The sequence below is a fragment of the Variovorax defluvii genome (assembly GCF_039541515.1).
Lineage (GTDB): Bacteria > Pseudomonadota > Gammaproteobacteria > Burkholderiales > Burkholderiaceae_C > Variovorax > Variovorax defluvii.
The window spans coordinates 54,312-280,599 of sequence record NZ_BAABGJ010000001.1; the positions used below are offsets into that span (position 1 = coordinate 54,312).

Annotated in this window: 213 protein-coding genes, 1 tRNA gene and 1 pseudogene (2 of these 215 only partly in view); 89 read left to right on the forward strand and 126 right to left on the reverse strand. The window is 67.1% G+C overall.

The window, feature by feature from the left end:
* Positions 1-252, reverse strand: the beginning of a protein-coding gene (locus ABEA07_RS00275; protein ID WP_345535116.1) for a malate dehydrogenase. 735 nt of this gene lie to the left of the window's left edge; only the first 252 of its 987 coding nucleotides appear in the window; it begins with the start codon at positions 250-252; the stop codon falls past the left edge of the window.
* Between the two features lie 184 nt (positions 253-436).
* Between ABEA07_RS00275 and ABEA07_RS00280 the strand changes: the two genes are divergently transcribed.
* From ABEA07_RS00280 to accD, 19 genes are all read left to right on the forward strand, one after another.
* Positions 437-1,222 carry a GntR family transcriptional regulator gene (locus ABEA07_RS00280; RefSeq protein ID WP_425584045.1) on the forward strand — a complete coding sequence of 262 codons (786 nt, stop codon included), beginning with the start codon at positions 437-439 and terminating at the stop codon, positions 1,220-1,222.
* A 163-nt stretch (positions 1,223-1,385) separates the two neighbouring features.
* Entirely contained in the window at positions 1,386-1,832 is a 447-nt protein-coding gene (sdhC, locus tag ABEA07_RS00285; protein WP_345535117.1) for a succinate dehydrogenase, cytochrome b556 subunit, read from the forward strand.
* Between the two features lie 13 nt (positions 1,833-1,845).
* Positions 1,846-2,211, forward strand: a complete 366-nt coding sequence (gene sdhD / locus ABEA07_RS00290) for a succinate dehydrogenase, hydrophobic membrane anchor protein (RefSeq protein WP_345535118.1) — start codon at positions 1,846-1,848, stop codon at positions 2,209-2,211.
* A 5-nt stretch (positions 2,212-2,216) separates the two neighbouring features.
* Positions 2,217-4,025: a succinate dehydrogenase flavoprotein subunit gene (sdhA, locus tag ABEA07_RS00295; RefSeq protein WP_345535119.1), complete on the forward strand. Its 1,809-nt coding sequence runs from the start codon at positions 2,217-2,219 to the stop codon at positions 4,023-4,025.
* 23 nt (positions 4,026-4,048) lie between these two features.
* Entirely contained in the window at positions 4,049-4,750 is a 702-nt protein-coding gene (locus ABEA07_RS00300) for a succinate dehydrogenase iron-sulfur subunit (RefSeq protein WP_345535120.1), read from the forward strand.
* 25 nt (positions 4,751-4,775) lie between these two features.
* Positions 4,776-5,078, forward strand: a complete 303-nt coding sequence (locus ABEA07_RS00305) for an FAD assembly factor SdhE (RefSeq protein ID WP_345535121.1) — start codon at positions 4,776-4,778, stop codon at positions 5,076-5,078.
* A 24-nt stretch (positions 5,079-5,102) separates the two neighbouring features.
* Positions 5,103-6,413 (forward strand): citrate synthase, encoded by a 1,311-nt coding sequence (gltA, locus tag ABEA07_RS00310; protein ID WP_345535122.1) that lies wholly within the window; start codon positions 5,103-5,105, stop codon positions 6,411-6,413.
* Positions 6,414-6,543: 130 nt separating this feature from the next.
* Complete coding sequence (locus tag ABEA07_RS00315) at positions 6,544-6,684, forward strand: entericidin A/B family lipoprotein (RefSeq protein ID WP_345535124.1); 141 nt, start codon at positions 6,544-6,546, stop codon at positions 6,682-6,684.
* A 128-nt stretch (positions 6,685-6,812) separates the two neighbouring features.
* On the forward strand, positions 6,813-7,757 hold the full coding sequence (locus ABEA07_RS00320) for a LysR family transcriptional regulator (RefSeq protein WP_345535126.1): 945 nt from the start codon (positions 6,813-6,815) through the stop codon (positions 7,755-7,757).
* 48 nt (positions 7,758-7,805) lie between these two features.
* Positions 7,806-9,227, forward strand: coding sequence for a 3-isopropylmalate dehydratase large subunit (leuC, locus tag ABEA07_RS00325; RefSeq protein WP_345535128.1), 1,422 nt, complete (start codon positions 7,806-7,808; stop codon positions 9,225-9,227).
* 18 nt (positions 9,228-9,245) lie between these two features.
* A complete protein-coding gene (leuD, locus tag ABEA07_RS00330; RefSeq protein WP_345535129.1) occupies positions 9,246-9,896 on the forward strand; it encodes a 3-isopropylmalate dehydratase small subunit in 651 nt (216 codons plus the stop codon).
* 36 nt (positions 9,897-9,932) lie between these two features.
* Complete coding sequence (leuB, locus tag ABEA07_RS00335; protein WP_345535130.1) at positions 9,933-11,021, forward strand: 3-isopropylmalate dehydrogenase; 1,089 nt, start codon at positions 9,933-9,935, stop codon at positions 11,019-11,021.
* A 93-nt stretch (positions 11,022-11,114) separates the two neighbouring features.
* On the forward strand, positions 11,115-12,257 hold the full coding sequence (asd, locus tag ABEA07_RS00340; protein WP_345535131.1) for an aspartate-semialdehyde dehydrogenase: 1,143 nt from the start codon (positions 11,115-11,117) through the stop codon (positions 12,255-12,257).
* A 108-nt stretch (positions 12,258-12,365) separates the two neighbouring features.
* Positions 12,366-15,092: a motility hub landmark protein FimV gene (locus ABEA07_RS00345; RefSeq protein WP_345535389.1), complete on the forward strand. Its 2,727-nt coding sequence runs from the start codon at positions 12,366-12,368 to the stop codon at positions 15,090-15,092.
* Between the two features lie 24 nt (positions 15,093-15,116).
* Entirely contained in the window at positions 15,117-15,929 is an 813-nt protein-coding gene (gene truA / locus ABEA07_RS00350; RefSeq protein ID WP_345535133.1) for a tRNA pseudouridine(38-40) synthase TruA, read from the forward strand.
* Entirely contained in the window at positions 15,926-16,603 is a 678-nt protein-coding gene (locus ABEA07_RS00355) for a phosphoribosylanthranilate isomerase (protein ID WP_345535135.1), read from the forward strand. The genes truA and ABEA07_RS00355 overlap by 4 nt, the downstream gene beginning before the upstream one ends.
* Before the next feature lie 63 nt (positions 16,604-16,666).
* Positions 16,667-17,944: a tryptophan synthase subunit beta gene (gene trpB, locus ABEA07_RS00360; RefSeq protein ID WP_345535137.1), complete on the forward strand. Its 1,278-nt coding sequence runs from the start codon at positions 16,667-16,669 to the stop codon at positions 17,942-17,944.
* Entirely contained in the window at positions 17,941-18,786 is an 846-nt protein-coding gene (trpA, locus tag ABEA07_RS00365) for a tryptophan synthase subunit alpha (RefSeq protein WP_345535139.1), read from the forward strand. The genes trpB and trpA overlap by 4 nt, the downstream gene beginning before the upstream one ends.
* A 32-nt stretch (positions 18,787-18,818) precedes the next feature.
* A complete protein-coding gene (gene accD / locus ABEA07_RS00370; protein WP_345535141.1) occupies positions 18,819-19,691 on the forward strand; it encodes an acetyl-CoA carboxylase, carboxyltransferase subunit beta in 873 nt (290 codons plus the stop codon).
* 27 nt (positions 19,692-19,718) lie between these two features.
* Here the strand turns inward: accD and ABEA07_RS00375 are convergent, their stop codons facing one another.
* Positions 19,719-20,279: a YggT family protein gene (locus ABEA07_RS00375; protein ID WP_345535143.1), complete on the reverse strand. Its 561-nt coding sequence runs from the start codon at positions 20,277-20,279 to the stop codon at positions 19,719-19,721.
* 25 nt (positions 20,280-20,304) lie between these two features.
* On the opposite strand from ABEA07_RS00375, the gene ABEA07_RS00380 reads away from it, so the two are divergent.
* From ABEA07_RS00380 to ABEA07_RS00390, 3 genes are all read left to right on the forward strand, one after another.
* A complete protein-coding gene (locus ABEA07_RS00380; RefSeq protein WP_345535390.1) occupies positions 20,305-20,973 on the forward strand; it encodes an LON peptidase substrate-binding domain-containing protein in 669 nt (222 codons plus the stop codon).
* Positions 20,974-21,054: 81 nt separating this feature from the next.
* A complete protein-coding gene (gene lysS / locus ABEA07_RS00385) occupies positions 21,055-22,587 on the forward strand; it encodes a lysine--tRNA ligase (RefSeq protein WP_345535144.1) in 1,533 nt (510 codons plus the stop codon).
* Positions 22,584-23,861 carry an Hsp70 family protein gene (locus ABEA07_RS00390; RefSeq protein ID WP_345535145.1) on the forward strand — a complete coding sequence of 426 codons (1,278 nt, stop codon included), beginning with the start codon at positions 22,584-22,586 and terminating at the stop codon, positions 23,859-23,861. The genes lysS and ABEA07_RS00390 overlap by 4 nt, the downstream gene beginning before the upstream one ends.
* A gap of 27 nt (positions 23,862-23,888) precedes the next feature.
* On the opposite strand, the gene nagZ is transcribed toward ABEA07_RS00390, so the two are convergent.
* The 21 genes from nagZ to ABEA07_RS00495 form a co-directional block, all read right to left on the reverse strand.
* Positions 23,889-24,965, reverse strand: a complete 1,077-nt coding sequence (gene nagZ / locus ABEA07_RS00395) for a beta-N-acetylhexosaminidase (RefSeq protein ID WP_345535147.1) — start codon at positions 24,963-24,965, stop codon at positions 23,889-23,891.
* Positions 24,962-25,357, reverse strand: a complete 396-nt coding sequence (acpS, locus tag ABEA07_RS00400; protein ID WP_345535148.1) for a holo-ACP synthase — start codon at positions 25,355-25,357, stop codon at positions 24,962-24,964. The genes nagZ and acpS overlap by 4 nt, the downstream gene beginning before the upstream one ends.
* Entirely contained in the window at positions 25,354-26,103 is a 750-nt protein-coding gene (locus ABEA07_RS00405) for a pyridoxine 5'-phosphate synthase (protein WP_345535149.1), read from the reverse strand. The genes acpS and ABEA07_RS00405 overlap by 4 nt, the downstream gene beginning before the upstream one ends.
* Positions 26,100-26,870, reverse strand: a complete 771-nt coding sequence (recO, locus tag ABEA07_RS00410; RefSeq protein ID WP_345535150.1) for a DNA repair protein RecO — start codon at positions 26,868-26,870, stop codon at positions 26,100-26,102. Before recO ends, ABEA07_RS00405 begins: the two co-directional genes overlap by 4 nt.
* Before the next feature lie 16 nt (positions 26,871-26,886).
* Complete coding sequence (gene era, locus ABEA07_RS00415; RefSeq protein WP_345535152.1) at positions 26,887-27,852, reverse strand: GTPase Era; 966 nt, start codon at positions 27,850-27,852, stop codon at positions 26,887-26,889.
* Complete coding sequence (gene rnc, locus ABEA07_RS00420) at positions 27,849-28,553, reverse strand: ribonuclease III (RefSeq protein WP_425584054.1); 705 nt, start codon at positions 28,551-28,553, stop codon at positions 27,849-27,851. The genes era and rnc overlap by 4 nt, the downstream gene beginning before the upstream one ends.
* A gap of 33 nt (positions 28,554-28,586) precedes the next feature.
* On the reverse strand, positions 28,587-28,943 hold the full coding sequence (locus ABEA07_RS00425) for a DUF4845 domain-containing protein (protein WP_345535154.1): 357 nt from the start codon (positions 28,941-28,943) through the stop codon (positions 28,587-28,589).
* 24 nt (positions 28,944-28,967) lie between these two features.
* Complete coding sequence (gene lepB / locus ABEA07_RS00430; protein ID WP_345535155.1) at positions 28,968-29,939, reverse strand: signal peptidase I; 972 nt, start codon at positions 29,937-29,939, stop codon at positions 28,968-28,970.
* Between the two features lie 14 nt (positions 29,940-29,953).
* Positions 29,954-31,765: a translation elongation factor 4 gene (gene lepA / locus ABEA07_RS00435; RefSeq protein WP_345535156.1), complete on the reverse strand. Its 1,812-nt coding sequence runs from the start codon at positions 31,763-31,765 to the stop codon at positions 29,954-29,956.
* Between the two features lie 523 nt (positions 31,766-32,288).
* Entirely contained in the window at positions 32,289-33,719 is a 1,431-nt protein-coding gene (locus ABEA07_RS00440; protein ID WP_425584046.1) for a DegQ family serine endoprotease, read from the reverse strand.
* Between the two features lie 95 nt (positions 33,720-33,814).
* Positions 33,815-34,882: a MucB/RseB C-terminal domain-containing protein gene (locus ABEA07_RS00445; RefSeq protein WP_425584047.1), complete on the reverse strand. Its 1,068-nt coding sequence runs from the start codon at positions 34,880-34,882 to the stop codon at positions 33,815-33,817.
* Positions 34,883-34,910: 28 nt separating this feature from the next.
* On the reverse strand, positions 34,911-35,558 hold the full coding sequence (locus ABEA07_RS00450; protein ID WP_345535159.1) for a sigma-E factor negative regulatory protein: 648 nt from the start codon (positions 35,556-35,558) through the stop codon (positions 34,911-34,913).
* A 13-nt stretch (positions 35,559-35,571) separates the two neighbouring features.
* A complete protein-coding gene (rpoE, locus tag ABEA07_RS00455) occupies positions 35,572-36,246 on the reverse strand; it encodes an RNA polymerase sigma factor RpoE (protein ID WP_345535160.1) in 675 nt (224 codons plus the stop codon).
* A gap of 498 nt (positions 36,247-36,744) precedes the next feature.
* Positions 36,745-37,989 carry a beta-ketoacyl-ACP synthase II gene (fabF, locus tag ABEA07_RS00460; protein ID WP_345535161.1) on the reverse strand — a complete coding sequence of 415 codons (1,245 nt, stop codon included), beginning with the start codon at positions 37,987-37,989 and terminating at the stop codon, positions 36,745-36,747.
* Between the two features lie 93 nt (positions 37,990-38,082).
* Positions 38,083-38,322 carry an acyl carrier protein gene (gene acpP / locus ABEA07_RS00465; RefSeq protein ID WP_007830471.1) on the reverse strand — a complete coding sequence of 80 codons (240 nt, stop codon included), beginning with the start codon at positions 38,320-38,322 and terminating at the stop codon, positions 38,083-38,085.
* Between the two features lie 99 nt (positions 38,323-38,421).
* Entirely contained in the window at positions 38,422-39,165 is a 744-nt protein-coding gene (fabG, locus tag ABEA07_RS00470) for a 3-oxoacyl-ACP reductase FabG (protein ID WP_345535162.1), read from the reverse strand.
* Between the two features lie 24 nt (positions 39,166-39,189).
* Complete coding sequence (gene fabD, locus ABEA07_RS00475) at positions 39,190-40,143, reverse strand: ACP S-malonyltransferase (RefSeq protein WP_345535163.1); 954 nt, start codon at positions 40,141-40,143, stop codon at positions 39,190-39,192.
* A gap of 58 nt (positions 40,144-40,201) precedes the next feature.
* Complete coding sequence (locus ABEA07_RS00480; RefSeq protein WP_345535164.1) at positions 40,202-41,179, reverse strand: beta-ketoacyl-ACP synthase III; 978 nt, start codon at positions 41,177-41,179, stop codon at positions 40,202-40,204.
* Positions 41,179-42,264 carry a phosphate acyltransferase PlsX gene (gene plsX / locus ABEA07_RS00485; protein ID WP_425584048.1) on the reverse strand — a complete coding sequence of 362 codons (1,086 nt, stop codon included), beginning with the start codon at positions 42,262-42,264 and terminating at the stop codon, positions 41,179-41,181. Before plsX ends, ABEA07_RS00480 begins: the two co-directional genes overlap by 1 nt.
* Before the next feature lie 61 nt (positions 42,265-42,325).
* Positions 42,326-42,508, reverse strand: coding sequence for a 50S ribosomal protein L32 (gene rpmF / locus ABEA07_RS00490; protein WP_068678319.1), 183 nt, complete (start codon positions 42,506-42,508; stop codon positions 42,326-42,328).
* A gap of 158 nt (positions 42,509-42,666) precedes the next feature.
* Complete coding sequence (locus ABEA07_RS00495; RefSeq protein WP_345535391.1) at positions 42,667-43,215, reverse strand: YceD family protein; 549 nt, start codon at positions 43,213-43,215, stop codon at positions 42,667-42,669.
* 38 nt (positions 43,216-43,253) lie between these two features.
* Here ABEA07_RS00495 and ABEA07_RS00500 point away from each other — a divergent pair, with 38 nt between their 5' ends.
* Genes ABEA07_RS00500 through ABEA07_RS00510 form a run of 3 tightly spaced genes read left to right on the forward strand, consistent with a single transcriptional unit; the run spans position 43,254 to position 45,747 of the window.
* Entirely contained in the window at positions 43,254-43,835 is a 582-nt protein-coding gene (locus ABEA07_RS00500; protein ID WP_345535166.1) for a Maf family nucleotide pyrophosphatase, read from the forward strand.
* Positions 43,832-44,593 carry an SAM-dependent methyltransferase gene (locus ABEA07_RS00505; RefSeq protein WP_345535168.1) on the forward strand — a complete coding sequence of 254 codons (762 nt, stop codon included), beginning with the start codon at positions 43,832-43,834 and terminating at the stop codon, positions 44,591-44,593. The genes ABEA07_RS00500 and ABEA07_RS00505 overlap by 4 nt, the downstream gene beginning before the upstream one ends.
* Positions 44,594-44,595: 2 nt before the next feature.
* On the forward strand, positions 44,596-45,747 hold the full coding sequence (locus ABEA07_RS00510; protein ID WP_345535169.1) for an MFS transporter: 1,152 nt from the start codon (positions 44,596-44,598) through the stop codon (positions 45,745-45,747).
* Between the two features lie 13 nt (positions 45,748-45,760).
* Here the strand turns inward: ABEA07_RS00510 and ABEA07_RS00515 are convergent, their stop codons facing one another.
* Genes ABEA07_RS00515 through ABEA07_RS00530 form a run of 4 tightly spaced genes read right to left on the reverse strand, consistent with a single transcriptional unit; the run spans position 45,761 to position 48,874 of the window.
* A complete protein-coding gene (locus ABEA07_RS00515; RefSeq protein ID WP_345535170.1) occupies positions 45,761-46,783 on the reverse strand; it encodes a S49 family peptidase in 1,023 nt (340 codons plus the stop codon).
* Position 46,784: 1 nt separating this feature from the next.
* A complete protein-coding gene (locus ABEA07_RS00520) occupies positions 46,785-47,150 on the reverse strand; it encodes a Rieske (2Fe-2S) protein (RefSeq protein WP_345535171.1) in 366 nt (121 codons plus the stop codon).
* Between the two features lie 10 nt (positions 47,151-47,160).
* On the reverse strand, positions 47,161-47,829 hold the full coding sequence (locus ABEA07_RS00525) for an HAD family hydrolase (protein ID WP_345535172.1): 669 nt from the start codon (positions 47,827-47,829) through the stop codon (positions 47,161-47,163).
* A complete protein-coding gene (locus tag ABEA07_RS00530) occupies positions 47,822-48,874 on the reverse strand; it encodes an RluA family pseudouridine synthase (protein ID WP_345535174.1) in 1,053 nt (350 codons plus the stop codon). Before ABEA07_RS00530 ends, ABEA07_RS00525 begins: the two co-directional genes overlap by 8 nt.
* Before the next feature lie 537 nt (positions 48,875-49,411).
* Here ABEA07_RS00530 and ABEA07_RS00535 point away from each other — a divergent pair.
* The 8 genes from ABEA07_RS00535 to ABEA07_RS00570 all read left to right on the forward strand — a co-directional run bounded on the left by ABEA07_RS00535 (position 49,412) and on the right by ABEA07_RS00570 (position 60,930).
* Entirely contained in the window at positions 49,412-52,363 is a 2,952-nt protein-coding gene (locus tag ABEA07_RS00535; RefSeq protein WP_345535175.1) for an Rne/Rng family ribonuclease, read from the forward strand.
* Positions 52,364-52,915: 552 nt separating this feature from the next.
* A complete protein-coding gene (locus ABEA07_RS00540) occupies positions 52,916-53,638 on the forward strand; it encodes a sugar transferase (RefSeq protein WP_345535176.1) in 723 nt (240 codons plus the stop codon).
* A complete protein-coding gene (locus tag ABEA07_RS00545) occupies positions 53,635-55,074 on the forward strand; it encodes a mannose-1-phosphate guanylyltransferase/mannose-6-phosphate isomerase (RefSeq protein ID WP_345535177.1) in 1,440 nt (479 codons plus the stop codon). Before ABEA07_RS00540 ends, ABEA07_RS00545 begins: the two co-directional genes overlap by 4 nt.
* Before the next feature lie 59 nt (positions 55,075-55,133).
* Positions 55,134-56,102, forward strand: coding sequence for a GDP-L-fucose synthase (fcl, locus tag ABEA07_RS00550; protein WP_345535179.1), 969 nt, complete (start codon positions 55,134-55,136; stop codon positions 56,100-56,102).
* Between the two features lie 17 nt (positions 56,103-56,119).
* Complete coding sequence (locus ABEA07_RS00555) at positions 56,120-57,094, forward strand: hypothetical protein (protein ID WP_345535180.1); 975 nt, start codon at positions 56,120-56,122, stop codon at positions 57,092-57,094.
* A gap of 55 nt (positions 57,095-57,149) precedes the next feature.
* A complete protein-coding gene (locus ABEA07_RS00560) occupies positions 57,150-58,499 on the forward strand; it encodes a hypothetical protein (protein ID WP_345535181.1) in 1,350 nt (449 codons plus the stop codon).
* The gene (locus ABEA07_RS00565) at positions 58,496-59,686 is read left to right on the forward strand and encodes a glycosyltransferase (protein ID WP_345535183.1); all 1,191 of its coding nucleotides are present in this window, start codon (positions 58,496-58,498) and stop codon (positions 59,684-59,686) included. The genes ABEA07_RS00560 and ABEA07_RS00565 overlap by 4 nt, the downstream gene beginning before the upstream one ends.
* Positions 59,683-60,930 carry a glycosyltransferase WbuB gene (locus ABEA07_RS00570; protein WP_345535184.1) on the forward strand — a complete coding sequence of 416 codons (1,248 nt, stop codon included), beginning with the start codon at positions 59,683-59,685 and terminating at the stop codon, positions 60,928-60,930. The genes ABEA07_RS00565 and ABEA07_RS00570 overlap by 4 nt, the downstream gene beginning before the upstream one ends.
* 315 nt (positions 60,931-61,245) lie before the next feature.
* Here the strand turns inward: ABEA07_RS00570 and ABEA07_RS00575 are convergent, their stop codons facing one another.
* From ABEA07_RS00575 to hemC, 7 genes are all read right to left on the reverse strand, one after another.
* Positions 61,246-63,492, reverse strand: coding sequence for a polysaccharide biosynthesis tyrosine autokinase (locus ABEA07_RS00575; RefSeq protein ID WP_345535185.1), 2,247 nt, complete (start codon positions 63,490-63,492; stop codon positions 61,246-61,248).
* Entirely contained in the window at positions 63,492-63,929 is a 438-nt protein-coding gene (locus ABEA07_RS00580; RefSeq protein ID WP_345535392.1) for a low molecular weight protein-tyrosine-phosphatase, read from the reverse strand. Before ABEA07_RS00580 ends, ABEA07_RS00575 begins: the two co-directional genes overlap by 1 nt.
* 5 nt (positions 63,930-63,934) lie before the next feature.
* Positions 63,935-64,984 carry a polysaccharide biosynthesis/export family protein gene (locus ABEA07_RS00585; protein ID WP_345535187.1) on the reverse strand — a complete coding sequence of 350 codons (1,050 nt, stop codon included), beginning with the start codon at positions 64,982-64,984 and terminating at the stop codon, positions 63,935-63,937.
* 337 nt (positions 64,985-65,321) lie between these two features.
* Positions 65,322-66,605, reverse strand: coding sequence for a heme biosynthesis HemY N-terminal domain-containing protein (locus tag ABEA07_RS00590; protein WP_345535189.1), 1,284 nt, complete (start codon positions 66,603-66,605; stop codon positions 65,322-65,324).
* Positions 66,606-66,610: 5 nt separating this feature from the next.
* A complete protein-coding gene (locus ABEA07_RS00595) occupies positions 66,611-67,687 on the reverse strand; it encodes a uroporphyrinogen-III C-methyltransferase (RefSeq protein ID WP_345535190.1) in 1,077 nt (358 codons plus the stop codon).
* Positions 67,684-68,457, reverse strand: coding sequence for a uroporphyrinogen-III synthase (locus ABEA07_RS00600; RefSeq protein WP_345535191.1), 774 nt, complete (start codon positions 68,455-68,457; stop codon positions 67,684-67,686). Before ABEA07_RS00600 ends, ABEA07_RS00595 begins: the two co-directional genes overlap by 4 nt.
* A 1-nt stretch (position 68,458) precedes the next feature.
* On the reverse strand, positions 68,459-69,364 hold the full coding sequence (gene hemC / locus ABEA07_RS00605; protein ID WP_345535192.1) for a hydroxymethylbilane synthase: 906 nt from the start codon (positions 69,362-69,364) through the stop codon (positions 68,459-68,461).
* Positions 69,365-69,483: 119 nt separating this feature from the next.
* Between hemC and ppc the strand changes: the two genes are divergently transcribed.
* Positions 69,484-72,318 (forward strand): phosphoenolpyruvate carboxylase, encoded by a 2,835-nt coding sequence (gene ppc / locus ABEA07_RS00610; protein WP_345535194.1) that lies wholly within the window; start codon positions 69,484-69,486, stop codon positions 72,316-72,318.
* A gap of 21 nt (positions 72,319-72,339) precedes the next feature.
* Positions 72,340-73,245, forward strand: coding sequence for a LysR family transcriptional regulator (locus ABEA07_RS00615; RefSeq protein ID WP_345535195.1), 906 nt, complete (start codon positions 72,340-72,342; stop codon positions 73,243-73,245).
* A gap of 3 nt (positions 73,246-73,248) precedes the next feature.
* Here the strand turns inward: ABEA07_RS00615 and ABEA07_RS00620 are convergent, their stop codons facing one another.
* The 3 genes from ABEA07_RS00620 to ABEA07_RS00630 form a co-directional block, all read right to left on the reverse strand.
* Positions 73,249-74,481, reverse strand: coding sequence for an AI-2E family transporter (locus ABEA07_RS00620; protein WP_345535197.1), 1,233 nt, complete (start codon positions 74,479-74,481; stop codon positions 73,249-73,251).
* A gap of 29 nt (positions 74,482-74,510) precedes the next feature.
* A complete protein-coding gene (locus ABEA07_RS00625) occupies positions 74,511-75,260 on the reverse strand; it encodes a LytR/AlgR family response regulator transcription factor (protein ID WP_345535199.1) in 750 nt (249 codons plus the stop codon).
* Positions 75,261-75,380: 120 nt separating this feature from the next.
* Positions 75,381-76,439, reverse strand: a complete 1,059-nt coding sequence (locus tag ABEA07_RS00630; RefSeq protein ID WP_345535201.1) for a sensor histidine kinase — start codon at positions 76,437-76,439, stop codon at positions 75,381-75,383.
* Positions 76,440-76,495: 56 nt separating this feature from the next.
* Between ABEA07_RS00630 and argH the strand changes: the two genes are divergently transcribed.
* The 5 genes from argH (at position 76,496) to ABEA07_RS00655 (ending at position 82,818) form a co-directional block, all read left to right on the forward strand.
* The gene (gene argH, locus ABEA07_RS00635; protein ID WP_345535203.1) at positions 76,496-77,893 is read left to right on the forward strand and encodes an argininosuccinate lyase; all 1,398 of its coding nucleotides are present in this window, start codon (positions 76,496-76,498) and stop codon (positions 77,891-77,893) included.
* Positions 77,894-78,104: 211 nt separating this feature from the next.
* Positions 78,105-78,977 (forward strand): glycosyltransferase family 2 protein, encoded by an 873-nt coding sequence (locus ABEA07_RS00640; RefSeq protein ID WP_345535204.1) that lies wholly within the window; start codon positions 78,105-78,107, stop codon positions 78,975-78,977.
* 9 nt (positions 78,978-78,986) lie between these two features.
* A complete protein-coding gene (locus tag ABEA07_RS00645) occupies positions 78,987-79,958 on the forward strand; it encodes a UDP-glucuronic acid decarboxylase family protein (RefSeq protein WP_345535205.1) in 972 nt (323 codons plus the stop codon).
* A 4-nt stretch (positions 79,959-79,962) separates the two neighbouring features.
* A complete protein-coding gene (locus tag ABEA07_RS00650) occupies positions 79,963-81,336 on the forward strand; it encodes a UDP-glucose dehydrogenase family protein (RefSeq protein ID WP_345535206.1) in 1,374 nt (457 codons plus the stop codon).
* A 90-nt stretch (positions 81,337-81,426) separates the two neighbouring features.
* Positions 81,427-82,818 (forward strand): chloride channel protein, encoded by a 1,392-nt coding sequence (locus ABEA07_RS00655; protein ID WP_345535207.1) that lies wholly within the window; start codon positions 81,427-81,429, stop codon positions 82,816-82,818.
* A 119-nt stretch (positions 82,819-82,937) separates the two neighbouring features.
* Here the strand turns inward: ABEA07_RS00655 and ABEA07_RS00660 are convergent, their stop codons facing one another.
* The gene (locus tag ABEA07_RS00660; protein WP_345535208.1) at positions 82,938-83,345 is read right to left on the reverse strand and encodes a hypothetical protein; all 408 of its coding nucleotides are present in this window, start codon (positions 83,343-83,345) and stop codon (positions 82,938-82,940) included.
* Positions 83,346-83,636: 291 nt separating this feature from the next.
* On the opposite strand from ABEA07_RS00660, the gene ABEA07_RS00665 reads away from it, so the two are divergent.
* Complete coding sequence (locus ABEA07_RS00665; protein ID WP_345535210.1) at positions 83,637-84,899, forward strand: putative Na+/H+ antiporter; 1,263 nt, start codon at positions 83,637-83,639, stop codon at positions 84,897-84,899.
* Positions 84,900-84,978: 79 nt separating this feature from the next.
* Here ABEA07_RS00665 and ABEA07_RS00670 read toward each other — a convergent pair whose 3' ends face one another.
* A complete protein-coding gene (locus tag ABEA07_RS00670; protein ID WP_345535211.1) occupies positions 84,979-85,527 on the reverse strand; it encodes a DUF3455 domain-containing protein in 549 nt (182 codons plus the stop codon).
* Between the two features lie 190 nt (positions 85,528-85,717).
* Here ABEA07_RS00670 and ABEA07_RS00675 point away from each other — a divergent pair, with 190 nt between their 5' ends.
* The 3 genes from ABEA07_RS00675 to ABEA07_RS00685 all read left to right on the forward strand — a co-directional run bounded on the left by ABEA07_RS00675 (position 85,718) and on the right by ABEA07_RS00685 (position 87,917).
* Entirely contained in the window at positions 85,718-86,293 is a 576-nt protein-coding gene (locus ABEA07_RS00675) for an RNA polymerase sigma factor (RefSeq protein WP_425584049.1), read from the forward strand.
* Positions 86,294-86,306: 13 nt separating this feature from the next.
* The gene (locus tag ABEA07_RS00680; protein ID WP_345535214.1) at positions 86,307-87,059 is read left to right on the forward strand and encodes an anti-sigma factor; all 753 of its coding nucleotides are present in this window, start codon (positions 86,307-86,309) and stop codon (positions 87,057-87,059) included.
* Positions 87,060-87,149: 90 nt separating this feature from the next.
* The gene (locus ABEA07_RS00685; protein WP_345535215.1) at positions 87,150-87,917 is read left to right on the forward strand and encodes an SGNH/GDSL hydrolase family protein; all 768 of its coding nucleotides are present in this window, start codon (positions 87,150-87,152) and stop codon (positions 87,915-87,917) included.
* Here ABEA07_RS00685 and opgC read toward each other — a convergent pair.
* Positions 87,881-89,032 carry an OpgC domain-containing protein gene (gene opgC / locus ABEA07_RS00690; RefSeq protein ID WP_345535216.1) on the reverse strand — a complete coding sequence of 384 codons (1,152 nt, stop codon included), beginning with the start codon at positions 89,030-89,032 and terminating at the stop codon, positions 87,881-87,883. The two genes, ABEA07_RS00685 and opgC, sit on opposite strands and share 37 nt — an antisense overlap.
* Positions 89,033-89,105: 73 nt before the next feature.
* A complete protein-coding gene (locus ABEA07_RS00695) occupies positions 89,106-90,347 on the reverse strand; it encodes a glycosyltransferase family 4 protein (protein WP_345535217.1) in 1,242 nt (413 codons plus the stop codon).
* A gap of 104 nt (positions 90,348-90,451) precedes the next feature.
* Between ABEA07_RS00695 and ABEA07_RS00700 the strand changes: the two genes are divergently transcribed.
* From ABEA07_RS00700 to ABEA07_RS00740, 9 genes are all read left to right on the forward strand, one after another.
* The gene (locus tag ABEA07_RS00700; RefSeq protein WP_345535218.1) at positions 90,452-96,424 is read left to right on the forward strand and encodes an alpha-2-macroglobulin family protein; all 5,973 of its coding nucleotides are present in this window, start codon (positions 90,452-90,454) and stop codon (positions 96,422-96,424) included.
* 358 nt (positions 96,425-96,782) lie between these two features.
* Positions 96,783-98,516, forward strand: coding sequence for a type IV-A pilus assembly ATPase PilB (pilB, locus tag ABEA07_RS00705; RefSeq protein WP_345535219.1), 1,734 nt, complete (start codon positions 96,783-96,785; stop codon positions 98,514-98,516).
* 19 nt (positions 98,517-98,535) lie between these two features.
* Positions 98,536-99,762 (forward strand): type II secretion system F family protein, encoded by a 1,227-nt coding sequence (locus tag ABEA07_RS00710; protein WP_345535220.1) that lies wholly within the window; start codon positions 98,536-98,538, stop codon positions 99,760-99,762.
* The gene (locus tag ABEA07_RS00715) at positions 99,762-100,631 is read left to right on the forward strand and encodes a prepilin peptidase (RefSeq protein ID WP_345535221.1); all 870 of its coding nucleotides are present in this window, start codon (positions 99,762-99,764) and stop codon (positions 100,629-100,631) included. The genes ABEA07_RS00710 and ABEA07_RS00715 overlap by 1 nt, the downstream gene beginning before the upstream one ends.
* A 19-nt stretch (positions 100,632-100,650) precedes the next feature.
* Positions 100,651-101,229 carry a dephospho-CoA kinase gene (coaE, locus tag ABEA07_RS00720; RefSeq protein WP_345535222.1) on the forward strand — a complete coding sequence of 193 codons (579 nt, stop codon included), beginning with the start codon at positions 100,651-100,653 and terminating at the stop codon, positions 101,227-101,229.
* A gap of 104 nt (positions 101,230-101,333) precedes the next feature.
* Positions 101,334-102,827: an MBOAT family O-acyltransferase gene (locus ABEA07_RS00725; RefSeq protein ID WP_345535223.1), complete on the forward strand. Its 1,494-nt coding sequence runs from the start codon at positions 101,334-101,336 to the stop codon at positions 102,825-102,827.
* Positions 102,828-102,838: 11 nt separating this feature from the next.
* The gene (locus tag ABEA07_RS00730; RefSeq protein ID WP_345535224.1) at positions 102,839-103,855 is read left to right on the forward strand and encodes an HAD family hydrolase; all 1,017 of its coding nucleotides are present in this window, start codon (positions 102,839-102,841) and stop codon (positions 103,853-103,855) included.
* 38 nt (positions 103,856-103,893) lie between these two features.
* Positions 103,894-104,649: a cell division protein ZapD gene (zapD, locus tag ABEA07_RS00735; RefSeq protein WP_345535225.1), complete on the forward strand. Its 756-nt coding sequence runs from the start codon at positions 103,894-103,896 to the stop codon at positions 104,647-104,649.
* Between the two features lie 153 nt (positions 104,650-104,802).
* A complete protein-coding gene (locus tag ABEA07_RS00740; protein ID WP_345535226.1) occupies positions 104,803-105,018 on the forward strand; it encodes a DNA gyrase inhibitor YacG in 216 nt (71 codons plus the stop codon).
* On the opposite strand, the gene ABEA07_RS00745 is transcribed toward ABEA07_RS00740, so the two are convergent.
* The 4 genes from ABEA07_RS00745 to secA form a co-directional block, all read right to left on the reverse strand.
* Positions 105,012-105,437, reverse strand: a complete 426-nt coding sequence (locus ABEA07_RS00745; protein ID WP_345535227.1) for an NUDIX domain-containing protein — start codon at positions 105,435-105,437, stop codon at positions 105,012-105,014. The genes ABEA07_RS00740 and ABEA07_RS00745 overlap by 7 nt on opposite strands.
* 8 nt (positions 105,438-105,445) lie before the next feature.
* Positions 105,446-106,315, reverse strand: a complete 870-nt coding sequence (locus ABEA07_RS00750; protein WP_345535228.1) for an ATP-binding protein — start codon at positions 106,313-106,315, stop codon at positions 105,446-105,448.
* Between the two features lie 132 nt (positions 106,316-106,447).
* A complete protein-coding gene (argJ, locus tag ABEA07_RS00755; protein ID WP_345535230.1) occupies positions 106,448-107,677 on the reverse strand; it encodes a bifunctional glutamate N-acetyltransferase/amino-acid acetyltransferase ArgJ in 1,230 nt (409 codons plus the stop codon).
* 8 nt (positions 107,678-107,685) lie between these two features.
* The gene (secA, locus tag ABEA07_RS00760; protein ID WP_345535231.1) at positions 107,686-110,469 is read right to left on the reverse strand and encodes a preprotein translocase subunit SecA; all 2,784 of its coding nucleotides are present in this window, start codon (positions 110,467-110,469) and stop codon (positions 107,686-107,688) included.
* 173 nt (positions 110,470-110,642) lie between these two features.
* On the opposite strand from secA, the gene ABEA07_RS00765 reads away from it, so the two are divergent.
* A complete protein-coding gene (locus tag ABEA07_RS00765) occupies positions 110,643-110,948 on the forward strand; it encodes a DciA family protein (protein ID WP_345535233.1) in 306 nt (101 codons plus the stop codon).
* 51 nt (positions 110,949-110,999) lie between these two features.
* Here the strand turns inward: ABEA07_RS00765 and ABEA07_RS00770 are convergent, their stop codons facing one another.
* Positions 111,000-111,569: a GNAT family N-acetyltransferase gene (locus ABEA07_RS00770; RefSeq protein WP_345535234.1), complete on the reverse strand. Its 570-nt coding sequence runs from the start codon at positions 111,567-111,569 to the stop codon at positions 111,000-111,002.
* A 44-nt stretch (positions 111,570-111,613) separates the two neighbouring features.
* Positions 111,614-111,964, reverse strand: coding sequence for a hypothetical protein (locus ABEA07_RS00775; protein WP_345535235.1), 351 nt, complete (start codon positions 111,962-111,964; stop codon positions 111,614-111,616).
* Positions 111,965-112,095: 131 nt separating this feature from the next.
* On the opposite strand from ABEA07_RS00775, the gene ABEA07_RS00780 reads away from it, so the two are divergent.
* The gene (locus ABEA07_RS00780; protein ID WP_345535237.1) at positions 112,096-112,506 is read left to right on the forward strand and encodes a hypothetical protein; all 411 of its coding nucleotides are present in this window, start codon (positions 112,096-112,098) and stop codon (positions 112,504-112,506) included.
* A 42-nt stretch (positions 112,507-112,548) separates the two neighbouring features.
* On the opposite strand, the gene ABEA07_RS00785 is transcribed toward ABEA07_RS00780, so the two are convergent.
* From ABEA07_RS00785 to petA, 6 genes are all read right to left on the reverse strand, one after another.
* A tRNA-Thr gene (locus ABEA07_RS00785) sits at positions 112,549-112,624 on the reverse strand.
* A gap of 58 nt (positions 112,625-112,682) precedes the next feature.
* A complete protein-coding gene (locus ABEA07_RS00790) occupies positions 112,683-113,234 on the reverse strand; it encodes a ClpXP protease specificity-enhancing factor (protein ID WP_345535239.1) in 552 nt (183 codons plus the stop codon).
* Positions 113,235-113,264: 30 nt separating this feature from the next.
* Entirely contained in the window at positions 113,265-113,876 is a 612-nt protein-coding gene (locus ABEA07_RS00795) for a glutathione S-transferase N-terminal domain-containing protein (protein ID WP_345535240.1), read from the reverse strand.
* 104 nt (positions 113,877-113,980) lie between these two features.
* The gene (locus ABEA07_RS00800) at positions 113,981-114,736 is read right to left on the reverse strand and encodes a cytochrome c1 (RefSeq protein ID WP_345535241.1); all 756 of its coding nucleotides are present in this window, start codon (positions 114,734-114,736) and stop codon (positions 113,981-113,983) included.
* A gap of 20 nt (positions 114,737-114,756) precedes the next feature.
* On the reverse strand, positions 114,757-116,157 hold the full coding sequence (locus tag ABEA07_RS00805) for a cytochrome b (protein WP_345535242.1): 1,401 nt from the start codon (positions 116,155-116,157) through the stop codon (positions 114,757-114,759).
* Positions 116,158-116,173: 16 nt separating this feature from the next.
* Positions 116,174-116,788: a ubiquinol-cytochrome c reductase iron-sulfur subunit gene (petA, locus tag ABEA07_RS00810; RefSeq protein ID WP_345535243.1), complete on the reverse strand. Its 615-nt coding sequence runs from the start codon at positions 116,786-116,788 to the stop codon at positions 116,174-116,176.
* 145 nt (positions 116,789-116,933) lie between these two features.
* Here petA and mscL point away from each other — a divergent pair, with 145 nt between their 5' ends.
* Positions 116,934-117,362, forward strand: a complete 429-nt coding sequence (gene mscL / locus ABEA07_RS00815) for a large conductance mechanosensitive channel protein MscL (protein ID WP_345535244.1) — start codon at positions 116,934-116,936, stop codon at positions 117,360-117,362.
* Here the strand turns inward: mscL and pdxA are convergent.
* Both pdxA and ABEA07_RS00825 read right to left on the reverse strand, forming a co-directional pair.
* The gene (pdxA, locus tag ABEA07_RS00820) at positions 117,349-118,395 is read right to left on the reverse strand and encodes a 4-hydroxythreonine-4-phosphate dehydrogenase PdxA (RefSeq protein WP_345535245.1); all 1,047 of its coding nucleotides are present in this window, start codon (positions 118,393-118,395) and stop codon (positions 117,349-117,351) included. The two genes, mscL and pdxA, sit on opposite strands and share 14 nt — an antisense overlap.
* Positions 118,396-118,445: 50 nt before the next feature.
* Positions 118,446-119,222 (reverse strand): Nif3-like dinuclear metal center hexameric protein, encoded by a 777-nt coding sequence (locus tag ABEA07_RS00825; protein WP_345535246.1) that lies wholly within the window; start codon positions 119,220-119,222, stop codon positions 118,446-118,448.
* A gap of 154 nt (positions 119,223-119,376) precedes the next feature.
* Between ABEA07_RS00825 and ABEA07_RS00830 the strand changes: the two genes are divergently transcribed.
* On the forward strand, positions 119,377-120,537 hold the full coding sequence (locus ABEA07_RS00830) for a S1C family serine protease (RefSeq protein ID WP_345535247.1): 1,161 nt from the start codon (positions 119,377-119,379) through the stop codon (positions 120,535-120,537).
* A gap of 23 nt (positions 120,538-120,560) precedes the next feature.
* Here the strand turns inward: ABEA07_RS00830 and tatC are convergent, their stop codons facing one another.
* The 40 genes from tatC to ABEA07_RS01030 all read right to left on the reverse strand — a co-directional run bounded on the left by tatC (position 120,561) and on the right by ABEA07_RS01030 (position 156,552).
* Positions 120,561-121,358: a twin-arginine translocase subunit TatC gene (gene tatC, locus ABEA07_RS00835; RefSeq protein WP_345535248.1), complete on the reverse strand. Its 798-nt coding sequence runs from the start codon at positions 121,356-121,358 to the stop codon at positions 120,561-120,563.
* 53 nt (positions 121,359-121,411) lie between these two features.
* The gene (tatB, locus tag ABEA07_RS00840; RefSeq protein ID WP_345535250.1) at positions 121,412-121,873 is read right to left on the reverse strand and encodes a Sec-independent protein translocase protein TatB; all 462 of its coding nucleotides are present in this window, start codon (positions 121,871-121,873) and stop codon (positions 121,412-121,414) included.
* A gap of 16 nt (positions 121,874-121,889) precedes the next feature.
* On the reverse strand, positions 121,890-122,126 hold the full coding sequence (gene tatA, locus ABEA07_RS00845) for a Sec-independent protein translocase subunit TatA (protein WP_345535252.1): 237 nt from the start codon (positions 122,124-122,126) through the stop codon (positions 121,890-121,892).
* A 76-nt stretch (positions 122,127-122,202) separates the two neighbouring features.
* Positions 122,203-122,571 (reverse strand): histidine triad nucleotide-binding protein, encoded by a 369-nt coding sequence (locus tag ABEA07_RS00850; RefSeq protein ID WP_345535253.1) that lies wholly within the window; start codon positions 122,569-122,571, stop codon positions 122,203-122,205.
* On the reverse strand, positions 122,561-122,950 hold the full coding sequence (locus ABEA07_RS00855) for a DUF4870 family protein (protein ID WP_345535254.1): 390 nt from the start codon (positions 122,948-122,950) through the stop codon (positions 122,561-122,563). The genes ABEA07_RS00850 and ABEA07_RS00855 overlap by 11 nt, the downstream gene beginning before the upstream one ends.
* 20 nt (positions 122,951-122,970) lie before the next feature.
* Complete coding sequence (locus tag ABEA07_RS00860; RefSeq protein ID WP_425584050.1) at positions 122,971-123,363, reverse strand: phosphoribosyl-ATP diphosphatase; 393 nt, start codon at positions 123,361-123,363, stop codon at positions 122,971-122,973.
* A complete protein-coding gene (gene hisI, locus ABEA07_RS00865) occupies positions 123,360-123,761 on the reverse strand; it encodes a phosphoribosyl-AMP cyclohydrolase (protein WP_486391903.1) in 402 nt (133 codons plus the stop codon). Before hisI ends, ABEA07_RS00860 begins: the two co-directional genes overlap by 4 nt.
* Before the next feature lie 35 nt (positions 123,762-123,796).
* A complete protein-coding gene (gene hisF / locus ABEA07_RS00870; protein WP_345535256.1) occupies positions 123,797-124,576 on the reverse strand; it encodes an imidazole glycerol phosphate synthase subunit HisF in 780 nt (259 codons plus the stop codon).
* A 20-nt stretch (positions 124,577-124,596) separates the two neighbouring features.
* A complete protein-coding gene (locus ABEA07_RS00875; RefSeq protein WP_345535257.1) occupies positions 124,597-125,439 on the reverse strand; it encodes a D-hexose-6-phosphate mutarotase in 843 nt (280 codons plus the stop codon).
* 27 nt (positions 125,440-125,466) lie between these two features.
* A complete protein-coding gene (gene hisA, locus ABEA07_RS00880) occupies positions 125,467-126,210 on the reverse strand; it encodes a 1-(5-phosphoribosyl)-5-[(5-phosphoribosylamino)methylideneamino]imidazole-4-carboxamide isomerase (RefSeq protein ID WP_345535259.1) in 744 nt (247 codons plus the stop codon).
* A gap of 48 nt (positions 126,211-126,258) precedes the next feature.
* Entirely contained in the window at positions 126,259-126,909 is a 651-nt protein-coding gene (hisH, locus tag ABEA07_RS00885; RefSeq protein ID WP_345535261.1) for an imidazole glycerol phosphate synthase subunit HisH, read from the reverse strand.
* A 59-nt stretch (positions 126,910-126,968) separates the two neighbouring features.
* On the reverse strand, positions 126,969-127,598 hold the full coding sequence (hisB, locus tag ABEA07_RS00890) for an imidazoleglycerol-phosphate dehydratase HisB (protein ID WP_345535263.1): 630 nt from the start codon (positions 127,596-127,598) through the stop codon (positions 126,969-126,971).
* A complete protein-coding gene (gene hisC / locus ABEA07_RS00895; RefSeq protein WP_345535264.1) occupies positions 127,595-128,689 on the reverse strand; it encodes a histidinol-phosphate transaminase in 1,095 nt (364 codons plus the stop codon). Before hisC ends, hisB begins: the two co-directional genes overlap by 4 nt.
* Positions 128,690-128,697: 8 nt before the next feature.
* The gene (locus tag ABEA07_RS00900) at positions 128,698-129,063 is read right to left on the reverse strand and encodes a hypothetical protein (RefSeq protein WP_345535265.1); all 366 of its coding nucleotides are present in this window, start codon (positions 129,061-129,063) and stop codon (positions 128,698-128,700) included.
* Positions 129,063-130,388, reverse strand: coding sequence for a histidinol dehydrogenase (hisD, locus tag ABEA07_RS00905; protein ID WP_345535267.1), 1,326 nt, complete (start codon positions 130,386-130,388; stop codon positions 129,063-129,065). The genes ABEA07_RS00900 and hisD overlap by 1 nt, the downstream gene beginning before the upstream one ends.
* A 173-nt stretch (positions 130,389-130,561) precedes the next feature.
* Entirely contained in the window at positions 130,562-131,203 is a 642-nt protein-coding gene (gene hisG, locus ABEA07_RS00910; protein ID WP_345535268.1) for an ATP phosphoribosyltransferase, read from the reverse strand.
* Positions 131,200-132,486 carry a UDP-N-acetylglucosamine 1-carboxyvinyltransferase gene (murA, locus tag ABEA07_RS00915; protein WP_345535269.1) on the reverse strand — a complete coding sequence of 429 codons (1,287 nt, stop codon included), beginning with the start codon at positions 132,484-132,486 and terminating at the stop codon, positions 131,200-131,202. The genes hisG and murA overlap by 4 nt, the downstream gene beginning before the upstream one ends.
* Positions 132,487-132,501: 15 nt before the next feature.
* A complete protein-coding gene (locus ABEA07_RS00920) occupies positions 132,502-132,744 on the reverse strand; it encodes a BolA family protein (RefSeq protein ID WP_345535270.1) in 243 nt (80 codons plus the stop codon).
* Positions 132,745-132,846: 102 nt separating this feature from the next.
* Entirely contained in the window at positions 132,847-133,611 is a 765-nt protein-coding gene (locus ABEA07_RS00925; protein WP_345535394.1) for an ABC transporter permease, read from the reverse strand.
* A complete protein-coding gene (locus tag ABEA07_RS00930) occupies positions 133,611-134,558 on the reverse strand; it encodes an ABC transporter ATP-binding protein (RefSeq protein ID WP_345535271.1) in 948 nt (315 codons plus the stop codon). The genes ABEA07_RS00925 and ABEA07_RS00930 overlap by 1 nt, the downstream gene beginning before the upstream one ends.
* Before the next feature lie 61 nt (positions 134,559-134,619).
* The gene (locus ABEA07_RS00935) at positions 134,620-134,892 is read right to left on the reverse strand and encodes an STAS domain-containing protein (protein WP_345535272.1); all 273 of its coding nucleotides are present in this window, start codon (positions 134,890-134,892) and stop codon (positions 134,620-134,622) included.
* A gap of 14 nt (positions 134,893-134,906) precedes the next feature.
* The gene (locus ABEA07_RS00940) at positions 134,907-135,563 is read right to left on the reverse strand and encodes an MlaC/ttg2D family ABC transporter substrate-binding protein (RefSeq protein WP_345535274.1); all 657 of its coding nucleotides are present in this window, start codon (positions 135,561-135,563) and stop codon (positions 134,907-134,909) included.
* Positions 135,564-135,699: 136 nt separating this feature from the next.
* The gene (locus ABEA07_RS00945) at positions 135,700-136,446 is read right to left on the reverse strand and encodes an MlaA family lipoprotein (protein ID WP_345535275.1); all 747 of its coding nucleotides are present in this window, start codon (positions 136,444-136,446) and stop codon (positions 135,700-135,702) included.
* A complete protein-coding gene (gene mlaD, locus ABEA07_RS00950; RefSeq protein ID WP_345535277.1) occupies positions 136,443-136,931 on the reverse strand; it encodes an outer membrane lipid asymmetry maintenance protein MlaD in 489 nt (162 codons plus the stop codon). Before mlaD ends, ABEA07_RS00945 begins: the two co-directional genes overlap by 4 nt.
* 139 nt (positions 136,932-137,070) lie before the next feature.
* Complete coding sequence (gene mlaE, locus ABEA07_RS00955) at positions 137,071-137,853, reverse strand: lipid asymmetry maintenance ABC transporter permease subunit MlaE (RefSeq protein WP_345535278.1); 783 nt, start codon at positions 137,851-137,853, stop codon at positions 137,071-137,073.
* Positions 137,850-138,707 carry an ABC transporter ATP-binding protein gene (locus ABEA07_RS00960; protein WP_345535279.1) on the reverse strand — a complete coding sequence of 286 codons (858 nt, stop codon included), beginning with the start codon at positions 138,705-138,707 and terminating at the stop codon, positions 137,850-137,852. The genes mlaE and ABEA07_RS00960 overlap by 4 nt, the downstream gene beginning before the upstream one ends.
* A 102-nt stretch (positions 138,708-138,809) precedes the next feature.
* Entirely contained in the window at positions 138,810-140,288 is a 1,479-nt protein-coding gene (locus ABEA07_RS00965) for a glutamate synthase subunit beta (protein ID WP_345535281.1), read from the reverse strand.
* Between the two features lie 38 nt (positions 140,289-140,326).
* Complete coding sequence (locus tag ABEA07_RS00970; protein WP_345535282.1) at positions 140,327-145,069, reverse strand: glutamate synthase-related protein; 4,743 nt, start codon at positions 145,067-145,069, stop codon at positions 140,327-140,329.
* A gap of 171 nt (positions 145,070-145,240) precedes the next feature.
* The gene (locus ABEA07_RS00975) at positions 145,241-145,933 is read right to left on the reverse strand and encodes a transposase (RefSeq protein WP_345535284.1); all 693 of its coding nucleotides are present in this window, start codon (positions 145,931-145,933) and stop codon (positions 145,241-145,243) included.
* A 1-nt stretch (position 145,934) separates the two neighbouring features.
* Positions 145,935-146,801, reverse strand: a complete 867-nt coding sequence (locus ABEA07_RS00980; protein ID WP_345535285.1) for a class I SAM-dependent methyltransferase — start codon at positions 146,799-146,801, stop codon at positions 145,935-145,937.
* Positions 146,798-147,373 carry a DUF1415 domain-containing protein gene (locus ABEA07_RS00985; protein WP_345535287.1) on the reverse strand — a complete coding sequence of 192 codons (576 nt, stop codon included), beginning with the start codon at positions 147,371-147,373 and terminating at the stop codon, positions 146,798-146,800. Before ABEA07_RS00985 ends, ABEA07_RS00980 begins: the two co-directional genes overlap by 4 nt.
* On the reverse strand, positions 147,370-148,644 hold the full coding sequence (locus ABEA07_RS00990) for an MFS transporter (RefSeq protein ID WP_345535288.1): 1,275 nt from the start codon (positions 148,642-148,644) through the stop codon (positions 147,370-147,372). Before ABEA07_RS00990 ends, ABEA07_RS00985 begins: the two co-directional genes overlap by 4 nt.
* The gene (locus tag ABEA07_RS00995; RefSeq protein WP_345535290.1) at positions 148,641-149,771 is read right to left on the reverse strand and encodes a deoxyguanosinetriphosphate triphosphohydrolase; all 1,131 of its coding nucleotides are present in this window, start codon (positions 149,769-149,771) and stop codon (positions 148,641-148,643) included. The genes ABEA07_RS00990 and ABEA07_RS00995 overlap by 4 nt, the downstream gene beginning before the upstream one ends.
* Positions 149,772-149,785: 14 nt before the next feature.
* Entirely contained in the window at positions 149,786-150,886 is a 1,101-nt protein-coding gene (gene aroB, locus ABEA07_RS01000) for a 3-dehydroquinate synthase (protein WP_345535291.1), read from the reverse strand.
* Positions 150,887-150,923: 37 nt separating this feature from the next.
* A complete protein-coding gene (locus ABEA07_RS01005; protein WP_345535292.1) occupies positions 150,924-151,469 on the reverse strand; it encodes a shikimate kinase in 546 nt (181 codons plus the stop codon).
* 23 nt (positions 151,470-151,492) lie between these two features.
* Positions 151,493-153,637 carry a type IV pilus secretin PilQ gene (locus tag ABEA07_RS01010; RefSeq protein WP_345535294.1) on the reverse strand — a complete coding sequence of 715 codons (2,145 nt, stop codon included), beginning with the start codon at positions 153,635-153,637 and terminating at the stop codon, positions 151,493-151,495.
* Complete coding sequence (locus ABEA07_RS01015) at positions 153,634-154,176, reverse strand: pilus assembly protein PilP (RefSeq protein WP_345535296.1); 543 nt, start codon at positions 154,174-154,176, stop codon at positions 153,634-153,636. The genes ABEA07_RS01010 and ABEA07_RS01015 overlap by 4 nt, the downstream gene beginning before the upstream one ends.
* Entirely contained in the window at positions 154,173-154,847 is a 675-nt protein-coding gene (locus ABEA07_RS01020; protein WP_345535297.1) for a type IV pilus inner membrane component PilO, read from the reverse strand. Before ABEA07_RS01020 ends, ABEA07_RS01015 begins: the two co-directional genes overlap by 4 nt.
* Before the next feature lie 8 nt (positions 154,848-154,855).
* Positions 154,856-155,476: a PilN domain-containing protein gene (locus ABEA07_RS01025; protein WP_345535298.1), complete on the reverse strand. Its 621-nt coding sequence runs from the start codon at positions 155,474-155,476 to the stop codon at positions 154,856-154,858.
* Positions 155,473-156,552, reverse strand: coding sequence for a pilus assembly protein PilM (locus ABEA07_RS01030; protein WP_345535299.1), 1,080 nt, complete (start codon positions 156,550-156,552; stop codon positions 155,473-155,475). Before ABEA07_RS01030 ends, ABEA07_RS01025 begins: the two co-directional genes overlap by 4 nt.
* Positions 156,553-156,796: 244 nt before the next feature.
* Between ABEA07_RS01030 and ABEA07_RS01035 the strand changes: the two genes are divergently transcribed.
* A complete protein-coding gene (locus tag ABEA07_RS01035) occupies positions 156,797-159,208 on the forward strand; it encodes a penicillin-binding protein 1A (RefSeq protein WP_345535301.1) in 2,412 nt (803 codons plus the stop codon).
* Positions 159,209-159,219: 11 nt separating this feature from the next.
* Here the strand turns inward: ABEA07_RS01035 and cyaY are convergent, their stop codons facing one another.
* A complete protein-coding gene (gene cyaY / locus ABEA07_RS01040; RefSeq protein ID WP_345535302.1) occupies positions 159,220-159,552 on the reverse strand; it encodes an iron donor protein CyaY in 333 nt (110 codons plus the stop codon).
* A 12-nt stretch (positions 159,553-159,564) separates the two neighbouring features.
* On the opposite strand from cyaY, the gene lptM reads away from it, so the two are divergent.
* Positions 159,565-159,828: an LPS translocon maturation chaperone LptM gene (lptM, locus tag ABEA07_RS01045; protein ID WP_345535304.1), complete on the forward strand. Its 264-nt coding sequence runs from the start codon at positions 159,565-159,567 to the stop codon at positions 159,826-159,828.
* Positions 159,825-161,111, forward strand: a complete 1,287-nt coding sequence (lysA, locus tag ABEA07_RS01050) for a diaminopimelate decarboxylase (RefSeq protein ID WP_345535305.1) — start codon at positions 159,825-159,827, stop codon at positions 161,109-161,111. Before lptM ends, lysA begins: the two co-directional genes overlap by 4 nt.
* Before the next feature lie 9 nt (positions 161,112-161,120).
* Here lysA and ABEA07_RS01055 read toward each other — a convergent pair whose 3' ends face one another.
* From ABEA07_RS01055 to ABEA07_RS01075, 5 genes are all read right to left on the reverse strand, one after another.
* Entirely contained in the window at positions 161,121-161,777 is a 657-nt protein-coding gene (locus ABEA07_RS01055) for a protein-methionine-sulfoxide reductase heme-binding subunit MsrQ (protein ID WP_345535306.1), read from the reverse strand.
* An 11-nt stretch (positions 161,778-161,788) separates the two neighbouring features.
* Positions 161,789-162,787: a protein-methionine-sulfoxide reductase catalytic subunit MsrP gene (gene msrP, locus ABEA07_RS01060; protein ID WP_345535308.1), complete on the reverse strand. Its 999-nt coding sequence runs from the start codon at positions 162,785-162,787 to the stop codon at positions 161,789-161,791.
* Between the two features lie 100 nt (positions 162,788-162,887).
* Entirely contained in the window at positions 162,888-164,204 is a 1,317-nt protein-coding gene (gene ccsB, locus ABEA07_RS01065) for a c-type cytochrome biogenesis protein CcsB (protein ID WP_345535309.1), read from the reverse strand.
* Complete coding sequence (locus ABEA07_RS01070) at positions 164,201-166,333, reverse strand: cytochrome c biogenesis protein ResB (RefSeq protein WP_345535310.1); 2,133 nt, start codon at positions 166,331-166,333, stop codon at positions 164,201-164,203. The genes ccsB and ABEA07_RS01070 overlap by 4 nt, the downstream gene beginning before the upstream one ends.
* Before the next feature lie 103 nt (positions 166,334-166,436).
* The gene (locus ABEA07_RS01075; RefSeq protein WP_345535311.1) at positions 166,437-167,114 is read right to left on the reverse strand and encodes a c-type cytochrome; all 678 of its coding nucleotides are present in this window, start codon (positions 167,112-167,114) and stop codon (positions 166,437-166,439) included.
* 74 nt (positions 167,115-167,188) lie between these two features.
* On the opposite strand from ABEA07_RS01075, the gene yihA reads away from it, so the two are divergent.
* Together yihA and ABEA07_RS01085 are read left to right on the forward strand one after the other, a co-directional pair.
* Positions 167,189-167,929, forward strand: a complete 741-nt coding sequence (gene yihA / locus ABEA07_RS01080; RefSeq protein ID WP_345535312.1) for a ribosome biogenesis GTP-binding protein YihA/YsxC — start codon at positions 167,189-167,191, stop codon at positions 167,927-167,929.
* Positions 167,926-168,840 carry an alpha/beta fold hydrolase gene (locus tag ABEA07_RS01085; RefSeq protein ID WP_345535313.1) on the forward strand — a complete coding sequence of 305 codons (915 nt, stop codon included), beginning with the start codon at positions 167,926-167,928 and terminating at the stop codon, positions 168,838-168,840. Before yihA ends, ABEA07_RS01085 begins: the two co-directional genes overlap by 4 nt.
* Before the next feature lie 27 nt (positions 168,841-168,867).
* Here ABEA07_RS01085 and ABEA07_RS01090 read toward each other — a convergent pair whose 3' ends face one another.
* Positions 168,868-169,752 (reverse strand): lysophospholipid acyltransferase family protein, encoded by an 885-nt coding sequence (locus tag ABEA07_RS01090; RefSeq protein WP_345535314.1) that lies wholly within the window; start codon positions 169,750-169,752, stop codon positions 168,868-168,870.
* Positions 169,749-170,702: a lysophospholipid acyltransferase family protein gene (locus ABEA07_RS01095; protein ID WP_345535395.1), complete on the reverse strand. Its 954-nt coding sequence runs from the start codon at positions 170,700-170,702 to the stop codon at positions 169,749-169,751. Before ABEA07_RS01095 ends, ABEA07_RS01090 begins: the two co-directional genes overlap by 4 nt.
* 114 nt (positions 170,703-170,816) lie before the next feature.
* Here ABEA07_RS01095 and metK point away from each other — a divergent pair, with 114 nt between their 5' ends.
* Positions 170,817-171,998 carry a methionine adenosyltransferase gene (gene metK, locus ABEA07_RS01100; protein ID WP_345535316.1) on the forward strand — a complete coding sequence of 394 codons (1,182 nt, stop codon included), beginning with the start codon at positions 170,817-170,819 and terminating at the stop codon, positions 171,996-171,998.
* Here metK and ABEA07_RS01105 read toward each other — a convergent pair.
* The 5 genes and pseudogenes from ABEA07_RS01105 to ABEA07_RS01125 all read right to left on the reverse strand — a co-directional run bounded on the left by ABEA07_RS01105 (position 171,995) and on the right by ABEA07_RS01125 (position 178,302).
* Entirely contained in the window at positions 171,995-172,624 is a 630-nt protein-coding gene (locus ABEA07_RS01105; protein ID WP_345535317.1) for a phosphoribosyltransferase, read from the reverse strand. The genes metK and ABEA07_RS01105 overlap by 4 nt on opposite strands.
* Before the next feature lie 23 nt (positions 172,625-172,647).
* Positions 172,648-174,741: a TonB-dependent receptor family protein gene (locus tag ABEA07_RS01110; RefSeq protein ID WP_425584055.1), complete on the reverse strand. Its 2,094-nt coding sequence runs from the start codon at positions 174,739-174,741 to the stop codon at positions 172,648-172,650.
* Positions 174,742-174,843: 102 nt separating this feature from the next.
* Entirely contained in the window at positions 174,844-175,053 is a 210-nt protein-coding gene (locus ABEA07_RS01115; protein WP_425584051.1) for a hypothetical protein, read from the reverse strand.
* Positions 175,050-176,237: a PepSY-associated TM helix domain-containing protein gene (locus tag ABEA07_RS01120; protein WP_345535397.1), complete on the reverse strand. Its 1,188-nt coding sequence runs from the start codon at positions 176,235-176,237 to the stop codon at positions 175,050-175,052. The genes ABEA07_RS01115 and ABEA07_RS01120 overlap by 4 nt, the downstream gene beginning before the upstream one ends.
* Before the next feature lie 21 nt (positions 176,238-176,258).
* Positions 176,259-178,302: pseudogene (locus tag ABEA07_RS01125) on the reverse strand (TonB-dependent siderophore receptor).
* A gap of 407 nt (positions 178,303-178,709) precedes the next feature.
* Between ABEA07_RS01125 and ABEA07_RS01130 the strand changes: the two are divergent.
* The 8 genes from ABEA07_RS01130 to groL all read left to right on the forward strand — a co-directional run bounded on the left by ABEA07_RS01130 (position 178,710) and on the right by groL (position 187,710).
* Positions 178,710-180,434: a glycosyltransferase family 39 protein gene (locus ABEA07_RS01130; protein WP_345535320.1), complete on the forward strand. Its 1,725-nt coding sequence runs from the start codon at positions 178,710-178,712 to the stop codon at positions 180,432-180,434.
* Entirely contained in the window at positions 180,431-181,561 is a 1,131-nt protein-coding gene (locus ABEA07_RS01135) for a DegT/DnrJ/EryC1/StrS family aminotransferase (protein WP_345535321.1), read from the forward strand. Before ABEA07_RS01130 ends, ABEA07_RS01135 begins: the two co-directional genes overlap by 4 nt.
* Positions 181,562-181,573: 12 nt before the next feature.
* The gene (locus tag ABEA07_RS01140; RefSeq protein ID WP_345535322.1) at positions 181,574-182,563 is read left to right on the forward strand and encodes a glycosyltransferase; all 990 of its coding nucleotides are present in this window, start codon (positions 181,574-181,576) and stop codon (positions 182,561-182,563) included.
* Positions 182,560-183,522 carry a formyltransferase gene (locus ABEA07_RS01145; protein WP_345535323.1) on the forward strand — a complete coding sequence of 321 codons (963 nt, stop codon included), beginning with the start codon at positions 182,560-182,562 and terminating at the stop codon, positions 183,520-183,522. Before ABEA07_RS01140 ends, ABEA07_RS01145 begins: the two co-directional genes overlap by 4 nt.
* Positions 183,523-183,552: 30 nt before the next feature.
* Positions 183,553-184,596 (forward strand): bifunctional UDP-4-keto-pentose/UDP-xylose synthase, encoded by a 1,044-nt coding sequence (locus tag ABEA07_RS01150; protein WP_345535324.1) that lies wholly within the window; start codon positions 183,553-183,555, stop codon positions 184,594-184,596.
* Between the two features lie 4 nt (positions 184,597-184,600).
* Positions 184,601-185,548: a polysaccharide deacetylase family protein gene (locus ABEA07_RS01155; RefSeq protein ID WP_345535325.1), complete on the forward strand. Its 948-nt coding sequence runs from the start codon at positions 184,601-184,603 to the stop codon at positions 185,546-185,548.
* A gap of 129 nt (positions 185,549-185,677) precedes the next feature.
* Positions 185,678-185,971, forward strand: a complete 294-nt coding sequence (groES, locus tag ABEA07_RS01160; protein ID WP_345535326.1) for a co-chaperone GroES — start codon at positions 185,678-185,680, stop codon at positions 185,969-185,971.
* Positions 185,972-186,057: 86 nt separating this feature from the next.
* Positions 186,058-187,710 carry a chaperonin GroEL gene (gene groL / locus ABEA07_RS01165; RefSeq protein ID WP_345535328.1) on the forward strand — a complete coding sequence of 551 codons (1,653 nt, stop codon included), beginning with the start codon at positions 186,058-186,060 and terminating at the stop codon, positions 187,708-187,710.
* A 73-nt stretch (positions 187,711-187,783) separates the two neighbouring features.
* On the opposite strand, the gene ABEA07_RS01170 is transcribed toward groL, so the two are convergent.
* The 3 genes from ABEA07_RS01170 to tal form a co-directional block, all read right to left on the reverse strand.
* Positions 187,784-188,125, reverse strand: coding sequence for a DUF805 domain-containing protein (locus ABEA07_RS01170; RefSeq protein ID WP_345535329.1), 342 nt, complete (start codon positions 188,123-188,125; stop codon positions 187,784-187,786).
* Positions 188,126-188,201: 76 nt separating this feature from the next.
* Positions 188,202-189,758, reverse strand: a complete 1,557-nt coding sequence (pgi, locus tag ABEA07_RS01175) for a glucose-6-phosphate isomerase (RefSeq protein WP_345535330.1) — start codon at positions 189,756-189,758, stop codon at positions 188,202-188,204.
* Positions 189,755-190,708 carry a transaldolase gene (gene tal / locus ABEA07_RS01180; RefSeq protein WP_345535332.1) on the reverse strand — a complete coding sequence of 318 codons (954 nt, stop codon included), beginning with the start codon at positions 190,706-190,708 and terminating at the stop codon, positions 189,755-189,757. The genes pgi and tal overlap by 4 nt, the downstream gene beginning before the upstream one ends.
* 101 nt (positions 190,709-190,809) lie before the next feature.
* Between tal and ABEA07_RS01185 the strand changes: the two genes are divergently transcribed.
* Positions 190,810-191,478 (forward strand): lipocalin family protein, encoded by a 669-nt coding sequence (locus tag ABEA07_RS01185; protein ID WP_425584052.1) that lies wholly within the window; start codon positions 190,810-190,812, stop codon positions 191,476-191,478.
* Here the strand turns inward: ABEA07_RS01185 and ABEA07_RS01190 are convergent.
* Positions 191,454-192,110 (reverse strand): HAD family hydrolase, encoded by a 657-nt coding sequence (locus tag ABEA07_RS01190; RefSeq protein WP_345535335.1) that lies wholly within the window; start codon positions 192,108-192,110, stop codon positions 191,454-191,456. The two genes, ABEA07_RS01185 and ABEA07_RS01190, sit on opposite strands and share 25 nt — an antisense overlap.
* 90 nt (positions 192,111-192,200) lie before the next feature.
* On the opposite strand from ABEA07_RS01190, the gene zwf reads away from it, so the two are divergent.
* The gene (gene zwf / locus ABEA07_RS01195) at positions 192,201-193,670 is read left to right on the forward strand and encodes a glucose-6-phosphate dehydrogenase (RefSeq protein WP_345535337.1); all 1,470 of its coding nucleotides are present in this window, start codon (positions 192,201-192,203) and stop codon (positions 193,668-193,670) included.
* A 32-nt stretch (positions 193,671-193,702) separates the two neighbouring features.
* Here zwf and ABEA07_RS01200 read toward each other — a convergent pair whose 3' ends face one another.
* The 8 genes from ABEA07_RS01200 to ABEA07_RS01235 form a co-directional block, all read right to left on the reverse strand.
* Positions 193,703-194,701 carry an ABC transporter ATP-binding protein gene (locus ABEA07_RS01200; RefSeq protein WP_345535338.1) on the reverse strand — a complete coding sequence of 333 codons (999 nt, stop codon included), beginning with the start codon at positions 194,699-194,701 and terminating at the stop codon, positions 193,703-193,705.
* The gene (locus ABEA07_RS01205; protein WP_345535339.1) at positions 194,698-195,690 is read right to left on the reverse strand and encodes an ABC transporter ATP-binding protein; all 993 of its coding nucleotides are present in this window, start codon (positions 195,688-195,690) and stop codon (positions 194,698-194,700) included. The genes ABEA07_RS01200 and ABEA07_RS01205 overlap by 4 nt, the downstream gene beginning before the upstream one ends.
* 15 nt (positions 195,691-195,705) lie before the next feature.
* Positions 195,706-196,617 carry an ABC transporter permease gene (locus ABEA07_RS01210; RefSeq protein ID WP_345535340.1) on the reverse strand — a complete coding sequence of 304 codons (912 nt, stop codon included), beginning with the start codon at positions 196,615-196,617 and terminating at the stop codon, positions 195,706-195,708.
* Positions 196,618-196,678: 61 nt separating this feature from the next.
* Entirely contained in the window at positions 196,679-198,268 is a 1,590-nt protein-coding gene (locus ABEA07_RS01215; RefSeq protein WP_345535341.1) for an ABC transporter substrate-binding protein, read from the reverse strand.
* Positions 198,269-198,306: 38 nt separating this feature from the next.
* A complete protein-coding gene (locus ABEA07_RS01220; RefSeq protein ID WP_345535343.1) occupies positions 198,307-199,560 on the reverse strand; it encodes a M20 aminoacylase family protein in 1,254 nt (417 codons plus the stop codon).
* Positions 199,560-200,540, reverse strand: a complete 981-nt coding sequence (locus ABEA07_RS01225; RefSeq protein WP_345535344.1) for an ABC transporter permease — start codon at positions 200,538-200,540, stop codon at positions 199,560-199,562. The genes ABEA07_RS01220 and ABEA07_RS01225 overlap by 1 nt, the downstream gene beginning before the upstream one ends.
* 104 nt (positions 200,541-200,644) lie before the next feature.
* Positions 200,645-202,225: an ABC transporter substrate-binding protein gene (locus ABEA07_RS01230; RefSeq protein WP_345535345.1), complete on the reverse strand. Its 1,581-nt coding sequence runs from the start codon at positions 202,223-202,225 to the stop codon at positions 200,645-200,647.
* Between the two features lie 184 nt (positions 202,226-202,409).
* Positions 202,410-203,663, reverse strand: coding sequence for a porin (locus ABEA07_RS01235; protein ID WP_345535346.1), 1,254 nt, complete (start codon positions 203,661-203,663; stop codon positions 202,410-202,412).
* A 282-nt stretch (positions 203,664-203,945) separates the two neighbouring features.
* Here ABEA07_RS01235 and coq7 point away from each other — a divergent pair, with 282 nt between their 5' ends.
* Positions 203,946-204,569 (forward strand): 2-polyprenyl-3-methyl-6-methoxy-1,4-benzoquinone monooxygenase, encoded by a 624-nt coding sequence (gene coq7 / locus ABEA07_RS01240; protein ID WP_345535398.1) that lies wholly within the window; start codon positions 203,946-203,948, stop codon positions 204,567-204,569.
* Between the two features lie 22 nt (positions 204,570-204,591).
* Here the strand turns inward: coq7 and ABEA07_RS01245 are convergent, their stop codons facing one another.
* Positions 204,592-205,041, reverse strand: a complete 450-nt coding sequence (locus ABEA07_RS01245) for an OsmC family protein (RefSeq protein ID WP_345535399.1) — start codon at positions 205,039-205,041, stop codon at positions 204,592-204,594.
* 256 nt (positions 205,042-205,297) lie between these two features.
* On the opposite strand from ABEA07_RS01245, the gene ilvA reads away from it, so the two are divergent.
* Entirely contained in the window at positions 205,298-206,851 is a 1,554-nt protein-coding gene (ilvA, locus tag ABEA07_RS01250; RefSeq protein WP_345535347.1) for a threonine ammonia-lyase, biosynthetic, read from the forward strand.
* 1 nt (position 206,852) lies between these two features.
* On the opposite strand, the gene ABEA07_RS01255 is transcribed toward ilvA, so the two are convergent.
* Entirely contained in the window at positions 206,853-207,374 is a 522-nt protein-coding gene (locus tag ABEA07_RS01255; protein WP_345535348.1) for a type II secretion system protein N, read from the reverse strand.
* Positions 207,375-207,437: 63 nt separating this feature from the next.
* Here ABEA07_RS01255 and gspG point away from each other — a divergent pair, with 63 nt between their 5' ends.
* The 10 genes from gspG to gspE all read left to right on the forward strand — a co-directional run bounded on the left by gspG (position 207,438) and on the right by gspE (position 216,963).
* Positions 207,438-207,878, forward strand: a complete 441-nt coding sequence (gene gspG, locus ABEA07_RS01260) for a type II secretion system major pseudopilin GspG (RefSeq protein ID WP_345535349.1) — start codon at positions 207,438-207,440, stop codon at positions 207,876-207,878.
* Positions 207,853-208,353 (forward strand): prepilin-type N-terminal cleavage/methylation domain-containing protein, encoded by a 501-nt coding sequence (locus ABEA07_RS01265; protein ID WP_345535350.1) that lies wholly within the window; start codon positions 207,853-207,855, stop codon positions 208,351-208,353. Before gspG ends, ABEA07_RS01265 begins: the two co-directional genes overlap by 26 nt.
* Positions 208,350-208,733 (forward strand): type II secretion system minor pseudopilin GspI, encoded by a 384-nt coding sequence (gene gspI, locus ABEA07_RS01270; RefSeq protein WP_345535351.1) that lies wholly within the window; start codon positions 208,350-208,352, stop codon positions 208,731-208,733. Before ABEA07_RS01265 ends, gspI begins: the two co-directional genes overlap by 4 nt.
* Entirely contained in the window at positions 208,733-209,404 is a 672-nt protein-coding gene (locus ABEA07_RS01275) for a prepilin-type N-terminal cleavage/methylation domain-containing protein (protein WP_345535352.1), read from the forward strand. The genes gspI and ABEA07_RS01275 overlap by 1 nt, the downstream gene beginning before the upstream one ends.
* Entirely contained in the window at positions 209,401-210,531 is a 1,131-nt protein-coding gene (gene gspK / locus ABEA07_RS01280) for a type II secretion system minor pseudopilin GspK (protein WP_345535354.1), read from the forward strand. The genes ABEA07_RS01275 and gspK overlap by 4 nt, the downstream gene beginning before the upstream one ends.
* A gap of 131 nt (positions 210,532-210,662) precedes the next feature.
* Positions 210,663-211,871 carry a type II secretion system protein GspL gene (gene gspL, locus ABEA07_RS01285; protein WP_345535355.1) on the forward strand — a complete coding sequence of 403 codons (1,209 nt, stop codon included), beginning with the start codon at positions 210,663-210,665 and terminating at the stop codon, positions 211,869-211,871.
* Entirely contained in the window at positions 211,868-212,425 is a 558-nt protein-coding gene (gspM, locus tag ABEA07_RS01290; protein ID WP_345535356.1) for a type II secretion system protein GspM, read from the forward strand. The genes gspL and gspM overlap by 4 nt, the downstream gene beginning before the upstream one ends.
* A gap of 10 nt (positions 212,426-212,435) precedes the next feature.
* Positions 212,436-213,233 carry a type II secretion system protein N gene (gspN, locus tag ABEA07_RS01295; RefSeq protein WP_345535357.1) on the forward strand — a complete coding sequence of 266 codons (798 nt, stop codon included), beginning with the start codon at positions 212,436-212,438 and terminating at the stop codon, positions 213,231-213,233.
* Between the two features lie 2 nt (positions 213,234-213,235).
* Positions 213,236-215,530 carry a type II secretion system secretin GspD gene (gene gspD / locus ABEA07_RS01300; RefSeq protein WP_345535359.1) on the forward strand — a complete coding sequence of 765 codons (2,295 nt, stop codon included), beginning with the start codon at positions 213,236-213,238 and terminating at the stop codon, positions 215,528-215,530.
* 11 nt (positions 215,531-215,541) lie between these two features.
* Positions 215,542-216,963 carry a type II secretion system ATPase GspE gene (gene gspE / locus ABEA07_RS01305; RefSeq protein WP_345535360.1) on the forward strand — a complete coding sequence of 474 codons (1,422 nt, stop codon included), beginning with the start codon at positions 215,542-215,544 and terminating at the stop codon, positions 216,961-216,963.
* A gap of 127 nt (positions 216,964-217,090) precedes the next feature.
* Here the strand turns inward: gspE and ABEA07_RS01310 are convergent, their stop codons facing one another.
* Complete coding sequence (locus tag ABEA07_RS01310; RefSeq protein WP_345535362.1) at positions 217,091-217,669, reverse strand: hypothetical protein; 579 nt, start codon at positions 217,667-217,669, stop codon at positions 217,091-217,093.
* A 104-nt stretch (positions 217,670-217,773) separates the two neighbouring features.
* On the opposite strand from ABEA07_RS01310, the gene gspF reads away from it, so the two are divergent.
* From gspF to ABEA07_RS01325, 3 genes are all read left to right on the forward strand, one after another.
* A complete protein-coding gene (gene gspF, locus ABEA07_RS01315) occupies positions 217,774-219,006 on the forward strand; it encodes a type II secretion system inner membrane protein GspF (RefSeq protein WP_345535363.1) in 1,233 nt (410 codons plus the stop codon).
* Positions 219,007-219,010: 4 nt separating this feature from the next.
* Entirely contained in the window at positions 219,011-219,928 is a 918-nt protein-coding gene (locus tag ABEA07_RS01320) for a 5'-nucleotidase (protein ID WP_345535364.1), read from the forward strand.
* Positions 219,929-220,053: 125 nt separating this feature from the next.
* A complete protein-coding gene (locus ABEA07_RS01325) occupies positions 220,054-221,853 on the forward strand; it encodes an ABC transporter ATP-binding protein/permease (RefSeq protein ID WP_345535366.1) in 1,800 nt (599 codons plus the stop codon).
* Between the two features lie 35 nt (positions 221,854-221,888).
* On the opposite strand, the gene queC is transcribed toward ABEA07_RS01325, so the two are convergent.
* The 3 genes from queC to ABEA07_RS01340 all read right to left on the reverse strand — a co-directional run bounded on the left by queC (position 221,889) and on the right by ABEA07_RS01340 (position 225,539).
* On the reverse strand, positions 221,889-222,596 hold the full coding sequence (gene queC, locus ABEA07_RS01330; protein ID WP_345535367.1) for a 7-cyano-7-deazaguanine synthase QueC: 708 nt from the start codon (positions 222,594-222,596) through the stop codon (positions 221,889-221,891).
* A 211-nt stretch (positions 222,597-222,807) separates the two neighbouring features.
* Positions 222,808-223,275: a cyanophycin metabolism-associated DUF1854 family protein gene (locus tag ABEA07_RS01335; protein ID WP_345535368.1), complete on the reverse strand. Its 468-nt coding sequence runs from the start codon at positions 223,273-223,275 to the stop codon at positions 222,808-222,810.
* A complete protein-coding gene (locus ABEA07_RS01340) occupies positions 223,272-225,539 on the reverse strand; it encodes a cyanophycin metabolism-associated ABC transporter (protein WP_345535369.1) in 2,268 nt (755 codons plus the stop codon). The genes ABEA07_RS01335 and ABEA07_RS01340 overlap by 4 nt, the downstream gene beginning before the upstream one ends.
* Positions 225,540-225,666: 127 nt before the next feature.
* Here ABEA07_RS01340 and ABEA07_RS01345 point away from each other — a divergent pair, with 127 nt between their 5' ends.
* A protein-coding gene (locus ABEA07_RS01345; protein WP_345535370.1) for a cyanophycin synthetase crosses the window boundary here: on the forward strand, positions 225,667-226,288 show its beginning. The gene runs 1,619 nt beyond the window's last position; only the first 622 of its 2,241 coding nucleotides appear in the window; the start codon lies at positions 225,667-225,669; its stop codon lies off the right edge, out of view.

The following is a 226,288-nucleotide window of genomic DNA, read 5'->3' on the forward strand; positions in this document are numbered from 1 at the left end:
CGCGTCCTTGAAGGCCACCAGCGGATCGCCGGTGGGGATCACGCCGGCCAGCAACGGGAAGGCGCAGTCCTCGAGCTCCATGATCACGCCCTTCAGGGCCTTCTGTGCCTTCTCGTCCGGAATCTCGAGGAGCTGAAGGATGACCGGCTGGTCCTTGCCGAGCATCTCGCCGGAGGCGATACGGAACAGCAGGGCGTAACCGATTTGACCGGCGGCGCCAGTGACGGCAACGCGAACGGGCTTTTTGCTCATGGGAAAACTCCAGGAAAGGTGAATACGGTGCGCGGCCGCGGATTCGGCCGCGGAGGTCGGGGGCCGGGCGGTATCCGTCTCGAACTTCGCCCGGTCGCAAAGGCCATCGCGGATTTTATGACGATTTGCGCTTCGGATGGCGCCGGTCTTGTGTCTTATATAAGATGTCGCCCGACACGCGCCGATGCGGCGCGTGCGCACCCCTGCCATGGCCACCTCCTCCACCGCTCTCGCAGATCCGGCGACGCCCTCGTTCAGCCCGCTGTACCAGCAGATCAAGTCCCTGATCCTGCAGAGCCTGCACGCCGGCGAATGGAAGCCCGGCGAGCCGATCCCCAGCGAGATCGACCTGGCCACGCGCTTTCGCGTCAGCCAGGGCACGGTGCGCAAGGCGATCGACGAACTCGCGGCAGAGAACCTGGTCGTGCGCCGGCAGGGCAAGGGGACCTTCGTGGCCACGCACGCGGAACAGCACGTGCAGTACCGCTTCCTGAAACTGGTGCCCGACAGCGGCGACGTCGACAGCGAAGGCCCGGCCGAGCGGGAGATCGTCGATTGCAAGCGGCTGCGCGCCAGTGCCGACATCGCGCGCCTGCTGGCGCTGCGCACCGGTGACGCCGTGCTGCAGGTGCGCCGCGTGCTGGCCTACCGCGGCACGCCCACCATCCTGGAAGACCTCTGGCTGCCCGGCGCCCCCTTCAGAGGCCTCACGGCCGAGCGCCTGCGCGAATGGCACGGGCCGATGTACGCGATGTTCGAGACCGAGTTCGGCGTGCGCATGGTGCGCGCCGAGGAGAAGATCCGCGCCGTCCTGCCGGACGAAGCGCAGGCCGCACTCCTGGCGGTGACGACGGCCACGCCATTGCTCAGCGTCGAGCGCATCGCCCACACGTACCACGACACGCCGATGGAACTGCGCCGCGGGCTCTATCGCACCGATACGCATCACTACCGCAACGAGTTGGGCTGATGGAAGCAGGATCCTGCCGCGCCGCCGAAGGGCGAGCATCCGACCATCCCAGTGCGGCGCCAGGCACGCCCCGACGCCGGGATGGTGCGTTGCAATAGAATTTTGCGTTGTTTGCATTTCTGCCAACGAGCAAGCCGCCATCCAAATAATTCTGAAAGCCCCCATGACAGAGCTGGCCAAACCATCCCGATCTCAGCGTCGCGAGTTCCGCAACATCAACGTCTTCTCGGACCTGACCGGCTACCGGTTGCCCCCCGCGGGCCTCGTGTCGATCCTGCATCGCGTGAGCGGCGTGCTGATGTTCCTGCTGCTGCCTTTCGTGATCTGGATGTTCGACACCTCCGTATCTTCCGAATACTCGTATGCCCGCTTCAAGGCCGCCTTCAACAGCGGCCTTGGTTTCGTTCCCGGATGGTTTTTGAAACTGGTGGCGCTGGCGCTGATCTGGGCCTACCTGCACCACTTCATCGCCGGCCTGCGGCACCTCTGGATGGACGTCAGCCACGCCGCGGTGAGCAAGGAATTCGGCCACAGCTCCGCGATCGCCACGCTGGCCATCAGCATCCTGCTGACGGTCGTGCTGGGCGCCAAGCTCTTCGGCCTCTATTGAAAAGGAGCACGACATGTCAGTGAACTACGGCTCCAAGCGCGTTGTCGTCGGCGCGCACTACGGACTTCGCGACTGGCTCAGCCAGCGCATCACCGGCGCTCTGATGGCGCTTTTCACGATCGCCCTGCTCGCGCAGGTGCTGTTTACACGCGGCCCCATCGGCTATGACACCTGGGCGGGCATCTTCGCGTCGCAATGGATGAAGGTGCTGACCTTCACGACGATCGCATCGCTGCTCTATCACGTGTGGGTCGGCATGCGTGACGTCTGGATGGACTACGTCCCGCCGGTCGGAATTCGCCTCGTCCTGCAGGTTTTCACCATCGTCTGGCTTGTGGCATGCGCGGGTTGGGCCATTCAAGTGCTCTGGAGAATCTAAGCGCCATGTCATACACCAACAATCAGATCACCAAGCGCAAGTTCGACGTCGTCATCGTCGGCGCCGGCGGCTCCGGCATGCGCGCCTCGCTCCAGCTCGCACGGGCCGGGCTCAACGTGGCCGTGCTGTCCAAGGTCTTCCCGACCCGCTCGCACACCGTCGCTGCCCAGGGTGGCGTCGGCGCCTCGCTCGGCAACATGAGCGAGGACAACTGGCACTACCACTTCTACGACACCGTCAAGGGCTCCGACTGGCTCGGTGACCAGGACGCGATCGAGTTCATGTGCCGCGAAGCACCGAAGGTCGTCTACGAGCTCGAGCACTTCGGCATGCCATTCGACCGCAACCCGGACGGCACCATCTACCAGCGCCCCTTCGGCGGCCACACGGCCAACTACGGCGAGAAGCCGGTGCAGCGCGCCTGCGCCGCGGCCGACCGCACCGGCCACGCGATGCTTCATACGCTCTACCAGAAGAACGTGGAAGCCCGCACCCAGTTCTTCGTCGAGTGGATGGCGCTCGACCTGATCCGCGACGCCGAAGGCGACGTGGTGGGCGTCACCGCGCTCGAAATGGAAACCGGCGACCTGCACATCCTGCAGGCCAAGACCGTGCTGCTGGCCACCGGCGGCGCCGGCCGCATCTTCGGCGCTTCGACCAACGCGTTCATCAACACCGGCGACGGCCTCGGCATGGCCGCGCGCGCCGGTATCCCGCTGCAGGACATGGAGTTCTGGCAGTTCCATCCGACCGGCGTGGCCGGCGCCGGCGTGCTGCTGACCGAGGGCTGCCGCGGCGAGGGCGCGATCCTGATCAACAGCAATGGTGAGCGCTTCATGGAGCGCTATGCGCCGACGCTGAAGGATCTGGCCCCGCGCGACTTCGTCTCGCGCTCGATGGACCAGGAAATCAAGGAAGGCCGAGGCTGCGGACCGAACAAGGACTACGTGCTGCTCAAGATGGACCACCTGGGCGCCGAGACCATCCACAAGCGCCTGCCCTCGGTGTACGAGATCGGCGTCAACTTCGCCAACGTCGACATCACCAAGGAGCCGATCCCGGTGGTGCCGACCATCCATTACCAGATGGGCGGCATTCCCACCAACATCCATGGCCAGGTCGTTGTGCCCAAGGGCGAGGACTACAACACCGTGGTCAACGGTCTCTACGCGGTGGGCGAATGCTCCTGTGTGAGCGTGCACGGCGCCAACCGCCTGGGCACGAATTCGCTGCTGGACCTGCTGGTGTTCGGCCGCGCGGCCGGCAACCACATCGTCGAGTTCAACCAGAAGAACCGCGAGCACAAGCCGCTGCCGGCCGACGCCGCCGACCGCACGCTGGAGCGCCTGAACTTCCTGGAGTCCTCCACCTCGGGCGAGTACGCGCAGGACGTGGCCAACCAGATCCGCGCGACCATGCAGGAGCACGCCGCGGTGTTCCGCACCCAGGCCTCGATGGACGAAGGCGTCAGGAAGATCGCCGCCGTGCGCGAACGCGCCAAGGCCGTCACGCTCAAGGACAAGTCGCGCGTCTTCAACACGGCGCGCATCGAGGCGCTGGAAGTCGACAACCTGATCGAAGTCGCGCAGGCCACCATGGTCTCGGCCGCCGCGCGCAAGGAATGCCGCGGCGCCCACACGGTGGAAGACTACGAGCGCCCGGCCGACGATCCGGTCGCGCCGCTGGGCCGCGACGATGCCAACTGGATGAAGCACACCCTTTGGCACAGCGAGAGCAACAGCCTCTCCTACAAGCCTGTCCGCCTCAAGCCGCTGACGGTCGACACCGTGCCGCCGAAGGTCCGCACGTTCTGAGTCCCCTCCACAAGGTTTACACGATGAAGCGCACATTCCAGATCTACCGCTACGACCCGGACAAGGACGCCAAGCCCTACATGCAGACGGTGGAGGTCGAACTCGACGGCCACGAGCGCATGCTCCTGGACGCCCTGATCAAGCTCAAGGCGCAGGATCCCACGCTGTCCTTCCGCCGCTCCTGCCGCGAAGGCGTCTGCGGCTCGGACGCGATGAACATCAACGGCAAGAACGGCCTGGCCTGCCTCACCAACATGCGTGCGCTCAAGGGCACGATCGTGCTCAAGCCGCTGCCGGGCCTGCCGGTGATCCGCGACCTGATCGTGGACATGACGCAGTTCTTCAAGCAGTACGACTCCATCAAGCCCTACCTGCAGAACAACACGGTGCCGCCCGAGAAGGAGCGCCTGCAGTCCCCCGAGGAGCGCGAAGAGCTCAATGGCCTGTACGAGTGCATTCTGTGCGCGAGCTGCTCGACGAGCTGCCCCAGCTTCTGGTGGAACCCCGACAAGTTCGTCGGCCCCGCCGGTCTGCTGCAGGCCTACCGCTTCATCGCTGACAGCCGCGATCAGGCCACGGCGGAGCGCCTGGACAACCTGGAAGACCCATACCGCCTGTTCCGTTGCCACACGATCATGAACTGCGTGGACGTGTGCCCCAAGAGCCTGAACCCCACCAAGGCCATCGGCAAGATCAAGGAACTGATGGTGCGTCGCGCCATCTAGCTCTACGCATACTGGCGACCCCCCCATGCAATCCGCCGCCGACCTCGACCAGCCGATCAGCGAACGCGCGCTGAGCAAGCTCAAATGGCGTTGCCGGCGCGGCTTGCTCGAAAACGACCTGTTCATCGCGCGCTTCTTTGCGCGGCACGAGCAAGGTCTGACCTGCGGGCAGGCGCAGGCACTGGAGACATTGATGGACCTGTCGGACAACGATCTGCTCGACCTCCTGCTTCGACGAAAGGAGCCCGAGCCCGGATGGGCCGGTGCCGATGTGGTCGAACTGTTGCAGCTGATGCGTACCGAGGGCGCGCACCCCCTCCATTCCTGATCTATTTTTTGAAAGAAAGTCGCAATGAAAGCTTCCGACACCAAAGCCACCCTGTCGTTCAGCAACGGCGGACAAAGCGTCGAGATGCCGATCTACAAGGGCACCATGGGCCCCGATGTGATCGACATCCGCAAGCTCTACGCCCAGACCGGCATGTTCACCTATGACCCGGGCTTCATGTCGACGGCGTCGTGCGAGTCGGCCATCACGTACATCGACGGTGACAAGGGCGAACTGCTCTATCGCGGCTACCCGATCGAGCAGTTGGCCACCAACTGCGATTTCCTCGAGACCTGCCACCTGCTGCTGTACGGCGAGTTGCCCAACCAGGAGCAGAAAAACTCCTTCACCAAGCTCGTGACCAACCACACCATGGTCAATGAGCAGATGCAGTTCTTTCTGCGCGGCTTCCGCCGCGACGCGCATCCGATGGCCATCATGACGGGCCTGGTGGGCGCGCTCTCGGCCTTCTATCACGACAGCACGGACATCAACAATCCGAAGCACCGCGAAATCGCCGCGATCCGCCTGATCGCGAAGATGCCGACGCTGGTGGCCATGGCCTACAAGTACACGATCGGCCAGCCGTACATGTACCCGAAGAACGAGCTCAGCTATGCGGGCAACTTCCTGCACATGATGTTCGCAACGCCGTGCGAGCCGTACAAGGTAAGCCCCGTGCTCGAGCGTGCGCTCGACCGCATCTTCATCCTGCACGCCGACCACGAGCAGAACGCTTCCACCTCCACCGTGCGGCTGTGCGGCTCGTCGGGCACCAACCCCTTCGCGGCCATTGCGGCTGGCGTGGCCTGCCTCTGGGGCCCGGCACACGGCGGTGCCAACGAGGCGGCGCTGAACATGCTCTACGACATCCAGAAGGCTGGCGGCGTGGACAAGATCGGCGAGTTCATCAAGCAGGTCAAGGACAAGAATTCCAACGTCAAGCTGATGGGCTTCGGGCACCGCGTCTACAAGAACTACGACCCGCGCGCCAAGCTGATGCAGGAAACCTGCCGCGAAGTGCTGGGCGAGTTGGGCCTGGAGAACGATCCGCTGTTCAAGCTGGCCATGGCGCTGGAGAAGATCGCACTGGAAGACGAATACTTCGTCTCGCGCAAGCTCTACCCGAACGTCGACTTCTACTCCGGCATCGTGCAGCGCGCGATCGGCATCCCGGTGCCGCTGTTCACTGCCATCTTCGCGCTGGCACGCACGGTGGGCTGGATCGCCCAGCTCAACGAGATGATCGGCGACCCCGAGTACAAGATCGGCCGTCCGCGCCAGCTCTTCGAAGGTTCACCCAAGCGCGACGTGCAGCCCATCGCCAAGCGCTAACTCAGCGCGGATCGCCACTGGCGTTCATTGCGGAAAGCTGCCCTCGGGCAGCTTTTTTGCGTATTGGCTGACATGCATCGCCTTCGCGCCGGTGCATCCTTTGCAGCACTTTCAACGAAGGAGTTAGGTCATGAAGAAGCTCGCCGCACTGATCGCCGTCGCTTTTACCCTTGCCGTGCCGCTGCATGGCTGCAATACCTGGCGCGGAGCCGGCCAGGATGTGCAGAAAGCCGGGGAAAAGATGGAAGACGCGGCCAAGAAGCGCCAGTAACCCTTTCTCCGGGTCCGCGGACTGACATCGTCCGCGGGCACCTTGGTCATCGCGCATCGCGATGGCCAGCTCCCGAAAACGGGGGAAAATAGCGGCTTCCATCTCCATACGAGATGTCGCCGCCCCCCATGACTCTCTCCGAACGCAGCTTTGCCCGCCGCATCGACCTCACGTCGTTGCAGCTTTTCGTGGCTGTGTGCGAGCTCGGCAGCATCGGCCGTGCGGCGGACCGCGAGTTCATCGCCGCCTCGGCGATCAGCAAACGTCTCTCGGACCTCGAAACCACGCTGGGCACCCCTCTGCTCTATCGCCACGCGCGCGGCGTCGACCTGACGCCAGCGGGTGAAAGCCTGCTGCACCATGCCCGCTCCGTGCTTTACAGCCTGGAGAAGATGCAGGGTGAATTGAGCGAGTATGCCGAGGGCGTGCGCGGGCACGTGCGCGTGCACGCGAATATCTCGGCGATCGTGCAGTTCCTGCCGGAGGATCTGGGCGCCTTCACGCGCCAGCACGATGCCATCAAGATCGACCTCGAGGAGCATCTCAGCAGCGAAGTGGCGCGAGCCGTGCACGAGGGCGCGGCCGACCTGGGCATTTGCCACGTGCCCGAGGGCGCCCACGAGTTGCAGACTCTGCCCTACCGGCGCGACGCGCTGGTCCTGATCGTTCCCCAGGGCCACCCCCTGTCGGGGGAACGCAGCCTCGGATTCGCCGACTCGCTGGCCTTCGACCACGTCGGCCTCCACACCAACAGCTCGATCTACGTGGCCATGCACCAGGCTGCACTGGCTGCGGGCCGCAGCATCAAGCTGCGGATTCACGTCACGGGCCTGGACGCCATGTGCCGCATGATCGAAAACGGCCTGGGCGTCGGCGTGATGCCTCAGCGCGCCTTCCAGCTGATGCAGGGCGGCATCGGCCGCGGCCTGCGCAGCGTCGCGCTCCAGGACAGCTGGGCCGCCCGGGAGATCCGGCTGGTGGCACGCGACTTTTCCACGCTGCCCGTCGCGGCGCGCATGCTGGTCAAGCACCTGCAGGCGCCGGACGCGGCAGCCGATCCGCTGGCCGCCTGAGCGGCGGATCGGCACACAATTCCCATCCCCACGAAAGAGACCATCACCATGGCACGCACGCTCTACGACAAGCTCTGGGACGAACATGTCGTCCATACCGAGGAAGACGGCACATCGATCCTGTACATCGACCGCCACCTCGTTCACGAAGTGACCAGCCCACAGGCTTTCGAGGGACTGCGCGAGGCGGGCCGCAAGCTGTGGCGAATCAGCTCCGTGGTCGCCACCGCGGACCACAACACACCGACCACGCACTGGGAGCGCGGCTACGACGGCATCGAGGACCCGATCAGCAAGGAGCAGATCACCACGCTGGACAGCAACATCAAGGAATTCGGCGCAGCCGCCTTCTTTCCCTTCCTGAGCAAGCGCCAGGGCATTGTCCATGTCATCGGCCCCGAGTCCGGCGCCACGCTGCCGGGCATGACCGTGGTCTGCGGCGACTCGCACACCTCCACGCACGGCGCCTTCGGCGCATTGGCGCACGGCATCGGCACCAGCGAGGTCGAGCACGTCATGGCCACGCAGACACTGTTGGCCAAGAAGGCCAAGAACATGCTCATCAAGGTCGAAGGCAAGCTCGCACCAGGCTGCACGGCCAAGGACATCGTGCTGGCCATCATCGGCAGGATCGGCACTGCAGGCGGCACCGGCTACACCATCGAGTTCGGCGGTTCGGCGATCCGGGACCTCACCATGGAAGGCCGCATGACCGTGTGCAACATGGCGATCGAGGCTGGCGCGCGCGCCGGGCTGGTGGCGGTGGACGAGAAGACCCTTGCCTACGTCAAGGGCCGGCCGCTGGCGCCGAGCGGCGTCGAATGGGACCAGGCCGTCGAGTACTGGAGGACCCTGCATTCCGACCCGGGTGCGCATTTCGACACGGTGGTCGAGCTCGATGCCGCCCAGATCAAGCCGCAGGTCACCTGGGGCACCTCGCCCGAGATGGTGATCCCGGTCGACGGCCGGGTGCCCGATCCGGACAAGGAGAAGGACGCCAACAAGCGCGGTGCCATCGAGCGGGCGCTGAACTACATGGGCCTGGAGCCCAACAAGCCGATGAACGACATCTTCATCGACAAGGTCTTCATCGGCTCGTGCACCAACAGCCGCATCGAGGACATGCGCGAGGCCGCGGCGATGGTCAAGAAGCTGGGCCAGAAGGTGGCCAAGAACGTCAAGCTGGCCATGGTGGTGCCGGGCTCGGGCCAGGTGAAGGAGCAGGCCGAGCGCGAAGGCCTGGACCAGATCTTCAAGGCCGCCGGCTTCGAGTGGCGCGAGCCCGGATGCTCGATGTGCCTGGCGATGAACGCCGATCGCCTGGAGCCCGGCGAGCGCTGCGCCTCCACCAGCAACCGCAACTTCGAAGGCCGGCAAGGCGCCGGCGGCCGCACCCACCTCGTGAGCCCGGCCATGGCCGCGGCCGCCGCGGTGCATGGGCACTTCGTCGACGTCCGCCAATTCGCCTGAACGCCAAGGAGACTCATCATGCAGAAATTCACCGTGCACAAGGGCCTCGTGGCACCGCTGGACCGCGAGAACGTCGACACCGACGCCATCATTCCCAAGCAGTTCCTGAAGTCGATCCGGAAGACCGGCTTCGGCCCGAACCTGTTCGACGCCTGGCGCTATCTCGATCCGGGTGAGCCGGGCCAGGATCCGGCCTCGCGCAAGCCCAATCCCGATTTCGTGCTCAACCAGCCGCGCTATGCGGGCGCCTCCATCCTGCTGGCGCGCCAGAACTTCGGCTGCGGCTCCTCGCGCGAGCACGCCCCGTGGGCGCTGGACCAGTATGGCTTCCGCGCCATCATCGCGCCGAGCTATGCGGACATCTTCTTCAACAACAGCTTCAAGAACGGCCTGCTGCCGATCGTGCTGCCCGAGTCGCAAGTGGCCCAGCTCTTCGACGAAACTTTCGCCTTCCCGGGCTACAGCCTGACCATCGACCTGGAAGGCCAGGTCATCGTCAAGCCCGACGGCAGCGAGTTGGCCTTCGACGTGCAGCCCTTCCGCAAGTACTGCCTGCTGAACGGCCTGGACGACATCGGCCTGACGCTGCGGCACAAGGACAAGATCCAGGCATTCGAGGCGGAACGGCTGACCAAAAAGCCCTGGCTGGCGCACCAGATGATCAGCTGAACTCTTATTCCTCTATCTTTTCCTCGGAATGACCTCATGAAAATCGCAGTTCTCCCCGGCGACGGCATCGGCCCGGAAATCGTGGCCGAAGCGATCCGCGTGCTCGACGCGCTGGAATTGCCCTACGAAATGGAATCGGCGCCGGTGGGCGGCGCGGCCTACGAAGCGCATGGCCATCCCCTCCCCGAAACCACGCTGAAACTGGCCAAGGACGCCGACGCCGTGCTTTTCGGCGCCGTGGGCGACTGGAAGTACGACCGGCTGGAGCGCTCGCTGCGTCCGGAGCAGGCCATCCTGGGGCTGCGCAAGAGCCTTGGCCTGTTTGCCAATTTCCGACCGGCGATCTGCTACGAGCAGTTGGTCGGCGCTTCCAGCCTCAAGCCGGAACTGGTTTCCGGGCTGGACATCCTGATCATCCGCGAACTCACCGGCGACATCTATTTCGGCCAACCGCGCGGGCGCCGCAGTGCGCCCGACGGGCATTTCCCCGGCGCGGAGGAGGCCTTCGACACCATGCGCTATACACGGCCCGAGATCGAACGCATCGCCCATGTCGCCTTCCAGGCGGCGCGCAAGCGCAGCAAGCGGGTCACCAGCGTGGACAAGGCCAACGTGCTCGAAACCTTTCAGCTCTGGAAGGACGTGGTGACGGATGTCGCCAAGGAGTACCCTGACGTCGCACTCGACCATATGTATGTCGACAACGCGGCGATGCAGCTCGTCAAGGACCCGAAGAAGTTCGACGTGGTGGTCACCGGCAACATGTTTGGCGACATCCTTTCGGACGAGGCGGCGATGCTCACCGGCTCGATCGGCATGCTGCCCTCGGCCTCGCTCAATGCCAGCAGCCAGGGCCTGTACGAGCCCAGCCACGGCAGCGCGCCCGACATTGCCGGCAAAGGGGTCGCCAATCCTTTGGCTACAATTCTGTCCGCTGCCATGATGCTCCGCTTCTCCCTGAACCAAGCCGAAGCTGCCGACCGGATCGAGTCGGCGGTCAAGCATGTGCTGGCGCAGGGTCTGCGGACGGCGGACATCTGGTCGGAAGGAACGACCAAGGTCGGCACGCGCGAAATGGGCGACGCCGTGGTGGCAGCCATCACCAAAAAGACGATTACCGGCTAACCGCAGCCCGCTTCGTCACGCCCTTCCCTGGCTCTGACGAGCCGGGCGCAAAGAGAAAACAACTTTCTTCTTTCTTCAAAAGGGCAAACTGAAATGGCGAACGCATCTCAACCTCTGGTCGGTCTCGTCGGCTGGCGCGGCATGGTCGGCTCGGTCCTGATGGACCGCATGCAGGCCGAAGGCGACTTCCACCTGATCGAGCCGCTGTTCTTCTCCACCTCCAACGTGGGCGGCAAGGCCCCGGCGATGGCGAAGAACGAAACCTCCCTGAAGGACGCGCACGACATCGAGGCGCTGCGCAGGTGCGACATCGTCATCACCGCCCAGGGCGGCGACTACACCAGCGCTGTCTTTCCCAAACTGCGCGCCGCGGGCTGGAACGGCCATTGGATCGACGCCGCCTCGACCCTGCGCATGAACGATGACGCGATCATCGTGCTCGATCCGGTCAACCTGCCCGTCATCCAGAACGCGCTGGCCAAAGGCGGCAGGAACTGGATCGGCGGCAATTGCACCGTGAGCTGCATGCTGATGGGCGTGGGCGCCCTCTACAAGGCCGGGCTGGTCGAATGGATGACCAGCATGACCTACCAGGCTGCCTCGGGCGGCGGCGCGCAGCACATGCGCGAACTCCTGACCCAGTTCGGAAGCCTGCACGCCGACGTGCGCGCGCTGCTGGACGACCCGAAGTCCGCCATCCTCGAAATCGACCGCAAGGTGCTGGCGCGCCAGCAATCGTTGAGCGCCGCCGAGACCGCCAACTTCGGCGTTCCGCTGGGCGGCAGCCTGATTCCCTGGATCGACAAGGACCTGGGCGACGGCACCAGCAAAGAAGAATGGAAGGGCGGCGCCGAGACCAACAAGATCCTCGGGCAGGGCGCCGGCTTCGGCACCGCCGCCACGCCAGTCGACGGCTTCTGCGTGCGCATCGGCGCCATGCGCTGCCACAGCCAGGCGTTGACCTTCAAACTCAAGAAGGATGTGCCGCTGGCCGATATCGAGGCACTCATCGCGGCCGACAACGCCTGGGTCAAGGTGGTGCCCAACAACCGCGAAGCCACGATGCGCGATCTGACGCCGGTGGCGGTAACCGGCACGATGAACATTCCGGTCGGACGCCTGCGCAAGCTCGCCATGGGCCCGGAGTATCTCGGCGCCTTCACGATCGGCGACCAGTTGCTTTGGGGTGCGGCGGAGCCGCTGCGGCGCATGCTACGAATTTTGCTCGAGGTGTGAAGCACGGCACGGGGTGACTTGCCAGGCAGGCCCCAGTTGCGGTACTGCAACACGGAATCGGCTCCGAAGTTGGTGCGCACTGGGTAGATAAGGCCTGTCGCCTTGTCAGTGCGGGATGTTGATGTTAACGTCCTCTTACACTTTCGGGCCCGAATTGCCCCTATCAGCATGACACGACATCCGTTGCCTGAGGCCCGACTGCCGGCCGCGAGCCCCACTGTCCGGGGCCAGCTTTCCGTTCTGAGCGCGGCGGTGGCGCTGGCCCTGGGGCTGGTAAGTCTTGACGCCGATGCGCTGACGCTAGGGCGTCTCAACGTGCAGTCGGCCTTGGGCGAGCCCCTGCGGGCAGAGATCGAGGTCTCCGAAATGTTGCCGGGCGAAGCGGACGGGTTGAAGGTCAACCTCGCTCCCGCTTCGGCCTTCAACGCGGCCGGTGTGCCCTTCAACGCCATGCTCAGCGACGTGCGCACCACCCTGCAGCGTCGCGCGGATGGCCGCTACGTGGTGAGGCTCAGCAGCAACCGATCGCTCAGCGAACCATTCATCGACCTGCTGATCGAGGCGAGCTGGAATTCCGGCCGAGTCGTGCGCGACTACACCGTCCTGCTCGACCCGCCGAAGAGCCGGCCGACCCAGGCCGCAGCGCCAGTTGCTCCGATCGCGCCGCAAATCAGTGCAGCGCCTGCAGTGCGTGGCGCGGAAGCGTCCCAGGCGCCATCGCGCCGCCAGCAGTCCGTCGCAGTTGCGCCCAGCGCAGCGGCGGCCGCCCCTGCGGCCAGCGAGCGCAGCGTTCGCACCAGTCCGAGCGACCAGCAGGTGACCGTCCAACCCGGCGACACCGCTGGCCGCATCGCGAGTGCCAACAAGCCTGCCGACGTCTCGCTCGACCAGATGCTGGTGGCTCTGTTACGTTCCAATCCCGGCGCTTTCATCGGCGGGAACATCAATCGCCTCAAGGCCGGTGCCGTGCTCGACATGCCGAACGCATCTCAGGCGGCCGCAGTTCCGGCCGACGAGGCCCGGCGTACGGTGGTCGCACAGAGCCGCGACTTCGGTGAATATCGCAGACGCTTGGCGGACAACGCCCCCGCTTCCCGCGTGGCCGATGCCGACCGGCAGGTAAAGGGCTCGCTGCAGGCCAACGTCGAAGACCGCAACGCCGCCAGTGCCGCCTCCGACAAGCTGCGTGTCACTCAGGGTGGGACGGCACGCCAGAGCGAAGAACAACTGGTCCGCAGCCGGCAAGCGCAGGACAACAGCGCGCGCGTTGCCGAACTGTCCAAGAACATCGAGGAGTTGAACAAGCTCCAGAATGCCAGCAGCGCTCCGCCTGCTGCAGCTGCGGCGCCTGTTGCTCCCGCGCCGACGGCTGCGGCACCCGCCGCGTCGGCCGCCCCTCCGGCGGAATTACCTGCGGCCCCGGCGACGACTTCCGCTGCGGCCGCCCTCCCCGCTGCCCAGACTCCCTCTGCCTCGACATCAGCCCCTCAGCCGGCTGCCGCAGCTTCTTCGCCCGGACCTGAAGCAGCGGCCCCGGCAGCAGCCACGCCATCCGCTGCAACGGCCAAGCCGACGGCGCCTTCCGCGCCCACCGTTCCCGAGCGCAGCATGCTGGACGAACTGGCCGACAACCCCTTGGTCCTCGGCGTCGCTGCGCTCATCGCCTTGCTGATCGGCTTTTTGCTCTATCGCGTGCTCGGCCGCAAACGGAACGAAGCGGGCGACAGCGTCTTCCTCGAGAGCCGCATTCCGAAGGACTCCTTCTTCGGCGCCAGCGGCGGCGAATCGGTGGACACCAAGAATCGCGGCAATTCGGTGGCCTCTTCGCTGTCCTATTCACCCAGCCAACTCGATGCAGGCGATGTGGACCCCGTCGCCGAGGCCGATGTCTATCTCGCTTACGGCCGAGATCTCCAAGCCGAGGAGATTCTGCGCGAGGCGTTGCGCGTCAATCCGGAGCGCGTGGCCATCCACCTCAAGCTGCTCGAGATCCATGCCAAGCGGCGCGACCTGCGCGCCTACGAGGCGCTGGCCTCCGACGTCCGCAAGCTGACCGGCGGAACCGGTGCCGACTGGGTCCGCGTGGTGGAAATGGGCAAGGAGCTGGACCCCGGCAATCCGCTGTACGAAGCGGGTAACGCGGCCGGCGTCACGCCGGCGGAAGCCGCCGCCTTCGCCGGTACCCTGGCCGCGGCCACGGTTGCACCAATCGCCACGACTCAGCCGGCGCCTCTTGCCCCCGAGGTGACCGCGCCGCCGCCCGCCTTCGTACCCTCGGTGGCGCCGCTCGATTTCGACCTGGATCTCAGCAAACCACCCGCTCCGGCCAGCGCCAGCGCCAGCGCGACTCTGCCGCCTACACAGATTCAATTGCCTTCCTCGCCGACCGTCCCGCAGATCCCGAAAGCAGCGGGTCTCTCGAACGGCAGTCATGCAGGCCCGACGCAAGCGGCCCGGATCGAGTTGCACAACGACTTCGACACGGCCCCTGGCGCGCTCGATGCCACTACCGTGCGCGCCCCGCTGGCAATGAACGACGACATGACGCAGCCGGTCACTGTGCGCGCCGGCCTGCCGGGCGATTCGGGCTTCATCGAGTTCGACATGAGCTCAATGGCCGGTCTTCGCGCCCCTGCCGACACTGAGCGCGGCCGGCTGGAGCCGCTGCCGGAGGAAAGCGGCGAAAACCCGCACGCGATCAAGCTGTCGTTGGCGCGCGAACTGCAGGCACTCGGTGACGTCGAGGGTGCCCGCTCTCTGGTCGAGGAAGTGGCCGCCGAAGGCTCGGGCGATGTGAAGGCGGAAGCCAGGCAACTGCTCGGCGAGCTGCGCTGAGCGTCGTATGGCGCCGATGTCCCGGTGAGGCTGGCCCTCGGCATTCGCTACAACGGCCAGGCCTATGACGGCTGGCAGAGTCAGCCCTCGGGCCGCACTGTCCAGGACAAGCTGGAACGTGCGCTCAGCCAGTTTGCCGCCCAGCCCATTTCCACCCTCTGCGCCGGCCGCACCGACGCCGGTGTGCACGCGCTGATGCAGGTGGTGCACTTCGACACTTCGGTCGATCGCGCGCCCTTCTCCTGGGTCCGTGGCACCAACCGTTTCCTGCCGGACGACATCGGGGTCCAGTGGGCACAGCCGGTGCCCGACGCATTCCACTGCCGGGCCAGCGCGCTCACGCGGCGCTACCTCTACGTGTTGTCGCAGTCGCCGGTCAGGCCCAGCCTCGATACGGGCCGGGTGGGATGGTCCATGCACGCGCTGGACGGCGACGCGATGCGCGCCGCTGCATCCCTGTTGATCGGCCGGCACGATTTCAGCTCTTTCAGGGCTTCGGCCTGCCAGGCCTTGTCGCCGGTAAAGGAAGTGCGGCGCATCGAAATTACCCGGCGCGGCGAAGCCGACCGTTGCCGCTGGCACTTCGAATTCGAGGCGGACGCCTTTCTGCACCACATGATCCGCAACATCATGGGCTGCCTGGTGCGCATCGGCCATGGCAAGGCGCCGCCGGAGTGGATGCGCGAGGTGCTGGAAGCACGCAGCCGCCTGGTCGCCGCTCCCACCTTCTCGCCGAACGGGCTCTATTTCCTGGGGCCTCTCTACGATGCCGGATGGGGTCTTCCAGCCGAAGCGACGAGGCAAGCCGGCGGCGCTGCGTATGATGGCCCGCCATGAGCCTCGCCACACGTACCCGCATCAAGATTTGCGGGCTCACGCGCGAGCAGGACGTGGACGCCGCCGTCGAGGCCGGTGCCGATGCGGTGGGCTTCGTGCTGTATCCTGCCAGCCCCAGGGCCGTGAGCGCTGAACGGGCGCGCGCCCTGGCCGAGCGGTTGCCTCCTTTCGTCACACCCGTACTGCTGTTCGTCAACGAGCCCGCCGCCACGGTGCAGGCGTCGATGGCCAACGTGCCGGGTGCCATGGCCCAGTTCCACGGCGACGAATCGCCCGAGCGGTGCTGGGAATCCAGCGGACAAGGCGCCCACCGCTACATGCGAGCCGCCCGCATTCCGATGGACGCGACCGCACGCCGCTTCGACCTCGTAAAATACGCCTCCGATTACTGCCGCGCCCAGGCCATCCTGCTCGACGCCCATGTCGAGGGCTATGGCGGCGGCGGCAAGGCATTCAATTGGTCACTTCTTCCAACCGCCGTCGACGCTCACCTCGTCTTGAGTGGTGGGCTCGCACCTGCAAACGTGGGCGATGGCATTCGCCGTTTGCGCACGGCCGGGAAGTCTCTGGCCGTTGACGTGAGCTCCGGCGTCGAGGCCTCCAAGGGCATCAAGGACGCCGTGAAGATCCGCGAATTCGTGGCCGCCGTGCGGGCGGCCGATGCATTGTCCTAGCGCCTTGCCCGGCTCGATCGTCCGGTTCGATCGTCCGGCGTAAACCGCCCACCGATCGAGACCATGACCATCTACGACCAACCCGACGCCAGCGGCCATTTCGGCATCTACGGCGGCACCTTCGCGAGCGAGACACTCACGCATGCGATCAACGAATTGCGCGAGGCCTACGCGAAATACAAGGACGACCCCGCGTTCCAGGCCGAATTCCGGTACGAACTCGCGCATTTCGTCGGCCGCCCCTCCCCGATCTACCATGCGGCCCGCATGAGCCGCGAGATGGGGGGCGCCCAGATCTACCTGAAGCGCGAAGACCTCAATCACACCGGCGCCCACAAGATCAACAACACCATTGGACAGGCCATGCTCGCCAAGCGCATGGGCAAGCCACGCGTGATCGCCGAGACCGGAGCCGGACAGCATGGCGTGGCCACGGCCACCATCTGCGCGCGCTACGGGCTCGAATGCGTGGTCTATATGGGGAGCCAGGACGTCAAGCGCCAGAGCCCCAACGTCTATCGCATGAACCTGCTCGGTGCGACCGTGGTCCCCGTGGAATCGGGCAGCAAGACGCTGAAGGACGCGCTCAACGAAGCCATGCGCGACTGGGTGACCAACGTCGAGAACACCTTCTACATCATCGGCACCGTGGCCGGCCCGCATCCCTACCCGGCGATGGTGCGGGATTTCCAGTGCGTGATCGGCAACGAATGCATCGCCCAGATGCCCGCCATGCTGGCCGCGCAGGGCATCACCGGCGAGGCAGAAGGCCGGCAGCCGGATGTGGTGGTGGCTTGCGTGGGCGGCGGTAGCAACGCGATCGGCATCTTCCACCCCTACATTCCGTTCGCGGGCACGCGGCTGGTGGGTGTGGAGGCGGCCGGCGAGGGCCTGGACAGCGGCAAGCACGCAGCCTCGATCCTCCGGGGCAGCCCGGGCGTGCTGCATGGCAATCGCACGTACCTGCTGCAGAACGAGGACGGCCAGGTCACCGAGACGCACAGCATCAGCGCCGGCCTCGACTACCCCGGCGTCGGACCGGAGCACGCCTACCTGGCGGACATCGGCCGCGCCGAGTACGTGGGCATCACCGACGCCGAGGCGCTCGAAGCCTTCCACTATCTGTGCCGCAGCGAAGGCATCATCCCCGCCCTCGAATCGAGCCACGCGGTGGCGTATGCCATGAAGCTCGCCAAGACCATGCGCCCCGACCAGTCGATCCTGGTCAATCTCTCGGGCCGCGGCGACAAGGACATCGGCACCGTGGCCGATCTGTCTGGGGTGGACTTCTATGACCGGCCCTCGATGCGCGGCCTCAGCGTGAAGGGAGGCCGCGCATGAGCCGCATCGCAGCCGCCTTCGAGCGCCTTCGCGACAATGGCCGCAGGGCGCTGATTCCCTACGTCACGGCCGGTTTTCCATATGCCGACATCACACCCGAGTTGATGCACGGCATGGTCGAGGCCGGGGCCGACGTGATCGAACTCGGCGTGCCCTTCTCCGACCCGATGGCCGACGGGCCGGCTATCCAGGCCGCCGGAGAGGCCGCGCTGGCCATGGGCGTCGGCATGAAGCACGTGCTCGCCATGGTGACCACTTTCCGCGAGAAGGACGCCAGTACGCCCGTGGTCCTGATGGGCTATGCCAATCCTGTCGAACGCTACGACGGCGTGCATGGCAAGGGCAGCTTCGTCCGCGATGCGGCCGCGGCCGGCGTGGACGGCGTGCTGGTGGTCGACTACCCGCCCGAGGAATGCGAGGACTTCGCCGCCGCCCTGCAGGCGCACGGCATCGACCTGATCTTCGTGCTGGCGCCGACCAGCACCCCGGAGCGGATGGCGCAGGTGGGCCGCATCGCCGCGGGCTACGTCTACTACGTCTCGCTCAAGGGCGTGACCGGCGCCGGCCACCTCGATACTGAAGCGGTGGGCCGGATGATTCCCCGCATCCGCGAGCATGTGAAGCTGCCGGTGGGCGTGGGCTTCGGCATCCGCGACGCCCGCAGCGCGCAGGCCGTCGGCTCGGCGGCCGACGCGGTGGTGATCGGCACCCGCATCATCCAGCTGATCGATGGCCAGGCGCGTGAACAGGTCGTGCCGCTGGTGCGCGAATTCCTTTCCGAGATCCGGCAGGCACTCGACGCGCTGCCCGCCGCCACGGCCAAGAATGCGGCGGGTCGGTAGAATGGACCGGTTTTGCCTCGGATGGAGAACCCATGAGCTGGCTTGAAAAACTACTCCCGCCCAAGATCGCGCCCACCGACCCCAGCGAACGCCGCCAGATGCCCGAGGGCCTCTGGATCAAGTGCCCGAGCTGCGACACCGTGCTCTACAAGACCGACCTCGAGCACAACCAGAACGTGTGCCCCAGTTGCGGCCATCACCACCGCATCGCCGCGCGCGCACGGCTCGACGCCTTTCTCGATGCCGAAGGCCGCTACGAAATCGGCCAGGAAGTGCTCCCGGTCGATGCCCTCAAGTTCAAGGACAGCCGCAAGTATCCCGAGCGACTCAAGGAAGCGCTGGAGAACACCGGCGAGACCGACGCGCTGGTGGTGATGGGCGGCTCCGTCCACAGCATCAACGTGGTGGTGGCCTGCTTCGAGTTCGACTTCATGGGCGGCAGCATGGGCAGCGTGGTGGGCGAGCGCTTCGTGCGGGGCGTCGAAACCGCGATAGAGCAGAAGGTGCCCTTCATCTGCTTTACCGCCACCGGCGGCGCGCGCATGCAGGAAGGCCTGCTCTCGCTGATGCAGATGGCCAAGACGAACGCCGCGCTCACGCGCCTGGCCAAAAAGGGGCTGCCCTACATCAGCGTGTTGACTGACCCGACCATGGGTGGCGTCAGCGCCGGCTTCGCCTTCGTGGGCGACGTGGTGATCGCCGAGCCCAAGGCCCTGATCGGTTTCGCCGGCCCGCGCGTGATCGAATCCACCGTCCGCGTGACGCTGCCGGAAGGCTTCCAGCGCGCCGAGTTCCTGCAGACCAAGGGCGCCATCGACTTCATCTGCGACCGCCGCGAGCTGCGCAAGACGGTCGCCAGCACCTTGGCGATGCTGCTGCGCCAACCCGCCGACGCGGTGGTCTGAAAAGAGGCTTCCGCCCTCTCTGGCGACCTATCGGCCCATGCCAAAGGCCGTCGTCATCAGGCTGCCGAGCACGATGGCCCCGACCTGCAGCAGCACGATGGCCGCGAGTGGCGAGAGATCCACGCCGCCCACGAGCGGGATGAAGCGCCGCAGCGGCCGCACCAGCGGCTCGGCCAGGCGCGCAATCAGGTCCTGCAGCATTGACGACGCGCTCGGCACCCACGACAGGATGGCGTAGACGATCAGCAAGGCAGTCAGGCCCGAGACCGCCAGCTGCATCAGCCCGATCAAGGACACCAGCGGCAGGATTGCCCAGCGCTCGATCGCGCCCAGCAGCGACCACAGCAGCAGGAACTTCAGCATCACCAGCAACCAGGCGGCCACGGCGCTGGCCAGGTCCCAACGCTTGACGGATGGCACGACGCGCCGGATCGGCAGCACGATCCAGTCGGTGATCGCGAACACGAAGCGCCCGAGCGGGTTGCCGAAAGGCACGCGGTGATACTGCATGTACAGCCGCAAGAGGCAGGCGCCGCCGAGAAGGCCGACGATCACATCGAGAAGAAACGAGGGGATCTGGTAGAGCATGGCGCGCTGTCGTGAACGGAATGCGATGATAGCCACGCCAGGTTCCGCAATGACCACACAACCCCTCACACAGCCGATCCCCTTGTTTCCCCTGGGGACGGTGCTTTTTCCGGGCGGATTCCTGCCTCTGCGCATTTTCGAGGTGCGCTACCTGGACCTGATCGGCAGGTGCCACAAGCTGGGCGCGCCGTTCGGCGTGGTCAGTCTTACCCAGGGCGAAGAGGTCCGGCGCGCCGGCGCGGAAGCAGAACGCTTCGCCGGTATCGGCACGATGGCTGTCATCCGCGCGTTCGAGGTTCCGCAAGCCGGCCTGATGCAGATCGAATGCGAAGGCACCCAGCGCTTTCGCGTGCATGCCAGCGAGCAGCAGAAGCACGGCCTGTGGATCGCACAGGTCGAAGCCCTCCCCGGCGACATCGAGGTGGCCGTGCCCGACGACCTGCTCTCCACCGCCGACGCGCTGCGCCGCCTTGTGGACACGCTGGAAGAGCGCCGCCTGCTGCCGGGCAACGAGCAGCTTCGCCTGCCGGTCCAGGCGCCTTTTCGGTTCGACGATTGCGGCTGGGTGGCCAACCGCTGGTGTGAACTGCTGCCGGTGCCGGCACCGCTCAAGCAGCGGCTCATGGAGCTCGACAGCCCGTTGATGCGCCTGGAGCTGGTCAGCGATCTGCTGGCACGCACCGGCATCACCTGACCGGCCGTGCGTGCGGCCCGCGAAGCGTGGCCGGCTAAAATGGCGGGTTGCGCGCGAGCGCGCGTGCTTCTCTATCGCTCCATGTCCGACGCTCAGTCCTCCCCCGCCCCCACCACAGACGACAACCAGCTCATCGCCGAACGGCGTGACAAGCTGAAGGCGCTGCGCGCCGCGCAAGCCGAGGGCAAGGGCGTTGCCTTCCCGAACGATTTCAAGCCGGCCGACCGCGCCGCAGCGCTGCTCGCCGTCCACGGCGAGACGCCCCCCGAGGCGCTCGAAGCCGAGGCCATCGCCGTCAGCGTTGGCGGCCGCATGATGCTCAAGCGGGTGATGGGCAAGGCCAGCTTTGCCACCTTGCAGGACGCCACCGGCCGCATCCAGCTCTACGTCACACGCGACGCCATCGGCGAGGAGGCCTACGCCGCATTCAAGCATTGGGACCTTGGCGACATCCTTGGCGCCGAGGGCACCGTCTTCAAGACCAAGACCGGCGAGCTCTCGGTCAAGGTCACCAGGCTGCGCCTGCTCACCAAGAGCCTGCGCCCCCTGCCCGACAAGTTCCATGGCATGGCCGACCAGGAGCAGAAGTACCGTCAGCGCTACGTCGACCTGATCACCGACGAATCTGCGCGGGCGCGCTTCACGGCGCGCAGCCGCGCCGTCAGCGCCCTGCGCGAGTTCATGGTGGACAACGGCTTCCTCGAGGTCGAGACGCCGATGCTGCACCCGATCCCGGGCGGCGCCAACGCCAAGCCCTTCAAGACGCACCACAACGCGCTGGACCAGGAGATGTTCCTGCGCATCGCGCCTGAGCTCTACCTCAAGCGGCTGATCGTCGGCGGCTTCGAACGCGTGTTCGAGATCAACCGGAGCTACCGCAACGAAGGCATCTCGGTGCGGCACAACCCCGAGTTCACGATGATGGAGTTCTACGCGGCCTACTGGAACTACCGCGACCTGATGGACTTCACCGAGACGCTGATCCGCGCCATCGCGCAGAAAAGCGTGGGCAGCCTCCAGCTCGAGTACCAGGGCAAGCCGGTGGACCTGCGCCCGCCTTTCGAGCGGCTCACCATCCGCGAGGCGATCGCCAAGCACACCGAGGCGGGCGCCGATGCCGACGATGCCGCGTGGCTGCGCGACGCCTTGCGCAAGCTCGGCCTGAACGACGAGAAGGACAAGCTGTCCCAACGCAGCCTGGCCAGCTTGCAGGTGATGTATTTCGAGGAGACGGTGGAAGAAAAGCTCTGGCAGCCCACCTTCATCATGGAGCATCCGACCGAGATCTCGCCGCTGGCCCGCGCCAACGACGAGCGCCCGGAGGTTACCGAGCGCTTCGAGCTTTACATCACCGGCCGGGAGTTCGGCAACGGCTTCAGCGAGCTCAACGATGCGGAGGACCAGGCCGCGCGCTTCAACGCGCAGGTCTCGGCCAAGGACAGCGGCGACGACGAGGCCATGTTCTTCGACCACGACTTCGTGCGCGCCCTCGAGTACGGCATGCCGCCCACCGGCGGCTGCGGCATCGGCATCGACCGGCTGATGATGCTGCTGACAGATTCGCCCAGCATTCGTGACGTAATCCTCTTCCCGGCCCTGCGGCGGGAATCTTGAGCGCGCCCGCATCCGCCATCGGAATCGGCATCGACTTCGGCACCTCCAATTCCGCAGTCGGCAGCGTCGCAGGGAACGGTTTGGCCCGCACGCTGGCGCTGGAAGGCGCCGCCACGACGATTCCGACGGCGGTCTTCTTCAATACGGAGGACCACAGCACGCACTTCGGGCGCGAGGCGATCGCGCTGTACCTGGCCGGCACCGAGGGGCGGCTGATGCGCTCGCTCAAGAGCCTGCTCGGCAGCGCCCTCATGCAGGACCAGACAGAGATCGGGCACCAGCGGGTCAGCTTCGAGGACATCATCTCCCTCTTTCTCGCGGAGCTCGCGACGCGCGTCGAACGGCAACTCGATTCGCGGCCTTCGCGGGTGGTCCTGGGAAGGCCGGTGCATTTCGTCGACGACGATCCGACGCGCGACCGGGAAGCCGAAGCCGCGCTGCGCCGGGCCGCGCGGAAGGCGGGCCTCGGCGAGGTCGGCTTTCAGTACGAGCCGATCGCCGCCGCCTTCGACTACGAAAGGCGCATCGCCCGCGAATCACTGGTGCTGATCGTCGACATCGGCGGCGGCACCTCGGACTTCACGGTCGTTCGCCTGGGCCCCGAGCGCATGACCAAGGCCGACCGGGCCGGTGACGTGCTGGCCACCACGGGCGTGCACATCGGCGGCACCGACTTCGACCAGCGTCTGAGCATCGAGGGCGTGATGCCGCAATTTGGCTTCCGTCACATCGGACCGCAGGGGCGGGAAGTGCCGAGCAGGACCTTTTTCGACCTGTCCTCCTGGCACCTGATCAACTGGCTCTACGCGCCCAAGGCGCTGCGGCAGGTGCAGGAGCTTCGCGTCAACTATCTGGACACGCGCTTGCACGACCGGCTGATGCGTGTGCTCGAAGACAGGCAGGGCCATCGCATCGCCAGCGAGGTGGAGGACGCCAAGATCCGCGCCTCGATGACGAACAAGGTTGCGGAGATCGACCTGTCCTTCGCGGAGTCGTACCTGAACGCCATGCTCACGGCCAGCGACCTGGACAAGCACCTCGCGGCACCACTCGACAGCGTGCTGGCCTGTGCCCGCGACTGCGTGGCAAGCGCCGGCCTGCGCGGCGACCGGCTGGACGCGATCTACCTGACCGGTGGCTCCTCGGCGCTGCGACCCTTCCAGGGCGCGCTGCGGCACGCCTTTCCGGGCAAGGAGCTCATCGAAGGCGATCTCTTCGGCGGTGTGGCGTCCGGCCTGGCCTATGCGGCGGCCGGCCTGTCGCCCGCCGGATGAAGCGAGCGTCACTCGCCAGGCGCAGCGTCAAAGATCCTTCACCAGCGCGGCGGCCTGGCGATAGGCAGGCGAACGCCCAAGATCGTTCCAGGCGAGCGCTGCCGAGCGCGGCAGCAGGCTGCGGCGGCGTGCTTCGCTGAAGGCGTGCGGTGTCCAGCGGCCGTCGCGGCGCGCAGCGGCAAAGCCCTCGAGCACTTCGTCCAGCACCGTGCTGCGTCCGATGCTCTGGTTGCAGAGCAAAGCCAGATCGCAGCCGGCGCCGAGGGCTGCGAGCGCGGCATCGGCGTAGCTCAGCAGTTCGCCCTGGACCTGGCGCGCGGCTTCCATGCTGAGGTCATCGCTGAAGACCACCCCCTCGAAGCCCAGCCGGTCGCGCAAGATCTCCTGCAACCATCTGGTGGAAAAACCGGCCGGGCGAGCATCGACCTTCGAATAGATCACATGCGCCGGCATCACCGCCGCCAGCGTGCCGCCCAGCCAGTCGTAGGGCCGCGCATCTTCCGCGAGGATGGCCTTGAGGCTACGCCGGTCTACCGGAATGGCCACGTGCGAATCGGCGCGCACGAAGCCGTGCCCGGGAAAATGCTTGCCGCAGTTGGCCATGCCTGCCTGCAGCAGGCCATGGGCCAGGCTGCGCGCAAGCATCGCGACCACGCGCGGGTCGCGATGGAAGCTGCGGTCGCCGATCACGCTGCTCTCGCCGTAGTCGAGGTCCAGCACGGGGGTGAAGCTGAAGTCGACACCGCAAGCCCGCAACTCGGCGGCCAGCACGTGGCCGCAGGCCACGGCGGCCTGGGTCGCCCGCATCGGATCGCGCATCCACAGCTCGCCCAGCGTGCGCATGGCGGGCAGGCGCGTGAAGCCGTCGGTGCGGAAGCGCTGCACGCGCCCCCCTTCGTGATCGACACAGATCAGAAGGTCGGGCCGAAGCGCTTTGATCTCGGCGTTGAGCGCACTCATCTGCGCCCGGTCCTGCCAGTTCCGCGCGAAGTGGATCACGCCGCCTACGCTCGGGTCAGCCAGGCGTCGGCGATCGGTCGCGTTCAAGCTCGTACCACCGATGTCGATGATCAGCGGCGCATGCAGATTCTGGGGATCGGTCATGGCTGGCGTTCGACCACGACGAAACTCGCGGCGTAGTCGGTTTCGTCGGTCACCGTCACGTGCACGATCAAGCCCTCGGCCTCGAACCATTGCTTCAGCGCCCCATGGAGCACGATCACCGGTTTGCCGCTGCGCTCGTTGACGATTTCGCACAGCCGCCAGCTCATGGGCATGCGCATGCCCATGCCGACGGCCTTGCTGAAGGCCTCCTTGGCGGAAAAGCGGGTGGCCAGGTAGCGCAGACCGCGCTTCGGCCAGCGGGCACTGCGGGCACGCCAGACGGCGAGCTCTGCATCGCCCAGCACCTTCTGCGCAAAGCGCTCACCCTGGCGCTCGAAGGTAGCGGCAATGCGGCGGATGTCGCAGACGTCGGTGCCGATGCCGTAGATCACCGCGCGCCCGCCTCCAGGATGCAGTGCAGGTAGTCCCGGGTGGCAGCGGCATAGCCGAGTTCCAGCGCATCCGAGATGAAGGCATGGCCGATCGACACTTCGCGCACGTCGGGCACCGCGCGCAGGAAATCCGTGAGGTTGTCGCGGCTGAGGTCATGGCCTGCATTGACCTCGAGGCCGGCGGCCTGGGCTGCCCGGGCTGCCTCGGCGTAGAGGCCGAGGACGGCTTCCGCCTTGGAGGTGCCGCGGGAGGCGGCATAGCCCTCGGTGTAGAGCTCGATGCGGTCCGCGCCGACCGCCTTGACGGCGGCCATCATGTCGGGCTCCGGGTCCATGAAAAGGCTCACGCGCACACCCAGTGCCTTCGCCTCTGCGATGAGCGGCCGCAGGCGGTCGGCGTCGTCGGGGAAGGTCCAGCCGTGGTCGCTGGTGGACTGGGCGACCTCGTCGGGAACGAAGGTGGCCTGGTGCGGGCGCAACTCGCGCACGTAGTCCATCAGGTTGTGGAAGGGATTGCCCTCGATGTTGAACTCGGCCTGGGGCCAGTCCTTGGATAGCAGTTCGGATAGCTCCTGCACGTCCTGCGGGCGGATATGGCGCTCGTCGGGCCGGGGATGCACCGTGATGCCGTGAGCACCGGCGTCCAGGCACAGGGCAGCCGCGAAACGCACGCTGGGGATGCCCAGTGCTCGCGTGTTGCGCACCAGCGCGACCTTGTTGAGGTTGATGGACAGTGAAGTGCTCATAGGGCTTGCAGGTCTCTCATCATCTGGCGTGTGCGCAGGGTGCTCACGCCGCAATGGTAGTGGAGCAGCACGCGCAGTTGGTGGCGCAGCGCGCCGTTCACGCCGGCATTCATCACCGCGACCCGGCGCAGCGTCGCGGCCAGCGGGGCGCGCTCTTCCAGGGTGTGCTGCAGCGCCTGCCATTCGGCGCCCTCGAGAGCAGCCTCGTCCTCGCCGGCCAGGCGCAGCCCGGCCTCCGGGACCAGAACGTAGCGCAACTGCGGTGCCAGCGGCGAGAGCGTCAGCGTCTCGGCGTCGAGTGCGGGCAGCAGGCCGATCTCGCGCAGCAGCAGGAGCTCGAAGGCGCGCAGCGCGGCGGCTTGCGTGGCCGCCTGGGCACCGCCATGGTCGCCTGCCAGCACCTGCACGACCACGGCATAGCCGTCGAACAAGGCCTCGTGCGCATCGTCGCGCGCCAGCAGGCGCAGCAGCAATTCGTTGAGGTAATAGCCGGACAGCAGGGCTTCGCCGGTCGGCATCACGTGGCCACCCATCCACTCGGCGGACTTCAGCGTACGGATCTCGGCATCGCCGCCGTAGGTGAGCTGCAGCGGCTGCAAGGGCAGCAGGACGGGCCTGAAGTTGGAGCTGGGCCGCTTGGCCCCCTTGGCCACCAGGGCGACGCGACCATGATGGCGGGTGAAGGCCTCCAGGATCAGGCTCGACTCGCTCCAGTCATAGTGATGGAGCACATAGGCCGGCTCATGCGAGACGCGCTGGGTGGCCATTCACCAGCGGCCGGGCTCATTCATAGCCGAAGGACCGTACCCGCGCCTCGTCGTCGGCCCAGCCGGAGCGAACCTTGACCCAAAGCTCGATGAACACCTTGGCGCGGGTGAGCTTCTCCAGCTCCTGACGCGTCTCGGTGCCGATGCGCTTGATGCGCTCCCCCTTGTCGCCGATCACCATCGCCTTGTGGCTATCGCGCTCCACCACGATCGTGGCGGCGATGCGCAGCAGGCGCTTCTGGCCCTTGCGGGCAGGCGGCTCCTCCTCGTATTTGTCGATCACCACTGTTGAGGTGTAGGGCAATTCGTCGCCGGTCAAGCGGAAGAGCTTTTCCCGGACCAGTTCGCTGGCGAGAAATTGCTCGCTGCGATCTGTCAGCTCGTCCTCGGCGTACCACCAGGGCTGCTCGGGCAGATATTTCTCGCAGATGCCGAACAGGCGCTCGATGTCCTTGGGATTCTTGGCCGACATCGGCACGAACTCGGCAAAGGCATGCCTGCCCTGCATCTGCTGCAGCCAGGGCGCCAGTTCGCTGCGGCGATGGACGTGGTCGAGCTTGTTGGCGATCAGCACGGTCGGAATGCCGGTGCCCAACAGCTTGAGCACTCGCTCGTCGGCGGCCGTGAAGCTGCCGGCTTCGACGACGAAGAGGATCAGGTCCACATCGGAAACGGCGCCGACCACTGTCTTGTTGAGCGATCGATTGAGCGCGTTGGCATGGAGGGTCTGGAAGCCCGGTGTGTCGACGAAGACGAACTGAGTCGCACCCAGGGTCCGCATGCCGGTGATGCGATGCCGCGTGGTCTGCGCCTTGCGCGAGGTGATGCTGATCTTCTGGCCGACCAGGGCATTGAGCAGCGTCGATTTGCCCACGTTGGGCTTGCCGACGATGGCCACCAGGCCACAGCGCTGCGATGAGGATGTGCCGGGTGCCGCGCCCTCGGCGGGAGGGAGCGGGCCGGATTCGATCGGATTGTTCATGGGGTTGCCTTTGCCGCGCCGCCGCGCATCTTGAGCCGGATCAACATCGCAGCAGCCGCAGCCTGCTCACCGGCGCGGCGCGAGCCGCCGATCCCGCGCTCACAGAGGCCCAGGTCCGGCACCTCGCATTCAACATCGAAAGTCTGCTTATGCGCCGCACCCAGCGTGCCGACCACCCGGTAGACCGGTAACTTCATTTTGTGGCCCTGCAGCCATTCCTGCAATTCGGTCTTCGGGTCCTTGGCCACCGCTTCCATGCGCGGCGTGATGGCGACGGATTGGTAGAGCCGCCGCACCAGCGCCTGCGCCGCTCCGTAGCCGGCATCGAGGTAAACAGCGCCGATGAGCGCCTCCAGAGCATCGGCCAGGATGGACGGCCGGCTCGAGCCGCCCGAACGCGCTTCCCCTTCGCCGAGTCGCAGCAAGGGTGACAGTGCCAGCTTCAGCGCAAGCTGGTGCAGGGTGTCCTGCTTGACCAGATTGGCCCGCACTCGCGACAAGTCGCCCTCGGGCAATTGCGAGAGCTGTTCGTACAGCAGGTGGGCGACCGCGAGGTTGAGCACCGAGTCGCCCAGGAATTCCAGGCGCTCATTGTGGTCGGACGAAAAGCTGCGGTGCGTCAGCGCTCGCTGCAGCAACCGCGGATCCGAAAAGGCGTGTTGCAGGCGCGCCTGCAGCGCGGCGAGATCCGCGCCCGTCACGACCACGACCGGCCCGCTGCCATGAGCTTCATCCTAGCGCGACTGGCCTTCGTACTTGAGCGTGAGGTAAGCCGGGCCGAACAGGTGGATCTCGCGCTGGTAGGCGAACGAAACCACGACCTTGTCGCCCACCTTCTTCACGTCGAGGTCCTTCCCGCTGACCGACTGGAAGTCGTCGATGGCCTGCGCACGATCGAAGATGGCACGCACCTCGGGAACTGTCGTGCCTTCCTTGGCCTTGTTGGCGGCCTTGGTGATTGCCTGGTACTCGATCAGCGTGGGGATGACCTGCGCAACCACGACGCCCACGCACGCAAGCACTGCTGCGACGAACAGCAACCCGATGAAGGAGATGCCGCGCTGGTGCCCCCTGGATTGACTAGCTCTCATGCCCTCTTTCCCTCCAAAACCTGCTTATTGGAACCTGCCGATGCGCTTGAGATCACCGAAATTCATCCAGATGAAGAAGGCCCTGCCGACAATGTTCTTGTCCGGCACGAAACCCCAGTAGCGCGAATCGAGCGAGTTGTCGCGGTTGTCGCCCATCATGAAATAGTGGCCCGGCGGGACCTTGCACACCACGCCTTCGACACTGTAGCGGCAATTTTCCTGGTTCGGGAACGCCATCACCTCGGCCTCCGACAGGCCGGCGCGGCGGCTGTCGTCGTTGAGCAGCAGGTGCTGCTTGCCGCCCAGGTCTTCGGAGTACTGCTTCAGGTAGCGCATGGCTTCCTCGTCGAAGTACTCGGGCACCGCCTGCTTGCTGACCGGCTGGCCGTTGATGGTGAGCTTCTTGTTGAGGTAGGCCACTTCGTCGCCGGGCACGCCGATCACCCGCTTGATGTAGTCCATGCTCGGCTTGGGCGGGTAGCGGAACACCATGACATCGCCCCGCGCCGGCGGTGTGCCCTCGGTGATCTTGGTGTTGATGACCGGCAGGCGCAGGCCGTACGTGAACTTGTTCACCAGGATCAGGTCGCCGGTAAGCAGGGTCGGCATCATGGAGCCGGAGGGGATCTTGAAGGGCTCGACCAAGAAGGAGCGCAGGAGGAATACGGCCAGGATCACTGGGAACAGGCCGGCCGTCCAGTCCAGCCACCACGGCTGCATGAGCAGGCGTTCGCGCACCTTGGGATCCACCGTGTCGACGTGCTGGATGCCCTGGCGCGAGAGTTCGTCGCGCCGCTGGACGAGGGAGGCATCCAGTGCCTCGGCGGCCTTGCGGCGCCGGGGCAGGAAGTGGAAGCGCTCCGCCAGCCAGTACAGACCGGTGACCACGGTGGCCAGGAACAGCAGCAACGCGAAGTTGCCTTCCACCGCTCCGAAATACCAGGCACCGATATAGCCGACGAAAGCCGCGAGGATCAGGGAGGTGAGAAATGCCATCGACGCCGTGGTTCTTAGTCTTCGACCTGCAGGATGGCGAGAAAGGCCTCTTGCGGGACCTCGACCGAGCCGATCTGCTTCATTCTTTTCTTGCCCGCCTTCTGCTTCTCGAGCAGCTTGCGCTTGCGGGTGATGTCGCCGCCGTAGCACTTGGCGAGCACGTTCTTGCGCAGGGCCTTGATTGTCTCACGCGCGATGATGTTGGCCCCGATGGCGGCCTGGATCGCGACATCGAACATCTGGCGGCTGATGATCTCCCGCATCTTGCTCACTACCGCCCGGCCGCGGTACTGGCTCTGGCTGCGGTGCACGATGATCGACAGGGCGTCCACCTTCTCGCCGTTGAGCAAGATGTCGACCTTCACGACATCCGATGCGCGGTATTCCTTGAATTCGTAGTCCATCGAGGCATAACCCCGGCTGACGGATTTCAGCTTGTCGAAGAAGTCCAGCACGATTTCGCCCAGGGGCATCTCGTAGGTCAGCATGACCTGGCGGCCGTGGTAGGACATGTTCATTTGCACGCCGCGCTTCTGGTTGGCCAGCGTCATCACGGCGCCGACGTACTCCTGCGGCATGTAGAGATGGACGGTGACGATCGGCTCGCGGATCTCCGCCATGCGGCCCACGTCTGGCATCTTGGACGGGTTCTCGACCATGATCACTTCGCCGTCGCTCTTCACCACTTGGTAGACCACGCTGGGCGCGGTCGTGATCAGGTCCTGGTCGAACTCGCGCTCCAGACGCTCCTGCACGATCTCCATGTGCAGGAGGCCCAGGAAGCCGCAACGGAAGCCGAAGCCGAGGGCCTGGGAGACCTCGGGCTCGTAGTGCAGAGAGGAATCGTTGAGCTTGAGCTTCTCCAGCGCGTCGCGCAGCGAGTCGTACTCGCTCGCCTCGGTCGGGTAGAGGCCTGCGAACACCTGGGGCTGGATTTCCTTGAAGCCTGGCAATGCCTCCGTGGCGGTCGCAGCCGCGCCCCCGGTGCCCGCCTTGATCCGGGTGACGGTGTCGCCCACCTTGGCAGCTTGCAATTCCTTGATGCCCGCGATGATGTAGCCTACTTCGCCCGCCTCGAGCGATTCGCGCGGTTCGTTTGCGGGCGTGAACACGCCGAGGTTGTCCGCATCGTAGCTCGCGCCCGAGGCCATCATCTTGATGCGGTCGCCCTTCGCCAGGCGGCCATCGACCACGCGCACCAGCATCACCACGCCCACATAAGCATCGAACCAGCTGTCGATGATCATCGCGCGCAGCGCGGCATCCGGATTGCCACGAGGTGACGGCACCTTGGCCACGATCGCCTCGAGGATCTCGTCGATGCCCATGCCGGTCTTCGCCGAGCAAGGAATGGCGTCACCCGCATCGATGCCGATCACGTCCTCGATCTCGGCCTTCGCGTTGTCTGGATCGGCCTGCGGCAAATCCATCTTGTTGAGCACAGGCAGCACTTCCACACCAAGGTCGAGCGCGGTGTAGCAGTTGGCGACAGTCTGTGCTTCGACGCCCTGACTCGCGTCGACGACGAGCAATGCACCTTCGCATGCAGACAGCGAGCGACTCACTTCGTAAGAGAAGTCGACATGGCCAGGCGTGTCGATCAAATTGAGGTTGTAGATCTGCCCATCGCGTGCCTTGTAGTGCAGCGCTGCGGTCTGCGCCTTGATGGTTATCCCACGCTCTCTCTCGATATCCATCGAGTCGAGTACTTGCGCCTCCATCTCTCTCTCCGCGAGACCACCGCAACGTTGAATGATGCGATCTGCAAGCGTCGACTTGCCGTGATCGATGTGCGCGATGATGGAAAAATTTCTGATGTGATTCATCAACGGGAACGCTTAAGTACTTGAATTCGCTTGTACGCAGCGACAGACGGCCAAGAAAAAAGGGCGCGTCCCCAAGAGACGCGCCCTGAACCAACAAGCAATGGCAACTGCAGTAGTTGGAACTTCATTGTAGGCAAAACAGGGGGCGCGTACATCCGGTCCGGGGCCTCGGATCGGTCGTTGCAGGTCAGCAACATGGAACTTATAAACAGCTTATTAACAGACCCGGTGGACCATTTCCTTAACAACTTGTGGGCGATCTGTGGAGGATCGGTGGAACGTGTTCTGACATCTCGCATCGTGGAGGAGCCTCGTGACCTTATGCATCAGCCATCGATCGCAGAAGTCCCATTCTACCGAAACGAGTCATTAGACCTTCCCGAAGTTAGCGATCGCAAACCAATCGATCCTGCTCGAGGACTTGAAAAATTTTTGTGTTGGGGTTGCGCGAACACCAAAAGGCGTTGGAAAAAAGGCCCCAAACCCGACTGCCGGGTGGGGCCACTTGACGCAGTTCGCCGGTTCAACGTGTGGGACGGATCAGGGCGTACTGGGCCCATTCCCCGCGCCGGAATAGAACGCTCACCGGCTTGCTCTTGTCCGCCTTTGCCAGCGCCGATTCGAACTCCTTGACGTTCCCGACCTCGGTGTTATTGATCCCAAGGACGATGTCACCTTCGCGCAAACCGGCACGTGTGGCCGCCTCGGAAGCATCGTCGATCTTCACGCCGCCCTTGAGCTTGAGTTCCTTCTTTTGGGCTTCCGTGAGCTCACTGACGACGAGGCCCAGGGACTTGGCGGCAGCCGATGCCGAGGACTTCGCGGCCGGCTCCTCACGCTCCGCGATGCGCGCAGGCTTGTCGGGCTCGATCTCGGCGATCGTCACTGTCAGGTCGCGCGAACTGCCGCGGCGGAACACGGTGATCGTGCTTCGCGTGCCCGGCTTGGTGTTGCCGACCAGGCGAGGCAAGTCGCTCGGCTTCTCGATGGCCTTGCCGTCGAAGCGAGTGATGATGTCGCCGGGCTCGATGCCGGCCTTCTCGCCCGGCGACCCGGCCTCCACGCCGCGCACCAGCGCGCCCTGCGCCTTGCCCAGCCCGATGGACTCTGCCACGTCCTTGGTGACTTGGTCGATCTGCACACCGATGCGCCCCCGCGACACGCGCCCGTTTGTGCGCAGTTGGTCGCTCACGCGGATCGCCTCGTCGATCGGGATCGAGAAGGAGATGCCCATGAAGCCGCCGGAACGCGAGTAGATTTGGCTGTTGATCCCGACCACCTCGCCGCGCATGTTGATCAGCGGCCCTCCCGAATTGCCCGGGTTGATGGCCACGTCGGTCTGGATGAAGGGGAGGTAATCACCTGTGTCGCGCTGCTTCGCGCTCACGATGCCGGCCGTCACGGTGTTTTCCAGGCCAAAGGGCGAGCCGATGGCCATCACCCATTCGCCGACGCGCAGCTTGGAAATGTCGCCCACTTTGACCGCAGGCAGGCCCGTGGCATCGATCTTCACGACCGCCACGTCGGTGCGCTTGTCGGCACCCACGATCTTGGCCTTGAACTCGCGCTTGTCGACAAGCGTCACCAGCACCTCGGAAGCGCCATCCACCACGTGTGCATTGGTCATCACGTAGCCGTCAGAAGTCAGGATGAAACCTGAACCGACGCCTCGCGGCCGCTCTTCTTCCTGCGGCTGAGGCCGGTTTCGCGGCCCCTGGCGCGGGATGTTCGGAAACTGCTGGCCGAAGAAGCGGCGCAGGAACTCCTGCATCTCCTCATCCATCTCGGCGCTGCCACCGCGCTGCGTCACCTTCTCGATCGTCCGGATATTGACCACCGACGGGCCGACCTGATCGACCAGATCGGTGAAGTCGGGCAAGGCGCGACCCTGTGCATGGGCCGGTCCGACCGGCAGCAGCGACAAGCCGGAGGCGAACATGAAGACGCCGGCCATGAGGAATGAGCGAATCCTGCTCCTTTCGGATATGAACATCATCAGCTTCCTTCGTTGAGGGAGAGAAATGCAACTACAAGGGTGAATATGGCGTCTCACCGCGCACGTACAAGGCTTTGCGCAAACGCATCGAGCGTCTGGGGCGGGACCTCGCCAACCACGGTCAGCCACCAGTCTCCATCCTTGTCCTTCAATCTGCGGCTGAGGGTGTAAGTGGCGCCCAGGGAAAACAAACCTTCCCGGGACTGGCGTTGCGCGTCATAGGGCTCGACGAACAGCGACACCGTGGCAAGACCATCGGAGAAGATCCATTGCATCGTGTGCGCTGTCTTGCCATCGGCCGTGCCGCCCATCGCCCGGCGATAGCAGCTCACTGGACTGAAGCCGGGCACGGGCCTGCGCAGGCCCCACCCTTCCTTGCCCGGCGAGGTACGTTCCAGCTCGGACTTCTCCACCTTGTAGCCAGCGGTGCTGCCCATCATCTGCGCGAGCACGTGCGCCTTGACGGGAGGATCGAGCTGGAGCTCGGAAAATGCGGATTGCTCGAGTACCCGGCTTTCACCATCCACTGTCTGCAGCTTGATCACCAGCCCCGAGCGCCGCTCGCTCCAGACGCGATAGCCGAACCGCAGGCTGTCACGCGGCTCGAGTTGCACCACGTCTGCGTCAAAGCCCGCGACCCGATCCTTGCCGACGACGCGCGCGCTGTAGAGTTCCCCAATGGCGGAGTCGGGTGCCCCGAGCAGGTTGGGGAACAGTTCCAGGTTCTCGCGCTTCTCGCTCTTGACGATCTTGGCCTCGGGCAAGAAGGTCATCACGTGATCGTTGCGTCGAAAGGTCGAGCGCGGCGGGCCGGACAGAACCTCGATGCGCTCCAGCTGAAGGTCACCTTCGCAAACATGCCAGATACGGGCGCTGGACAGGTTGCCGCCAGCGGCAGAGACAACGAAGGTCCCCGCATAGGAGCGTTGCCGGGATGCGGCGTGCATGCGCTGCAGCCACTCGACCACGTTCAGGGTCGGCGTCTCGCCGCCTGCCGTGGCAACGGGATCCTTCTGAGACGGCGCGGAAGCCCGATTCTGGGCAACGACCGCCTGCGTCACACAAAGGGCGGCAACAAGAAGAAGGGCTCCTCGCGCGGAAATCGGCATCGACACAGTCATCGCTGGTGCAGGGGCAGCCGACGCGCCGTCAACGCGACGGACCGTCGAAAGTCGCGTTGCGCAGGAATCCGGAAGGCATCTGCGAAGCGCCGCCGGCCTGCTGGTGCGCCTCAAGAAGCTGGTCCAGGCGCGGGTCGCGCAGCATGACCTGCGGGTTGCCCTTACCCACCACGACCCGCATCGGTGTCAGCATGCGGGGCCCCTGAGATGAAGCGTTCGCAGCGGCCAGGACCGACCCAGCGCTCTGCGACGGCTGCTGCTGGGCCAGCTGCGCCGCGGAAGGCTGAGCGTTGATGCCGCCCACCCAGTTCCAGCCGATCGCCGCTGCGGCCGCCAGGGATGCGGCTCCCGCCACAAGCTTCCAGCGGAAGACCGGCTCGTTGGCGGCTTCCGTGCGGTGCACGACCGGGGGCGCGAACTCCGAGGGGAACGCCGTGGGCCGCGACGGCTCGGCCTCGATTCGTTGCTGGAGTTTCGCCATGAACCTGGAGGTGTCGCTGCAGGCCGAATGGACACCGGACCGCAGGACATCGCCCACCAGATGGTAGGTGCGCCAGGTCGCACGCAAGTCGTTGTCGCTGCAGATCGCGTCGACGACCTGGCCAACATCTTCATCCCGCAGGTGCCCATCGGCCAATGCGGAAATCTGCTCATGGACTGTGCTCGTGTTCTTCATCTCGTTCACCTGCTTACCAACGCTTGCCAGACTGGTTGTCCAGCAGTGGTCTGACCCTTGCCGAAATGGCTTCGCGCGCCCGGAATATCCGCGAACGTACCGTGCCGATCGGACAATTCATGACCTCGGCGATCTCTTCGTAGCTCATGCCTTCAATTTCGCGCAAGGTCACTGCCTGCCGCAGTTCGGCGGGTAGGGCTTCCATTGCAGCCTCGACGGCGGCCGCAATTTCATTGGCGGCCATCACGGACTCGGGCGTCTCGTCGCTGGTTGGTTCGTTTCCCGGTCGGTAAGTTTCATCGTCCTCGTCAGAAGCCGAACGCAGCGCGCTCTCGGTCACGGTCGGGTCGCGCTTCATGTCGACCAACGCCTTCTTGGCGGTGTTCACGGCGATCCGGTACAGCCAGGTGTAAAACTGGGCCTCGCCCCTGAACTGATGGAGGGCGCGATAGGCGCGAATGAAGGTCTCCTGCGCGATGTCCTCGATCAGGTTGACGTCACGCACCATCCGGCCAATGAGCCGCTCGATCCGGCGCTGATACTTGAGGACCAGCAATTCAAAGGCCCGCTGATCGCCCGCGACGGTACGCTGGACCAATTGGTAGTCGACCTCGCCCGCCCTGGCCGCGCCGGCGGGTGCGTCGGGCAGGCCGGTGTCAGGCGGCACGGGCGGTGGAGAGGCGGTCATGAGAGGAGGGAACGCGAGCCGGCCACTGTCGCGGTTTGGGCGAGAGCTGGGGAATGGCCTGCAGGAGCGGGGCGCGAATATACCGCACGGCGCAAAGCCTGCCAGCGCTCCGGCGCGGCGTGGCGGTCTAACCACAACCAGCGGCATGCCCCGTCGGAGAACGTCAGGCGCACAAGCAGCGAAGACTGGACATCCAGGGCCACCTTCGCCGCGGCAGCCTGCGGGCCGGTTGTCCCAGGGATCGACCAACGCGCCCCATCGAAGTGCAGCATCGCGGCGGACTCACGGCGCAAAGAGCTCGTCCGCACAGCCAAGCCTGCCAAGAAAATGCCGAATACCAGCAGTCCGCTGCGCCAATCCACTCCATCGGAGCGCACACTCGCCGCAAGCGCGCAACAGGCGCCACTAGCCCATAGGACCAGCAAAAGTCGGCTCGCGAGGCGCGAGCGCCCCACCGGATAACTCACCGATGGGGCGCCTTGCATGGGTCGAGGAAATTCAAGCGCGCTTGAACACCAGCGTGCCGTTGGTGCCGCCGAAGCCGAAGTTGTTCTTGACCGCGACGTCGATCCTCAGGTCCCGAGCCTCGTTGGCACAATAATCAAGATCGCACTCAGGATCCTGATTGAAAATGTTGATCGTCGGCGGGCTCTTCTGTTGGTGGAGCGCCAACACTGTAAACACCGATTCGATGCCGCCGGCGCCACCGAGCAGGTGCCCGGTCATCGACTTGGTCGAATTCACGACCAACTTCTTTGCCTGTTCGCCGAAAGCCTTCTTGATGGCGTTGGTTTCGTTCAGGTCGCCGAGGGGCGTCGACGTGCCGTGCGCATTCAGGTACTGCACCTGGTCGCCATTGATGCCCGCGTTGATCAATGCCGCCTGCATCGAGCGGCGCGGCCCGTCGATGTCGGGCGCTGTCATGTGGAAAGCGTCAGCGCTCATCCCGAAGCCGGCGACTTCCGCGTAGATCTTCGCCCCACGCGCCTTGGCGCGCTCGTATTCCTCGAGGACCAGTACGCCGGCACCCTCGCCGAGCACGAAACCATCGCGGTCCCGGTCCCATGGACGCGAGGCGGTGGTCGGATCGTCATTGCGGGTCGACAGGGCGCGGGCCGCGGCGAAGCCACCGATGCCCAGCGGAGACACGGTGGACTCTGCACCTCCCGCGATCATGACGTCAGCATCGCCATACTCGATCATCCGGGCCGAGGTTCCAATCGCATGCAGACCGGTGGTGCACGCCGTGACGATCGCGATGTTGGGTCCCTTGAAGCCGTACTTGATCGACACATGGCCGGAGATCATGTTGATGATCGATGCCGGCACAAAAAAGGGCGAGACGCGGCGCGGGCCGCGGTTGCTCAGTTCGGCGTGGGTGGCTTCGATCATCGGCAGTCCGCCGATGCCCGAGCCGATGTTGCAACCGATGCGAACGGCATCTTCCTCGGACAGCGCATCGCCGGTCGGCAGCCCGCTGTCCTGCACCGCCTGGATCGCAGCGGCCAATCCGAGATGAATGAAGCGGTCCATGTGACGCGCCTCTTTCTCGGGGATGTACTCGGTGATGTCGAAGCCCTTGACCTCACCCGCGAACTTGCAAGCAAAAGCACTTGCATCGAAGCTGGTGACAGTGTCGATGCCCGATTTTCCGGCGAGCAGATTGGCCCAGGACTCGGCGACGGTGTTTCCGACCGGGGCAATGCAACCGAGCCCGGTCACAACGACGCGGCGTTTGGTCATGCCGGCAAACCTTTCTGGAAGCACTGAGACCGCCGGGCGGCTGGTGCCACGATGGCAGCCGCAAGCCGGTATGGAAACCCAGCGAGGCCGATATCAGGCCTTTTGATTCTTGGTGGCGTAATCGACGGCGTTCTGGACGGTCGTGATCTTCTCAGCGTCTTCGTCCGGGATCTCGATGCCGAATTCGTCTTCGAGTGCCATCACCAGTTCGACCGTGTCGAGAGAGTCCGCGCCGAGGTCCGCCACGAAAGCCTTTTCATTGGTGACCTGGGACTCTTCAACGCCGAGTTGCTCGGCAATGATTTTCTTGACACGTGCTTCGATATCGCTCATTTGCTTCCCTCTGAGGGTTGTAGGTAATCGATGATTTTAGCCGGCCGGATTGTGGCATCGACCTTCGGGCCGGCGTCCATAGGGTGTGGGGGCTGGGGCTTACATGTACATGCCGCCGTTGACGTGCAGTTCCTGCCCCGTCACATAAGACGCCTGTGGCGATGCAAGGTAGGCGACCGCATGGGCAATGTCGGCCGGTTTGCCCAGGTGTCCCAGCGGAATCTGCGCCAGCAGCGCCTGCTGCTGAGCCTCCGGGAGGCTGGCCGTCATGTCGGTCTCGATGAACCCGGGCGCTACACAGTTGACCGTGATGTTGCGGCTGCCGAGTTCGCGGGCGAGCGCACGGGTCATGCCGGCAACGCCGGCCTTGGCTGCCGCGTAGTTGGCCTGACCGGGATTGCCGGACGCTCCGACCACGCTCGTGATGCTGATGATTCGGCCGTAGCGCTGCTTCATCATCGGCCGGATCGCCGCACGTGACAGACGGAAGACCGCCCTCAGATTGGTGTCGAGCACCGCATCCCAGTCCTCGTCCTTCAGCCGCATCGCCAGCATGTCGCGGGTGATGCCGGCATTGTTGACGAGCACGTGGATCGCCCCATAAGCCTTGACGATCTGGTCGATCAGCCCTTCGACCGACGGGCCGTCGTTCACGTCAAGTGCCATGCCTCGCCCACCGTGCGCCGCCAGTGCTGTCGTGATGCGGTTTGCACCCTCTTCAGTGGTGGCGGTGCCGATCACTTGAAGCCCGCGCTGGGCCAGTTCGAGCGCGATGGCTGCACCAATGCCACGTGAAGCGCCGGTGACCAGGGCAACCTGGCCTTCGAATTTGGGAATGCTCATGGAAAAAAAGTAAAAGTCCCGCTATCAAGCGCCAAGCATTTGCTGGGTTTCTGCGAGCGTGGCGGGGTCATAGACGGAGCCGACGGCGAGTTCCGGCGCAATGCGCTTGGCCATTCCAGCCAGTACCTTGCCGGGCCCGCATTCGATCACGGCCTGGATGCCCCGAGCCTTCAGGGCTTGCACGCACTCGACCCAGCGAACCGGACCAGCCGCCTGGCGCACCAGTGCATCGCGAATGCGCGCCGCATCGGTCTCCACCGCGACGTCGATGTTGTTGAGAACCGGGATCTGCGGCGCGGCAAAGCTCAGCAACGCCAGGCGCTCCCGCAGTGCCTCCGCCGCAGGTCGCATCAGGCTCGAATGGAAAGGCGCGGAGACCGGCAGCGGTAGCGCCCTCTTGGCGCCCCGCGCTTTCAGCACCTCGCAGGCCTTGTCGACCGCCGCCTTGCTGCCGGCGATCACCGTTTGCATCGGATCGTTGAAGTTCACGGCCTCGACGACTTCAGCGCTGCCGACACCGAAACCTGCCGACACTTCGGCGCAGCCAGCCTTGACCCCCTCCGCGTCCATCCCGAGGACCGCGGCCATCGCACCTGCTCCCACAGGCACGGCTTGCTGCATCGCCTGCGCGCGAAAACGCACCAGCGGCGCCGCCTGCGCCAGACTCAGCACACCCGAGGCCACCAGCGCGGAGTACTCACCCAGCGAGTGGCCCGCGACCACCTCCGGCTTCGCGCCACCCTCCGCGAGCCACGCGCGCCAAGCGGCCACGCCAGCGACCAGCATCACCGGCTGCGTATTGGTGGTGAGCGCCAGCGCCTCCTTCGGTCCATCGTGGATCAGGCGCGCGACGTCCTCGTCGAGCGCGTCGGAGGCCTCGCGCAGCGTTTCGGCGACGGCCGGGTGACCGCCCCAGGCGTCGAGCATGCCCACCGCCTGCGAGCCCTGGCCCGGAAATACGAAAGCGAAGGATTTCATTGATTGCGTCTCCGTTGGGCCCCGCCCGCCGCCGCCGGCCGGGCAGCGACACGCAGGACTACATGTTCAATAGCACAGCGCCCCAGGTGAAGCCGCCGCCCACACCTTCCAGCATGAGCGTATCGCCCCTCTTCACCTTGCCTGCACGCACCGCCTCGTCCAGCGCCAGCGGGATGGAGGCCGCCGAGGTGTTGCCGTGTTCGTTGACGGTCACGACCAGTTTGTCGAGCGGCAGCTTCAGCTTACGGGCGGTGCCCTCCATGATGCGGATGTTGGCCTGGTGCGGAATCAGCCAGTCGATGTCGGTATCGACCTTCCCGGCCTTCTTCAGGCAGGCGCGCGCAGCGTCTTCCAACACACGAACGGCCAGCTTGAAAACAGCCTGCCCGTCCATGTGGAGGAGCGGCGTGCCCAGCACCTGTCCGCCCGAGACATGACCGGGCACACAAAGAATGCCGACATGCTTTCCGTCAGCATGGAGGTCACTGGCGAGAATCCCCGGCTCGTCACTTGCTTCGAGCACGACCGCGCCGGCTCCGTCGCCAAAGAGCACGCACGTGGTGCGGTCGTCGAAGTCGAGAATGCGTGAGAACACTTCAGCCCCCACGACCAGCGCGCACTTCGCACTGCCGGTTCGAATCAACGCGTCTGCCACGGTCAACGCGTAGACGAAGCCGCTGCATACGGCCTGCACGTCGAATGCAGGGCAGCCGGCGATGCCGAGCTTGTTCTGAAGAATGGCCGCCGACGACGGAAACACCATGTCGGGCGTCGACGTCGCGACCACGATCAGGTCCACGTCGCTGGCGCGGCGGCCCGCCGCTTCGAGGGCATGCTTCGCAGCCTCCAGGGCGAGATCGCTGCTCGTCATTTCAGGCGCCGCGAAATGCCGGGCACGGATACCGGTGCGCTCAACGATCCACTGGTCGGACGTTTCGATGCCTCGCTGTGCGAGGTCACGCGCGAGTTCGTCGTTGGTCACTCGACGCGGCGGGAGATAGCTGCCGGTGCCGGTGATGCGGGAAAAAGAAGTCATCAAGCGTGGAGTGCCGCGGTGTCCACCGTCGCCGGCTCTTGCCGCGCCAGCAGCGGCGCGGCGTGGGCGATGCGGGCCCGAACGCGGTCGAGCAGGTTGTTGCGAGCGGCATCATAAGCGCGATCAAGGGCATGGCCGAAAGCCACTTCGTCTGCCGAGCCGTGGCTCTTGAAGACCAGCCCGCGCAGACCAAGGAGCGCCGCGCCGTTATAGCGCCGATGATCCAGACGCCCCTTGAGCGCCTTTAGGACCGGATAGGAGACGATTGCAGCAAATTTGCTCCAGATGCCGCTGGAATATTCGGCCCGAAGGAAGTCGACGATCATCGATGCGACGCCTTCGGTGGCCTTGAGTGTCACGTTGCCAACGAATCCGTCGCACACCACGATATCGGTTGTGCCCTTGAAAATGTCGTTCCCTTCAACATTGCCGTAGAAGTTCAAGTCGCCAGAATTGGCTGCTTTTCGGAGTAATTGACTGGCTTTCTTGATAGTCTCGCTGCCCTTGATCGCCTCTTCGCCGACATTGAGCAACCCCACGGCGGGCGACTCGTTCCCGGTGAGCGCCGACACCAGCGCGGATCCCAGTACAGCGAATTGAAGGAGGTCCTCGGCGTCGCAGTCCACGTTGGCGCCGAGGTCCAGTACCGTCGTCGCCCCACCTTTCCTGTTGGGCAGCTGCGGGGCAATGGCCGGCCGATCAATGCCATCCAGGGTTTTGAGCAGGTAACGAGCAATGGCCATCAGCGCCCCGGTATTGCCGGCCGACACTGCCGCCTGTGCCGCACCGTCTTTGACCTGCTGGATGGCGACCCGCATCGAAGAGTCCTTCTTCTTGCGCAGCGCGACTTCGACCGGATCATCCATGCCGACCACCTCGCTGGCCGGAACGACCCGGGCACGGGGATGAGAAAAGTCGGCCAGGGCCGCCGGGCTGCCAACCAGCAACAACGATGCTTCTGTGTGGCGCTCCAGAAAGGCCTCGCACGCCGCCAGCGTGATACGCGGCCCATGATCGCCTCCCATGCAATCGACGGCCAGCGTGATCGCGGAAGACACGGAAACGGGTTCGGAAGGCGTGACCATCAAAACAAAGGCCCGACGCTACGGGGAAAGTAGCTCGGGCCTTCAGCCTTGAAAACGGAAATCAGGCTTCTGACTTGGTCTTGAGCACCTTGCGCCCACGGTAAAAACCGTTGGGGCTGATGTGGTGGCGCAGATGCGTTTCGCCGGTGGTGGGCTCGACCGCCAGGCCGGGCACGCCCAGCGCGTTGTGGGAACGGTGCATGCCGCGCTTGGACGGCGACTTCTTGTTTTGCTGGACAGCCATGGTGGCTCCTGAAAATGTTCGGGTGAGTGGGTAGGCATGCGCTGAGCCACGATGGCTGACGATCTTCGTCGTCGATGAATAGCATCACAAGCGGCGCGCGCGAAGCCCATGATTATAGCCCAATGACCACTCTGGATGCCAGTACGCTGCCGACAGACCTACCCGGACTTGTCGGACCGCAGCTTTTCCAGTGCGGCGAACGGGTTGGGGCGTGCCGCCTCGGCCGCTTCGAAGTCCGGGTCGACCGCCGACAACTGCACCGGCTGCGGGCAGTTGCCATGCCGAGGGGTCACCGGAATTTCCATCAGCAGCTCGTCCTCGATCAAGGCATGCAGATCGAAATCGCGGGTCGCGACCAGCACGTCTTCCTCGGCCTCTTCGTCTTCGGCTGCGGCGGTGTCCTCGTCCGCGACGAAGCGGAACCAACGGTCGACCTGCAAGGGCACGTCGACCGGCAACAGGCAACGCTGGCAGACGAGCGTCAAGGTGGCACCGGCCGTCAGGTGCAGCCACGGCACCGGATGCCCAGCGGGATCATCCCGTGAGGCGCCCGTGGCCTTGAAGCGCACGCGTGCGTCGCCGGCAGGCGCCGCCAGTTCGGCGCTCAGCCGCGCGTAGGTCGAAAGGGCGTCCTCGCCCGACAGCGTCGCCGCCGCTTCCGCAAGACGGCGCACGTCGAGCCGGCCGGCTGTGAATTCTCTGGTCATCGACACCAGTCTAAACCGCTCACGCACAATCACGCCCCATGCAACGGTCCCTGATCCTCGCCTCGACGTCGCGCTATCGCCGCGAACTCCTTCATCGGCTGCGCCTGGCGTTCGATGTCCAGTCGCCGGAGGTGGACGAAACGCCGCTCGCGGGCGAATCGCCCCGTGCCCTGGCCGAAAGGCTGGCGCTCGAGAAGGCCCAGGCGGTCGCACGCCGCTTCCCCGATGCGGTCGTGATCGGCTCCGATCAGGTGGCCGACCTCGGCGGAGAGCCTCTTGGCAAACCCGGCGACCATGCGCGCGCGACCGCGCAATTGCAGCGCATGCGCGGACAGACACTGGTGTTCCAGACCGCCGTCGCCGTGGTCTGCCAGGCCACCGGCTTTGTCCAGCGCGAGCTCGCGCCGGTGCGTGTCGTGTTCCGCCAGTACAGCGACGACGCGATCGAAGCCTATCTGCGGGCCGAAACGCCCTACGACTGTGCCGGCAGTGCCAAGAGTGAGGGTCTCGGCATCGCCATGCTGGACGCCATCGACAGCGACGATCCCACCGCCCTGGTAGGACTGCCGCTGATCCGCACCGCACGAATGCTGCGCGCCGCGGGGATCGATCTTCTGTGACCCGAGGCAAGCTTTACCTGGTACCGGCGCCGCTGGATTTCGGCTGCCATCCCGGTGCTGCGCTGCAGGACGTGCTTCCGTTCGGCACGATCCAGGCTGCGGCGGGCATCACCCATTGGATCTGCGAGAACGCGAAGTCTGCTCGCGCCTACCTCAAGCGCATCGATGGCGTGGTGCCACTCGCCGCCCCCCTCCAGGCCCAGCAGATCCAGGAATTGCCCCGGGAAGTTCACAAGAAGGGGGACCACCAGGCCGGCCAGTTCGACGCACGCCCTCTTTTTGCAGCGGTACTGGAAGGCGCCGACATCGGACTGCTCAGCGAGGCCGGCATGCCGGCAGTCGCCGACCCCGGCGCTTCCGTGGTGCGCGCGGCGCACGACCTGGGCATCGCAGTGATCCCGCTCACCGGCCCGGTGTCGCTGCTGCTCGCACTCGCCGCCAGCGGGCTCAATGGCCAAAATTTCGCCTTTGTCGGCTACCTGCCACAAGACGCTGCGGCCCGTGCGCAGCGTATTCGTGAGCTCGAATCGCTCGCGCTGCGCACGGGCCAGACGCAGCTTTTCATTGAAACCCCTTATCGCAACGCAGCCCTGCTGCAGGCCTTGATGCAGACCCTGCAACACAACACGCGCCTGGCCGTCGCCCGCGGCCTCACGCTGGCCAACGCCGACATCCGCAGCCAATCCGTCAAGGCTTGGCGCGCTCATCCACCGGTCGCCGACGAACGCACGCCCGCCGTGTTCGCGATCGGACGCTGACGGTGTCCGCCACGCTGCAACAGCCCTCGGCGCGCATGCGCTGGGCTTCGCGCACACAATTCTTCGCGTCGGGATTCATCTTCGCGACCTGGGGTGTCCACATTCCCACGGTCAAGGCGCACTATGACGTGTCCGAAGCCGAACTCGGCCTCGCCATGCTCGCTGCGGGCATCGGTGCGCTGCTGGGTCTCACGCAGGCCAGCCGCTGGATCGGCCGCTTCGGCGCGCGGGCAGCCGCCGGAACGAGCGGCGCCATCTATGCCCTGCTCCTGGCCGGCTTGGTGTCCATGCCGGGCTACACGGCCCTGCTGGGCCTGTTGGCCGCGTTCGGCATCGTGACAAGCGTGTTCGACGTATCGATCAACACGGAGGCCGCCCAGCTCGAACTGCGCAACGGCCAGCCCTTGATGAGCGGCATGCACGGCATGTTCAGCCTGGGCGGAATGGCCGGCGCGGTGACCGGCAGCGCCGCGCTCGCCGCGGGCATGGCTCCGACCGCGCACCTGCTGCTGGTGGCAATTGCGCTGGCCTTTGCCATTGCGCTTTCCGCGCAGTGGATGCTGCCGAAGGAAGCGACGGCGTTCGCGGCAGAAGCAGGCGGCTTTCGATTGCCGCGCGGGACCCTGATGATCCTCGGCGTACTGGCCGCCCTCGGACTGATCGCCGAAGGTGCGATCTATGACTGGAGCGTGCTGTACCTCAAGCAGGAACTGGGAAGCCCGCAGCAGCAGGCCGCCCTCGCCTACGCCAGCTTTTCGGCCGCCATGGCCGCAACGCGCTTCGCCGGCGACGCGATGCGCGCCCGCCTCGCGCCCGCCGTCCTGTTGCGCGGCAGCGCCGGCCTGGCCGCAGCGTCCATGTTGCTGGTCCTGCTGACCGATGCACCCTGGCTGGCCCTGGTCGGGTTCGCCGGCGTGGGCATGGGCTTCGCCAATGTGGTGCCGATCCTGTTTGCCGCTTCAGCGCGGGTGCCTGGTGTCGAGCCGGCACGTGGCATCGCAGCGGTTTCGGCCGCCGCCTACCTTGGGTTCATGGCGGGTCCGCCGGTGATCGGGTTCCTGGCCGAGATCAGCTCACTGACGGCGGCGCTCTACGTGGTGGTGATCTTTGCCGTTGCGCTGGCGGCATCGGCACGCTCGGCCGGTACCGCCTGATCCTCAGCTCAGTTCAGCGCAGCGCCGGCACGCTGCGCATCGCCCGCACGGACGCGTCGCCGAGAGCGGCACCGAACTTCTTCGCCAGCTTCTCGGCCACGTTGTCGCGGCGGGTGTAGTCGATGACATCCTCGGCCTTGATGACCTCGCGCGCCACGAAATCGACGTTGCCGAGTTGGTCTGCCAGTCCCAGGTCCACCGCCTGCTGCCCACTCCAGAACAGGCCGCTGAACAGCCCCGGCGTGGCCGTTTTCAAGCGATCGCCCCGCCCTTTCTTCACCACGTCGATGAACTGCGCGTGGATCTGCTCAAGCATCTGCTGCGCATGCGCGCGTTGTGCATCGCTCATCGGGCTGAAGGGATCGAGGAAGCCCTTGTTCTCGCCGGCCGTGAGCAGCCTGCGCTCGACGCCCACCTTTTCCATGAGCCCGGTGAAGCCGAAGCCGTCCATCAGCACGCCGATGCTGCCGACGATGCTGGCCTTGTCGACGAAGACCTTGTCGGCAGCCGCGGCAATGTAATAGGCAGCCGAAGCGCAGGTCTCTTCGACCACCGCATAGACCGGCTTGCCATGTTTGGCACGCAGGCGGCGGATCTCGTCGTTGATGATGCCCGCCTGGACCGGACTGCCGCCGGGCGAATTGATCAGAAGCACGACGCCTTTCGCGCCCTCGTCCTCGAAGGCTGTCTTCATGGCCGCGACCACGAATTCCGCGCTGGCATCGGCGCCGTTGGCGATCTCGCCCTTGATCTCTACCACGGCGGTATGGGCGGTGGTCTTGGCCGTGGCCGGCGTGCCGCGCGAGACGGCCAGCCAGATCAAAAAGATGAAGAAGGCCAGCCAGCTCAGCCGGACGAAGGTCTTCCAGCGGCGCGTCGCCTGCTGCTCCCGCAGGCTGGCGAAGGCGAGCTTTTCGAGCGTGGCCCGCTCCCAGCCGGGCTGTTGCGTGGGGTCGTTCTTGGCGCCGCTTCGGGACGGCGCGGCGCGCTCGAAAGGCTCGAAACCCTGCGGTTCCGTGCGGGTGGGTTCGGTCATGTCAGAAAGCCAGGGGTTGGAGGTTCCAGGCAGTATGCCAGTGCACCACGCCGTCCCGTTCGCTGAGTTCGATCTTCACCAGCCCGCCGCGGCACGGTCCGCCGGCGCATTGGCCGGTATCGGGCCGGTAGACGGCGCCGTGCGTCGCGCACAGCAGCCATCGGCCGCTGTCGTCGAAGAAGCGGTCAGGCTGGAAGTCCATTTCCATCGCCACATGGCTGCATCGGTTCAGGTAGGCATGCGGCCGGCCTTCGAAACGGACTGCGAAGGCCCGGCAGGTCTGGCCGCCATGCACCACATCGAAGGACACCGCCCGGCCGCCGTCGACCAGATCGGACGCATTGCACAGGGGGATGCAATCGCTCATGGCGGAATTGTCAAGCGTTCTCCAGCAACCATTGCCGCAACCCGGCCACCGAATGCGCCACGTACAGCGGCTGCAGTGCATCGAAGGTGCCCGGTTCGTGTGCGCCGTAGCTCACGCCCACGCTGGCGCAACCGGCGTTGAGCGCCAACTGCAGGTCGTGCGTGGTATCGCCGATCATCAGAGTGCGTTCCGCCGGCACCTCCAGTTCTTCCATCAACTCCAGGAGCATGCGGGGATGAGGCTTGCCGAAGGTTTCGTCGGCCGTGCGCGATGCGTCGAAGCGGTCGCGCAAGGCGACGGTGGCCAGCACCTCGTTGAGGCCGCGCCGCGACTTGCCCGTGGCCACAGCCAGCTTGTGGCCCCGGCCCTGAAGGGCATCGAGCATTTCCAGCACGCCATCGAACAGCACAACGTCATCCTGGTGCTTCAGGTAGTGGTACCGGTAGCGGTTGCCGAGCTCGGCGTATTTCTCGCGCGGCACATCGGGCGCTGCGCGGGCCAGCGCCTCCGCCAGTCCCAGGCCGATGACCCAGGCGGCATCGTTCTCGCTGGGCCTCGCCCCGCCCACGTCGACCACCGCAGCCTGGATGCAGCGGACGATGAGTCGGGTGGAGTCGTACAGGGTGCCATCCCAATCGAAGGCGATCAGGTCGAAGCGGCGGGAGTTCGTATCAGTCATGAGAAGAAGAAGCAGGAGCGGCGAGGTTCTCGAGCACCGGCTGCGGCATCAGCGCCTGCAGCTCGGGCGGCAGCTCGGCCTGAAGGATCAGACGTTCGCCGCTCGCAGGGTGGGTGAACCGGAGGCGCCAGGCATGCAGAAACATACGCTTCAGGCCGAACCTTTGCAGCATGCGATTCCGTTCGAAGTCGCCGTACTTGTCGTCGCCTGCGATGGGGTGGCCGCCGGAAGCCAGGTGGACCCGGATCTGGTGCGTGCGCCCGGTCTTGATGGTGACGGCGAGCAGGGAGAACTCGCCCGCCTCCAGCGGAAGCGACACAGGCGCCAGCACTTTCACCAGCGTGATGGCGCGCATGGCGTCCGGATGGTCCTTGGCAACCACACGCACGCGGCGCTCGCCGGTCTCCACCGAGCCGGGTTTGCCCGGCAGCAGGTAGCGCGCCAGCGGCGCGTCCAGCACCTTCTTGTTGGCGGGCCAACGGCCCTCGACCAGGGCGAGGTAGGTCTTGCCGGTCTCACGCTCGCGGAACTGGTCCTGCAGGCCCGTCAAGGCACTTCGCTTCTTGGCCACCAGCAGGATGCCGGAAGTCTCCCGGTCGAGCCGATGGACGAGTTCAAGGAAGCGCGACCCGGGCCTGGAGGCGCGCAATTGCTCGATCACGCCGAAGCTCACCCCGCTGCCGCCGTGAACGGCGACACCGGCCGGCTTGTCGATCGCGAGCAGCGCATCGTCTTCAAAGAGAACAGGAAACTCGCGCGCCGGGGCCGGCGCCGGGGCGTCCTGCCCGGCCGGTCGCTCGGCCATCCGCAGCGGCGGCAGTCGCAGCACGTCTCCCGCCTCCAGGCGGGTCTCGGCCTGGGCACGCCCCTTGTTGATGCGCACCTCGCCCGAACGGATGATCCGGTAGACATGCGTCTTCGGAACGCCCTTGAGCGTACGAAACAGGAAGTTGTCCAGCCTTTGGCCTGCGAATTCTCCCTCGACCGTCAGGAAGCGAACTTCTGCTGCCGCGGGGCGTGGCTTCGCACCTATAATCTTTTTCACCAGCGCGGTCTTGTAAGTGCTTGATTAATCAGAAGTTTAGAGCACTGCCAGCAGCGCTGCGAGGTCGATGCCGCTGGGGCGTCGCATCTGCAGGCCACGCGCAAATGTGCAAGGCGGCAGGCGCGGCACCCGAGTCAAGCCGACGCCCACGAAACACCGATACGGAATACCCAGCCGGCAGGCGACAAGCTGCCGGCGGATTGAAGCGAGTCCCTTGTGCTGATGCTGCTGATTCGACTGTGCCTACGCTGGCTGATGCCGGCGGCTCACGGCATTGAGTCTTCGGCAGTCCCCGTCGGCAGAGTGCCAATTGCTATAGAAAATATAGCAAGTCAACACCACATCGGCCTTGCGCCCATCCACGCGCCCCCCACCCCCTTGCTGATATCGGGCTGACGCCCGAGAGAATGTTGCTGCGCGAGCGCGGCAACCGCAGCGGGGTTGCAGCGGCAATTCCTCCTTCGTTTCGCCAGGCGCCGTCCGTGCATCGTGAGGTCCGTCATGGACCGGTGAGACACAAACAGAAGGAAACGCATCATGAAGCGGATGCTGATCAACGCCACGCAGGCCGAAGAACGCCGCCTGGCCATCGTCGACGGACAGAAGCTCCTCGACTACGAGATCGAGATCGAAGGGCGCGAGCAGCGCAAGGGCAACATCTACAAGGCCGTGGTCACGCGCGTCGAGCCGTCGCTGGAAGCCTGCTTCGTCGACTACGGCGAAGACCGCCACGGCTTTCTGCCGTTCAAGGAAATCTCCAAGCAATACTTTGCCGAAGGGGTGTCGGCCAGCCAGGCCCGCATCCAGGACGCGATCAAGGAAGGCCAGGAACTGGTGGTCCAGGTCGAGAAGGAGGAGCGCGGCAACAAGGGCGCGGCGCTCACCACCTTCATCTCGCTGGCCGGCCGCTACGTGGTGCTGATGCCCAACAACCCGCGCGGTGGCGGCGTCAGCCGGCGCATCGAGGGCGACGACCGCGCCGAGCTCAAGGAGGCGATGGACCAGCTCGAGTACCCCAAGGGCATGAGCATCATCGCGCGCACCGCCGGCATCGGCCGCTCGGCGCCCGAGCTCCAGTGGGACTTGAACTACCTGCTCAAGCTGTGGGCCGCGATCGACGGAGCAGCCAAGGGCGGCAAGGGCGCCTTCCTGATCTACCAGGAGTCGTCGCTGGTGATCCGCGCGATCCGCGACTACTTCAACCATGACATCGGCGACATCCTGATCGACACGGACGACATCTACGACCAGGCGCAGCAGTTCATGGCGCACGTGATGCCGGAGCATGCGTCCCGCGTGAAGCGGTACCGCGACGACGCGGCCTTGTTCAGCCGCTTCCAGATCGAGCACCAGATCGAGTCGGCCTACGCCCGCACGGTGCAGCTGCCCAGCGGCGGTGCGATCGTGATCGACCACACCGAGGCGCTGGTCTCGGTGGACGTGAACTCGGCACGCGCCATCAAGGGCGGCGACATCGAGGAAACCGCCACTCGCACCAACCTCGAGGCCGCCGACGAAGTGGCACGTCAGATGCGTCTGCGCGACCTGGGCGGCCTGATCGTCATCGACTTCATCGACATGGACGAGTCGAAGAACCGCCGCGAGGTCGAAAGCCGCCTGCGCGAGGCGCTGCGCCAGGACCGCGCGCGCGTGCAGTTCGGTTCGATCAGCAAGTTCGGCCTGATGGAGATGAGCCGCCAGCGCCTCAAGCCGGCTCTTTCCGAAGGTTCCTCCATCCCCTGTCCTCGCTGCGGCGGCTCGGGCCACATCCGCGACACCGAATCGAGCGCGCTGCAGATCCTGCGCATCATTCAGGAAGAGTCGATGAAGGACAACACCGCCGCCGTGCACGTCCAGGTGCCGGTGGAAGTCGCCTCCTTCCTGCTCAACGAAAAGCGCACCGAGATCGCCAAGATCGAACTCAAGCAGCGCGTCAGCGTGCTGATGGTGCCCAACAAGACGCTCGAGACGCCCAACTACAAGCTGGAGCGCCTGAAGCACGACGATCCCAGACTCGACCACATCGAGGCCAGCTACAAGATGGCCGACGAGTTCGAGGACCCGACCTCGGTCACCCGTCGCTCGCAGGAACCGACCAACAAGCAGACGCCGGTCATCAAGGGCGTGCTCCCTGATGCGCCCGCGCCAGTGGTGCCGCCCAGGCCGGAGCCCGTGCGGCCAGCGGCCGCCGCCGCGCCCGTGGTGCCCGCGCCCGCCGCGCCCGAGCCGGCCGAGGCCGGCTTCCTCGGCTGGATCAAGCGCCTGTTCGGTGGCGCCCCGGCCGCGCCGACGCCGGCACCCGCCCTTGCGGTCATTCCCGTCGAAGCGCCCAAGCCGCGCCGCGAAGGACGCAACGGCCGTGACGGCGAAGCGCGCACCGCACGCGAAGGTGAACAACGCCGCGGCGGACGCGGCGAAGGGCGTGGTCGCGACAGCGAACGCCGAGGCGGACGCCCCGGTGAGCGCCGCGAAGGAGAACGCCGCGAGGGCGAGCGCCGCGAAGCCCGCGGCGAGGCGCGCAACGGCGAGGCACCGGTGCGCGAGCCGCGCGAGGCACGTCCGCCGCGTGAGGGCGAACGCCGCGGCCGCGGCGAGCGCCGCGATGGCGAAGCGCGCCAGGCACCGGCCGAGTCGGCCGAAGCCCTGCTCGATTCTCAAGCCATGCCGGCGTTGAGCGGCCAGGCGGGCGACGAAGCCGCGCCCCCGGTGGAGCGCGCCCCGCGCGGACGCGGCGAGCGTCGTGAGCGGGGCGAGCGGCCGGCCGATGCGGTCCGCGAAGCCGACGGCGCGCCGTCCGATGCCGAACGCGCCCCGCGTGGCGCCCGCGAAGAGCGCGCCCCCCGTGGCGAACGTGGTGAGGGCCGGCGTGATCGCCGCGGCGAAGGCGCCGCGCGCACTGCGGACGCCGCATCCGCCGGCGAACTGCAAACCCCGGGCAGCGAGATGGCAGGGGAAACCGCCGGCGCCGAGGGCGCACCCCGCCGCGAAGGCGAGGAGCGACGCGGCCGTACGCGTGACCGCTATGGCCGTGACCGCCGCGAGCGCGGCCCGCGCGAGGAAACCGACGCGACGGCGGCGGCAGTGTCGTTCGATACGGCCGCCGTCCCGGCTGCCGCCGAGGCAGAAACGCCGCCGGTCAGCCAGCCCGGACGGGTCGCGGCGCCGTCCGCGGCGCCGATCGTGGTCGAAGCGCCCGCAGCGCGCTCGCGCACCCTGCCCAAGGTGCAGCCCTATACGCTGCCACTGGACGAACTCGCCCAGATCGCGGCCGGTTCCGGCCTGCAGTGGGTGAATTCCGACGCCGAGCGGGTCGCCCAGGTGCGTGCAGCCATCGACGCGGAGCCCAAGCCGGCGCATGTGCCCCGGGAGCGCCCGCCCACCATCGTCATCGACGAGGGTCCGCTGGTGCTGGTGGAAACGCGGCGCGACTTGGGCAACCTCGTGCTGCCCTTCGAAGGCGCCGGGCACGAAGCCGGCATGCGGCATTAAATCCCCCAGGCACCAAGCCGGAAGCCAGGAAGGCAGCGCAGCACCACCGCTCCGCTCGGAGTCCGAGGGCCAACGCTCAGGGCAAAAAGGCCGCGCCAGAGGTGGCGCGGCCTTTTTTTGTCTGTCGGAACCCGGCAGCGCTCATGTGCCTTCCAGAGAGCGGCTGAAGGACCTGTCCTACGTCAGCTTGTGTAATTCTTTCCAATTCATTCCGGCATACTCTATGCATGCTGCACCGCAACAGACGCTACACCGGGAAGTAAGTCACGGAACCGGTTCCGCCGTTTGTAAACAACACGCAAACGTCAACCACCGTTAACATCTTGTCATACAAAAGAACTACACTGTTGCTGAGGATGTCGCATCGCGCCGGGTGTCGGCCAGCTCGCTCTACAGAGGGCGCAGCTTACACCGTTTGGTTGGCGATGTACGTCTTTTGTTCACAAGACAAATTGCTCGACTTGTGTTCAAATTCTTGCGAATAGTAGTAAAGCGTTACACTGCCACGCATTGAGCCCTGAGGCAGCACACCCGTCACCGGGGGAGTATTAAATGTTTCGTTCTGACTCGACCGCCCATGGCAACGTGGTTCGACGCTTCACCCCGGGAAGCGGGGGCTCATCCGCGTCGCCCACGTTCGCGCAACCGCGCAAGCTCAGCACCCTGGAGCGCGCCGCCAAGCGCACCATCGACATCGTCGGTGCGTTGACCTTCTTCCTGCTCTTCGGCCCGCTTTATCTGCTGGTCGCGCTCGCCGTGGGCGTCAGCATGGGGCGCCCAGTCCACTTCTGGCAACACCGTCTCGGCGAGAGCGGGCAGCGCTTCCGCTTCTACAAATTCCGCTCGATGGTGCGCAACTCGGACGTCGTGCTCGACGAGTTCCTCAGCCGCAACGACATGGCGCGTACCGAATGGGATACCTTCCAGAAGCTGGAAAAGGACCCGCGTATTACGCCGATCGGCCAGTTCATCCGCAAGCTCAGCCTCGACGAGTTGCCGCAGTTCTGGAACGTGCTCAAGGGCGACATGAGCCTGGTCGGCCCACGCCCCTGCATGGAGCGCCAGCGCAGCCTCTACGGCAAGGGCTGGGAGCACTATTGCGCGATGCGGCCGGGCATTACCGGCCTGTGGCAGGTCAGCGGCCGCAACCGCCTGTCCTACGCCCGCCGGGTCGAACTCGACGTGGAGTACGTCAGCAACTGGTCGCTGTGGCTGGACATCAAGATCCTGCTGAAGACCGTGCGCGCCGTGGTCACCGGCGAGGGTTCGCGGTGAGCAGCGCGATCCGCCCCGTCGTCCTGTGCGGCGGCAGCGGCACCCGGCTTTGGCCTCTGTCGCGCAAGACACTGCCCAAACAATTCGTCCCGCTGATCGGCAACAAGAACCTGCTGGTGCTGACGCTGGAACGCCTGCGCCAGCTGAACCCCGAGGTGACCTGCGTCGCAGCGGAAGAGCACCGCTTCCTGGTGCAGGAGAGCATTGAAGCGGCCGACGTCAGCGGCACGCAGCTGCTCGAGCCGGTGGCGCGCAACACGGCCGCGGCAATGGCCGCGATCGCCCTGCTCGCCGAGCCCGATCAGCTGTTGCTCTTCGCGCCGGCCGACCATCACATCCCCGATGCCGAGCGTTTCGTCGCGACGATCCGCAAGGGCGTGCCGGCCGCCCTGGCCGGCCATCTCGTGACCTTCGGCGTGGAACCGACCTTCCCGAGCACCGCCTACGGCTACATCCGCCAGGGCGCCGCGCTGGATCCCGGACTCGGCGAGGAGGCGGGGCACAGGGTGGCCGCCTTCGTGGAGAAGCCCGCGGCTGCAATGGCGGAACAGTTGTTGCTGTCCGGCGGGCATCTCTGGAACGCCGGGATCCTGCTGGTCCAGGCGCGCGTGCTGATCGCGGCGCTGCAGGAGCACGCGCCGGACATCCTCCAAAGCTGCCGCCAGGCCACCGCCGCCGTCCATACGGACGGAGACTTCCTGCGCATGGATGCAGCGGCGTTCAGCCGCTGCCGCAGCCAGAGCATCGACTACGCAGTGCTCGAGAAATGCGACATGGTGGCAGTCCTTCCCTTCCAGGGTCGCTGGAGCGACGTGGGCAGCTGGAACGCCGTCGCCGACCTGCACGATGCGGACGACAGCGGCAACCGCATCAGCGGCCAGGGTTACGCGATGGGCGCGACCAACACCTTCGTCTACGCGCCCAACAGACCCGTCGTGGCATTGGGCACCAAGGACCTCCTGGTGGTCGACACGCCCGATGCACTGCTGGTCGCGCACGTCGACTGCGCCGAGCAGGTCAAGGATGCCGTGACGCTGCTCACGACCCAGGGCCACAGCCAGGCCACGCGCCATCGCCGCATTCCTCGCCCCTGGGGCGCTTACGACAGCGTGGACGATGGCGAACGCTTTGCGGTCAAGCGCCTCACTGTCAAGCCAGGCGCCCACCTGGCGCTGCGAATGCACCACCATCGCGCCGAGCATTGGGTGGTCGTCAAGGGCACGGCACGGGTGCTGTGCGACGGCCAGACCTGCCTGGTGCGCGAGGACGAGTCCATCTACATCCCCATGGGTGCAACGTACCGTCTCGAGAATGCCGGCAAGACGGTGCTCGAGGTGATCGAAGTGCAGACCGGCAGCTACCTCGGCGAAGACGACATCGTCCGCTTCGAGGATGTGCCGCCCGGGCTGCCGGACAAAGACAGAAAACTGGCCTGAACGGTCCCGTCGCGGGGCATCCGGGTTAACCTCCCTTCTGGCGTCGAGGGCCGTATCCAATGAATCAGTTCGACAAACGCATCTTCGTGGCGGGTCACCGCGGCATGGTCGGCAGCGCGATCGTGCGCTGCCTCGAAGCCCAGGGCTACCGCAACATCATCACGCGCACGCGTGCCGAACTGGACCTGACGGACCAGGCGGGCGTACGCGCCTTCTTCGCCGAGGAGAAGCCCCAGGAGGTCTATGTGGCCGCGGCCAAGGTGGGCGGCATCCACGCCAACAACACCTACCCTGCAGAGTTCATCTATTCGAACCTGATGGTCGAGGCCAACGTGATCCACGAGGCCTGGCGCACCGGCGTCGCCAAGCTGCTGTTCCTGGGCTCCAGCTGCATCTACCCTCGCCTCGCCCCGCAGCCCATGGCCGAGGACGCCCTGCTCACCGGCAAGCTCGAGCCGACCAACGAACCCTACGCGATCGCCAAGATCGCCGGCATCAAGCTGTGCGAGAGCTACAACCGGCAGTATGGCTGCGACTTCCGCAGCGTCATGCCGACCAACCTCTACGGGCCCGGCGACAACTACCACCCCGAGAACAGCCACGTGCTGCCCGCCATGATCCGGCGCTTCCACGAGGCCAAGATGGCCGATGCGCCCTCGGTGGTGATCTGGGGCACGGGCTCGCCCAAGCGCGAGTTTCTCTACGTCGAAGACATGGCCCGCGCCTGCGTGCACGTGATGGACCTGTCGCGCGAGGCGTACGCGGCGAACACCGACGTGTCCGTCAGCCACATCAACGTGGGCACCGGCGAAGACCTCTCGATCGCCGAGCTTGCCAGCCTGGTGAGCGAGGTGGTGGACTACCAGGGCGAGATTCGCTACGACACCAGCAAGCCCGACGGCACGCCCCGCAAGCTGCTGGACGTTTCTCGCATGCACGCGCTCGGCTGGCGGCCACAGGTCGGGCTGCGCGAAGGCATCGCGCGGGCCTACGAGGATTTCCGCAGCGAAGAACTCGTGGCGTCCTGAGGAGCCGCGCACACGTGATGACCGCCACTGCGTTCTCCCTCATTCCGCCCGGCACGGGGGGCGTGCGAGACTACGCGTCCGCCGTGGGCCATCCGCTCCACGCACCGCTGATGGAGTTGAAGCACGACACCGACACCGCCTCGCTCTCCGGCGAATTCGTGCTGCTGCACTTCAGCGGCTACGGCTTCCAGAAGCGCGGCGTTCCCCTCTGGCTGGTGCGCCGCATCCGCAGCCTGCGCTCGCAGTTCAAGGCCGTGGGCGTCGTCTTTCACGAGCTCTTCGCGTCCGGCCCGGTCTGGGGCTCGGCTTTCTGGCTCAGCGGCGTTCAGCAGCGCATCGCGCGCGAACTGCTGCTGCTGTCCGACTTCTGGCTCACCAATCGCGAGGACTCGGCCCACTGGCTGCTGTCCCATTCGAAGACCGCGCCCCACAGCGTCCTGCCCGTGTTCTCGAACGTCGGCGAGCCCGACACGATCGACACCGAACGCGAACGCCGCGTCGTCGTGTTCGGCAGTTCGGGCATCCGCGCCCAGGTCTATGAATGGGGCGATGGCGAGATCTTCCGCAGCGCCCGCCACAACGGCCTGGCCATCCACGACATCGGCCCCGCCATGCCCGAGGGCCCGCTGGCGCAGCGCATGGCGCGCGAAGGCGTGGTGGCCCACGGCAAACTGCCGGCCGAAGCGGTGAGTGCCGCGCTCGCCGGCGCGGAATACGGCGCCCTGGCCTATCCCGCCGACTACGTGTCGAAAAGCAGCATCTTCGCGGCCTACTGCGCGCACGGCGTGTGCCCCGTCCTCCTGGCCGGGGACTACAGCCAGCACGATGGCCTGACGGCCGACGTGCATTACCTACGCGGCTTCGACGCGCTCGGTGTGGACCGCCTCGACGCGCGCACCATCGGCCGCGAGGCTCACCGCTGGTACGCGCCTCACCGCATCGACGCCCATGTGTCGGCACTGCGGACCATGGCGAGCGAGGTGCGCCGATGAGCCGCGCGGCCACTCCCAAAGCGAATGCCGCAACGCCACGCGCGGAGGGGATCTTTTGAGCGCCATCGCATCCACCGCCATCCCCCAGGCCGCGAGCCGGCCGGCGACGATGAGCCGCGCGGGTAAGCTGTTCCTCGCCGTCTTCCTGATCATCGTGTTCGAAGGCGCGGTGCGCAAATGGGTGTCGTCCGCCTCGACGCTGCCCCTGATCGGGCTGCGCGACTTGCTGGCACTGATGCTGGTGGTCTACGCCTGGCGCCATGGGCACCTGCGGCGCCACAAGAAGATCACCGCCGTCATGGTCGCGTGGACCTGCATGGTCATGGGCTGGGGCCTGCTCCAGCTGGTGGGCGGCGAGAGCACGCCCGTCGTGTACGTGATCGGCCTGCGCTTCTGGCTGCTCTACACCTGGTTCGCGGTCGCCGCGGCCGCCTCCATGAACGAGTCGGACTACCGCGCCGCGATCATGGCCGCCGCCCTCGTGATGCTGCTGCTGGCGCCGCTGGCGATCGTGCAGCACTACTCACCGCCGGGAGCCCGCATCAACACGCAGCTCGACGGCGATGAGGACACCGTGTTCGTCGCCGTGGTGGGCGTGGTCCGCACCACCGGCACCTTCAGCTTCACCTCGGGCTACGCGACCTACCTGACCATGGTGGCCCCGCTGGTGTTCGGCATCCTGGGCGCGCGCAAGCGCAACAAGATCCAATGGCTGTTCGGACTGGCCGTGTTCGGCGCATTCGCTGCCGGCGCGCTGGTGAGCGGGTCCAGAACCGCGGCCATCACCTCGGCCGGCATGCTGGCCGCCTTCCTACTGGGCCGGCTGCTGTTCTCGAAGGCACGCAACAAGGTCGGTGCGGCGGCGGCCGTCGTGGTGATCGGCCTGTTGACCGCGATCTTCGCCTACGTGTTCCGCGACGCCATCGGCGTCACGCAGACGCGTTTCGAACAAGCCGCGGCCGCGGAAAATTTCGGCGAACGGGTGCTCACCGTGCTGTTCGGCGAGCCCTGGGTGCTCGACCTCATCTCCTGGCTGGGCTATGGCGTGGGCTTCGGCTCCAACCTCGCCACCTATGTGCGCACCGGCTCGACCGACGTCTTCGCGCTGGCTGAAGCCGAAGGCGGCCGTATCCTCATGGAGGCCGGCCTGCTCGGCTTCGCCTACATCGCGCTCAAGTACGTGGTGCTGGCGCTTGGCGTGACGCGTAGCTTGAAGATCTCGATCAGCACCAATTCGCCCTATCCCCTGCTGGTGTGGCTGACCACCGCTCTGGCGGTGGTCAGTTGGCCCGCGCTCGGGCAGCTGACCGCCAACGCCCTGCTCGGGCTCATGCTCGCCTACGCTCTCCTGCTGTTCCGGTTTCCGAGGCTCGAGATCTTTCCGCCGCGCGCCTCGCGATCGTGAGACTGCTGCACCTGGTCCCCTCCGTCGATCCCCAGGGCGGAGGCGTCATCGAGGGGGTGCGGCGCGTGCAGGAGGCACTGGCCGCGCAAGGCCACACCGGCGACCTCGTCAGCCTGGACGACCCGCGGCACCCCTGCGTCGCCGCGCACCCCGGACCGGTGATCGCCACCGGCCCGTCGCGCGGCGGCTACATGTACAACGAACGCCTGCTGCCCTGGCTGAAGGCGCATGCCGGCGACTACGACGCAGTCATCGTCAACGGCCTGTGGCAGTACATCGGCTTCGCCGCGTGGCGCGCCCTCCATGCATCGCCCACGCCTTACTTCGTCTACAGCCACGGCATGCTGGACCCGTGGTTCAAGCGCCGCTATCCCCTCAAGCACCTGAAGAAGTGGCTCTACTGGCCCTGGGGCGAATACCGCGTGCTGCGCGACGCGGCCGCCGTGGTCTTCACCTGTGAGGAGGAGCGTCTGCTCGCGCGGCAGTCCTTCTGGCTCTACCGCGCGCGCGAGGTGGTGGGCTCCTACGGCACCAGCGCGCCGCCGGACGACGGCCCGCGCCAGGCCGAGGTGTTCTTCTCCGCCTACCCTGCGCTGCGCGGCCGGCGCGTGCTGCTCTTCCTCGGCCGCATCCACGAAAAGAAGGGCTGCGACCTGCTGATCGAGGCGTTCGCGCGCGTGGCGGCGCAGGCGCCCGACCTGCACCTGGTGATGGCCGGTCCCGGCGACGAAGGCCTGACGCGCCAGCTTCAATCCCGCGCCGACAGCCTGGGCGTGGCGGACCGCATCAGCTGGCCCGGCATGCTGTCGGGCGACCTCAAGTGGGGCGCCTTCCATGCCTGCGAGGTCTTCTGCCTGCCCTCCCACCAGGAGAACTTCGGCATCGCGGTGGTCGAGGCGATGGCCTGCGGCCGGCCGGTGCTGATCAGCGACAAGGTCAACATCTGGCGCGAGATCGCCGAGGACCGGGCCGGCTTCGTCGAGCCGGACACGCTCGAAGGCACGACGGCCCTGCTCCAACACTGGCTGGCCGCCACGCCGGCCGACCTCGATGCCATGCGCGACGCCGCCAGGCGCTCCTTCGCGCGGCGCTTCCGGATGGAGCAAGTGGCGCAGAAGCTGGTCGACATCATCCGCACCTACGCCCCGCCCTCCGCGCGTGAACCCGCGCGGCCTGCCCGCACATGAAACTGCTCGTCTACGGCATCAATTTCGCGCCGGAACTCACCGGCATCGGCAAGTACACCGGGGAGATGGTGGCCTGGCTCGCCGCGCACGGGCATGAGGTGCGCGTGGTGACGGCGCCCCCCTACTACCCCGACTGGAAGGTCCGGCCCGGCTTCCACGCGGGGCGCTACGTCCAGCACGAATGGCAAGGCGCGCGGGTCGTGCGCACGCCGCTGTGGGTGCCGCGCAAGGTAACCGGCACCAAGCGCCTGCTGCACCTGGCGAGCTTCGCGCTCTCCAGCATTCCGGCCCTGCTGGCCCAGTGGCACTGGAAGCCCGACGTGGTGTGGGTCACGGAGCCGCCGCTGTTCTGCACGCCCGGCGCGCTGGCCTTTGCCCGCCTGCGCTCCGCCAAGGCGTGGCTCCACATCCAGGACTACGAGGTGGACGCCGCCTTCGAGCTGGGCCTGCTCAAGGGCGCCCGCACGCGTGCCTTCGTCGCCGCGGCCGAGCGCTGGCTGATGGCCCGCTTCGACCGCGTCTCCACCATCTCCCAGCGCATGCTCGAACGCGCGCGCAGCAAGGGCACCGAGGACGCGCGGCTGGTTTCCCTGCCCAACTGGGCCGACGTCTCCGCCATCCAGCCGCTGCAGGGCCCCAGCCCCTACCGGGCCGAGCTGGGCATTGCCGACGATGCGGTGGTGGCGCTCTACTCCGGCAACATGGGTGCCAAACAGGGCCTGGAACTGCTCGCCGAGATGGCGCAGATGCTGCACGACCAGCCGGATCTGCAGTTCGTGTTCTGCGGCAACGGCGCCGGCCGCGCCGACCTCATGAAGCGCTGCGAGGGGCTCACGAACGTCCGCTTCCTCGACCTGCAGCCGGTCGAGCGCCTGGGCGATTTCCTCGGCCTGGCCGACATCCACCTGCTGCCCCAGCGCGCCGATGCGGCGGACCTGGTCATGCCCTCCAAGCTGACCGGTATGCTCAGCAGCGGCCGCCCGGTGGTGGCCGGCGCCCGCCCGGAGACGGAGCTCGGCAAGGTGACGGCCGAATGCGGCATCGCCGTGCCGCCCGACGACACCCGCGCGTTCGCGGACGCCGTGCTGGCCCTGGCCTCCCAACCCGAGCGCCGCCGCGCCCTGGGCCTGCAAGCGCGCGCGGTGGCCGAGGCGCGCTTCGACCGCGACGCGGTGCTGGCGCAGTTCGAGCGCGATCTGCTGGCCTGCGTCACGCGCGGTGAACCGGCGCTCAGCAGCCGCTGAAGCTCCGTGACGCTGTAACTGTTGGGCGATACGCCCGGCAGCAGTATGCGGACATGGAGCAGTTCGGCGGCCATCCGCCGCCTGGCACAACGCCTGGGCGCTCCATGCTGCTGAAGAAGGGCGAGTTGGACCGACTTGCGCCCCACGCCTCCGTCGCGACGACGACATCCGAGGTCCACGAGAAGCTGGGTAGGTTGTTGTCGCTGTTCGAACGGGCCGTAACGCCGGAAGCGGTTGCAGAAGCGAAAAAGCCGGGTCACCCCGGCTTTTTGCTTTTACTCTCGTCGAGTCGACGCATCAACGTCGACATCGAGCTCACTGCTCTTCCGGCAGGATGCTCTCGTAGTTGTAGCTGGTATAGCGATAACGCCCGTACTTGTACGGCGAGAAGGTGCGCCGGCCCAGGTCCATCGCATTCAACAGAACGCCGGTCGCGGCCTTGCCGCCCATGGCCAGACGGCGCGTGCTTTCGCGCAGTTCGCCCATGGTCGACTGGTCGGCCCGCGCCACCAGCAGCACGGTGCCGGCATGGGTCGCCACCGTCGAGGTGTCGGCCGCCACCAGCACCGGCGGCGTGTCGATCACGACCAGGTCGTACTGCTCGGACAGGCGCTCCAGCGTGGTCTTGAACGAGTCCGACACCAGCAGTTCCGCCGGGTTCGGCGGCAGTTGGCCGGTGGCCAGGAAGTCCAGGTTGGGAACCACCTGCCGATGCACCGTCTGCTGCACCGTCAAACTGCCGGCGATCAGTTCGGACAGGCCGCCGTGGCGCTGCAGGCCGAAGTACTGGTGCGTGTGGCCCCGGCGCAGGTCGGCATCGATCAGCAGGGTGCGCTTGCCGGCAGCCGCCATCAGTGCGGCGAAGTTGGCCGTCACGAAGCTCTTGCCGACGCCCGGCGTCGGGCCGCTGATGAGCACCCGGTTGTTGGGCGCTTCCAGCATCGCGAACTGCATCGCCGTTCGCAGGCTGCGCAGGCTTTCCACGGCCGGGTCGTCGGGGTTCTCGATGGCCAGCAGGCGCACGCCGGTCGCGCCGCTCAGGCGCCGCTTGGCGATCGCGGACTGCGAAGGGCTCAGCGGAATGCTGGAAAACACCGGCAGGCCGGTGTCGGCCTCCACCTCGTGCGGGTCGCGCAGGCGCTGCTCGACGAAAGAGTTGCGGATGAAGGCAGCCACGATGCCGAGGAAAAGGCCGAGCGCGAGCGCGGCGGCGATGATCACCTTGCGGTTCGGCTTCACGGGCGAGGTCGGCACGACCGCTTCGTCGAGCACCCGCACGTTGCCGACCTTGCCCTCCTTGACCAGGCGCAACTGCAGCGCATTGTTCAAGAGCGACTGGTAAAGCTCGGTGTTGACCTTGACGTCGCGCTCCATGCGCACTGCTTCCTGCTGGATGGCCGGCAGGCCCTTGATGCGCTCCTGGATGGTGCCCATGTCGGCCCTCAAGGCCGCGATCTGGTTGTCCAGCGTCTGCACCGCAGGGTGCGCCGCGGTGAACCGCGCCTCCAGTTCGCGCCGGCGCTGTTGCGCGTCCAGCAGCTTGGTCTGGCGATCGACCGACTGGCCCAGGATCAGCGCCGCTTCCTCACTGAAGGACACGGTGCCCTTCTGGTTGCGATAGCGGTTGTAGACCTCTTCCGAGGCCTCCAGCTGCTTCTTGAACAGCGGCAGCTGCACGTCCAGGAAGGCCAGCGTCTTCTGCGCCTCGGCCGCCTTGCGCTCGATGTTCTGCAGCACGTACTGCTCACCCACGGCATTGAGCACGCGCGTGAGCTTGAAGGGGTCGGTGTCCTGCAGCGAGACGTTGATGATGCCGGAGTTCTTGCCGCGCTCGGTCAGCACCAGGCTGGACTGCAGGCCGACCGTGGTCGGCAGCTTGGCGTAGCGGTACAGGTTGAACAAGGCACCCGGCTTGCCCGCCAGCTGGTCGATCTTCAGCGTGATCGGGCCTTCGGGCGTGTCGAGCTTCATCACGCTGCCCACGGTGCCGGTCATCTGCTGCAGGCCCGGATAGTCCAGCGTGTACTGGTTGCCGGCCTTCGCGGTCACGGTGAACAGCCCGCCTTCCATGCGCTGGGGCACGTCGAACTGGGACACCGCGATGCGCTCGGTGCCCGATACGTAGCCGTCCAGCCACAGAAAACCTGGATCGGACAGCCCGTTGGAGCGCCGCGCCAGCCAGCCGCCGATGTAGGGCACGTAGCGCGGACCGGCGACGATGTAAAGCTTGGTCGCCTCCACCGCCTGGCCGGCGATCATGCGGGAGCGGATGATTTCGATCTCTGCCGTGGCCGGCGTCTTCACGTCCACCAGGCCGCCGGCCTCGCTCAGGATGCCCTTGCCGCCGGTTTCGGTGTCCTCGACCTGGATCACCATGTTCGATTCGTAGACCGGACGCTCCAGAAAAGCGTAGGTCGCGCCGATCACGAAGACCACCAGCGTGATCGCCAGGATCAGCCATTTGTTCGAGAGCAGGACGTCGATGTATCGCCCGATGTCGAGGTCTTCCTCGTCCGCCGCGCTCGTGGAGGGGTTTGCTTTGGGAAGGATTGTGGAAGTCATCAACTGGATACTCTAGAAATGCGTTGGGCCCACTGGCTGGCGCCACTTTCGATGAGCGCGAGCGCACGCTCGAAGGCGCTGCGCTCCGCGCGGTACGGGTCCGGCACGTCCGCGTCGCCGAACTCGCACAGGCGGAACACCTTGCCGGCCGCGAAGAGATAGCGGTCCTGGACCGCGCGGCGCTGCTCGCGGTCCATCACCAGGATCAGGTCGGCGCGCTGGCACAGATCGAGGTTGATCTGCTGCGCCCGGTGCTGGTCGATGCGCACCCCGCGGGCCTTCATGAGCTCGCAGGCGATCGGATCCGCCGGCTGGCCCACGAGGGCGTCCAGGCCGGCCGACGCGACCCGCACGTCCGGCAGCGCAGCCGACATCAGACCCTGTGCCATGGGGCTTCGGCAGATGTTGCCGATGCACACGACGAGGACGTTACGGATGGCCACTATCGTCCGCCTCCCCCGACGCTGCGCGAACCCAGGTCGCGGTAGATGGTCGCGGTCGTGGCCGTGGGTACGATCAGGCTGAGCACGCGGTTCCACTGCACCAGCGGCACCGGGTCGACGTAGACCACGTCCTTCGGCCGCAGGTCGAAGCCGTTGGCCATTGCGATTGCCGTGGGCGTACGCGCATCCAGGTGGAAGATCGACAGCCCCTCGCGCTCGCTGCGGATCACGTAGATCTGCCGCGGGTTGGCGGTGCCGAGATTCACGCCGCCGACCTCGGTCAGCGCATCGTTCAGGCTGAGCCGGCCGTTGCGCATCAGTACGCCAGTCTGGAGGTTGACTTCGCCCATGACCGTGACCTTGCTCTCGTCGCGGCTGCGCACCATCACCAGATCGCCGGATTTCAGCGGGATGCGGGTCGGGTCGATGCCGGCCTCGGCCATGCTCATCAGGTCCAGCTGATGGGTCTTGCCGTCGCGCGTGAGCATCACCGCGGAGCGGTCACCGCTGGGCGCGAAACCGCCGGCGCGGTTGAGCGCCTCGGCCAGCGTCATCGGGATGTCGGTGAACACCTGCAGGCCCGGCGCCCGGACGTCGCCTTCGATGTAGGCGCGCTTGCTGCGGAACGCCACCACTCGGACGCTGAGTTGCGGGTCCTTGAAGACACGCGCGAGCCGCCGAACCAGGGTGGTTTCCAGCTCCTGGACCGTCATGCCGTCGACCTTGAGCTGGCCGACGTAGGGGAAGCTCAGGTGCCCCGTGTTCGACACGATGAAGCCCGGCGCCGGCGACACGCTGGCCGGATCCGCCACCGTGGTGGCGGGGATGCCGCTGAACACGATCTCCGGATGGTCGTAGACCACGATCCCCACCACGTCTCCGGGGCCGATCTGGTAGACCGGGGCCTGGCCCACCAACGCACGCACTTCGGGCGGCACGTTGTGGCCGACAGCCGCGCGCTGCTTGCGGATCAGTTCGGGCGTGATCTCCGTGATGGCGCCCGGCGGCGGCGCGTCGGCCTCCGTCGTGGAGAAACCCGAAGGCGACACCGAGAGATCGGCATCGTTGCTGGCCGAACGGAAGCCCGGTGCGAACGGGGCGCATGCTTGTAACAGCAACCCCGCCGAAGCGAGCAAAGTGGCATGTAGTAGAAAACGTTTCAAACCCGACTCCGAGGCAATACCCTGAATGAATACTTTTGCAAACAGTTACGACTGTACATCACCTGAAGCGCCAGACCAAATTGTTTATTGGCCTAGAGCGTTGGGCAGAGTAAACGGGTCTGTGACGATCCAGGGTAAGCTAGCTCCTACATTGCGCAGGCCGCATAGATGCTCATAGGTTTGCTATCTTTACGATAGCAACCTCCAACTGGAATAACACTCTTCAGGGGTTTTCGGTCTGCGCGGCACGCTTCCAGGCCGCCGAGGCCTGGTCCGCATCGTCGCGAGCTTCCGCCAGCTCGGCCAGGGCTTGCCAGGCGCGGCGGTGCAGGGCCGGATCTTGTAACGCCAGGCCGGCATGCGTGAGAAGTTGTTGCGCCTTGCCCCACAGTTGACGCTTCATGCAGGCCATGCCGGCGAGGTACTGCAGGTTGGCGTCGCGCGGGTTGTTGCGCTGCGCCGATTCGATCCGCGCCAGCCAGTCGGCATCGACCGAGTCGAGTCCCGCCTCGAGAGCCCGGACCAGCTTCACCCGCAGCGATTCGCCCAGGCTGCGCGGCTCTTCGATCATGCGTTCCCATACCGGCAGCAGCCACGCACGCGCCACGGCCAGGTCACCACGCAGGGCCACCATGCGCTGGGCCGCGTGGATGGCGACCTCGGGCATCTCGCGCTCCGCGGTTTCGAGTTCGTCCCAGGCCCGGAGCAATTGGGCCGGATCGTGCGCGCCCGAAACCAGTTCGGTCGCCAGGCCGCGCACGATGCTTTGCGCGGCCGCATCGGAAAAAGCGCGGTGCTTGGCCAGGAGCCGGGCCGTCTCCAGGGCTTCCAGGGTTCGCCGGTCCTGGCGAGCCGCCTTGAGCCGCAAGCGCAGCGCCAGCGTGCGCCGCTGCGCCCCCTGCGGCAGCTCTTCCAGCCGCGCCAGCGCGGCCGGCGCATCGCGGTCGTCGAGCGCCCAGCGGGCGGCACGCAGCTGGACGCCCTCGCGCGTCTCGGGGCTGGCGAGCACGGGCCGCTCGGCACTTTCGCTGAGCGCCTGCTGCAGGTGCGCGTCGCGGGCCGGACGGTCCTGCAAGGCCTGCGCGCTCTCCGCAGCCAGCAGGTGCGACAGCACGCGGATCTGCTGGGCCTGCGGAAGCTGCGCATCGAGCGCGGCCAGGGCCCGCTCCTGCGCCAGCGCCGCCAGCGCCGCCTTGCGGGAGCGCGAGAAGCGGCCGGCCAGCAATTGGGCCAGCGCGTCGAGCAAGGCCGTGTGCACAGAGCGCTCCTTCTGCTGCAGGCGCCACTGGCGCGCTTGCCGGGGCAGCGAGAACAGGGCCGACAGCGCGCGCAGGGCCACGTGCAGCAGCACGAAGGCGGCCAGCAGGATCAGCAGCGTGAGGTTGAGCGACAGATCGACCCGCCACGGCGGCCAGAACACGGTGATGGTGCCCTGGTTGTTGCCGGCGAACAGTGCCACCGCCGCCGCGATGGCGAACAGGGCCAGGAACCAGAGTGCCGCGCGCATGCCGCCTAGCGCCCCGCCGCCGCCGTGGTGAGCGCGGCCAGCGTTTCGTCGATGCGTGGCGGCTCGGCGGTCTTGATCGTCGACTGCAGCTGCTGCAGCAGGGTGGCCGCGGCCTGGACGCGGCGCGAGGCCGGGTCGAAATAGCGATTGAGCGAGGCCGAGACGGTGGCCAGCTCGTTGCGGGCGGTGTCCACCTGCCTCGACAACAGGGCCAGGCGCGCGTTGAGCAGCTGGAGCTTCAGGTTCTCGCGCAGGAAGAAGGTCTGGTCGGGCGACAGCAGCACGGCCTCGGGGCGCTCGATGCGGCCCACGCGCAGCAGCGAGCGCACCTCGTTGCGCACGACCAGCAGCGCGCGCTCCCACCAGGCTGCGTCGGCCGGCACCGGCTCCGCCTGCCACGGGTTGAGGCCCGCGCCGCGCGTGGCCACTGCATTGAGCGGCGGCAGGTCGTCCACCATGCGCACCAGGTCGTCGAGCTTCTGCAGGGACTCGCCGGCGTCGGCGCTGGCACTTGCGCGCAGGCGATCGGCGTCGCGCTGCATCGCGCGCTGCAGCGGGGCCAGCCTGGGCTGCGCAGCGCGTGCGATGCGCAGCTCGCCGGTCTTCAGCGCAGCCAGCAACGGCTGCACGTTGCCGGTGACCTGTGCCTGCTGCAGCGCCAGGCGCAGCGCGGCCTCGATGTCGATCACCAGGTTCTCGTCGCGCGAGCGCGAGAGGCTCTGCATCAGCTCCTCGAGCTGAGAGCGCTGCAACGCCACCTCCGCCACGCGGGTTTCGTTGAGGGCCAGCCGGGCGGCCGTGTCGCGCACCGTCTCCTGCGCCTGTCGGGCGAGGGTGCGGGCCTCCATCGACTGCGCCATCGCGTCGGCGCTCTGCCGCGCCAACTGCTCCTGCATGCCATCGACCTTCTGCCAGAGCACCAGCACGGTCAGGAGGGCGAGCACCGCGGCCCCGGCCAGCAGGCCGAGGAGGATCTTGGAGAGCAGGGCCCCAGGGGGCGGCGCCACCTGCAAGGGCACGGGTACCGACGAACGCGGGGACGGCTCCTGCACGTTATCACTCAAGACGGAGGCGTCGCTCATGCGAAGGATTCTATCGACGCGACCAGCGCACCTGCCTCAGGCGAAGAGACGCGCACCAGCCCGAAACCCGCGTCCCGCGCGGCTTCGGCGATGCGCGGATGGGTGGCGAGCGCGCGTGCCGCGGTCCAGCTCTGGCCGGGCAATGCATCGCACAGATGCGAGATCGCCTCGGAGCTGGTGAACAGCCAGAGAGCCTCGCCGCGCGCGCCCTGTTCCGCCAGCGCACGGCCGGCCGCGTCCATCGGCGCGGCGAGGCGCCGATAGGCGACCACCGTGTCGCAGACCCCACCGGCCGCGGCGATCTCGCGCGCCAGCCAATCGCGGCCGGCCGGCTGCCCGGACGCGTCGCCGCCGCGCACGACCAGCACGCGCGCACCGGCCTGCACCTGTGTGCGAACGCGAGCCCAGAGCGCCTCGGAATCGAACTGCGCCGCCTCCGCACCGGGCGCGTCGATGCGCGACGCGGCCACGCCGGCTTCCTGAAGTGCCCGCACGGTGCCGGGTCCCGTGGCCCAGCAGCGCGGCTGCGCGTCGGCCGCCATTGCACCGGCGGCATCGAAGAAATGCGTGGCGGCCGCGGCGCTCACGAACATCAAGGCGGCGTAGCGGCCGGCGCTGCGCCGCGCCGCATCGAGTGCCGCGCGATCCGCCGCCGGCGCGATCTCGATCAGGGGCAGGGCCTGCGCATCCAGGCCCGCATCACGCAGCAGCGCCATCCAGCGCGCCGCCTCGCGCACCGGGCGCGTGACGATCACCCGGGGTGCCGGCATGTCAGTGCGCGCCGGCCGCTTGCAGGAGCCGCGCCGCATGCTCGCCCAGCGCGGTGGCCTGAGCGGGGTCGGCCGCCTCTGCCAGCGCATGCACGCGGACGAGGGTGGCGGCACCTTCAGGGTCGCCCCAGGCCGCGTCGATGCGCAGGCGCCCCTCCGACTGCCAGCGCGCGTGGGCCGCCAGCGGCATCGAGCAGCTGCCGCCCATGGTGCGGCTCACGGCGCGTTCGGCGGCCGTGGCCAGTTCATCGGGGCGGCAGGCCAGCGGTGCGAGCAGCGCGAGCAGGTCGGCGCGATCGGCGCGCACCTCGATGCCGAGTGCGCCCTGCCCTGCGGCCGGCAACATGGTCTCGGGCTCGAAGACCGTACGGATGCGCTCGGCCAGACCCAGGCGCTTGAGGCCGGCGGCCGCCAGCACGATGGCGTCGTACTGGCCTTCGTCGAGCTTGCGCAGCCGGGTGTCGAGATTGCCGCGCAGCGGCTCGATGCGCAGGTCGGGCCGCAGCGCGCGCAGCAACACCACGCGTCGCAGGCTGGAGGTGCCGACCACCGCGCCCTGCGGCAGCGCATCGAGCGATCCGTGGCGCGGGGAGACCAGTGCGTCGCGCGGGTCTTCGCGCTCCAGCACGCAGGCCAGCGCGAAGCCCTCGGGCAGGTCCATCGGCACGTCCTTGAGGGAATGCACCGCGATGTCGGCGCGTCCTTCCTCGAGGGCGAGTTCGAGTTCCTTCACGAACAGCCCCTTGCCGCCGACCTTCGACAGCGACCGGTCGAGAATCTGGTCGCCTCGGGTGGTGAGGCCCAGCAGGCTGACCGTATGGCCGGCCTGCTGGAGAAGGGACTGGACGTGCTCGGCCTGCCAGAGTGCCAGGCGACTTTCGCGCGTGGCGATCACGATGTTGCTCAAGGACCGTTTCCGTAACTTTGGGGGACCGGCGGAATGCTAGCATTGTTGCAACGCAGCAACGCGACATCGCGCGGCCATCACGCGGCACCAGACCGGCTCGACCACGAGGAGATCTTCGAATGAAAAGCAGCAGCCCCGCCACCGCCCCCCGGCGCAAGGACAGCGACGAGCAAGCACTGATCGACGACATCCGCCTGCTCGGCCGCATCCTCGGCGACGTGATCCGGGAGCAGGAGGGTGAGGAAGCCTTCGCGCTGGTCGAGAAGATCCGCACCCTGTCGGTCGCCTTCCGCCGCGATGCCGACCATGCGGCCGACCGGGCGCTGAAGAACCTGCTCAAGGGCCTGAGCGCGGCGGAGACGGTGCGCGTGATCCGCGCCTTCACCTACTTCAGCCATCTCGCCAATCTGGCGGAAGACCGCCACCAGATTCGCCGCCGCACCGAGGCGGAGCGCGCCGGTGAAAGCGCGCCCGGCAGCCTGGAAGTGGCGCTGACCCGCATCCGCAAGGCCGGCGTCGCGCCGGCGGCGGTGGTGGAATCGCTGGCGCACAGCTACGTGTCGCCGGTGCTGACGGCGCATCCCACCGAAGTGCAGCGCAAGAGCATCCTCGACGCCGAGCGGGCCATCGCCCAGATGCTCATCGAGCGCGACGACATCAAGCTGCGCCAGCAGGTGTTCGCCGGCGGCAAGGACGCGCTGAGCCCCCAGGCGCTGGCCGACAACGAGAGCCGCCTGCGTGCGCGCGTGACCCAGCTGTGGCAGACGCGGCTCCTGCGCTTCTCCAAGCTCACCGTGGCCGACGAGATCGAGAACGCGCTGAGCTACTACGAGGCGACCTTCCTGCGCGAGATCCCGCGCGTCTACACCGCCCTCGAGAAGGCCCTGGGCCGCACCGACATCGCGCCCTTTCTGCGCATGGGCCAGTGGATCGGCGGCGATCGCGACGGCAACCCCAACGTGACGGCCGAAAGCCTCGAATACGCGATGCGCCGCCAGGCCGAACTGGCGCTGCGCTACTACCTCACCGAGGTGCACTTCCTCGGCGGCGAGCTGTCGCTGTCGTCCACGCTGGTCGACGTGTCGGTGGAGATGCAGGCCCTGGCCGAGCGCTCGCCCGACCACAGCGATCACCGCCAGGACGAGCCCTACCGCCGCGCGCTCACCGGCATGTACGCGCGGCTGGCGGCCACGCTGCGCGAACTCACCGGGGGCGAAGCGGCGCGCCATGCGGTCGCGCCGCAGAACCCCTACCGCAGCGCCCAGGAATTCCTGGCGGACCTGCGCACCATCGAGGAGTCGCTGCTCGACAAGCACGGCGGCACGATGGTCGGCCAGCGCCTGGCGCCGCTGATCCGCGCAGTGGAGGTGTTCGGCTTTCACCTCGCCACGGTGGACCTGCGCCAGAGTTCGGACAAGCACGAGGCAGTGGTGGCCGAACTGCTGGCCACCGCCCGCATCGAGCCCGGCTACGCCGCACTGCCCGAGGAGGCCAAGCAGACCCTGCTGCTGCGCCTGCTCGACGACGCCCGCCCGCTGCGCGTGCCCGACGCCACTTATTCGCCGCTCGCGCAAAGCGAGCTGACCATCTTCACCGCGGCTCGCACCGCCCGCGCGCGCTACGGGGCGGCGGCGATCCGCCACTACATCATCAGCCACACCGAGACGGTGAGCGACCTGCTGGAGGCGCTGCTGCTGCAGAAGGAAGTGGGCCTGCTGCGCGGCACCCTGGACAACAACGCCACGGCCGACCTGATCGTGGTGCCGCTTTTCGAGACCATCGAGGACCTGCGCAACGCCGCGCCGATCGTGCGCGCCTTCTATGCGCTGCCGGGCATCCAGGCCCTGGTGCAGCGCTCCGGCGGTGAGCAGGACGTGATGCTGGGCTACAGCGACAGCAACAAGGACGGCGGCATCTTCACCAGCAACTGGGAGCTCTACCGTGCCGGCACGGCGCTGGTCAAGCTGTTCGACGAACTCAACAAGAATTCGCAGACGCCGATCCGCCTGCGCATGTTCCACGGGCGCGGCGGCACCGTCGGCCGCGGCGGCGGTCCGAGCTACCAGGCCATCCTGGCGCAGCCGCCCGGCACGGTGCGCGGCCAGATCCGCCTGACCGAACAGGGCGAGGTGATCGGTTCCAAATACGCCAACCGGGAGATCGGCCGCCGCAACCTCGAGACCCTGGTCGCCGCCACGCTGGAAGCCACGCTGCTGCCCTCGGCCAAGGCCGCGCCTGCCGCCTTCCTCGGCGCCGCGGCCGAACTATCGGCCGCCAGCATGGCGGCCTACCGGGCGCTGGTCTACGAAACGCCGGGCTTCGGCGACTACTTCTTCAGCGCCACGCCGATCCGCGAAATCGCCGAGCTCAACATCGGCTCGCGGCCCTCCTCGCGCAATCCCAACCGCAGCATCGAGGACCTGCGCGCCGTGCCCTGGAGCTTCAGCTGGGGCCAGTGCCGGCTCACGCTGCCGGGCTGGTACGGCTTCGGGTCGGCCATCGAGCAATTCCTCGGCGCCGCCGGCAGCGCGGCGGCGCGCAAGGAGCGCCAGGCCCTTCTGCAACGCATGTACGCCCAGTGGCCCTTCTTTAGCACCCTGCTGTCGAACATGGACATGGTGCTCGCCAAGAGCGACCTCGCGCTGGCCTCGCGCTACGCCGAACTGGTGGAAGACCGCAAGCTGCGGCAGAAGGTGTTCGCGATGATCGACGCCGAATGGCACCGCACCTCCGACGCGCTCACGCTGATCACGGGCGCCAAGCAGCGGCTCGAGGGCAACGTCGAGATGCAGCGTTCGATCCGCCACCGCTTCCCCTACATCGATCCGCTGCACCACCTGCAGGTCGAGCTGATGCGCCGCTGGCGCGGCGGCCAGCAGGACGACGAGCGGGTGCAGCGCGGCATCCACATGTCGATCAACGGCGTGGCGGCCGGGCTGCGCAACACAGGATGACAACGCGCTCCCCCAGCTGATATGGACAGCCTCGACCTCCTCCGCACGTTCCGCGAAGTCGCCGCTTACGGCAGCTTCTCCCGCGCCGCCAGCCGCCTCGACATGTCGAAGGCGACGGTGAGCAAGTACGTGGCCGAGCTGGAGAGCCGCTTCGGCGTGCGCCTGCTCAACCGGTCGACGCGCTCCGTCAGCCTCACCGATGCCGGCGCACTGCTGCTGGAGCGCAGCAAGCCGGTGATGGAAATGGTCGAACTCACGCAGGCCGAACTGCAGGAGCACGCGAGCCAGCCGCGCGGCCGGCTGCGCATCTCGGCGCCGCACGGCATGGGCCAGGGCGACCTGCCCAAGCTGATCGCCCAGTTCATGGGCCACTACCCCGAGGTCAGCATCAGCCTGCACCTGAGCAACCGCCAGGTCGACATGGCCGAGGAGGCGATCGACCTGGCGCTGCGCGTCGGGCCGATCGAGGACGACAACCTCATCGTGCGCAAGCTCACGCAACTGCCGCTGGTGGTCTGCGCCTCGCCGCGCTACTGGAAGAAGCGCGGCACCCCGGCGCATCCGACCGAGCTGGCGCAGCATGAAGCGCTGACGCACTCCCGGCTCGGCGCGCATCCTCAATGGCGCTTCGAGGTCGGTGGCGAACCGGTGGACGTGCCCCTCAAGAGCCGCATGGATGCCTCCGAGGCCGGCCCCCTGATCGAGGCCGCGCTGATGGGCTTCGGCGTGCTCTACCTGCCGGCCCTGCTGGTCCAGACGCACATCGACAACGGCGAGCTGGTCCCGGTGCTGCAGGACTGCGTGCGCAACGACATGTGGCTGTCGGCCGCCTACCTCCAGCGGCGCCACAACAGCGCCGCGCTACGCGCGCTCCTGGATTTCCTGCAGACACGCGTGGGGCAGAAGTACCCGCCCGCCAGGCGCTGAGGCTCAATCCCCCAGCAGCTCACCGATGGGCTGCAGATCTTCCACCCGATCGCAGATGGCCTTCACCACCATCATGATCGGGATGCCCAGCAGCAGGCCCCAGATGCCCCAGAGCCAGCCCCAGAAAATCACACCCACGAACACCGCCACCGGGTTCATGCGGCTGGTGCGGCTGGTCAGCCAGGGCACCAGCAGATTGCCTACCAACGTGTGGATCAGCAACGAGGTGCCGCCGACCAGCAGTGTCATCTGGATGCCGTTGAACTGCAGGAAGGCCACCAGGCCGGCGGCGGCCATCACGATCACGGAGCCGACGTAGGGGATGAGGTTGGTCACCCCCGCGACGATGCCCCAGACAGCGGCGTTCTCCAGCCCGATGGCCCAGAAGGCCAGGCCGGTGGCGACGCCCACCACCGCGCTGGTGAGGATCTGCACCAGCAGGTAGCGCTCGATCTGCTTCGTGATGTCGTCCAGCACGTGCACGGTGATCTTCTTCTTCTGCAGGCTGGGGCCGGTGATCTTCACCATCTTGCGCCGGAAGGTGTCGCCCGAGCCGAGCGCGAAGTAAGTCAGGAAGGCCACCAGCGTGAGCTGTCCGGCCGCACCGATCAGGCCCACCGTGCCGCTCCAGAGGTAGTCGCGCACGTTGAAAGGCGGGCGCTCGACAACCACGCGCGTCACGCCGCGGCGCGAGGCCAACTTGGCCGAGTTCTCGTCGGCCGCCTGTTCGATCTGCGCGGCGGCCTTCTGCACCGTGTCGAGTGCGCCGGATTCGCCGGCACGGGCACTGGCGCGCGCCGCCTGGCGCAGCTTCTGCGCGGCCAGGGGCAAGGTGTCGAGCAGCTCGGAGGCGCTCCCCGACAACTTGTAGCCGGTCCAGCCGAATGCACCGCCGAAGCCGAGCAGGATCACCGCGGCGCCGATCCACGGCGAGATCCGCCAACGCTCCAGCAGGCCGACCAGCGGCGCGAGCGCATAGGTCAGCAACAGGCTCAGCAGCAGCGGGACGAACACGGCCTTGGCCCAGTGCAGCGTGAAGACCATGGCCAACACGCAAAGCACGGCCAGCGAGGCGCTGCGCACGTCGACCGGCATGTGCAGCAGCACGCGGTCCGGCTCGGGCGGCTCGACCGGCTCCAGCGCGGGCTCCTGCGGTGACGGCGGCGGTGCGGCGGGCGGTTCCGGGGGCGGCTCCAGGGGCCGCTCGGCGGCCTTCCGTTCGGCTTGTTCACTCATCGATGGATTCCCTCCGCATTCGGCTTGGCTCACCTCGGCTCCTTCAGCACTTCGCGCACCGCGGGCAGTTGCCGCCGCGACACCACAACCGGCTCCGGAATGCCGTCGAGCCGCAGCGCCCAGCCCTCGGCATCCTCCCCGTCGTCGTATTTCTCGAGCGCGCGGATCGCCTGGCGCGCCACCAGCGCGTTGCGGTGCACGCGCACGAAGCGCGACGGATAGCGCTCCTCCAGTTCGGACAGCGAGCCGTCATAGATGTGGCTGCGCGACGCGGTGCGCACGGTGAGGTACTTGAACTCGGACTTGAGGTAGAGCACCTCCGACAGCAGCACCCGCTCGGTGCGGCCGCGGTCCTGGATCAGCAGCACCTCCTGCGGCCCATCCGTCGGCGGGCCGCGCCGATCCCGGACGAAGCGCTCGGCCTTCTGCAAGGCCTGCTGCAGCCGCTCGGCCCGCACCGGCTTGGTCAGGTAATCGACCGCGTCCAGCTCGAAGGCCGTCACGGCATGGGTCGGGTGGGCGGTGACGAACACCACGGCCGGCGCGGCAACGCGCTCGCGCAAGCCGCGCGCGAGCGCGATGCCGTCAACGCCTGGCATGTGGATGTCCAGCAGCACCAGGTCGAAGTCGGAGGCGTGCAGCTGCGCCAGGGCCTCGGCGCCGTTGGCCGCCTCCGCCACCACCTCGGCCCTCGGCGCGCGGCAGTCGGCCAGGAGAGTGCGCAAGCGCGAGCGGGCCAGCATTTCATCGTCGACGATCAGGGTGCGAAGAAGATTCATCCTAGTGGCTCCACCGCGCCCCGCGTGTCGGACGGGGCATGCACGCAGGCCGCGAGGCCGGACCGTTCGGGGGCACCCGTGGAACCGGACCAGACGAAGGGGGAAGCCTGGGGGAGAGCGTCATATCGGGATGGCAATGCGCACGCGATAGGTCTTCTGGTCCATGCCGGCGCTGAACTGCGCCTGCACGTCGTGCAGCAGCCGCAGCCGGTCGCGCACGTTGTCCAGCGCGATGCCGTGGCCGCGCGGCAGGGGCTCGTCGGCCCAGCGCAGCGGCGGCAGGCTGTTGAGCACCTCGATCACCACCATGCTGCCGCGGCGCTCGGTGCGGATGCGGATCTTCGCGCCATCCGGGCTGGGCTCGACCCCATGCTTGACCGCGTTCTCCACCAGCGGCTGCAAGAGGAGCGGCGGCAGGCGCGCCCCGTTGGCTGCCGGGTCCACGTCCCATTGAATGCGCAGCCGGTCGCCGAAGCGCACCTGCTCGATGGCGAGGTAGCGCTCGGCCAGCGCGATCTCGTCGGCCAGCGTGACGGACTCGCCCGCGTCCGCCAGCGCGCGGCGGAACAGCTCGCTCAGGTCTTCGAGCATGGCCTCGGCCTTGGCCGGCTCCTCGCGCACCAGGGCGATGGCGCTGTTGAGGGTGTTGAAGAGGAAGTGCGGGCGGATGCGCGACTGCAGTTCCGTCAGCCGCGCCGTCGTGGCGGCCGGCGTCTGGCCCCGCGCGCGCAGGACCAGCGCGGCCATCACCAGGGAAGCGAACATCGCGCCGGCCAGCGCGCTGGCGATCCAGGGCGCACTGCCGAGCACGCCGGTCAGGCGCAGCAGGCCGCAGCCATAGAGCCCCGACAGGGCGCCCAGCAACGCGGCGGCCCCGTACTGCCCGGCCCGCGGCAGACGGCTCAGCGGCTTCTTGAGCCAGCAGGCCGTCAGCAGCCACAGCAGCGCCCCTGGCAGAGCGCCGCCGGTCACGGTGGCCAGGAGCATCACCCATTCGCCGGGTGTGGGCGCCTGGAACAGGGCGGCGACCGCCACCACCGCCTCGACGAAGATCACCGTGCGCAGCACCACCCCGACCTGGCAGGCATCGAAGAGCATCCCGGCGCCACGCACCGGCGCCCGGGAGCGCGACGCGGCCGGCGAAGAGGGGGTGGTCGATAAAATCGATGGGCTTCGCATCAAGAAGAAGACATCGGGTGCAAACCCATTATTGCCTCCCAACCGGTTCACACCCCATGACCCACAACCAACTCGACAAGAAATCCGAAGCCTGGTCCGCCCTCTTCTCCGAGCCGATGAGTGAGCTGGTGCAGCGCTACACCGCGAGCGTGTTCTTCGACAAGCGGCTGTGGCAGGCCGACATCCAGGGCTCCCTTGCACATGCCGCCATGCTGGCGAAGCAAGGTGTCATCAGCGCCGAGGACCACGCCGCCATCGAGCGCGGCATGGCGCAGATCCGCGGCGAGATCGAGTCCGGCGCCTTCGAATGGAAGCTCGAGCTGGAAGACGTGCACCTCAACATCGAGGCCCGCCTTACCCAGCTGGTGGGCGACGCCGGCAAGCGCCTGCACACCGGCCGCAGCCGCAACGACCAGGTGGCCACCGACGTGCGCCTGTGGCTGCGCGGCGAGATCGATCTGATCGACGGCCTGCTCGGCGACCTGCAGAAGTCGCTGTTGGCCATCGCCGACAAGAACGTCGACGTGATTTTGCCCGGCTTCACCCACCTGCAGGTGGCGCAGCCGGTGAGCTTCGGACACCACATGCTGGCCTACGTGGAAATGTTCTCGCGCGACGCCGAGCGCATGGCCGACGTGCGCCGCCGCGTCAACCGGCTGCCGCTGGGCGCCGCCGCCCTGGCCGGCACCAGCTACCCGCTGGACCGCGAGCTGGTGGCCCGCACGCTGGGCATGGACGGCGTGTGCGAGAACAGCCTGGACGCGGTGAGCGACCGCGACTTCGCGATCGAATTCACCTCCGCCGCCTCGCTGGCGATGGTGCACGTGAGCCGGCTGAGCGAGGAATTGGTGCTGTGGACCAGCCAGGCCTTCGGCTTCATCGACATCGCCGACCGCTTCTGCACGGGCAGCTCGATCATGCCGCAGAAGAAGAACCCCGACGTCCCCGAGTTGGCCCGCGGCAAGACCGGCCGCGTGGTGGGCCACCTGATGGGCCTGATCACCCTGATGAAGGGCCAGCCGCTGGCCTATAACAAGGACAACCAGGAAGACAAGGAGCCGCTGTTCGACACCGTCGACACGCTCAAGGACACGCTGCGCATCTTCGCCGAAATGGTCGGCGGGATCGCGGTGCGCAAGGAGGCGATGGAGAACGCCGCACTGCGCGGCTATGCCACCGCCACCGACCTGGCCGACTACCTGGTGAAGAAGGGCCTGCCCTTCCGCGACGCCCACGAGACCGTGGCCCATGCGGTCAAGGCCGCCATCTCGCACAAGGTGGACCTCTCGGAGCTGCCGCTGTCGGTGCTGCAGACCTTCCACCCGAAGATCGAGAAGGACGTGTACGACGTGCTGAGCCTGCGCGGCTCGGTGCAAGCGCGCAACATCCTGGGCGGCACCGCGCCCGCGCAGGTTCGCCAGCAGATCGAGCGTCACCGGGCCAGGCTGTCCTGAGCCAGCGAAGCCGCGGGGCCCTCTCCGTCTGTTTTTTCCGAGATCCGCCCCTTGCGGGCGGCGGCATTCCATGAGAAGTATTTGGGGTTAACCCCGGTATATGCCGTCAGGATTGTGGCGAGTTGTAAAACTGTAGTGCTAAAGTTTGGCATTGCATTGCAACAAAGTGCCCGGCAACCTGGCGCCGAAGCCCTTTCAAGCCCCCGAATCGATGGAACCCAATACCTGCGTCGTCGTCATCCTGACCTTCAATTCCGCCTCGATCATCCGGGAGACCGTGTCCCAGGCGAAGAAGGTCAGCCCGCACGTCTTCGTGGTGGATTCGTTCTCCAAGGACGATACCGTCGCCATCCTCGAGGATCTGGGCTGCAGCGTGGTGCAGCGGCCCTTTTCCAATTACAGCGACCAGCGCAACTGGGCGATCTCGCAGATCGAATCCGCCTATGCCTGGCAATTGCACCTGGACGCGGACGAGGTGCTGGACGCCCAGGCGGTCGACCAGATCCGCGCCCTGCTGACGGGCACGCCGGGCCACGATGCCTACATGCTGCGCCGGCGCGACTACTTCATGGGCAAGATGCTGCGCTTCTCCGGCGTCAATCCGTGGCACCTGCGGCTGTTCCGCTCCGGGGTGGGGCGCTGCGAGGCGCGGCTGTACGACCAGCATTTCATCGCGAGCGTGACGCCGGGCCGCATCGACGGGTTCATGCACGACAAGAACTCGGCGCGCCTGACCGACTGGATCGCCAGCCACAACCGCTGGAGCGATGCCGAGGCCAAGGAGAAGCTGGGTCCGCGCGTGACCGCGGAGGGCGTGCTCCAGCCCCGCTTGATGGGCGATGCGCGCGAGCGCACCCGCTTCATCAAGGAGATCTACTACAAGCTGCCGACCGGGCTGCGCTCGCTCAGCTACTTCATCTACCGATACATCTTCCGGCTCGGCTTCCTGGACGGCACCACCGGCTTCTACTTCGCGTTCTTCCAGGCCTTGTGGTTCCGCATGCTGGTGGACGCGAAGATGTACGAGCAGCGCAGCGCCCAGGCGCCCGAACCCCATACCCACGGAATTCCCATCAAGGAGTGAACTCGCAGCATGCGTCAATACAACGAATCCAAGAAGGTCCTGGTCACCGGCGGCGCCGGCTTCCTCGGCAGCCATCTGTGCGACCGGCTGATCGAGCAGGGCCACGACGTCCTGTGCGTGGACAACTTCTTCACGGGCACCAAGCGCAACGTCGAGCATTTGCTGGGGCATCCCCGCTTCGAGCTGATGCGGCACGACGTGACCTTTCCGCTCTACGTGGAGGTGGACGAGATCTTCAACCTGGCCTGCCCGGCCTCGCCGATCCACTACCAGCACGACCCGGTGCAGACCACCAAGACCAGCGTGCACGGCGCGATCAACATGCTGGGGCTGGCCAAGCGGGTGCGCGCCAAGATCCTGCAGGCCTCCACCAGCGAGGTCTACGGCGATCCGGAGATCCACCCGCAGGTCGAGGCCTATTGGGGCCGGGTCAACCCGATCGGCATCCGCAGTTGCTACGACGAGGGCAAGCGCTGCGCCGAGACGCTGTTCTTCGACTACCACCGCCAGCACAAGCTGCGCATCAAGGTCGTGCGCATCTTCAATACCTACGGCCCGCGCATGCACATGAACGACGGCCGGGTGGTGTCGAACTTCATCGTCCAGGCCCTCAAGGGCCAGGACATCACCATCTACGGCGACGGTCAGCAGACGCGAAGCTTCTGCTACGTGGACGACCTGGTCGAGGCGATGCTGCGCATGATGGGCACGGGCGACCATCTCCCCGGCCCCATCAACATCGGCAACCCGGGCGAGTTTTCCATGCTGGAGCTGGCCAACAAGGTGATCGAGCTCACCGGCTCCAAGAGCAAGCTGGTGCGCCAACCGCTGCCGGCGGACGATCCCAAGCAGCGCCGCCCCGACATCAGCCTGGCACAGCAGGAGCTTGGCGGTTGGACGCCGCAGACCCAGCTCGAGGAAGGGCTGAAGAAGACCATCGCCTACTTCGACGGGCTGCTCACCGAATCCAACGCAGACTGAACGCATGAACATCACCATCATCGGCACGGGCTACGTCGGCCTGGTCACCGGCGCCTGCCTCTCCGACATCGGCAACAACGTGCTCTGCGCGGACGTCGACGCGCGCAAGATCGACATGCTCCAGGCCGGCAGGATCCCGATCTACGAACCGGGCCTGGCCGAGCTGGTCGAGTCGAACGCGGCCGCGCGGCGCCTGGACTTCACCACCGACATCGAGGCCTCGGTCGCGCATGGCGACGTGCAGTTCATCGCCGTCGGCACCCCCCCCGACGAGGACGGCAGCGCCGATCTGCAGTACGTGCTGGCCGCGGCGCGCAACATCGGCCGCTACATGGAGAGCTTCAAGGTCGTGGTCGACAAGTCGACGGTGCCGGTGGGCACGGCCGACAAGGTCACGGCGGTGATCCAGGAAGAGCTGGACAAGCGCGGCCGCGCCGACCTGCGCTTCTCGGTGGTGAGCAACCCCGAGTTCCTGAAGGAAGGCGCGGCGGTCGAGGACTTCATGCGGCCCGACCGCATCGTCATCGGCTACAAGGACGACGAGACCGGCCGCGAGGCCCTGGGCTGGATGCGCAAGCTCTACGCCCCCTTCAACCGCAATCACGAGCGCACCCGGGTGATGGACGTGCGCTCGGCCGAGTTCACCAAGTACGCGGCCAACGCGATGCTGGCCACCCGCATCAGCTTCATGAACGAGCTGGCCAACCTGGCCGACCGCGTGGGCGCCGACATCGAGTCGGTGCGCCAGGGCATCGGCTCCGATCCCCGCATCGGCTACAGCTTCCTGTATGCCGGCACCGGCTACGGCGGCAGCTGTTTCCCGAAAGACATCCAGGCGCTGACCCGCATCGCGCGCGAGAACGGGCAGCACCTGCGCGTGCTGGAGTCGGTGGAAGAGGTCAACGAAGAGCAGAAGCGCGTCCTGACCAACAAAGTGCTGGCGCGCTTCGGCCCCGACCTTTCCGGCCACACTTTCGCGCTGTGGGGCCTGGCCTTCAAGCCGAACACCGACGACATGCGCGAGGCGCCCAGCCGCGTGATCATCGACGCGCTGCTGCGTGCCGGCGCGCGCGTGGTGGCGCACGACCCGATCGCGATCGAGGAAACGAAGCGCGTGCTGGCGCTGGACTTCGCCGACGCGCCGGCACTGCTGGAACGCATCGCCTACTCCTCGGCCAAGGACCCGCTGGAAGTGCTGGCCGATGCCGACGCGCTGATCATCGTCACCGAGTGGAAGGCCTACCGCAGCCCCAACCTCGAACGGCTCAAGGCGCTGATGAAGACGCCGGTGATCTTCGACGGCCGCAACCTCTACGAGCCCGGTCTCATGAAGGAAGCGGGCGTGGTCTACCAGGGCATCGGCCGCAACAGCGTCTGACGCAGACCGCCCCCCCCATGGCGGTGCTGGTGAGCTGGGCTGCCAGCCTCGCCCACTGGCTGCAGGTGTGCCAAGCTCAAGAAGACGTCGATGAACCGCGAACCCGATTTTCTGGAGAACCTGCGCGCCGAACTGTCGAGCGGTCGCGTCTGGCTGGACCGCACAATTGTCCTGGGCTATGCGGTCGCTGCCGGCCTGTTCGTGGTGGCGTTCACGATCGCGAGCGACTGGGCCTTCGGATTGTTTCAGGGTCTGCACCGGTCTTTTCCGTGGGCGGTACTTCTGTGGACGCCGGCCCTGACCGTGGCCATCGTCTGGGTCACCCGGCGCTGGTTCCCCGGCGCGGCCGGCTCGGGCATTCCGCAAGTCAAGGCCGCGTTGCACCCGGCGCTGCCGCCGCAGCGCCGCAGCAGGCTGGTGTCGCTGCGCCTGACCGTCGCGAAGATCGGCCTGGCGGTGGCGGGGCTGGGGGCGGGCCTGTCGATCGGCCGCGAAGGGCCTTCGGTGCAGGTCGCCGCCGGTGTGATGCAGCACGCTCGGCGCTATTTGTCGCCGAATTCCCCCATCGATGCGCGCGCGCTGCTGGTCGCTGGCGGCGCAGCCGGCATCGCGGCTGCCTTCAACGCGCCGTTGGCGGGCGTGGTGTTCGCCATCGAAGAACTGTACGGACGCCTGGAGACGCGCGCCAGCGGCCTGATCATCACCGCGATCGTGCTGTCGGGGCTGGTCGCGGTGTCGGTGTTCGGTAATCTGAGCTATTTCGGCGTCATACGCGTTCCCCACCTGGACTGGGCGGCGCTTGGCCCGGGCCTGGCGGTGACCCTGACAACCGGCCTCGCCGGCGGTCTGTTTTCCCGCCTCATGGCCGCTTCGCTGACCGGCGCGCCAGGGCGGCTCAACGGTATTCGCGCACGCTGGCCGTTGCGCTTCGCCGCCGCGGGCGGCTTCCTGATCGCCGTGATCGGCCTGGTGACCGGCGGCATCACCTTCGGCGCAGGCTCCGAGGCAGTCAAACAGATGCTCGCCGGGCATGAGTCTCTCTCGCCTCTGCAAACCCTGCTCAAGTTCATCGCCACCTGGCTGACCGCCTGGTGCGGCGTGCCGGGCGGCATCTTCGCGCCCGCATTGACCATCGGTGCGGGCATCGGCAACAGCATCTCGGAACTCGCCGGTCACGGCCTTGGCCCCGCGCTGATCGCGATGGGCATGGCCGGGTTCCTCGCGGCAGTGACGCAGACGCCGCTCACGGCGTTCATCATCGTGATGGAGATGGTCGATGGCCATTCGATGGTGCTGAGCCTGATGGCGAGCGCCATGCTGGCCAGCCTGGTCTCGCGAATGATCAGCCGGCCGCTTTATGAATCGCTGGCCGAGCACATGGTAGGCAGCGCAGTGGCCTCGCCGGCACCCGCCGTGACCCCGCCGCAGCTCAATCACGGCACGGAAGCGCCTGCTCCAGGCGAGCGCCCGGTTTCGTCCTGACCGCGGTGCTTGCTTCCGGCCAACGCCTGCCGGCGCGCGCGTGCCACATGACACAGGACGCGATTGGGGCAGCCCATCGGGGGGTACCGGAACCGCGCGGCATCCGCGGACTCCGGCTCTCAGCGCGCCGAGTTCTGCTTGCAGTCCGCTGCAGAGCCCCTGCAGTCATCCTCGCGCGAGCGTCGCGAAGGCGCAGCGCCACGCTTCTCTTCTGCGCTGTCGCCTGGACGGGCTTGCGCCGGGGGCCGCTCCAACATTTCCGGATCGATTTTCCGCGGCGGCCGCGTCGTCAGTTCGGGGTCGAGCCCCATGGGCGGCTTCGTGACGATCCCTGCATCTGTGCCCGCCTGGGGCGCCTGTTGGCTCGGCGGCGCTGGCGGTTTCGTCGGCTGCGCGAGCACGGCGCCGGTCCAAAGGGTGACGACGGCCAGGACAAGTCCAGCACCTTTCCTCGCGCGCGAGTACGGCAGCTTGATCTCGTCGGCAAGAGCCGCGCAATTGGCCGCGCAATTGGTTTCCGAAGTCACGTGTAAACCCATTCCTTGGACTCGGATCGTGCGCGCACCCGATCCAAGCCGTGTAGGTCAGCTTCTCTCATGGCAGAAAGCCGGTGCCGTGCATCGGTGCGTCAGACATCGCCGGATCTGCCAGCCGCATTCGCATGCCTCGCTGCGCCATGCGTCGCTCGATCGGATGCATCGCTTCCAGCGGACGCCTGGGCGCCGTAGGTAGAATTCGCGCTGGGTGGAGGGCTAGATCGGGCGTTCCAGGTGTTGCGAAGGTCGGGCCGCCTCGCGGCCTCGTGACGACCCAAATTCATGTCCGACACCCTGATCCAGCAGATCGCGGCCGCCATCTTTGTGATGGCCCTGCTTCATACCTTCGCAGCCAAGCAGTTCGAGCGGCTGTCTCATCGCTATCCCCGCCACGCCGGCTTGTTTCATCTGCTGGGTGAGGTCGAGGTCGTGTTTGGCTTCTGGGCCATCGTGCTGGTATTGGCGATGGCGCTCACCTCCGGGGGCGGGGCAGCACTGGCGTATGCGGAATCGCGCAACTACACCGAGCCGCTGTTCGTCTTCGTCGTGATGGTGATTGCCGGATCGCGGCCGGTGCTTCGCACGGTGCTGTCCATTGTCACCGTCGCGGCCCGCATGATGCCGGTACCTACGCCCGTTGCAAGCGCCTGGCTCGGACTCGCCGCCGTCCCCCTGCTCGGCTCGCTGATCACCGAACCCGCCGCGATGACCATCGCAGCCCTGATGCTGGCGCCGCAAGTGTTCCGCCCACGAGTCCCCGAACGCATCAAGTACCTCGCCTTGGGTGTGCTGTTCGTCAACGTTTCCATCGGCGGCACACTCACTTCGTATGCCGCCCCGCCCGTGCTGATGGTCGCGAGCACCTGGCAATGGGACAGCACCTTCATGCTCATGACCTTCGGCTGGAAGGCAATGCTCGCGGTCGTCGTGAATGCCACGGTGGCCGCTTTCCTGCTCCGGGAACACCTGCACCTCCCCTTGCCTTCGAGCGCCGGGGAATCCGCCGAGGCACGCATGCCGATGTCGGTCGTCGCTGTGCACCTGGGATTGCTGGCGGCCGTCGTGCTGTTTGCGCACCATCCGGTGGTTTTCATCGGCTTGTTCCTCATGTTCCTCGGCTTCACACAGGCCTACGAGCGGCACCAGAGTCCGCTCATCCTGAAGGAGGCGCTCCTGGTCGGCTTCTTTCTGGCCGGGCTCGTGGTGCTGGGAGGGATGCAACAGTGGTGGCTGCAGCCCATCGTCTCAGGCCTGCAACCGCTCGCACTTTTCATCGGCGCCCTCGGCCTCACGGCCATCACGGACAACGCCGCGTTGACCTATCTCGGCTCGTTGATCAGCGGCATCTCCGACGAATCGAAGTACATGCTGGTTGCCGGCGCCGTGGCCGGTGGTGGCCTCACGGTGATTGCCAACGCGCCCAATCCTGCAGGTGTCGCCTTGCTCAAGCGCGGCTTCGCCGACGAGACGATCGGTGCCGGAGGGCTCCTGCTCGGAGCTCTCGGCCCCACCGCGGTGGCTGCGGTGGCTTTCCTGGTCTTGTGACGGTCGGACCCGATGCCGATTCGTGGCTCACGGTGCCTCAGAGGGTCGTCTGCAGCGCTTTCCTTGCACTGCAGAAAGTTCAGCGTGGCCGATAAAAGATGTAGTCGGCCCGGTAAGTCACCACCTGCTTCTGGCCCATCGTGGCAGGGCCACAGGCCATGGCCGGTGCCGTGCCGCCCTGGGTGGCGACGCGCTGGATGTAGCTCACCCCCTGCATCGCGCCGCTGCCCGTCGCAGGGTTGGCCTTGACCAACTGGTACGGGATGTTGCCGCTGCCGTTGGGCGCGACCGCGACCTGGGTGCCGGTGAGCTTCGAGCCGTCCATGCTTTCCCACGTGGCCGGCGGCCCCCAGTACTTGCCGACCTGCTTGCCGCCACGGTCCATCAGTTTCGCGTCGGGACCGACGAAGGCCCATTCGTGCTCGCCCGGCGCATTGGCCTTGGCGCGGCACTCGTAAGTGATGTCCCCCGCGCCGACCGTCTCCATCGCCACGCGGTGGCCGGCGGGCACCTTGACGCTGTCGGGAAGGCTGGCTTGCGAGTAGGCCATGGGCTGGTTCATGCCCATGCCGGAGCAGGCGGCGAGGCTGGCGACGGCGGCGAGGATGCCGAAGGTGCGGTAGGTCATGATCTCTGTTCCTTTCGTTTGATGCAATGCGACACGGGAGCGCGGAGGACGCCGTTGTTCGTGGTTCGGCGGCCTCCTTTGGTGCTACGCAGGCCGCGCGCGATCGGATTCAGCTTTCTTGTGAGCTTGAATCCGTCGGCCGTCGTGCGCCGTATCGTCTCGGTGACGACCGATGCCCCACAATCCGCGCATGCCTGCTCCCAGCCCCGACGCCGAACTGGCGGCCTTGATCGACCGCGTCGGCCGGCGCGACGACACGGCCCTGCGCCTGCTCTACGAGCGGGCCTCGCCGAAGCTTTTCGGGCTGGCGATGAAGGTGCTGCGGCAGCGGGAATGGGCCGAAGACGTGCTGCAGGAATCCTTTCTCACCATCTGGCGCGTGGCCGCCGACTACCGCAGCACGCTGAGCCCGCCGATGGCCTGGATGGGCCTGATCGTGCGCAGTCGCGCGCTCGACCTGCTGCGCCGGCGCACCGCCGACCGGGCCCAGCTCACGCAGGAGTTCGACGAGGTGATGGCCGAGACTTTCGAGTCCGACGCCTCGAACCCGATGGATACCGCCGACGCCAGCCAGCAGGCCTGGGCCCTGCACCAGTGCCTGAGCCGCCTCGAGGGCCGCCAGCGCGAGGTGCTTTGCCTGGCCTACCTGCGCGAACTCAGCCACGGCGAACTGGCCGAGCAGCTCAAGCTGCCGCTGGGCACGGTCAAGACCTGGATCCGTCGCGGCCTGGAGAAGCTGCGCTCCTGCATGCAGCAATTCGCGTGACAGAAGCATCGCCATGAATCTTCACGCCCATCCGGAACTGCTGGAACTGCTGGCCGCGAGCCATGCGCTGGGAACGCTGCGCGGAGGCGCTCGCCGGCGCTTCGAAGCGCTCGCGCGCGAGCAGGCGCCGGTGCGTGCCGCTGCCCTGGTCTGGCAGAGCCGGCTGGCCAGCATGGCGGAGCTTCAATCGCCCGTGGTGCCCGATCCGGCGGTGTGGACGCGCATTCGCAATCTGGTGGCAGCCGAGCAGCAACAGGAGGCGATCGCGCGCCAGCGCGCGGCGCCCGCACCGGCGCCCGCTGTCCACGGCGGCTGGCTGCGCAGCCTGGCGCTGTGGCGCGGCGCCGCGGCCGCCGGGGCGCTGGCCACGGTGATCGCGACGGTGGTCGGGCTCCAGCTCGGTGAACAGCTGCGCAACGCACCGGCCGTGCAGTACGTGGCCGTGCTGTCGGATGACCAGGCGGCAGCCTCCATGCTGGTCACCTTCGACCCGAAGAAGCGCCAGTTGCTGCTGCAGCGCGTGGGCAACTACCGCGAGGGCGAGGACAAGTCGCTGCAGCTGTGGGCCCTGCCGCCCGGGGCGCCGCCGCGCTCGCTCGGCGTGCTGGGCCGGGACGCGGCCCTGCGGCTGCCGGCGCAGGCAGGCGACGTGCGCTCGGTGCCGGCCCTGGCCATCAGCCTCGAGCCGCGCGGCGGCGTGCCCAGCGAACGCGGGCCGACGGGTCCGGTGCTCTTCAAGGGGGCACTGATCGAGAAAACCCTCTGAGCGGGGTCGTTAACATCCTGCGACGCTGCGCCGGCGATTGGCCTGCAGGATGCGTTCTGAAGACTCGCTTTCCCGAACACGATGGTGTCGATGCACGCTTCTCTTGCCCAGGCGGCCCGCCGGATTCTGCTGCCGATGCCGCTGCTTCTGGCGGCCCTTGGCGCGCCGGCCCAGACTTCCCACGCCGGCCTGGATGCCCCCCCCTCACCCGCCTACCTCGCCGCCCAGGCGCGCTGGCGCGCCGAACTCGCGGCCTTCGATGCCGCGGACCGGCAGCAATGGCCCAGCGAAGGCGGGGTGGTCTTCGTGGGCAGTTCCACCATCCGCTTGTGGACCCGGCTGGCGCAGGCGTTTCCGCAACTGCCGGTGGTCATCAACCGCGGCTTCGGCGGCTCGACCATGGCCGATTGCAGCTACTTCGCGCCCGAGCTGGTGTTGCGCTACAAGCCGCGGCACGTGCTGGTCTATGCGGGCGACAACGACCTGGCGGAAGGCCGCACGCCGATCCAGATCCTGGAGAGCTTCGCTCAGTTCGCGAATACGGTGCGAGAGGCGCTGCCGGAGGCGCGCATCAGCTACATCTCGATCAAGCCGAGCCCCTCGCGCGACAAGCTGCAGCCGCTGATGCGTGAGACCAACGACATCATCGCCGCCTACCTGCGGCGGCTGCCCAACAGCGAGTACATCGACGTATTCACGCCCATGCTGGGCGCGGACGGCCGGCCGCGGCCCGAGCTGTTCCTGGGCGACAAGCTGCACCTCAACGAGGAGGGCTATCGGCTGTGGCGCACGGTGATCGGTGCGCGGCTGCAGCCCTCCGCTCAGGCCGAGCTGTCGATCGTTCCGGTGTCGCGGTAGCGGGCCTTGGGCGGGCGGTTGTCCCACCACTGTGTGGCCCGCGCCACCGCGTAGAGCCAGGCGAACACCACGGCCAGCAGCAGCGCGTCACCCCACCACGGCCGGGCCGTCTGGCTGTCGCCGTAGAAGGCCAGCACCAGCAGCACCGCCACCAGGTGCGCGCAGAAGACCGGCAGCGAGGCCGAGCCCATGGCCTCCAGCCAGCGAAGGCGCGGGATGCGCCGCATCAGCCCCGGCCCGAAGCGCACCGCGACGATGCCCAGCACCACCAGGTTGACGATGCGCAGCGGACCGAGTTGCCACTTGTCGAAGAGCATGTTCAATTCCTCGTCGCCACCGAAGGGCGCCTGGCCGTTGATGCCGTGGTGCCGCCACCAGATCCCATAGATCGCCAGTGCGACGGCCAGCGCGGCGACCCAGCGCGGAATGCGGAAGGGCTCGGCGTCGGGCGCATGGCGGCTGGCGCCCATCCACAGGCCGGCGAACCACAGGAACTGCCATGCGAAGGCATTGAACGCGCCCATCTCGTGAAAGGGAACGGACAGGTGCAGGTACTGCGCGGCCAGCCCATACAGCCATTCGCTGAAGCCGAACTGCGCCAGCGCCCAGAAGGCTGCACTCGCCAGCATCACGCCCGCCCAGCCGTGGCGCAGCGCGAAGGCCAGCACCCAGGGGCTCATCAACATGAAGAAGATGTACATCGGCAGGATGTCCAGCAGTGCCGGCTCGTACACCAGCAGCAGCGAATAGGCGAAGGCCTCGGGCGGATCGGCCAGGTAGAAGGACAGCAGGTTCTTCACCGCCGGCTGGTCGATGCGCAGACCGACCCGGGTGATGATGGTGAATAGAAAGAGCAGCGTCGCGGCCTGCGCCAGGTAGACCTTGAGCGCGCGGCGCCAGAAGGCCCGGCGCATGGCGTCCACGCCCTGGCGGTCGCTGATGCGGGTATAGACGAGGCCGGCAACGAAGGCCGAGAGCAGCACGAAGCCCTCGGCCGCGGAGACGAAGCCGAAGGGTTGCCCCAGCGGATCGGTGAAGCGCGTGGGCAGGTGGGTGAAGGTCATCAGCACGAGCATCAGCCCGCGCAGTGCGTCGATTTCCCAATAGCGCTTCATCGGAACTCGGCCGCCGGCAGCGACGGCGGCGGGGCCGTCGGCGGGCGGGGGCACATCGCAGGTGTTTCCCTCGTCAGCCCAGCTTGCGGATGGCGTCGATCACGACATCGCTGTAGTTCTGCCAGGTGTAGCTGGCCGCATGCTGTACCGCGGCCTGGCTCATCTCCGGCAGGGCGTGCCGGTTCTGATTGAACCAGGCCAGCTTCTCCGCGATCTTCTCGGGCGAACGGATCGGCACCAGGAAGCCGGTCTTGCCCTCGATGACCAGGTCGTCGCCGCCGGTGTTGGGGGTGATCACGACCGGCAGCCCCTGGCTCATCGCCTCCTGCATCACCAGCGCCCGGCCCTCGTAGAGCGAGGGCAGGCAGAAGACGTCGCAGCTGCGCATGAGCGCCAGCACCTCGGCATGCGGGCGACCCTTTTCGTGCGTGAAGTCGGCGTACTGCCCACGGTAGAAGCTCAGGTCGGCCAAGGGCGAGCCCATCACGACCAGCTCGATGTTCTCGCCCTTGAGCAGGTGCATGGCCTGGAACAGGTCGGCCAGGCCCTTGCGCTGGCCCATCGAGCCGACGAAAAGCACGCGCAGCGGCTTGGAGGGATCGACCGCCTTCGGCGCCGCCGCGGCGACCGACAGCGGCGAGCCGAAGGGCGACAGCACCCGCGACTTCTGCCCGGCCCAGGAGGGCAGCGAATCGGCCACGAAGCGGCTGGGCACCACCACCAGGTCGGCCAGCTCGAGTTCGTGCGCCTTGCGCTCCAGCTTGGCGGGCGAATCGGACATCCCGCCGCCCAGCGCCTCCTGCCAGGCGGGCAGGCGCTGGATTTCCTCTTCCATCAGCTTGCGGCCGACTTCCCAGTACGAGATGGGCAGGTCGTAGACGCACTTGATACCCAGCTGGCGGGCCACCCGGAAGGTGTCGAGCGCGGAGTCCTCGTAGGTGTAGACCGCCCCCAGGGCGCAGCGCCGGTGCAGCTGCGCCAGGGCGCGGGCGCTGAAGCGGTCGAAGTCCTGCAGCACGCCGTCGATGGAGGCGAAGCCCTCCTCGTGGCGCAGCCAGTAGTTCCAGCCGGCGCGGGAGCAGACCGCCCGCGCCAGTTCGCGCCAGGGGTGTTGCAGGATCTTCTCGCGCGGGATGTTGAAGCGGCGGCGCAGCAGGTCGCGGCTCAGGCCCTGGGGCACCAGCTTGAGGGCCGGGTGGTCCGGCGCCACCGCCAGCGTGGTGGTGAAGCGCGCCAGCATGCCGGCGGCCTCCAATCCATCGAGCATGGCGCGCACGTTCTGGTTGCCTGCGGGATGGCTGAACAGCAGTTTCATATCGATCGATCATAGTGGACGCCTATGGCTCGTCCTCATGGCCACGCAGGAGTTGCGCTACGCTGGCGCCCCCAAGGAGAAGTCTGTTGAGAACGAAAAAGAAAATGACGATGCGGACCTTCGCGGCCGCGGCCCTGGCCTTCGCCGTCCTCGGTGCCAACGCGCTGCAGATCACCAGCCTCACGCCGCAGGGTGAAGTGTCGCGGGTCCGCCAGGTGGTCGCGAAATTCGACCAGGCGGCCGTTCACTTCGGCGACCCCAAGTCGCCCGCCCCGCTGGCGGTGAGTTGCAGCGACGCGCAGGCTGGCAAGGGCACGGGCCGCTGGACCGCCGACCGGCAATGGGTCTGGGACTTCGAGAACGATCTGCCGCCCGGCGTGCGCTGCACGGTGACGCGGATCGCCGCCTTCCGCTCGGCCTCGGGTGCGGAACTGACCGGACCCGAGCGCTACCAGTTCTCCAGCGGCGGCCCCTTCGTGCGCCACTGGCAGCCCGGCTACGGACGGATCGACGAGGAACAGCAGTTCATGCTGGAGCTCAACGGCCCCGCCACGCTGGAGAGTGTGCGCGAGAACGTCTGGTGCCAGGCCGACGGCGTGGGCGAGCGCATTCCGGTCCGGCTGATCGACGGCGAGCAGCGCCAGGCACTGCTCAAGGCCTTCGGCCGCGAACGCGACGCCGAGAAGACACCATTGCGCTTCGTGACGCTGCAATGCAATCGCCGCCTGACGCCCGGCGGACGCCTGCAGCTGGTGTTCGGCAGGGGCGTCGCGACCCCCTCCGGCGTCACCAACACGGTCGAGCGGCGCATGAACTTCCAGGTGCGCGAGCCCTTCGCGGTGTCCTTCAGCTGCGAGCGCGAGAACGCCCAGTCGGCCTGCCTTCCGCTCAAGCCCATGGTGCTGCAGTTCAACGCGCCGGTGGCGCGCAAGCTGGCGGCGCAAATCACGCTGAAGGGCGGCGGCAAGACCCTCAAGCCCAAGTTAGACGACGAAGCTGCGGCCCAGGACGAGGACGCGGTGGTCGACTCGGTCCGCTTCCCGCCGCCTTTCGCCGAGCAGATGTCCTTCGCCATCGAACTGCCGGCCCGCTTCGAAGATGCCTCGGGCCGCCCCCTGGCCGCGCCCGACAGCTTTCCGCTCAAGGTCGCCACGGGTGCCATGCCGCCGCTGGCCAAGTTCGCAGCCGCGCCCTTCGGCGTGGTCGAGCGCCTGGCCGAGCCCGGCGGCACGGCGCTGATGCCGGTCACGGTGCGGCGCGTGGAGCCGGCGCTGCAGGTGCAGGCACTGACGCCCGGCCAGGTGAGCGACCTCAACCCGCGCACGGACGCCGAGATCATTGCCTGGTTCCGCAAAGTGCGCCGCTACGACAGCAATGACACGGTCGCGCGCAAGCAGGCGGCGCGCGACGTCAAGGGCCCGCTGCCGAAGGTGATCGACAAGGACGAGCGCGAGCGGGTCCAGAGCCGCATGCTCTCGCTGCTGGGAGGCCAGGCGGGCGTGAAGACGCTGGACATGCCCAAGGCCGAAGGCGGCGATCCGCGGCCCTTCGAGGTCATCGGCATTCCGCTGACGCCGGGCTTCCACGTGCTGGAGATCGCTTCGCAGAAGCTGGGCGACGCCCTGCTCGACGAGCGCTACGGCGCCGGCCGCACGATGTACGTGCGCACCACGGCACTGGCCACCAATCTGGCGGTGCACTTCAAGCTGGGCCGCGAGAACGCGCTGGCCTGGGTCACGACCCTGGACAAGGGCAAGGTGGTTCCCGACGCGGCGGTGCGTGTGTCGGACTGCGGCGGCAAGGAAGTCGCCGCCGGCACCACCGATGCGCGCGGCATTGTGCAGTTGTCCGGCATCTCCTCCAGCCCGCCGAGCTGTGCCAGTGAAGACGACTACAGCGCCGACGCCTATTTCGTCAGCGCCCGCGCCAAGGACGAGCGGGGCGTCGAGGACCTGGCCTTCACCTGGAGCGACTGGCAGCGCGGCATCGAGCCCTGGCGCTTCAACGTGCCCACCAGCCTGGAGCCCGAGCCCGACCGCGTGGCCCACACCGTGCTTGACCGCACGCTGCTGCGCGCGGGCGAGACGGTGTCGATGAAGCACCTGATCCGCACGCAGACGCGCGAGGGCTTCGGCCTGCCGGGCACCCTGCCCGACACGCTGGTCGTGACGCACGTGGGCAGCGGCCAGCAGTTCACCCAGCCGCTGAACTGGCGCAAGACGCGCACCGGCGGGCTCAGCGGCGAGAACAGCTTCGCCATTCCGCCCGCGGCCAAGCTCGGCCTCTACCAGGTGGAGCTGCGCAACGGCAGGGAAGGCAGCGCCGACGCCGAGGACGGCGGCCCGCGCAGCTTCGCCACCGGCCAGTTCCGCGTCGAGGAATTCCGCCTGCCGGTCCTGGAAGGCCGCATCGCACCGGCCGAGAACAAGCCGCTGCTGGCGCCGACCTCTCTGCCCGTCGACGTGCAGGTCAACTACGTGGCCGGGGGCGGCGCAGCCCACCTGCCGGTGCGGGTCACGGCAGCCGTGCGGGCCAAGAGCCTGTCCTTCCCCGACTTCGACGCCTTCAGCTTCGCGCCGCCGCGCACGGACGGCCAGGCCTCGTCGGGTGCCGACGCCGAGGAGGCTGAATCGGCCTCGCAGGACCTGCGCGTGATCGCCGACAAGCTGCCCCTGACCCTCGACAGGAACGGCGCCGGCCGGCTCACGATCGAGAAGATCCCGCAGGCCAAGTCCACGCCGCGCGAGCTGGTGCTGGAAGCTACCTACGCCGACCCCAATGGCGAGGTTCAAACCCTGCGCGGCGTGCAGACGCTCTGGCCGGCGGCCGTGATCGCCGGCGTCAAGACCGAGAGCTGGGCTTCCGCCAGCCAGAAGCTCAAGTTCCAGGCCCTGGCGCTGGACCTCGCCGGCAAGCCTCAGGAGGGCGTCACGCTCAACGTGCGGGCCATCGCGCGCATCACCACCACCAGCCGCAAGCGCATGGTGGGCGGCTTCTACACCTACGACAACAAGACCGAGATGAAGGAGATCGGCACCGTCTGCAGCGGCAAGAGCGATGCCCGGGGGCTGCTGCTGTGCGAGGCCGAACTCAAGGAGGCCGGCCAGGTCGAGCTGATCGCCAGCGCCACCGACAAGGAGGGCCGCGACAGCCGCGCCGCCAGCACGGTGTACGTCACCCGCCAGGGCGAACTGTGGTTCGGCGGCGAGGACCACGACCGCATCGACGTGCTGCCCGAGAAAAAGACCTACCAGCCCGGCGAGACCGCCCGCTTCCAGGTGCGCAGCCCCTTCCGCTTCGCCACCGCGCTGGTGTCGGTGGAGCGCGAAGGCGTGATCGAGACGCAGGTGGTGCGGCTCGACGGCAAGGACCCGACGGTCACGCTGCAGGTCAAACCCGAGTGGGGCCCGAACGCCTATGTGAGCGTGCTGGCGCTGCGCGGCCGGCTGCGCGAGGTGCCGTGGTACAGCTTCTTCACCTGGGGCTTCAAGGCGCCGCGCGAATGGTGGACCGCCTTCTGGTACGAGGGCAAGGAGTACGTGGCGCCCACCGCGCTGGTCGACCTCAGCAAGCCGGCCTTCCGGTTGGGGCTCGCGGAGGTCCGCGTCGGCACCCAGGCCCACCAGATCGAGGTGAAGGTGGCGAGCGACAAGCCCACCTACCCCGTGCGCGGTCAGGCCCAGATCACCATCGCCGCCAGGCTGCCGAACGGCCAGCCCGCCGCCGGCGCCGAGGTGGCGCTGGCCGCGGTCGACCAGGCCCTGCTGGAGCTGATGCCCAATGACAGCTGGAAGCTGCTGGAGGCCATGATGCAGCGGCGCAGCTGGGGTGTTTCCACCTCCACCGCGCAGATGGAGATCGTCGGGCGCCGACACTACGGCCGCAAGGCGGTCCCGGCCGGCGGTGGCGGCGGCAAGGGCCAGACGCGCGAGTTGCTCGACACCCTGCTGCTGTGGCAGCCGGCGCTCGTGCTGGACGCCAACGGCCGGGCCACGGTCACGGTGCCGCTCAACGACGCGCTCACCACCTTCAGGATCGTGGCGGTGGCGGATGCGGGCACCGGCCTTTTCGGCACCGGGCACACCTCGATTCAGGCCACGCAGGACCTGCAGATCGTCAGCGGCCTGCCGCCGCTGGTGCGCGAGGACGACCAGTTCCGCGCCCAGTTCACCCTGCGCAACACGACTCAAAAGCCGATGAAGGTGGAGGCCGCGCCCCGCGCCACCCTGCTGAAGCTGGAGCCGCAGACGGTCGAGATCCCGCCCGGTGAAGCGCGCGAGCTGGCCTGGACGGTCACGGCGCCGGCGCAGCTGGCCCAGAGCCGAGCCGAGGCGATCCTGTGGGAGATCGAGGCGCGCGACACGCTCGGCGCCGCACGCGATGCACTCAAGGTGCGCCAACGCATCGTGCCCGCCGTGCCGCTCACGGTGCAGCAGGCCACCCTGGTGCAACTGGACGGCCCCTTCACGCTCGACGTGGCGCCGCCGGCCGACGCCCTGCCCGGCCGCGGCGGCCTGCGGCTGTCGCTGCAGCCGCGCCTGGCCGAGGGCTTGACGGGCGTGCGCGACTGGTTCGCCGCCTACCCCTATGCCTGCCTCGAGCAGAAGACCAGCAAGTCCATCGGGCTGCGCGACGGCAAAGCCTGGCAGGCGGTGGTGGCGCAGTTGCCCAGCTACCTCGACGGCGACGGCCTGGCCGGCTACTTCCCGCCGCGTGACGGCGAGGCCGGCCGCGGCAGCGACATCCTGACCGCCTACGTCCTGGCGGCCACCCACGAAGCGGCCGCGCTGGACCCGGCCTTCGCCCTGCCCGACGCCGCCCGGGCGCCGATGGAGCAGGGGCTGATCGCCTTCGTCGAGGGCCGCATCCAGCGCGAGTTCTGGAGCCCGCGCAAGGACCTGGACGTGCGCAAGCTCGCCGCGCTGGAGGCGCTGTCACGCTACGGCAAGGCCCAGGGCCGCATGACCGGCAGCCTGACCATCTCGCCCAACCAGTGGCCAACCAGCGCAGTCATCGACTGGATCAACATCCTCAAGCGCGTGCCCGACGTTCCACAGCGCCAGCAGCGCCTCGAGGAGGCCAACAACGTTTTGAAGGCGCGGCTGAGCTATCAGGGCACGAAGCTGGTGTTCAGCACCGAGCGCGACGACTACTGGTGGTGGCTCATGGCCAACGGCGACGTCAACACGGCCCGGCTGCTGCTGACCGTCCTGGACGATCCGGCCTGGAGGGAGGACATCGGGCGGCTGGCCAGCGGCTTCATCGGCCGCCAGCAGAAAGGCGCCTGGCACACGACGACGGCCAACCTCTGGGGCGGGCTGGCGCTCGAGAAGTTCTCCAGGCAGTTCGAGACCGCACCGGTCGCCGGCATCACCGCCGCCAATTTCGGAACTGCCAAGGCCCAGGTGGACTGGAGCAAGGTCGAACGCGTCAAGACCGGCGACGCCGGCGGCACGCCCCACCAGACGACGGCATTCGGTGCACCCGCCGCACCCGGCAGCCTGCGCCACAACAGCATGTTCCTGCCCTGGCCGGCCGAGGGGGCGGCCGTTCGCGACACGCTGCTGGTCACCCAGAGCGGCAGCGGCAGGCCGTGGCTCACGCTGCAGTCCATCGCGGCCGTCGAACTCAAGGCACCCTTCGCGGCCGGCTACGCGATCAAGAAAACGGTGACACCGGTCGAGCAGGCGGTCAAGGGCATCTACACGCGCGGCGACGTGCTCCGGGTGAGCCTGGAAGTCAACGCCAGCGCGGACATGACCTGGGTCGCGGTCACCGATCCCATCCCCGGCGGCGCCACCATCCTCGGCAGCGGCCTGGGACGCGACTCCCAGATTGCGACCCAGGGCGAAAAGCGCTCGGGCGCCGGCTGGCCGGCCTTCGAGGAGCGCAGCTTCGAAGCCTTCCGCAGCTACTACGAATACCTGCCCAGGGGCGTGGTGAAGATGGAATACACGGTGCGCCTGAACAACGTCGGCGATTTCGTGCTGCCGCCGAGCCGCGTCGAGGCGCTCTACGCACCGGAAATGTTCGGCGAGTCGCCGAACGGGCGCGTGAAGGTGGAAGCGGCGAAATAGCCGCCCGCGTGAACCGATGCGCGGCCGCCACAGGGGGAGCGCGCGCCCAGGATGAAAGAGGCATTGGGCTCGTTTGGGCCTAAACTGGCGGCCTCGTTCAATCGCTGGAAGAGATCGGATCTCGAATACGTGCCGCGGATGCCCGTTTCGTATTTCCGGGGAGGCCCAGCCATCGACCTCTGCCGATCAGTGCCTCTCGGAAGTGCAGCCCGCTCCATCCCCTCTGTTCGCTCCGACTCGCCTTTCCCGCTGTAAACGCAAAATGCTGCGCGCTCCGGTCCAAATGGATCGGTTTACAGCTACAGGGCGATCAGCGATGATCGTGATGCATTTTTCACGTCTTGTTACATTCCATTGAATGGCCGCTGCTGACCCTCTCGCCAAAGAAAGCGCGCAGATCGCCCTGCCCGGGCTGGCGCGCGCATTGATCTCCGCCGGCAAGCTGCCGGCGAAGACCGCGGAGGAGATCTACCAGAAGGCCACCAGCAGCCGCACCAGCTTCATCGCGGAACTGACCGGGACCGGCGCCGTCTCACCGGCCGACCTGGCCCACACCCTCTCGAGCGCCTTCGGCGCCCCCCTGCTCGACCTGGACGCCGTCGACCCGCAACGCCTGCCCAAGGACCTGCTGGACGCCAAGCTGTGCCAGGCCTACCGGGTGGTGGTATTGAGCAAGCGCAACAACCGCCTCATCGTCGCGACGGCCGACCCCTCGGACCAGCAGGCCGTCGAAAAGATCAAGTTCGCCTCCCAGATGGGCGTGGACTGGGTGATCGCGGAGTACGACAAGCTCTCTCGCATGGTCGAAGCGGCGGCGGTGAGCGCCTCCGAGACCATCGACAGCATCGTCGGCGCCGAGTTCGAGTTCGACGACTCCTCCATCGCGGAAACCGCTGACCAGAACGAAACGGCGATCGCCGAGGTCGAGGATGCGCCGGTCGTGCGCTTCCTGCACAAGATGCTGCTCGACGCCTTCAGCATGCGGGCGTCGGACATCCACTTCGAACCTTACGAGCACCAATATCGCGTGCGTTTCCGTGTCGATGGCGAACTGCGCGAGATCGCAACCCCGCCCACCGTCATCAAGGAAAAGCTGGCCTCGCGCATCAAGGTGATCTCGCGGCTGGACATCTCCGAAAAGCGGGTGCCGCAGGACGGCCGCATGAAGCTCAAGATCGGCCCGGACCGTGTGATCGACTTCCGGGTCAGCACGCTGCCCACGCTGTTCGGCGAGAAGATCGTGGTGCGTATCCTCGACCCCAGCAGCGCCCGCATGGGCATCGACGCGCTCGGCTACGACCCGGAAGAAAAGGCTCGGCTGCTGGACGCCATCAGCCGACCCTACGGGATGGTGCTTGTCACCGGCCCGACGGGCTCGGGCAAGACAGTCTCCCTCTACACCTGCCTGAACCTGCTGAACAAGCCGGGCGTCAACATCGCCACGGCGGAAGACCCGTCCGAAATCAACATGCCGGGCGTGAACCAGGTCAACGTCAATGAAAAGGCGGGCCTGACCTTCGCGACCGCGCTGCGCGCCTTCCTGCGGCAGGACCCGGACATCATCATGGTCGGCGAAATCCACGACCTCGAAACCGCCGACATCTCGATCAAGGCCGCCCAGACCGGGCACCTGGTCCTGTCGACGCTCCACACGAACGACGCCCCGACCACGCTGACGCGGATGCGCAACATGGGCATCGCGCCCTTCAACATCGCCTCCAGCGTGATCCTCATCACTGCCCAGCGGCTGGCGCGCCGGCTCTGCGCGGTCTGCAAGGTCCCGGCGGACGTGCCGAAGGAAGCCCTGCTCGACGCCGGCTACAAGGAGCACGAGATCGACGGCACCTGGAAGCCCTACAAGGCGATCGGCTGCCCGGCGTGCAACAGCGGCTACAAGGGCCGCGTGGGCATCTATCAGGTGATGCCGATCTCCGAGGAGATCCAGAAGATCATCCTGCGCGACGGCAGCGCCCTGGAGATCGCCCACCAGGCGGAATCCGAAGGGGTTCGCTCGCTGCGCCAGTCGGGCCTGCAGAAGGTAATGCAGGGCCTCACCTCGCTCGAGGAGGTGCTCGCGGTGACCAACGAATAGAGAGAGAAGCGGAGATCGAATGGCAACGGCAGCAGCATCGTCGCGCGCAACCCACAAGGAATTCGTCTACGAGTGGGAAGGCAAGGACCGCAACGGCAAGGTGGTGCGCGGCGAACTGCGCGCTGCCGGCGAGAACCAGGTCCAGGCGGCGCTGCGCCGCCAGGGTGTGCTGGCCTCGAAGATCAAGAAGCGGCGCATGCGTGCCGGCAAGGCGATCAAGCCCAAGGACATCGCGATCTTCACGCGCCAGCTGGCCACCATGATGAAGGCCGGTGTCCCGTTGCTGCAGGCCTTCGACATCGTGGGTCGCGGCAATGCCAACCCGAGCGTGGCCAAGCTGCTGAACGACATCCGCAGCGACGTCGAGACCGGCACCTCGCTGTCCTCCGCTTTCCGCAAGTTCCCGAAGTACTTCGACAACCTCTACTGCAACCTGGTCGAGGCCGGTGAGGCCGCCGGTATCCTGGAGGACCTGCTCGACCGGCTCGCCACCTACATGGAGAAAACCGAGGCCATCAAGTCGAAGATCAAGTCGGCGCTGATGTACCCCACCTCGGTGATCGTGGTGGCCTTCGTGGTGGTGGCGATCATCATGATCTTCGTGATCCCGGCCTTCAAGCAGGTGTTCACCTCCTTCGGCGCGGACCTGCCGGCACCGACGCTCTTCGTCATGGCGATGAGCGAATTTTTCGTCGCCTACTGGTGGCTGATCTTCGGCGTCATCGGGGGCGGACTGTACTTCTTCTTCCAGGCCTGGAAGCGCAACGAGAAGGTGCAGCGCTTCATGGATCGCCTGCTGCTGCGCCTGCCGATCTTCGGCGCGCTGATCGACAAGTCCTGCGTCGCCCGCTGGACCCGCACGCTGGCCACCATGTTCGCCGCCGGCGTGCCGCTGGTCGAGGCCCTCGACTCGGTGGGCGGCGCCTCGGGCAACACCGTGTACAGCGATGCCACGGTCAAGATCCAGCAGGAGGTCTCGACCGGCACCAGCCTGACCACGGCCATGACCAACGCCAACCTGTTTCCCTCGATGGTGCTGCAGATGACCGCGATCGGTGAGGAATCCGGCTCCATCGATCACATGCTGGGCAAGGCAGCCGACTTCTACGAGTCCGAGGTCGACGACATGGTCGCCGGCCTCTCCAGCCTGATGGAGCCGATCATCATCGTGTTCCTGGGCGTGATCATCGGCGGGATCGTGGTGTCGATGTACCTGCCGATCTTCAAGCTGGGCCAGGTCGTCTGATGCTGGTGTCGCAGGGGGTGGACGCCGCGCTGGCCGGCGTGCTGGGGCTCATGATCGGCAGCTTCCTCAACGTGGTGATCCACCGGCTCCCCAAGATGATGGAACGTCAATGGGCCGCCGAATGCGCCGAGCTGAACGGCGCCGAGGGCGGTGCCGGCCAGGCACGGAAGGCAGAGACGGCGCAGGAGCCCTTCAACCTCGTCGTGCCTCGCTCGCGCTGCCCGCACTGCGACCATGCGATCCGCTGGTACGAGAACCTGCCGATCCTGAGCTATGTCTTCCTGGGCGGCAAGTGCTCTTCGTGCAAAGCGCCGATCAGCCTTCGCTATCCTTTGGTGGAACTGGCCACCGCGCTACTCTTCGCCTGGTGCGTGTGGCGCATGCCGGGCTCCCTGGGCGGCCTCGTCTGGTCCGGCTTCGCGGCCGCGTTGCTGACCGCCGCCCTGATCGACTGGGACACCACCTACCTGCCCGACGACATCACGCTGCCCCTGCTGTGGGTCGGGTTGCTGGCGGCCATCGGCGGCTTCACGGGCATCAGCGTGGCCGATGCCGTCTGGGGCGCGGTGGCAGGCTACATGTCGCTGTGGGGCGTGTACTGGCTCTTCAAGCTCACCACCGGCAAGGAGGGCATGGGCTACGGCGACTTCAAGCTCTTCGCCGCCTTCGGCGCCTGGTTCGGCTGGCAGGCGCTGGTACCGATCGTGCTGATGGCCTCGGTGATCGGCGTGGTCATCGGCCTGATCCTCAAGTTCAACAGTGGCCTGCGGGAAGGCGGCTACGTGCCCTTCGGACCCTTCCTGGCCGGCGCCGGCCTCACCGCCATGCTGTTCGGCCCGGACGCGATCCTGCGCACGGTCGGCCTCTGACGCAGAAGGCATTCGCGGCATGCGCATCGGCCTCACCGGCGGCATCGGCAGCGGCAAGAGCACGGTCGCGGCCATTCTGGTCGAACGGGGCGCCACGCTGATCGATACCGACGCGATCGCGCGGGCCATCACGCAGCCCGGCGGAGCGGCCATGGCGGCGGTGGAGGCGACCTTCGGCAGCTCGGTGATCGCCTCGGACGGCAGCATGGACCGTGCGCGCATGCGGGAACTGGTCTTTGCCGACCCCTCCGCCAGACAGCGGCTCGAAGCCATCCTTCACCCCGTGATCGGCCTCGAATGCGAGGCCCAGGCGGGCGCCGCCGGTCCGGGTTTGATCGTGTTCGACGTGCCCCTGCTGGTCGAATCGAAGCGCTGGCGGGCCCGGGTCGACCGCGTCGTGGTGGTCGACGCGACCGAGGAAACTCAGCTGCGGCGCGTGGTGGCCCGCTCCGGTTGGGCGCCCGAGGCGGTGCGCGCCGTGATCGCGCAACAGGCCACGCGGCGCGAGCGCCGGGCCGCCGCGGACGCCGTGATCTTCAACGAGACACTCTCGCTCGAGGAACTCCGCCAGGAGATCCACGCACTTACCTGGGTTTAATGCCCCGGGCGGTCACGCGATAATGCGGGGTTTGCCGCCGCAGCGGCTCGTCCCCGAGATCAGAAGAAGACGGCGCGCCAGGCCCCGGCGCGTGCCCATCCGAGATGCTTTTCAATTCGCACGCGTTCCTGTTCGTCTATTTCCCGATCGTCCTGCTCGGCTTCTTCTGGATCGGCAAACGCAACGTGCGGGCCGCGGCCGGCTTCCTGGCCCTCGCCTCCCTCTTCTTTTATGGGTGGTGGAGCGTCAAGGCGATGCCGCTGCTGCTGGGATCGATCTGCGTCAACTACTGGTTCGGGCTGCGCCTGACGCCGGCGCCGGGCCGCGAAGACGCCCAGCGCAAGCGCCTGCTGATCGCGGCCCTGGTCGTCAACCTCGGCGTGCTGGCGATCTTCAAGTACGCGAACTTCTTCCTCTCGAACGTCAACGAAGGGCTGGCGGCGGCGGGCTTCACGCCCATGCCGCTGCTGCACATCGCGCTGCCGATCGGCATCTCTTTCTACACCTTCACCCAGATCGCCTTCCTGGTCGACTGCTGGCAGGGCAAGGTGCATGAGCGCAGCTTCGTTCACTACGCCCTCTTCGTCACTTACTTCCCGCACCTGATCGCGGGCCCCGTGCTGCACCACGCGCAAATGATGCCGCAGTTCGCCAATCCGTCGACCTACAAGCCCGACCCGAACAAGATCGCCGTGGGGCTCGCGATCTTCAGCTTCGGCCTGGCCAAGAAACTGCTGATCGCCGACCCGATGGGCCAGTACGCGGACCTGGTGTTCAACGGCGCGCACCAGGGCCTGGCGCCCACGCTGTACACGGCCTGGTTCGGGGTGCTGGCCTATACGCTGCAGATCTACTTCGATTTTTCGGGCTATTCGGACATGGCGGTGGGCCTGTCCTTGTGCCTGGGCGTGCAACTGCCCATCAACTTCCGCTCGCCCTACAAGTCGACCAACATCATCGAGTTCTGGCGCCGCTGGCACATCTCGCTGTCCACCTTCCTGCGCGACTATCTCTACGTGCCACTGGGCGGCAACCGCAAGGGCCCGGCCCGGCGTTACCTGAACCTGTTCCTGACGATGCTTCTGGGCGGCCTGTGGCACGGCGCCGCGTGGACCTTCGTGATCTGGGGCGCGCTGCACGGCGCCTACCTGATGGTCAATCACCTGTGGAATGCCAAGGTGCGGCGCAACGCCGCGCCGGGCCGCGTCGCGAAAGTGCTCGGCTGGCTGCTGACCTTCGTGTGCGTGATGATCGCCTGGGTGGTGTTCCGCGCCGACGGCATGCACACCGCGATCGCGATCTACAAGGGCATGCTGGGCCTGAACGGCGCGCCGCCCACCGCCTTCAACGAGATGGGGCTCATGCCCTATCGCAAGAACGACTTCTTCAAGACCATGCTGGTCGGGCTCTTCATCTGCCTGGCGCTGCCGCCGGCCATCACGCTGGAGCGCTGGGTGCCCCATCCGCAATCGGTGGCCGGCCACCGCGTGATGGCCGCGACCTCGACCGTTTTCATTGCCGCCAGCACCCTCGTGCTGTTCGCCTGGGCGGTGTCGAAGCTGGGCGGCTACAGCCCCTTCCTCTACTTCCAATTTTGATGCGGCCCGATATGACGCTCGCAAAAGTCTGGCTGCGCATCTTCGTCACCGGTTATGTCCTGGTGTTCGCGATGTGGCTCGTCTCCCTGACCACCCTGCCACCCTACGGCGATCTGACCCGTATCGGGCACCTGCCCGAAGAGGACTTCGGCTGGACCAAGCCGGCGCCCACCATCGACAAGTCCCTGCTGAAGGCCGCGCCGGTCAAGGACGCCGACATCCTGGTCATCGGCGACAGCTTCTCGATGACGCTCTACTGGCAGGCCTCTCTGGTGAAGGCGGGCTACCGCGTCGCCACGACCTATTGGGGTCAGTACGGTACGGTGATGTGCAAGGATTTCGATCAATGGGTCCAGCGCTCCGGCTTCAAGGGCAAGCTGATCATCTTCCAGAGTGTGGAGCGCCTGCTGGACGAGCGCACAGTGACCGGCCAGACCTGTGACAAGGTCGTCAAGCCGCTGGAGGCGCGTTTGGAGCCCTTCGTCGCCCCGGCCCAGTTGCCGGGACCGGATGCGCTGCCCAACTGGACCGCCCGCTTCGACACGGGCCCGGAGGCCTATTTCAACGCCTGGCGCGCCAGGAAGTCGCCGGTGGAACTCGATTTCAACAAGAACACGCGCGTGCGGATGCTGCCGAACGGTTGCCAGTACTTTTCCCACAAGGAATGCGAGAAGCTGCCGGTCTTCATCGATGACATCGGCAACGGCCCGCTGACCCAGGGCACGCTGGAACGGATCAAGGCCTTCAAGGAAGCCCATCCTGCCATCCCGCAGATGTGGATCGTGATCCCCAACAAGAACACGGTGTACCTGCAGCCCGATTTCTCGAAGGATTTCGAGGCGGGCTTCCGCGAGGCACGCCTCGGGCCCGACATCTACGCCTTCGCGCGCGAAACGTATCCGAAGGTGATGGACTTCTATTTCCCGAACGACACCCACCTGTCGATGCACGGACAGCTGGCACTGGGCGAGCATATGCTGGCCGCGGTACGCGAAGTGCTGCCGGTCCCACCTGCGAAATCGCCCTGAGGGGCTATCATGTTCCGACAGGAACCCCACGGAATCGCGTGATCCTCTACGAGTACCCCTTCAACGAGCGCATCCGGACCTATCTGCGGCTGGAGCACCTGTTCCGCCGGCTCGGCGAGCTGGTGCCCGCCGATTCGCCGCTGTCCCACCACTACGCCCTGGTCACGATCTTCGAGATCATGGACGTGGCGGCGCGCGCCGATCTGAAGGCCGACGTGCTGCGCGACCTGGACAAGCAGAAAACCCTGTTCAACAGCTATCGCGGCAATCCGGCCATCTCCGAGACCCTCCTGGACCAGGTGATCTCGAAGCTGGAGAGCAACTTCGCCACGCTCAATGGCATTCCGGGCAAGGCCGGCCAGGCCCTGACCGAAAACGAATGGCTGATGGGCATTCGCAGCCGCGCGAGCATCCCGGGCGGCACCTGCGAGTTCGACCTGCCGGCCTACTATGCATGGCAGCACCGACCGGCCAACGAAAGGCGGGCCGGGCTGGAACGCTGGTCCTCCACGCTCGCGCCGCTGGCCGAGTGCATCTACCTGCTGCTGAAGCTGCTGCGCGACGCCGACGTCCCGTACAAGGTGATCGCCACCCGCGGCCAGTTCCAGCAACCGCTACCGCAGGGCCGCAGCTTCCAGTTGCTGCGCCTGCGCATCGATCCTCGCCTCGGCCTCATCCCGGAGATCAGCGGCAACCGCCTGATGGTGTCGGTGCGGCTGATGCGACACGAGGCCGATGACCGTCTGCACCCGAGCAAGGAAGACACGCCCTTCGAGCTCACTCTCTGCGCATGATGCTCTCCCCCAGGCTCCCCCACTTCGTGTGGTCCGCCAATCCCCTCTCTGGGGGCAACACCAGCGACCCGGCGAAGCCGGTTGAGTGCTGTTCCCCGACCCGCACGCGCGAGTCCATGAGACGTCGGGTCGCGTGAATGGGGAGCCACTGAAATGGTTGCCAGCAAAAAGACCCCCTCGGGCGAGCGCATCGTGCGCTGCCCCGCCTGCGGCAAGGACAGCGTCTACGCTCCGAGCAATCCTTATCGGCCCTTCTGCAGCGCGCGCTGCAAGGGCATCGATCTCGGCGCGTGGGCGAACGAGGAGTTCCGCATGCCGGTCGAGGCGCCGCCGGAAGACGAACCCTTCGGCGACCCGAAGATTCAGTAGGCCGCGCCGGCCAGGCCGCGCTCCTGCGTCAGCCAAGCGAGCACCGGCAAGGCGCCGGGCAGCACCGGCGTCACAGTGAGCGGCAATTGCTGCCAGCACATGGCCTGGCCCTCGCGCATCTCGAACGCCCCGTCCCAGGCGCGCACCTTGCACCAGTGCAGCCTCACCAGCGCATGGGGGTAGTCGTGCTCGGTGGTCTTCCAGACCTCGGCGCCGGCGATCGTGATGCCCAGCTCCTCGTGCAGTTCGCGCCGCAATGCCTGCTCGATCGATTCGCCCGCCTCGATCTTGCCGCCCGGGAATTCCCAGTAGCCCGCGTAAGGCTTGCCCTCGGGCCGGGTCGAAAGCAGCAGCGCCCCGTCCGCCGCGCGGATCAGGATGCCAACCGCCACTTCGGTGTGCTTGCGCGCCTCGGCCATGGCCGCGCTCAGTGCCTGCCCGCGTAGTCGCGCGCAAACTGGTAGGCCACGCGCCCGCTGCGCGAACCCCGCTCGAGCGCCCAGACCAGCGCCTCGGGGCGGGCGGCCTCGATGGTCGTCTCGTCGATCCCGAAGGACGACAGCCACTGCGCCACGATCGCGAGGTACTCGTTCTGGTTGAAAGGGTAGAAGCTCACCCAGAGGCCGAAGCGCTCCGACAGCGAAATCTTCTCCTCGATCACCTCGCCCGGATGCACCTCGCCGTCCTCTGTGTGGGTGTAGCTGAGGTTGTCCTTCATGTACTCGGGCAGCAGATGCCGGCGGTTGCTGGTCGCGTAGATCAGCACGTTGGGCGTGGCCGCGGCCACCGAGCCGTCCAGAATGGACTTGAGCGCCTTGTAACCCGGCTCGCCCTCGTCGAAGCTCAGGTCGTCGCTGAAAACGATGAACTTCTCGGGCCGCTGCGACACCACCTCGACGATGTCCGGCAAGTCCGTCAGCTCGGCCTTGTCGACTTCGATCAGGCGCAAGCCCTGCGGCGCGTAGGCCTGCAGGCAGGCGCGGATGAGCGAGGACTTGCCGGTTCCGCGCGCGCCCGTCAGCAACACGTTGTTGGCCGGCTTGCCCTCCACGAACTGGCGGGTGTTGCGCTCGATCTTTTCCTTCTGGGCGTCGATCTCCTTGAGCGCATCCAGCGGCATCGGTGCCACGTGGCGCACCGGCTCCAGGGTGCCATGGCCCGAGCTGCGGCGGCGGTAGCGCCAGGCGATGGCGGCATTCCAGTCGGCGGGGGCCGACAGCGGCTGGGGGAGGATCGATTCGATGCGGCCGATCAGTTGCTCCGCGCGCTCGATCAGCCTTTCAAATTTTTCGTTCATACCGCTTGACCATGACGGTCGGCCGTCTGTTCGAGGGACACCGTGGAACCGGCTTTGCCGGGCCGCTGCTGTCGCCCCCCGGTGAGGAAATTGGCGTAGCGACACGAAGTGCGCGAAGCCTGGGGGTGGACATCACGAACGATAGTCGGCATTGATGGACACGTAGTCGTGGCTCAGGTCGCAGGTCCAGACGGTGTCGGCGGCATCGCCGCGTCCGAGCACGATGCGCACGGTGATCTCGCTCTGCTTCATCACGCGCTGGCCGTCTTCTTCACGGTAGCTCGGATTGCGTCCGCCCTTGACGGCCACGTGCACGTCGTCGAGGTAAAGGTCGATGCCGGTCTGGTCCAGGTCCGCGATGCCCGCATAGCCGACCGCGGCCAGGATGCGCCCGAGGTTCGGGTCGCTCGCGTAGAAGGCGGTCTTCACCAGCGGAGAGTGGGCGACGGCATACGCCACCTGGCGGCACTCGGCGGCATCGCGGCCGCCTTCGACCTGCACCGTGATGAACTTGGTCGCGCCCTCGCCATCGCGCACGATGGCCTGGGCGAGCTGGCGCGCGACCCCCTGCATCGCCTCCACCAGCAGGCGCCCCTCGGCCGAGTCCAGCGACTCGATGCGGGTGTGGGCGGCCTTCTGCGTCGCGATCACCACGAAGGAATCGTTGGTGGAGGTGTCGCCGTCGATGGTCACGCGGTTGAAGGAAGCGTCGGCCAGAGCCTTGGCCAGCGGCTGGATCAGCGCCGGCGCGATCTTCGCGTCCGTGGCGAGGAAGCCCAGCATGGTCGCCATGTTGGGCCGAATCATGCCGGCGCCCTTGCTGATGCCGGTGATGCTGACGGTCGCGCCGCCGATCTGCACCTGGCGGCTCGCCGCCTTCGGCACCGTGTCGGTGGTCATGATGCCCTCGGCCGCGCGCGCCCAGTGATCGGGTTGCGCATCGGCCAACGCCGCGGGCAGGCCGGCCTCGATCCGGTCGATGGGCAGCGGCTCCATGATCACGCCCGTCGAGAAAGGGAGGATCTGCTCCGGCGCGAGTTCCAGCTGGCGGGCCAGCGCGATGCAGGTGGCGCGCGCACGGGCCAGGCCGTCTTCGCCGGTGCCGGCGTTGGCGTTGCCGGTGTTGATCAGCATCGCGCGGATGCCGAAATCCTTCTGCAGATGCTCGCGGCAGATCTGCACGGGCGCGGCGCAAAAACGGTTCTGCGTGAACACGCCGCCGACGGCGGCGCCTTCGTCGATCAGCACCACCGTCAGGTCTTTGCGGTTGGCTTTGCGCACGCCCGCTTCGGCCACGCCGATGCGGATACCGGGAACCGCATGCAGCGCGGCAGGATCGGGGGCGGTGAGATTCACGGACATGGGATGTCTCAGCTGAGTTTGCCGTGGCAGTGCTTGAATTTCCTGCCGCTACCGCAAGGGCAGGGATCGTTGCGGCCGACGCGCCCGAAGGCGGCGGCCCCGGCCGGCACGCCCGAAGCGATGGCGGCAAGCCGGCGCTGGCTTTCCTCGTCGACGCGGACCTCGACCTCGCCCGTTTCGGTGGGCGCGCTGTAGGTGATGTTGGAGACGTTCTCGCCCCGGGTCTCCATCGCCTCGGCGGCCTGTTCCAACTGCTCGCTGGATTGCACGCGCACCGTCATGAGCTGGCGCGTGACCTCGTTCTTGACCGAATCGAGCAGTTGGCCGAAGAGCTCGAAGGCCTCGCGCTTGTATTCCTGCTTGGGCTGCTTCTGTGCATAGCCGCGCAGATGGATACCCTGGCGGAGGTAGTCCAGCGAGGCCAGGTGCTCGCGCCAGTGGGTGTCGATGCTCTGCAGCAGCACCATGCGCTCGAACTGGGTGAAGTTCTCCTGCCCGATCAGAGCCACCTTGGCGTTGAAGGCCTCGTTGGCCGCGGCGTTGACTTTCTCGACGATGTCTTCGTCGGTCATGGCCGTGGCAGCCTCCACGTCCTTCTGCAGCGGGATGTCGATGCCCCACTCGTTGGCCAGGACTTTCTCGAGGCCTGCCAGGTCCCACTGCTCCTCGACCGATTCGGCCGGCACGTACTGGCGAACCAGGTCGGTGAAGCAGCCCTCGCGCAGCGCCGCGATCTGCGCCGTCAGGTCGGCCGCGTCGAGGATGTCGTTGCGCTGCTGGTAGATCACCTTGCGCTGGTCGTTCGAGACGTCGTCGTACTCGAGCAACTGCTTGCGAATGTCGAAGTTGCGCGCCTCGACCTTGCGTTGCGCACTCTCGATGCTGCGGGTGACGATGCCGGCCTCGATGGCCTCGCCATCGGGCATCTTGAGGCGGTCCATGATGGCCTTGACGCGCTCGCCCGCGAAGATGCGCATCAGCGGATCGTCCAAGCCCAGGTAGAAGCGCGAGGAGCCAGGGTCCCCCTGCCGGCCCGAGCGGCCGCGCAGTTGGTTGTCGATGCGGCGCGACTCGTGGCGCTCGGTGGCGATGATGCGCAGGCCGCCGAGCGACTTCACGAACTCGTGGTCCTTCTGCCAGGTGGCGCGAAGTTGCGCGATCTCGGCCGCCCGGGTTGCCGGGTCCTTGCTTTCGTCCGCCTCGATGGCCTCGATCAGCTTGTCCACGTTGCCGCCGAGCACGATGTCGGTGCCGCGGCCGGCCATGTTGGTCGCGATGGTGATCATCTTGGGCCGGCCGGCCTGCGCGACGATCTCGGCCTCACGCGCATGCTGCTTGGCATTGAGCACCTGGTGCGGCAGCCCGGCCTGGGTCAGCAGCCCGTCGATGATCTCGGAGTTCTCGATCGAGGACGTGCCCACCAGCACCGGCTGGCCGCGCTCGTAGCACTCGCGGATGTCGGCGATCGCGGCCTCGTACTTCTCACGCGTGGTCTTGTAGACGCGGTCGAGCTGGTCATCGCGCTTGCTGGGCTTGTTCGGCGGGATGATCACGGTCTCCAGGCCGTAGATCTCCTGGAACTCGTAGGCCTCGGTGTCCGCCGTGCCCGTCATGCCGGCCAGCTTGGCGTAGAGGCGGAAGTAATTCTGGAAGGTGATCGAGGCCAGGGTCTGGTTCTCGGCCTGGATCTGCACGCCTTCCTTGGCCTCGACCGCCTGGTGCAGGCCGTCGCTCCAGCGGCGGCCGGTCATGAGGCGGCCGGTGAACTCGTCCACGATCACCACCTCGCCCTGCTGCACCACGTAGTGCTGGTCGCGGTGGTAGAGATGCCGCGCGCGCAGCGCCGCATTGAGGTGATGCATCAGCGTGATGTTGGCCGGATCGTAGAGCGAGGCGCCCTCGGGCAGCAGCTTGAACTCGGAGAGGATCTGCTCGGCCTTCTCGTGGCCGTCCTCGGTCAGGAAGACCTGGTGCGTCTTCTCGTCGACCGTGAAGTCGCCCGGCTTGGTCACGCCCTCGCCGGTGCGCGGGTCCGCCTCGCCCTCCTGGCGCGTGAGCAGGGGCACCACCTTGTTGATCGCCAGATACAGGTCGGTGTGGTCTTCGGCCTGGCCGCTGATGATCAGCGGCGTGCGCGCCTCGTCGATGAGGATCGAGTCCACCTCGTCCACGATGGCGTAGTTGAGCCCCCGCTGAACCCGGTCCTGCGTCTCGTAGACCATGTTGTCGCGCAGGTAGTCGAAGCCGTACTCGTTGTTGGTGCCGTAGGTGATGTCGCTCCCATAGGCCTGCTGCTTTTCCTCGCGCGGCATCTGCGGCAGGTTGATCCCCACGCTGAGGCCGAGAAAGTTGTAGAGCCGGCCCATCCACCGGGCGTCACGGTTGGCCAGGTAGTCGTTGACGGTCACCACGTGTACGCCCTTGCCGGTCAGCGCGTTCAGGTAGACCGGCAGCGTCGCGGTGAGAGTCTTGCCCTCACCGGTGCGCATTTCGGAGATCTTGCCGTGGTGCAGCGCCATGCCGCCGAGCAACTGCACGTCGAAGTGGCGCATCTTCATCACGCGCTTGGAGCCTTCGCGCACGGTGGCAAAAGCCTCGGGCAGCAGGTCGTCCAGCGTTTCGCCGCGACCGAGTCGGTCCTTGAACTCCTGGGTCTTGGCACGCAGCGCCTCGTCGCTGAGCTTTTCGAAGCCGGCCTCGAGCGCGTTGATGCGATCGACGGTCTTGCGATACTGCTTGAGGAGCCGGTCGTTGCGACTGCCGAAGATCTGGGTCAGGAAGTTGGTGGCCATGCGAGCGGGTCGACAGCGCCCCCATGGCATGCGGGCTGCGCGACCGAAATTCCTAAGATAGTGAAAGCAGGTGGGCACGCCTGGCGCAGAATCAACACACCAGGCGCTCGGCCCCACCGGCGCGTACGCCGGCAAACCGGGCATTTTAGCCGCGCCGCCTGGCGCCTTCACGCATGAACCGCCGTTCACACCCTGTCTCCCTGCAGCAAGCCGCCGAGGATTCTCCGACCCTCGCCGGGCTGATGGCGCGTGCCCGCGATTCCCAGGAGCGCCTGCAGGCGATCCGAGACCTGATTCCGCCCGAAATGCGTGCCGCCGTCCAGGCCGGCCCCGTCGAGGAGGGCAACTGGTGCCTGCTGGTGCAGGGCAGCGCCGCCGCCGCGAAGCTGCGGCAGTTGCTGCCCGCGCTGCAGGCGCGGCTGAAGTCCCGGGGCTGGGCCGAGACAGCCTTGCGCCTCAAAGTCCTGACGCGCCGCTGAGCCTGCAGTTGGCAGCCGAGCGCCGCCGGCTGTCCCCGTATCCTCGGCGCATCATTGACCAGGATGCCGAACCGGGAACCCCGTTGCGGTCGGCACCGCCCCGACGCCGGCCATCGGCGTTCGCCAATGCATGCGCAGCAGCGCCATCGCGTGGCTGTCGCAGTATTCGCCGTCGACCCGGAAAGCGTCGCGCAGCAACCCCTCGACGCGGAATCCCAGGCGCTCGTACAGCGCCTTGGCGTTCAGGTTGTCGGCGCGGACTGTCAGCTCGATGCGCGTCAGCCCTGTCGCCCATGCGGCCTCGATGGTGGCCACCATTAGCAAGGTGCCGATGCCCTGATGCCGAGCCGAGGGAATCAGCCCGATCCCCAGGGTCCCGACGTGGGCGCGTGCCTGCCCGTGCGTCGGCAAGACGTCGCACCAGCCGACCACCGCGCCATCCAGCACCGCCACCCGCTGGCACCACTCGTTCTCGATGATGGACGTGTAGAAGGCACGGCATTCGTCCGCGGCAGGCGCCTGCGTGAACGCCAGAAAGCGCTTCTCGCGCGCCACTGTGTCGAGCGCTTCGCGCAAGCCCTCGAAATGCGCCGGCGATAGAGGTTCGATGGACAGGTTCATGCGTTCGGCTCCGGTCACCGCTGCAGTCTCGCACCGCCCTCGTGTCACATCGCGCGTCTGCCGGCGGCAATGCGGTGCCGGACCACCTTGGCCGCATGGCGGTAAGTCGCAATCATGCGCAGCATGCCCCCAAAGCCGAAGATGGTGCCGACGAGAGCAATTGCCTGGAGGATGCCGGGAAGCTCGTAGCTGTGGCCGAGGATGGCCAGCGCCAGCAGCGCGAGCCACAGGCAGGCCCAGCGGAGAATGTACATGTCCATGTAGCTCCTGAGCCAGAGCGCGTTGCGGTAAGCGACCTCCGCGGCCTCGTCGTCACTGATGCCGGGGGGCACAGGCTCGAGCATGCCGGCGGGCGACCAGAATCGGCTCCATAGCGATGTGCCTTCAGGGTTCATGTCGACAGTGTCTCAGAGCGGGAGCCCATTGGCCCGATGTGGTAACCAGGCCCTGAACGCAAGGTAGCTTCATTCGATACCCCGGCCGTTCGTCCGCGGCATCGGCGAAGGTTCTGCCTACATTGCCCGGCATGAACTTGCTCACTGCCAGCCCCTTTCTGCATCACGCACTGCAGCATGCGAACAAGACGGTCGACGAGCTCGACGAGGTGGAATGGCCTCACCCCCTGAGCACGAGCGACAGGGGATGGAGCCCGCCACCTCTGGAGTGGCTCTTCGGCAGCTTTCTCTTGTGCATGGCGATCGCGGCGCTTCCGCTATTAGGCATGCGCTGGACCCTGCCGGGCGCGATGAGACTCGGCGCCGCGCTCACGGATACGGTGGTCCTTTCCTTGCCGGTGGTGGTCCCGCTCCCCTTTCTTTTTCTGGGCTGCGCCGCAGCGCTGATCTTGGAGCCGCGTTCGAGAACCCCTGCCGCGTTCGCGGCCTTCGGCGCCGCCATGGCGATAGGACTGACAGCAGCGCACGCCCTGCTGGGCTAGCGGGCCCGCAGCACGAAACGGCGAAACGACAGCTTGAGAAGGTGGTGCCGCTTGTCGGAATCGAACTGACGACCTACCGCTTACAAGGCGGGTGCTCTACCAACTGAGCTAAAGCGGCATGGAGATGTGGGGGCCGATTCTACCGGGGGCTTGGGCAGCCGCCCCTCGGCCAATGGCTATTTGATGCGCTTGAGCGAAGGCCGCCCGCCGCCGCTGGCGCCGGGCGGGCGCGGTGGATCCTCCGGGTCGGAGGATGCAGGAGGAGCGGCCGCGTCGTCCGCACCGGCTTCGCCGCTGACCAGATGGACCACCTTGCCGACATCGGCTTCGACGCCCTTGGAGGCGTCACGCAGGGACATGCGAGGCGTCGCGGCAGCACCAGCTTCGGCAGGCGTGGGCGCAGGAACTGGCGCGGGAAAAGCCATGCCCTGTCCGTTCTCGCGCGCATAGATCGCGATGACGCGCCCTACCGGCACGCTGATCTCCCGGGCCGTCCCGGCGAAGCGCGCCTTGAACTCGATGAAGTCATTGCCCAGCTTCAGCGAGCTGGTCGCGTCGAAGCTGATGTTCAGCACGATCTCGCCGTTCTTCACGTATTCGCGCGGCACCTGCACGGTGTCGTCCACCTGCACCGCGACATAGGGAGTGAAGCCGTTGTCCGTGCACCACTCGTACAACGCCCGGATCAGGTACGGGCGGGTGGAAGAGGACTCCAGCGCGTTGATCATGAGAAACAGGCGATCGGCAGCAATTGGCGGTTACTTGCGCATGACCTTTTCGGACGGCGTCAGCGCTTCGATGTAGGCCGGACGGGAGAAGATCCGCTCGGCGTACTTCAGCAGCGGTGCGGCGTTCTTGCTGAGGTCGATGCCATAGTAATCCAGGCGCCAGAGCAGTGGCGCGATGGCGACATCCAACATGGAGAAATTGTCGCCAAGCATGTACTTGTTCTTGAGGAACACCGGCGCGAGCTGGGTCAGGCGGTCGCGGATGTGGGCGCGCGCCTTCTCCAGGGCCTTCTCGTTGCCCTTGGAGCTGCGGTTCTCGAGGGTGGAGACATGGACGAACAGTTCCTTCTCGAAATTGAGCAGGAACAGGCGCACACGGGCGCGGTCGACCGGGTCGCCGGGCATCAATTGCGGGTGCGGGAATCGCTCGTCGATGTACTCGTTGATGATGTTCGACTCGTACAGGATGAGGTCCCGCTCCACCAGGATCGGCACCTGGCCGTAAGGGTTCATCACGCTGATGTCTTCGGGCTTGTTGTACAGGTCGACGTCGCGGATTTCGAAGTCCATGCCCTTCTCGAAGAGGACGAAGCGGCAGCGATGGGAAAAGGGGCAGGTCGTTCCGGAATACAAGACCATCATGGCGTAAGGCTCCTAAAAATCAAAAAGAGTGGGTTGCCGGCAGCAACCCACTCTGAAAGGACGCGTGCCCGGCGAACCGGGTCGCGCTCCCATGTCTAAAACACCTACTTCACGTCCTTCCAGTACGACGCGTTGAGGCGCCACACGAAGACCAGCGCCATGACCAGGAACAGCATGACCCAAACGCCGACGCGGATGCGCGTGTTCTGCGCCGGCTCGGCCATCCACTGCATGTAGGCGACGAGGTCGCCCATCGCCTGGTCGAACTGCAGCGGCGTCATCGTGCCGGGGCTGACCTGCTCCCAGCCCTTGAAGACCTCGGTCGCATGGCCGTGGGACTCGACCTTGTCGAACACCGGGCGGCGATCACCCTGCAGTTCCCACAACACGTGGGGCATGCCCACGCTCGGGAAGGCGAGGTTGTTCCAGCCGGTGGCCTTGGTGTCGTCGCGGTAGAAGGTGCGCAGATAGGTGTAGAGGTAGTCAGCACCCGTGCCCCCGTGGCCGGCCCGCGAGCGCGCGACCAGCGTGAGATCGGGCGGGATACCGCCGAACCATGCCTTGGCCTGGACCGGGTCGAGGTTGGCCTTCATCGTCTCGCCGACCTTCTCGGTCGTGAACAGCAGGTTGTCCTTGATCTGCTGCTCGCTGATGCCGATGTCCTGCAGCCGGTTGTAGCGCATGAACGCTGCCGAGTGGCAGTTGAGGCAGTAGTTGACGAAGAGCTTGGCACCGTTCTGCAGCGCGGCCAAGTCGTTGGTCTTGTTCGGTGCCTTGTCCCAGGCGATGCCGCCCTCGGCGGCCTGCGCGCCGGCGGCGATGCCGAGCGCTGCGATCAACGTGAGGATCAGTTTCTTCATTGTCGTGGGCTCCGGTTCTCTCAGTGCGCGTGGAAGGTCACGCGCTCGGGCACCGGCTTGAATTCACCGAGACGGCTCCACCACGGCATCAGCAGGAAGAAACCGAAATAGAAAAGCGTTCCGACCTGGGACACGCGCTCGCCGATCGGCGAAGGCGGCTGCACGCCGAGGTAGGCCAGGATCACGAAGTTGATGACGAACAGGCCGTACAGATACCAGTGCCAGCCCGGCCTGTAGCGAATCGAGCGCACGGGGCTGTTGTCCAGCCAGGGCAGGAAGAACAGGATGACGACGGCGCCGCCCATCACGACCACGCCCCAGAACTTGGCATCGATCGACAGCATCATCGCAGCGACGATGACGGCGGCGATGACGATGACGGCCTTGAAGATGGCAGCGACGTGGGCCTTCCAGACACCGAAGGCGGCAGCGGCCACGACGCAGGCGATGAGCGCGTACATCATCTCGCTGGTGATGGCACGCAGCATCGAATAGAAGGGCGTGAAGTACCAGACCGGCGCGATGTGGTTGGGCGTCTTCAGCGGGTCGGCCGGGATGAAGTTGTTGTACTCCAGGAAGTAGCCGCCGGCTTCAGGCGCGAAGAAGATCACGGCCGAGAAGATGGTGAGGAACACCACCACACCGAAGATGTCGTGCACGGTGTAGTACGGGTGCGAGGGAATGCCGTCCAGCGGATGGCCATCGGGGCCGCGCTTCGCCTTGATCTCGATGCCGTCGGGGTTGTTGGACCCGACTTCGTGCAGCGCGATCAGGTGCGCCACGACCAGACCGAGCAACACGAGCGGCACGGCGATCACATGGAAGCTGAAGAAGCGGTTCAGCGTGGCGTCGCTTACCACGTAGTCGCCTCGGATCAGGAGCGCCAGGTCAGGACCGACGAAGGGGATGGCGGAAAAGAGGTTCACGATCACCTGCGCACCCCAGTAGCTCATCTGGCCCCAGGGCAGGAGGTAGCCCATGAAGGCCTCGGCCATCAGGCACAGGAAGATCGCGCAGCCGAAGATCCAGATCAGCTCGCGCGGCTTGCGGTAGCTGCCGTAGATGAGACCGCGGAACATGTGCAGGTACACCACGATGAAGAAGGCCGAGGCCCCCGTGGAGTGCATGTAGCGGATCAGCCAGCCCCAGGGCACGTCGCGCATGATGTACTCGACCGACGCGAAGGCCTGGGCCGCGTCGGGCTTGTAGTGCATCACCAGGAAGATGCCTGTCACGATCTGGATCACGAGGACCAGCATCGCGAGCGAGCCGAAGATGTACCAGAAGTTGAAGTTCTTCGGCGCGTAATACTGGCCCCACTGGTCGTTCCAAAGCTTCGTCAGCGGGAAGCGGTTGTCGACCCAGTTCAGCAGCTTGTCGCCGGCGGGGGCGTTGGGCGAGATTTCCTTGAATTCAGCCATGTTTGCGTACTCCTCCTCAGGCCTTCTTGTCTTCGCCGATCAGAAGGCGCGTGTCGGAGAGGTACATGTGCGGCGGCACCGGCAGGTTGTCGGGTGCGGGCTTGTTCTTGAAGACGCGGCCGGCCAGGTCGAAGGTCGAGCCATGGCAGGGACAGAGGAAGCCGCCCTCCCAGTTGTCGGGCAGCGAGGGCTGCGGACCGGCCTGAAGCTTGTCGATCGGCGAGCAACCGAGGTGCGTGCAGATGCCCACGACCACCAGGACGTCGGGCTTGATCGAGCGGTTCTCGTTGCGCGCGTACTCGGGCGTGAACTCGTCGGGGTTGCGCTTGGACTGCGGGTCGGCGAGCTGGCCGTCCAGCTTGGGCAGCTCGGCCACCTGGGCCGGCGTGCGCTTGAGTATCCACACCGGCTTTCCGCGCCACTCGACGGTCATCTTCTCGCCAGGTTGCAGGCCGCCGATGTCGACCTCCACCGGCGCACCGGCTGCCTTGGCCTTTTCAGAAGGTTGGAAGGTGCTGACGAACGGAATGGCGGTGGCCACTCCGCCCACTGCGCCGGCACAGCCTGATGCGATCAACCATGTCCGCTTGCTGCTGTCGATCCGCTGGCGGCCGACCGGGATGTCACTCATGGGGGGTCCTCAATCTTCTTCGCTGGTGGCTTGGGTCAACCGACGATTGTAGCGGAGCGTAAAAAGCGAATTCAACGCAGGCGCCGCGGTTGAGGGGGCCCTCTATACTCCTTCGATCCAACAACAAGCACGCGAGGTGACGGGCATGAGCTTCATGAAGGAGTTTCGCGAATTCGCGGTCAAGGGCAATGTGATCGATCTCGCAGTCGGCGTGATCATCGGCGCGGCCTTCGGCAAGATCGTCGATTCCATCGTGTCCGACATCATCATGCCCATCGTCGGCCTCGTGTTCGGCAAGCTCGATTTTTCGAACCTCTACGTGGTGCTGGGCACCATACCGCCCAACGTACCCAACACCCTCGCCGACTTGAAAAAGGCCGGCGTGCCGGTACTCGCCTACGGCAACTTCATCACCATCGTCGTCAACTTCGTGATCCTGGCCTTCATCATCTTCATGATGGTCAAGCAGATCAATCGGCTGCGCAGGAAGGAAGAGGCCGCGCCGGCACCGGCCGCTCCGCCGGAAGACATCGTCCTGCTGCGCGAGATCCGCGACAGCCTCAAGCACCCCTGAGGACCAGGGCGCGCGCCACGCGGATCGCCTCGACGAGACTGGACGCGTCGGCGAGCCCGCGGCCCGCGATGTCGAAGGCCGTCCCGTGATCGGGGCTCGTGCGCACCAGCGGCAGCCCCAGCGTCACGTTCACACCCTTCTCCACGCCCATGTACTTGACCGGGATCAGGCCCTGGTCGTGGTACATCGCGACCACCACGTCGAACGCGCCGGCACGCCGCGCGGTGGCGCGGGCGCGCATGAAGACGGTGTCGGGCGAATGAGGGCCATCGGCATCGATGCCTTCGGCGCGTGCTGCCGCGATGGCCGGTGCGATGATCTCGCGTTCCTCGCTGCCGAACAGGCCGCCCTCTCCCGCATGCGGATTGAGTCCCGCCACGCCGATCTTCGGCGCACGCCCCAGCACCGCCGACAGCGAGGCATGCGTGATGCGCAGCGTCTGCAGCACGTTGCCGAATCGCACGGCCTCGATCGCGTCGCGCAGCGACATGTGGATGCTCACGAGAACCGTGCGCAGCTCGTCGTTGGCCAGCATCATGCGGACCGGCATGTCGGCCACGGGCCGGCCCAGGTGGGCGGCGGCCTCGGCCTGTAGCAGCTCGGTGTGGCCTGGGAAGGCGTAGCCGGCAGCGGCCAAGGCCTCCTTGTGCAGCGGCGCGGTCACCAGGCCGCCGACCTCGCCCCGCAGGGCGGCGCGCGCGGCCCAGACCACGCATTCGCCGGCGATGCGGCCGGCTTCGGCGCTGATGGCGCCCGTCGGGATGGGCGCGACGGGCGGCGGCGTCACCTGCATGACGGGGATGCAGCGCGGCGGCACCGCGGCAACGTCGCGCAGCGATTCGATCAGCGCGACGGGCAGCGCCGGTCGGGCAGGCGCCTCAAGCATCTGCGCGGCCTTGCGCACGATGCCGACGTCACCCGCGACGAAGCAGCCCTGCAGCAGTTCCGGCGCGTCGCGAAAGGCCTTGGCGATGATCTCCGGGCCGATACCGGCCGGATCACCCAGGGTGATGGCAATGCTCGGGCGATTCACATATGCCTCTTCCCCGCCGGCAGACTTCGTCTTCGGGGCGGCCGTGCAACTCATGCCGGGTTGTCGATGTCGAGGAACTCATGGGCGCAGCCGAGCTGTGCCGCCACGTGGGCGGCCACGGCCGGCGCGCCGTAGCGCTCGGTCGCGTGATGGCCACAGGCCAGAAAGGCCACACCCATCTCACGCGCGTAGTGCGCCTGCGGCTCGGAGATCTCACCGGTGATGAAGGCGTCCGCGCCGGCCGCGATGGCCGCCTCGAAGTAGCCCTGCGCGCCGCCCGTGCACCAGGCCACGGTTCGGATGGGCCGCGGCGCCGGCACGTCGACCAGCGTCGGCCTCTTGCCCAGCGCCTTCTCCACGTGTCCCGCCAGCGCCTTGGCACTGGTGAAGCTTTCGCCGTCGCTGCGCCACCCGATGAATCCGATCTCCTGCTCGCCGAAGCGCCCAGCCGAGCCGGGGTGCGCCACCAGCCCCAGCTTGAGCCCCAACTGGGCGTTGTTGCCGAGCTCCGGATGCGCATCGAGCGGCAGGTGATAGGCGAACAAGCTGACGTCGTCGCCCAGCAGCAGGCCCAGGCGCTGCTTCATCCAGCCGGTCACGCGGCCGTCCTGGCCACGCCAGAACAGGCCGTGGTGGACGAAGATCGCATCGGCCTCGGCCAGGATGGCCGCTTCGATCAAGGCGCGACTGGCCGTCACGCCCGAGACGATCTTGCGCACCGTCGTGCGGCCCTCGACCTGCAGGCCGTTGGGTCCGTAATCCTTGAAGCGCTCCGGTGCGAGCAGCAGGTCGAGGGCATGCAGCAGTTCGTGGCGGGTGGTGCTCATTGCGCCATTGTGGCGCCGGCCGGCGGCACACGCACGCCCACGCGCACGCGCTCGCGCTCGCGCATCCACGGGGGGCGGCCGTTGAGGGACAATGCGGACTTACCCCCGTGCCGATACGGTGGGCCGCCCTCGTCTCTCCATCATTTTTTTCTTCATGAAACGCACCTGGCTGCTGTTTGCCCAAGCCGTCACCGTCATGCTGGCGGCCTATTTCGTGGTTGCCACGCTCAAGCCCGAGTGGATCGGCCGCCGCTCCACTTCGCTGGGCGGCGTGGTGTCGGTGATCGAGGCGCCGGCGGCCGCTCCGGGCGCGGTGGCACCCGGAAGCCTGAGCGCGGCAGCGAAAAAGGCCTCGCCGGCCGTGGTCAGCATCAACACCAGCAAGGCGGCGCGGCGCAGCCCGCGCAGCGAGGACCCGTGGTTCCGCTTCTTCTTCGGCGACCAGGGCGATCAGCCGCAGGTCGGGCTGGGCAGCGGCGTGATCGTGAGCACCGACGGGTACATCCTCACCAACAACCACGTGGTGGAGGGTGCTGACGAAATCGACGTCACCCTCAACGACAGCCGCCATGCGCGCGGCAAGGTGATCGGCACCGATCCCGACACCGACCTCGCGGTGCTGAAGATCGAACTCGACAAGCTGCCCGCGGTCGTCCTGGGCAACTCCGACAACCTGCAGGTCGGCGACCAGGTGCTCGCCATCGGCAATCCCTTCGGCGTGGGTCAGACCGTGACCAGCGGCATCGTCTCCGCACTCGGCCGCAACCAGCTGGGCATCAACACCTTCGAGAACTTCATCCAGACCGACGCGGCCATCAATCCCGGCAACTCGGGCGGCGCACTGATCGATGTCAACGGCAACCTGCAGGGAATCAACACGGCGATCTACTCGCGCTCCGGCGGCAGCCTGGGCATCGGCTTCGCCATTCCCGTCTCCACCGCCAAGCAAGTGCTGGAGGACATCGTCAAGGAAGGCAAGGTCACGCGAGGATGGATCGGCGTGGAGCCGAACGACCTCTCGCCCGAGCTGGCGGAGACTTTCGGCGTCAAGGCCAGCAAGGGGGTGATCATTACCGGCGTGCTGCAGAACGGCCCGGCGGCGCGCGCGGGCGTGCGCCCGGGTGACGTGATCACCGCGGTGGGCGACAAGCCGATTGGCAATGTGCAGGAACTGCTCACCGCCGTGGCGGGCCTGAAGCCCGGCAACAGCGCGCGCTTCGCGCTGCAGCGCGGCAGCGACCGCATGGAGCTGGACGTGACACCGGGCCTGCGGCCCAAGTCTCCGGTGCGACGGGTGCCGGGCCAGCCTGAATAAGGGCTGGCGTCGTTCACACCTTCTCAGGACTGCGCCGAATCGGCGCTTTCCTCGGGCGCGCGGGTGTGCTTGGAGAAGTAGCGCGCCGCCACGATGCCCACCTCGTAGAGAAGGCACATCGGCACCGCCAGGGCCAGTTGCGACACCACGTCGGGCGGCGTCAGCACCGCCGCGACCACGAAGGCCAGCACGATGAAATAACCGCGAAAGGCCTTCAGCTTCTCGATGGTGACCATGTCGAAGCGCACCAGCAGCATGACCACGATCGGCACCTGGAAGGCGACGCCGAAGGCCAGGTAGAGCGAGAGGATGGACTCCACGTAGGAGGCGATGTCCGGTGTGGCCGCCACGCTCGCCGGCGTGAAGTGCTGGATGAAGCCGAACATCTTATCCAGGACGAAGAACTGCACGAAGGCGATGCCCGCGTAAGCCAGGAAGCTGCCGAAGATGATCAGCGGCAGCGCGAACTTCTTTTCGTGGCTGTAAAGGCCCGGCGCGACGAACATCCAGGCCTGATACATGAGCCAGGGCAACGCCAGCAGCACCGCCGCCATCAGCAGCACCTTGAGCGGCACGAAGAAAGGCGAGAACACGCCCACCGCGATCAGCTTGGCGTCCGGGGGCATGTGGGCGCGGATGGGTATGGCGACCACGTCGATCAAGCCGGCGGGCCCAGGCCAGATCGCCAGCAAGATGCCGGCCACGACCAGCCCGTAGACGCAATAGAGCAGGCGGTCGCGCAGCTCCATGAGGTGCGCCACGAAGGGCTGCTCGGTGCCGGCCAGTTCGTCTTCTTTGTTCTTGTCGGGGGAGTCGGCCATGTGGGGGCGCTGCGGGCGAAGAGAGGGCGCGCTGCGACGCGGCCGGGCGGCTCTCAGTTGATCTTGTGGGGACGGTAGCGGGCCACGCGAGCGGCGCCGGACAGTGCGCGGGTGCGCACGCCGGTGCGTGCCTTGTACCACTGTGGCATGGCGCCCTGCTTCAGGCGCCACTTCTTGCGCGGGTGCTTGTATTCAGGGTAACTCGGGGGCGGCTCGGCCAGCGGGCCGGAAGCCTCCTGCCCGATGTCCGCGAACTGCTTCTCGAAGTCGCTGGCGCCGGTCTGGATGCTGTGCTCGACTTCGCGGGCCGCATCCTGGACCGTGTCCTTCATCTTGCGCAGTTCGTCCAGGTCCATCGAGCGGTTGACCTCGGCCTTGACGTCGTTGACATAGCGCTGGGCCTTGCCCAGCAGCGTGCCCACGGTGCGCGCCACCCGCGGCAGCTTCTCGGGGCCGATCACGATCAGCGCGACGGCGCCGATCAGGGCGAGTTTCGAAATGCCAAGATCGATCACGGAATCAGCAGAGAACTCAGGACTTCTGGCGCGCTTCGACGTCGATGGTGGACTTGTCGGCGCTGTTGTTGCTGCTCACCTGGGGATTGGGGGCAGCGGGCGTCTCGGGGGCCGAGCCGTCCTTCATGCCGTCCTTGAAGCCCTTGACGGCGCCGCCCAGGTCGGAACCCATGTTTCTCAGCTTCTTGGTGCCGAAGATCATCACGACGACGAGCAGCACGATCAGCCAGTGCCAGATGGAAAGTGAACCCATGGATTACTCCTGAAGAATCTGCAGATTTTAGTCGGGGCCATGCCTGTGACCCCATGGCGGGAATATCAACCCTCGATCAACCCTTGAGCCAGGGCCTCGGACCACCCATGACGTGGACATGGAGATGGTGAACCTCCTGCCCGCCTTCGGCGCCGGTATTGACGACGATGCGGAAGCCGCCCTGCGGATAGGGCCTGCAGCCCTGCTCCAGGGCCAGCTTGGGCGCCAGGATCATGATCTTGCCGAGCAGCGCCGAATCCTCCGGCGTGACCTGCGCCATGGAAGGGATGTGGCGCTTGGGCACCAGCATGAAGTGCACCGGCGCCCAAGGCGCGATGTCGTGGAAGCCGAACAGCTCCTCGTCTTCGTAGACCTTGCGGGAGGGGATCTGTCCCGCAATGATCTTGCAGAAGATGCAATTCGGGTCGTGAGGCTCAGAGGACATTCGAAGGCTCCATGGACCGGCCCGCATTCATTCGCACCATCCCCTTGACGATGCGGTAAAGGAACCAGAGTGAAATCAGCGCCCAGGCCAGCCAGCCGGGCAGCAGGAACAGCAGCCAGAGCCAGGCCGTCAGCACGTAGGCCACGCCGGCCCACAGCACCGAGCGGATGCGCCAGCTGAAATGCGAGGCCTGCCAGCTGCCGGCGGCGTCGTCGCGCTTGACCAGGTCGATCACCAGCGCGATGAGCAGCAGGGCAACCGAGGCCTGGGCCCCGGGCAGCACGGCGCCCACGGCCACCACCAGGTGGAGGATGTAGCTGATCCAGCCCCAGGTCTTGAGGGAGCTGTCGGGCTCGACGGACACGATTTCGTTGGCCATGGCGTGCGTCCTTTACCCCTTCAATCGTTGGAAACTTCGCGTGCCTGCGCTTTCCGCAGGGCCTTTTCCTCGATGCCGCTGGTGCCTTCGCGGCGCTCCAGCTCGGCGATGACGTCGCTCGGCGAAAAGCCGTAGTGGGCCAGCGCCACCATGCTGTGGAACCACAGGTCGGCAACTTCGTTCACGATCTTCGCGCGCTCGCCGCCGTGGTCGGCGTCCTTGGCGGCCATCACGACCTCGGTGGCTTCCTCGCCGATCTTCTTGAGGAAGGCGTCGGGGCCGCGGTGCAAAAGGCGCGCGACGTAGCTCTTGTCCGGGTCGCCGCCCTGCGCGGGCAGGCGGCTTTCGATCACGGCCGCCAGGCGGGCCAGTGCGTCTTCCATGGGGTGCTTCGGTGCAGGGTCGGTGCTCATCTCGGTGTGGCGGAGTAGATCGCCCGGGGGTCTTTCAAGACCGGCTCGGTCACCGTCCAGCGGCCATCTTCGTATTTGCTGAAGAAACAGCTGTGACGGCCCGTGTGGCACGCGATGCCGGGCTCGTGGCCGGTCTGGGTGACCTGGAGCAGGAGCACGTCGTTGTCGCAGTCCATGCGGATCTCGTGCACCGTCTGCACGTGGCCCGATTCCTCGCCCTTGAACCACAGCTTGCCGCGCGAGCGGCTGAAGTAGACCGCGCGGCCCAGCTTGGCCGTTTCGGCCAGGGCCTCGCGGTCCATCCAGGCAAACATGAGGACATCCTTGCTGCCGCGTTCCTGCGCGATCACCGGCACCAGGCCGTTCGCATCCCATTTCACTTCGTCGAGCCAGTTCATGGGGCCTATTGTCGTGCCTGCCCGGCACGAGGCAGCTAAATCCGCACGGCAATCCCGCGCTCGGCCATGCGGGCCTTGGCCTCGCCGACCGTGTGCTGGCCATAGTGGAAGATGCTGGCCGCCAGCACGGCGTCGGCGCGGCCGGCCTGGACGCCGTCGGCCAGGTCGTCCAGGCTGCCCACGCCGCCCGAGGCAATCACCGGCACGCTGACTGCGTCGCTCACCGCACGGGTCAGCTCGAGGTCGAAACCGCTCCTGGTGCCGTCGCGGTCCATGCTGGTCAGCAGGATCTCGCCCGCCCCGCGGCGCGCCATTTCGACCGCCCATTGCACGGCGTCCAGGCCTGTGTTCTTGCGCCCGCCGTGACTGTAGACGTCCCAGCCCGGGCCACGCGTCGCGGCGTCCTCGGCCGAGCGGCGCTTGGCGTCGATCGCGACCACGATGCACTGCGCGCCGTACTTGTGCGAGGCGTCATCGATCACCTGCGGGTTCGCAATGGCCGCCGAGTTGAAGCTGGTCTTGTCGGCTCCGGCGTTCAGCAGGCGACGCACGTCCTCGACCGTGCGCACGCCGCCGCCCACGGTCAGGGGAATGAAGACCTGCGACGCGACCGCCTCGATGATCGGCAGGATCAGGTCGCGGTCGTCGCTGGTGGCCGTGATGTCCAGGAAGGTCAGTTCGTCCGCGCCCTGCGCGTTGTAGCGGGCCGCGATCTCGACCGGATCGCCGGCATCGCGCAGTTCGACGAAGTTGACGCCCTTCACGACGCGGCCGCCGGTCACGTCGAGGCAGGGAATGATGCGCTTGGCCAGCATGAAGAATCTTGGGGAGTCGCTCAAAGGACGGTGAGCTGCTGCCAGCCCACCCAGTTGCCGCCCGGCGCCAGCAGCACCGGCTCGTCGATGCGCGCGGCTTCGACGCAGAGCATGTGGCGCCAGCCGTCGTCGGGGAGGTCTTCCAGCCGGACGCTCAACTCGGGGCCCGGGTTCCAGACCACGGTTTCGGTGCAGCTCGCGCTTTGGGTGATCTCGAGCGTGCCGGCGGGCTGCACCAAGTGAAGGGGCTGTGCGGGCGCGGTGTAGACGCTGTCGAACTCGGTGCCGAAGCGAAGGGCCGGCGCCAGGTCGACGTGGCGGTCATCGCGCACTGCGTCCCAGCGGTTGGCGCCCTGCAGGCCCTCCAGGTGCGCCTCGGTGAGCTCATCCACGCGCAGGTAGCTGTGCAGTGCTGCAGCGAAGGACCAGGGCGCGCCGCCAGTGTTGTCGATGTGCAGGGCCACGCGCAGCGACCGGGGGGCCAGCGTCACGGCCAGGCGGGCATGGAAGGCATGCGGCCAGATCGCTCGGGTGGCTTCGTCGTCGTGCAGCGTGAGAACCAGGGTGTCGGCCGGGCCGTCCGTGCCACCCGCCTCGGCGCGCCAGGCGATATTGCGCACGAAGCCGTGCTTGGGAAGCAGGCCGCGCTGGTTGAACTGGGGCCAGCAGATCGGCACGCCGCCGCGGATGGCGCTGCGGCCATCGAACCTGGCATCGGGGCTCAGGTAGAGGCGCTCGATCCCGTCCGCCGTCATCCACGAGAGCACCTGTGCGCCGTGCAGCGCCACCGTGCAGGCGCTGCCGTCCGGCAGGGCGAGCTGCAGCGCAGGTTGTCCTCGGAAATCCAGGCTTTGAAGAGGCATGAGGGCTCGATGCGCCGGGCCGGCTCGCTATTGCTCGGCCAGTTCGTCGGCGCGCGCCTGCGCGGCAGCGAAGTCCAGGTCGCCCGAATAGATGGCGCGGCCGCAGATCACGCCCTCGATGCCTTCGGACTCGGCCGCGCAGAGTTTGTCGATGTCGGCCATGTTCGACAGCCCGCCCGAGGCGATCACCGGGATGGTGAGGGCCTGCGCGAGCTTGACGGTGGCGTCGATGTTGATGCCCGAGAGCATGCCGTCGCGGCCGATGTCGGTGTAGATGATGGACTCGACGCCGTAGTCCTCGAACTTCTTGCCCAGGTCGGACACCTCGTGGCCGGTGAGTTTGCTCCAGCCGTCGGTGGCAACCTTGCCGTCCTTGGCATCGAGGCCGACGATGATGTGGCCGCCGAAGGCGCTGCAGGCGTCCTTCAGGAAGCCCGGGTTCTTGACGGCGGCGGTGCCGATGATCACGTAGCGCAGGCCATCGTCGATGTAGCGCTCGATGGTGTCCAGGTCGCGGATGCCGCCGCCGAGCTGCACCGGGATGTCGTCACCCACCTCGCGCAGGATCGCCTTGATCGCGGCATGGTTCTGCGGCTTGCCCGCGAAGGCGCCGTTCAGATCGACCAGGTGAAGCCGGCGCGCGCCGGCCTCGATCCACCGCCGCGCCATGGCGGCCGGGTCTTCGCTGAAGATGGTGGACTGGTCCATGTCGCCCTGCTTGAGGCGAACACAGTGGCCATCCTTGAGGTCAATCGCGGGAATGAGGAGCATGGTGCGGGATTGCGCGCAATGAGCGATGAAGCGCAGCTGGGAACTGCTTCAGGGATTCCAGTGGAGAAAGTTTCGGTACAGCTGCAACCCATGGTCCGCGCTCTTCTCGGGATGGAACTGGGTCGCAAAAATATTATCGCGTGCGATGGCGGCGGTAAAGCGGCCCCCGTAGTCGGCCTCGCCGGCGCTGTGGCGCGCATCGGCCGGTTTGGCGTAGAAGCTGTGCACGAAATAGAAGTAGCTGCCGTCCGGCACGCCGGCCCAGACCGGATGCGGCTGCGTCTGGAAGACCTGGTTCCAGCCCATCTGCGGCACCTTGTAGCGACTGCCGTCGGGCTGGGTGCGGCCTTCCAGCTGGAAGCGCAGGACCCGCCCCGGGATCAGGTCCAGGCCCTCGGTCGGCCCCTCGTCGCTCGACGACAGCAGCATCTGCATGCCCACGCAGACGCCGAACAGCGGCTTGCTGGCCGCCGCCTCCAGCACCGATTCGAGGAGGCCGGAGTCGCGCAGCTCGCGCATGCAGTCGGGGATGGCGCCCTGCCCCGGCAGCACCACGCGGGTCGCGCGGCGCACCACGTCCGGGTCGGCCGTCACGAAGACTTCGACGCCGACCTGGTCGGCCGCGTGCTGCACCGCCTGCGAGACGGAGCGCAGGTTGCCCATGCCGTAATCGACGACGGCGACCGTGTTGTTGCTCATCGATAAGCTTCCGCGCAGCAGCGCTGCAGCATTCGCCTTGGGGCGGCCCGGCGGCGCACTCAGAGTGACCCCTTGGTCGAAGGAATGACGCCGGCCGAGCGCGGATCGAGTTCGAGCGCGGCCCGCAGGGCGCGCGCGAAGGCCTTGAAGACGGTCTCGCACTGGTGGTGCGCATTGACGCCCTTGAGGTTGTCGATGTGCAGCGTCACGAAGGCGTGGTTGACGAAGCCCTGGAAGAACTCGTGGGTGAGCTGGGTGTCGAAGCCGCCGATCATGCCGCTGGTGTAGGGAATGTCCATCACCAGGCCGGGACGGCCGGAGAAATCGATCACGACGCGGCTGAGTGCCTCGTCCAGCGGCACGTAGGCGTGGCCGTAGCGACGGATGCCCTTCTTGTCGCCCACCGCGCGGGCGACGGCCTGGCCGAGGGTGATGCCCACGTCCTCCACCGTGTGGTGGCCGTCGATGTGCAGGTCGCCCTCGCACTCGATTTCGAGGTCGATCAGGCCGTGGCGGGCGATCTGGTCGAGCATGTGGTCGAAAAAGCCGATGCCGGTGGAGAGCTTGGCATGGCCGCTGCCGTCGAGGTTGACGCGCACGCTGATCTTCGTCTCCGCCGTGTTGCGCGTGACGGAGGCGACGCGCGCGCCGGCGGCGATGACTGCTTCGGGGGCCGTGGGGCTGTTCATAGGGAGGCTTCGAGGGCCGCGAGCATCCGCGTGTTCTCGTCGGCAGTTCCGACGGTCAGGCGCAGGCAGTTCGCGAGCAATGGGTGCATTTTAGAAACGTTCTTCACCAGCACGCCGCGCGTCTTCATGCCCTCGAAGGTCCTGGCGGCATCCGGCACGCGGACCAGGATCATATTGGCGTCGCTGGGCCAGTGCTTCACGGCGGGCAGGGCATCCAGCGCCCCGGCGATGCGGGTGCGCTGCTCGCGGATCAGTGCCGCCTGGGCGGCGAAGACCTCCGCGTGCTCCAGCGCGAAGAGCGCGCACTCGCAGTTGAGCACGCTGATGTTGTAGGGCGGCCGCACCTTGTCCACCTCGGCGATCAGCGCCGAAGGGCCCATCAGATAGCCCAGCCGTACGCCCGCCAGGCCGAACTTGCTGAGCGTGCGCATCAGCAGCACGTGGCCGTGGCGCGCGACCCGGTCGATGTAGCTGCGGGCTGCAAATGGCTGGTAGGCCTCGTCGATCACCACCAGGCCGCCCTGGCGCCCCTGGGCCTCGACGATCTTCTCGATCACGGCGTCGTCCCAGAGGTTGGCGGTCGGGTTGTTGGGGTAGGCCAGGTAGACGATGGCCGGCTTCTCGCGCTCGACGGCCGCCAGCATGGCGCCTTCGTCCAGGTCGAAATCGGCCGACAGCGGCACGCCGACGAAGCGCAGGCCCTGCAGCTGGGCGCTCATGGCGTACATCACGAAGCCCGGCTCGGGCGCCAGGAGGGTGGCACCGGGCAGGTCGCAGGCCATCGCCAGCAGCGAGATCAGCTCGTCCGATCCGTTGCCCAGCATCAGGCCGAAGCCCTCGGGCATCCGCGCGTGAGCGGCCAGAGCGCGCTGCAGGTCGGCGCTGCGCGGGCCGGGGTAGCGGTTCAGGGCCAGCGCACCCAGGCGCTTGCCCAGCGCCGCCTGCAACTCGGGCGTCAGGCCGTAAGGGTTTTCCATGGCGTCGAGCTTGAGCATGCCGCGCGCGTCCTGCACCGCATAGGCATGCATGGAGCGGACGTCGGAGCGGATGCGGCCCAGGGCGCGGGTGATTTCTTCGGAACGGGAGGTCATTCGGGGACTCAAGGGCACCGGTAGCTGTTGCGCAGCGCGGCGAACACGACCAACTGCACCGGCATGTCGGCTTCGTAGCTGTCGGCATTGCGGCTCAGCTCGGTCTGGTAGAGCGTGCGCGCCATCGAGGGCTCGAGCCGGCGGCCGTTGACGCAGAAGGGCGGCTTCCGGCCGGCGCGCTGCTCGGCCTCGCTGGCCTCGCGCAGGCCTTCGACCACGCCCACCAGGTAGTAGTTGGCGTAGAGCTTGCCGTCCTTCTCGTTGGCCTCCAGCAGGCGCAGCTCGCGGATGCTCATGGCCTGGCAGGCGGCACCGGCCATCAGCAGGCCCACCAGGGCCGGGCAGCGTGCGAGCCGTCGCGCCGAGGCCGCCATCACGGCTCCTGCCGCAGGCGCAGGCGAGCGGCCTCGGCGTGCGCCTGCAGGCCCTCCCCTTCGGCCAGCGTCACGGCGATGCGGCCCAGGGCCTGCGCCCCCGCCTCGCTCACCTCGATCAGGCTGGAGCGCTTCTGAAAGTCGTAGACGCCCAGCGGCGAGCTGAAGCGCGCGGTGCCGCTGGTGGGGAGCACGTGGTTGGGCCCGGCGCAGTAATCGCCCAGGCTCTCGCTGGTGAAGGCGCCGAGGAAGATGGCGCCGGCATGCTTCAGGAGCGGCTCCCAGCGCCCAGGTTCGCGGCTGCTGACCTCGAGGTGCTCGGGCGCGATCCGGTTGCTGATGGCGCAGGCCTCTTCCATGCTCTTCGTGTGGATCAGCGCGCCGCGGCCGTTGAGCGAGGCGGCGATGATGGCGGCGCGCGGCATGGTGGGCAGCAGGCGGTCGATCTCCTGCTGCACGCGCTCGATGTAGGCGGCGTCGGGGCACAGCAGGATGCTCTGGGCGAGCTCGTCGTGTTCGGCCTGGCTGAACAGGTCCATCGCCACCCAGTCGGGCGGGGTCGTGCCGTCGGCCAGCACCAGGATCTCGCTGGGGCCGGCGATCATGTCGATGCCCACCGTGCCGAAGACGCGGCGCTTGGCGGCCGCCACGTAGGCGTTGCCGGGGCCGGTGATCTTGTCGACTGCCGGGATGGTCGCGGTGCCGTAGGCCAGCGCGCCCACCGCCTGGGCACCGCCGACGGTGAAGGCGCGGGTGACGCCGGCCACGTGGGCCGCGGCCAGCACCAGCGTGTTCTTCTCGCCGCCGGGCGTCGGCACGACCATGATGATCTCGCCCACGCCCGCCACGTGCGCGGGAATGGCGTTCATCAGCACGCTGGACGGATAGGCGGCCTTGCCGCCCGGCACGTAGATGCCGACCCGGTCCAGCGGCGTGACCTTCTGGCCCAGCAGCGTTCCGTCGGCGTCCCGGTAGCTCCAGCTCTCGCCGCTGGCCTTCTTCTGGGCCTCGTGGTAGCTGCGCACGCGGCGGGCGGCCGCTTCCAGCGCCTCGCGCTGCACCGCAGGCAGGTTGTCGAAGGCTGCTTGCAGCTCGGGGGCCCGCAGCTCCAGCGCGGCCATGCCGTCGACCTCCAGCCGGTCGAAACGGCGGGTGTAGTCGAGCACGGCGGCGTCGCCCCGCCGGCGCACGTCGTCCAGGATGTCCGCCACCACCTGCTCGATCGCCGCGTCCGTGTCCGCGGACCAATGCAGCCGCGCCCGGAAGTCGGCTTCGAAGCTGGCCGAGGCGGTGGACAGGCGGGCGGGCGAGGCTTTCACGTTCATTTCAATTGCTCCACCGCGCTGCGCGAGACCCGCGACGCGCGAAACACGCAGGCCGCAAAGCCGGCCCGTTCGGGAGCACCCGTGGAGCCGGCTTTGCCGGGCCGCCGGGTGCGCCCCCGGTGAGGGGGTTGGCGGACCACACGAAGTGGGGGAGCCTGGGGGAGAGTTTCACTTCAGGTGGAAGGGATGGCAGAGGCAAAGGCATCGATGATGCGCCTGATCGGCGCCTGCTTGAGCTTGAGCGCGGCCTGGTTCACCACCAGCCGGGCGCTGATGTCCATGATGCGCTCGACCTCGACGAGGTGATTCGCCTTGAGGGTGTTGCCGGTCGACACCAGGTCCACGATGGCATCGGCCAGGCCGGTGAGCGGGGCCAGCTCCATACTGCCGTAGAGCTTGATCAGGTCCACGTGCACGCCCTTGCTGGCGAAGAACTCGCGTGCCAGGCCGACGTACTTGGTCGCGACCTTGATGCGGGAGCCCTGGCGCACCGCCGAGGCGTAGTCGTAGTCGGCGCGCACCGCCACGCTCAAACGGCAGGCCGCGATGCGCAGGTCCAGCGGCTGGTACAGGCCCTGGTTGCCATGCTCGAGCAGCACGTCGAGCCCGGTCACGCCCAGGTCCGCACCGCCGTACTGCACGTAGGTGGGCACGTCGGAGGCGCGCACCAGCACCACGCGCACATCCGGCCGTGAAGTGCCGATGATCAGCTTGCGCGATTTCTCCGGGTCCTCGCTCACCTCGACGCCGGCCGCCGCCAGGAGCGGCAGGGTCTCGTCGAAGATGCGGCCCTTGGACAGTGCGAGCGTGATCATGGCTGGTACTCCGCCGGCCCGGCGACGCGGTCGATGTCGGCGCCGAGGCCGCGCAGCTTGCCTTCCATGCGGTCGTAGCCGCGGTCCAGGTGGTAGATGCGGTCGACCAGGGTCTCGCCCTCGGCCACCAGGCCGGCGATGACCAGGCTGGCGGAGGCGCGCAGGTCGGTGGCCATCACGGTCGCGCCCGATAGCCGGGGTACGCCCTCGATGACGGCCACCTTGCCGTCGGTCTGGATCCTGGCGCCCAGGCGCAGCATCTCGTCCACGTGCATGAAGCGGTTCTCGAAGATGGTCTCGGTGACGGTCGAGGTGCCCTCGGCGATCACGTTGAGCGCCATGAACTGCGCCTGCATGTCGGTCGGAAAGCCGGGGTATTCGGTGGTGCGGAAGCTCTGCGCCTTCAGGCGCCCCTGGCTGCGCACGCGGATGCCCTCTTCCACCGCGGTGACTTCCACGCCCGCCTCGCGCAGCTTCTCGATCACCGCGTCCAGGTGGTCGGCGCGGCCATGGCGCAGCAGCACCTCGCCGCCGGCCGCGGCGACGGCGCACAGGAAAGTGCCGGCCTCGATGCGGTCGGCCACGACGCGATGGCTCGCGCCCTGCAGCTTCTCCACGCCGTGGATGCGGATGCGGCTGGTGCCGTGGCCTTCGATCTTCGCGCCCATCTCGATGAGCATCTCGGCCAGGTCGGTGATCTCGGGTTCCTGGGCCGCGTTTTCCAGCACTGTTTCGCCGTCAGCCAGCGCTGCGGCCATGAGAAAGTTCTCGGTGCCGGTGACGGTCACCATGTCGGTGGTGATGCGAGCGCCGTGCAGCCGGCGCCGGCCGCCGCCGATGCGCGCGACCATGTAGCCGTGTTCGACGACGATGTCGGCGCCCATGGCCTGAAGGCCCTTGATGTGCTGGTCCACCGGCCGCGAGCCGATCGCGCAGCCGCCGGGCAAAGACACCTTGGCCTGGCCGAAGCGCGCGAGCAGCGGCCCGAGCACGAGCACCGAGGCGCGCATGGTCTTCACCAGCTCGTAGGGAGCTTCGGGCGTGTGCAGGGCGCCGGCGTCGAGCGCCACCGTGCCGTCGTCGTCGCGCTCGGCCGCGATGCCCATGTTGCGCAGCAGCTTGAGCATGGTGCTCACGTCGTTCAGCCGCGGCACGTTGTGCAGCGTGACGGGCCGGTCGGTCAGGAGCGCCGCGCAGAGCTCCGGCAGGGCGGCGTTCTTCGCGCCGGAAATGAGCACCTCGCCGCGGAGCTCTCGCCCGCCGCGAATCAGGAGTTTGTCCATGAAAGGTCCAGCAGGCTAGTTCTGGGCGGCCGCCCATTCCGCGGGCGTGTAAGTCTTCATTGAAAGCGCGTGCACCTCGTCCGTGTGCATTTTGGCACCGAGGGTGGCATAGACACGCTGGTGTCGCTGGATCGCGCGCTTGCCCTCGAATTCGGCCGAGACGATGGTGGCGTACCAGTGGCGGCCATCGCCCTCGAGTGCGATGTGCTCGCAGGGCAGGCCGGCCTGGATGATGGTTTGGAGTTCTTCGGCAGTCATAGAGGGAAAGGGGCCGACGCCGGGCCGCCCCAGGGCGGACCGGACCCCTCGGGGGGTGGAGTTACACGAGCGCAGCGAGTGAAAAGCCTGGGGGCCAGCATGTCATCCGCGGATCTTGTAGCCGATGCGCAGCAGGTGGACGGCGATCGCGCTCACGACCAGCCAGGCCCCGCCCACGATGGCCAGGCTCACCCACGGCGAGATGTCGCTGACGCCGAAGAAGCCGTAGCGGAAGCCGTCGATCATGTAGAAGAAGGGGTTGAGATGGCTCACCTTCTGCCAGAAGGGCGGCAGCGAGTTGATCGAGTAGAACACGCCCGACAGGAAGGTCATGGGCATGATCAGGAAGTTCTGGAACACGGCCATCTGGTCGAACTTCTCGGCCCAGAGGCCAGCGATCAGGCCCAGTGTGCCCAATATGGCGGCGCCGAGGAAGGCAAACACCGCGATCCACAGCGGCGCCTCGAAGCCCGGCAGGGCGAACAAGGAGGTCACCAAGAAGACGCCGAGGCCGACCGCCAGCCCGCGCACGATGGAGGAGCCCACGTAGGCCAGGAACCAGCCCCAATGCGACAGCGGCGTCAGCAGCACGAAGACCAGATTGCCCATGATCTTGCTCTGGATGATCGACGACGAGCTGTTGGCGAAGGCGTTCTGCAGCACGCTCATCATCACCAGGCCAGGCACCAGGAAGGCGGTGTAGCTGACCGAGCCGTAGACCTTGACGTGGTCCTCCAGCACGTGGCCGAAGACCATCAGGTACAGCAGCGCGGTGAGCACCGGCGCGCCGACGGTCTGGAAGCCGACCTTCCAGAAGCGCAGCGTTTCCTTGTAAAGCAGCGCGCGCCAGCCAAGGGCGTTCACCATCATCGTGCGACCTCCAGCGGCGTCTGTTCACCCGCCATCAGGTCGATGAACACGTCTTCCAGGTCCGCCTTGCGCATTTCCACGTCTTCCACGTCGAGCCCGGCCTCGCGAATGGCCGCGAGCAATTGCTCGACCTCTCGCGCGTTCTGCGCCGGCAGCTGGACGATGCGCCCGGTGATGCGCGCATGCTGGGCCAGCGACCGGGGCAGCATGCCGTCGGTCTTGAAGCGCAGCACGTTGCTGGCGGCCGAGCGCAGCAGTTCGCTGGTGCGGTCCAGCGCGATCACGCGGCCCTGCTTGAGCATCGCGATGCGGTGGCAAAGGGCCTCGGCCTCCTCGAGGTAGTGGGTGGTCAGCAGGACCGTGCTGCCCTGCTTGTTGAGCTTGGCGATGAACTGCCACAAGGTCTGGCGCAGCTCGACGTCGACGCCGGCCGTGGGCTCGTCCAGCACGATCACCGGCGGCTTGTGCACCAGGGCCTGCGCCACCAGCACGCGGCGCTTCATGCCGCCGGAGAGCTGGCGCATGTTGGCGGTGGCCTTGTCGGCCAGGCCCAGGCTGGTGAGCAGTTCGTCGATCCAGTCGTCGTTGTTGCGGATGCCGAAGTAGCCGGACTGGATGCGCAGCGATTCCCGCACATTGAAGAAGGGGTCGAACACGAGCTCCTGGGGCACCACGCCGAGGTGGCGCCGCGCCTGGGCGTATTCGCGCTGCACGTCGAAGCCGTGCACGCTGATGGTGCCGGCGCTGGGCCGGGACAGGCCGGCGAGCATGCTGATCAGGGTGGTCTTGCCGGCGCCGTTGGGGCCCAGCAGGCCGAAGAATTCGCCTTCTTCGATCTGGAATGTGACCTGGTCGACGGCCTTGAGGCCGGGCTTTCCCTGGGCACGCTGCTGGCGCGAGGCGGGGTAGGTCTTGGAGACCGATTGGAAGGAGACGGCGGGCATGGGAGCCCGGGATTTTAGGCCCCCGCGGTATTCCCGCTCCGCGGCCGGGCAAAGGCCCGGATCAGGGCGCAGCGGGCAGGAGTCCGGCCACGCCGTAGAGCGAGGCGAGTTCGCGCAGGCGCGGCGGCAAGCCCTTGACCGCGAAGCCGCGGCCGAGCGCGCTGGACTCGCGACGGCACTCGAGCAGCACGGCCAAAGCCGACGAGTCGAACTGCTCGAGGGCGCTGGCATCCACCACGGTGGACGAGGGGGCCTGCCCGGCCAGCCCCTGGCGCAGCATGAGCACGCAGGCCGGCGCTTCGTCGTGCGTCAGCTTGGGCGGCAGGACCAGCATCGCGCGCAGAGTCCCTACTTCCTGTTGCCGTTGCGCGAGTTGCGCTCGGCCAGCGTGGCGATCAGGCCGTCGATGCCCTTGGCATTGATCTCCTGCGAAAACTGGGTGCGGTAGGTGTCGACCAGCCAGACGCCCAGCACATTCAGGTTGTAGACCTTCCAGCCACCGCCCTGGCCCGGGGTCTTCTCGAGACGGTAGTCGAGCTGGACCGGGTCGCCGGTGGTGCCGCGGACCTCGGTGCGCACCAGCACTTCGTTGTCATCGAGCGAGCCGCGGAAGGGCCTCACCACCACGGACTGGTCGCTGACCTGGTCGAGCGCGCCGGCATAGGTGCGCACCAGCAGCTTCTTGAACTCGTCCTGCAGGCGCTGCTGCTGCTCGGGAGTGGCCTGGCGCCAGGCCGGCCCGACGGCGGAGGCCGTCATGCGCTGGAAGTTCACGTTGGGCATGATCTTGGCGTCCACCAGGGCCATGATCTTGCCGATGTCGCCGGCCTTGATGGTCTTGTCGGCCTTGATGGTGTCGAGCACGTCGACCGACAGGCGCTTGATCAGGGCGTCGGGCGCCTCATCGGCGGCACGCACGGGGCGCACGAAGGCGGCGGCGCCCGCCAGCGACAGCCCGGCCAGGGCCAGGCGTCCGAAGGAGCGTCGTTGCAGGGTCTGGGTCATCGAAAAAAATTCCCTTGTTTTGAAGTCTCGGGTCGGGCGACCGTTCGCGGTTTGGAAGCAGGGCCGGGCCGGCAGTTCCCGCGCCGGCGCCCGCACCGGCAACCGAATGCAAGCGCCGAAGGCCCCAAGGGCACCCTTAGTTGCCGTCGTTCGGCAGGTCGCCGTTGTGAATTTCGCTCCGGCGGCGCTGTAGATAGGCATCGCGGGTAAACGAATACTTGTCGAGCGCGGCCTCGCCGAGCAGTTCGCTGGCGCGCAGGAAGTTGGCGCGCGTGTCGACCACGCGCAGCACGTACATCGAGTTGCGCCACGGAATGTCGTCGATCTGGTTCAGCAGGTCGCCCTTGCGGTCGACCAGCAGGGCCGAACCGTCGCGCACGTTCGAGGGGCCGAGCAGCGGCAGCACCACGTAGGGCCCGCTGGGCACGCCCCAGCGGCCGAGGGTCTGGCCGAAGTCCTCCGGGTGGCGCTCGATGCCGGCTTCGGTGGCCACGTCGAGCAGGCCGCCGAGGCCGAAGACCGTGTTGACCGGAATCCGCATGAAGTTGTCCGCGCTGTGCCGCAGGTTCAACTGAAGGACGCTGTTGGCGAAATTCCAGACGTCGGACAGGTTGCCGAAGAAGTTGTTGACGCCGGTGCGCACGAAGGAAGGCAGCGTGCGACGGTAGGCGCCGGCCACGGGCTTGAGCACCGCCTCGTCGACGCTGTCGTTGAACTTGAAGACGCCGCGATTGAAGGGCTCGAAGGGGTCGGCCGGGTTGGCGTTGGGGCCAGTCGCGCAGCCCGCGGCGAGCGCGAGGACCGCGGCCGCGGCCAGGCCGCGGGCGCAAATGGACAGGCCACGCCGGGCCGGCGAAGGATCTCGTGGGGTCGGTGCTTTCATTTCTTGTTGCTGTTGGCCGGTGGCGTACTGCCTTCGGCCGCCTTGCTGTAGAGAAACTGTCCGATCAGGTTCTCCAGCACGACGGCCGACTGCGTCGAGGTGATGACGTCACCGGCTTGCAGGTTCTTCTCCTCGGCGCCCGCCTCGATCCCGATGTACTGCTCGCCGAGCAGCCCGCTGGTCAGGATCTTGAGGGAGCTGTCTTTCGGGAAACTGTAGCGGCTTTGCAGCGCGAGCGTGACGCTCGCCTGGAAGTTCTTGTCGTCGAACGTGATCGATTCGACACGCCCCACCACCACGCCCGCACTTTTGACAGCGGTCTGCGGCTTCAGGCCGCCGATGTTGTCGAAGCGCGCGGTGACGGAATAGGTCTTCTGGAAGTTCAGGCTCAGCAGGTTCGCAGACTGGAGCGCGAGAAAAAGCAGCGCCGCCGCGCCGATGAGCACGAACAGGCCGACCCAGACGTCGTTCTTGGAGCGTTGCATGGCGATTGTTCCTACGTCCTTTCCGACGGGCGGGCTTGTCGGGGAACACCGCGGAACCGGCTTTGCCGTTCCGCTGATGTTGCCCCCGGTGAGGGGGTTGGAGGCCACACGAAGTGGGCAGGCCTGGGGAAGCGCTTGTTCATATGCTGAACATCATGGCGGTGAGCAGGAAGTCGAGGCCGAGCACCGCGAGGGATGCCGCGACCACGGTCCGGGTGGTGGCCCGGGACACGCCCTCGGGCGTCGGCTGGGCCTCGAAGCCCTGCAGCAGCGCGATGAAAGTGACGGTGAAGCCGAAAACGATGCTCTTGACCACGCCGTTGCCGACGTCGCGCCAGACATCGACGCCGCCCTGCATCTGCCCCCAGAAGGCCCCGGGGTCGAGGCCGAGCATCAGCACGCCGACGACCCAGCCGCCGATCACGCCGACCGCGCTGAACACCGCGGCGAGCAACGGCATGGTGATGACGCCCGCCCAGAAGCGCGGCGCGAGGATGCGCTGTACCGGATCGACCGCCATCATCTCCATGGCGCTCAGTTGCTCGCCGGCCTTCATGAGGCCGATTTCCGCGGTCAGCGAAGTGCCGGCACGGCCCGCGAAGAGCAGCGCCGCCACCACCGGGCCGAGTTCGCGCACCAGGCTCAAGGTCACCAGCAGGCCCAGGGCCTCGGAGGAGCCGTAGCGCTGCAGCGTGTAGTAACCCTGCAGCCCGAGCACGAAGCCCACGAACAGGCCGGAGACCGCGATGATGGCCAGCGAGTAGTTGCCGAGAAAGTGGACCTGGTCCCGCACCAGTCCGAATCGGCGCAGGCTGTTGGCCCCCCGGAAGCTCAGCCGCAGGAACAGCCGTGCGGCCATGCCCATGTCGCCAAGCTTGGCGCGCACGGCGAATCCGAGGTCGCTCGGCCGATACCAGCTCATGCGCGATCTCCATGCGCGTGGTTGCCGAAGTCCTCTTCGACGGCGACGCCGGGGTAGTGGAAATGCACCGGCCCCTCGGGCAATGCATTGACGAACTGGTGCACCAGCGGATCGGTGCTCTCCCGCACATCCTGCGGCTTGCCCTGTGCAGCGATGCCGCCGTTGGCCAGGATGATCACGTGGTCCGCGATGCGGAAGGTTTCCTCGAGGTCGTGCGAGACGATCACGCTGGTCAGGCCCAGCGTGTCGTTGAGCTGGCGGATCAGCCGCGCTGCCGTGCCCAGGGAGATCGGGTCGAGACCGGCGAAGGGCTCGTCGTACATCACCAGGTCGGGGTCGAGCGCGATCGCACGGGCCAGCGCCACGCGGCGGGCCATGCCGCCGGACGCTTCGCTGGGCATGAGGTGGCGGGCCCCGCGCAGGCCCACGGCATCGAGCTTCATGAGCACGATGTCGCGCACCAGGGCCGCGGGCAGTTGCGTGTGCTCGCGCAGCGGGAAGGCCACGTTGTCGAACACGCTCATGTCGGTGAAGAGCGCACCGAACTGGAACAGCATGCCCATGCGCCGGCGCGCGGCATAGAGCGCCTCGTTGTTCATGCGGCCGATGTCCTGGCCGTCGAACAGCACCTCGCCGCGCTGTGCCCGCACCTGCCCGCCGATCAGGCGCAGCACCGTGGTCTTGCCGCCGCCGGATGCGCCCATGAGCGCCGTCACCTTGCCGCGCGGCACGGTGAAGGAGACGCCGTCGAGGATCGCGCGCTCGCCGTAACCGAAGCGGACGTCGCGGAGTTCGACCAAGGTGGAAGCGGAGGGTGTCATGGGCAACAGAAAAGCCGGGGGCGCCTGAGGCATCCCCGGCTCACGGTGGCGGCCATGATAAATGAAGCACGGCCCGTGCCCATCCCTCGAACTGCGGGCCTAATCCGCCGCTAATTCCATCCGGGGCGCGCTTGTTCAGCGTGGCAAGTCGCTGTAGCCCATCAGGAACTCGTCGACCGCGCGGGCCGCCTGGCGGCCCTCGCGAATGGCCCAGACCACCAGCGACTGGCCCCGGCGCATGTCGCCGGCCGCAAAGACCTTGGGGACATTGGTGGCATAGCCGCCGATGAAGTCGACGCCAGCCTTGGCGTTGCCGCGGGCATCCTTGTCGACGCCGAAGGCCTCCAGCACACCGGCGACGGGGCTCACGAAGCCCATGGCCAGCAGCACCAGGTCGGCCTTGAGCACCTGCTCGGTGCCGGGGACCTCGCTCATCTTGCCGTCCTTCCACTCGACGCGAACGGTCTTCAGGCCGGTGACCTTGCCCTTCTCGCCGATGAATTCCTTGGTCGCGATGGCGAATTCGCGCTCGCAACCCTCTTCGTGGCTGGAGCTGGTGCGCAGCTTGTAGGGCCAGTAGGGCCAGGTGAGCGGGCGGTTCTCTTCCTCCGGCGGCTGGGGCATCAGCTCGAACTGGGTCACGCTGGCCGCCCCATGGCGGTTGCTGGTGCCCACGCAGTCGGAGCCGGTGTCGCCGCCGCCGATCACGATCACGTGCTTGCCGTCGGCCCGGATCTGGCCCTTGACCTTGTCGCCGGCGTTGACCTTGTTCTGCTGCGGCAGGAACTCCATGGCGAAATAAATGCCGTCCAGGTCGCGCCCCGGCACCGGCAGGTCGCGCGACTGTTCGGCGCCACCGGTCAGGACGACCGCGTCGAATTCCCTGTCCAGCTGCTCGGGCGTGACCGTCTCCTTGGCCCAGTTCGTGACCTTGGAGCCCTTGCCCAACGGGTCCTTGGCCGCGCCGACCACGACCCCCGTGCGGAACACCACGCCCTCGGCCTTCATCTGCTCGACGCGGCGGTCGATGTGCGACTTCTCCATCTTGAAGTCGGGAATGCCGTAGCGCAGCAGGCCGCCGATGCGGTCGTTCTTCTCGAACAGCGTCACGTCATGGCCAACGCGGGCGAGTTGCTGCGCCGCCGCCATGCCCGCGGGGCCCGAGCCCACCACCGCGACCTTCTTGCCGGTCTTGTGGCGCGGCGGGCGCGGCGTGACCCACGACTCCTGCCACGCGCGGTTGATGATCGCGTGCTCGATGGACTTGATGCCGACCGGGTCGTCGTTCACGTTCAGCACGCAGGCCGCCTCGCAGGGCGCGGGGCAGATGCGGCCGGTGAACTCCGGGAAGTTGTTGGTCGAATCCAGCACCGCGAACGCACTCTGCCAGTCGTTGCGGTAGACCAGGTCGTTGAAGTCCGGAATGATGTTGTTGACCGGGCAGCCGCTGTTGCAGAAGGGCGTGCCGCAGTCCATGCAGCGCGCGCCCTGCACCTTGGCCTGCTGCGCATCGAGGCCGACGACGAATTCCTTGTAGTGCTTGACGCGCTCCTCGACAGGCTTGTAGCCCTCCTCGATGCGCTCGTGCTCCATGAACCCCGTGATTTTTCCCATCGTGATTTCCTGGTTCTGTTCTTCGCTTCGGTGCCCGCTCAGGCGGCCACCGCCGGCTTCGTCATGGCGTGCGGCTCCAAGCCCACATGCGCGTTGTTGCCGCTGCTGGTGAGCTCGACCTTGCGATCGTGGATCTCGGCCAGGGCGCGCTTGTACTCGTTCGGGAAGACCTTCACGAAACGCGTGCGGGACACCGCCCAGGTGTCGAGCAGCTCGCGCGCGCGCTTGCTGCCGGTCCAGCGGTGATGGTCCTCGAGCAGCTTCTTGAGCCGAGCCTCGTCGGTCTCGCCTTCGTGCCAGATCTTTCGGTGCACGCTGGCGGTCTGCTCGGCCGAGGTCAGCACCTTGTCGAGCGAGACCATGGCGAGGTTGCAGCGGGAGGCGAACTGGCCGTCCTCGTCGTAGACGAAGGCCACGCCGCCGCTCATGCCGGCCGCGAAGTTGCGGCCCGTCTTGCCCAGCACCACCACCGTGCCGCCGGTCATGTACTCGCAGCCATGGTCACCGGTGCCTTCGACCACCGCGGTGGCGCCCGAGAGGCGCACCGCGAAGCGCTCGCCGGCCACGCCGCTGAGGAAGGCCTCGCCCGTGGTCGCGCCGTACAGCGCGGTGTTGCCCACGATGATGTTGCGCGTCGCCTCGCCGCGGAAGTCCAGGCTGGGACGCACCACCACGCGGCCGCCCGAGAGGCCCTTGCCGGTGTAGTCGTTGGCATCGCCGATGAGGTAGAGCGTGATGCCGCGTGCCAGGAAGGCGCCGAAGGACTGGCCGCCGGTGCCCTCCAACTGGATGCGAATCGAGTCGTCCGGCAGGCCCTGGGGGTGTACCTTGGTCAAGGCGCCGGAGAGCATGGCGCCCACCGAGCGATTGACGTTGCGTGCCACCTCGATGAACTGCACCTTCTCGCCCTTCTCGATGGCGGGACGGGACTTCTCGATCAGCTTGTTGTCCAGGCTCTTCGCGAGGCCATGGTCCTGGTTTTCGACGTGAAAGCGCGGCACGTCCGCCGGCACGTTCGGCTGGGCGAACAGGCGGCTGAAGTCGAGGCCACGCGCCTTCCAGTGGGCGATGCCCTTGCGGGTGTCGAGCAGGTCGGAGCGGCCGATCAGGTCGTCGAACTTGCGGATGCCCAGCTGCGCCATGATCTGGCGCACTTCCTCGGCGACGAAGAAGAAGTAGTTCACCACGTGCTCGGGCTTGCCCGAAAACTTCTTGCGCAGCACCGGGTCCTGCGTGGCGACGCCGACCGGGCAGGTGTTGAGGTGGCACTTGCGCATCATGATGCAGCCCTCGACCACCAGTGGAGCCGTGGCGAAGCCGAACTCGTCGGCGCCCAGCAGCGCGCCGATGGCGACGTCGCGGCCGGTCTTCATCTGGCCGTCGGCCTGCACGCGGATGCGGCCGCGCAGGCGGTTGAGCACCAGGGTCTGCTGGGTCTCGGCCAGGCCGATCTCCCACGGGCTGCCCGCGTGCTTGATGGACGACCAAGGCGAGGCGCCGGTGCCGCCGTCATGGCCCGCGATCACGACGTGGTCGCTCTTGCACTTGGCCACGCCGGCCGCGATGGTGCCGACACCGACCTCGCTCACCAGCTTGACGCTGACAGTCGCATGAGGGGCGACGTTCTTCAGGTCGTGGATCAACTGCGCCAGGTCTTCGATGGAGTAGATGTCGTGGTGCGGCGGCGGCGAGATCAGGCCCACGCCGGGCACCGAGTAGCGCAGCTGGCCGATGTAGTTGGAGACCTTGCCGCCGGGCAGCTGGCCGCCCTCGCCGGGCTTGGCGCCTTGCGCCATCTTGATCTGCAGCTGATCGGCCGAGGCGAGGTATTCGGCGGTGACGCCGAAGCGGCCCGACGCCACCTGCTTGATGCGCGAGCGCAGCGAGTCGCCGTCCTTCAATGGCAGGTCGACCTCGACGTTGGCCTCGCCGATCACGCTCTTGAGCGTGTCGCCCTGCTTGATGGGGATGCCCTTGAGTTCGTTGCGGTAGCGCGCCGGGTCCTCACCGCCCTCGCCGGTGTTGCTCTTTCCCCCGATGCGGTTCATGGCCACGGCCAGCGTGGAGTGCGCTTCGGTGCTGATCGAGCCCAGCGACATGGCGCCGGTGGCGAAGCGCTTGACGATCTCGCTCGCCGGCTCGACTTCGTCCACCGGAATGGCCTTGGCCGGATCGATCTTGAATTCGAACAGTCCGCGCAGCGTCAGGTGACGGCGGTTCTGGTCGTTGATGATCTGCGCGTATTCCTTGTAGGTGTTGAAGTTGTTGGCACGCGTGCTGTGCTGCAGCTTGGCGATAGCGTCGGGCGTCCACATGTGCTCCTCGCCGCGGGTGCGCCAGGCGTATTCGCCGCCGGCGTCCAGCATGTGGGCGAGCACCGGGTCGTCGCCGAAGGCGGCCTTGTGCATGCGAATGGCTTCCTGCGCGATCTCGAAGACGCCGATGCCCTCGACCCGGCTGGCGGTGCCGGTGAAGTACTTGGCCACGGTCTCCGCGTTGAGGCCGATGGCCTCGAAGAGCTGGGCGCCGCAGTAGCTCATGTAGGTGCTGACGCCCATCTTCGACATGATCTTGGACAGACCCTTGCCGATCGCCTTGACATAGTTGTAGATGGCCTTCTCGGCGCTGAGGTCGCCCTGCAGGTCCTCGTGCATCGCGGCCAGGGTTTCCATGGCGAGGTAGGGATGCACGGCCTCGGCGCCATAGCCGGCCAGCACGCCGAAGTGATGCACCTCGCGCGCCGAGCCGGTTTCCACCACCAGGCCGGCGGTGGTGCGCAGGCCTTCGCGCACCAGGTACTGGTGGATGGCCGAGAGCGCCAGCAGCGCGGGGATGGCGATCTGGGTCGCGCTGAGCGCGCGGTCGCTCACGATCAGGATGTTGTGGCCGCCCTTGATGGCGTCCACCGCCTCGGCGCACAGAGAAGCGAGCTTGGCTTCGACGCCTTCCTCGCCCCAGGCCAGCGGGTAGGTGATGTCGAGCGTGTAACTCTTGAACTTGCCCTGGGTGTACTTGCCGATGTCGCGCAGCTTCGCCATGTCGGCGAAGTCGAGGATGGGCTGGCTCACCTCCAGCCGCATGGGCGGGTTGACCTGGTTGATGTCCAGCAGGTTCGGCTTCGGCCCGATGAAGGACACCAGCGACATCACGATCGCTTCGCGGATCGGGTCGATGGGCGGGTTGGTGACCTGGGCGAACAGCTGCTTGAAGTAGTTGTAGAGCGGCTTGTTCTTGTCGGACAGCACGGCCAGCGGGCTGTCGTTGCCCATGGAGCCGATGCCTTCCTCGCCGGCCGCGGCCATGGGGCTCATCAGGAACTTGATGTCCTCCTGCGTGTAGCCGAAGGCCTGCTGGCGGTCCAGCAGGGCCACCTGGCTGACCGGGGGCTGCACGGCCTCGGCCTCGACGCTGTCGAGCTTGATGCGCAGGTTCTCGATCCACTGCTTGTAGGGCTTGCTGTTGGCGAGAGTGGCCTTGACCTCCTCGTCATCGATCATGCGGCCCTGCTCCAGGTCGATCAGGAACATCTTGCCGGGTTGCAGGCGCCACTTGCGGACGATCTTCTGCTCCGGCACCGGCAGCACACCGGATTCGGAGGCCATGATGACCAGGTCGTCGTCGGTCACGCAGTAGCGCGACGGGCGCAGGCCGTTGCGGTCGAGGGTGGCGCCGATCTGGCGGCCGTCGGTGAAGACGATGGAGGCCGGGCCGTCCCACGGCTCCAGCATGGCCGCGTGGTATTCATAGAAGGCGCGGCGACGCGTGTCCATGGTCGCGTGCTGCTCCCAGGGCTCGGGGATCATCATCATCACGGCCTGGCTGATGGGGTAGCCGGCCATGGTGAGCAGTTCGAGGCAGTTGTCGAAGGTGGCGGTGTCGGACTGGTCGGCGAAGCTGATCGGATAGAGCTTCTGCAGGTCGGGGCCCAGCACCGGCGAGGACATCACGCCCTCGCGCGCCTTCATCCAGTTGTAGTTGCCCTTGACCGTGTTGATCTCGCCGTTGTGGGCGACATAGCGGTAAGGGTGAGCCAGCGGCCACTCGGGGAAGGTGTTGGTCGAGAAGCGCTGGTGCACCAGGCCAAGGGCCGAGATGCAGCGCTTGTCCTGCAGGTCGAGGTAATAGGTGCCCACCTGGTCGGCCAGCAGCAGGCCCTTGTAGACCACCGTGCGGCTCGACATGCTCGGAACGTAGTATTCCTTGCTGTGCTTGAGCTTCAGGCGCTGAATGGCGGCGCTGGCGGTCTTGCGGATGACGTAGAGCTTGCGCTCCAGGGCGTCTTGCACGATGACGTCGTTACCGCGGCCGATGAAGACCTGGCGCAGTAGCGGCTCCTTCTTGCGCACCGCGGGCGACATGGGCATCTCGCGGTTGACGGGCACATCGCGCCAGCCGAGCAGGACCTGGCCTTCCGCCTTGATCGCGCGCTCCAGCTCCTGTTCGCAGGCTTCGCGCGAGGCGTGCTCCTTGGGCAGGAAGATCATGCCCACGCCGTACTCTCCGGGCGGCGGCAGGGTGACGCCCTGCCTGGCCATCTCCTCGCGGTACAGCAGGTCGGGCAGCTGAATCAGGATGCCGGCGCCGTCGCCCATCAGCTTGTCAGCGCCCACTGCGCCGCGATGGTCGAGGTTTTCGAGGATCTTCAGGCCCTGGACGATGATGCTGTGGCTTTTCTCGCCCTTGATATGAGCCACGAAGCCGACGCCGCAGGCGTCATGCTCATCGGCTGCGGAATACAGGCCATGTTGTTGAAGATGTTCGATCTCGGCAGGCGTCGTCATTGGCGCACTCCTTCAGTTTTTCGCAGGGACGTGAAGGATATTGCGTTGCACAAACAATGCCAAGCGTTTTTAAAGGGGGTCAGATTCCAATTAATTGTTGACGCTTAAAGTCAGGATAAAAATAGGGACAGATTAAAAGGGACGTCTTGATGCCCATGCTGGAGCCGAACCTCAACTGCGCGGAGCGTTGGGCCGGCCCGGGCGCGCCTTGGTGATGCGGCGGGGCGTGGCCTTCTGCAGGCGATCGATGAAGCCCGAATCACCAACAGCCCAGCCATGCAACGTGGCGTCGGTCAGCGCGGCCTGGTCCGCCGACGCCACGCCGCCTCGGACCAATTCCGCGTACGCCGCCTCACGCGCAAATGGCGTGTTGCCCAGCGACCAGTAGAGGGGGTGCGGCGTCACCAGCTTGTCGTGGCGCAGCCCAGCGTAGTGCGCGTGGCTGGACCACGGGTAGGCACGGGCCTCGGCCACCATGCCGGCACGGACCGGATTGAGGTCGATGTAGGCCATGCAGGTCAGCAGGTACCGGTCGGACTGGATCAGCGTGGACTTGTAGCGCCCCTCCCACAGGGTGCCGGTGCGTCCGTGGCGGTCGTTGAAGTAGCGCACGTAGCGCCGCCCCACCGCCTGCATCCACAAGGGCAGGCCTTCGGCGCTGTCCGGCGTGGCGAGCAGGTGGTAATGGTTGTCCATCAGCACGTAGGCGTGCAGCGCGATGCCTAGCGCTTGCGCGTGCTCGCTCAACAGGCTCAGCAGCATCTCGCGGTCGGCGTTGTCGACGAAGATGGCTTGGCGATTGTTGCCGCGCTGGATCACGTGGTGCGGCTGGCCGGCCAGCGTCAGGCGGGGCAGGCGTGCCATGTCAGTGCAAACGGAAGCGGGTGTGCTGAAGGCTGTCGAGGCCGAACTCGGCGAGCAGTTCCTGCAGCCGGACGGCGGCGCTCGCTTTGCGATGGCCGGTCCGGCGCGCAATGATCAGCTCGTTCTTGAGGCTGTGCTCCCAGCCCACCAGTTCGGTCACGGTCACTTGGTAACCATGCGCCTCCAGATAGAGGCAGCGCAGCACGTTGGTGAGCTGGCTGCCGATTTCGCGCGTATGCAGGGGATGGCGCCACAGCTCGGCAAGGGGCGTGCGCGACAAGGACAGCGCCTTGGTCTGCCGCAGGCAGGCGGCCACCTCGGCCTGGCAGCAGGGCACGAGCACCATGAATCGTGCTTGCTTGGCCAGGCCGAAAGCGATGGCATCGTCGGTGGCGGTGTCGCAGGCATGCAGCGCGGTCACGACGTCCACCTGCGCCGGCAGCTCGGCCGCATCGGCCGATTCCGCCGCACTGATGTTGAGGAAGGACATGCGCTCGAAACCCAGGCGCGCTGCCAGCGCGCGCGACTTCGCCACCAGTTCCGCTCGCGTCTCGATGCCGTAGACGTGCCCCCCGCCTCTGGCCTGGAAGAACAGGTCGTAGATGATGAAGCCGAGGTAGGACTTGCCGGCGCCATGGTCGGCGAGCGTGGCCCGGCCGCCCTCCTCCGGCAGCTCGGCGAGCAGCTTCTCGATGAACTGGAACAGGTGGTAGACCTGCTTGAGCTTGCGGCGCGAGTCCTGGTTGAGCCGCCCTTCGCGCGTGAGAATGTGCAGTTCTTTCAGGAGTTCGATGGACTGGCCCGGCCGCAGGACCTCCTGCAGCTCGGCTTCAGCCTTGGATGCCTTCGCGGCAGATGCCTTGCTCATGAGGCCGCTCCGTGCGGACCGACACCCAGTGCCGCCCATCCCTCGTGCCCGAGTCGTTCCAGCGTCTCGATGTTGCGCCCGAAGATGGCTTCGGCCTCGGGGAAGGCCTCGACGGCGCGGCTCACGCTCTCTTCGCGCAGCAAGTGCAATGTGGGGTACGGCGCGCGGTTGGTCGCGTTCGTGATGTCGTCGATCTCCGCCCCGGCGAACTGGAAGCACGGGTGAAAGCTGGCGAGTTGGAGCTGACCGTCGAAGCCGGCGCGCGCGAGGCGGCGTTCGGCACGGGCGGTGAAATCGTTGAAGTCCAGGAAGTCGGTCAAGGTGTTCGGGGCGATGAGGAGGGTGGTGTCGCGCTCTGCGGCGTCGCAGTCCGCCAGCGCGTGGGCTTCGCCCAGGAGCGCGTCGAGGAGGCCGCCCTCCTCGGCCTCTTCGTAGACGGCATAGTGGATCTGGCCGCGCACGTGCACCGCCTTGGCGAAGGGACACAGGTTCAGCCCGATCACGGCACGTTCGAGCCAGCGTTGCGTGTCCTTCAGCGCTTGTTCGACCGGAACTGGCTTTGTCGGACTCATGCCGCGGTCCCCGTACGGGCCGGCGCCGGCCTCACGCGCGCCGCGAGGGCGAGGCCGGCCAGCGAGCACGCCAGCGTCACGCTCCAGGTCCACTGCCAGCCGCCGGCCCGGTGGGCGATCCACGCAACCACGGGCTGCGCAAGAAACTGGCCCAGGGATGAGGCCTGCTGCATCAGGCCCACCGTCGTCGAGACGGTCGAGGGCCCGGGCGCGAGCCGGACCGAGAGCATGAAAAGGGTCGCCGGGATCATCCCTCCGGCCAGCGAGAACAGGCAGACGGCGAGATAGCGCAGCGCCGGGGGCAGGCTGGCGGCGTCGCCGGCCGGCCCGATCTGCGCGAAGGCCATGATGCTGCTCAGCGCCATCACGACGAAGCCGCTGCGCAGCAGGCGCTCCGGCGCGGCGCCGCGCTGGAGGAGGTGGCCGCCGCAGATGTTGCCGGCGATGTTCATCGCCGCCGCCAACGCCGTCAGCGCGGCGCTCCAGGCGGCGGGCACCCCAACTTCGGCATAGATCACGGGCAGGAAGGCAATCACGGCCATCCATTGCGAGGAATAAACGCCAAAGGCAAGTGCCAGCTTCCACGGCCCCGCGGAACTCACCGTGTCGAGGAGGCGGCCGGAGCCGCTTGCCGGTGATGGCGTCGCCCGCGGGATGCGCAGTTGCCGATCGGCCGGCACCACCGCCCACACCCAGACCGCCGCCATGGCCGAGACAGCCGACAGCGCCCACCACCAGCCCGGCCACCCACCCAGAGCAATCAGCGCCGGACCCAGCAGCAGGGCCAAGGCAACGCCCAGCGGCATGTAGGCCCCCCAGAGACCGAGCGCCTTCTTTTCCGCATTCGGCGGCGAGAGGGCCCGGATCAGGCCGGGCCCGGGCATCACGGTCAATAGAAAGCCGACACCTTCCAGCGCCCGCAGGGCCAGCAGCCAATGGATGGCCTGGGCACCGGCATGCGCCGCAACGCCGACCCACCCGCCCAGGACGCTGGCCACCGTGATCACGACCAGGCCCGCCAATATGCTGCGCCGCAGGCCGACCGCATCGGCCACCAGGCCGAACAACATGCCGAGGGTCATGCCAGCAGCCTGCACCAGCGCCAGGAGGAAGCCTGCCTCGACCAGCCCGATGCCGAGCGTGGCCTGCAGCGCAGGCACCGCCGGCGGCAGCTTGCCGAGGTGCAAGGCCGCGGATACACCGGCCAGAACCACGGCCAACGCCGCGCCGGGGATGCGGGTGTCCGTGGGGGACTGGATCGACTGGCTCATTCGATCCACCGTCGCCCGGTCAGGCGCTCGTGCTCGCGGATCGCGAAGCGGTCCGTCATGCCGGCGATGTAGTCGGCCACCGCGCGCTGGCGGTCTTCGCGCAGCGCAAAGGATTGCGGCATCTGCGCCGGATCGTCGATGTAGGCGTCGAACAACTCGCGCACCACCTCCTTCGCCCTGCCCGTCGTCTGCATGACGCGGGGGTGACGGTAGAGATTGCGGAAAAGGAACTGCTTGAGCTCGGTGGACTGCGCGCGCATGGTCCCGCTGAAGAGTACCAGCGGCGCTGCGCGGCGCACGTCATCCGCGTCGGCTGGTCCGGCCGCTTCGAGCGCGGCACGGGTCGCGTCGATGACGTCGTAAACCTGCGCGCTCAGCATGCGGCGGATGGCCTCGTACAGGACGCGCCGCCCTTGCAGTTGCGGATGCTCCGTCCGCGTTTCGCGCAGGTAGCGGCTGAACAGCGCGACCTCGTCGAGCCGGTCGAGCTCGATCAGGCCCGAGCGCACGCCATCGTCGATGTCGTGGGCGTTGTAGGCGATTTCGTCGGCCAGGTTGCACAGCTGCGCCTCCAGGCCCGGCTGCGTGCGATCGCAGAAGCGACGCCCGACGCCGCCCGGCTCGGCCGCCTCCAGGCGCTCGGCATTGGCGCGCGAGCAGTGCTTGAGGATGCCCTCGCGGGCTTCGAAGCTCAGGTTGAGGCCGTCGTACTGCGGATAGCGGTGCTCGAGCGCATCCACCACGCGCAGGCTCTGCAGGTTGTGCTCGAAGCCCCCATGCTGCGCCATGCAGGCATCGAGCGCATCCTGCCCGGCATGCCCGAAAGGCGTGTGGCCGAGGTCATGGGCCAGCGCAACGGCCTCCACCAGGTCCTCGTTGAGCCGCAGCGCACGCGCGATCGAGCGGCCGAGCTGGGCCACTTCCAGGGAGTGCGTGAGACGGGTGCGGAACAGGTCGCCTTCGTGGTTGAGGAAGACCTGCGTCTTGTAGACCAGGCGCCGGAAAGCAGTCGAATGGACGATGCGGTCTCGGTCTCGCTGGAAGTCGTCACGCGTAGGCGCCGGCGGCTCGGGATGGCGCCGGCCGCGCGACCGCGCCGGATGGCTGGCATAGGGGGCCAGGCTCATCGGTTCAGGCCGGATCAGGACGCGCAGCCCTGTGCCAGCACCTCGCGCACCATGGTGTCGGGCGCACTGCGCATCGCGGCCGAGCCGGGTTGGTCGATGACCACGAAACGAATTTCGCCGGCTTCCGACTTCTTGTCGATGCGCATGAGCTCGAGGTAGCGCTCCAAACCCAGCGCCGGTGCCACGACCGGCAGCCCGGCCCGCTCCACCAGCGCCGAGAGCCGCTGCACGAAGGCTTCATCGACGCCCCCCAGCCGCTGCGACAGCCGTGCGGCCAGCACCATGCCGCAGCCGACGGCCTCGCCGTGCAGCCACTCGCCATAGCCCAGGCCGGACTCGATGGCATGGCCGAAGGTATGGCCGAAATTGAGGATCGCGCGCAGGCCGGTCTCGCGCTCGTCCTGCCCCACGACGGCCGCCTTGATCTCGCAGCTGCGCCGCACCGCATGCGCGAGCGCGGCAGGGTCGCGTGCCATGAGCGCATCGATGTTCGCCTCGATCCAGTCGAAGAAGGCCATGTCGTAGATCGGGCCGTACTTGATGATCTCGGCCAGGCCGGCACTGAGCTCGCGCGCCGGCAAGGTGGACAAGGTGGCCAGGTCGCACATCACCAGACGAGGCTGGTAGAAGGCGCCGATCATGTTCTTGCCCAGAGGATGATTGATCGCCGTCTTGCCACCCACCGACGAATCGACCTGCGCCAGCAGCGTGGTCGGGACCTGCACGAAGGGCACCCCTCGCATGTAGCTGGCCGCCGCGAAGCCGACCATGTCGCCCACCACGCCGCCGCCGAGCGCAAACAGCACCGTCTTGCGGTCGCAGCCGTGGCGCAGCAATGCGTCGAAGATGAGGTTCAGCGTTTGCCAATCTTTGTGCGCCTCGCCGTCGGGCAGCTCCAGCATATGCACGGCCTGGAAGCGGCCGGCCAGGGTGTCGCGCAGGGCTCGCGCATACAACGGCGCGACCGTGGTATTGCTGACAATCAGGGCCGATGCAGCGGCCGGGGCGGCGTCGAAATGGCGCGGCTCGCCGAGCAGGCCGTTGCCGATCAGGATCGGGTAGCTGCGCTCGCCGAGCTGGATCTCGACCCGTTCGGGGGAAAGGAGCACTGACATGGCCCCGAGTTTAGGCGCATGCCGACACGGCCCGGACTCAGACCTGCGGATCGCTTCCGGTGCCCGGGGCTATCAGGCCGGCCAGCTCCAACTGCATCACGATGATGTTCACCAGCATCGCGACGGTCGGCCGGCCGGTTTCGACCACGTCGTGCGCGGTTTCGCGGTAGAGCGGATCACGCGCGGCATAGAGCTCGTGCAGGCGGCCCAAGGGGTCGGCCACCTGCAACAGGGGCCGCTTGACATCGTGCCGCAGCCGCCGGAACAGATCCTCGGGCGAGGAGCGCAGGTAGATTACGTGGAAGTGCTCACGCAGCTGCCGGCGATTGGCCTCCCGCAAGACCGAGCCGCCGCCGGTGGACACGATGCCGCGGGGCGCGGCGGCGAGGTCGGCGATCACCTCCTGCTCGAGGTCACGGAAGCTCTGCTCTCCCTCGCGCTCGAAGTAGTCCCGGATGGAGCAGCCGATGCGCCGCTCGATCAGATCATCGCTGTCGATGAAGGGAAGCTGAAGACGCTGGGCCAAACGCTTGCCCACCGCCGATTTTCCGGCGCCGGGCAGGCCGACGAGGGCGACCGCCACGCACTGTTCCGAACGCCGGCGCGTCAGCGCGCAGCGTTACGGTCGGTAATCATCTTTGGGGTGATAAAGACGAGCATTTCGGTTTTGTTGGCAACGCGTTCGCGCTTGCGGAACAGTGCCCCCACGTAGGGCACTTCACCCAGCACCGGCACGCGCGATTCGTCGTTGGTTTCGGTGAGTTCGAAGATACCACCGATGACCACCGTGCCGCCGTTTTCGACCAGCACCTCGGTCTGCACGTGCTTGGTGTTGATCGCGAAGCCGGCCGTCGTCGCCTGGCCGACTGTGTCCTTGTTGACGTCCAGCGTCAGGATGATGTTGCCTTCCGGGGTGATCTGCGGCGTCACCTCGAGCTTGAGGTTGGCCTTGCGGAAAGCAATGGAGGTCGCGCCGCTGGAGGTGGCGACCTGGTAGGGCAGTTCCGTGCCCTGCTCGATCAGCGCCTTGGTCTGGTCGGCGGTCACCACACGCGGGCTGGACACCACCTTGCCCTTGCCGTCCGCTTCCAGCGCCGAGATCTCGAGGTTCAGCATGCGCGAAAAGCTCGAGTTGAACAGCGAGATGGCAAAGGTGCCGGGCGCATTGCCGTTGCCGGCCACACCGGTCGACGGCAGGTTGACGAAGTTGGAGTTCGTGAAGGTCGTGAGTGCGCTGGTCGGCGTGGTGGCGGTGCCCGGGGTGACGACCGGGATGGCACCGATGTTGCCGAACACGTTCCGTCCGTTGTTCGAGCCCACCGTGGCGCCCGCCACGCCGCCACCGAGACGCACGCCCAGCGACTTGCCGAAAGTGTCGGACGCTTCGACGATGCGCGCCTCGATCAGCACCTGGCGCACCGGCACGTCCAGCTTCTGGATGAGCTCGGCCACCTGCTGCAGGCGCGAGGGAATGTCGGACACGAAGAGCTGGTTGGTCCGCGATTCGGCGATCACGCTGCCGCGCGGGCTCAGGATGCGGGTCGTGGTGCCGGAACCGCCGCCGCTCGCCGCTCCCGAACCGGTCAGGCCCTGCGCGATGGTCACAGCCTTCGTGTAGTTCAGCTGGAAGGATTGGGTGCGCAGCGGCTCCAGGTTCTGGATCGCGGCCTGTGCCTCGAACTCGAGCTTCTCCTTGGCGTTGATCTCGTCCTTGGGCGCGATCCACAGCACGCTGCCGTTCTTGCGCATGCCCAGGTTCTTGGCCTGCATGATGATGTCGAGCGCCTGATCCCAGGGCACGTCCTTCAGGCGCAGGGTCAGCGCACCGGTCACCGAATCCGAGGTCACGATGTTGAAGTTCGTGAAATCGGCGATCACCTGCAGCAGCGAGCGGATCTCGATGTTCTGGAAGTTCAGCGACAGCTTCTCGCCGGTGTAGCCGACACCCTGGGTCAGCTTGGTCGGGTCGACCTTGCGTGGACGCACCTCGACCACGAACTGGTTCTCGCTCTGATAGGCGCTGTGTTCCCAGTCCCCTTTGGGCTCGATGGTCATGCGCACGCGGTCGCCGGCCTGCTGCGCCGTCACGGTCTGCACGGGCGTCCCGAAATCCGACACGTCGAGGCGGCGGCGCAGGCCTTCCGGCAGGGTGGACTTGGTGAACTCGACGACCAGGTTGCGTCCTTGCTGGCGGATGTCCACGCCGACCTGGTTGTTGGCCAGGTCGACGACCACGCGGCCGGTGTTGTCCGAGCCGAGGCGGAAGTCGACATCCCGCAGGGGCAGCATGTCGCGGTTGCGGTTCTCGGCGAAGGCCTGAGGCGTCGAAGCGACCAGGGCGGCACCTGGAACGGGCTCCAGAGACACCAGCAGAGACTTGCCCTGGATCTCGGCCTTGTAAGCCGTCGCCTGCTTGAGGTTCAGGACCAGCCGGGTGCGCTCCCCGGCCTGCACCACGTTGATGGAACGCAGATTGCCCTGGTTGATGTCGATCGCAGAGCGGCCGATCGCATTGGTCACGCCAGGAAAGTCAAGTGCGATGCGCGCCGGCGTCTGGATCGCGAAGCCAGTGGGCGGGGTCGTGAGCGGCTGCGTGAGGTCAATGCGCACGACCTCGGCGCCGGACTGCATCGAGCTGGTGACCGACTCGATCGCGTTCTGCGCATGCGCCATCGCCACCGCGCCACAGGCGAGCAGGCCAGCGCCGACCACGCGCAGCCACTGCGCGAACCTGTATTTCTTCGGTTTCATTTCGACCTCTCTTGCAACTGCAGCGTCGCCACGCGTTCGATCCATTCGCCAGCGGCGTCCTGCACGATTTCACGCAAGGCGAGTTCGGTTTCGCTAATGCGCGTGATGCGCCCGTAGTTGAGCCCCAGATAGTTACCAACTCGCACCTGATAGAGCAGCTTGTCCACGGTGATGAGCGCGACGGGTTGACCATTGCGCACCATGCTGCCCACCATGGCCATGGAGTCGAGCGGGAATGCTTCCAGCGCTTCCTTGCGGCGGGTCAGTTCCGGCGCGATCAGGCCCGAGGTGCTGGGCTGGCTGGCGTCGCGCCGCAGGGCCTGCGTGAGCTTCTGCATGTTGAAGGGCTCGAACGCATTGCCCTCGGTGTAAGCCTGGGGTGTGAATTTCTTCGGCTCGGTGATCGGCGGCACGGTGGGCCGCACCTGTGCCTTCTGCTCGGCCATCCAGCGCTGGAGCTCTTCCTGGTCGGAGCCTAAGCAGCCGCTCAGGGCGAAGGCCGCGGCGCAGAGCCACAAGGGGTAAAAAAGCCTTCTCATTTCTTCTTCGCCGCAGCTGTAGCAGCGCGCTTTTGCGCCGCCTGCTCTTCTTCGTCAAGGTAGCGGAAGGTCCGCGCCGTGGCATCCATCGTCAGCGCGCCGTCCTTGCCCGGGGTGACCGCCAGATTGTTCAAGGTCACGATGCGCGAGAGATTGGCCACATCCGCAACGAAAGCGCCCATGTCGTGATAGCGCCCCGTGACCTTCACCGCGATCGGCAGCTCGGCGTAGTAGTCCTTGACGACGACCTGGCCCGGGCGGAACAGCTCGAACTGGAGGCTGCGGCCGAGTCCGGCCTGGTTGATGTCAGAAAGCAGGGCATCCATCTCGGCCTTGCTCGGCAATTGCTTCTCGAGCAGCGTCACGTATTGCTGTACCTGCTCCCGCTGCTTCTTCAAGAGTTCGAGATTCGCGGCCTGCCCCACCTTCTTCTGGTAGTCGGCGCGGAGGGCGACTTCCTTGGCTTTTTCGGCCTCGAGTTCGTCGTTGGAATTGGTGAGCCATACAAACCACAGAGCCACCAGAACCAGCACCGTGACCAACGCGCACAACGCGTAGCGAGGCACCGGCGGCCACACCGAAGGGTCGTTCGGATTCAGGCCACGGAATTGCTCGGCGAAGCGCTGCAGAGCGGCACCGATGTCGATGTTGGAAGCGCGTTTGGTTGCCATGATGCCGCTCAACCCTTGCCCGCGGACGAAGACGCCGCCCCGGTGCCGGCCGCGGGCTTTTGCGCATCCGTCGGCCGCTTGAGCCCGATGCGCATCGTGAAGTTAGCCACCCGCCGCTGATCGCGCGGGCTCAGGCTGACGTTGCCGGCGGTGATTTCCACCAGTTCGGGCTTGACCAGCCACGGGCTGTTGTTGCCCAGGTTCCGCAACAACTCCGACACCCGCTCGTTGGACTGGGCCTGGCCCAGCAATGTGACCGTCTGGTTGTCCTGCTTCATGCTGGTCAGGTAGACGCCGTCGGGCAACTGCCGCACAAGTTCGTTGAGCAGGTGCACCGGCATGTTGCGGTCTCCCTGGAGGTCCTCCACGGCCTGCTGGCGCGCGCGCAAGGCGGCAATCTCGGCCTGAAGGGTGGAGATCTCCTTGATCTCGGCTTCCAACTTCTTGATTTCGGCCTGGAGAAAGCTGTTCTTGGCCTGCTGATCGGCGATCTGGGCCTGGTACCAGAGAAAGGCGGCACCGGCGATGAGGCAGCCCAAGACCGCCGACGCGCCCAGTGCCGCATAGAAGGTCTCTCGCCTGCGCTTGCGCGCGGCCTCCCGGTGCGGGAGCAGGTTGATAAGAATCACTGCAGGAACCTCCGCATCGCCAGGCCGCAGGAGGTCAGGTACGAGGGCGCCTCGCGCCGTACCTTCTTCTCGCGAATACCACTGCCAATTTCCATGCCGTCGAAGGGATTGACCAGCGAGCAGGCAAAGGACGTCTGACGCGTGACGGCGGTGGTCAGCCCCGGAAGCGCAGCCGATCCACCTGCGAGCAGTACGTAGTCGACCCGGTTGTGCGGTGTGCTGGTGAAGAAGAACTGAAGCGCCCTGGCGATTTCCTGTGCGATGCTCGCCACGAAGGGCTTGAGCACGCCGGAGCCGTAGTCGTCGGGCAGGTCGCCACTGCGCTTCTTGGCTTCGGCCTCTTCGGCGGAAAAGCCGTACTGCCGCACGATCAACTGCGTGAGCTGGGCGCCGCCGAAGGCTTGGTCCCGGTCGTAGAGGACCTCCTGGTTGCGCAGCACCTGCATGCTGGTCGTGAAGGCACCCACTTCGAAGAGCGCCACCACGGCATCGCGGCCCTGCCCGGGAAGCTGCTCGATCAGGCGCGCTGTCGCCAGCCGCGACGCGTAGGACTCGACGTCGAGGATGACCGCCTTCAGGCCGGCGGCTTCCGCGAGACCTTGGCGATCCTGCACCTTTTCCTTGCGTGAAGCGGCAATGAGGACTTCCACGTCACCGGTGGTGTTGGCACTCTGACCGATGACGCAGAAGTCCAGGCTCACCTCGTCCAGCGAGAACGGGATGTACTGGTTGGCCTCGGACTCGACCTGGATCTCGAGCTCCTGTTCGCTCATGCCTCCGGGCAGGATGATCTTCTTGGTGATGACAGCGGAGGGCGGAAGGGCCAGCGCCGCGTTCTTGGTGCGGCTGCCACTCTTGCGCACCACGCGCCGGACCGCCTCTGCCACCTCGTCGAACTTCTCGACGTTGCCGTCCGTGATCCAGCCTCGTTCCAACGGTTCGATGGCGCAACGCTCCAGAACCAGCCTGCCGCTGGCATCGCGGCCGAGTTCGACCAGCTTGACGCTGGACGAGCTGACGTCCAACCCCAGCAACGGCGCTGGCTGACGGCGAAACAGCGATCCGAAAGCGGCCAAGTTAAATCCCGTTCCGTTTGTAACGATTGGAAATATATGCGTGTGGGTGCATGCTAGCAGGACGTTTCCGGCCAACCAAGCGCCGGAACATGAAGTCTCGCATCAAGCGTTGTCAAAAAAGAACGTAACAGCCTCGATTCATAACTTACGTCACGAATGCGAGTACTTGGGTTTTATGTCCCCCAGAAGGGCCCGTCCGGAAAGGGGCGCTTTTTATAATTGGCGTTGACTTCCACTTTCCCTCATGCCCGAAAAGACTCGCCCCCACGGGCCCGCCAAGACTCCCCCGCCTCCCATCCGCCCCGTCTGGCTGACCTGGCTGACGCGCTTTGTGCTGTGGGGAGCAGGCCTGGTAGCGGCGGGCGCGGTGGCCCTGGCCTGCATCGTGGCCGTGGCGCTGGCCGTGGCCTATCCGAACCTTCCCGATATCTCCGAACTCGCGGACTACCGGCCCAAGCTGCCGTTGCGGGTCTTTTCCTCCGAGGGCATTCTGATCGGCGAATTCGGCGAGGAGCGCCGCAACCTCACGCCGATCGCGACCATCCCCAAGGTCATGAAAGACGCGGTGCTGGCAGCGGAGGATGCGCGCTTCTACGACCACGGCGGAGTCGACTATAAGGGCCTGTTGCGCGCCGGTCTGGCCAACATGAACAGAATGAAGAGCCAGGGCGCCTCCACCATCACGATGCAGGTGGCACGCAACGTCTACCTGAGTTCCGAGAAGACGCTGACCCGGAAGATCTATGAGGTCCTGCTCACCTTCAAGCTCGAGCACTTACTGACCAAGGACCAGATTCTCGAGATCTATCTCAACCAGATCTATCTGGGCAACCGTGCCTACGGTTTCGCTGCGGCTTCGGAGGCGTATTTCGGCAAGCCGCTCAAGAACATCACCATCGCTCAGGCGGCAATGCTGGCGGGTCTGCCCAAGGCGCCCGGAGCGAACAATCCGGTCAACAATCCGACGCGCGCGCGCGGTCGCCAGCTCTACGTGATCGACCGCATGCAGGAGGCCGGCTTCATCACGGCCGAACAGGCTGCCGAGGCGAAGAAGGAAGAGCTGCACCTGCGCGACGGCGCCGACCCCACCAGGCTGCATGCCGAGTACGTGGCCGAGACGGTGCGCCAGCTGATGTACGCCCAGTACGGCGACAGCACCTACACGCGCGGGCTGAAGGTCTACACCACGCTGGTAGCCACCGACCAGGCCGCAGCCTACAAGGCACTGCGCAAAGGCATCATGGACTACGAACGGCGCCAAATCTATCGCGGCCCCGAGAAGTTCGTGGAACTGCCGAACGACCCCAAGGAACTCGACGAGGCGGTCGACGATGCCCTGGCTGAGCATCCAGACAACGGCGATGTGATGTCGGCTGTGGTGCTCAAGGCCACCGCCAAGGAGATCACTGCCGTGCGCGCCAACGGCGACACGTTGCAGATCGTCGGCGAAGGCTTGCGTCCCGCCCAGTCGGGGCTGTCCGACAAGGCCCCTCCGAACATCAAGATCCGCCGCGGCGCGGTGATCCGCGTCGTGAAGACGCCGAAGAACACGTGGGAGATCACGCAGCTGCCGGAGGTCGAGGGCGCCTTCGTGGCGCTAGACCCGCGGGACGGCGCGGTCAAGGCCATGGTCGGCGGCTTCGATTTCGACAAGAACAAGTTCAACCATGTCACGCAGGCTTGGCGGCAACCGGGGTCGAGCTTCAAACCCTTCATCTACTCGGCAGCCCTCGAGAAGGGCTTCACGCCAGGGACGGTGGTCAACGACGGACCGCTCTTCTTCGATGCCGGCACCACCGGCGGCCAGCCCTGGGAGCCGAAGAACTACGACGGCAACTTCGAGGGTCCGATGTCCCTGCGCCGCGCCCTCGCGAAGTCGAAGAACATGGTGTCGATCCGCGTGCTGCAATCCATCGGCACGCGCTACGCCCAGGACTGGATCGGCAACTTCGGCTTCGAGCGCGAAAAGCATCCTGCCTACCTGCCGATGGCACTGGGAGCAGGTGCGGTCACGCCGATGCAGATGGCGACGGCCTACTCGGTGTTCGCGAACGGCGGCTATCGCGTCAACCCCTACCTCGTGACGCGCGTCACCGACCACAAGGACCGGGTGCTCGTCGAGACCCAGCCCCCCTTGCTCAACGAGAGCATGCGCGCCATCCCGCAACGCAACGCCTTCATCATGGACAGCCTGCTGCAGGAGGTCGCCCGCACCGGCACCGCCGCCAAGGCACAGGCCACGCTGAAGCGGCCGGACCTCTACGGCAAGACCGGCACCACCAACGATTCGCTCGATGCCTGGTTCGCCGGCTTCCAGCCCACGATGGCCGCCGTGGCCTGGATGGGCTACGACACGCCGCGCAAGCTCGGCGATCGCGAGACCGGCGGCGGATTGAGTCTGCCCATCTGGATCAGCTTCATGGAGACCGCCATCAAGGGCGTGCCGGTGACCGAGTTGACCGCGTCGCCGCCGTCGGGCGTGGTCAACGTCGGAGGCGAGTGGTACTACGACGATTACGCGCCGGGGCGTGGCGTGGCCACCCTCGGTATCGAGGCGGGCCCGACGCCGCCGGCGGAAGCAATCTCCGGCGCGCCCATCGGTGCGGCACCGCAGCCCGAAGAGCGCAGCCGCATCCTCGACCTGTTCCGCAACTGACCCGGGGGTCTTCAGCTGCTGGTGAACCGCAGCGGCAGCCCGGATTGCGCGCTGGCCTCGCGCGAAAGCTGGCCGAACAGTTCCTCCCCGCTCTTGGTGTCGACCCACGCCTGGCCGTCATGACGGTAGTGATAGCCGCCGGAGCGCGCCGCCAGCCAGATCTCGTGCAGGGGCTTTTGCAGGTTGACGATCAGCTGGCTGCCGTTGCGAAAGGTGATGGTGACCATGCCGCCTACGCGCTGGTTGTCGATGTCAGCATCTGTCGTGTCGTTGATGCGGTCGCAACTGCTTTCGATGGCGGCCAGCGCAGCCTCCGCGCGGTCCAGGTATTCGGGGTCGGTCATTACAATTTCAGCATGTCGAATGTCCGTCAAATTCTAGTGAGCGCCATTGGCCTCATGCTCATCGGGGTCGCGCTGGGCGGCTGTGGGCAAAAGGGCGCGCTTTATCTGCCGACCGAGCCCGCCGCGAGGGACCGAGCCACCCTCCCCGAACTGCTTCTGCCGCGTTCCAGCAGCAACGATGCGGCCATCGGCGGAACGGGCGGGACCAGCGCAACACCCGGGCAGTCCCCCGCCGCCGTCGGCACCACGGCGCCGAAGAGCGAGGGCATGAAGTGAGCGAACAGAACCTGCCTCTTCCCGGCCATCCGCACATCGCCTACCGTGACAATACGCTGTACGTCGAAGGGGTCGCGCTGCCAGCCCTGGCACGCGAACACGGTACGCCGTTATTCGTCTACTCCAAGCAATGGATGCTCGACGCCCTGGCAGCGTACCAGCGAGGCTTCGAAGGACGCGACGCGCTGGTCTGCTATGCGATCAAGGCCAATTCCTCCCTGGGCATTCTGCGCGTTTTCGCCGAGGCAGGCTGCGGCTTCGACATCGTGTCGGGCGGGGAGCTCGCACGCGTGCTCGCGGCAGGCGCCGATCCTGCCAAGGTGATCTTCTCCGGCGTCGGCAAGACCCGGGCCGAGATGCGTCAGGCCCTGGCCGCCGGCATCGCCTGTTTCAACGTGGAGAGCGAAGCCGAGATCGATGTGCTCAATGCGGTCGCGCTCGCGGAAGGGCGCCGTGCCGCCATCAGCGTGCGCATCAACCCCAACGTCGATCCGAAGACCCATCCTTACATCTCCACCGGCCTCAAGGGGAACAAGTTCGGCATCGCGCACGACCGCGCCGTGGCCATCTACCAGCATGCCGCGTCGCTCGCCGGCCTGCAGGTGGTGGGCATCGACTGCCACATCGGCTCGCAGATCACCGAGGCCGAGCCTTACCTCGAAGCGCTGGAGCGCGTGCTCGACCTGGTCGAGGCCATCGAGAAGGCCGGCATTCCGCTGCATCACCTGGACTTCGGCGGTGGCTTGGGCATCGACTACAACGGCGACACGCCGCCCGCGGCCGATGCGCTGTGGCAGCGATTGCTGGCGCGCCTCGATGCCCGCGGCTTCGGTCGGCGGCGCCTGATCGTCGAGCCGGGCCGCTCCCTTGTCGGCAATGCGGGCCTGTGCGTGACGGAAGTGCTCTACACCAAGCCGGGCGAGGAAAAGAACTTCTGCATCGTCGACGCGGCGATGAACGACCTGCCGCGGCCCGCGATGTACCAGGCCTTCCACCGCATCGCGCCGGTGGTCTCGCGCCAAGGTGGCCAGGCGCTCACTTACGACGTGGTGGGCCCGGTCTGCGAAAGCGGCGACTGGCTCGGCCGCGACCGCGCCCTGGACGTGCAAGCCGGTGACTTGCTGGCAGTCCTCTCCGCCGGTGCCTATTCGATGGCGATGGCCAGCAACTACAACACCCGTGGCCGGGCCGCCGAGCTGCTGGTGAGCGGCGATCGCGCCACACTGATCCGCCGCCGCGAGACCATCGAGGACCAACTGCGCAGCGAGCGACTGGGCGACTGAGCCCCCACCTCACTTGCTCATCTGCACGCGCCCGGCCGAAGATGGCCGCGGCACGCTCGCCCCGTTCTTCCTGTTGCGCGCGAAGTTCCAGACCCGCCAGCCCAGCAGCACCGCCACAATCGCGGCGTAGACGAACACCTCGCTGAAATTGTTCTTGCCGGCACGCATCCAGAAGAAGTGCAGCAGCCCCAGCCCGGCGATCAGATAGACCAGCTTGTGCAGCGCCTGCCAGCGCCTCGCACCCAGTGCCTTGATCGCGCGGTTGAACGAGGTAGCTGCGAGCGGCGTGAGCAGCACGAAGGCGCTGAAGCCGACCAGGATGAAGGGACGCTTGGCGATGTCCTTCGCGATCTCGGGAATGTCGAAGCCCATGTCGAAGAGGCTGTAGCTCAGCAGGTGGACGACCACGTAGAAGTACGCGAACAGGCCCAGCATGCGCCTGAAGCGCGCCAGCGCGTTGACTTTGAAGCTCACGCGCAACGGGGTGACGGCCAGCACGATGCAGAGGAAGCGCAGGGTCCAGTCGCCCGTCGAGCGGATCAAGTACTCCGCCGGATTGGCGCCCAGGCCTTCGGTGACGGCGCCATAGGCCAGCCAGGCAAAGGGCAGCAATCCCAGGATAAACACCAGCGGCTTCGCAGCCGGGTGCAGCAGCAGCTTGTTCATGGCCGGTCGACTCAGTAGAACTTCTTCAGGTCCATGCCGGCATAGAGCTGGCCGACCTGCGGCTCGTAGCCGTTGAACATCAAGGTCTTGTGCCGCTTGGCAAACAGCCCCGATCCGTCGCCGATGCGCCGCTCGGTCGCCTGACTCCAGCGCGGGTGGTCCACGTTCGGATTGACGTTCGAATAGAAACCGTACTCCTGCGCCGCGGCCTTGTTCCAGGCGGTGCCCGGTTCCTTCTCGACGAAACGAATCTTCACGATGGACTTGGCGCTCTTGAACCCGTATTTCCACGGCACCACGATGCGCACCGGGGCGCCGTTCTGGTTGGGCAGCACCTCGCCGTACATGCCGAAGGTCAGCAACGTGAGGGGATGCATGGCCTCGTCCATGCGCAGCCCTTCCGCGTAGGGCCAGTCCAGGACGCGCGAACCCACGAAAGGCATGGTCTTGGGGTCGGCCAGGGTGACGAACTCGACGTACTTGGCGCTGCCCTGCGGCTCCACCCGCTTGATGAGTTCGGCCAGCGAATAGCCGACCCAGGGGATCACCATCGACCAGCCTTCGACGCAGCGCAGGCGGTAGATGCGCTCTTCCTGTGCGCTGAGCTTGATCAGGTCCTCGATGCCGTACTTGCCCGGCTTCTTGACCAGGCCTTCGACCTCGACGGTCCACGGCCGGGTTTTCAACGTCCCGGCGTTCTTGACCGGATCGCCCTTGTCGGTGCCGAACTCGTAGTAATTGTTGTAGCTGGTCGCGTCCTTGTAGTCGGTGAGCTTCTCCATCGTCTGCGCACCGGGCACGGCCGACTTCTGGCCCTGGAGCGCCGCCAGCTTGCCGGGTGCGGTGGCCTGCGCCAACGCGTCGCGGGCGGCCCAGGAAGCCAGCGCCGCCCCCGCCATGCCACCGGCCAGCAGCTTGAGCATGTCGCGACGCCCCTCGTAGGCCGCGCGCGGCGTGATTTCGCTGGACCGCGGGTGGATAAAGCCGGAATCATCGGAACGAATCAACATGGATCGCCTTTCAGCTGTTTTGTCGTACTGGGATCAGTTCGGTCCCCATGCTGATCCGGTTACGCGTCGGATGTTCCGGCGGATTCATCCGGCCGCCACGCTAAAGGGTGCCGTAGCTGTGCAGCCCGCTCAGGAACATGTTGACGCCCAGAAAGGCGAAGGTGGTCACCGCCAGCCCCGCCAGCGCCCACCAGGCCGCCACGGTCCCGCGCAAACCCTTCACCAGTCGCATGTGCAGCCAGGCTGCGTAGTTGAGCCAGACGATCAGCGCCCAGGTTTCCTTCGGGTCCCAGCTCCAGTAGCCGCCCCAGGCATCGGCCGCCCACAGCGCGCCCAGCACCGTGGCGATGGTGAAGAAGGCGAAGCCGACGGTGATGGACTTGTACATCACGTCGTCCAGCACCTCGTTGGCCGGCAGCCGCGCCGCGATGCGGCGGCGCCCCAGCAGAATGCCCGCGGCGATCACGGCCGAGATGGCCGCATAGACGAACCAGTAGCTGCCGCCGGCCTCCTGCGCACGCTGGCGGAAGGCCACCGGCACGAAGCACAGCGCGACGCCCAGCAGCCACATGGGGGTGAGCCGGTACCAGCGCGTCTCCCGCGCCTGTTCCTTGATGAGGTAGGCGAAGGCCACCATGGCGGCCAGCGCGAAAGTGCCGTAGCCGATGAAGTTGGCCGGCACGTGAAGCTTCATCCACCAGCTCTGAAGGGCCGGCACCAGCGGCTGGATCTCGTGGGCCTCGCGCACCAGCGTGTACCAGAGCAGGAAGCCGACCGCCGCGCTCACCACGAGCATGACGAAGGCGCCCAGCGCGCGCGTGCCGTAGCGCGTCTCGTAGTACAGGTAGAAGGCGGCCGTCAACCAGCAGAACAGGACGAAGACTTCGTAGAGGTTGCTGACGGGGATGTGGCCGATGTCCGGGCCGAGCTGGTGGCTCTCGTACCAGCGCACCATGGTGCCGATCAGCGCCATCGCGACCGCGGCCCAGGCCAACCGGGAGCCGATCAGGTCCATGGTGTCGGCCTGCTTGCCGCTGAAGAAGCCGATCCAGTAGAACAGCGTGCTCATGAAGAACAGCACGCTCATCCAGAGGATGGCGGACTGGCTGGACAGGAAATACTTGAGCCAGAACACTTGCTCCGCGCGCGCCAGGTCGCCCTGGTAGGAGACGATGCCCATCAGCGCCGCCGCCGCCACCACGACCGCCAGCACCCGCAGCGGACGCCAGAACCAGCCGAGCCAGATGGCGAAGGGCATGGCGCCCAGCAGAATGACCTTCTCGTAGATGTCCATCGCGCCCGCATAGCGCGAGAAGGCGAACAGCCCACCGGCCACCACGAGCACGGCAAACACCCAGTCGAAGGCGTTGCGGCGCGAAAGCCAGCTGTCGTGAAGCGTGAGGGTGGTGGTGCTCATGATGCACTGTCCTTTCGGAGGGTGAGCAGCCGGTCTTTCAGGCGCTCGAATTCGCGGTCGCTGTCGATGGTCTTGCGGTTGACCGAGAAGGCCATGGTGGCCGCGGTGCCGGCTCCATCCGCATCCCTGGCCAGCCACACCCAGAGCCTGCGCTCGCGCACGTAGAGCATGGCAAAAATGCCCACGATCAGCAACAGGCAGCCCAGGTAGACGATGTTCTTTCCGGGGGCACGGGCGACCTGGAAGGCACTGGCCTGCACCTGCTTGAAGTCGGTCAGCATCATCGCCACCGGCGCCGGGTAGAAGTACGAATCGCTCAGGGCGAGCACGGCCTGGGTCAGGAAGGTCTGCGTCTTGTCGTCGGCAGGCAGCGCGGACAGGCTTGCCTTCTCGCGGCTGAGGTTCAGCAGCTCGTACAGCACATCGTTGAGGATGCGCACGAGCACCGCCCCGGCCCGCTCGCGTTCGGCCTCGGGCACGTTGGCCTCCATGAACTCGGCGATCGCCTGCCAGCCGCCGCTGCTCTTGGCGTCGGCCTTGGCACGCTCGGTGCCGGCGAAGAGGGCCAGCGCCCGGCCGGCCGACACGCGCAGCTGTTGCGCCAGTTCGGGCTTTGCCGGATCGATGGCGCGCGCGATGTAGCGCTCGACCGCACGGGAACGCGTGTCGGCATCGGCCAAGGCGGTGCGCATGCGGACGAAGCCGTCCATCGAGCCCTGCTCGTCGGCCGGCACCCGCAGATAGCGGAAGGGCTCCTCCGGCCGTTCCCGCATGCCCAGCAGGAACACGGGCTGGCCGTCGCCGGTGTCCACCGGCACCATGTAGTTCTGGTACTCGCGGGCCTGACCGGCCGCGTCGCGCAGCTTGTAGCCGATGCTCGGGCCGATGTTGCGCAGCACCTTGGGCTTGTTCGTCTTGTTGGCCGCACCGAGGCGCGATTCGATGTTGCTCTGCAGGTCGACCTTGCGCACGTCGGCGCCGCTGCTCAACGCACCGGCATCGCCGAAATTCTCGACGTTGATCACGCGCAGTGCCGTGTATTCCAGCGTCAGCCGATCGGTGCCGTTGGTGATCTCCGCGCTGTTGCCGATCACCCCCTCGAGCTCGAAGGACTTGGCCGAGGCCCCCATGGGCACGGCCTTGAGCTTCACGCTGGAGCCGCCGTCGTCGAAGCTGGACTGGTAGATCTCGATGCCCTTGTAGCTGGCGGGATGGTTCACCTCGATGCGTGCCGGCACCTGCTGGCCGGTCTCGCGGTCGTGCAGCACCACCTCGCTGGCGAACAGCTTGGGCATGCCGGTCGCGTAGTAGTCGACGATGAACTTCTTGAGTTCGATGGAGAAGGGCAGCTCCTGCAGCAGCACTCCGTCGGCCTGGTTCAAGATGGCGACGCTGCCCTGCCCGCCCTCCGGCACGAGGATGTTGCCGCGGAAGGTGGGGTTGTTCGGCGACAGCCGGTGCTGCGGCGGCACGTCGGCGATCAGCCCGCCGCCGGTGTAGACGCTCTTGCCGTTGAACCAGGTCTGGGCCCGGACGATGAGGTCGCCGTCCAGCAGGCCGCCCAGGCACACCAGCACGATGGCGCTGTGCGCCGCTATGTAGCCCAGCTTGTGCGCGCCGCCCGCGCGCGCCGCGACCATCCAGCCCTCGCCCTCGCGTTGCTGCAGCTTGACCTTCCACCCGCCGCCCACGAGCAACTGGCCGATGCGCCGCGCCGCGCCCTCGGGCGCTTCGTCGAGCACCGTCTCGGCCCGCTGGCCGAAGGCGCGCAGGCTCTGGGCCCGGACGCCTTCCTTGTAGTTCTTCAGGTCGGCCACGATGCGCGGCGTGTTGCGCGCGATGCACAGCGATGTGCTGATCACCAGGAAGGCGAGGATCAGCAGGAACCACCATGCGCTGTAGATCGAGTCGAGCCGCGCCGCGCGGAAGACCTCGGCCCAGAACGGCCCGAACTGGTTGATGTAGTTGTTGATGGGCTCGTGCTGCTTGAGCACGGTGCCGATGATGGACGCGATGCAGATGACCGTCAGCAGCGCGATCGCGAAGCGCATCGACGACAGCAGCTCCACCAGCGCGCGGACCGCATGGGGACCGTTGCGGACGCGCAGGCCGTGGGTGAAGACTGACATGACGAGGGGGTAGAGAAAGCAAAAGGCGGGCGATCCCGCTGGGGATCGGCCCGCCCTGTTGGGGTTTGTTATCGGCGGTTAGTTCACGCTCGAGCGCGAAAGATCAGCGCAGGCCAGCGATGTAATCGGACACCGCCTTGATCTCGCGGTCGTTGAGCTTGGCGGCCACGCCGATCATCTGGGGGCTGTTCTGGCGCGTGCCGTCGCGGAACTGGTTGAGCTGGGCCACGGTGTAGTCGGCATGCTGGCCACCCAGGCGCGGGTACTGGACCGGGATGCCGGCGCCGTTGGGGCTGTGGCAGCCGGCGCAGGCCGGGATCTGGCGATCGGCGATGCCGCCGCGGTAGATCTTCTCGCCCAGGGCGACCAGGTCCTTCTCCTTCGCGAAGCCGGGCTTGATCTTCTTGGAGCCGACGAAGTAGGCCACGTTGCGCATGTCTTCCTCGGACAGGGCCGAGGCCAGCGGCTTCATGATGGCGCTCTTGCGCTTGCCGGACTTGAAGTCCTGAAGCTGCTTGAGGATGTATTCGGGGTGCTGTTGCGCCAGCTTGGGATTGGCCGCGATCGCCGAGTTGCCGTCGGCGTTGTGGCACGAAGCGCAGCTCTGGCTGTTGGCCGGCGTGTTGTTGAAGATGGTGTCGCCCTTGGCGGGATCGGGCTTGGCGACCTTGGCAGGCGCCGCTGCGGCAGCCGGCTTGCCTTCCGGATCGTCGGCCGCGAAGCTGGTGCTGGCGGCGGCGCCCACGAGGGCTGCAAGCAGGAAACGGGCAAACAACTTCATATCGGGGGCTTGGAATTTATGGCGCAAAACTTCGCGATTCTACAATGTGACGCCCCGTGACCGAGGCGCCACCCATGACCGCTCCGAGCCGCAAGCCGGCCCCCTCCTATCCCCGCAAGGCGGCCGCCGACGGCGCCCCCGTCGAGCGCATGCGTGCCGCGCGCGGCTGGCTGCACACCGCCCACTTCCTCACCAGCGCGCCGCAGCTGGAACACCTGCCTCCGCTGGGCCTGCCCGAGATCGCCTTCGTGGGACGCTCCAACGCCGGCAAGTCCACCGCCATCAACACGCTGACCCAGCAGACGCGCCTGGCCTTCGCCTCCAAGACGCCCGGCCGGACCCAGCACATCAATCTGTTCGGCGTCGGCCGGCAGAAGGTGGACGACGCCGTGCTGGCCGACCTCCCCGGCTACGGCTACGCGGCGGTGCCGCGGGAGGCCAAGCTGCGCTGGCAGCGCGTGATGGGCAATTACCTGATGACGCGCGAAAACCTCTGCGGCGTGGTCCTGCTGTGCGACCCCCGCCACGGCCTCACCGAACTGGACGAGATCCTGCTGGAAGTGATCCGCCCCCGCGTCGAGCAGGGCCTGAGGTTCCTCGTACTGCTGACCAAGGCCGACAAGCTCTCTCGGGCCGAGGGCACCAAGGCCTTGTCGATTGCGCGACTGCAGGCCGGTGGCGGGGAGGTCAAACTCTTCTCCGCCTTGAAACAACAGGGAGTGGACGAGACGGCCGAACTGCTGTGGCGCTGGACCCATCCACAGGACGAGCCGGCCGCCGCCGAATCGAAGGAAGAAGGAGACAGCCCCTCATGATCCAGACCTTTGCCCGCGCGCTGCCCAACGGCACGACACTCAGTTGCCGTGCCGCCGGCGAACCCGGCCGCCCCCTGATGGTCTTCCTGCACGGCTTCCCGGAGGCCGCCTTCATCTGGGACGACCTGCTCGAGCACTTCAGCCGGCCTGAGCACGGCGGCTTTCGCTGCGTGGCGCCCAACCTGCGCGGCTTCGAGAAGTCCAGTTCGCCGAGCGAAGTGTCGGCCTACCGCGCCCACCTGCTGATCCAGGACATCGAGCAGCTCGCCCGGAGCGAGCGCCCGGACGGCCGCATCGAGGTGCTGGTCGCGCACGATTGGGGCGGCGCCTTCGGCTGGGGATACGGCAACCAGCATCCGGACACGCTGGGTCGGCTGGTCATCCTCAACTCGCCGCATCCGGGCACCTTCATCCGGGAACTGCGCGACAACCCGGCCCAGCAGGCCGCCAGCATGTACATGAACTTCCTGGCGCGCCCCGATGCCGAGACCCTCCTCGCCGCCGACGACTACAAGCGCCTGTGGCTCTCGTTCACGCAGATGAAAGCCGGGCCCGAGGGCTACGGCTGGCTCACGGAGGAAGTCAAGAACAAGTACCGCGAGGTGTGGGACCACGGCCTCACCGGTGCCTGCAACCTCTACCGCGTGACGCCGATGAAGCCAGGCCTTCCAGGCAAGCCGGCGCCCGAGTTCCCCGAACTGCCGCGCGAGCGCCTCGTGGTGGAAGTCCCCACCTTCGTCCTCTGGGCGCTGGACGACGCGGCGCTGCTGCCTGGCCTGCTCGATGGCCTGGGGGAGTACGTCCCGAAGCTCGAGCTGAAGAAGGTGCCGAACGCCACCCACTGGATCGTGCACGAGCAGCCGCAGTACGTGGCCAGCGAGATCGAGTCCTTCATCGCGCGCACGCAGTAGTGCACGCCCTGGCGGCAACTCGGGCGCTCAGTAGACCGGCGCCGCGCCTTCCGGGCGCGTCTTGAAGCGCCGGTGCACCCAGTAGTACTGCGAGGGCATGGTGTCGATGTAGCTTTGCAGACGCCGGTTCATGAGGGCCGTGTCGGCCACCGCGTCCTCGGTCGGGAAGTCGGACCATGCGGGCAGCACCTCGATCTCGTACCCCGAGGACGTGAGCTTGGAGACCACCGGCACCACCTTGGCCCGCCCGAGCCGGGCGAAGCGCGAGAGGGAAGGCACGGTGGCGGCGGGCACCCCGTAGAAGGGCACGAAGACGGTCTGGTCGCGGCCGAAGTCCATGTCGGGCAGCAGGTACAAGAGGCCGCCCTTGCGCAAGCCGGCAATGATGGGCTTGATGCCGTCCACCCGATTCAGCGTGATCACGTTGCCGAAGCGCTTGCGGCCCTCCTTGATCCATGCGTCGACCAGCGGGTCGCGCTGCGTCGTGTAAATGGTGGTCGAGGGCCTCGCCGTGTGCATGGTCAGTGCGGTGGCGGCTGCATCCAGGCCGTAGAAATGCGGCGCGAACAGGATCATCGGCTCGACGCCGTTGGCGATCTCGTCGATCTCGGCGGCGGCGCCCTTCACGGCCAGGCGGGCAGCCACTGTGGCGTGGGGCGCATGCCAGAGCCAGCCGCGGTCCAACCAGGACTGAGCGACGTAGACAAAGGTCTCGCGCGCGATGCGGCGACGCTCGGCCGCCGACTTTTCGGGAAAGCACAGCGCGAGGTTGGCATCCACCACGCGCCGGCGAGACACCGCGACGCTGTGCAGCACGCGGCCCATGATGGCGCCGAAGCCGCGCACCACCGGAAGCGGCACATGGGCCAGTGCACGCATGAAGGCAATGCCGAGCCGGGAGCTGAGGCTCATGGAGCCACCTCCGCGACGGCGGCGGCCTCTCCGCGCGGCTGCTTGTAGCGGGCGTAGTCCCAGACGTACTGCCCCGGCAGCGCATGGATCAGCGCGGCGATGCCTTCGTTCATGGCGGCCGCGGCGGCCTCGGGCGTGGCCTTCGCATCGGTCAAGGCCGTGCCGTCGAAGGGCGTCAGGCGAATGGCGTAGCCGGCGCCGCGCGGCAGCCGCTCGCACACGCCGAAGAAGACGCGCGCCCCGGTCTGTTGCGCGAGGCGCGGCAGCAGAGTCATCGTGTAGGCCGGCCGGCCCAGAAAAGGCGCCCACACGCCCTGCCCCAGCGGCGGCACCTGGTCCGGCAGGATGCCCGTGTAGCCGCCCTGGCGCAGCGTGCGGATCAGCCCGCGCACGCCGGCCACGCTGGTGGGCAGCGTCTGCAGACCGCGCCGGTCTCGCGAACCGGAGGCGAGCAGGTCCGCCATCCACTTCTTGCGGTGAGGTCTGAACAGCGCGGTGATCGGGCCATGGCGGTCGACGAAGCGCTCGCCCAGCGCCTGGCCCAGGATTTCCCAGCAGCCGATGTGCGGCGACGCGATGATCACGCCCTTGCGGGCCGCCAGCGCGGCTTCGAGTTCGTCCACGCCCTCCCACCGGACGATGCGCGGCAGCACGCTTTCGTCCTTCGGCCGCGCCCACAGCCAGGGCAGCTCGGCTGCCATCGCACCCGCCGCCCCGATGGCCGGGCGGTACTGCTCGGGCGTGAAGCCGGCCCGTTCGGCGTTGTCCCTGAAGCGCTGGCGGTAGCTCGCGGAGCCCCACCAGACGAGCCAGCCCAGGCAACGGCCAGCAGCCTGCATCCAGCGCAGCGGCACGTGGGCGAGCAATCGAAACAGAAAAATCATCCAGTCGGAGGGGATAGAAACCAGGCGCGCGCGCAGGGTACAGCGCGGCTCGAATAGAATGCAAATTGTCGCTGAGTTATGGAACTACTTGCAGGGCGACGTTAAACATCACTGCTAAAGCGTTCGCCAGGCTCCCGACGGATTGGCAACGCGTCAATTCAACCACTGGAGTTTCTTCGAATGGCGAACGACTTTCTCTTCACTTCCGAATCGGTCTCCGAAGGCCATCCCGACAAGGTCGCGGACCAGATCTCGGATGCCATCCTCGACGCGATCTTCGAGCAGGACCCGCGCAGCCGCGTGGCCGCCGAGACGCTGACCAACACTGGCCTGGTCGTGCTGGCCGGCGAGATCACCACCAACGCGCACGTCGACTACATCCAGGTCGCACGCGACACCATCAAGCGCATCGGCTACGACAACACCGACTACGGCATCGACTACAAGGGCTGCGCGGTGATGGTCTGCTACGACAAGCAGTCCAACGACATCGCCCAGGGCGTGGACCACGCGAGCGACGACCACCTGAACACCGGCGCCGGCGACCAGGGCCTGATGTTCGGCTATGCCTGCGACGAGACGCCCGAACTGATGCCCGCGCCGATCTACTACGCCCACCGCCTGGTGGAGCGCCAGGCCCAGCTGCGCAAGGATGGCCGCCTGCCTTTCCTGCGTCCCGACGCGAAGAGCCAGGTCACGATGCGCTACGTGGACGGCAAGCCGCACAGCATCGACACCGTGGTGCTCTCCACCCAGCATCACCCCGACCAGAGCGAGACGCCGACCAAGATGAAGGCCTCCTTCATCGAGGCGGTGATCGAGGAAATCATCAAGCCCGTGCTCCCCAAGGAGTGGCTCCAAGAGACGAAATACCTGATCAACCCGACCGGCCGCTTCGTCATCGGCGGCCCGCAGGGGGACTGCGGCCTCACCGGCCGCAAGATCATCGTCGACACCTACGGCGGCGCCTGCCCGCACGGCGGCGGTGCCTTCTCGGGCAAGGACCCGAGCAAGGTGGACCGCTCCGCCGCCTACGCCGCGCGCTACGTGGCCAAGAACATCGTGGCGGCCGGCCTGGCGCGCCAGTGCCAGATCCAGGTCGCTTATGCGATCGGCGTGGCGCGGCCGATGAACGTGACGGTCTACACCGAGGGCACCGGCAAGATCGCCGACGAGAAGATCGCCGCCCTGGTGCAGGAGCATTTCGACCTGCGTCCCAAGGGCATCATCCAGATGCTCGACCTGCTGCGCCCCATCTACGGCAAGACCGCGGCCTATGGCCACTTCGGCCGCGAGGAGCCCGAGTTCAGCTGGGAGCGCACCGACAAGGCCGCCGCACTGCGCGCCGCCGCCGGCCTTTAAGCCTTCGCGAGGAGTCTGCGCACCTCGTCATCGCTGGTCTGCGCGAAGTCCTCGTACCAGAGGCCGACTGCGCGGAACGCTTCTGGCACGTGCACGCAGACCACCTCGTCGGCCACGGCCTCGAGCAGTCGAACCGCCTCGACGGACGCGACCGGCGCGCCCACCACGATGCGCTGGGCCTGCATGGCGCGCACCGCCAGCACGGCCGCATGCATGGAGGCCCCGGTGGCAAGGCCGTCGTCGACCAGGATCGCGACACGCCCCGCCAGCGCCAGCGGCGCACGCTCACCGCGGTAGAGGCGCTCGCGCCGGGTCAATTCGGCCTGCTCTCGCGCCACCACTTCCTCCAAGGCCTTTTCCGAGACTGGCCAAAGATGGGGAATGTCGGATGTCACCCGCACGCCGCCCGGCCCGATCGCGCCCATCGCCAGCTCTTCCTGCCCCGGGTAGCCGAGCTTGCGCACCACGAGCACATCGAGCGGCGCCTGCAGGGCCTGCGCCACCTCCCAGGCCACCGGCACGCCGCCGCGCGGCAATCCCAGCACCACGACCTCGCGCCGCCCGCGCCAGGCGGCCAGCCTCTGGGCAAGCGCACGGCCTGCTGCGTATCGATCCCTGAATTCCATCGTTGCTCCTTGCGGGCGGGAACTCAGAAACGATACGCCGCCCCCACCCCGAGCGTCCAGTTGCGGCCCAAGGCCGGCTCGAAGTAACGGGCATTGCCCTCGTTGACGATCACCGAACCGACGTAGCGGCGGTCGAACAGGTTGTCGACGCGTACGAAGGCATTGAAGTCCCAGCGCTCCCAGCGCCGCACGTAGCCGGCGTAGAGCGAGGCCACCGCGTACCCCGGCGCGCGAGCGTTGTTGCGGTCGTTGGCAGCGATCCGGCTGAGCGCACGCAGTTCCGCGCCCGCGCGCCACCCCTCCGGCGGCACCCAGCCGTAGGAGGCATAGAACGCATGCTCGGCGATGCCGGGGATGCGGTTGCCCGCCGGCACCGTGCTGCCGGCGCTGCAGGGCAAAGGCGCGCAGAAGGTGTCGCGGTAGCGCGCATCGAGCCAGGTGTAGGCCAACTGCGTGCGCCAGTATCCGGCGGTCTCGTGCTGCCAGGAGAGCTCGAAGCCGTCGCGCCTCGTGCGCCCCGCGTTCTGGAAGGTCGCGCGGCCGCCGATGTTGGTGTTGGTCACGATCTCGTCGCGCGTGCGGGTCTGGAACAGGGCCGCGGTGAGCAGCCCGCCGGCGACGCGGGCCTTGGCGCCCACCTCGACGCTGGTGTTGACCGACGGTTGCAGCCCGAAGTTCAGCCCGCCGATGCCGTCGGCGCGGTAGGAGAGTTCGTTGAGCGTGGGCGTCTCGAAGCCACGCCCGGCCGAGGCGTAGAGCGCGAGGTCCCGCGTGGCCTGGAAGCGCAGCGAGGCCACGGGCAGAGTCTTGCGGTAGCGCGCGCTGCCGCTGTCGTCGCGGTTGGGACCGACGATGTAGCGGTCGTGCGAGCTGAAGCGCACCGCGCTGCGGCGCACGCCGGCCTCCAGCGTCCAACGGTCCGCGAAGCGCCAGGAGCCCTGCACGTAGGGATCGAGGTTGCGCACCTCGTTGCGCTCGTCGCGGCGCAGCCGCCCCTGCACTCCCAGCGCGCGAGGCGCGGCGGTGCTGCCGTAGAAGTTCTCGAACCCGCGCCGCCGCTCGCGCAGGCTGTCGTAGGCCAGGCCCGTGACCAGGTCGAAGGGCCGATCGGCCAGCGCCAGCCTGGCGCTCCAGCGCAGGTCCAGGCCGCCGTAGTCGCGCGCCAGGTCGATCACCCCGCCGGCGTGCAGCGGATTGGCCTGCGCGGCTGGTGGGATGGACTGGTACTGCACGGTGCTGCGCTGGCCGCCGTAGACCATGAGGCGCAGCGTGTTGCGCGCGTCGATGCTGCGTTCGTAGGTCAAGCCGAGCTGCTGCTGGTCCACCGTCTTGCGCGTGTCGAACTGCGCGGCCAGCTCGGCGCCGCGCGGGTTCAGCGCGTACTGCTCGGCCGACAGGCCCAGCGGGTCCTGCGCGAACAGGTGCACGCTGTTGAAGACCAGGCTGAGCTTGCTTCCGTCGTCCAGCCGCAGGCCCAGCCTGCCATTCTGGATCTCGCGGTCCGCCGCGCTGTGCGCACGCCAGCCGTCGGTGTGGAAGCGGCTCGCGCTCAGGGTGTAGTCGACCGCGCCCGAGGCGCCGGTGAGCTTGCTGCCCACGCGCCAGGTGCCGAAGCTCCCGCCGGCCACCGAGAAGCCCAGGGTGGGCTGGCCCTCGCCCTGCTCCGTGAAGACCTGCACCACGCCGCCCGACGAGTTGCCGTAGAGCGCAGAAAAGGGGCCGCGCAGGATCTCCACCCGGTCGGCGGAGCCGATGTCGATGTTGGAGGTCTGGCCCTGGCCGTCGGGCAGCGTGGCCGGGATGCCGTCGACGTACAGCCGCACGCCGCGCACACCGAAGGTGGAGCGCGCGCCGAAGCCGCGGATGGACAGCTGCAGGTCCTGCGCATAGTTCTGGCGGTTCTGCACCTGCAGGCCCGGCACCGGGCCCAGGCTTTCGGACAAGTTGACCTGCAGGCGCGCTTCGCGCATCTCGCTGCCTTCGACGCGGTCCACCGAGCCGGGCACCTCGAAAGGCCGCAGCTCGCCGCGCGGCGTGGAAACCGTCACCTCGCGCAGCGCGGGGATCGGCGAGGCATCCTGGGCCTGGACCGCGCCGGAAGCGGTCGCCGCCAGCATGCCGGCTGTGACGAGGAAACATTTCATCGCGGCGATTCTGCGGCCCACCCCGCCTGCGACACGGCGGGGCAAGACCCTATGGCGCCCGACGGGCCCGTGACGCTAGTGCGGTTGCCCGGACGCGGACTTGCGCGGACGCCAGCCGTACCAGAGGCACACGGCCACGGGAATGCCCAGCGCGCCCCAGGCCACCGCATCGCCCAGGCCGCCGTCGCTGAACAGCGCCGACACCAGGCCGATGGCGGTGAGAACGCCCATCGAGAGGGGCCAGCCCCACAGGTGCCAGAACGCATGGCGATGCTTCGTCATCATGGACGCGCCCGTGCGGTGGTGACGGCCGGCCGGCCCGCGGCGCCGGGCGCAGCCGGCGATGCGGCGTCCTCCGCCTGCGCGGCTGCCGCAGCCTTGCCGCGCCGGAGCCACAGGTACAGGCCGCTGCCCAGCACGATGATGGTGGCGATGTCCAGCAAGGCCCAGATGATCTGCATGGGCATGCCCCCGTAGTCGCCGAAATGCAGCGGCTGCGACACCAGCAGCGCCGTGAGATACCAGGGCAGCTTCGGGCTGGCGGTCGCTTCGTTGGTCCTGGCATCGACCAGCACGGGCCGCAGCAGACGCGAGGTGAGGGGCTCGGGACCGCGCAGGAACACCGTGTTGTGGTGCGGACTGGAGAAGGCCGTCCCCGGAAAGGCGATGAACGACACCTTCATGCCCGGCGCCTGCGCCAGCGCCACCTCCAGGGTGCGCTGCAGCGAGGCACGCTCGGCCTTCGGCGTTTCCGGCTGGCCCCGGTAGGGCGCGAGCAGGCTGCTGAGCTGGTCGTGCTGCCAGTACTTGATCAGCAGATCGGCCCAGGTGTTGATCATGCCGGTGGCGCCGACCGTGAAGGCCCACACCAGGGTCACGATGCCCAGCAGATTGTGCAGGTCCAGCCACTTCAGGCGCGGCCGGCGCTCGCGCCGCACGGTGCCGAAGTCCAGCTTGCGCATGAAGGGGGCGTAGAGCACCACGCCGCTGACGATGGCCACCAGCAGCAGCAAGCCCATGAAGCCCAGGAATAGCTTGCCGGGCAAACCGGCGAACAAGTCCACGTGCAGCTTGAACATGACCCACATGAAGCCCTCGTCGAACTTCGGCTGGGCCAGCACCTGGCCCGTGCGCGCGTCGACCGCCACGGACTTGAAGTCATCCGTGGGCGCGGGCGTGGGGGTGAGGGTGACGAACCAGAGGCCGTCGTCGTCCTCCGGCTGCGAGACGAACTGCACCACGCGCTCCGGGTGCAGCGCGTGCGCCGCCTCGATCACGCGGTCCAGGCTGGCGCGCGGCGTCTCCGCCGGCATCTTCGGCGCCTCGACCTCGGTGCCGAGCAGGTGGCCGATCTCGTGGTGGAAGATCAGCGGCAGCCCCGTGATGCAGAGCAGCAGCATGAACACGGTGCAGACCAGGCTGCTCCACTTGTGGACCCAGGCCCACGTCTTGATGCGCCGGCTGTTCATCGCGGTCATGGTCGGCGAGGCCTAGAAGCGGTAGGTGGCGCTGGCCACGATGTTGCGCCGCGTGCCCCACCAGCAGTCGCCGCGCGCCAGGCAGGTGCTGAAGTACGCCTTGTCCGTGGCGTTGTTGATGTTCAGGGCGTAGCGCCAGCGGGCGTTCTCGTAGGCAAACACCAGGTCCAGCAGCGTCGCGCTCGGAATGCGCGGGCCGTAGCCACCGTAGGAGGTGTCGCGGAACGAGCCCATGTGCCGCACGCCGGCGCCAGCCGAGAAGCCGGGCACGCCGCCGATCGAGAAGCGGTACTTCGCCCACACGGCGGCCTGGTGGCGCGGGAGGCCCTCGAGCTGCGCATCGAGGTCCGTGTAGTTGTAGTGCGCCGTGATGTCCAGGTCGGGTGTGACCGAGCCCTGGGCCGCGAGCTCGATGCCGCGGGTCCTGGTCTGGCCGAGCTGCTGGTAGACGCCGGGGATCGGCTGCGAGATCTGGTTTTTCTCGCGCAGGTCGTAGGCGGCGGCACTGAACGCCAGGCTGCGCCCGGGCGGCTCGTACTTGAGGCCGAGCTCCCACTGCTCGCCCTGCAGCGGCTTGAACACCTGGCCCCGCTGCGGCGACTGTGGCGTGAAGGACTCGGCATAGCTGATGTACGGCGACCAGCCCGAGGGGAAGGCGTAGAGCACGCCGAAGCGCTTGCTGGACTTGCTGTCCCGGGCGTCCTCGCTGCCTTCGGCGCCCGAGACCACGCGGTCGTGGCGCAGGCCGGCGACGAAGTTCCAGTTTCCCAGCTTGACCTGGTCCTGCAGATAAATGCCGGTCGCGCGTTGCCGGGTCTGCGGGAAGGGCTCGCGCACGAGTGCCGGCTTGAAGCCGTAGAGGGGCGTGTACGCATCGATTTCGCTGTAGGCCGTGGCGCCCCAGACGTTCTCGCGCTGGCGGGAATAGTCCGCGCCGACCAGCAGCGTGTGCTTGAGCGCGCCGGTATCGAGATGGCTCTCGAGGTGGTTGTCGAGCGTATCGATGCGGTTGCGGGTCAGGTAGCTGTCGAGGAACCGGCCCAGGCGGCGCTTGAAGATCGGGTCCGCGCCCCAGCCGCCGGTGAGGGGAGAAGAAGTCGGCGTAGTGGTAGCTGTTGTCGTTCTCGTTGCGTGCGTGGCGGTAGTTCTGGCGGAAGGTGAAGGTGTCGTTGAACTTGTGCTCGAACAGCCAGCCGAAGGCCTTGCGCTCGCTGTCGTAGTAGTCGCCGGGCTCGCCGATGAAGCGATTCACGGGAAGGCGCCCGTTGGGGCTCGGCAGGATCGTGCCCTCCCAGGGGAAGAACTGCGAGGTCGAGCCGCTCTTGTCCTTCTGGTAGAGGCCCTGCAGCGTCAGCGACGTGGCGGCATTCGGGCGCCAGGTCAGCGAAGGCGCGATCAGGCGGCGGTCATCCGGCACGAAGTCCACCTGGGTGTCGGCCTGGCGAGCGAGCGCGATCAGGCGGTACGACCACTGACCGTCGGCCGTCAGCGGACCGGTCAGGTCGGCCTGGAGCTGGCGGCGGTTCCAGCTCCCCAATTGCAAGCCGACTTCGCGCTGCGTCTCCTGCAACGGCCGCTTGCTGACCATGTTGACGATGCCGGCGACCGTACCCGATCCGAACAGCATCCCCGCGGGACCGCGCAGCACCTCGAGGCGCTCCAGCGCGTAGGGGTCGGTACGGGTGGTGCTCGTGTAGTAGCCGTAGTTCTGCCGCAGGCCGTCGAGGTAGACATCCGGATAGGCGCCGCGCACGCGGACCGAGTCCGTCCGTGCATCAAGGCCGTAGGCATCCGAGCGCACGCCGGCCGCGTAGTTGAGCGCGTCTTGCAGGTTGGTGCCGCCCTGGTCGACGATCTGGTCGCGGGTGACCACCGTCACCGCCTGCGGCGTCTCCGACAGCGGTGTGTCGGTCTTGGTGGCGGTGACGGCGTTCTTCGCCCGGTAGCCGATCACCGGGCTGGTCGCGGTCTCGCGCTCCGCGCTGGCGTCCACGCGCACCTCGGGCAGCGAGCCGCCCGTTTGCGCAACCGCCTGGGACGACGCCGACATGGCCATGCAACAAGCCAGGAATGAAACGGCCTTGTGCCGCCTGCAAAAACTCGAGTCCAATCCCACCCTCCTAGAATGATGTTGAGATTGATTCGCATTTTAAACATGAGATCGTTCTGTTGTGTAACGGTGGCCCTTTGCGTGCGGGGTGGTACCTGCACCAGGCCGGCAGGGCTACGATGGCTGCAGCTGCTGCTGTTCTCCTGGTTCGTGCCGACGGACCAGCTTTGAGGGTGCGCCCGCGCAGCTCCCCCGGCGCGGGCAAGACGGCGGGAGAAGTCGCGTAGTCCGCAGCCGCGAGCGCGGGCCAGCATATTCACGTGGGGTTCAGTTTGGTGCGGCACCTTCTGACTCCGCGCGCTCGGCGAATGGACGCCTTCCGCGCGACCTCCCCGACCTTCCAATACCGATTGATGAAAACAGCCGCCGGCCGGCGTCAGCACTCCGACGACGCCACGAGGCTGGCGGCGGGGTCGCGCGCAGGCCCCGCTCGCCCGCGCAGCGCTGACGCCATGGGTGTCTCGTCGAAGGCCCTCGCGGCGCTGCTGCTCCTGTTGGGCCTGGTCTGGTTCGGCACTCTCGGAACCCGCGCGCTGATCCACCCCGACGAAGGGCGCTATGCCAGCCTCGCGCTGGAGATGGCCCGCAGCGGCGACTGGGTCACGCCGCGTCTGAACGGACTGCCCTATTTCGAGAAGCCGGCCCTGCAGTATTGGATCGGCGCGCTGGCATTCCTCGGCTTCGGCGTGTCCGAGTTCTCGGCGCGCCTGTGGCCGGGCTTGGCGGGCTTCCTGACGGTGATGCTGGTCGGATTCACGGCCAGGCGGCTATGGGGTCGAGAGACCGGCATCCGGGCCCTGGCCGTCGCCGCCTCGATGACCTGGATCGAGCTCAACAGCCATTTCCTGACCCTCGATGCGGGACTGACCTTGTTTCTCACGCTGGCACTCTGCGCCGTGCTGCTGGCGAACGCGGGGCCGCCGCAAGCCCGCCGCCGCTGGATCTGGCTCGCCTGGGCGGCGATGGGCGGCGCGGTGCTGAGCAAGGGGCTGGTCGGCATCGTCATTCCCGGGGCCGTGCTGGTGCTGGTCAGCCTGTGGCGGCGCGACGCCGCGCTGTGGCGGGGCATGCACTGGCTCAGCGGCGCGATGATCTTCCTGGCCATCACCGCGCCCTGGTTTGTGCTGGTGTCGTTGCGCAACCCCGGCTTCTCGGAGTTCTTCTTCATCCACGAGCATTTCGCCCGCTACCTCAGCGACGTGCATAACCGCGAAGGCGCGTGGTGGTACTACCTGCCGCTGTTGCTGATTGGCATGCTGCCGTGGACCAGCGCGCTGCCTTGGCTGTTCCGCCCGGGTGGTGGCGGGTCGGCGCCGATCGCGCCGCGGCATCTGCTCCTGGTCTGGTGCGCGTTCATCCTGCTGTTCTTCAGCGCATCGAGTTCCAAGCTGCCTTCCTACATCCTGCCGATGTTTCCGGCGCTGTCCCTGGGGGTCGCGATGGCAATGCGAGACGCTTCAGCGGAAGCGCTGCGCCGTCATCTGTTGCTGCCGGCGGTGCTCTGGGGCCTTGCCGCCCTGGCCTCGACGCAGAGCGCGCGCTTCGCCTCGATCACGGCGCCGCCCGAGGTGCTGGCGCCGCTGGCCTCTGGCCTGCGCAGCGGCGCCGCCCTGGTGCTGGCGGGTTGCGCGTTCGCCTGGTGGTGCCTGGGCCGCAGGCGCGTCACCGCCGCCGTGCTGGGCCTGGCGGTCACGCACGCGCTGGCAGTGGTCCTGCTGCTCCAAGCCCACAACGGCTACGGCCAGCTCAAGAGCGCAGCGACGCTCGCCGCCGCCCTGCCACCGTCGATCACGCCGGACACGCCGGTGTTCGCCGTGCGCGACTACGACCAGACCTTGCCCTTCTACCTCCGGCGCAACGTGGTGCTGGTCGACTACGAGGACGAGTTCGCCCTCGGCCAGCGTCGCGAGCCGGACAAATGGATACCCACCCTCGACGAATTCGTCGCCCGTTGGCAGGCCGCCCCGCGGGCCGCGGCCTACATGGGTGCCGCAACCTGGGTGGAACTGCATCGCCGCGGTCTGCCGATGCGCATCGTCTTCCACGACCCGCGTCGTGTCGTCGTCGTCAAACCATGAATCCGACACCCTTCCTGCCCTTCACCCGCCCGTCCATCGACGAGCGCACCATCGCCGATGTCGGCGAGGTACTGCGCTCGGGCTGGATCACCACCGGACCGCGCTGCCAGGCCCTGGAGTCCGCCCTCTCGCAGCGCTTCGGCGGCCGGCCGGTGCGGCTGGTCAACTCGGGCACCGCCGCGCTGGAACTCGCGTTACGCCTGTGCGGCATCGGTCCGGGCGACGAGGTGATCACCACCCCACTGAGCTGGGTCGCGACCGCCAACGTGGTGCTGGCCGTCGGCGCCGAGCCCGTGTTCGTGGACGTCGAGGCCACCAGCCGCAACCTCGACCTCGACCAGGTCGAACATGCCATCACGCCGCGCACGCGGGCGCTCATCCCGGTCGACCTGGCCGGGCTGCCGGTCGACCGCGAGCGCCTCGACGCCATCGCGCGGCGCCATGGTCTGCGTGTGATCGAAGATGCTGCCCAGTCCTTTGGCGCCCGTTGGGCAGGCCGCGAGATCGGCAGCTTTGGGGACCTGGTAGCGTTCAGCTTTCACGCCAACAAGAACCTCACCACGGCGGAGGGCGGCTGCCTGGTGCTCAACAACGAAGTGGAAGCGCGCCGCTTCGAGAAACTCAGGCTGCAGGGCGTGACCCGTTTGCCGGACGGCACCATGGATGTCGAGGCTTGGGGTGACAAGGCCAACCTGACCGACGTGGCCGCCGCCATCGGCCTCGGGCAACTGCGCCAGGTCGACGCTTTCACCGCGCGCCGCCGCGCACTGGCCGAGCGCTACCTCGCCCGCTGGGACCGCTCGCTGGGTTTCGAACTGCCGTCGGCCGACGCCGCCGAGCACGGCAACTGGCACATGTTCCAGCCGCTGCTGCCGAGAACGATCGCGCCGCGCCGCGGCGACTTCATCACTGCCATGCGGGAACATGGCATCGGCGTCGGCGTGCACTACCCGGCCATGCATCTGTTCTCGCTGTTCCGGCAGCGTGGCCATGGGCCCGGCGACTTCCCGGTCGCCGAGGACATCGGCGCGCGCACCGTGACCCTGCCACTGTTCCCTGCCATGGCCGACGCGGACGTGGACCGCGTGTGCCGCGCGGTGGCCGCGACGGTCGCGGCACTGCGCTGAAAGCGTACACCGATGAAGATCAACGACGCCCCTACCCTCGCGAGCGCGCCGCCGCTCGAGCGGTCTGCAGGTCCAGCGCTCAGTATCGTGATCCCCGTCTACAACGAAGAGCCGGGCCTGCCCGCACTCTTCGGGCGGCTGTACCCGGCGCTGGATGCGCTGGGCCTCGACTACGAAGTGGTGTTCATCGACGACGGCAGCCGCGACCGCTCGGCCGCGCTGCTGGCCGGGCAGTTCGAGCGCCGGCCCGAGGTCACGCGCGTGATCCTGTTGAACGGCAACTTCGGCCAGCACCGGGCGATCCTTGCAGGCTTCGAGCACTGCCGCGGCGCGCGCGTGGTCACGCTCGACGCCGACCTGCAGAACCCGCCCGAGGACATCCGCCTGCTGATCCAGGCCATGGACAGCGGCCACGACTACGTGGGGTCCATCCGTCGGGACCGGCAGGATGCAGCCTGGCGCGACTGGGCGTCGCGCGCGATGAACCGTCTGCGCCACCGCATCACCGGCATCGCGATGACCGACCAGGGCTGCATGATGCGCGGCTACAGCCGGGAAATCGTGCAACTCATCAACCGGTGCAACGAGATGAACACGTTCATCCCCGCGCTGGCCTACCACTTCGCCAGGAACCCGGTGGAGGTGGTGGTGGGCCACGAGGCTCGCCATGCGGGCGAGTCCAAGTACTCGCTGTACCGGCTCATCCGCCTGAACTTCGACCTCATCACCGGCTTCTCGGTGATGCCGCTGCAGGCCTTCTCCATGCTGGGCTTCGTGGTCTCGCTGCTCTCCGGTGCATTGTTCGTGCTCCTGGCCGGGCGGCGCCTGCTGCTCGGCCCCGAGGAAGGCGGCCTCTTCACCCTGTTCGCGCTGCTGTTCCTGCTGGTCGGCCTGGCCCTCTTCGGCATCGGCCTCCTGGGCGAATACATCGGCCGCATCTACGAGGAGGTGCGGGCGCGGCCGCGCTACCAGGTCCGCGCGATCCTGGAGCAGGAGCGATGAGCGGCGCGAACGCCATCGGCCGTCCCGCTCGCGCCGTCGTTTTCGCTTACCACGACGTCGGCGTGCGCTGCCTGCGCGTCCTGCTCGACGCGGGCGTCGAGGTCCCGCTGGTCGTGACCCATGCCGATGCGGCGGGCGAGACCATCTGGTTCGGCAGCGTCGCGGCCGTGGCGGCCGAGTACGGCCTGCGCTGTGAGGCGCCGGAAGATCCGCACGACCCGGCGTTGCTGGCCGCCGCGCGGGCGGCCGAGCCGGACTTCCTCTTCTCCTTCTACTACCGGAAGATGCTCAAGCCGGACTGGCTGCAAGTGCCGCGCCGCGGCGCCTACAACATGCACGGCTCGCTGCTGCCGCGCTACCGCGGCCGCGCACCGGTGAACTGGGCCGTGCTCCACGGCGAGCACGAGACCGGGGCCACGCTGCACCGCATGAACGAGAAGCCCGACAACGGTCCGATCGTCGACCAGCTCGCGGTACCCATCCTGTCCGACGACACGGCGCACGAGGTATTCGGCAAGGTGACCGTGGCGGCCGAAATCGTACTCGCGCGCAGCCTGCCCGAGTTGATCGCCGGCAGCGCGCTGGAATGGATGCAGGACCTGTCGCAAGGCCGCTACTTCGGCGGGCGCCGGCCCGAGGACGGCCGCATTCCCGCCGACGCGGACGCGCGGCAGATCCACGACCTGGTACGCGCGCTCGCCCCGCCCTACCCACCGGCCTTCCTGCAATTGCACGGCCGGCGCGTCTTCATCGAACGCACCCAGCATGCCAGGACACCCGGCAGCATGCCCGGCAGCGGGCTGCGGCTGGTGAGCGACGGAGCCGCGCTGTGGCTCATCGCGGCCGACGGCAGCGCCTTGAAGGTGCTTGCGGCTCGGCGCGACGGCGATGCGCAGCCACTCGACGCCGGATGCTTCGAGGCCCTCCACGCCGGCCGCTGGGTCGCAGCCGACACCTGAACTCCATCACTTCTTCGGACGATCACCGCCATGCTCAAAGTCCTCATCCTCGGCGTCAACGGCTTCATCGGCCACCACCTCACGCGCCAGATCATGGAGCGCACCGACTGGCAGGTGTACGGCATGGACATGCTGTCGGACCGCGTCGAGCCCTGGATGTCGAATCCGCGCTTCCACTTCTTCGAGGGTGACATCACCATCAACAAGGAATGGATCGAATACCACGTCAAGAAATGCGACGTGGTGCTGCCGCTGGTGGCCATCGCGACGCCGGCCACCTACGTGCGCGAGCCGCTGCGCGTTTTCGAGCTCGACTTCGAAGCCAACCTGCCCATCGTGCGACAGTGCCTGCGCTACCGCAAGCGTGTGGTCTTCCCCTCCACCAGCGAGGTCTATGGGATGTGCACCGACGACCAGTTCGACCCGGACGCATCCAACCTGGTCTACGGTCCGATCAACAAGCCGCGCTGGATCTACGCCTGCGCCAAGCAGCTGATGGACCGCGTGATCCACGCCTACGGCCAGCAGGAAGGTCTGCGCTACACCCTGTTCCGCCCCTTCAACTGGATCGGGCCGGGGCTCGACAGCATCCACGCGCCAAAGGAAGGCTCCAGCCGCGTGCTCACCCAGTTCCTCGGCCACATCGTGCGGGGGGAACCGATCCGGCTGGTCGACGGCGGCCGCCAGCAGCGCGCGTTCACCTACGTGGACGACGGCATCGACGCCCTCGTGAAGATCATCGCGAACGAGGGCGGCATCGCCGATGGCAAGATCTACAACATCGGCAACCCGCACAACAACCATTCGATCCGCGCACTGGCCCGGATGATGCTCGACCTCGCGAGCACCCTGCCCGAGTACCAGGAAGCCGCGGCCTCGGTCGAGCTGATCGACGTCGCCTCGGCGGACTATTACGGCAGCGGCTACCAGGACGTGCTGCACCGCGTGCCCGACATCCGCCGCACCATGGACGACCTGCGTTGGCAGCCACGCGTCGGCATGCAGGAGGCCCTGCGCGAAATGTTCGCCTATTACCGCGACCACGCCGCGGCCGCCGCCGACCTGGTGGCTTAAGCCCGTGGCGCGGATCGCCCTGAAGGTCGACGTCGACACCTGGCGCGGGACACGCGAGGGCGTGCCGGCCCTGGTGCAGTTGCTGGAGAGCCGGCACTGCGGCGCGAGCTTCCTTTTCAGTCTGGGACCGGACCACACAGGCCGTGCCATCCTTCGCGTGCTGCGCCCCGGTTTCATCGGCAAAGTGGCACGCACCTCGGTGCTCGAGCACTATGGCCTGCGCACCCTCTTGTACGGCGTGCTGCTGCCAGGCCCGGACATCGGGCGGCGGGAGGCGTCCACGCTGCGCAGCGTGCGCGATGCCGGCTTCGAGGTCGGCGTGCACTGCTGGGACCATGTGCGCTGGCAGGACCAGTTGCTCAGCCGCGATGCCGCCTGGGCCGAACGCGAGATGCGCCGTGCCCTGGCACGCCATGCCGAAGTTTTCGGCGAGCCCGCGCGGCTGCACGGCGCCGCGGGTTGGCAATTCAACGCGGCAGCCGCACGCGCCCAGGCGACACTGGGCGTCGAATTCGCGTCGGACACGCGCGGCACCCATCCCTTCATGCCGGTGGCCGACGACGGCACGGTGATGGGGCCACCGCAGTACCCGACCACCCTCCCGACGCTCGACGAGCTCATCGGCCTGGATGGACTCGACGAAGGGAACGTCCATCGTCATCTTCTGGAACGGACCGAGCGCAGCGCGCGGGACCAGGTCTACACCCTGCATGCCGAACTCGAAGGCCAGAAGCTGCGCCCGGTGTTCGAACGCCTGCTCGCCGGCTGGCAGGCCCAGGGGCACGAACTGGTCGCGTTGGAGCGCCTTCATCGGGATCCGGCATCGGCCCTGCCTCGTCACAGGATCGGGCTGGGCCGCGTGCCAGGGCGTTCCGGTCTGCTGGCCGTGCAGGGCGCGGACTGGCCGACCGAACGCGAAAGCGTCGCGGAACCATCGGCCGTTGGCTCTTGAAAGCGTCAGATTTGCCCTTATGATTAGCACTCGCTGAAGAGGAGTGCTAACAACACCGCTTCCAGTGGATGGTCAGCCGGCACTCAAGAGCCGGCGTCCAAACAACCCCGTTTCTATTCAGGAGATGCAATGAAACTTCGTCCTTTGGCCGATCGCGTGATCGTCAAGCGCATTGAAAGCGAAACCAAGACCGCCTCGGGCATCGTGATCCCCGACAACGCCGCCGAAAAGCCCGATCAGGGCGAGGTGCTGGCGGTGGGCCCGGGCAAGAAGAACGACAAGGGCGAATTGTCGGCCATGAGCGTCAAGGTCGGCGACCGCGTCCTGTTCGGCAAGTACAGCGGCCAGACCGTGAAGGTCGATGGCGACGAGCTGCTGGTCATGAAGGAAGACGACCTGTTCGCGGTCGTCGAAGCGAAGTGATTCTTCGGGGCAGACGCGGCGAGCGCACAGCGGCCCGCTGCTCTGTCCCCCACTGACTAGATCCACATTTTTTTCGGAGATATCTCATGGCAGCAAAAGACGTAGTGTTCGGCGGCGAAGCCCGTGCACGCATGGTCGAAGGCGTGAACATCCTGGCCAACGCGGTCAAGGTGACCCTGGGCCCCAAGGGCCGCAACGTGGTGCTCGAGCGATCCTTCGGCGCTCCCACCGTGACCAAGGACGGCGTGTCCGTCGCCAAGGAAATCGAGCTCAAGGACAAGCTCCAGAACATGGGCGCCCAGCTCGTGAAGGAAGTCGCCTCCAAGACCTCCGACAACGCCGGTGACGGCACCACCACCGCGACCGTGCTGGCCCAGGCCATCGTTCGCGAAGGCTTCAAGTACGTGGCCGCCGGCATCAATCCGATGGACCTGAAGCGCGGCATCGACAAGGCGGTGACTGCCCTGGTCGAAGAGCTGAAGAAGGCCTCGAAGGCCACCACCACTTCGAAGGAAATCGCGCAGGTCGGCTCGATCTCGGCCAACAGCGACGAGACCATCGGCAAGATCATTGCCGACGCCATGGACAAGGTCGGCAAGGAAGGCGTGATCACCGTCGAGGACGGCAAGTCGCTCGAGAGCGAGCTGGACGTGGTCGAGGGCATGCAGTTCGACCGCGGCTACCTGTCGCCCTACTTCATCAACAACCCCGACAAGCAGAGCGCGATCCTCGAAAACCCCTTCGTGCTGCTGTTCGACAAGAAGATCAGCAACATCCGCGACCTGCTGCCCACGCTGGAGCAAGTCGCCAAGGCCGGCCGTCCGCTGCTGGTCGTCGCCGAGGAAGTCGAAGGCGAAGCCCTCGCGACCCTGGTGGTGAACACCATCCGTGGCATCCTGAAGGTCGTGGCCGTCAAGGCGCCTGGCTTCGGCGACCGCCGCAAGGCCATGCTGGAAGACATCGCCATCCTGACGGGCGGCAAGGTCATCGCGGAAGAAGTGGGCCTGACCCTCGAGAAGGTGACGCTGGCTGACCTCGGCCAGGCCAAGCGCATCGAAGTGGGCAAGGAAAACACCATCATCATCGACGGCGCCGGCGCCAACGCCGACATCGAAGCCCGCGTGAAGCAGATTCGCGTGCAGATCGAGGAAGCCACCAGCGACTACGACCGCGAGAAGCTGCAAGAGCGCGTGGCCAAGCTGGCCGGCGGCGTGGCCGTGATCAAGGTCGGTGCCGCGACCGAAGTCGAGATGAAGGAAAAGAAGGCCCGCGTCGAAGACGCCCTGCACGCCACCCGCGCTGCAGTGGAAGAAGGCGTGGTGGCCGGCGGCGGCGTGGCGCTGCTGCGTGCCAAGCAGGCCGTGGGCGACAAGCTCAAGGGTGACAACGCCGACCAGGACGCCGGCATCAAGCTGGTGCTCAAGGCCGTCGAATCGCCGCTGCGCGAGATCGTCAACAACGCCGGCGGCGAAGCCAGCGTGGTGGTGAACAACGTGCTGGCCGGCAAGGGCAACTACGGCTTCAATGCGCAGAACGACAGCTACGGCGACATGCTCGAACTGGGCATTCTCGATCCGACCAAGGTGACCCGCACTGCGCTGCAGAACGCCGCTTCGGTGGCCTCCCTGCTGCTGACGACCGAAGCCATGGTCGCCGAAGCGCCGAAGGACGACGCGCCTGCCGGCGGCGGCATGCCCGACATGGGCGGCATGGGTGGCATGGGCGGCATGGGCATGTAAGAAGCCCGGCCCTCGGCCAACAAAAAACCCGCGGCGCAAGCCGCGGGTTTTTTTATGTGGCGCAAGAAAAGGGTCAAGCCGCGGTGGCGAGCGGCGGCGATCCGTACTCATTGCTCTCCGCCTGGCTGGGCTGCACGGTGAAATAGAGCAGCACGAGGTTGACCAGCGGAATCAGCCCCAGCAGCAGCCACCAGCCGCTCTTGCCGATGTCGTGCAGGCGGCGCGCCCCGGCCGACAGCAGGGGCAGCAGGAATGCGAGGACGACGAGGCCATAGACCGCCTCGTGAATGAGACCGGCCACGATCGCGGCGATCACGTAGGCCAGCACGAACCACCAGTACTCGGACCGCGAGGCGCGGCCGCTGAAGTCCACGTATTTGCTGAAGCAGGTCTTGACGGCTTCTTGAAAATTCATCGAACAACTCCTCTTGATAGTCCCACGGGAAAACTCCCGGGGCCATCATAAAGGGCCGTTCGCCGTTCGCTGATGACTACCGCAGCCGTGCCAGCAGCCCGGCGGTGGAGGCATCCAGCCCGGCGGTATTGCCCGAGGCGAGCCGGGGCTCGATGTCCTTGGCCAGCACCTTGCCGAGTTCCACGCCCCATTGGTCGAAGCTGTTGATGCCCCACAGCGCGCCGCTGGTGAACACCCGGTGCTCGTACATCGCGAGGAAGGCGCCGAGCGTCTCGGCGTCGAGCCGTTCGAAGACGAAGAAACTGCTCGGCCGGTTGCCGGGAAAGTTGCGGTGGCCGCCCGCATCCTCCTTGCCGACCATCAAGGCCTGCGCCTGCGCGAGCGCATTGGCCAGCAACTTGGGATGGTGGCCCTCCAGGTCGTGCGCCGGATCACGCACGGCGATGAACTCCAGAGGAATCACGTCCGTGCCCTGGTGCAGCATCTGGAAGTAGGCGTGCTGGCCGTTGGTGCCGGGCTCTCCCCAGAGTACGGGTGAGGTTCCCAGCGGCAGTGCGGCCCCCTCGGCATCGACCTGCTTGCCGTTGCTCTCCATCTCCAGTTGCTGCAAATAGGCGGGAAGGCGCTGCAGGGCACTGTGGTACGGCGCGATGCTGCGGCTTGCGAAACGGTGGAAGTTGCGGTACCAGACGTCGAGCAGGCCGAGCCGCACCGGCAGGTTCCGTTCCAGCGGCGCGCTGCGGAAATGCTCATCCATCGCATGGGCGCCGGCCAGCAGGCGCCGGAAGCCCTCCGCACCGATGGCCAAGGCGATCGGCAACCCGATGGAAGACCACAGCGAATAGCGCCCGCCGACCCAGTCCCAGAAGCCGAAAGTGGTCTCGATGCCAAAGGTGCGCGCCGCCTCCACGTTGGTCGTGAGCGCGGCGAAATGGTGGGCGATGTCGACGTTGCCCGATTGCTCGAACCATCGCTTCGCCGACTGCGCGTTGGCCATGGTCTCGGCCGTGGTGAAGGTCTTGGAGGCCACCAGGAACAACGTGTGCTCGGGCGCCAGACCGCGCAGCACGGCGGCCAGTTCGTGGCCGTCGACATTGGAGACGAAGTGGAAGCGCTTGCCTCGCGCCACCTGCGCATCGAGCGCACGCACCACCATCTGCGGCCCCAGGTCCGAGCCGCCGATGCCGATGTTGACCACGTCGGTGATGGTGTGGTCGGCACGCACGCGCTCGGCAAAAGCCAGCATCGCGTCGAGCGTGGCCTGCACCTCGGCGTGCGCGTCCGCCAGCGAGGATGGCACTGCCGTTCCGGCCGGCGCCCGCAGCAGGGTGTGGAGCACGGCCCGGTTCTCGGTCGCGTTGATGTGCTCGCCCGCGAACATCGCGTCGCGATGGGCTTCGAGGCCGGCTTCGCGGGCCAGGGCCAGCAGCAGTTCCTCGGTCTTCGCATCGACCAGGTTCTTGGACAGGTCGGCGAAGAGATGCGGGGCGGGTTGGCTGAAGACCTCAAAGCGCCGGGGATCGGCCGCGAAGGCCTGGCGCAGATCGAAGCTTCGGCCAGCGGCCTCGTAGTGGGCTTGCAGATGACCCCAGGCCGCGGTGCGGTCGCAGCGTGTGCGCGTGGCAGTGATCATGCAACCTCCTGCATCAACCTTTCGAGCTTGACCGCGTCGGCGGCGAAGGCACGAATGCCCTCGGCCAGCTTCTCGGTCGCCATCGCGTCCTCGTTGAGGGCGAAGCGGAAGGCGGCTTCGTCCAGCACCCGCTGGGGAAGATCGAGCGCTTGCGCGGCCTTGGCATCGAGCGCATGCGACAGCGGTGCCTCGCTGGCGGCCAACTCGCCCAGCAGCTCAGGGCTGATGGTCAACAGGTCGCAGCCGGCCAGCGCGGCGATCTGGCCGACGTTGCGAAAGCTTGCGCCCATGACCTCGGTCCGGATGCCATGTTTCTTGTAGTAATCGAAGATCTGGCGAACCGACTTCACGCCCGGGTCGTTCGCGCCGGCGTTGGCAGCCTCGTCCCAGGCACTGCCGGCCGCCTTCTTGTGCCAGTCGTAGATGCGGCCGACGAATGGCGAGATCAGCTTCACGCCGGCCGCTCCGCAGGCCACCGCCTGCGCGAAGGAGAACAGCAGCGTGAGGTTGGTGTGGATGCCCTTGCGCTCCAGCTGGCGCGCGGCCTCGATGCCCTCCCAGGTGGAGGCGATCTTGATCAGCACGCGCTGGCCGACGTCGATATCGGCCTCGCGGTATAGCGCCACGATGCGTTCGGCACGAGCCACCGTGGCAGCCGTGTCGAAGCTCAGGCGCGCATCGACCTCGGTGGAGACGCGGCCCGGAATGAGAGAGAGGATCTCGGTGCCGAAGCGCACCAGCAGGCGATCGATGACCTCGTCGGTGGACAGGTGACCGTGCGTTTTCACCGCTTCGTCGAGCAGTGGCCGGTACTCGGCCTTCTGCACCGCCTTGAGGATCAGCGAGGGATTGGTGGTCGCGTCCTGGGGCTTGAACTGGGCCAGTTGGCGGAAATCACCGGTATCGGCCACCACGGTGGTCCACTGTCGAAGGGCATCGAGTTGGTTCATCCGGCCATTATCCCGCCGCAAAACTACAGTTCGTGTGGTCCCCGGCTGACGGGCGGGGGCGTGCCGCAGGACTAACTTGCTGCTTTGTCCAGACCGGAGGAATGCCCATGTCTTCTCGCAGCCCAGCGCCCAAAGTCGTCTTCGACGACCGCGTCCACAGCGCGTCCATCGGCGCTCTGGCCACCGCCTTCTGCATCGGCGGCGCACTGACCCTGCTGGCTTTCGGCACCGCACGCGCATCGCAGAACGGCCGCCTGGCCGGCCCCGCCGATGGCGCCCCTTTGATGCGCGCACCGCTGCAGGTGGTGGCGCCAGTCGACCTGCATCGCTACGTTGGCCTGTGGCACGAGCAGGCTCGCCTTCCCAATCGCTTCCAGAAAAAATGCACCGGTTCAGTAACGGCAGAGTACAGCCTGCTGGAAGACGGCACGGTGGAAGTACGCAACCGGTGCCTGCTGCCCGACGGCAACTTCGACGAAGCGATCGGCCTCGCACGCAGCGTGCCGGTCTCGGGGCAGCCGGGCGCAGGCAGGCTCGAGGTGGCCTTCGCGCCGACCTGGTTGCGCTGGCTGCCTGCCGTGTGGGGCGACTACTGGATCCTCAAGCTGGATCGTGACTACCAGGTCGCGCTGGTCGGAACCCCGGACCGCAAGTATCTGTGGGTGCTGTCGCGTGTCCCTCGCCTGGAAGATTCGGCGCTGGAGGCCGAACTCGACTATGCACGCTCCCTGGGCTTCGACGTGGATCAGGTGGAACGCACGGGGAGATAAGCCGCAAGCTGCACCGGCAATTCACTCGGTGACGTGCAGTGGATAGCTTGCCAGCCGAGCGCCTGTGCTGCCCTGATGTTGGGCTCCGAATCGTCGATGAACACCGTCTGTCCGGGTTGCAGGCGGTAGCGCGTCGCCAGCAGTTCGAATATCTCGGGCTGCGGCTTGAGCAGGCGCACGTCGCCTGAGAAGATGCCGCCGTCGAACCACTTGAAGAAGGCGTGGCGTTCCTCGAGCACGCGCGCGTAAGCGGCCGGCATGTTCGAGAGATAGTAGAGCCGCAGGGCCTCGCCCCGGTCGCGGCGCGCGCGAAGCTGGCCCAGCAACTCGACCGTGACCGCAATGGGCTCCAGGCGTTCGCCCAGTGAGCCCAGGGTCGCTTGGAGCCGCGCCTCCGGCAGCGCCAGGCGAAGGGCCATTCGGCCGATGGCATCTTCAAGGGTGTGCGTGCCGCGGTCGAAGCCCAGCCAGTCCTCGTGGTGGAACATCTCGCGCACCAGTGCATGCGCGGCTTCCGCCGTCGGCGTGTGCGGGGCGAGCGCCGCGTGCACCAGCGACACCGGCTCCCAGGTCAGGAGCACCGCCCCCAGGTCGAAGACCACGTTCTTCATGTCGAGCAAATCGGCAAGCATAAGGGAAGCCGCCCCGGCGACAGGCTCCGTTACCATTCGCAGGCGGACCGCGCGCACGGCAACATCACGACTCCAACACGGGCTTCATCCATGAGTTTCGACCTCGTCCTCTTTGGCGGCACCGGCGACCTGGCATGGCGCAAACTGATGCCGGCGCTCTTCCAGGCCTTCCGCCACGGCAGCCTGCCCCAGGACGGCCGCATCATCGGCGTGGCGCGCGACGAACTGAGCGACGATGCCTACCGCGAGCTGATCCAGTCGCGTTTCGCGGCGGTCGAGGGTGCCAAGCGGCCGACCCCCGAGGAGTTCAAGAAGTTCGCCTCCCTGCTCCATTACCTGCGCATGGACCTGTCCAGGCCGGACGACTACGCGAAGCTGGCGACGCTGATCCAGGGCCGCGACGCGGGCACGGTGGTGATGTACCTGGCCACCGCGCCCGCCCTCTTCACCCAGGTGGTCGAGCAGATCGCCGCCGCGGGCCTGAATGGCCCGAAGACGCGCGTGGTGCTGGAAAAGCCGCTGGGCCACGACCTGGCCTCGAACCGGGCCATCAACAAGGCGGTATGCCGAGTGCTGGCCGAGCATCAGGTGTTCCGCATCGACCATTACCTGGGCAAACCTTCGGTGCAGAACCTGTTCGCGATGCGCTTCGGCAACGCGCTTTTCGAGCCGATCTGGCGCCGCGAGCACATCGCCAGCATCGAGATCACGATCGCGGAAGACCTCGGCGTCGAGAAGCGCGGCGCCTTCTACGACCAGACCGGCGCGTTGCGCGACATGGTGCAGAACCACGCGCTGCAGCTGGTGTGCGCGCTGGGCATGGAGCCGCCGATCAATGCCCACGCCGACGCAATCCGCGACGAAAAGCTCAAGGTGCTGCGCGCGCTCAAACCCTGGACCCCGGAATCCATCGGACTGCATGCGATCCGCGGGCAGTACAGCGCCGGCACCGCCTACGGCGAGCGCGTACCTGGCTACCGCGACGAGCCGGGCGTCAATCCCGAGAGCCGAACCGAGACCTTCGTCGCCCTGCGCACCGAGATCGCCAACTGGCGCTGGGCCGGGGTGCCGCTGTACATCCGCACCGGCAAGCGGCTGGCGTCGCGGGATGCCCGCATCGAGGTCAACTTCAAGCCGACACCGCACGCGATCTTCCGCGCCCCGACCGGTGCTTTCAACAAGCTGGTGATCAACCTGCAGCCCAAGGACGGGCTGGAGTTGCACATGCTGGCCCAGGCGCAGAACGACCGCCAGCGCAATGGCAATCGCCACGTCGGCCCGCAGCTGGCGCCGGTGCAACTGGACCTGGATTTCGACAAGCGCTTCGGCTCCGAGCGCGTGGGCGCCTACGAGCGGCTGCTGCTGGACGTGATCGACGGGCGCCTCAACCTCTTCGTGCGCAGCGACGAGCAGGAGGAAGCCTGGCGCTGGGTCGAGCCCCTGATCGACGCCTGGTCCTCGGACGGCGCGCCGCGGCCTTATGCCGCCGGCACCTGGGGGCCGAGCGCCTCGAGCGCGATGATCGCGCGCGACGGCTTCGCCTGGAGCGAGGAGCAGTAGCTGCTCGAGGGCAGCCGCGGCGCGAGGCGCGGCTAGATCCGGTTTTCCTCGACCGCGTGGCAGGCCACCTGCACCCCGCGCAGCATCTGAAGCGGTGGCCGCTCGGCCTTGCAGCGCGCATTGGCATGCGGGCAGCGCGGATGGAAGGTGCAGCCCGTGGGCGGATTCAACGGGTTGGGCACCTCCCCCTGCACCGGCGTGCGCGCCTCGCCGGTGTGCTTCATCTTGGGAATGGCCTCCAGCAGCATGCGGGTGTACGGATGCTGCGGCGCCTCGAAGAGCCTGGCCTTGTCGGCCACTTCCACCAGCCGCCCGAGGTACATGACGCCCACCTGGTCGGCGACATGGCGCACGACCGCGAGGTTGTGGGAGATGAACAGGTAGGTGAGCCCGCGTTCCCGTTGCAGGTCCTTCATGATGTTGAGGACCTGCGCCTGCACGCTGACGTCGAGCGCAGAGGTGGGCTCGTCGCACACCAGGAAATCGGGCTGGGTCGCCAGGGCGCGAGCGATGGAGATGCGCTGGCGCTGCCCACCTGAGAACTGGTGAGGGTACTTGGCCATGTCCAGCGGGCTCAGGCCCACGGACTGCAGCAACTCGCCGACGCGGGCGCGCAGCGCCGGCCCTTCCTGCAGGATTTCGTGCTCGCGCAGGGGCTCGCCGACGATGTCCCGGACCAGCCAGCGCGGATTGAGGCTCGCGTAGGGGTCCTGGAAGATCATCTGGATGCGCCGGCGCAGCTTGCGGCCCTCGGGGCGCTTGAAGGCCGCGTGGGCATCCTGCCCGTCGAAGTGCATGCCGCCGCGCGTCGGCTCGTACAGACCCACCAGCAGGCGCGCGACGGTGCTCTTGCCGCAGCCGGACTCGCCGACCAGGGCCAGCGTCCTGCCGCGCTCGATGGAGAAGCTGACACCGTCGACCGCATGCAGCAGCTGCCGCGGTTTGCGCTCGAGCACGCGATTGAGCCAGGGCGCAGAGACGTCGAAAATCTTGGCGAGATCCTCCGCCTGGACCAAAGCCGCGCGGTTCATGCAGCGATCCCATCGATGGGGGACTGGCTGCGGGTGCCATGCAGCCAGCATGCGGCCCGGGTCGCGCCGGCATTCAGCAGATCCGGCCGCTCGACCAGGCAACGGTCGAAGACGCGTGGACAGCGCGGGTTGTAGGCGCAGCCGCGCGGGATCGCGTTCAGACGCGGCATGGCGCCATCGATCTGGTTGAGACGCTCGCGGTCCATCGTCATGTCGGGAATGGCGGCCATGAGGCCCGAAGTGTAGGGATGGGCCGGCTGGTGGATGACTTCCTGCACCGGACCGATCTCGGCGATGCGACCGGCGTACATCACGGCCACGCGGTCACAGGTCTCGGCGATCACGCCCATGTCGTGGGTGATGAGCATCACGGCGGCGCCGCGTTCCTTGCAGATGCGCTTGAGCAGCGTGATGATCTGCGCCTGGATCGAGACGTCCAGCGCGGTGGTCGGTTCGTCGGCCACGATCAGCTTGGGCTCGGCCGCCAGGGCCAGGGCGATCACGACCCGCTGGCGCATGCCGCCCGAGAACTGGTGCGGGTAGTGGTCGATGCGCTGATCGGCGCCGGGAATGCCGGTGTCCTGCAACAGACCGATGGCGCGGCGGCGCGCCTCGTCCTCGCTCACGGGCAGGTGGGTGCGGATCGTCTCCGTCAGTTGGCGGCCGATCGTGTAGAGCGGGTTGAGCGAGGTCAGCGGGTCCTGGAAGATGGCACCGATCTTGCGGCCGCGGATGTGCCGCATGGCCTCGTGGTTCAGATTGTCGATGCGCTGGCCTTCCAGGAGGATGCGGCCGCTGGCCACGCGTCCCGGCGGCTCCAGCAGGCCGATGATGGCGGCGCCCGTGAGCGACTTGCCTGCGCCCGATTCACCGACCACGCCGAGGATTTCGCCCGGCGCGATCTCGAAGCTGATGTCGTCCAGGGCGCGCAAGGTGCCGCGCCGATGCGGAAATTCAACGATCAGGTTCTGGACTTGCAGAAGGCTCATGGGGGGCTTTCGTCTTCAGCGCAGCCGGGGGTTGAGCGCATCGCGCAGCCAGTCGCCCAGCAAGTTCACGCTGAGGGCAATGAGGATCAGCATCACGCCAGGGAAGACGGTGATCCACCATTCGCCCGAGAACAGGTAGTCGTTGCCGACGCGAATGAGCGTGCCCAGCGATGGCGAGGTCGGCGGCACGCCCACGCCCAGGAAGGACAGCGTGGCCTCCGTGATGATCGCGGTCGCGACCTGGATGGTGGCCAGCACCAGCACCGGCCCGAGGACGTTGGGCAGCACGTGCCGGCGCATGATGCGCCACGGCGACACACCGGTCACGCGCGCGGCCTGCACGTATTCCTTGTTGCGCTCCACCAGCGTGGAGCCGCGAACCGTGCGCGCGTACTGCACCCAGCCGGTCAGCGAGATCGACAGGATGAGCACGCCGAAGGCCACCGAGTCGTGTGCGTCGGGAAACAGCGCGCGACCGACACCCGCAATCAGCAGCGCGACCAGGATGGGCGGGAAGGACAGCATCACGTCGCACAGGCGCATGAGGAAACCGTCGAGCCAGCCGCCCCAGAAACCAGCCAGCAGGCCCAGCGTCACCCCGACCAGCACGGAGAGCGCCACCGAGACCAGCCCCACGACCAGCGAGATGCGCGCGCCGTAAATCAGCGCGGAGAGGATGTCACGTCCCTGGTCGTCGGTGCCGAGCAGGTATTTGGTCGTGCCCTCGGCCTGCCAGGCCGGCGGAAGGCGCGCATCACCCAGTTCGAGCGCCGCGAGGTCGAAGGGGTTGTGTGGTGACACCCACCCGGCAAACACCGAACAGAAGACACAGACGAAGGCGATCGCGGCCGCCAGCATGGCGACAGGCGAGGTACGGAAACTGTGGCCGACGTCGCTGTCGAGCCAGCGGGCCAATGCTTTTTTCATCTGGGAACCACCTGAAAAGCGGGCCTGCACGGCAGGCCCGCCGGTTCATGCGCGCTCGGGCTCAGGGCTTGGCGGCACCCTGGATGCTCATCCACTTGAAGGGCATGAAGTTGTCGGCCCGCTGCGTCAGCGAGACCTTCTTGCTCACGCCCCACGCCAGCGATTGCTGGTGCAGAGGCAGGTGGCCGACGTCCTCCGCATGGATCGTGAACGCCTCCTTGATCATCGCCATGCGCTCGTTCTTGTCGGTGCTCGACTTGATCTTGCCGATCAACTCGTCGAGCTTCGGGTTGCAGTAAGAGCCGAGGTTGAACTGGCCGTCGCCCGTCTTGTCGTCGGGGCAGCGCATCAGCGCATCGAGCGCGTTGTGCGAGTCGTAGGTGGTCGGCGTCCAGCCGAGCAGGTAGAAGCTGGTGTCGCGGCGCAGGATCTTGGGGAAGTAGGTGCCCTTGGTCTCGGCCGCGAGATTGATCTTCACGCCGATGCGCGCGAGGTTGGCGGCCACGCTCTGGCAGATCTGGCCATCGTTCACGTAACGGTCGTTCGGACAGTTCATGGTGACCTCGAAGCCGTTCGGATAGCCGGCATCGGCCAGCAACTTCTTGGCAGCCTCGACATCGTAGGGAAGGCGCTTGTCCTGCTCCGCGGTCCAGCCGTTGATGCCGGGGCCGACCATCAACGCGGTGGGCCGCGAGGCGCCGCGCATCACGGTGCGCTGGATCCCGACGATGTCGATGGCCTGGTAGAAGGCCTGGCGCACGCGCTTGTCCTTGAAGGGGTTCTTGCCCTTGACGCCCGAGTAGAGCAGTTCGTCGCGCTTCTGGTCCATGCCCAGGAAGATGGTGCGCAGCTCAGGGCCGACGACCACCTGCGCGTTCGGGCTGGCGTTGATGCGCGCGATGTCCTGGACCGGCACCGGCTCCATCACGTCGATCTCGCCCGACATCAACGCCGCCACACGTGTCGCCGAATTGGCGATGGGGGTGAAGATCACCTCCTGCACGTTGCCGTCGATCTTGCCCCAGTAGGTCGGATTGCGCACGAACACCGTGCGCACGTTGGGCTGGCGCTCCCGCACACGGAAGGGCCCGGTGCCGTTGGCCTTGAACGAAGCGGTGTTCTCGATGCCCTTGCGGCGATCGACCGGCTTCTCGGCCTTGTTTTCCTCGCACCACTTCTTGCTCATGATTGCGAGATCCGACAGCACGTCGGGCAGGATCGGGAACGGGCCCTTGGTCTCGATGTCGACGGCGTGGTCGTTGACCTTGCGCACTTCCTTGATGTCGTTGACCTTGGCCTTCACGTCCGAGCCGTCGCCGGCCGCGCGCGCAATGCTGAAGAGGACGTCATCGGCGGTGAACGGCGTACCGTCGTGGAACTTGACGTTCTTGCGAAGCTCGAAGCGCCACACCGTCGGGGAGGTCTGCCGCCACGACGTGGCGAGCGACGGTGCGAGACTCAGGTCCTTGTTGCGGTCGGTGAGCGCGTCGTACACGTTGAGGTCGACGGACAGCTGCAGCGACTCGTTGAGCGAGTGCGGATCGAGCGACAGCGCATCCCCCTGATTGGCGATCCGGATGGTCTGCGCGCCGGCCGACAGGCCCAGCGCACACAGAACGGCCGTCGCGGCCAGTTTCTTTCTCAGATTCATGGAAGCACTCCTCAGGTTGGAATAGGTCATGGAGCAGGTCATGAAGCCGCTGTCACGGCAACGCCTTGGGCGGCCCGCTCGGCCGCGTTCAGGGGCATGCCCTGCTCGACCAGCCCGGCATGCAGAGCGGCGCCGAGCGGCAGGATCTCGTCGTTGAAGTCGTAGCGGCTGTTGTGCAGGAAGACGCCTCCACGGGCATCCTGGCCGATACGCAGATAGGCGCCGGCCTTCTTCTGCAGCATGAAGGAAAAATCCTCCGCGCCCATGCTGGGCTCCATGTTGCGTTCGACGTTGTGCGCGCCCACGATGGACTGCGCCACGTCGCCGGCGAACATGGCCTCGGGCGCGGTATTGATGGTGGCCGGGTAGATGCGCTCGAACTTCACCCTGGCGGTCGCGCCGAAGGCGGCTGCAACGGTAGCGCAGAGTTCGCCGAGCCGCTGCTCCACCTGCGCCTGCACGCGGATGCTGAAGGTGCGCACGGTGCCCACCAGGGTCGCCTTGCCGGGCACGACGCTCATCGCGCCGAGGTCGCCGGCCTGCACCGCACAAATGCTGATCACTGCCGCGTCGATCGGGCGCACGTTGCGCGAGACGATGCTCTGCACGGCAGTGATGATGTGAGCCGACACCAGCACAGGGTCGATGGTGAGGTAGGCGTGCGCGCCATGTCCGCCCTTGCCCTCGACCTCGATGGTCACGCGATCGGCCGCAGCCATCATCGCACCGCGGTTGATGCCCACCGTGCCGGCGGGAAGGCCTGGCCAGTTGTGCATCGCGTAGACGGCGTCCACCGGGAAGCGGGCGAACAGCCCGTCGTCGATCATGGCCTTCGCGCCGGCGAAGCCCTCCTCGCCGGGCTGGAAAATCAGGACGGCAGTGCCGTCGAAGTCGCGGGTCTCCGCCAGGTAGCGCGCCGCGCCGACCAGCATGGCCGTGTGCCCGTCGTGGCCGCAGCCGTGCATGAGGCCCTTCTTGGCGGAACGCCAGCCGAAATCGTTGTCCTCGCACATCGGCAGCGCATCCATGTCGGCGCGCAGGCCGATCATGCGGCCGCTCGACGTGGAGCGCCCACGGATGACACCCACCACGCCGGTTCTGCCGATGCCGGGATGGATCTCGTCGACACCGCACGCGCGCAGCGACTCCTGCACCCTGCCGGAGGTGTAGACCTCTTCGAAGCCGAGTTCGGGGTGCGCGTGCAGATCGCGGCGGAAAGCAGTGATCTCCGGATGGAAGCGAGCGATGTGGGCGAAGGCACGGCCCGACGCCTGGAAGCGCGGCGCGTCCATCAGTGCCCTCCCGCCTTGCCGACGCGAAGCCGCGGATCGACCACGAAATAGAGCAGATCCACCACCAGGTTGATCACCACGAAGATCAGTGCGATCAGGCACAGGTAGGCCGCCATGACGGGAATGTCGGCGAAAGTCACGGCCTGGATGAAGAGCAACCCCATGCCGGGCCACTGGAACACCGATTCGGTGATGATGGCAAAGGCGATCAGGCCACCCAGTTGCAGGCCGGTAATGGTCATTACCGGCACCAGCGTGTTCTTGAGCGCATGGCCGAAATGGATGGCGCGATCGGACAGGCCGCGGGCGCGCGCGAACTTGATGTAGTCGGTGCGCAGGACCTCCAGCATCTCCGCGCGCACCAGCCGCATGATGAGTGTGAGCTGGAAGATCGCCAGCGTCACCGCCGGCAACACGATGTGGTGCCATCCGTCGGCGCGCAGCAGGCCGGTGCTCCACCAGCCCAATTGCACCGTGTCGCCGCGCCCGAAGCTGGGGAACCAGCCGAGCAGAACGGCGAAGACCAGGATCAGCAATATCCCGATCAGGAAGGTGGGCAGCGACACGCCGAGCAGCGAGACCGTCATGAACACCTGGCTGAGGAAAGTGCCGCGCCGCAGCGCCGTGTAGACGCCCATGGGCACACCGATCAGGAGAGCCAGCAAGGCCGCCACCAGCGCCAGCTCGAGCGTCGCGGGGAAGCGCTCGCCGATCAGCCGCGACACCTTGGCGCCCTGGCGCAGGCTCAGGCCGAATTCGCCCTGCGAGGCGTTGACCAGGAAATGCCAGAACTGGACGAAGAAGGGCTTGTCGAGTCCGAGGCCGCTGCGCAGCTCGCGGATCTGTTCGGGCGTCGCATCCTGCCCGAGCAGGAAGACGACCGGATCACCCACGTACTGGAACAGGAGGAAGGCGATGAAGGCGACCGCGATCATGACGATCACGGCCTGGATGAGGCGGCGCAAGACGAAAGCGATCATTCAGCAAAGCACGTGTTCATCGATGCTAGCAGAGCAAAGCGCATGCCCGGGAGGTGGTTCCCCGGGTTGCGGGCTGCTCATGAACAGCAGGCTTCGAAGGCAGATCAGTTCACCTTGACGAGGCGCCAGTCGAGACGGTTGTCGGCGCGGTGAACCACCTCGATGTTCTTCTTCATCGCCCACGGGATGATCTGGTTGTGCAGCGGGATGTGCGAGACATCATCGTTCTGCAACTGCAAGGCTTCGGTCAGCAGCCGGTCGCGCACGGGAATGTCGGTCTCGGTCTTCGCCCGGTCGACGATCTGGTCCATCTTCGGATTGCTGTAGCGCCCGACGTTGTAGTTCCCGTCGCCGCCTGTGCCCACCGAGCGCGTGAGCGATTGCAGGCTGTAGAGCGCATCGAAGGTCGGCACGCCCCAGCCAAGCATGTAGATGCTGGCCTCGTAGCGCTGGATCATCGGAAAGTAGGTCACCAGCGGCAGCGTGCGCAGCTTGGCCTTGACGCCGACGCGAGCCCACATGGCGGTGACCGCCTGGCAAGTCTCCTCGTCGTTGATGTAGCGGTTGTTCGGACAGGCGAAATCCACCTCGAAGCCGCTGGGGTAGCCGGCGTCCGCCAGCAGCTTCTTGGCCGCTTCCGGGTCGTAGGGGTGGCGCTTGTGCACGCCCTCGGTCCAGCCGTTGACCTGCGGAGCCACCAGGGCGCCCGTGGGCTGGCTGAGGCCACGCATGGTCACGCGATTGATGCTGGCGATGTCGATCGCCTGGTAGAGGGCCTTGCGCACGCGCTGGTCCTTCAGCGGGTTCTTGCCCTTGATGTTGGAGCCGGGGAGTTCGTCGCGGAACTGGTCCATGCCGAAGAAAATGGTGCGGTTCTCGATGCCGTCGATGACCTTCAGGCTGCCGCTCTGGCGAAGGCGCCCCAGGTCTTGAGGGCTGGGGTCGAGCACGAAGTCGACCTCGCCGGACAACAGCGCCGCTGCGCGCGTGGCCTCTTGCTTGATCGGTGTGTAGACGATCTCGGTGACGTTCGATTCAGGCTTGCCCCAGTAGTAAGGGTTCTTCACCAGCACCAGGCGCTGGTCCGGCTGCCATTCCTTGACCATGTAGGGGCCGGTGCCCATGGCGTTGCGGTGGGCATAGCTTTCCTCAGGCGTCTTGATGTCCTTGGGCTCGACCGACTTGTTCTTCTCTGCCCAGGCCTTGCTCATGATCCGCAATTCGGTGAGCTGGTTCAGCAGCACCGGATTGGGGCCCTTCATCAGAATGTCGATATTGCTGTCATCCACCTTGACCACCTTGTCGATGCCCTGGGTATAGACAGCGTAGTTGGAGGTCTTGGCCATCGCGCGCTGAAGCGAATACACCACATCCTCGGCCGTCAGGGCCGAGCCGTCGCTGAACTTGACGCCGCTGCGCAGCGTGAATCGCACCTGCGTCGGCGAAATATTCTTCCAGCTGGTCGCTAACTGGGCCTCGGGCTTGAAGGTCTTGCTGTTGTAGTAGACCAACGAGTCATACACGGCAGCATGCACACCGTTGCCAAGCGCGTTGTTCTGCGAATGGATGTCGAGGGTGGGGATGTCGCTGGCACTCGACCACTTGAAGGTCTTGGCATGCAGCACAGGCGTCGTCAGAGCGGAAACGGTGATCGCGACAGGTATCAGCGCACGCGTCAGGGCCATGGTCATCCTTTGTCACATGTGAAAAGGCGGACTATGCAACAGACAGGCCAGCTTGCTACACGGAAGAACACTGACCCGAGGGATATCCCTGCTCGCGAAAGCCCGAATAAGAAAAAAGCCACCCGACTTGCGTCGGGCGGCTTTCAAAAACTTCCTAACAAAGCTGGCTTACGCCAGCCTCAGATCAGAAAGCGTGACGGATACCGAAGTCGTAGCCGGTAGAGGTCTTCGGCGTGAAGGTCTGGCCGCCGAAACCGGTCACGAACGACGGGCCACCCAGGGTCAGGTTGGCACCGTTCTTGTTGCGAACGCGGGCCACCGTCGCGTACAGGGCCGTGCGCTTCGACAGGTTGTGCACGTAGCCGATCGCGAACTTGTTCGCCTTCGGGTCGGCGGTGGTGACGAACGGGCTGATGAACGGCGTGTTGAGGTCGTACTTGACGTGCGAGTACGAAGCACGGATCAGGCCGGGGCCGACAGGCACCGTCACGCCGACCAGGTAACCCTTCAGATCCACGTCCGCGGTCGGCGTGAAGAAGATGGCTTCGTTGTCGACTTCGTTCTTGGCCTTCGAGTACTCGCCGAAGAGCTTCACGACGCCGAAGTCGTAGGAAGCACCCAGGTTGAAGGTCTTGACCTTGGTCGTCGTGCCAGCGAAGAAGTTGTCGCCGACGGTGCTTTGACCATAGGAGGCAGCCACGTCCAGCGGGCCATTGGCATAGCCGAAGCGGCCACCGACGTAACGGCCGGTACGCTGGGTGTTCAGCGCGGTCGGGGTCACGGTGCCCGGATCGTACTTGTCACGCTCGTGGAAGCCGTACATCACCTGGCCATAGAAGCCGCCCAGGTTCGGGGGCAGGAAATAGCCGACGGTGTTGCTGGCGCGCACATAGTTGCTGCCGGTCACGTTGGTGAAGCCAGGAACGCTGGTCGTCGCACCACCAGCCCATGCACCGAACGAGGTGTTCGCGGTGCTGATCAGGTTGGTGCCAACGCCGTTGGTGCCGAACGGGTCGAACACGGTGTCGTTCCAGAAGGTCGGGGTGTAGTCGCGGCCCAGACGAATTTCACCGAAACCACCCGACAGGCTCACGGTCGAGCGACGAGCAAAGGTTGCAATACCTTGCTGGCCGTCGTCGTTGGAGATCGGGGCTTCCAGCCAGAAGCTGGCGGCGAGGCCACCGCCGAGGTCTTCCGTGCCACGGAAGCCGATACGGCTGGAGTTGTAGCCCGAGTTGGACAGCACGGTGCGCTTGACCTTGATGCTGTCGACATAGCCGAGGGGAGGAAGGCCCAGCGGGAAGAGCGTGGTGTTATCCGACTTATTCGAGTAGCTGCTGATACCAGCATCAACCACGCCGAACAGCGTGACCGACGACTGAGCCGAGGCAACACCGGCAACAGCCAGGGCGGCCAGAGCAACTAGAGATTTTTTCATTGCAAGTTTCTCCAAGGTTAAACATAGGGCTCCGGTGCGAAGGGCTCACCGTGACTGGCACTTCTGTGCTCCTACCGGACCCCGGGCCAACCTCCTTTTAGGAAGTTGTCGCTATTGCACCAGACGCGCTTCGTCTGGGCAAAACAATTCGGCTTAAAAACGAAGCGGGTCTGCAGTTTCGTTGCAGCAGTGCAACAGAGCTTTGGCAGCCCGCCAGATTCCACAATATGCAACAACACCGGTTCGACAGGACTTTCAAGCAAGATCGGTTCCAATGCTCCCATGAACCCTTCGCTTGATGCCATTTTGGGCGCCGCGGATGCGGCCCTCCGCACTCTTTTCGCCACGCCGCACGCGACACGGGCCCTTCCGACGGAGCCGGGGGGCGAGATGAGCAAGTCGGAGCGCCTGGAAGCAGGTGCTCTGATGCGGGTGAACCACGTCGGGGAGGTGTGCGCACAGGCGTTGTATACAGCGCAGGCGGCCGTTGCTCGGGATCCGAAGCTGCGGACGCACTTCAACGAGGCCGCCCGGGAGGAGACCGATCACCTCGCCTGGACCCGGCAGCGGCTCGATGAGCTGGGCGCGAGGCCTTCTCTGCTCAACCCCCTCTGGTATCTGGGCGCCTTTGGGCTTGGCCTCGTGGCCGGCCGCCTCGGCGATCCGCTGAGCCTCGGCTTCGTGGCGGAAACGGAGCGACAGGTCGAAGCCCATCTGGATGGTCACCTGGATCGACTCCCGGCGGCAGACACCGCCTCGCGTGCCGTGGTCATCCAGATGAAGCTGGACGAAGCCAGGCATGCGGCACAGGCGTGGAGTGCCGGCGCGCGAGAACTGCCCGCCCCCGCCAAGGCGATGATGCGCCTCGCAGCCCGCGTGATGACGACGGTCGCCCACCGCATCTGAGCAGGCGGCCGGATTTCTCAACTCAGACTTCGACGAGGTCGAAGCTGGTCGTGATCCTGGCCGTCTTGCCCAGCATGATGCTGGCCGAGCAATACGTTTCATGGCTGAGGGCGACGGCACGCTCGACGGCGGCTGCCGGAATCCCCTTGCCCTTCACGGTGAAATGCATGTGGATGCTGGTGAAGACCTTGGGATCCTTCTGCGCGCGCTCGCTGGTCAGCTTGACGCTGACGCCCTCGACCTGATGGCGACCACGCTTGAGGATCAGCACCACGTCATAAGCCGTGCAGCCGCCAGTGCCGGCCAAGACGGTTTCCATCGGTCGGGCCGCGAGGTTCTGGCCGCCAGTCTCCGGTTTGGCCGCGTCCGGTGCCCCGTCCATCATGAGGACGTGGCCGCTGCCGGTCTCCGCGACGAAGCCCATGGCAGATCGCGCGCCGGTGTTGCCGGTCCAACTCACTGTGCATTCCATTCCGTAGAAACTCCAGAAGCGTGACGCCACGTAAAAAGTCACGCAAGCGTCGATTGATGTGTGGGGAAAGTGTCACGTCCTTGTTGCATCGCAGCAAAGAGTCGGTATACTTTATTTCATCGCACACGACATTGTGTGCATCGGTTGTCTCCTCCACCCTCCCAATTGGTGGATTTAGCCCCGGACCGCAAGGCCCGGGGCTTTTTTCTTGGTGCTGCCGTACCCGTATGGATGGCGGGCCTATGATCGCGGCCCTATGCCCACGCCGCCTGCACCGCTGTCCCCTTCCGACTACCTCAAGAAAATCCTCACGGCCCGTGTCTACGACGTTGCCGTCGAATCCGCACTGGAGCCCGCCGCGGCCCTGAGCGCCCGCCTGCACAACACGGTGCTGCTCAAGCGCGAAGACCAGCAACCCGTCTTCAGCTTCAAGCTGCGCGGGGCCTACAACAAGATGGCGCACCTGAGCGCGGAGCAACTCGCCCGGGGCGTGATCTGCGCGTCGGCCGGCAATCATGCCCAGGGAGTCGCGCTCAGCGCCCGGAAGCTGGGCACGCGGGCCGTGGTGGTGATGCCGGTGACCACGCCGCAACTCAAGATCGACGCCGTGCGCGCCCTCGGCGGTGAAGTCCAGTTGCACGGCGACAGCTACTCCGACGCCTACGGCTATGCGCTGGAGCAGCAACGCCAGCACGGACTTACCTTCGTCCACCCCTTCGACGACCCCGATGTGATCGCCGGCCAAGGCACGATCGCAATGGAAATCCTGCGTCAGCATCAGGCCCCGCTCGACGCTGTGTTCGTCGCCATCGGCGGTGGCGGCCTGATTTCCGGCGTGGCCAACTACATCAAGGCCGTGCGCCCCGAGATCAAGGTGATCGGCGTGCAGATGAGCGATTCGGATGCGATGGCGCGTTCGGTGGCTGCGAACCAGCGCGTGACGCTGCCGGACGTCGGCCTGTTCTCCGACGGCACCGCAGTCAAGCTGGTCGGCGAGGAGACCTTCCGTATTTCTCGTGAATTGGTCGACGAATTCATCACCGTCGACACCGACGCCGTGTGCGCCGGCATCAAGGACGTCTTCATCGACACACGCAGCATTGTTGAGCCTGCCGGCGCACTGGCCGTGGCGGCGATCAAGCAATATGTCGAGAAGCATGGCACGCAGGGCCAGACCTACGCAGCCATCCTCTGCGGCGCAAACATGAACTTCGACCGGCTACGCTTCGTGGCCGAACGCGCCGAAGTGGGCGAGGAGCGTGAGGCCCTGTTCGCGGTCACCATCCCCGAGGAGCGAGGCAGCTTCCGCCGCTTCTGCGAACTGGTCGGACAGCTGCCGGGCGCCTCGCGCAGCGTGACCGAGTTCAACTACCGCATCAGCGATGCCAAGGAAGCCCACGTCTTCGTCGGCCTGACCACTCAGACGCGCGGCGAGTCCAAGACCATCACCGAAACCTTTGTAGCGCATGGCTACGGCGCCATCGACCTCACGCACAACGAACTGGCCAAGGAGCACATCCGGCACCTCGTAGGCGGCCGCAGCAGCCTCGCCCATGACGAACGCCTGCTGCGATTCGTGTTTCCCGAGCGGCCCGGAGCGCTGCTCAAATTCCTGAGCCTGATGCGGCCCACCTGGAACATCAGCCTCTTCCACTACCGAAACCAGGGCGCCGACTACGGCCGGATCCTCGTCGGGCTGCAGGTCCCGGCAGCCGACCATGCCGCCTTCGACGAATTCCTGCGGACGCTGGACTATCCCTTCGTCGAGGAAACGGACAACCCGGTCTACCGGCTGTTCCTCCAGGCCTGATTCAGCGCAGGGGTCGGGGAGCGATGACCGGCGGTGGTGAGGGAGCTGCCGAGGGCGGCGGCCCATTCACCGCCAAGGGGCGCGTCGGCATTTGCAGGGTAAAGGCCGGCGCCGCGTCGACGCTGGCGCCCAGCGATGCGGCCCGGAGGTCGAGCGACCGCAGCACGTAGCCCTCGGCCACCTGCGCGCCGACACGGAAGGGGCGTGCCGGCTGGCCATCGACGGAGATCAGGGCCGCGCCCTGCTGGTCGGCGTCGGCGACCACACCCAGCAACTGGAAGCGGCTCGCCGCTTCGGGCGTGGCCACCACGGCGGCCTGGCCTTGCACCACGCCCAGCATCTGCGCCACCGCGGCAGGGTCGACCGCCGCCGTGCCGTTATTGCTGAGTGCCGGCGGCGCGACGGCGTCGTTCGGCGATGCCAGCCTCAGCCCCCAGAACACCACGCTCGCAGCGGCCAGCGCCCACAAGACGGTGGTCGCGGTGGCCGAAGGCCAGCGGGCGGGCGCATAGGAGGCTGACATGGGGCCGGATTATCATTCAGCGACGGCGGCAGCGCCGTGTCACTCACCCTTCCCCGCATTTCCATGACCTTTATCCAACGCCCCTTCGCACGCGCCGTGCAACGCGGCTTCACGCTGATCGAGCTGATGGTCGTACTGGTCATCATCGGCGTGCTCGCCGCGCTGATCGTACCGAATGTGATCGAGCGCGCCGACGATGCCCGCGTCACCGCCGCGCGGACGGACGTCAACAACCTGATGCAGGCGCTCAAGCTCTACCGCCTGGACAACCAGCGCTATCCCACTGCCGAGCAGGGGCTGCAGGCCCTGCTGACCCGGCCCACGACCGGCCCGGCCGCCCCCAACTGGAAGCCCTACGTCGAGAAGCTGCCCAACGATCCCTGGGGCCGCCCTTACCAGTACCTCAATCCGGGCCTGAAAGGCGAGATCGACGTGTTCTCCTTCGGCCCCGACGGCCAGCCCGGCGGCGAGGGCAAGAATGCCGACATCGGCAGCTGGCAATAAGCGCGTCGCTTCCGGCCTGGCCGGCCGCCGCCGTCGCGGAGGCTTCACCCTGATCGAACTGCTGGTCGTGCTCGCGATCATCGCGCTGGCCACCGCCGGCGTCGGCCTGGCCTTGCGCGACCCCGGCCAGGAAAAGCTCGACCGGGAAGCGGAACGCCTGTCTGCCCTGCTCGAGGCCGCGCGTGCCCAGTCGCGCGCGAGTGGCATCGCCGTGCGTTGGCGCCCCACGCCGCAAGGGCCCGGCAGCTTCGTCTTCGACGGGCTGCAACCCGGCACGCTGCCTACCGCGTGGATGTCCGAGGGCATCACGGCACAGCCGCTGGCGGGTGACGGCTCGGCGGTGATGGCCCTGCAGCTCGGCCCCGAACCGATCATCGCGGCGCAGCAGGTGCTGCTCAGCTCGGAGGGCCCGCCCTCGCGCACCTTGCGCATCGCGACCGACGGGCTCAAGCCTTTCGCGGTGGTCGCGCCATGAGACACGCGAAATCGTCCCCCGGCACGCGCCAGCGCGGCTTCACGCTGGTCGAAGTGCTGGTCGCGCTGGGCATCATCGCGATCGCGCTCGCGGCGGGGACGCAGGCCACCAATGCGCTCACGCGCAACGGCCAGCGACAGTCGGATCTTCTGCTGGCCCAGCTCTGCGCAGAGAACGAATTGATCAAGGCCCGCCTCGCGCGCCAGATGCCGGCCATCGGAGACGCCGGCGTGGTCTGCACCCAGGCCAACACCAGCTTCGGTGTCACCATCTCGACCACGCCGACGCTGAACCCGAACTTCCGCCGCGTCGACGTGCAGGTGCGCGACGCGGCCGAGGCGCCGCTGCTGCGCCTGTCGACTGTCGTGGGCCGCTTCTGATGACCCCGCTGCGCCGCTCCCACGGCTTCACGCTGATCGAACTCATGGTGGCGATCGCGGTGATGGCCCTGCTCGCGCTGGTGAGTTGGCGCGGCCTCGACGGCATGGCGCGCGCCCAGTCCCAGAACCGGGAACGCGGCGATGCCGTGCTGGCGCTGCAGGCCACGCTCCTGCAATGGACGGCCGATCTGGACGCCGTCACCGTCCTGTCGCAGACACGCGCCCTGGACTGGGACGGCCGCACCCTGCGCCTCACGCGTCGCAGCACCGACACCTCCCAGCCGGTGGTCTACGTCGTCGCCTGGACACAGCGTGCCGACGCCAACGGTGTCGTGCGCTGGTTCCGCTGGCAGTCGCCCCCGCTGACGACGCGGCCCGCCTGGCAGCAGGCCTGGGACCGCGCCGGGGCCTGGGCGCAGGATGGCAGCGGCAGCGGCGATGACATGCGCGGCAGCGAGCTGGGCCTGATGCCGCTGAACAGCTGGCAGCTCTTCTATTTCCGGAACGACGCCTGGGGCCCTGCGGTCGGTGCCGCCGCGCTCACCACCAGCACGCAGCTGCCGGATGGAATTCGCCTGGTGCTGAACCTGCCGCCGGGGCCGGCGCTCGCCGGCCTGATCACCCGCGACTGGGTACGTCCCACCGCCGCCGTGGCCAAGAGCACGTCATGAAGCAGGCGCCCCGCCCATTCCGACGACGGCACCGCGGTGCGGCGCTGCTCACCGCCATGCTGACCGTCACGCTCGTCGCGACGCTCGCCGCCGCCGCGCTGTGGCAGCAATGGCGCGCGGTCGAGGTCGAGGCGGCCGAGCGCGCGCGCGTGCAATCGGCCTGGGTGCTCGTGGGTGCGCTGGACTGGTCACGCCTGATCCTGCGCGAGGACGCGCGTGCGGGCGGCACGTCCGGCCCGGACCATCTCGCGGAACCCTGGGCCATTCCGCTGGAAGAAGCCAAGCTGTCGAGCTTTCTCGCGGCCGACAAGAACATCGCCAGCGACGCGATGGAGGGTTTGCCGGAGGCCTTCCTGGCGGGCCGCATCACCGATGCCCAGTCCAAGCTCAACGTGATGAACCTGGTGTCCAATGGTGCCCCGGTGCCGGCAGCGGTTGCATCCTTCACCAAGCTGTTCGAGCTGCTGGGCCTGCCGGTGCAGGAAGTGCCCATCCTGGTGGCCCAGTTGCGCAGCGCCATGCCCGTGGCGCCGGCCGCGGCCTCGTCTCCGGGCACGGTCACCGGCACTGGCACAAATACCAACACTGGCACCGGCACTGGTACGACCCCGACGACCACGACCAGCGGTGCTCCAGGGGGAACATCCGGCGGCAGCACCCGGACTGCAACGCAGCAGACCGACGGCACGTCCGCAGGCCCCTTGCTGCCCCTGCGGACCTACCAACTGGTCTGGCTCGGCCTGTCGCCCTCCACGGTAAGCGCGCTGGAGCCGTACGTCACCATCCTTCCGGAGCCGCGTCCCATCAACATCAACACCGCCAGTGCCGAGGTCCTGGCCGCCAGCCTGCCTTCGCTCGACCTGGCGACCGCCAAGCGGCTGGTCGCACGCCGGGCCCGCAAATACTTCAGCTCGGTCCAGGAAGCGAATCTGGAGCTGCCCCAGGGCACCTCGCAGTTCAACGAGTCCCACAGCGTGGCGACCCGCTATTTCGAGGTCCTGGGCCGCCTGCGGCTCGATCGCACCTGGGTCGAGGAGCATTCGCTCTTGCAGCGAGACGGCATCGAGCTGCGCATCCTCTGGCGCGAACGTGGCGCCGGCACCACGTCCACCCCACCGAAATCCTGAGAGCGAAACCTTTGGTCACGCATATCGGATAAAACACATCGCAGACCCCACGCCACGCGCCGCCGACGCTATTGAATTTGTAGCGGCGATGTTAACCATCCACCTACAATGGCGACCCCTCATCGATCCCCATGGCCCTGCTGCTCGTCACTGCCCCCCTCCCACCCGCCCCCGTCGGCGGCGACTACGGTTGGGCAGTCTGGTCCAGCGACGGCCGCAAGCTCCGCTCGCAGGGCAGCGCCCCGCCGGCCCTGCTGCCGAGCAGTGACGAGGTGATCCTCGGCGTGCCGGCGGCCATGCTGTCCTGGCACGCCGTGACCCTGCCCCAGGGCAGCCTGAGCGGCGCCGTGAAGCTGCGCTCGGTCCTGGCCGGCCTGCTCGAGGACCGGCTGCTCGACGACCCCGAGCAATTGCATTTCGCGCTCGAACCCACCGCCCGCGTCGGCATCCCTGTGTGGGTCGCGGCCTGCAGCCGGCCCTGGCTGCGCAGCGTGGTGCAGGCCCTGGAAGGCGCCGGCCGCCGCGTCACCCGCATCATTCCGGAGTTCGTTCCGCAACCTGCCGGCGCGGCGCCGATGCTGTTCGCCATCGGCGAACCCGGCACTGCGCAGCTGGTGGTGTGCGACAGCGAGGGCGTGACCCTGCTGCCGCTCGATGCAGCGGGCGCCGCGCTCGTGGGCCCCGTCCCCGAGGGCGCCGCCGTCCTGGCCGAGCCGGCCGTGGCCGAACTGGCGGAAAGCCTGCTCGGGCGGCGCGTGCCCATCGTCAAGCCGGCCGCGCGCTGGTGGCAGGCCAGCCAGGCCCCCTGGGACCTGGCGCAGTTCGACCTCGCATCCACCGGCCGCGCACGCGCGGGCAAGAAGCTGGCCGCGATCTGGCGCACTTTGTGGCACGGTCCCGAATGGCGGTTCGCGCGCTGGGGCGCCCTGGCGCTGCTGGTGGCCCAGCTGATCGGCCTGAACGCCTGGGCCTGGAAGGAGCGCAGCGCGCTCGACAACAAGCGGGCCGCCGTCAACAACATCCTGCGGCAGACCTTCCCCTCGGTGCAGCTGGTGGTCGATGCCCCGGTGCAGATGGCGCGCGAAGTCGCCACCCTGCAGCAGGCCACCGGCGGTGTCTCGGCCATCGACCTCGAGCCCATGCTCAGCGCGGTGGCGACCAGCCTGCCGCCGGGCCGCGTGCCCACCGCGATCGACTACACCGCGGGCCAGCTGCGGCTGCGCGGGCTGGGCCTGCAGCCCTCCGAGGCCAGCCGCATTGCGGCCACCTTGTCGGCGCGCGGCTACGGCGCCCGCAGCGAGGGCGACCTGCTCCTGGTGCAGGCGGAGGCGCAGCGATGAACTGGCTGGAGGCGCTGCAAGCGCGCTGGCAGGCCTGGTGGCCCGAGCTGGAACCCCGCGAACAACGACTGATCGGCGCCGCGGCCGCGGTGGTGCTGCTGGCCCTGCTCTGGTGGGTAGCGCTGGCTCCGGCGCTGCGCACCCTGTCCGCCGCACCGGCCGAACACGCCCGGCTCGACGCGCAGCTGCAGCAGATGACCGGCCTGCAGGCCCAGGCCAAGGCCCTGCAGGCGCAGCCCCGCGCCAGCCGCGACGACGCCATGCGTGCCCTCGAGAGCTCGGTGCGCGAAAGCCTCGGCCCCAACGCCCAGCTCCAGCCCGCCGCCTCGGGCGAAGGCGTGTCGGTCGCGGTGCGCGCGCTGCGGGCGGACACGCTGGCGCAATGGCTGGCCCAGGCGCGCACCAATGCACGCGCGGTCCCGCGCGAAGTCCATCTCGCCCGCAGTGCGCAGAGCGCGCCCGCCGAGGGCGGCGGCACGGCACCAGCCAAGAGCGGCGAGCGCCCCGTCCCGCGCTGGGACGGCACCGTGGTCATGGGCCTGCCGCCCCGCTGAGCGTCGCGCCATGGCCACGAGACACGATCCTTCCGCCCGCGCGACCACCGGCCGCGGCTGGGCCCTGCTGGGCCTGATCCTGGGCGTGCTGCTGGCTCTCTCTCTCTACGCCCCGGCGCGCTGGCTGGCCGCCGGCCTGGCACGATGGAGCGACGGCCACCTCCAGCTGGTCAATGCACGCGGCACGATCTGGGAGGGCACCGCCGGCGTCGTGTTCGCCAGCGGCGCGGGCGGCGTCGAATCCATCTCGCTGCCCGGCGCCCTGAGCTGGACCCTGCGCCCGCGCTGGGACGGCGTGGCGGCGACGCTGCGCATCCCCTGCTGCGCGCCGCGCCCCCTGCAGCTCAACGCCCGGCCGCGCCCCGGGGGGTTGCAGCTGACCTGGCAGGACGGCCAATCGCGCTGGCCGGCGGCCTTGCTCGCAGGCTTCGGCGCACCCTGGAACACGCTCAAGCCAGAAGGCGTGCTCGACCTGTCCATGCAAGGCTTCACGATGCAGTGGAGCGGCCCGGTGCTGCGGCTGACCGGCCGGGCCACGCTCGATGCCACCGACATCTCCTCCAGCCTGTCCACGCTGCGGCCGATGGGCAGCTACCGCATCGCGTTGGAAGGCGGGCCCCAACCCACCCTGCTGCTGACCACGCGCGAGGGCAGCCTCCAGCTCAACGGCAGCGGCCGCTGGACCGGCCGCGCCCTGCGCTTCGACGGCGAAGCGAGCGCCGCGCCGGGGCGCGAGGACGCGCTGTCGAACTTGTTGAACATCATCGGGCGACGCGAGGGCGCGCGCTCGATCATCACCCTGGGTTGACCATGACATCACCATCCACCCGTGCCCTGCGCCTCTGCACCGTCGCCCTCGCGGTGCATCTGCTGATCGGCACCACCGGCCTGCCGGCGGCTTTCGCGCAGGACGCCCCGCGCCGCGGCGAGCCGATCACGCTGAATTTCACCAATGCCGAGATCGAGTCCGTCGCGCGCACCATGGCCGTCGTGACCGGCCGCGACGTGGTGGTCGATCCGCGCGTGAAGGGCACCATCAACCTCCAGACCGACCGGCCCATCTCGCCCAGCGCGGCCTTCAACCAGTTCGCCGCGGCGCTGCGCCTCCAGGGCTTCTCGATCGTGCAGTCCGAGGGTCTCTACAAGGTGGTGCCCGAGGCCGATGCCAAGCTGCAGAGCAACGCGGTCACGACCTCCAGCTCCGCCACCGCCAGCCTGGCCGGCAATCAGATCGCGACCCAGGTCTTCAAGCTGAACTACGAGTCGGCCAACAACCTGCTGCCGGTGCTGCGGCCGCTGATCGCGCCCAACAACACCATCAACGTCAACCCGGGCAACAACTCGCTGGTGATCACCGACTACGCGGAAAACATGCGGCGCCTGGCCCGCATCATCGCCGCGCTGGACGTGCCCAACGCCTCCGACGTGGAAGTGATCCCGCTCAAGCATTCGGTCGCCACCGACCTGGTGCCCGTGCTCACCCGCCTGGTCGAGGGCGGCTCGGCCACCCCCGGAGGACCCGGCGGGGCGCCCGGCACCGTCGATGCCTCCTTCCGCACCACCCTGCTGGCCGAGCCGCGCAGCAACGCGATCATCATGCGGGCAGCGAACCCCGCACGGTCCCAGCTGGTCCGCTCCCTGATCCAGCGGCTCGACCGTCCGCCGGCCGAGAGCGGCAACGGCGCCGCCGGCAACATCTACGTGGTCTACCTGAAGAACGCCGATGCGGTGCGCATCGCCACCACCCTGCGCGCAGCGCTCGCGGCCGCCCAGCCCAGCGGCACAGGCACCCCGGGCGCGCCCGGCGCGACGGCCGTCCAGTCCGCACCTCAGCAGCAGCAGCAACAACAGCAGTTCAGCCTGTCCGGCAGCGGTGGCGGCCTGAGCGCCGCCACCACGCCCGTCAGCACCACCGCGCCACCGTCCACCGGCGGACAGATCCAGGCCGATCCTGCCACCAACTCGCTGATCATCAGCGCCCCCGAGCCCCAGTACCGCCAGATCCGTGCGGTGATCGAACAGCTCGACAGCCGGCGCGCGCAGGTGCTCATCGAGAGCCTGATCGTCGAGGTCAATGCCGACAAGGCGGCCGAATTCGGCATCCAGTGGCAAAGCGGCATCGGCAGCACCGGCGACCGCAACGTGGGCGTGATCGGCACCAATTCCAGCCTGGGCGGCGCCAACATCATCGACCTGGCCGTCGGCCTGGCGACCGGCAACACCGCCGCGCGGCCCTCGAGTGGCTTCAACTTCGGCATCGGGCACCGCTACGGCAGCAGCAACCAGTACGTGCTGGGCTTCCTGGCCCGCTTCCTGTCCGCCAACGGCGAAGGCAACGTGCTCTCGACGCCGAACCTGCTGACCCTGGACAACGAAGAAGCCAAGATCGTCGTCGGCCAGAACGTGCCCTTCGTGACCGGCCAGTACACCAACACCGGCGGCAACAACAACACGGTCAACCCCTTCCAGACCATCGAGCGCAAGGACGTGGGCCTGACACTGCGCGTGCGCCCGCAGATCAGCGAGACCGGCACGGTCAAGATGCAGATCTTCCAGGAAGTCTCCAGCGTGGTCGCCTCCACGGTCAACAACATCAACGGCCCGACCACCACCAAGCGTTCGATCGAGTCGAACGTGCTGGTGGACGACGGCAACGTCATCGTGCTGGGCGGCCTTCTGGCCGACGAGTACTCGAACTCCACCGAGAAGGTGCCGGGCCTCGGCGACGTGCCCGTGCTGGGCAACCTGTTCAAGAGCGAAGTGCGCAGCCGCAAGAAGACCAACCTCATGGTGTTCCTGCGCCCCACCGTCGTGCGCGACCAGCTTTCGGGCGATGCCATCACCGCCGACCGCTACGACGCGCTGCGCGCGCTGCAACAGACCACGCAGCCAGCCACCGACAACCCGATGCTCAACGCCGTGCGCGACTCGGTGATCCTGCCGCCGCTGCCCGAGGTCAAGCAAGGCGATCCATCGCGCCGCATCGAGGGCACGCGCCTCATTCCGCCGCCGATGCCGCCGCAGCACATGCCGCTGCCCGCCGGCCCGCTCAGGGGTGCGCTGCCGCCCACGGCCGACCCGGCGACCGGGCGCGAACTGCCCTAGAGGACGGCGCCATGCGCTACCCCTTGCCCTATGCCTTCGCGCGCACCCAGCAACTGCTGCTGGAAGAGTCGGACGACGGTGCCCTGACGCTCTGGATGCCCCAGTCGCCCGCCAAGAGTGCCCTGGGCGAAGTGGTGCGCAAGTACGCCGTCAAGGCGTTCCAGCCACTGCCGGCCGATGACCTGGCGCGCCGCATCAGCGCCGCCTACGCACAGGGCGAATCCAACGCCGCCGCGGTGGTCAGCGAGGTGCAGAGCGATGCCGACCTCTCGCGCATGATGCAGGAGCTGCCGGCCGTCGAAGACCTGCTGGAGAGCGCCGGCGACGCGCCCATCATCCGCATGCTCAACGCCCTGCTCACGCAGGCGGCGCGCGACGGCGCCAGCGACATCCACATCGAGCCCTACGAGCGAACATCCTCGGTGCGCTTCCGCATCGACGGCACGCTGCGCGAGGTGGTGCAGCCCAATCGCGCACTGCATGCCGCGCTGATTTCGCGCCTGAAGATCATGGCCGACCTCGACATCGCCGAGAAGCGGCTGCCGCAGGATGGGCGCATCAGCCTGCGCATCGGCACCCGCGCGGTGGACGTGCGGGTCTCCACCCTGCCTTCCGCCCACGGCGAGCGGGCGGTGCTGCGGCTGCTGGACAAATCAGAGAGCCGGCTCACACTGGAGGCGGTGGGCATGCAGGGCGACACGCTCTCGCGCTTCGAGCACCTCATCGGCCAGCCACACGGCATCATCCTCGTGACCGGCCCCACCGGCTCGGGCAAGACCACCACCCTCTATGCCGCGCTGCAGCGCCTGGACAGCGCCCACAGCAACATCATGACGGTGGAGGACCCGATCGAGTACGAACTTCCCGGCGTCGGCCAGACCCAGGTCAATGCCAAGATCGACCTCAGCTTCGCCAAGGCCCTGCGCGCCATCCTGCGGCAGGACCCTGACGTCATCATGATCGGCGAGATCCGCGACTTCGAGACTGCCCAGATCGCGATCCAGGCCTCGCTCACCGGCCACCTGGTGCTGGCCACGCTGCACACCAACGACTCGGTCAGTGCGGTCACGCGCCTGACCGACATGGGGGTGGAGCCTTTTCTGCTGAGCTCCTCCTTGCTGGGCGTGCTGGCCCAGCGCCTGGTGCGCCGCCTGTGCCCGGTGTGCGCCACGCCGACGGCAGCGGGGGACGAAGCGGAGCCCGTGGGCTGCGAGGCCTGCGGCCAGACCGGCTACCAGGGCCGCACCGGCATCTTCGAGCTGCTGGTGGCCGACGACACCATCCGTTCGCTGGTGCACAACCGCGCGCCCGAGAGCCAGCTCTTCGTGGCCGCCGAGCGCGGCGGACTGCGCTCGATGCGCGAGGATGGGGAGCGGCTGGTCAAGAGCGGCATCACCTCGCGCGCCGAATTGCTTCGCGTCACGCGCGAGTGATAGGGCAAGTGATCGGCGACCCAGGGCGCCCATCGGCCGCCGCCGGGCCGCCCAAGGCGGCCGAGGCTCCCCTTCGGGGGGTGCAGTTACACGCAGCGAAGCGAAGCAAATAGCCGGGGGGCCGTCATCACTCCATCACGACGAGGTTGCGCGTCTGCGGATCGGTCTCCACCGCCCGCACCTGCCCCTTCGCGTCGAACAAGACCTGGAACTCGCTGAAGCTCCCCAGCCACATGCGCCACACCGGCGCGTCGAGCGTCGGGTTCTCGCTGCTGATCGGGTAGCCCACCGCCATCGCGACCTGCTCGCGCGTCATGCCCTTGGTCACGCGCGCCGCCTTGATGGCCTCCCGGATCTTTGGCGGGAAGCTGGCGATGCGCGCCGCCGGGTCTTCGGTGACCACGTAGCGCTTTGCGAAAGTGCCCAGGTCCAGGTCGCGGCTGTAGTCGTTGCCGATGTCCTGTTTCTTGCCATCGATCAGCACGTTGACCCGGTAGCGGCCGTAGCCGGTCACCTGCGCCGGTGTGCCCACCGGGATCACCCGCTTGCCGCTCTCGGCGTAGTTGCTGTCGCTGATCCAGCTGCCATCGGTGCGCAGGTTGCAGCAGAGATAGCCGTTGTAGGTCGGACGGTCCTGCGCGGCGGCAGGCAGCGCGAGCGCGCCCAGCGCGGCAGCCAGGGCCAGGGCGGGAAGGCGAAGCGACATGGAGACTCCTTCGAGGTTGTCGTTGGTTGTCGTGAAAGCCGCACGGCGAAAAGGCTGCGCCAAGGGTCGACAATGCGGGCTCGCGCATTTTGCCGCCAGTCCCCATGCCCGCCTATTCCTTCGAAGCCATAGACCAACAGGGGCAGCCCCGCAAGGGCGTGCTCGAGGCCGATACCGCGCGCAGCGCGCGCGGCATGCTGCGCGCCCAATCGCTGATCCCCCTGAACGTGACGGCGGTCGGCAGCGCCGAAGGGGGCCCTGCCGCCGCAGGCGGCTGGCGCCGCGTCATCGGCCGCCGCCGCATCTTCAACGCCACCACCCTCGCGGTCTGGACGCGCCAGCTCGCCGGGCTGGTCTCCTCCGGCCTGCCGCTGGAACGCGCCCTCACCGCGCTGACCGAGGAATCCGAGACCGAGGAGCAGCGCAACCTGGTCGCCTCGCTGCGCGCCGACGTCAATGCGGGCTCGCCCTTCGGCCGGGCACTGTCGCAGCATCCGCGCGAGTTCTCGCCGATCTACACCGCAGTGATCGGCGCCGGCGAGCAGAGCGGCAACCTGGGGCTCGTGCTCGAGCGCCTGGCCGACGACCTGGAACAGCGCCAGGCCCTGCAGCAGAAGCTGGTCGGCGCCGCGCTCTACCCCGCCATCGTCACCCTCGTCGCGATCGTCATCGTGGTCTTCCTGGTGAGCTACGTGGTGCCCCAGGTGGCGAACGTGTTCGCCGGCACCAAGCGCGCCCTGCCCTTTCTCACGGTGGCCATGCTCGCGCTGAGCGACTTCGTGCGCAACTACGGCTGGCTGATGCTGGGCGTGATCGTGCTGGCGGCCATCGGCTCGCGCATGGCGCTGGCACGCGCCACGGTCCGAGAGCGCTTCGACGCCGCCTGGCTGGAGCTGCCGCTGGTCGGCCGCCTCTCGCGCGGCTACAACGCGGCCCGCTTCGCCAGCACCCTGGCCATGCTGGCCACCGCCGGCGTGCCCATCCTGCGCGCACTGCAGGCCGCATCGGAGACGCTGGGCAACACCGCCATGCGGGCCGATGCACTCGATGCGCTGGTGCTGGTGCGCGAGGGCGCGCCGCTGGCCTCGGCGCTGGCGCAGAAGAAGCGCTTCCCCGGCATCGTCTCGATGTTCGCGCGCCTGGGCGAGCAGACCGGCACACTGCCGCTGATGCTGCAGCGCGCCTCCACCCAGCTCGGCGCCGAAGTGCAGCGGCGCGCCATGCACCTGGCCACCATCCTGGAGCCGCTGCTGATCGTCGCCATGGGCGGCGTCGTGATGCTGATCGTGCTGGCCGTGCTGCTGCCGATCATCCAGCTCAACCAGTTCGTGAAGTAGCTCCATGCCGGTCACCCTGGACGACAAACTCGTGGTCGCGATCTCCTCGCGCGCCCTGTTCAACCTGGAAGAAGAGAACCGCCTCTTCGACGCGGGCGACCCCGACGCCTACATGCGCCTGCAGCTCGAGCGCCAGGACGTGCCGGCAGCCCCCGGCATCGCCTACTCGATGATCCGCAAACTGCTGCGCTTCAACGACGACGGCGTGCAGCGCGTCGAGGTGGTCATCCTCTCGCGCAACGACCCCGTCTCGGGCATGCGCATCTTCAACTCCGGCGCCGCGGCCGAACTGCGCGTGCAGCGGGGCGTGTTCACGCAGGGACGGCCGCCGTACCGCTATCTGCGGCCGCTCAACGCCGACATCTTCCTGTCCGCCAATGCCTCCGACGTGCGGGAAGCGCTCTCGGCCGGCTTTCCTGCCGCGCACGTGCGGGTCGACGGCGCGCTGGCGAGCGCCCTGCACCCGGACGAAGTCCGCATCGCCTTCGACGGTGATGCAGTCCTCTTCTCCGACGAGGCCGAACGGGTGTTCCAGCAGCAGGGCCTCGATGCCTTCCAGGCCCACGAGAGCAGCAAGGCGTCGGTCCCGCTCGGCGCCGGTCCCTTCAAGCCCTTCCTCGTGGCGCTGCACCGCTTGCAGCAGGCCTCGACGACCGGCATGCGCATCCGCACCGCCCTCGTCACCGCACGCGGCGCACCCGCCCACCGGCGCGCGATCCAGACCTTGATGAACTGGAACATCCGGGTCGACGAGGCCATGTTCCTGGGCGGTCTGCCCAAGGGCGAATTCCTGCGCGAGTTCGAGCCCGACTTCTTCTTCGACGACCAGACCGGGCACGTGGAATCGGCGGCCCGCCACGTGCCGGCGGGCCATGTGGCCAGCGGCATCAGCAACCTGGTGGTGCCGCCCGAGTCGGTGTGAACCGACGCTCGACGCGGCGGCGCCGGGACGCCGGATTCAGCGCGGATTAAGAATGCGGCAGCCGCGGGCGCTACGATGCCCGCGGGGCGCCGCTCCCGGGCGCCATCCACTTCACAGGCTGCCCAATGATCGACGCCTCCTCCCGCACCGACCCGACTCACTCCAGCCACCAGGGCCTGCTGTCCACGCTGCGCCGCATCGGCGCGCTCACGGCGCCCTACTTCCGATCCGACCAGAAGTGGCGCGCGCGCGGCCTGCTGGTGGCCATCGTGCTGCTCAACCTGGGCGCGGTCTACATGCTCGTGCAGATCAACGAGTGGTACCGCGTGTTCTACGACGCGCTGCAGAACAAGGACCAGGCCGTGTTCTGGCAGCAGATCGTGCGCTTCTGCTGGCTGGCCCTGATCTTCATCGTGATCGCCGTCTACAAGTTCTACCTGACCCAGATCCTCCAGCTGCGCTGGCGCGTCTGGATGACCGACCACTACCTCCAGCGTTGGCTGGAGAACAAGGCCTTCTACCGGCTCGAACTGGCGCGCTACACCCCGGGCAGCGAGCGCCTGCCCGACAACCCGGACCAGCGCATCCAGGAAGACCTGAACCTCTTCACCACCTACACGGTGACGCTGTCCATGGGCATCCTCAACGCGCTGGTGACGCTGGGGAGCTTCGTCGGCATCCTGTGGACGCTCAGCGGCTCGCTCAGCGTGCCCCTGCCCGGCGGAGGCAGCCTGGAAATCGCCGGCTACATGGTCTGGGCCGCGGTGCTGTATTGCGCGGTGGGCAGCGCCATCGCCCACTGGATCGGCAAGCCGCAGGTGGGCCTGAATTTCCAGCAGCAGATGCTGGAGGCCAACTTCCGCCACCACCTGATCCGCGTGCGCGAGTACAGCGAGGCCATCGCGCTGGACACCGGCGAACGCGTGGAGCGCCGCCAGCTCGACCTGCGCTTCGCGGACGTGATGAACAACTACCTGCGCCTCATCCGCAGCCAGAAGAACCTCACCTGGTTCAGCACCTTCTTCGCGCAGGCGGCCGTCATCTTCCCGCTCGTGGTGGCGGCGCCGCGCTTCTTCAGCGGCGCGATCCAGCTGGGCCAGTTGATGCAGATCAACTCGGCCTTCGGCCGGGTGCAGGACTCGCTTTCCTGGCTCGTCGACAACTACATGACGCTGGCCACCTGGAAGGCCACCAGCGACCGCCTGTCCGGCTTCGAGGACAGCCTCAGCGCGCAGTCCGTGGAGGCCGAGGGCTTCGAGCGCACGCCCTCGGACAGCGCCATCGACGCCAGCGCCATCAGCATCGGCCTGCCGAACGGGCGGGCCCTGCTGGCGCCGACCACCCTGCACGTGGCGCCGGGCGATTCGGTGCTGGTGCACGGCCCCTCGGGCAGCGGCAAGTCCAGCCTGTTCCGCACGCTCGCGGGCATCTGGCCGCACGCGCGCGGCAAGGTCGCGCTGCCGAAGGACACCATGTTCATTCCGCAGCAGCCCTACTTCCCCGACGGCCGGCTGCGCGACGCGCTGGCCTACCCCGAGCCGGCGGAACGCTACGACGACGACGCTCTGCGCGAGGCACTGAAGCAGGCGCTGCTGCCCCAGCTGGCCGACCAGCTCGACCGCAAGGACGCCTGGAGCCAGAAGCTCTCCGGCGGCGAGCGGCAACGCCTGGCGATCGCCCGCGTGCTGCTCAAGAAGCCCGCGTGGGTGCTGGCCGACGAGGCCACCAGCGCGCTCGACGAGCCTGCGGAGGCGACGGTCTACCAGCGGCTGGTGGACACGGTAAGGCGCGCCGGCGGCGGTATCGTCTCCATCGCGCACCGCAGCACGCTGGGTGAACACCATGGCCGGCACTGGAAGCTGCAGCCGCAGGACCCCGCCGATGGCGCCGCCTTCCGGCTGCAGGAGGCGCAGCCGGCGGGCTGAAGCGCAGCACGCCTTGCCCCGAGACCAGGTTCGAGTCAGGCCTGCGCGCGGCCTGCCGCGTAACGCTCCCACCCGCGCGCGCGCAGCTCGCAGGCCGGGCAACTGCCGCAGCCATAGCCCCAGGCATGGCGTTGCATGCGGTCGCCCAGGTAGCAGGTGTGGGTGTCTTCCACGATCAGCTCGACCAGCGCATCGCCGCCCAGGCGATGCGCCATGGCCCAGGTGTCGGCCTTGTCGATCCACATCAGCGGCGTCTCGATCAGGAAGCGTCGCTCCATGCCCAGTGAGAGCGCGATCTGCATCGCCTTCATGGTGTCGTCGCGGCAGTCGGGGTAGCCCGAGAAGTCGGTCTCGCAAACTCCGGTGACGATCGCCTGCAATCCGCGCCGGTAGGCCAGCGCGGCGGCGAGCGTGAGGAACAGCAGGTTGCGCCCCGGAACGAAGGTGTTGGGCAGGCCGCCGGTCTGCATCTCGAAGGCGATCTCCTTCGTCAGCGATGAATCGCTGATCTGGCCCAGCACGTCGACGTTCAGCAGGTGGTCATCCCCCAGCCGCGGCGCCCAGACCGGGAAGCGTTCGCGCAGACGCGCGAGCACCGTGAGCCGCGCCTGAAGCTCGATGCGGTGCCGCTGGCCATAGTCGAAGCCGATGGTTTCGACTCGCTCGTACTTGGAAAGCGCGTCGGCCAGGCAGGTGGTGGAGTCCTGGCCGCCAGAGAAAAGGACGAGGGCAGTGGTGTGCATGGTTGATGCTAGTCCACTGCAACACTGAAATCGACTGGTGCAGTCCACCCGATACGGGCGGCCCTCACCACTCATTTCAATGTTTCAGTGGACTGGCCGGGCGGATGAAGGTGCTGCGCCCGCTCTGGTGAATGCCCATCCTTCCCAGCGTCGCCCAGCGCACTGCCGTGGAGTTCAAGTGCCCCTGAGAGCTTCATGACAGGCAGTCGCTTCAAAGAAAGCGCTCCAGCAGCTTGCGCGACACACGATCCAGCGCCTTCACATCCGGAATGCGGAACTGCACCCCATGCGCACTGGCGATCAGCAGCGCCCCTCCTTCAAGCCGGCGGATGTCCTCCTCGGCCTTGAGCACGAACTGTGTCTCGCCCCGGTCGGTGCTCACGCTCCAGGTGCTGGGCACACCGAAGCTGGACACCTTGTGCAGCTTCAGCAAGGTCGGCGCGAAGTCGCGCGCAGCCAGGTCCTCGGCGAGCAGTGCGCGCATGGGTTCTGGCAGGTCTGCAAGGCGGTCGATCCACAGCAGCTCCCGGCCATCGCTGCCGACCAGCGAGAGGCCCTCGTCCGGCGCCGAGAGCGGAAAGGCACGCACCGGCACCACGCCGGCGTGGCGCACGCCCTCGGCATTGATCAGCACCAGGCGCCCGAAGGCGTCGCGCTCCAAGGCAAAGCGGCTGTTCATGCGTCCCCCGCCGGATGTGCCGCATGCCCGCCCAGCGCGATCGCCACGCCGGCGCGCTCGGCGACGGCGCCCGGGCTCTCGCCGTCGGCCTGCCGAAGCTGCGCCTGGTAGAGCCGCCAATAAGCGCCCTGCTTTTCCATCAGCGCATCGTGCGGCCCGACCTCGACGACCTCGCCGCGGTCCATCACCACCAGCCGGTCGGCCTTGCGCAGTGTCGACAGGCGGTGCGCGATGGCGATGGTGGTGCGGCCCTGCACCAGGTTGTCCAGCGCCTTCTGGATCTCCTTCTCGGTCTCGGTGTCCACCGCCGAGGTGGCCTCGTCGAGGATCAGGATGCGCGGGTCGATCAAGAGCGCGCGGGCGATGCTGATGCGCTGCCGCTCGCCGCCCGACAGCCCCTGCCCGCGCTCGCCCACCAGCGAGTCGTAGCCGTGGGGCAGGCGCAGTATGAAATCGTGCGCATGGGCCGCGCGCGCCGCGGCCACGATCTCTTCGCGCGTCGCGTCGGGCTTGCCGTAGGCGATGTTCTGGGCGATGGCGCCGAAGAACAGGAAGGGCTCCTGCAGCACCAGCCCCACGTGGCGCCGGTAGTCGGCCACCGCGAAGCGGCGGATGTCGGTGCCGTCGACCAGGATGGCGCCGTCGGTCACGTCGTAGAAGCGGCAGATCAGGTTGACCAGCGTGCTCTTGCCGGAGCCGCTGTGCCCCACCAGGCCGATCATTTCGCCGGGCTCGATGGTCAGCCCCAGGTCACGGATGACCGCGCGGCTGCCGTAGCGGAAGCCCACGTCGCGCATCTCGATACGACCCCCGATGCGCTGCACGCGCACCGGGTCGGCCGGCTCGGGCACGTTGCTCACGTGGTCCAGGATGTCGAAGATGCGCTTGGCCCCGGCCGCCGCCTTCTGCGTGACCGAGACGATGCGGCTCATCGAATCCATGCGCGTGTAGAAGCGACCGATGTAGGCGATGAAGGCCGTCAGCACCCCGACCGTGATGCTGTGCCGCGCCACCTGCCAGATGCCGAAGGCCCAGACCACCAGCAGGCCGATCTCGGTCAGCAGCGAGACGCTCGGCGTGAACAGCGACCACGTCCTGTTGAGCTTGTCGTTGACCTGAAGGTTGTACAGGTTGGCGGCGCGGAAGCGCCCGGCCTCGCGCTTTTCCTGCGCGAAGGCCTTGACCACCCGGATGCCGGGGATGGTGTCGGCCAGCACGTTGGTCACCTCGCTCCACACCCGGTCGATCTTCTCGAAGCCGGTGCGCAGCCGGTCACGCACCACGTGGATCATCCAGGCAATGAAGGGCAGCGGCACCAGGGTCACGACCGCCAGGAGCGGGTTGATGGAAATCAGGATGACCGCCGTCATCGCGATCATCAGCACGTCGGTCAGGAAGTCGAGGGCGTGCAGCGAGAGGAAGACGTTGATGCGATCCGTTTCCGATCCGATGCGCGCCATCAGGTCGCCGGTGCGCTTGCCGCCGAAGTAGTCCAGCGGCAGTGTCAGCAGGTGCTCGTAGGTGGTGGTGCGCAGATCCGCGCCGATGCGCTCGGACACCAGCGCCAGCAGGTAGGTGCGCGCCCAGCCCAGGCCCCACCCCACCAGCGCGGCGGCCAGCAGCAGGCCCAGGTACATCGCCACCTTGCCCACGGCGATCTGCTGGCCGTTCTGGAAGGGGATCAGCACGTCGTCCATCAGCGGGATGGTCAGGTAGGGCGGCACCAGGGTGGCGCCGGTGGACGCCAGGGTCAGCAGGAAGCCGATGATCAGCTGCTTGCGGTAAGGCCGGGCGAAGCGGCCCAGGCGCAGCAGCACCCACGTCGAGGGCGGTGTCTGCAGTTCAGCCTCGGACGAAACCTCGTCGGCCTCCGCGTCTGTCACGTTGGCGACACCGGCGGACTGCTGGGCGTACAGCTTCTGCATCCGCAGCGCCGCGGCCTGGTGTGCCAGGGTGTAGCGAAAGCGCGCCAGCCGGCCGGCACCGTCGCACAGGTCCAAGGTACCCAGACCGGCGTGATCGGCGAACTGCAGTTCCAGGCCCGGTCGGGTCAGTGGCCACTCGGTCCAGCCACCCTGGGCGTCGCGGGCCAGCAGGCGCCGGTCGGTCAGCGCCAGCAGTCCGGGTCTAAACCGAAGTTCGCTGTCGAGGTCAACCGCCAAAGTCGCGAGAACGTTTTCCGCGGCTCGTAGCCGGCTTTTCAGGGCAGCCGACGCCTCCTCTTCAACGCCCTCCGGGGCCCCGACTGGATCGTGATGTTGCATTGTGTTTCTGTGTCTCCGGCCCGCCGAGGCCCAGCTCATGGCCCCGGCCGGGCGCCGATTCTGACCGATGGCCATGGGCGCGCTTGAAGGCGCCGCCGTGCTCGGCCAAAGCACAACGAACGCTTCCATGCCCCGTTTCGACGACATCCGCCTCCTGCGCATCAACTATCTGCGAGGTCCGAGCATCTGGACCTACCGCCCCGTCCTCGAGGTCTGGCTCGACCTGGGCCGGCTCGAGGACTACCCCTCCAACAAGATCCCGGGCTTCGCCGACCGCCTCACGGCCCTGCTGCCCGCGCTGATCGAGCACCACTGCGGCGTGGGCGAACGCGGCGGCTTCATCCAGCGCCTGGTCGAGGGCACCTGGTCGGGCCACGTGCTGGAGCACGTGGTGATCGAGCTGCTCAATCTCGCCGGCATGGCGACCGGCTTCGGGCAAACGCGCGAGACCTCGGTGTCCGGCATCTACCGGATGGTGTTCCGCTCGCGCGACGAACAGGTGGCCCGCGTCGCCCTGGCCGAGGGCCTGCGCATCATGATGGCGGCCATCAACGACGACCCGGTCGGCCCGCAGGACGTGCAGAAGGCCATCGAGCTGATCAAGGACAAGGTGGACGACTGCTACCTCGGCCCCAGCACCGAGGCGATCGTCAATGCCGCGATCGACCGGGACATCCCCTACATCCGCCTGAACAGCGGCAACCTGGTGCAGATGGGCTACGGCGCCAACCAGCAGCGCATCTGGACCG

Excerpts from the sequence above, each read along its gene's own strand:
- ABEA07_RS00280 (WP_425584045.1), top strand. The coding sequence starts at position 437 with ATGCGGCGCGTGCGCACCCCTGCCATGGCCACCTCCTCCACCGCTCTC.
- sdhC (WP_345535117.1), top strand. The coding sequence starts at position 1,386 with ATGACAGAGCTGGCCAAACCATCCCGATCTCAGCGTCGCGAGTTCCGC.
- sdhD (WP_345535118.1), top strand. The coding sequence starts at position 1,846 with ATGTCAGTGAACTACGGCTCCAAGCGCGTTGTCGTCGGCGCGCACTAC.
- sdhA (WP_345535119.1), top strand. The coding sequence starts at position 2,217 with ATGTCATACACCAACAATCAGATCACCAAGCGCAAGTTCGACGTCGTC.
- ABEA07_RS00300 (WP_345535120.1), top strand. The coding sequence starts at position 4,049 with ATGAAGCGCACATTCCAGATCTACCGCTACGACCCGGACAAGGACGCC.
- ABEA07_RS00305 (WP_345535121.1), top strand. The coding sequence starts at position 4,776 with ATGCAATCCGCCGCCGACCTCGACCAGCCGATCAGCGAACGCGCGCTG.
- gltA (WP_345535122.1), top strand. The coding sequence starts at position 5,103 with ATGAAAGCTTCCGACACCAAAGCCACCCTGTCGTTCAGCAACGGCGGA.
- ABEA07_RS00315 (WP_345535124.1), top strand. The coding sequence starts at position 6,544 with ATGAAGAAGCTCGCCGCACTGATCGCCGTCGCTTTTACCCTTGCCGTG.
- ABEA07_RS00320 (WP_345535126.1), top strand. The coding sequence starts at position 6,813 with ATGACTCTCTCCGAACGCAGCTTTGCCCGCCGCATCGACCTCACGTCG.
- leuC (WP_345535128.1), top strand. The coding sequence starts at position 7,806 with ATGGCACGCACGCTCTACGACAAGCTCTGGGACGAACATGTCGTCCAT.
- leuD (WP_345535129.1), top strand. The coding sequence starts at position 9,246 with ATGCAGAAATTCACCGTGCACAAGGGCCTCGTGGCACCGCTGGACCGC.
- leuB (WP_345535130.1), top strand. The coding sequence starts at position 9,933 with ATGAAAATCGCAGTTCTCCCCGGCGACGGCATCGGCCCGGAAATCGTG.
- asd (WP_345535131.1), top strand. The coding sequence starts at position 11,115 with ATGGCGAACGCATCTCAACCTCTGGTCGGTCTCGTCGGCTGGCGCGGC.
- ABEA07_RS00355 (WP_345535135.1), top strand. The coding sequence starts at position 15,926 with ATGAGCCTCGCCACACGTACCCGCATCAAGATTTGCGGGCTCACGCGC.
- trpB (WP_345535137.1), top strand. The coding sequence starts at position 16,667 with ATGACCATCTACGACCAACCCGACGCCAGCGGCCATTTCGGCATCTAC.
- trpA (WP_345535139.1), top strand. The coding sequence starts at position 17,941 with ATGAGCCGCATCGCAGCCGCCTTCGAGCGCCTTCGCGACAATGGCCGC.
- accD (WP_345535141.1), top strand. The coding sequence starts at position 18,819 with ATGAGCTGGCTTGAAAAACTACTCCCGCCCAAGATCGCGCCCACCGAC.
- ABEA07_RS00375 (WP_345535143.1), bottom strand. The coding sequence starts at position 20,279 with ATGCTCTACCAGATCCCCTCGTTTCTTCTCGATGTGATCGTCGGCCTT.
- ABEA07_RS00380 (WP_345535390.1), top strand. The coding sequence starts at position 20,305 with ATGATAGCCACGCCAGGTTCCGCAATGACCACACAACCCCTCACACAG.
- lysS (WP_345535144.1), top strand. The coding sequence starts at position 21,055 with ATGTCCGACGCTCAGTCCTCCCCCGCCCCCACCACAGACGACAACCAG.
- nagZ (WP_345535147.1), bottom strand. The coding sequence starts at position 24,965 with ATGACCGATCCCCAGAATCTGCATGCGCCGCTGATCATCGACATCGGT.
- ABEA07_RS00405 (WP_345535149.1), bottom strand. The coding sequence starts at position 26,103 with ATGAGCACTTCACTGTCCATCAACCTCAACAAGGTCGCGCTGGTGCGC.
- recO (WP_345535150.1), bottom strand. The coding sequence starts at position 26,870 with ATGGCCACCCAGCGCGTCTCGCATGAGCCGGCCTATGTGCTCCATCAC.
- era (WP_345535152.1), bottom strand. The coding sequence starts at position 27,852 with ATGAACAATCCGATCGAATCCGGCCCGCTCCCTCCCGCCGAGGGCGCG.
- ABEA07_RS00425 (WP_345535154.1), bottom strand. The coding sequence starts at position 28,943 with ATGAGAGCTAGTCAATCCAGGGGGCACCAGCGCGGCATCTCCTTCATC.
- lepB (WP_345535155.1), bottom strand. The coding sequence starts at position 29,939 with ATGGCATTTCTCACCTCCCTGATCCTCGCGGCTTTCGTCGGCTATATC.
- lepA (WP_345535156.1), bottom strand. The coding sequence starts at position 31,765 with ATGAATCACATCAGAAATTTTTCCATCATCGCGCACATCGATCACGGC.
- ABEA07_RS00440 (WP_425584046.1), bottom strand. The coding sequence starts at position 33,719 with ATGGCCGGCGTCTTCATGTTCGCCTCCGGCTTGTCGCTGCTGCCGGTC.
- ABEA07_RS00445 (WP_425584047.1), bottom strand. The coding sequence starts at position 34,882 with ATGACTGTGTCGATGCCGATTTCCGCGCGAGGAGCCCTTCTTCTTGTT.
- ABEA07_RS00450 (WP_345535159.1), bottom strand. The coding sequence starts at position 35,558 with ATGAAGAACACGAGCACAGTCCATGAGCAGATTTCCGCATTGGCCGAT.
- rpoE (WP_345535160.1), bottom strand. The coding sequence starts at position 36,246 with ATGACCGCCTCTCCACCGCCCGTGCCGCCTGACACCGGCCTGCCCGAC.
- fabF (WP_345535161.1), bottom strand. The coding sequence starts at position 37,989 with ATGACCAAACGCCGCGTCGTTGTGACCGGGCTCGGTTGCATTGCCCCG.
- acpP (WP_007830471.1), bottom strand. The coding sequence starts at position 38,322 with ATGAGCGATATCGAAGCACGTGTCAAGAAAATCATTGCCGAGCAACTC.
- fabG (WP_345535162.1), bottom strand. The coding sequence starts at position 39,165 with ATGAGCATTCCCAAATTCGAAGGCCAGGTTGCCCTGGTCACCGGCGCT.
- fabD (WP_345535163.1), bottom strand. The coding sequence starts at position 40,143 with ATGAAATCCTTCGCTTTCGTATTTCCGGGCCAGGGCTCGCAGGCGGTG.
- ABEA07_RS00480 (WP_345535164.1), bottom strand. The coding sequence starts at position 41,179 with ATGACTTCTTTTTCCCGCATCACCGGCACCGGCAGCTATCTCCCGCCG.
- plsX (WP_425584048.1), bottom strand. The coding sequence starts at position 42,264 with ATGGTCACGCCTTCCGAACCCGTTTCCGTGTCTTCCGCGATCACGCTG.
- rpmF (WP_068678319.1), bottom strand. The coding sequence starts at position 42,508 with ATGGCTGTCCAGCAAAACAAGAAGTCGCCGTCCAAGCGCGGCATGCAC.
- ABEA07_RS00495 (WP_345535391.1), bottom strand. The coding sequence starts at position 43,215 with ATGACCAGAGAATTCACAGCCGGCCGGCTCGACGTGCGCCGTCTTGCG.
- ABEA07_RS00500 (WP_345535166.1), top strand. The coding sequence starts at position 43,254 with ATGCAACGGTCCCTGATCCTCGCCTCGACGTCGCGCTATCGCCGCGAA.
- ABEA07_RS00515 (WP_345535170.1), bottom strand. The coding sequence starts at position 46,783 with ATGACCGAACCCACCCGCACGGAACCGCAGGGTTTCGAGCCTTTCGAG.
- ABEA07_RS00520 (WP_345535171.1), bottom strand. The coding sequence starts at position 47,150 with ATGAGCGATTGCATCCCCCTGTGCAATGCGTCCGATCTGGTCGACGGC.
- ABEA07_RS00525 (WP_345535172.1), bottom strand. The coding sequence starts at position 47,829 with ATGACTGATACGAACTCCCGCCGCTTCGACCTGATCGCCTTCGATTGG.
- ABEA07_RS00535 (WP_345535175.1), top strand. The coding sequence starts at position 49,412 with ATGAAGCGGATGCTGATCAACGCCACGCAGGCCGAAGAACGCCGCCTG.
- ABEA07_RS00540 (WP_345535176.1), top strand. The coding sequence starts at position 52,916 with ATGTTTCGTTCTGACTCGACCGCCCATGGCAACGTGGTTCGACGCTTC.
- fcl (WP_345535179.1), top strand. The coding sequence starts at position 55,134 with ATGAATCAGTTCGACAAACGCATCTTCGTGGCGGGTCACCGCGGCATG.
- ABEA07_RS00555 (WP_345535180.1), top strand. The coding sequence starts at position 56,120 with ATGACCGCCACTGCGTTCTCCCTCATTCCGCCCGGCACGGGGGGCGTG.
- ABEA07_RS00570 (WP_345535184.1), top strand. The coding sequence starts at position 59,683 with ATGAAACTGCTCGTCTACGGCATCAATTTCGCGCCGGAACTCACCGGC.
- ABEA07_RS00575 (WP_345535185.1), bottom strand. The coding sequence starts at position 63,492 with ATGACTTCCACAATCCTTCCCAAAGCAAACCCCTCCACGAGCGCGGCG.
- ABEA07_RS00590 (WP_345535189.1), bottom strand. The coding sequence starts at position 66,605 with ATGCGCGCGGCACTCTGGTTCCTGGCCCTGTTCGCCATCGCGGCGGCG.
- ABEA07_RS00595 (WP_345535190.1), bottom strand. The coding sequence starts at position 67,687 with ATGAGCGACGCCTCCGTCTTGAGTGATAACGTGCAGGAGCCGTCCCCG.
- ABEA07_RS00600 (WP_345535191.1), bottom strand. The coding sequence starts at position 68,457 with ATGCCGGCACCCCGGGTGATCGTCACGCGCCCGGTGCGCGAGGCGGCG.
- ppc (WP_345535194.1), top strand. The coding sequence starts at position 69,484 with ATGAAAAGCAGCAGCCCCGCCACCGCCCCCCGGCGCAAGGACAGCGAC.
- ABEA07_RS00615 (WP_345535195.1), top strand. The coding sequence starts at position 72,340 with ATGGACAGCCTCGACCTCCTCCGCACGTTCCGCGAAGTCGCCGCTTAC.
- ABEA07_RS00620 (WP_345535197.1), bottom strand. The coding sequence starts at position 74,481 with ATGAGTGAACAAGCCGAACGGAAGGCCGCCGAGCGGCCCCTGGAGCCG.
- ABEA07_RS00625 (WP_345535199.1), bottom strand. The coding sequence starts at position 75,260 with ATGAATCTTCTTCGCACCCTGATCGTCGACGATGAAATGCTGGCCCGC.
- ABEA07_RS00630 (WP_345535201.1), bottom strand. The coding sequence starts at position 76,439 with ATGCGAAGCCCATCGATTTTATCGACCACCCCCTCTTCGCCGGCCGCG.
- argH (WP_345535203.1), top strand. The coding sequence starts at position 76,496 with ATGACCCACAACCAACTCGACAAGAAATCCGAAGCCTGGTCCGCCCTC.
- ABEA07_RS00640 (WP_345535204.1), top strand. The coding sequence starts at position 78,105 with ATGGAACCCAATACCTGCGTCGTCGTCATCCTGACCTTCAATTCCGCC.
- ABEA07_RS00645 (WP_345535205.1), top strand. The coding sequence starts at position 78,987 with ATGCGTCAATACAACGAATCCAAGAAGGTCCTGGTCACCGGCGGCGCC.
- ABEA07_RS00650 (WP_345535206.1), top strand. The coding sequence starts at position 79,963 with ATGAACATCACCATCATCGGCACGGGCTACGTCGGCCTGGTCACCGGC.
- ABEA07_RS00655 (WP_345535207.1), top strand. The coding sequence starts at position 81,427 with ATGAACCGCGAACCCGATTTTCTGGAGAACCTGCGCGCCGAACTGTCG.
- ABEA07_RS00665 (WP_345535210.1), top strand. The coding sequence starts at position 83,637 with ATGTCCGACACCCTGATCCAGCAGATCGCGGCCGCCATCTTTGTGATG.
- ABEA07_RS00670 (WP_345535211.1), bottom strand. The coding sequence starts at position 85,527 with ATGACCTACCGCACCTTCGGCATCCTCGCCGCCGTCGCCAGCCTCGCC.
- ABEA07_RS00675 (WP_425584049.1), top strand. The coding sequence starts at position 85,718 with ATGCCTGCTCCCAGCCCCGACGCCGAACTGGCGGCCTTGATCGACCGC.
- ABEA07_RS00680 (WP_345535214.1), top strand. The coding sequence starts at position 86,307 with ATGAATCTTCACGCCCATCCGGAACTGCTGGAACTGCTGGCCGCGAGC.
- ABEA07_RS00685 (WP_345535215.1), top strand. The coding sequence starts at position 87,150 with ATGCACGCTTCTCTTGCCCAGGCGGCCCGCCGGATTCTGCTGCCGATG.
- opgC (WP_345535216.1), bottom strand. The coding sequence starts at position 89,032 with ATGAAGCGCTATTGGGAAATCGACGCACTGCGCGGGCTGATGCTCGTG.
- ABEA07_RS00695 (WP_345535217.1), bottom strand. The coding sequence starts at position 90,347 with ATGAAACTGCTGTTCAGCCATCCCGCAGGCAACCAGAACGTGCGCGCC.
- ABEA07_RS00700 (WP_345535218.1), top strand. The coding sequence starts at position 90,452 with ATGACGATGCGGACCTTCGCGGCCGCGGCCCTGGCCTTCGCCGTCCTC.
- pilB (WP_345535219.1), top strand. The coding sequence starts at position 96,783 with ATGGCCGCTGCTGACCCTCTCGCCAAAGAAAGCGCGCAGATCGCCCTG.
- ABEA07_RS00710 (WP_345535220.1), top strand. The coding sequence starts at position 98,536 with ATGGCAACGGCAGCAGCATCGTCGCGCGCAACCCACAAGGAATTCGTC.
- ABEA07_RS00715 (WP_345535221.1), top strand. The coding sequence starts at position 99,762 with ATGCTGGTGTCGCAGGGGGTGGACGCCGCGCTGGCCGGCGTGCTGGGG.
- coaE (WP_345535222.1), top strand. The coding sequence starts at position 100,651 with ATGCGCATCGGCCTCACCGGCGGCATCGGCAGCGGCAAGAGCACGGTC.
- ABEA07_RS00725 (WP_345535223.1), top strand. The coding sequence starts at position 101,334 with ATGCTTTTCAATTCGCACGCGTTCCTGTTCGTCTATTTCCCGATCGTC.
- ABEA07_RS00730 (WP_345535224.1), top strand. The coding sequence starts at position 102,839 with ATGACGCTCGCAAAAGTCTGGCTGCGCATCTTCGTCACCGGTTATGTC.
- ABEA07_RS00740 (WP_345535226.1), top strand. The coding sequence starts at position 104,803 with ATGGTTGCCAGCAAAAAGACCCCCTCGGGCGAGCGCATCGTGCGCTGC.
- ABEA07_RS00745 (WP_345535227.1), bottom strand. The coding sequence starts at position 105,437 with ATGGCCGAGGCGCGCAAGCACACCGAAGTGGCGGTTGGCATCCTGATC.
- ABEA07_RS00750 (WP_345535228.1), bottom strand. The coding sequence starts at position 106,315 with ATGAACGAAAAATTTGAAAGGCTGATCGAGCGCGCGGAGCAACTGATC.
- argJ (WP_345535230.1), bottom strand. The coding sequence starts at position 107,677 with ATGTCCGTGAATCTCACCGCCCCCGATCCTGCCGCGCTGCATGCGGTT.
- secA (WP_345535231.1), bottom strand. The coding sequence starts at position 110,469 with ATGGCCACCAACTTCCTGACCCAGATCTTCGGCAGTCGCAACGACCGG.
- ABEA07_RS00765 (WP_345535233.1), top strand. The coding sequence starts at position 110,643 with ATGAACCGCCGTTCACACCCTGTCTCCCTGCAGCAAGCCGCCGAGGAT.
- ABEA07_RS00770 (WP_345535234.1), bottom strand. The coding sequence starts at position 111,569 with ATGAACCTGTCCATCGAACCTCTATCGCCGGCGCATTTCGAGGGCTTG.
- ABEA07_RS00775 (WP_345535235.1), bottom strand. The coding sequence starts at position 111,964 with ATGAACCCTGAAGGCACATCGCTATGGAGCCGATTCTGGTCGCCCGCC.
- ABEA07_RS00780 (WP_345535237.1), top strand. The coding sequence starts at position 112,096 with ATGAACTTGCTCACTGCCAGCCCCTTTCTGCATCACGCACTGCAGCAT.
- ABEA07_RS00790 (WP_345535239.1), bottom strand. The coding sequence starts at position 113,234 with ATGATCAACGCGCTGGAGTCCTCTTCCACCCGCCCGTACCTGATCCGG.
- ABEA07_RS00795 (WP_345535240.1), bottom strand. The coding sequence starts at position 113,876 with ATGATGGTCTTGTATTCCGGAACGACCTGCCCCTTTTCCCATCGCTGC.
- ABEA07_RS00800 (WP_345535241.1), bottom strand. The coding sequence starts at position 114,736 with ATGAAGAAACTGATCCTCACGTTGATCGCAGCGCTCGGCATCGCCGCC.
- ABEA07_RS00805 (WP_345535242.1), bottom strand. The coding sequence starts at position 116,157 with ATGGCTGAATTCAAGGAAATCTCGCCCAACGCCCCCGCCGGCGACAAG.
- petA (WP_345535243.1), bottom strand. The coding sequence starts at position 116,788 with ATGAGTGACATCCCGGTCGGCCGCCAGCGGATCGACAGCAGCAAGCGG.
- mscL (WP_345535244.1), top strand. The coding sequence starts at position 116,934 with ATGAGCTTCATGAAGGAGTTTCGCGAATTCGCGGTCAAGGGCAATGTG.
- ABEA07_RS00825 (WP_345535246.1), bottom strand. The coding sequence starts at position 119,222 with ATGAGCACCACCCGCCACGAACTGCTGCATGCCCTCGACCTGCTGCTC.
- ABEA07_RS00830 (WP_345535247.1), top strand. The coding sequence starts at position 119,377 with ATGAAACGCACCTGGCTGCTGTTTGCCCAAGCCGTCACCGTCATGCTG.
- tatC (WP_345535248.1), bottom strand. The coding sequence starts at position 121,358 with ATGGCCGACTCCCCCGACAAGAACAAAGAAGACGAACTGGCCGGCACC.
- tatA (WP_345535252.1), bottom strand. The coding sequence starts at position 122,126 with ATGGGTTCACTTTCCATCTGGCACTGGCTGATCGTGCTGCTCGTCGTC.
- ABEA07_RS00850 (WP_345535253.1), bottom strand. The coding sequence starts at position 122,571 with ATGTCCTCTGAGCCTCACGACCCGAATTGCATCTTCTGCAAGATCATT.
- ABEA07_RS00855 (WP_345535254.1), bottom strand. The coding sequence starts at position 122,950 with ATGGCCAACGAAATCGTGTCCGTCGAGCCCGACAGCTCCCTCAAGACC.
- ABEA07_RS00860 (WP_425584050.1), bottom strand. The coding sequence starts at position 123,363 with ATGAGCACCGACCCTGCACCGAAGCACCCCATGGAAGACGCACTGGCC.
- hisI (WP_486391903.1), bottom strand. The coding sequence starts at position 123,761 with ATGAACTGGCTCGACGAAGTGAAATGGGATGCGAACGGCCTGGTGCCG.
- hisF (WP_345535256.1), bottom strand. The coding sequence starts at position 124,576 with ATGCTGGCCAAGCGCATCATTCCCTGCCTCGACGTGACCGGCGGCCGC.
- ABEA07_RS00875 (WP_345535257.1), bottom strand. The coding sequence starts at position 125,439 with ATGCCTCTTCAAAGCCTGGATTTCCGAGGACAACCTGCGCTGCAGCTC.
- hisA (WP_345535259.1), bottom strand. The coding sequence starts at position 126,210 with ATGCTCCTCATTCCCGCGATTGACCTCAAGGATGGCCACTGTGTTCGC.
- hisH (WP_345535261.1), bottom strand. The coding sequence starts at position 126,909 with ATGAGCAACAACACGGTCGCCGTCGTCGATTACGGCATGGGCAACCTG.
- hisB (WP_345535263.1), bottom strand. The coding sequence starts at position 127,598 with ATGAACAGCCCCACGGCCCCCGAAGCAGTCATCGCCGCCGGCGCGCGC.
- hisC (WP_345535264.1), bottom strand. The coding sequence starts at position 128,689 with ATGACCTCCCGTTCCGAAGAAATCACCCGCGCCCTGGGCCGCATCCGC.
- ABEA07_RS00900 (WP_345535265.1), bottom strand. The coding sequence starts at position 129,063 with ATGGCGGCCTCGGCGCGACGGCTCGCACGCTGCCCGGCCCTGGTGGGC.
- hisD (WP_345535267.1), bottom strand. The coding sequence starts at position 130,388 with ATGAACGTGAAAGCCTCGCCCGCCCGCCTGTCCACCGCCTCGGCCAGC.
- hisG (WP_345535268.1), bottom strand. The coding sequence starts at position 131,203 with ATGATCACGCTCGCACTGTCCAAGGGCCGCATCTTCGACGAGACCCTG.
- murA (WP_345535269.1), bottom strand. The coding sequence starts at position 132,486 with ATGGACAAACTCCTGATTCGCGGCGGGCGAGAGCTCCGCGGCGAGGTG.
- ABEA07_RS00920 (WP_345535270.1), bottom strand. The coding sequence starts at position 132,744 with ATGACTGCCGAAGAACTCCAAACCATCATCCAGGCCGGCCTGCCCTGC.
- ABEA07_RS00925 (WP_345535394.1), bottom strand. The coding sequence starts at position 133,611 with ATGGTGAACGCCCTTGGCTGGCGCGCGCTGCTTTACAAGGAAACGCTG.
- ABEA07_RS00930 (WP_345535271.1), bottom strand. The coding sequence starts at position 134,558 with ATGCCCGCCGTCTCCTTCCAATCGGTCTCCAAGACCTACCCCGCCTCG.
- ABEA07_RS00935 (WP_345535272.1), bottom strand. The coding sequence starts at position 134,892 with ATGCTGGTCCTGCCGCCCAAGCTGACGCACGACGAAGCGCCGGCCTGC.
- ABEA07_RS00940 (WP_345535274.1), bottom strand. The coding sequence starts at position 135,563 with ATGACCCAGACCCTGCAACGACGCTCCTTCGGACGCCTGGCCCTGGCC.
- ABEA07_RS00945 (WP_345535275.1), bottom strand. The coding sequence starts at position 136,446 with ATGAAAGCACCGACCCCACGAGATCCTTCGCCGGCCCGGCGTGGCCTG.
- mlaD (WP_345535277.1), bottom strand. The coding sequence starts at position 136,931 with ATGCAACGCTCCAAGAACGACGTCTGGGTCGGCCTGTTCGTGCTCATC.
- mlaE (WP_345535278.1), bottom strand. The coding sequence starts at position 137,853 with ATGAGCTGGTATCGGCCGAGCGACCTCGGATTCGCCGTGCGCGCCAAG.
- ABEA07_RS00960 (WP_345535279.1), bottom strand. The coding sequence starts at position 138,707 with ATGCCTCAGGCGCCCCCGGCTTTTCTGTTGCCCATGACACCCTCCGCT.
- ABEA07_RS00965 (WP_345535281.1), bottom strand. The coding sequence starts at position 140,288 with ATGGGAAAAATCACGGGGTTCATGGAGCACGAGCGCATCGAGGAGGGC.
- ABEA07_RS00970 (WP_345535282.1), bottom strand. The coding sequence starts at position 145,069 with ATGACGACGCCTGCCGAGATCGAACATCTTCAACAACATGGCCTGTAT.
- ABEA07_RS00975 (WP_345535284.1), bottom strand. The coding sequence starts at position 145,933 with ATGGCACGCCTGCCCCGCCTGACGCTGGCCGGCCAGCCGCACCACGTG.
- ABEA07_RS00980 (WP_345535285.1), bottom strand. The coding sequence starts at position 146,801 with ATGAGCAAGGCATCTGCCGCGAAGGCATCCAAGGCTGAAGCCGAGCTG.
- ABEA07_RS00985 (WP_345535287.1), bottom strand. The coding sequence starts at position 147,373 with ATGAGTCCGACAAAGCCAGTTCCGGTCGAACAAGCGCTGAAGGACACG.
- ABEA07_RS00990 (WP_345535288.1), bottom strand. The coding sequence starts at position 148,644 with ATGAGCCAGTCGATCCAGTCCCCCACGGACACCCGCATCCCCGGCGCG.
- ABEA07_RS00995 (WP_345535290.1), bottom strand. The coding sequence starts at position 149,771 with ATGAGCCTGGCCCCCTATGCCAGCCATCCGGCGCGGTCGCGCGGCCGG.
- aroB (WP_345535291.1), bottom strand. The coding sequence starts at position 150,886 with ATGTCAGTGCTCCTTTCCCCCGAACGGGTCGAGATCCAGCTCGGCGAG.
- ABEA07_RS01010 (WP_345535294.1), bottom strand. The coding sequence starts at position 153,637 with ATGAAACCGAAGAAATACAGGTTCGCGCAGTGGCTGCGCGTGGTCGGC.
- ABEA07_RS01015 (WP_345535296.1), bottom strand. The coding sequence starts at position 154,176 with ATGAGAAGGCTTTTTTACCCCTTGTGGCTCTGCGCCGCGGCCTTCGCC.
- ABEA07_RS01020 (WP_345535297.1), bottom strand. The coding sequence starts at position 154,847 with ATGGCAACCAAACGCGCTTCCAACATCGACATCGGTGCCGCTCTGCAG.
- ABEA07_RS01035 (WP_345535301.1), top strand. The coding sequence starts at position 156,797 with ATGCCCGAAAAGACTCGCCCCCACGGGCCCGCCAAGACTCCCCCGCCT.
- cyaY (WP_345535302.1), bottom strand. The coding sequence starts at position 159,552 with ATGACCGACCCCGAATACCTGGACCGCGCGGAGGCTGCGCTGGCCGCC.
- lptM (WP_345535304.1), top strand. The coding sequence starts at position 159,565 with ATGTCGAATGTCCGTCAAATTCTAGTGAGCGCCATTGGCCTCATGCTC.
- ABEA07_RS01055 (WP_345535306.1), bottom strand. The coding sequence starts at position 161,777 with ATGAACAAGCTGCTGCTGCACCCGGCTGCGAAGCCGCTGGTGTTTATC.
- msrP (WP_345535308.1), bottom strand. The coding sequence starts at position 162,787 with ATGTTGATTCGTTCCGATGATTCCGGCTTTATCCACCCGCGGTCCAGC.
- ccsB (WP_345535309.1), bottom strand. The coding sequence starts at position 164,204 with ATGAGCACCACCACCCTCACGCTTCACGACAGCTGGCTTTCGCGCCGC.
- ABEA07_RS01070 (WP_345535310.1), bottom strand. The coding sequence starts at position 166,333 with ATGTCAGTCTTCACCCACGGCCTGCGCGTCCGCAACGGTCCCCATGCG.
- ABEA07_RS01075 (WP_345535311.1), bottom strand. The coding sequence starts at position 167,114 with ATGAAGTTGTTTGCCCGTTTCCTGCTTGCAGCCCTCGTGGGCGCCGCC.
- yihA (WP_345535312.1), top strand. The coding sequence starts at position 167,189 with ATGACCGCTCCGAGCCGCAAGCCGGCCCCCTCCTATCCCCGCAAGGCG.
- ABEA07_RS01085 (WP_345535313.1), top strand. The coding sequence starts at position 167,926 with ATGATCCAGACCTTTGCCCGCGCGCTGCCCAACGGCACGACACTCAGT.
- ABEA07_RS01090 (WP_345535314.1), bottom strand. The coding sequence starts at position 169,752 with ATGAGCCTCAGCTCCCGGCTCGGCATTGCCTTCATGCGTGCACTGGCC.
- metK (WP_345535316.1), top strand. The coding sequence starts at position 170,817 with ATGGCGAACGACTTTCTCTTCACTTCCGAATCGGTCTCCGAAGGCCAT.
- ABEA07_RS01105 (WP_345535317.1), bottom strand. The coding sequence starts at position 172,624 with ATGGAATTCAGGGATCGATACGCAGCAGGCCGTGCGCTTGCCCAGAGG.
- ABEA07_RS01110 (WP_425584055.1), bottom strand. The coding sequence starts at position 174,741 with ATGCTGGCGGCGACCGCTTCCGGCGCGGTCCAGGCCCAGGATGCCTCG.
- ABEA07_RS01115 (WP_425584051.1), bottom strand. The coding sequence starts at position 175,053 with ATGATGACGAAGCATCGCCATGCGTTCTGGCACCTGTGGGGCTGGCCC.
- ABEA07_RS01120 (WP_345535397.1), bottom strand. The coding sequence starts at position 176,237 with ATGAACAGCCGGCGCATCAAGACGTGGGCCTGGGTCCACAAGTGGAGC.
- ABEA07_RS01130 (WP_345535320.1), top strand. The coding sequence starts at position 178,710 with ATGAAAACAGCCGCCGGCCGGCGTCAGCACTCCGACGACGCCACGAGG.
- ABEA07_RS01135 (WP_345535321.1), top strand. The coding sequence starts at position 180,431 with ATGAATCCGACACCCTTCCTGCCCTTCACCCGCCCGTCCATCGACGAG.
- ABEA07_RS01140 (WP_345535322.1), top strand. The coding sequence starts at position 181,574 with ATGAAGATCAACGACGCCCCTACCCTCGCGAGCGCGCCGCCGCTCGAG.
- ABEA07_RS01145 (WP_345535323.1), top strand. The coding sequence starts at position 182,560 with ATGAGCGGCGCGAACGCCATCGGCCGTCCCGCTCGCGCCGTCGTTTTC.
- ABEA07_RS01150 (WP_345535324.1), top strand. The coding sequence starts at position 183,553 with ATGCTCAAAGTCCTCATCCTCGGCGTCAACGGCTTCATCGGCCACCAC.
- groES (WP_345535326.1), top strand. The coding sequence starts at position 185,678 with ATGAAACTTCGTCCTTTGGCCGATCGCGTGATCGTCAAGCGCATTGAA.
- groL (WP_345535328.1), top strand. The coding sequence starts at position 186,058 with ATGGCAGCAAAAGACGTAGTGTTCGGCGGCGAAGCCCGTGCACGCATG.
- ABEA07_RS01170 (WP_345535329.1), bottom strand. The coding sequence starts at position 188,125 with ATGAATTTTCAAGAAGCCGTCAAGACCTGCTTCAGCAAATACGTGGAC.
- pgi (WP_345535330.1), bottom strand. The coding sequence starts at position 189,758 with ATGATCACTGCCACGCGCACACGCTGCGACCGCACCGCGGCCTGGGGT.
- tal (WP_345535332.1), bottom strand. The coding sequence starts at position 190,708 with ATGAACCAACTCGATGCCCTTCGACAGTGGACCACCGTGGTGGCCGAT.
- ABEA07_RS01185 (WP_425584052.1), top strand. The coding sequence starts at position 190,810 with ATGCCCATGTCTTCTCGCAGCCCAGCGCCCAAAGTCGTCTTCGACGAC.
- ABEA07_RS01190 (WP_345535335.1), bottom strand. The coding sequence starts at position 192,110 with ATGCTTGCCGATTTGCTCGACATGAAGAACGTGGTCTTCGACCTGGGG.
- zwf (WP_345535337.1), top strand. The coding sequence starts at position 192,201 with ATGAGTTTCGACCTCGTCCTCTTTGGCGGCACCGGCGACCTGGCATGG.
- ABEA07_RS01200 (WP_345535338.1), bottom strand. The coding sequence starts at position 194,701 with ATGAACCGCGCGGCTTTGGTCCAGGCGGAGGATCTCGCCAAGATTTTC.
- ABEA07_RS01205 (WP_345535339.1), bottom strand. The coding sequence starts at position 195,690 with ATGAGCCTTCTGCAAGTCCAGAACCTGATCGTTGAATTTCCGCATCGG.
- ABEA07_RS01210 (WP_345535340.1), bottom strand. The coding sequence starts at position 196,617 with ATGAAAAAAGCATTGGCCCGCTGGCTCGACAGCGACGTCGGCCACAGT.
- ABEA07_RS01215 (WP_345535341.1), bottom strand. The coding sequence starts at position 198,268 with ATGAATCTGAGAAAGAAACTGGCCGCGACGGCCGTTCTGTGTGCGCTG.
- ABEA07_RS01220 (WP_345535343.1), bottom strand. The coding sequence starts at position 199,560 with ATGGACGCGCCGCGCTTCCAGGCGTCGGGCCGTGCCTTCGCCCACATC.
- ABEA07_RS01225 (WP_345535344.1), bottom strand. The coding sequence starts at position 200,540 with ATGATCGCTTTCGTCTTGCGCCGCCTCATCCAGGCCGTGATCGTCATG.
- ABEA07_RS01230 (WP_345535345.1), bottom strand. The coding sequence starts at position 202,225 with ATGGCCCTGACGCGTGCGCTGATACCTGTCGCGATCACCGTTTCCGCT.
- ABEA07_RS01235 (WP_345535346.1), bottom strand. The coding sequence starts at position 203,663 with ATGAAAAAATCTCTAGTTGCTCTGGCCGCCCTGGCTGTTGCCGGTGTT.
- coq7 (WP_345535398.1), top strand. The coding sequence starts at position 203,946 with ATGAACCCTTCGCTTGATGCCATTTTGGGCGCCGCGGATGCGGCCCTC.
- ABEA07_RS01245 (WP_345535399.1), bottom strand. The coding sequence starts at position 205,041 with ATGGAATGCACAGTGAGTTGGACCGGCAACACCGGCGCGCGATCTGCC.
- ilvA (WP_345535347.1), top strand. The coding sequence starts at position 205,298 with ATGCCCACGCCGCCTGCACCGCTGTCCCCTTCCGACTACCTCAAGAAA.
- ABEA07_RS01255 (WP_345535348.1), bottom strand. The coding sequence starts at position 207,374 with ATGTCAGCCTCCTATGCGCCCGCCCGCTGGCCTTCGGCCACCGCGACC.
- gspG (WP_345535349.1), top strand. The coding sequence starts at position 207,438 with ATGACCTTTATCCAACGCCCCTTCGCACGCGCCGTGCAACGCGGCTTC.
- ABEA07_RS01265 (WP_345535350.1), top strand. The coding sequence starts at position 207,853 with ATGCCGACATCGGCAGCTGGCAATAAGCGCGTCGCTTCCGGCCTGGCC.
- gspI (WP_345535351.1), top strand. The coding sequence starts at position 208,350 with ATGAGACACGCGAAATCGTCCCCCGGCACGCGCCAGCGCGGCTTCACG.
- ABEA07_RS01275 (WP_345535352.1), top strand. The coding sequence starts at position 208,733 with ATGACCCCGCTGCGCCGCTCCCACGGCTTCACGCTGATCGAACTCATG.
- gspK (WP_345535354.1), top strand. The coding sequence starts at position 209,401 with ATGAAGCAGGCGCCCCGCCCATTCCGACGACGGCACCGCGGTGCGGCG.
- gspL (WP_345535355.1), top strand. The coding sequence starts at position 210,663 with ATGGCCCTGCTGCTCGTCACTGCCCCCCTCCCACCCGCCCCCGTCGGC.
- gspM (WP_345535356.1), top strand. The coding sequence starts at position 211,868 with ATGAACTGGCTGGAGGCGCTGCAAGCGCGCTGGCAGGCCTGGTGGCCC.
- gspN (WP_345535357.1), top strand. The coding sequence starts at position 212,436 with ATGGCCACGAGACACGATCCTTCCGCCCGCGCGACCACCGGCCGCGGC.
- gspD (WP_345535359.1), top strand. The coding sequence starts at position 213,236 with ATGACATCACCATCCACCCGTGCCCTGCGCCTCTGCACCGTCGCCCTC.
- gspE (WP_345535360.1), top strand. The coding sequence starts at position 215,542 with ATGCGCTACCCCTTGCCCTATGCCTTCGCGCGCACCCAGCAACTGCTG.
- ABEA07_RS01310 (WP_345535362.1), bottom strand. The coding sequence starts at position 217,669 with ATGTCGCTTCGCCTTCCCGCCCTGGCCCTGGCTGCCGCGCTGGGCGCG.
- gspF (WP_345535363.1), top strand. The coding sequence starts at position 217,774 with ATGCCCGCCTATTCCTTCGAAGCCATAGACCAACAGGGGCAGCCCCGC.
- ABEA07_RS01320 (WP_345535364.1), top strand. The coding sequence starts at position 219,011 with ATGCCGGTCACCCTGGACGACAAACTCGTGGTCGCGATCTCCTCGCGC.
- ABEA07_RS01325 (WP_345535366.1), top strand. The coding sequence starts at position 220,054 with ATGATCGACGCCTCCTCCCGCACCGACCCGACTCACTCCAGCCACCAG.
- queC (WP_345535367.1), bottom strand. The coding sequence starts at position 222,596 with ATGCACACCACTGCCCTCGTCCTTTTCTCTGGCGGCCAGGACTCCACC.
- ABEA07_RS01335 (WP_345535368.1), bottom strand. The coding sequence starts at position 223,275 with ATGAACAGCCGCTTTGCCTTGGAGCGCGACGCCTTCGGGCGCCTGGTG.
- ABEA07_RS01340 (WP_345535369.1), bottom strand. The coding sequence starts at position 225,539 with ATGCAACATCACGATCCAGTCGGGGCCCCGGAGGGCGTTGAAGAGGAG.